213 protein-coding genes, 2 pseudogenes and 1 riboswitch (1 of these 216 running past the window's edge) are annotated in these 226,118 nt (G+C 71.7%); of the genes and pseudogenes, 108 read left to right on the forward strand and 107 right to left on the reverse strand.

The features are described 5' to 3' along the window. Positions 1–235 precede the first annotated feature (235 nt). The 10 genes from CG740_RS00005 to CG740_RS00050 all read left to right on the forward strand — a co-directional run bounded on the left by CG740_RS00005 (position 236) and on the right by CG740_RS00050 (position 10,441). The gene (locus tag CG740_RS00005) at positions 236–844 is read left to right on the forward strand and encodes a CDP-alcohol phosphatidyltransferase family protein (RefSeq protein ID WP_100572761.1); all 609 of its coding nucleotides are present in this window, start codon (positions 236–238) and stop codon (positions 842–844) included. A 114-nt stretch (positions 845–958) separates the two neighbouring features. Next, on the forward strand, positions 959–3,454 hold the full coding sequence (locus tag CG740_RS00010; protein ID WP_100572762.1) for a mannose-1-phosphate guanyltransferase: 2,496 nt from the start codon (positions 959–961) through the stop codon (positions 3,452–3,454). 97 nt (positions 3,455–3,551) lie between these two features. Then, positions 3,552–4,475 carry a DUF881 domain-containing protein gene (locus CG740_RS00015; RefSeq protein ID WP_100572763.1) on the forward strand — a complete coding sequence of 308 codons (924 nt, stop codon included), beginning with the start codon at positions 3,552–3,554 and terminating at the stop codon, positions 4,473–4,475. Beyond that, complete coding sequence (locus tag CG740_RS00020) at positions 4,472–4,804, forward strand: small basic family protein (protein ID WP_031069011.1); 333 nt, start codon at positions 4,472–4,474, stop codon at positions 4,802–4,804. Before CG740_RS00015 ends, CG740_RS00020 begins: the two co-directional genes overlap by 4 nt. 5 nt (positions 4,805–4,809) lie before the next feature. Next, positions 4,810–5,622 carry a DUF881 domain-containing protein gene (locus CG740_RS00025; protein ID WP_100572764.1) on the forward strand — a complete coding sequence of 271 codons (813 nt, stop codon included), beginning with the start codon at positions 4,810–4,812 and terminating at the stop codon, positions 5,620–5,622. A 7-nt stretch (positions 5,623–5,629) separates the two neighbouring features. Next, positions 5,630–6,649 carry an FHA domain-containing protein gene (locus CG740_RS00030; RefSeq protein ID WP_100572765.1) on the forward strand — a complete coding sequence of 340 codons (1,020 nt, stop codon included), beginning with the start codon at positions 5,630–5,632 and terminating at the stop codon, positions 6,647–6,649. Further along, on the forward strand, positions 6,627–7,415 hold the full coding sequence (ftsR, locus tag CG740_RS00035) for a transcriptional regulator FtsR (RefSeq protein ID WP_100572766.1): 789 nt from the start codon (positions 6,627–6,629) through the stop codon (positions 7,413–7,415). The genes CG740_RS00030 and ftsR overlap by 23 nt, the downstream gene beginning before the upstream one ends. A gap of 53 nt (positions 7,416–7,468) precedes the next feature. Further along, entirely contained in the window at positions 7,469–7,942 is a 474-nt protein-coding gene (locus CG740_RS00040; RefSeq protein WP_100572767.1) for a bifunctional nuclease family protein, read from the forward strand. Positions 7,943–8,246: 304 nt separating this feature from the next. Beyond that, positions 8,247–8,840: a MerR family transcriptional regulator gene (locus CG740_RS00045; RefSeq protein ID WP_100572768.1), complete on the forward strand. Its 594-nt coding sequence runs from the start codon at positions 8,247–8,249 to the stop codon at positions 8,838–8,840. 56 nt (positions 8,841–8,896) lie between these two features. Continuing rightward, on the forward strand, positions 8,897–10,441 hold the full coding sequence (locus tag CG740_RS00050; RefSeq protein WP_100572769.1) for a DNA polymerase IV: 1,545 nt from the start codon (positions 8,897–8,899) through the stop codon (positions 10,439–10,441). Here CG740_RS00050 and CG740_RS00055 read toward each other — a convergent pair. Next, positions 10,357–10,746 carry a PRC-barrel domain-containing protein gene (locus CG740_RS00055; RefSeq protein WP_161244386.1) on the reverse strand — a complete coding sequence of 130 codons (390 nt, stop codon included), beginning with the start codon at positions 10,744–10,746 and terminating at the stop codon, positions 10,357–10,359. The two genes, CG740_RS00050 and CG740_RS00055, sit on opposite strands and share 85 nt — an antisense overlap. A 124-nt stretch (positions 10,747–10,870) precedes the next feature. Beyond that, positions 10,871–10,977: riboswitch (glycine riboswitch) on the forward strand. Between the two features lie 195 nt (positions 10,978–11,172). Here CG740_RS00055 and gcvP point away from each other — a divergent pair. Further along, entirely contained in the window at positions 11,173–14,058 is a 2,886-nt protein-coding gene (gcvP, locus tag CG740_RS00060) for an aminomethyl-transferring glycine dehydrogenase (protein ID WP_100572771.1), read from the forward strand. Between the two features lie 116 nt (positions 14,059–14,174). On the opposite strand, the gene CG740_RS00065 is transcribed toward gcvP, so the two are convergent. Both CG740_RS00065 and CG740_RS00070 read right to left on the reverse strand, forming a co-directional pair. Continuing rightward, positions 14,175–14,381: a DUF5999 family protein gene (locus tag CG740_RS00065; protein ID WP_275901355.1), complete on the reverse strand. Its 207-nt coding sequence runs from the start codon at positions 14,379–14,381 to the stop codon at positions 14,175–14,177. Between the two features lie 332 nt (positions 14,382–14,713). After that, on the reverse strand, positions 14,714–15,301 hold the full coding sequence (locus tag CG740_RS00070; protein ID WP_100572773.1) for a hypothetical protein: 588 nt from the start codon (positions 15,299–15,301) through the stop codon (positions 14,714–14,716). A 489-nt stretch (positions 15,302–15,790) separates the two neighbouring features. Here CG740_RS00070 and CG740_RS00075 point away from each other — a divergent pair, with 489 nt between their 5' ends. After that, positions 15,791–17,311: a glutamate--cysteine ligase gene (locus tag CG740_RS00075; RefSeq protein ID WP_100572774.1), complete on the forward strand. Its 1,521-nt coding sequence runs from the start codon at positions 15,791–15,793 to the stop codon at positions 17,309–17,311. A gap of 55 nt (positions 17,312–17,366) precedes the next feature. Here the strand turns inward: CG740_RS00075 and CG740_RS00080 are convergent, their stop codons facing one another. Further along, positions 17,367–19,166: a VWA domain-containing protein gene (locus CG740_RS00080; protein WP_100572775.1), complete on the reverse strand. Its 1,800-nt coding sequence runs from the start codon at positions 19,164–19,166 to the stop codon at positions 17,367–17,369. A gap of 164 nt (positions 19,167–19,330) precedes the next feature. Between CG740_RS00080 and CG740_RS00085 the strand changes: the two genes are divergently transcribed. After that, positions 19,331–20,134 carry a CPBP family intramembrane glutamic endopeptidase gene (locus CG740_RS00085; protein WP_100572776.1) on the forward strand — a complete coding sequence of 268 codons (804 nt, stop codon included), beginning with the start codon at positions 19,331–19,333 and terminating at the stop codon, positions 20,132–20,134. Between the two features lie 104 nt (positions 20,135–20,238). Here CG740_RS00085 and CG740_RS00090 read toward each other — a convergent pair whose 3' ends face one another. The 4 genes from CG740_RS00090 to CG740_RS00105 form a co-directional block, all read right to left on the reverse strand. Next, a complete protein-coding gene (locus CG740_RS00090) occupies positions 20,239–21,051 on the reverse strand; it encodes a PhzF family phenazine biosynthesis protein (RefSeq protein WP_100572777.1) in 813 nt (270 codons plus the stop codon). A gap of 104 nt (positions 21,052–21,155) precedes the next feature. After that, complete coding sequence (locus tag CG740_RS00095) at positions 21,156–21,404, reverse strand: SCO4226 family nickel-binding protein (protein ID WP_100572778.1); 249 nt, start codon at positions 21,402–21,404, stop codon at positions 21,156–21,158. A gap of 128 nt (positions 21,405–21,532) precedes the next feature. Continuing rightward, on the reverse strand, positions 21,533–21,940 hold the full coding sequence (locus CG740_RS00100) for a VOC family protein (protein WP_100572779.1): 408 nt from the start codon (positions 21,938–21,940) through the stop codon (positions 21,533–21,535). Next, positions 21,937–22,464 (reverse strand): cupin domain-containing protein, encoded by a 528-nt coding sequence (locus CG740_RS00105; RefSeq protein ID WP_100573569.1) that lies wholly within the window; start codon positions 22,462–22,464, stop codon positions 21,937–21,939. The genes CG740_RS00100 and CG740_RS00105 overlap by 4 nt, the downstream gene beginning before the upstream one ends. Before the next feature lie 215 nt (positions 22,465–22,679). Here CG740_RS00105 and CG740_RS00110 point away from each other — a divergent pair, with 215 nt between their 5' ends. Then, positions 22,680–23,279, forward strand: a complete 600-nt coding sequence (locus CG740_RS00110; RefSeq protein WP_100572780.1) for a PadR family transcriptional regulator — start codon at positions 22,680–22,682, stop codon at positions 23,277–23,279. A gap of 55 nt (positions 23,280–23,334) precedes the next feature. Here the strand turns inward: CG740_RS00110 and CG740_RS00115 are convergent, their stop codons facing one another. Together CG740_RS00115 and CG740_RS00120 are read right to left on the reverse strand one after the other, a co-directional pair. Beyond that, a complete protein-coding gene (locus CG740_RS00115) occupies positions 23,335–23,763 on the reverse strand; it encodes a type II toxin-antitoxin system Rv0910 family toxin (RefSeq protein WP_100572781.1) in 429 nt (142 codons plus the stop codon). 127 nt (positions 23,764–23,890) lie between these two features. Next, the gene (locus tag CG740_RS00120) at positions 23,891–24,082 is read right to left on the reverse strand and encodes a hypothetical protein (RefSeq protein WP_100572782.1); all 192 of its coding nucleotides are present in this window, start codon (positions 24,080–24,082) and stop codon (positions 23,891–23,893) included. Positions 24,083–24,329: 247 nt separating this feature from the next. Here CG740_RS00120 and CG740_RS00125 point away from each other — a divergent pair, with 247 nt between their 5' ends. The 3 genes from CG740_RS00125 (at position 24,330) to CG740_RS00135 (ending at position 27,211) form a co-directional block, all read left to right on the forward strand. After that, the gene (locus CG740_RS00125) at positions 24,330–24,866 is read left to right on the forward strand and encodes a Clp protease N-terminal domain-containing protein (protein WP_100572783.1); all 537 of its coding nucleotides are present in this window, start codon (positions 24,330–24,332) and stop codon (positions 24,864–24,866) included. Between the two features lie 175 nt (positions 24,867–25,041). Next, on the forward strand, positions 25,042–26,070 hold the full coding sequence (locus CG740_RS00130; RefSeq protein WP_100572784.1) for an EamA family transporter: 1,029 nt from the start codon (positions 25,042–25,044) through the stop codon (positions 26,068–26,070). A gap of 163 nt (positions 26,071–26,233) precedes the next feature. After that, entirely contained in the window at positions 26,234–27,211 is a 978-nt protein-coding gene (locus CG740_RS00135) for a DMT family transporter (RefSeq protein WP_234375969.1), read from the forward strand. Between the two features lie 160 nt (positions 27,212–27,371). Here CG740_RS00135 and CG740_RS00140 read toward each other — a convergent pair whose 3' ends face one another. Then, positions 27,372–28,043 (reverse strand): pyridoxamine 5'-phosphate oxidase family protein, encoded by a 672-nt coding sequence (locus CG740_RS00140; RefSeq protein ID WP_376496867.1) that lies wholly within the window; start codon positions 28,041–28,043, stop codon positions 27,372–27,374. 35 nt (positions 28,044–28,078) lie between these two features. Between CG740_RS00140 and CG740_RS00145 the strand changes: the two genes are divergently transcribed. Next, on the forward strand, positions 28,079–29,419 hold the full coding sequence (locus CG740_RS00145) for an aminotransferase class I/II-fold pyridoxal phosphate-dependent enzyme (protein ID WP_100572786.1): 1,341 nt from the start codon (positions 28,079–28,081) through the stop codon (positions 29,417–29,419). Here CG740_RS00145 and CG740_RS00150 read toward each other — a convergent pair. Further along, positions 29,413–30,432, reverse strand: a complete 1,020-nt coding sequence (locus tag CG740_RS00150) for a DMT family transporter (protein ID WP_100572787.1) — start codon at positions 30,430–30,432, stop codon at positions 29,413–29,415. The two genes, CG740_RS00145 and CG740_RS00150, sit on opposite strands and share 7 nt — an antisense overlap. A 38-nt stretch (positions 30,433–30,470) precedes the next feature. Here CG740_RS00150 and CG740_RS00155 point away from each other — a divergent pair, with 38 nt between their 5' ends. Next, positions 30,471–31,382, forward strand: a complete 912-nt coding sequence (locus CG740_RS00155; RefSeq protein ID WP_100572788.1) for a LysR family transcriptional regulator — start codon at positions 30,471–30,473, stop codon at positions 31,380–31,382. A gap of 9 nt (positions 31,383–31,391) precedes the next feature. Here CG740_RS00155 and CG740_RS00160 read toward each other — a convergent pair whose 3' ends face one another. Next, positions 31,392–31,868, reverse strand: coding sequence for a pyridoxamine 5'-phosphate oxidase family protein (locus CG740_RS00160; protein ID WP_100572789.1), 477 nt, complete (start codon positions 31,866–31,868; stop codon positions 31,392–31,394). Between the two features lie 114 nt (positions 31,869–31,982). On the opposite strand from CG740_RS00160, the gene CG740_RS00165 reads away from it, so the two are divergent. Further along, positions 31,983–32,633: an isochorismatase family protein gene (locus CG740_RS00165; protein WP_100572790.1), complete on the forward strand. Its 651-nt coding sequence runs from the start codon at positions 31,983–31,985 to the stop codon at positions 32,631–32,633. On the opposite strand, the gene CG740_RS00170 is transcribed toward CG740_RS00165, so the two are convergent. Further along, complete coding sequence (locus CG740_RS00170; RefSeq protein WP_100572791.1) at positions 32,620–33,081, reverse strand: Rieske (2Fe-2S) protein; 462 nt, start codon at positions 33,079–33,081, stop codon at positions 32,620–32,622. The two genes, CG740_RS00165 and CG740_RS00170, sit on opposite strands and share 14 nt — an antisense overlap. Positions 33,082–33,253: 172 nt before the next feature. Here CG740_RS00170 and CG740_RS00175 point away from each other — a divergent pair, with 172 nt between their 5' ends. The 7 genes from CG740_RS00175 (at position 33,254) to CG740_RS00205 (ending at position 39,323) form a co-directional block, all read left to right on the forward strand. Then, on the forward strand, positions 33,254–34,144 hold the full coding sequence (locus CG740_RS00175; protein ID WP_234375970.1) for a HipA family kinase: 891 nt from the start codon (positions 33,254–33,256) through the stop codon (positions 34,142–34,144). Continuing rightward, complete coding sequence (locus CG740_RS00180; RefSeq protein WP_100572792.1) at positions 34,141–34,524, forward strand: DUF3037 domain-containing protein; 384 nt, start codon at positions 34,141–34,143, stop codon at positions 34,522–34,524. The genes CG740_RS00175 and CG740_RS00180 overlap by 4 nt, the downstream gene beginning before the upstream one ends. Positions 34,525–34,671: 147 nt before the next feature. Continuing rightward, positions 34,672–35,433, forward strand: a complete 762-nt coding sequence (gene fabG / locus CG740_RS00185; protein ID WP_100572793.1) for a 3-oxoacyl-ACP reductase FabG — start codon at positions 34,672–34,674, stop codon at positions 35,431–35,433. A 17-nt stretch (positions 35,434–35,450) separates the two neighbouring features. After that, positions 35,451–36,212, forward strand: a complete 762-nt coding sequence (locus CG740_RS00190) for an SDR family oxidoreductase (protein ID WP_100572794.1) — start codon at positions 35,451–35,453, stop codon at positions 36,210–36,212. A gap of 109 nt (positions 36,213–36,321) precedes the next feature. Then, positions 36,322–37,911 carry an ABC transporter substrate-binding protein gene (locus CG740_RS00195; RefSeq protein ID WP_100572795.1) on the forward strand — a complete coding sequence of 530 codons (1,590 nt, stop codon included), beginning with the start codon at positions 36,322–36,324 and terminating at the stop codon, positions 37,909–37,911. Between the two features lie 93 nt (positions 37,912–38,004). After that, positions 38,005–38,688 carry a uracil-DNA glycosylase gene (locus tag CG740_RS00200; protein WP_100572796.1) on the forward strand — a complete coding sequence of 228 codons (684 nt, stop codon included), beginning with the start codon at positions 38,005–38,007 and terminating at the stop codon, positions 38,686–38,688. Between the two features lie 161 nt (positions 38,689–38,849). Then, positions 38,850–39,323: a hypothetical protein gene (locus tag CG740_RS00205; protein WP_199846282.1), complete on the forward strand. Its 474-nt coding sequence runs from the start codon at positions 38,850–38,852 to the stop codon at positions 39,321–39,323. Positions 39,324–39,358: 35 nt separating this feature from the next. On the opposite strand, the gene CG740_RS41475 is transcribed toward CG740_RS00205, so the two are convergent. After that, a complete protein-coding gene (locus tag CG740_RS41475) occupies positions 39,359–39,844 on the reverse strand; it encodes a hypothetical protein (RefSeq protein WP_267895387.1) in 486 nt (161 codons plus the stop codon). Positions 39,845–39,947: 103 nt separating this feature from the next. Next, positions 39,948–40,493, reverse strand: a complete 546-nt coding sequence (locus CG740_RS00215) for a DinB family protein (RefSeq protein ID WP_100572797.1) — start codon at positions 40,491–40,493, stop codon at positions 39,948–39,950. Between the two features lie 426 nt (positions 40,494–40,919). On the opposite strand from CG740_RS00215, the gene CG740_RS00220 reads away from it, so the two are divergent. Beyond that, entirely contained in the window at positions 40,920–41,825 is a 906-nt protein-coding gene (locus CG740_RS00220; RefSeq protein ID WP_100572798.1) for a Gfo/Idh/MocA family protein, read from the forward strand. Here the strand turns inward: CG740_RS00220 and lnt are convergent. Together lnt and CG740_RS00230 are read right to left on the reverse strand one after the other, a co-directional pair. After that, positions 41,749–43,320 carry an apolipoprotein N-acyltransferase gene (lnt, locus tag CG740_RS00225; RefSeq protein ID WP_100572799.1) on the reverse strand — a complete coding sequence of 524 codons (1,572 nt, stop codon included), beginning with the start codon at positions 43,318–43,320 and terminating at the stop codon, positions 41,749–41,751. The two genes, CG740_RS00220 and lnt, sit on opposite strands and share 77 nt — an antisense overlap. Positions 43,321–43,432: 112 nt before the next feature. Continuing rightward, on the reverse strand, positions 43,433–43,912 hold the full coding sequence (locus CG740_RS00230; protein ID WP_100572800.1) for a nuclear transport factor 2 family protein: 480 nt from the start codon (positions 43,910–43,912) through the stop codon (positions 43,433–43,435). An 83-nt stretch (positions 43,913–43,995) separates the two neighbouring features. Here CG740_RS00230 and CG740_RS00235 point away from each other — a divergent pair, with 83 nt between their 5' ends. Then, positions 43,996–44,781, forward strand: coding sequence for a crotonase/enoyl-CoA hydratase family protein (locus tag CG740_RS00235; RefSeq protein ID WP_100572801.1), 786 nt, complete (start codon positions 43,996–43,998; stop codon positions 44,779–44,781). A gap of 137 nt (positions 44,782–44,918) precedes the next feature. On the opposite strand, the gene CG740_RS00240 is transcribed toward CG740_RS00235, so the two are convergent. The 3 genes from CG740_RS00240 to CG740_RS39500 form a co-directional block, all read right to left on the reverse strand. Continuing rightward, positions 44,919–45,722 carry a GNAT family N-acetyltransferase gene (locus CG740_RS00240; RefSeq protein WP_100572802.1) on the reverse strand — a complete coding sequence of 268 codons (804 nt, stop codon included), beginning with the start codon at positions 45,720–45,722 and terminating at the stop codon, positions 44,919–44,921. Positions 45,723–45,798: 76 nt separating this feature from the next. Continuing rightward, positions 45,799–45,996, reverse strand: coding sequence for a hypothetical protein (locus tag CG740_RS00245; protein ID WP_100572803.1), 198 nt, complete (start codon positions 45,994–45,996; stop codon positions 45,799–45,801). Positions 45,997–46,113: 117 nt separating this feature from the next. Next, positions 46,114–46,290 (reverse strand): hypothetical protein, encoded by a 177-nt coding sequence (locus CG740_RS39500; RefSeq protein WP_159030178.1) that lies wholly within the window; start codon positions 46,288–46,290, stop codon positions 46,114–46,116. A 219-nt stretch (positions 46,291–46,509) separates the two neighbouring features. On the opposite strand from CG740_RS39500, the gene CG740_RS00250 reads away from it, so the two are divergent. After that, entirely contained in the window at positions 46,510–46,887 is a 378-nt protein-coding gene (locus tag CG740_RS00250) for a hypothetical protein (RefSeq protein ID WP_100572804.1), read from the forward strand. Between the two features lie 61 nt (positions 46,888–46,948). Here the strand turns inward: CG740_RS00250 and CG740_RS00255 are convergent, their stop codons facing one another. Both CG740_RS00255 and CG740_RS00260 read right to left on the reverse strand, forming a co-directional pair. Continuing rightward, positions 46,949–47,821, reverse strand: a complete 873-nt coding sequence (locus CG740_RS00255) for an undecaprenyl-diphosphate phosphatase (protein WP_100572805.1) — start codon at positions 47,819–47,821, stop codon at positions 46,949–46,951. A 328-nt stretch (positions 47,822–48,149) separates the two neighbouring features. Then, a complete protein-coding gene (locus tag CG740_RS00260) occupies positions 48,150–48,854 on the reverse strand; it encodes a TVP38/TMEM64 family protein (RefSeq protein ID WP_100572806.1) in 705 nt (234 codons plus the stop codon). A 353-nt stretch (positions 48,855–49,207) separates the two neighbouring features. Here CG740_RS00260 and tuf point away from each other — a divergent pair, with 353 nt between their 5' ends. The 3 genes from tuf (at position 49,208) to CG740_RS00275 (ending at position 52,194) form a co-directional block, all read left to right on the forward strand. Continuing rightward, complete coding sequence (gene tuf / locus CG740_RS00265; protein WP_100572807.1) at positions 49,208–50,377, forward strand: elongation factor Tu; 1,170 nt, start codon at positions 49,208–49,210, stop codon at positions 50,375–50,377. 67 nt (positions 50,378–50,444) lie between these two features. Continuing rightward, positions 50,445–51,290, forward strand: a complete 846-nt coding sequence (locus CG740_RS00270; RefSeq protein WP_100572808.1) for a patatin-like phospholipase family protein — start codon at positions 50,445–50,447, stop codon at positions 51,288–51,290. A gap of 43 nt (positions 51,291–51,333) precedes the next feature. Then, positions 51,334–52,194, forward strand: a complete 861-nt coding sequence (locus CG740_RS00275) for a spermidine synthase (protein ID WP_100572809.1) — start codon at positions 51,334–51,336, stop codon at positions 52,192–52,194. Here CG740_RS00275 and CG740_RS00280 read toward each other — a convergent pair. Both CG740_RS00280 and CG740_RS00285 read right to left on the reverse strand, forming a co-directional pair. Then, on the reverse strand, positions 52,156–53,454 hold the full coding sequence (locus CG740_RS00280; RefSeq protein WP_100572810.1) for an MFS transporter: 1,299 nt from the start codon (positions 53,452–53,454) through the stop codon (positions 52,156–52,158). The two genes, CG740_RS00275 and CG740_RS00280, sit on opposite strands and share 39 nt — an antisense overlap. Before the next feature lie 99 nt (positions 53,455–53,553). Continuing rightward, positions 53,554–54,582, reverse strand: a complete 1,029-nt coding sequence (locus CG740_RS00285; protein WP_100572811.1) for a hypothetical protein — start codon at positions 54,580–54,582, stop codon at positions 53,554–53,556. 109 nt (positions 54,583–54,691) lie between these two features. On the opposite strand from CG740_RS00285, the gene CG740_RS00290 reads away from it, so the two are divergent. The 3 genes from CG740_RS00290 (at position 54,692) to CG740_RS00300 (ending at position 58,595) form a co-directional block, all read left to right on the forward strand. Beyond that, on the forward strand, positions 54,692–55,129 hold the full coding sequence (locus CG740_RS00290; RefSeq protein ID WP_100572812.1) for a DUF4442 domain-containing protein: 438 nt from the start codon (positions 54,692–54,694) through the stop codon (positions 55,127–55,129). Between the two features lie 255 nt (positions 55,130–55,384). After that, a complete protein-coding gene (locus CG740_RS00295; protein WP_100572813.1) occupies positions 55,385–57,862 on the forward strand; it encodes a beta-glucosidase family protein in 2,478 nt (825 codons plus the stop codon). 76 nt (positions 57,863–57,938) lie between these two features. Continuing rightward, positions 57,939–58,595: a DedA family protein gene (locus CG740_RS00300; RefSeq protein ID WP_100572814.1), complete on the forward strand. Its 657-nt coding sequence runs from the start codon at positions 57,939–57,941 to the stop codon at positions 58,593–58,595. 25 nt (positions 58,596–58,620) lie between these two features. Here CG740_RS00300 and CG740_RS00305 read toward each other — a convergent pair whose 3' ends face one another. After that, on the reverse strand, positions 58,621–59,094 hold the full coding sequence (locus CG740_RS00305; protein WP_100572815.1) for an Immediate-early protein 2: 474 nt from the start codon (positions 59,092–59,094) through the stop codon (positions 58,621–58,623). A gap of 109 nt (positions 59,095–59,203) precedes the next feature. On the opposite strand from CG740_RS00305, the gene CG740_RS00310 reads away from it, so the two are divergent. Beyond that, on the forward strand, positions 59,204–59,734 hold the full coding sequence (locus CG740_RS00310) for a gamma carbonic anhydrase family protein (RefSeq protein WP_100572816.1): 531 nt from the start codon (positions 59,204–59,206) through the stop codon (positions 59,732–59,734). Positions 59,735–59,818: 84 nt separating this feature from the next. Beyond that, the gene (locus tag CG740_RS00315) at positions 59,819–60,562 is read left to right on the forward strand and encodes an acyltransferase (protein WP_100572817.1); all 744 of its coding nucleotides are present in this window, start codon (positions 59,819–59,821) and stop codon (positions 60,560–60,562) included. 56 nt (positions 60,563–60,618) lie between these two features. Here the strand turns inward: CG740_RS00315 and CG740_RS00320 are convergent, their stop codons facing one another. After that, the gene (locus CG740_RS00320; protein ID WP_100572818.1) at positions 60,619–61,485 is read right to left on the reverse strand and encodes a DMT family transporter; all 867 of its coding nucleotides are present in this window, start codon (positions 61,483–61,485) and stop codon (positions 60,619–60,621) included. A 129-nt stretch (positions 61,486–61,614) separates the two neighbouring features. On the opposite strand from CG740_RS00320, the gene CG740_RS00325 reads away from it, so the two are divergent. From CG740_RS00325 to fxsT, 4 genes are all read left to right on the forward strand, one after another. Then, positions 61,615–62,187 carry a helix-turn-helix domain-containing protein gene (locus CG740_RS00325; RefSeq protein WP_100572819.1) on the forward strand — a complete coding sequence of 191 codons (573 nt, stop codon included), beginning with the start codon at positions 61,615–61,617 and terminating at the stop codon, positions 62,185–62,187. A 640-nt stretch (positions 62,188–62,827) separates the two neighbouring features. Next, positions 62,828–65,257 carry an FxsB family cyclophane-forming radical SAM/SPASM peptide maturase gene (locus tag CG740_RS00335; protein WP_100572821.1) on the forward strand — a complete coding sequence of 810 codons (2,430 nt, stop codon included), beginning with the start codon at positions 62,828–62,830 and terminating at the stop codon, positions 65,255–65,257. Between the two features lie 190 nt (positions 65,258–65,447). After that, positions 65,448–66,794, forward strand: a complete 1,347-nt coding sequence (locus CG740_RS00340) for a TIR-like protein FxsC (RefSeq protein ID WP_234375971.1) — start codon at positions 65,448–65,450, stop codon at positions 66,792–66,794. Continuing rightward, on the forward strand, positions 66,787–70,761 hold the full coding sequence (gene fxsT, locus CG740_RS00345; RefSeq protein WP_100572823.1) for an FxSxx-COOH system tetratricopeptide repeat protein: 3,975 nt from the start codon (positions 66,787–66,789) through the stop codon (positions 70,759–70,761). The genes CG740_RS00340 and fxsT overlap by 8 nt, the downstream gene beginning before the upstream one ends. Positions 70,762–70,832: 71 nt before the next feature. Here the strand turns inward: fxsT and CG740_RS00350 are convergent, their stop codons facing one another. The 3 genes from CG740_RS00350 to CG740_RS00360 all read right to left on the reverse strand — a co-directional run bounded on the left by CG740_RS00350 (position 70,833) and on the right by CG740_RS00360 (position 73,281). Further along, positions 70,833–71,696, reverse strand: coding sequence for an alpha/beta fold hydrolase (locus tag CG740_RS00350; protein ID WP_100572824.1), 864 nt, complete (start codon positions 71,694–71,696; stop codon positions 70,833–70,835). A gap of 99 nt (positions 71,697–71,795) precedes the next feature. Then, on the reverse strand, positions 71,796–72,203 hold the full coding sequence (locus tag CG740_RS00355) for a CoA-binding protein (protein WP_100572825.1): 408 nt from the start codon (positions 72,201–72,203) through the stop codon (positions 71,796–71,798). A gap of 124 nt (positions 72,204–72,327) precedes the next feature. Next, the gene (locus CG740_RS00360) at positions 72,328–73,281 is read right to left on the reverse strand and encodes a phytoene/squalene synthase family protein (RefSeq protein WP_100572826.1); all 954 of its coding nucleotides are present in this window, start codon (positions 73,279–73,281) and stop codon (positions 72,328–72,330) included. Positions 73,282–73,725: 444 nt separating this feature from the next. On the opposite strand from CG740_RS00360, the gene fusA reads away from it, so the two are divergent. From fusA to CG740_RS00380, 4 genes are all read left to right on the forward strand, one after another. Beyond that, entirely contained in the window at positions 73,726–75,798 is a 2,073-nt protein-coding gene (gene fusA, locus CG740_RS00365) for an elongation factor G (RefSeq protein WP_100572827.1), read from the forward strand. A gap of 70 nt (positions 75,799–75,868) precedes the next feature. Further along, positions 75,869–76,495 (forward strand): YigZ family protein, encoded by a 627-nt coding sequence (locus CG740_RS00370; RefSeq protein ID WP_100572828.1) that lies wholly within the window; start codon positions 75,869–75,871, stop codon positions 76,493–76,495. A gap of 160 nt (positions 76,496–76,655) precedes the next feature. Beyond that, entirely contained in the window at positions 76,656–77,810 is a 1,155-nt protein-coding gene (locus CG740_RS00375; protein ID WP_100572829.1) for an exonuclease SbcCD subunit D, read from the forward strand. Then, positions 77,807–80,854: an AAA family ATPase gene (locus CG740_RS00380; RefSeq protein ID WP_100572830.1), complete on the forward strand. Its 3,048-nt coding sequence runs from the start codon at positions 77,807–77,809 to the stop codon at positions 80,852–80,854. Before CG740_RS00375 ends, CG740_RS00380 begins: the two co-directional genes overlap by 4 nt. Here the strand turns inward: CG740_RS00380 and CG740_RS00385 are convergent. After that, complete coding sequence (locus CG740_RS00385; protein ID WP_100572831.1) at positions 80,819–81,265, reverse strand: Lrp/AsnC family transcriptional regulator; 447 nt, start codon at positions 81,263–81,265, stop codon at positions 80,819–80,821. The genes CG740_RS00380 and CG740_RS00385 overlap by 36 nt on opposite strands. A 94-nt stretch (positions 81,266–81,359) precedes the next feature. Here CG740_RS00385 and CG740_RS00390 point away from each other — a divergent pair, with 94 nt between their 5' ends. Further along, entirely contained in the window at positions 81,360–81,872 is a 513-nt protein-coding gene (locus CG740_RS00390; RefSeq protein WP_100572832.1) for a rhodanese-like domain-containing protein, read from the forward strand. 143 nt (positions 81,873–82,015) lie between these two features. Here the strand turns inward: CG740_RS00390 and CG740_RS00395 are convergent, their stop codons facing one another. From CG740_RS00395 to CG740_RS00410, 4 genes are all read right to left on the reverse strand, one after another. Beyond that, positions 82,016–83,692, reverse strand: a complete 1,677-nt coding sequence (locus CG740_RS00395; RefSeq protein ID WP_100572833.1) for a DUF885 domain-containing protein — start codon at positions 83,690–83,692, stop codon at positions 82,016–82,018. 88 nt (positions 83,693–83,780) lie between these two features. Next, positions 83,781–85,172 carry a GNAT family N-acetyltransferase gene (locus tag CG740_RS00400; protein WP_100572834.1) on the reverse strand — a complete coding sequence of 464 codons (1,392 nt, stop codon included), beginning with the start codon at positions 85,170–85,172 and terminating at the stop codon, positions 83,781–83,783. A gap of 166 nt (positions 85,173–85,338) precedes the next feature. Then, on the reverse strand, positions 85,339–86,895 hold the full coding sequence (locus CG740_RS00405) for an alkaline phosphatase D family protein (protein WP_100572835.1): 1,557 nt from the start codon (positions 86,893–86,895) through the stop codon (positions 85,339–85,341). 139 nt (positions 86,896–87,034) lie between these two features. Next, on the reverse strand, positions 87,035–87,907 hold the full coding sequence (locus tag CG740_RS00410; RefSeq protein ID WP_100572836.1) for an alpha/beta fold hydrolase: 873 nt from the start codon (positions 87,905–87,907) through the stop codon (positions 87,035–87,037). Positions 87,908–88,260: 353 nt separating this feature from the next. Between CG740_RS00410 and CG740_RS00415 the strand changes: the two genes are divergently transcribed. After that, positions 88,261–89,025, forward strand: coding sequence for a GntR family transcriptional regulator (locus CG740_RS00415; RefSeq protein WP_100572837.1), 765 nt, complete (start codon positions 88,261–88,263; stop codon positions 89,023–89,025). Between the two features lie 104 nt (positions 89,026–89,129). On the opposite strand, the gene CG740_RS00420 is transcribed toward CG740_RS00415, so the two are convergent. The 3 genes from CG740_RS00420 to CG740_RS00430 all read right to left on the reverse strand — a co-directional run bounded on the left by CG740_RS00420 (position 89,130) and on the right by CG740_RS00430 (position 92,295). Next, positions 89,130–90,287 carry an ROK family transcriptional regulator gene (locus CG740_RS00420; RefSeq protein WP_100572838.1) on the reverse strand — a complete coding sequence of 386 codons (1,158 nt, stop codon included), beginning with the start codon at positions 90,285–90,287 and terminating at the stop codon, positions 89,130–89,132. 88 nt (positions 90,288–90,375) lie between these two features. Next, complete coding sequence (locus CG740_RS00425) at positions 90,376–91,026, reverse strand: response regulator (protein WP_100572839.1); 651 nt, start codon at positions 91,024–91,026, stop codon at positions 90,376–90,378. A gap of 93 nt (positions 91,027–91,119) precedes the next feature. Continuing rightward, entirely contained in the window at positions 91,120–92,295 is a 1,176-nt protein-coding gene (locus CG740_RS00430; protein WP_100572840.1) for a sensor histidine kinase, read from the reverse strand. Positions 92,296–92,402: 107 nt separating this feature from the next. Between CG740_RS00430 and CG740_RS00435 the strand changes: the two genes are divergently transcribed. The 3 genes from CG740_RS00435 to CG740_RS00445 all read left to right on the forward strand — a co-directional run bounded on the left by CG740_RS00435 (position 92,403) and on the right by CG740_RS00445 (position 94,586). After that, positions 92,403–93,335, forward strand: a complete 933-nt coding sequence (locus tag CG740_RS00435; protein ID WP_100572841.1) for an ABC transporter ATP-binding protein — start codon at positions 92,403–92,405, stop codon at positions 93,333–93,335. Between the two features lie 3 nt (positions 93,336–93,338). Further along, entirely contained in the window at positions 93,339–94,085 is a 747-nt protein-coding gene (locus tag CG740_RS00440; protein WP_100572842.1) for an ABC transporter permease, read from the forward strand. Positions 94,086–94,151: 66 nt separating this feature from the next. Beyond that, the gene (locus tag CG740_RS00445; RefSeq protein WP_100573573.1) at positions 94,152–94,586 is read left to right on the forward strand and encodes a hypothetical protein; all 435 of its coding nucleotides are present in this window, start codon (positions 94,152–94,154) and stop codon (positions 94,584–94,586) included. Positions 94,587–94,794: 208 nt separating this feature from the next. On the opposite strand, the gene mug is transcribed toward CG740_RS00445, so the two are convergent. Further along, positions 94,795–95,340 (reverse strand): G/U mismatch-specific DNA glycosylase, encoded by a 546-nt coding sequence (gene mug, locus CG740_RS00450; protein WP_100573574.1) that lies wholly within the window; start codon positions 95,338–95,340, stop codon positions 94,795–94,797. Positions 95,341–95,353: 13 nt separating this feature from the next. After that, the gene (gene purB / locus CG740_RS00455) at positions 95,354–96,796 is read right to left on the reverse strand and encodes an adenylosuccinate lyase (protein WP_199846283.1); all 1,443 of its coding nucleotides are present in this window, start codon (positions 96,794–96,796) and stop codon (positions 95,354–95,356) included. An 829-nt stretch (positions 96,797–97,625) separates the two neighbouring features. Between purB and CG740_RS40650 the strand changes: the two are divergent. From CG740_RS40650 to CG740_RS00465, 3 genes and pseudogenes are all read left to right on the forward strand, one after another. After that, positions 97,626–99,389 (forward strand): annotated as a pseudogene (locus CG740_RS40650) (DNRLRE domain-containing protein); the annotation flags it as partial. Positions 99,390–99,647: 258 nt separating this feature from the next. Further along, positions 99,648–101,615, forward strand: coding sequence for an amidase domain-containing protein (locus tag CG740_RS40655; protein WP_234376048.1), 1,968 nt, complete (start codon positions 99,648–99,650; stop codon positions 101,613–101,615). 2 nt (positions 101,616–101,617) lie between these two features. Next, on the forward strand, positions 101,618–102,133 hold the full coding sequence (locus tag CG740_RS00465) for a hypothetical protein (protein ID WP_100572845.1): 516 nt from the start codon (positions 101,618–101,620) through the stop codon (positions 102,131–102,133). Positions 102,134–102,219: 86 nt separating this feature from the next. Here CG740_RS00465 and CG740_RS00470 read toward each other — a convergent pair whose 3' ends face one another. Next, positions 102,220–102,867 (reverse strand): peptide deformylase, encoded by a 648-nt coding sequence (locus CG740_RS00470; RefSeq protein WP_100572846.1) that lies wholly within the window; start codon positions 102,865–102,867, stop codon positions 102,220–102,222. A gap of 230 nt (positions 102,868–103,097) precedes the next feature. On the opposite strand from CG740_RS00470, the gene CG740_RS00475 reads away from it, so the two are divergent. Next, entirely contained in the window at positions 103,098–103,820 is a 723-nt protein-coding gene (locus CG740_RS00475) for a GNAT family N-acetyltransferase (protein ID WP_100572847.1), read from the forward strand. A 113-nt stretch (positions 103,821–103,933) separates the two neighbouring features. Here the strand turns inward: CG740_RS00475 and CG740_RS00480 are convergent, their stop codons facing one another. After that, positions 103,934–104,788: an SGNH/GDSL hydrolase family protein gene (locus CG740_RS00480; protein ID WP_100572848.1), complete on the reverse strand. Its 855-nt coding sequence runs from the start codon at positions 104,786–104,788 to the stop codon at positions 103,934–103,936. A 183-nt stretch (positions 104,789–104,971) separates the two neighbouring features. Between CG740_RS00480 and CG740_RS00485 the strand changes: the two genes are divergently transcribed. Beyond that, a complete protein-coding gene (locus CG740_RS00485; protein ID WP_199846284.1) occupies positions 104,972–105,226 on the forward strand; it encodes a holin in 255 nt (84 codons plus the stop codon). 13 nt (positions 105,227–105,239) lie between these two features. Here the strand turns inward: CG740_RS00485 and CG740_RS00490 are convergent, their stop codons facing one another. From CG740_RS00490 to bioB, 8 genes are all read right to left on the reverse strand, one after another. Then, positions 105,240–106,265 carry a hemolysin family protein gene (locus tag CG740_RS00490; protein ID WP_100572849.1) on the reverse strand — a complete coding sequence of 342 codons (1,026 nt, stop codon included), beginning with the start codon at positions 106,263–106,265 and terminating at the stop codon, positions 105,240–105,242. Beyond that, positions 106,262–107,605 carry a hemolysin family protein gene (locus tag CG740_RS00495; RefSeq protein WP_100572850.1) on the reverse strand — a complete coding sequence of 448 codons (1,344 nt, stop codon included), beginning with the start codon at positions 107,603–107,605 and terminating at the stop codon, positions 106,262–106,264. Before CG740_RS00495 ends, CG740_RS00490 begins: the two co-directional genes overlap by 4 nt. 169 nt (positions 107,606–107,774) lie before the next feature. Then, the gene (locus tag CG740_RS00500) at positions 107,775–108,197 is read right to left on the reverse strand and encodes a GNAT family N-acetyltransferase (protein ID WP_100572851.1); all 423 of its coding nucleotides are present in this window, start codon (positions 108,195–108,197) and stop codon (positions 107,775–107,777) included. A gap of 86 nt (positions 108,198–108,283) precedes the next feature. Further along, on the reverse strand, positions 108,284–108,964 hold the full coding sequence (locus tag CG740_RS00505) for a class I SAM-dependent methyltransferase (protein ID WP_100572852.1): 681 nt from the start codon (positions 108,962–108,964) through the stop codon (positions 108,284–108,286). 118 nt (positions 108,965–109,082) lie between these two features. Continuing rightward, positions 109,083–109,445: a VOC family protein gene (locus CG740_RS00510; protein ID WP_100572853.1), complete on the reverse strand. Its 363-nt coding sequence runs from the start codon at positions 109,443–109,445 to the stop codon at positions 109,083–109,085. After that, the gene (gene bioD / locus CG740_RS00515) at positions 109,445–110,137 is read right to left on the reverse strand and encodes a dethiobiotin synthase (protein WP_100572854.1); all 693 of its coding nucleotides are present in this window, start codon (positions 110,135–110,137) and stop codon (positions 109,445–109,447) included. Before bioD ends, CG740_RS00510 begins: the two co-directional genes overlap by 1 nt. 1 nt (position 110,138) lies before the next feature. Beyond that, positions 110,139–111,428: an adenosylmethionine--8-amino-7-oxononanoate transaminase gene (locus CG740_RS00520; protein ID WP_100572855.1), complete on the reverse strand. Its 1,290-nt coding sequence runs from the start codon at positions 111,426–111,428 to the stop codon at positions 110,139–110,141. Then, complete coding sequence (gene bioB, locus CG740_RS00525; protein ID WP_100573576.1) at positions 111,421–112,641, reverse strand: biotin synthase BioB; 1,221 nt, start codon at positions 112,639–112,641, stop codon at positions 111,421–111,423. Before bioB ends, CG740_RS00520 begins: the two co-directional genes overlap by 8 nt. Positions 112,642–112,786: 145 nt before the next feature. Here bioB and CG740_RS00530 point away from each other — a divergent pair, with 145 nt between their 5' ends. Continuing rightward, complete coding sequence (locus CG740_RS00530) at positions 112,787–113,929, forward strand: 8-amino-7-oxononanoate synthase (RefSeq protein ID WP_100572856.1); 1,143 nt, start codon at positions 112,787–112,789, stop codon at positions 113,927–113,929. Positions 113,930–113,936: 7 nt separating this feature from the next. Here the strand turns inward: CG740_RS00530 and CG740_RS00535 are convergent, their stop codons facing one another. Next, on the reverse strand, positions 113,937–114,161 hold the full coding sequence (locus CG740_RS00535; RefSeq protein ID WP_442802788.1) for a DUF397 domain-containing protein: 225 nt from the start codon (positions 114,159–114,161) through the stop codon (positions 113,937–113,939). A 21-nt stretch (positions 114,162–114,182) separates the two neighbouring features. Beyond that, positions 114,183–115,046 carry a helix-turn-helix domain-containing protein gene (locus CG740_RS00540; protein ID WP_100572857.1) on the reverse strand — a complete coding sequence of 288 codons (864 nt, stop codon included), beginning with the start codon at positions 115,044–115,046 and terminating at the stop codon, positions 114,183–114,185. A 234-nt stretch (positions 115,047–115,280) separates the two neighbouring features. Between CG740_RS00540 and CG740_RS00545 the strand changes: the two genes are divergently transcribed. Further along, complete coding sequence (locus tag CG740_RS00545) at positions 115,281–115,715, forward strand: ATP-binding protein (RefSeq protein WP_100572858.1); 435 nt, start codon at positions 115,281–115,283, stop codon at positions 115,713–115,715. A 163-nt stretch (positions 115,716–115,878) separates the two neighbouring features. Here the strand turns inward: CG740_RS00545 and CG740_RS00550 are convergent, their stop codons facing one another. The 3 genes from CG740_RS00550 to CG740_RS00560 all read right to left on the reverse strand — a co-directional run bounded on the left by CG740_RS00550 (position 115,879) and on the right by CG740_RS00560 (position 117,811). Continuing rightward, positions 115,879–116,352 (reverse strand): C40 family peptidase, encoded by a 474-nt coding sequence (locus CG740_RS00550; protein ID WP_100572859.1) that lies wholly within the window; start codon positions 116,350–116,352, stop codon positions 115,879–115,881. 514 nt (positions 116,353–116,866) lie between these two features. Continuing rightward, positions 116,867–117,175, reverse strand: a complete 309-nt coding sequence (locus tag CG740_RS00555) for a hypothetical protein (RefSeq protein ID WP_100572860.1) — start codon at positions 117,173–117,175, stop codon at positions 116,867–116,869. Between the two features lie 6 nt (positions 117,176–117,181). Continuing rightward, positions 117,182–117,811: an ATP-dependent Clp protease proteolytic subunit gene (locus CG740_RS00560; RefSeq protein WP_100572861.1), complete on the reverse strand. Its 630-nt coding sequence runs from the start codon at positions 117,809–117,811 to the stop codon at positions 117,182–117,184. 354 nt (positions 117,812–118,165) lie between these two features. Between CG740_RS00560 and CG740_RS00565 the strand changes: the two are divergent. The 8 genes and pseudogenes from CG740_RS00565 (at position 118,166) to CG740_RS00600 (ending at position 125,343) form a co-directional block, all read left to right on the forward strand. After that, a pseudogene (locus tag CG740_RS00565) lies at positions 118,166–118,447 on the forward strand (type II toxin-antitoxin system Phd/YefM family antitoxin). A gap of 444 nt (positions 118,448–118,891) precedes the next feature. Continuing rightward, complete coding sequence (locus CG740_RS00570; protein WP_100573578.1) at positions 118,892–119,194, forward strand: urease subunit gamma; 303 nt, start codon at positions 118,892–118,894, stop codon at positions 119,192–119,194. A gap of 14 nt (positions 119,195–119,208) precedes the next feature. Further along, positions 119,209–119,520 carry an urease subunit beta gene (locus CG740_RS00575; protein ID WP_100572862.1) on the forward strand — a complete coding sequence of 104 codons (312 nt, stop codon included), beginning with the start codon at positions 119,209–119,211 and terminating at the stop codon, positions 119,518–119,520. Beyond that, a complete protein-coding gene (locus CG740_RS00580) occupies positions 119,513–121,234 on the forward strand; it encodes an urease subunit alpha (RefSeq protein ID WP_100572863.1) in 1,722 nt (573 codons plus the stop codon). Before CG740_RS00575 ends, CG740_RS00580 begins: the two co-directional genes overlap by 8 nt. A 14-nt stretch (positions 121,235–121,248) precedes the next feature. Next, entirely contained in the window at positions 121,249–121,923 is a 675-nt protein-coding gene (locus CG740_RS00585; RefSeq protein ID WP_100572864.1) for an urease accessory protein UreF, read from the forward strand. A gap of 258 nt (positions 121,924–122,181) precedes the next feature. After that, complete coding sequence (gene ureG / locus CG740_RS00590) at positions 122,182–122,859, forward strand: urease accessory protein UreG (protein WP_100572865.1); 678 nt, start codon at positions 122,182–122,184, stop codon at positions 122,857–122,859. Continuing rightward, positions 122,847–123,614, forward strand: coding sequence for an urease accessory protein UreD (locus CG740_RS00595; protein ID WP_100572866.1), 768 nt, complete (start codon positions 122,847–122,849; stop codon positions 123,612–123,614). Before ureG ends, CG740_RS00595 begins: the two co-directional genes overlap by 13 nt. 205 nt (positions 123,615–123,819) lie before the next feature. Then, positions 123,820–125,343 (forward strand): alpha/beta hydrolase, encoded by a 1,524-nt coding sequence (locus CG740_RS00600; RefSeq protein ID WP_100573579.1) that lies wholly within the window; start codon positions 123,820–123,822, stop codon positions 125,341–125,343. 129 nt (positions 125,344–125,472) lie between these two features. Here CG740_RS00600 and CG740_RS00605 read toward each other — a convergent pair whose 3' ends face one another. Then, positions 125,473–126,174 carry a lysophospholipid acyltransferase family protein gene (locus tag CG740_RS00605; RefSeq protein WP_100572867.1) on the reverse strand — a complete coding sequence of 234 codons (702 nt, stop codon included), beginning with the start codon at positions 126,172–126,174 and terminating at the stop codon, positions 125,473–125,475. 206 nt (positions 126,175–126,380) lie between these two features. Between CG740_RS00605 and CG740_RS00610 the strand changes: the two genes are divergently transcribed. Continuing rightward, entirely contained in the window at positions 126,381–128,801 is a 2,421-nt protein-coding gene (locus tag CG740_RS00610) for a polysaccharide lyase 8 family protein (RefSeq protein WP_100572868.1), read from the forward strand. Between the two features lie 17 nt (positions 128,802–128,818). Here the strand turns inward: CG740_RS00610 and CG740_RS40185 are convergent, their stop codons facing one another. The 5 genes from CG740_RS40185 to CG740_RS00630 all read right to left on the reverse strand — a co-directional run bounded on the left by CG740_RS40185 (position 128,819) and on the right by CG740_RS00630 (position 133,311). Next, positions 128,819–128,980: a hypothetical protein gene (locus CG740_RS40185; RefSeq protein WP_199846285.1), complete on the reverse strand. Its 162-nt coding sequence runs from the start codon at positions 128,978–128,980 to the stop codon at positions 128,819–128,821. 63 nt (positions 128,981–129,043) lie between these two features. Beyond that, positions 129,044–130,003: a cytochrome c oxidase assembly protein gene (locus tag CG740_RS00615; protein ID WP_100572869.1), complete on the reverse strand. Its 960-nt coding sequence runs from the start codon at positions 130,001–130,003 to the stop codon at positions 129,044–129,046. 146 nt (positions 130,004–130,149) lie between these two features. After that, the gene (locus tag CG740_RS00620) at positions 130,150–131,175 is read right to left on the reverse strand and encodes a 6-phosphofructokinase (RefSeq protein ID WP_100572870.1); all 1,026 of its coding nucleotides are present in this window, start codon (positions 131,173–131,175) and stop codon (positions 130,150–130,152) included. A gap of 137 nt (positions 131,176–131,312) precedes the next feature. Then, the gene (locus CG740_RS00625; protein WP_100572871.1) at positions 131,313–132,041 is read right to left on the reverse strand and encodes a type 1 glutamine amidotransferase; all 729 of its coding nucleotides are present in this window, start codon (positions 132,039–132,041) and stop codon (positions 131,313–131,315) included. 22 nt (positions 132,042–132,063) lie between these two features. Further along, on the reverse strand, positions 132,064–133,311 hold the full coding sequence (locus CG740_RS00630) for a Mur ligase family protein (RefSeq protein ID WP_100572872.1): 1,248 nt from the start codon (positions 133,309–133,311) through the stop codon (positions 132,064–132,066). 117 nt (positions 133,312–133,428) lie between these two features. Between CG740_RS00630 and def the strand changes: the two genes are divergently transcribed. Beyond that, positions 133,429–133,965 (forward strand): peptide deformylase, encoded by a 537-nt coding sequence (gene def / locus CG740_RS00635; protein ID WP_100572873.1) that lies wholly within the window; start codon positions 133,429–133,431, stop codon positions 133,963–133,965. 228 nt (positions 133,966–134,193) lie between these two features. On the opposite strand, the gene CG740_RS00640 is transcribed toward def, so the two are convergent. Then, a complete protein-coding gene (locus CG740_RS00640; RefSeq protein WP_100572874.1) occupies positions 134,194–134,847 on the reverse strand; it encodes a TetR family transcriptional regulator in 654 nt (217 codons plus the stop codon). 193 nt (positions 134,848–135,040) lie between these two features. Here CG740_RS00640 and CG740_RS00645 point away from each other — a divergent pair, with 193 nt between their 5' ends. Then, positions 135,041–136,270 carry an acyl-CoA dehydrogenase family protein gene (locus CG740_RS00645; RefSeq protein WP_100572875.1) on the forward strand — a complete coding sequence of 410 codons (1,230 nt, stop codon included), beginning with the start codon at positions 135,041–135,043 and terminating at the stop codon, positions 136,268–136,270. Here the strand turns inward: CG740_RS00645 and CG740_RS00650 are convergent. Further along, complete coding sequence (locus CG740_RS00650) at positions 136,267–137,022, reverse strand: TetR/AcrR family transcriptional regulator (protein WP_234375972.1); 756 nt, start codon at positions 137,020–137,022, stop codon at positions 136,267–136,269. The two genes, CG740_RS00645 and CG740_RS00650, sit on opposite strands and share 4 nt — an antisense overlap. Before the next feature lie 117 nt (positions 137,023–137,139). Here CG740_RS00650 and CG740_RS00655 point away from each other — a divergent pair, with 117 nt between their 5' ends. Next, complete coding sequence (locus CG740_RS00655; RefSeq protein ID WP_100572876.1) at positions 137,140–137,361, forward strand: hypothetical protein; 222 nt, start codon at positions 137,140–137,142, stop codon at positions 137,359–137,361. Between the two features lie 65 nt (positions 137,362–137,426). Here the strand turns inward: CG740_RS00655 and CG740_RS00660 are convergent, their stop codons facing one another. Genes CG740_RS00660 through CG740_RS00670 form a run of 3 tightly spaced genes read right to left on the reverse strand, consistent with a single transcriptional unit; the run spans position 137,427 to position 141,436 of the window. Continuing rightward, complete coding sequence (locus tag CG740_RS00660; protein ID WP_100572877.1) at positions 137,427–137,915, reverse strand: glutathione peroxidase; 489 nt, start codon at positions 137,913–137,915, stop codon at positions 137,427–137,429. 31 nt (positions 137,916–137,946) lie between these two features. Beyond that, on the reverse strand, positions 137,947–138,828 hold the full coding sequence (locus tag CG740_RS00665; RefSeq protein WP_100572878.1) for an acyl-CoA thioesterase: 882 nt from the start codon (positions 138,826–138,828) through the stop codon (positions 137,947–137,949). 34 nt (positions 138,829–138,862) lie between these two features. Next, complete coding sequence (locus CG740_RS00670) at positions 138,863–141,436, reverse strand: DEAD/DEAH box helicase (RefSeq protein ID WP_100572879.1); 2,574 nt, start codon at positions 141,434–141,436, stop codon at positions 138,863–138,865. An 84-nt stretch (positions 141,437–141,520) separates the two neighbouring features. On the opposite strand from CG740_RS00670, the gene CG740_RS00675 reads away from it, so the two are divergent. Together CG740_RS00675 and CG740_RS00680 are read left to right on the forward strand one after the other, a co-directional pair. Next, the gene (locus tag CG740_RS00675; RefSeq protein WP_100572880.1) at positions 141,521–142,312 is read left to right on the forward strand and encodes a metal-dependent hydrolase; all 792 of its coding nucleotides are present in this window, start codon (positions 141,521–141,523) and stop codon (positions 142,310–142,312) included. A gap of 166 nt (positions 142,313–142,478) precedes the next feature. Then, entirely contained in the window at positions 142,479–144,194 is a 1,716-nt protein-coding gene (locus CG740_RS00680) for a recombinase family protein (RefSeq protein WP_100572881.1), read from the forward strand. A gap of 793 nt (positions 144,195–144,987) precedes the next feature. Here CG740_RS00680 and CG740_RS00685 read toward each other — a convergent pair. Then, on the reverse strand, positions 144,988–145,227 hold the full coding sequence (locus CG740_RS00685) for a hypothetical protein (RefSeq protein WP_100573581.1): 240 nt from the start codon (positions 145,225–145,227) through the stop codon (positions 144,988–144,990). Between the two features lie 75 nt (positions 145,228–145,302). Between CG740_RS00685 and CG740_RS00690 the strand changes: the two genes are divergently transcribed. Beyond that, positions 145,303–145,659 carry an HNH endonuclease gene (locus tag CG740_RS00690; RefSeq protein WP_100572882.1) on the forward strand — a complete coding sequence of 119 codons (357 nt, stop codon included), beginning with the start codon at positions 145,303–145,305 and terminating at the stop codon, positions 145,657–145,659. Positions 145,660–145,846: 187 nt separating this feature from the next. Here CG740_RS00690 and CG740_RS00695 read toward each other — a convergent pair whose 3' ends face one another. Beyond that, complete coding sequence (locus CG740_RS00695) at positions 145,847–146,080, reverse strand: cold-shock protein (RefSeq protein ID WP_100573582.1); 234 nt, start codon at positions 146,078–146,080, stop codon at positions 145,847–145,849. Positions 146,081–146,731: 651 nt separating this feature from the next. On the opposite strand from CG740_RS00695, the gene CG740_RS00705 reads away from it, so the two are divergent. From CG740_RS00705 to CG740_RS00720, 4 genes are all read left to right on the forward strand, one after another. After that, entirely contained in the window at positions 146,732–147,667 is a 936-nt protein-coding gene (locus tag CG740_RS00705; protein ID WP_100572884.1) for a major capsid protein, read from the forward strand. A 101-nt stretch (positions 147,668–147,768) separates the two neighbouring features. Beyond that, positions 147,769–148,083: a hypothetical protein gene (locus tag CG740_RS00710; protein ID WP_324901026.1), complete on the forward strand. Its 315-nt coding sequence runs from the start codon at positions 147,769–147,771 to the stop codon at positions 148,081–148,083. Beyond that, entirely contained in the window at positions 148,052–148,576 is a 525-nt protein-coding gene (locus CG740_RS00715) for a DUF6879 family protein (RefSeq protein ID WP_100572886.1), read from the forward strand. The genes CG740_RS00710 and CG740_RS00715 overlap by 32 nt, the downstream gene beginning before the upstream one ends. Before the next feature lie 24 nt (positions 148,577–148,600). Further along, on the forward strand, positions 148,601–149,452 hold the full coding sequence (locus tag CG740_RS00720) for a helix-turn-helix domain-containing protein (protein ID WP_100572887.1): 852 nt from the start codon (positions 148,601–148,603) through the stop codon (positions 149,450–149,452). A 493-nt stretch (positions 149,453–149,945) separates the two neighbouring features. On the opposite strand, the gene CG740_RS00735 is transcribed toward CG740_RS00720, so the two are convergent. Then, the gene (locus CG740_RS00735) at positions 149,946–150,191 is read right to left on the reverse strand and encodes a GntR family transcriptional regulator (RefSeq protein ID WP_442802799.1); all 246 of its coding nucleotides are present in this window, start codon (positions 150,189–150,191) and stop codon (positions 149,946–149,948) included. A 493-nt stretch (positions 150,192–150,684) separates the two neighbouring features. Here CG740_RS00735 and CG740_RS00745 point away from each other — a divergent pair, with 493 nt between their 5' ends. After that, positions 150,685–150,906 carry a hypothetical protein gene (locus CG740_RS00745; RefSeq protein ID WP_100572891.1) on the forward strand — a complete coding sequence of 74 codons (222 nt, stop codon included), beginning with the start codon at positions 150,685–150,687 and terminating at the stop codon, positions 150,904–150,906. A 525-nt stretch (positions 150,907–151,431) separates the two neighbouring features. On the opposite strand, the gene CG740_RS00750 is transcribed toward CG740_RS00745, so the two are convergent. Both CG740_RS00750 and CG740_RS00755 read right to left on the reverse strand, forming a co-directional pair. Beyond that, on the reverse strand, positions 151,432–153,213 hold the full coding sequence (locus CG740_RS00750; protein WP_100572892.1) for an ABC transporter ATP-binding protein: 1,782 nt from the start codon (positions 153,211–153,213) through the stop codon (positions 151,432–151,434). Beyond that, positions 153,210–155,036, reverse strand: a complete 1,827-nt coding sequence (locus tag CG740_RS00755) for an ABC transporter transmembrane domain-containing protein (RefSeq protein WP_100572893.1) — start codon at positions 155,034–155,036, stop codon at positions 153,210–153,212. The genes CG740_RS00750 and CG740_RS00755 overlap by 4 nt, the downstream gene beginning before the upstream one ends. 192 nt (positions 155,037–155,228) lie before the next feature. On the opposite strand from CG740_RS00755, the gene CG740_RS00760 reads away from it, so the two are divergent. Continuing rightward, a complete protein-coding gene (locus CG740_RS00760; RefSeq protein ID WP_234375973.1) occupies positions 155,229–156,836 on the forward strand; it encodes a peptide-N4-asparagine amidase in 1,608 nt (535 codons plus the stop codon). A gap of 46 nt (positions 156,837–156,882) precedes the next feature. Here CG740_RS00760 and CG740_RS00765 read toward each other — a convergent pair whose 3' ends face one another. The 3 genes from CG740_RS00765 to CG740_RS00775 form a co-directional block, all read right to left on the reverse strand. Beyond that, complete coding sequence (locus tag CG740_RS00765; protein WP_100572895.1) at positions 156,883–158,316, reverse strand: Gfo/Idh/MocA family protein; 1,434 nt, start codon at positions 158,314–158,316, stop codon at positions 156,883–156,885. Positions 158,317–158,524: 208 nt separating this feature from the next. Beyond that, positions 158,525–161,473 carry an FAD-binding and (Fe-S)-binding domain-containing protein gene (locus CG740_RS00770; protein WP_100572896.1) on the reverse strand — a complete coding sequence of 983 codons (2,949 nt, stop codon included), beginning with the start codon at positions 161,471–161,473 and terminating at the stop codon, positions 158,525–158,527. 22 nt (positions 161,474–161,495) lie between these two features. Continuing rightward, the gene (locus CG740_RS00775; protein ID WP_100572897.1) at positions 161,496–161,954 is read right to left on the reverse strand and encodes a MarR family winged helix-turn-helix transcriptional regulator; all 459 of its coding nucleotides are present in this window, start codon (positions 161,952–161,954) and stop codon (positions 161,496–161,498) included. 116 nt (positions 161,955–162,070) lie between these two features. Between CG740_RS00775 and CG740_RS00780 the strand changes: the two genes are divergently transcribed. Together CG740_RS00780 and mltG are read left to right on the forward strand one after the other, a co-directional pair. Further along, the gene (locus tag CG740_RS00780; RefSeq protein ID WP_100572898.1) at positions 162,071–163,882 is read left to right on the forward strand and encodes an ABC transporter ATP-binding protein; all 1,812 of its coding nucleotides are present in this window, start codon (positions 162,071–162,073) and stop codon (positions 163,880–163,882) included. A 405-nt stretch (positions 163,883–164,287) separates the two neighbouring features. Then, positions 164,288–165,118, forward strand: coding sequence for an endolytic transglycosylase MltG (gene mltG, locus CG740_RS00785; protein WP_100572899.1), 831 nt, complete (start codon positions 164,288–164,290; stop codon positions 165,116–165,118). Here the strand turns inward: mltG and CG740_RS00790 are convergent. The 5 genes from CG740_RS00790 to CG740_RS00810 form a co-directional block, all read right to left on the reverse strand. Continuing rightward, complete coding sequence (locus CG740_RS00790) at positions 165,078–166,223, reverse strand: NAD(P)-binding domain-containing protein (protein WP_199846327.1); 1,146 nt, start codon at positions 166,221–166,223, stop codon at positions 165,078–165,080. The two genes, mltG and CG740_RS00790, sit on opposite strands and share 41 nt — an antisense overlap. A 45-nt stretch (positions 166,224–166,268) precedes the next feature. Then, positions 166,269–167,477 (reverse strand): LLM class flavin-dependent oxidoreductase, encoded by a 1,209-nt coding sequence (locus tag CG740_RS00795; protein ID WP_100572900.1) that lies wholly within the window; start codon positions 167,475–167,477, stop codon positions 166,269–166,271. Beyond that, positions 167,477–168,511, reverse strand: a complete 1,035-nt coding sequence (locus CG740_RS00800; protein WP_100572901.1) for an ABC transporter substrate-binding protein — start codon at positions 168,509–168,511, stop codon at positions 167,477–167,479. The genes CG740_RS00795 and CG740_RS00800 overlap by 1 nt, the downstream gene beginning before the upstream one ends. A 139-nt stretch (positions 168,512–168,650) precedes the next feature. Beyond that, positions 168,651–169,415: an ABC transporter ATP-binding protein gene (locus CG740_RS00805; protein ID WP_100572902.1), complete on the reverse strand. Its 765-nt coding sequence runs from the start codon at positions 169,413–169,415 to the stop codon at positions 168,651–168,653. Then, complete coding sequence (locus tag CG740_RS00810) at positions 169,388–170,266, reverse strand: ABC transporter permease (RefSeq protein WP_100572903.1); 879 nt, start codon at positions 170,264–170,266, stop codon at positions 169,388–169,390. The genes CG740_RS00805 and CG740_RS00810 overlap by 28 nt, the downstream gene beginning before the upstream one ends. 472 nt (positions 170,267–170,738) lie before the next feature. Here CG740_RS00810 and CG740_RS00815 point away from each other — a divergent pair, with 472 nt between their 5' ends. The 5 genes from CG740_RS00815 (at position 170,739) to CG740_RS00835 (ending at position 174,594) form a co-directional block, all read left to right on the forward strand. After that, a complete protein-coding gene (locus CG740_RS00815; RefSeq protein WP_100572904.1) occupies positions 170,739–171,161 on the forward strand; it encodes a secondary thiamine-phosphate synthase enzyme YjbQ in 423 nt (140 codons plus the stop codon). 160 nt (positions 171,162–171,321) lie between these two features. Continuing rightward, the gene (locus CG740_RS00820; RefSeq protein ID WP_159030180.1) at positions 171,322–171,891 is read left to right on the forward strand and encodes a hypothetical protein; all 570 of its coding nucleotides are present in this window, start codon (positions 171,322–171,324) and stop codon (positions 171,889–171,891) included. After that, entirely contained in the window at positions 171,888–173,102 is a 1,215-nt protein-coding gene (locus CG740_RS00825; protein ID WP_100572906.1) for an MAB_1171c family putative transporter, read from the forward strand. The genes CG740_RS00820 and CG740_RS00825 overlap by 4 nt, the downstream gene beginning before the upstream one ends. Continuing rightward, positions 173,099–174,049, forward strand: coding sequence for a DNA-binding protein (locus CG740_RS00830; RefSeq protein ID WP_100572907.1), 951 nt, complete (start codon positions 173,099–173,101; stop codon positions 174,047–174,049). The genes CG740_RS00825 and CG740_RS00830 overlap by 4 nt, the downstream gene beginning before the upstream one ends. A gap of 71 nt (positions 174,050–174,120) precedes the next feature. Continuing rightward, the gene (locus CG740_RS00835; RefSeq protein WP_100572908.1) at positions 174,121–174,594 is read left to right on the forward strand and encodes a DUF3574 domain-containing protein; all 474 of its coding nucleotides are present in this window, start codon (positions 174,121–174,123) and stop codon (positions 174,592–174,594) included. 87 nt (positions 174,595–174,681) lie between these two features. Here CG740_RS00835 and CG740_RS39430 read toward each other — a convergent pair whose 3' ends face one another. The 8 genes from CG740_RS39430 to CG740_RS00870 form a co-directional block, all read right to left on the reverse strand. Continuing rightward, positions 174,682–175,242, reverse strand: a complete 561-nt coding sequence (locus CG740_RS39430) for a phospholipase domain-containing protein (protein ID WP_159030181.1) — start codon at positions 175,240–175,242, stop codon at positions 174,682–174,684. A 136-nt stretch (positions 175,243–175,378) separates the two neighbouring features. After that, the gene (gene pspAB / locus CG740_RS00845) at positions 175,379–175,957 is read right to left on the reverse strand and encodes a PspA-associated protein PspAB (RefSeq protein WP_100572910.1); all 579 of its coding nucleotides are present in this window, start codon (positions 175,955–175,957) and stop codon (positions 175,379–175,381) included. Between the two features lie 63 nt (positions 175,958–176,020). Beyond that, the gene (gene htpX, locus CG740_RS00850; protein ID WP_100573585.1) at positions 176,021–176,926 is read right to left on the reverse strand and encodes a zinc metalloprotease HtpX; all 906 of its coding nucleotides are present in this window, start codon (positions 176,924–176,926) and stop codon (positions 176,021–176,023) included. 5 nt (positions 176,927–176,931) lie between these two features. Then, complete coding sequence (locus CG740_RS41480) at positions 176,932–177,060, reverse strand: hypothetical protein (protein ID WP_267895388.1); 129 nt, start codon at positions 177,058–177,060, stop codon at positions 176,932–176,934. Between the two features lie 27 nt (positions 177,061–177,087). Next, positions 177,088–179,991 carry an NHLP bacteriocin export ABC transporter permease/ATPase subunit gene (locus tag CG740_RS00855; RefSeq protein ID WP_100572911.1) on the reverse strand — a complete coding sequence of 968 codons (2,904 nt, stop codon included), beginning with the start codon at positions 179,989–179,991 and terminating at the stop codon, positions 177,088–177,090. Between the two features lies 1 nt (position 179,992). Continuing rightward, entirely contained in the window at positions 179,993–182,275 is a 2,283-nt protein-coding gene (locus CG740_RS00860) for an NHLP family bacteriocin export ABC transporter peptidase/permease/ATPase subunit (protein ID WP_100572912.1), read from the reverse strand. After that, positions 182,272–183,078 (reverse strand): HlyD family efflux transporter periplasmic adaptor subunit, encoded by an 807-nt coding sequence (locus CG740_RS00865; protein WP_100572913.1) that lies wholly within the window; start codon positions 183,076–183,078, stop codon positions 182,272–182,274. Before CG740_RS00865 ends, CG740_RS00860 begins: the two co-directional genes overlap by 4 nt. A 103-nt stretch (positions 183,079–183,181) precedes the next feature. Then, positions 183,182–183,409 carry a type A2 lantipeptide gene (locus tag CG740_RS00870; protein ID WP_100572914.1) on the reverse strand — a complete coding sequence of 76 codons (228 nt, stop codon included), beginning with the start codon at positions 183,407–183,409 and terminating at the stop codon, positions 183,182–183,184. Between the two features lie 578 nt (positions 183,410–183,987). Here CG740_RS00870 and CG740_RS39505 point away from each other — a divergent pair. Beyond that, complete coding sequence (locus CG740_RS39505; RefSeq protein WP_442802789.1) at positions 183,988–184,356, forward strand: luciferase domain-containing protein; 369 nt, start codon at positions 183,988–183,990, stop codon at positions 184,354–184,356. A 159-nt stretch (positions 184,357–184,515) separates the two neighbouring features. Here the strand turns inward: CG740_RS39505 and CG740_RS00880 are convergent, their stop codons facing one another. The 3 genes from CG740_RS00880 to CG740_RS00890 all read right to left on the reverse strand — a co-directional run bounded on the left by CG740_RS00880 (position 184,516) and on the right by CG740_RS00890 (position 187,026). Then, on the reverse strand, positions 184,516–185,601 hold the full coding sequence (locus CG740_RS00880) for a chitinase (protein ID WP_100572915.1): 1,086 nt from the start codon (positions 185,599–185,601) through the stop codon (positions 184,516–184,518). Positions 185,602–185,813: 212 nt separating this feature from the next. Next, positions 185,814–186,509, reverse strand: coding sequence for an HAD family hydrolase (locus CG740_RS00885; protein ID WP_100572916.1), 696 nt, complete (start codon positions 186,507–186,509; stop codon positions 185,814–185,816). A gap of 40 nt (positions 186,510–186,549) precedes the next feature. After that, the gene (locus CG740_RS00890) at positions 186,550–187,026 is read right to left on the reverse strand and encodes an Lrp/AsnC family transcriptional regulator (RefSeq protein WP_100572917.1); all 477 of its coding nucleotides are present in this window, start codon (positions 187,024–187,026) and stop codon (positions 186,550–186,552) included. A 226-nt stretch (positions 187,027–187,252) separates the two neighbouring features. Here CG740_RS00890 and CG740_RS00895 point away from each other — a divergent pair, with 226 nt between their 5' ends. Both CG740_RS00895 and CG740_RS00900 read left to right on the forward strand, forming a co-directional pair. Continuing rightward, positions 187,253–188,758, forward strand: a complete 1,506-nt coding sequence (locus CG740_RS00895) for an FUSC family protein (protein ID WP_100572918.1) — start codon at positions 187,253–187,255, stop codon at positions 188,756–188,758. Between the two features lie 116 nt (positions 188,759–188,874). Then, positions 188,875–189,918: a lactonase family protein gene (locus tag CG740_RS00900; protein ID WP_100572919.1), complete on the forward strand. Its 1,044-nt coding sequence runs from the start codon at positions 188,875–188,877 to the stop codon at positions 189,916–189,918. Positions 189,919–189,990: 72 nt separating this feature from the next. Here the strand turns inward: CG740_RS00900 and CG740_RS00905 are convergent, their stop codons facing one another. From CG740_RS00905 to CG740_RS00925, 5 genes are all read right to left on the reverse strand, one after another. Then, positions 189,991–190,920 carry a sirohydrochlorin chelatase gene (locus CG740_RS00905; RefSeq protein ID WP_100572920.1) on the reverse strand — a complete coding sequence of 310 codons (930 nt, stop codon included), beginning with the start codon at positions 190,918–190,920 and terminating at the stop codon, positions 189,991–189,993. A gap of 95 nt (positions 190,921–191,015) precedes the next feature. Next, positions 191,016–192,044 (reverse strand): N-acetylglucosamine kinase, encoded by a 1,029-nt coding sequence (locus CG740_RS00910; protein ID WP_100572921.1) that lies wholly within the window; start codon positions 192,042–192,044, stop codon positions 191,016–191,018. Further along, positions 192,041–192,718 (reverse strand): uracil-DNA glycosylase, encoded by a 678-nt coding sequence (locus tag CG740_RS00915; RefSeq protein WP_100572922.1) that lies wholly within the window; start codon positions 192,716–192,718, stop codon positions 192,041–192,043. The genes CG740_RS00910 and CG740_RS00915 overlap by 4 nt, the downstream gene beginning before the upstream one ends. 45 nt (positions 192,719–192,763) lie before the next feature. Continuing rightward, positions 192,764–193,852: a WD40/YVTN/BNR-like repeat-containing protein gene (locus CG740_RS00920; protein ID WP_100572923.1), complete on the reverse strand. Its 1,089-nt coding sequence runs from the start codon at positions 193,850–193,852 to the stop codon at positions 192,764–192,766. 88 nt (positions 193,853–193,940) lie between these two features. Then, on the reverse strand, positions 193,941–194,561 hold the full coding sequence (locus CG740_RS00925; RefSeq protein WP_100572924.1) for a TetR/AcrR family transcriptional regulator: 621 nt from the start codon (positions 194,559–194,561) through the stop codon (positions 193,941–193,943). Positions 194,562–194,680: 119 nt separating this feature from the next. Between CG740_RS00925 and CG740_RS00930 the strand changes: the two genes are divergently transcribed. Both CG740_RS00930 and CG740_RS40190 read left to right on the forward strand, forming a co-directional pair. Then, positions 194,681–195,505, forward strand: coding sequence for a class II aldolase/adducin family protein (locus CG740_RS00930; protein ID WP_100572925.1), 825 nt, complete (start codon positions 194,681–194,683; stop codon positions 195,503–195,505). Between the two features lie 10 nt (positions 195,506–195,515). Then, positions 195,516–197,564 carry a neutral/alkaline non-lysosomal ceramidase N-terminal domain-containing protein gene (locus tag CG740_RS40190; RefSeq protein WP_199846286.1) on the forward strand — a complete coding sequence of 683 codons (2,049 nt, stop codon included), beginning with the start codon at positions 195,516–195,518 and terminating at the stop codon, positions 197,562–197,564. A gap of 37 nt (positions 197,565–197,601) precedes the next feature. On the opposite strand, the gene CG740_RS00940 is transcribed toward CG740_RS40190, so the two are convergent. Next, complete coding sequence (locus tag CG740_RS00940) at positions 197,602–198,624, reverse strand: NADH:flavin oxidoreductase/NADH oxidase (protein ID WP_234376054.1); 1,023 nt, start codon at positions 198,622–198,624, stop codon at positions 197,602–197,604. 175 nt (positions 198,625–198,799) lie between these two features. Here CG740_RS00940 and CG740_RS00945 point away from each other — a divergent pair, with 175 nt between their 5' ends. Next, entirely contained in the window at positions 198,800–199,162 is a 363-nt protein-coding gene (locus CG740_RS00945) for an ArsR/SmtB family transcription factor (protein ID WP_100572927.1), read from the forward strand. A gap of 151 nt (positions 199,163–199,313) precedes the next feature. Here the strand turns inward: CG740_RS00945 and CG740_RS00950 are convergent, their stop codons facing one another. The 7 genes from CG740_RS00950 to CG740_RS00980 form a co-directional block, all read right to left on the reverse strand. Continuing rightward, positions 199,314–200,660: an FAD-dependent oxidoreductase gene (locus tag CG740_RS00950; protein ID WP_100572928.1), complete on the reverse strand. Its 1,347-nt coding sequence runs from the start codon at positions 200,658–200,660 to the stop codon at positions 199,314–199,316. Positions 200,661–200,889: 229 nt separating this feature from the next. Next, entirely contained in the window at positions 200,890–201,492 is a 603-nt protein-coding gene (locus CG740_RS00955; RefSeq protein ID WP_100572929.1) for a TetR/AcrR family transcriptional regulator, read from the reverse strand. Positions 201,493–201,729: 237 nt separating this feature from the next. Next, positions 201,730–202,428: an HAD family hydrolase gene (locus CG740_RS00960; protein WP_100573587.1), complete on the reverse strand. Its 699-nt coding sequence runs from the start codon at positions 202,426–202,428 to the stop codon at positions 201,730–201,732. A 25-nt stretch (positions 202,429–202,453) separates the two neighbouring features. Beyond that, a complete protein-coding gene (locus CG740_RS00965) occupies positions 202,454–203,125 on the reverse strand; it encodes a phosphatase PAP2 family protein (protein ID WP_100572930.1) in 672 nt (223 codons plus the stop codon). A gap of 78 nt (positions 203,126–203,203) precedes the next feature. Then, a complete protein-coding gene (locus tag CG740_RS00970; protein ID WP_100572931.1) occupies positions 203,204–204,139 on the reverse strand; it encodes a M56 family metallopeptidase in 936 nt (311 codons plus the stop codon). 104 nt (positions 204,140–204,243) lie between these two features. Then, the gene (locus CG740_RS00975) at positions 204,244–204,807 is read right to left on the reverse strand and encodes a DUF5134 domain-containing protein (protein ID WP_100572932.1); all 564 of its coding nucleotides are present in this window, start codon (positions 204,805–204,807) and stop codon (positions 204,244–204,246) included. Between the two features lie 211 nt (positions 204,808–205,018). Further along, positions 205,019–205,405 (reverse strand): VOC family protein, encoded by a 387-nt coding sequence (locus tag CG740_RS00980; protein ID WP_100572933.1) that lies wholly within the window; start codon positions 205,403–205,405, stop codon positions 205,019–205,021. 74 nt (positions 205,406–205,479) lie between these two features. On the opposite strand from CG740_RS00980, the gene CG740_RS00985 reads away from it, so the two are divergent. Then, positions 205,480–206,028, forward strand: coding sequence for a GNAT family N-acetyltransferase (locus CG740_RS00985; protein ID WP_100572934.1), 549 nt, complete (start codon positions 205,480–205,482; stop codon positions 206,026–206,028). 16 nt (positions 206,029–206,044) lie between these two features. Here the strand turns inward: CG740_RS00985 and CG740_RS00990 are convergent, their stop codons facing one another. Together CG740_RS00990 and CG740_RS00995 are read right to left on the reverse strand one after the other, a co-directional pair. After that, the gene (locus CG740_RS00990) at positions 206,045–206,728 is read right to left on the reverse strand and encodes a glycerophosphodiester phosphodiesterase (RefSeq protein ID WP_199846287.1); all 684 of its coding nucleotides are present in this window, start codon (positions 206,726–206,728) and stop codon (positions 206,045–206,047) included. Between the two features lie 327 nt (positions 206,729–207,055). Further along, complete coding sequence (locus CG740_RS00995; protein ID WP_199846288.1) at positions 207,056–207,691, reverse strand: PadR family transcriptional regulator; 636 nt, start codon at positions 207,689–207,691, stop codon at positions 207,056–207,058. A gap of 50 nt (positions 207,692–207,741) precedes the next feature. Here CG740_RS00995 and CG740_RS01000 point away from each other — a divergent pair, with 50 nt between their 5' ends. The 7 genes from CG740_RS01000 to CG740_RS01030 all read left to right on the forward strand — a co-directional run bounded on the left by CG740_RS01000 (position 207,742) and on the right by CG740_RS01030 (position 214,760). Beyond that, on the forward strand, positions 207,742–208,875 hold the full coding sequence (locus CG740_RS01000) for an LLM class flavin-dependent oxidoreductase (RefSeq protein ID WP_100572936.1): 1,134 nt from the start codon (positions 207,742–207,744) through the stop codon (positions 208,873–208,875). Further along, entirely contained in the window at positions 208,868–209,959 is a 1,092-nt protein-coding gene (locus tag CG740_RS01005; protein WP_234375975.1) for an alpha/beta hydrolase, read from the forward strand. The genes CG740_RS01000 and CG740_RS01005 overlap by 8 nt, the downstream gene beginning before the upstream one ends. A 122-nt stretch (positions 209,960–210,081) precedes the next feature. Then, a complete protein-coding gene (locus tag CG740_RS01010; protein WP_100572937.1) occupies positions 210,082–211,482 on the forward strand; it encodes a DUF6421 family protein in 1,401 nt (466 codons plus the stop codon). 53 nt (positions 211,483–211,535) lie between these two features. Beyond that, complete coding sequence (locus CG740_RS01015; protein ID WP_100572938.1) at positions 211,536–212,282, forward strand: SDR family oxidoreductase; 747 nt, start codon at positions 211,536–211,538, stop codon at positions 212,280–212,282. Further along, entirely contained in the window at positions 212,279–213,340 is a 1,062-nt protein-coding gene (locus tag CG740_RS01020; RefSeq protein ID WP_199846329.1) for a threonine aldolase family protein, read from the forward strand. Before CG740_RS01015 ends, CG740_RS01020 begins: the two co-directional genes overlap by 4 nt. Before the next feature lie 108 nt (positions 213,341–213,448). Next, positions 213,449–214,048 (forward strand): transglutaminase domain-containing protein, encoded by a 600-nt coding sequence (locus tag CG740_RS01025; protein ID WP_100572940.1) that lies wholly within the window; start codon positions 213,449–213,451, stop codon positions 214,046–214,048. Positions 214,049–214,061: 13 nt separating this feature from the next. Further along, positions 214,062–214,760 (forward strand): B3/B4 domain-containing protein, encoded by a 699-nt coding sequence (locus CG740_RS01030; protein WP_100572941.1) that lies wholly within the window; start codon positions 214,062–214,064, stop codon positions 214,758–214,760. Positions 214,761–214,764: 4 nt separating this feature from the next. On the opposite strand, the gene CG740_RS01035 is transcribed toward CG740_RS01030, so the two are convergent. Next, positions 214,765–215,496: a lysophospholipid acyltransferase family protein gene (locus CG740_RS01035; protein WP_100572942.1), complete on the reverse strand. Its 732-nt coding sequence runs from the start codon at positions 215,494–215,496 to the stop codon at positions 214,765–214,767. Between the two features lie 265 nt (positions 215,497–215,761). Between CG740_RS01035 and CG740_RS01040 the strand changes: the two genes are divergently transcribed. The 6 genes from CG740_RS01040 (at position 215,762) to CG740_RS01065 (ending at position 222,210) form a co-directional block, all read left to right on the forward strand. Then, positions 215,762–216,109, forward strand: coding sequence for a TlpA family protein disulfide reductase (locus CG740_RS01040; protein WP_100572943.1), 348 nt, complete (start codon positions 215,762–215,764; stop codon positions 216,107–216,109). Positions 216,110–216,295: 186 nt separating this feature from the next. Further along, complete coding sequence (locus tag CG740_RS01045; RefSeq protein ID WP_100572944.1) at positions 216,296–216,805, forward strand: flavin reductase family protein; 510 nt, start codon at positions 216,296–216,298, stop codon at positions 216,803–216,805. Positions 216,806–217,005: 200 nt separating this feature from the next. Then, positions 217,006–217,791 carry an electron transfer flavoprotein subunit beta/FixA family protein gene (locus tag CG740_RS01050; protein WP_100572945.1) on the forward strand — a complete coding sequence of 262 codons (786 nt, stop codon included), beginning with the start codon at positions 217,006–217,008 and terminating at the stop codon, positions 217,789–217,791. 105 nt (positions 217,792–217,896) lie between these two features. Continuing rightward, positions 217,897–218,859, forward strand: coding sequence for an electron transfer flavoprotein subunit alpha/FixB family protein (locus CG740_RS01055; RefSeq protein ID WP_100572946.1), 963 nt, complete (start codon positions 217,897–217,899; stop codon positions 218,857–218,859). 163 nt (positions 218,860–219,022) lie between these two features. Continuing rightward, positions 219,023–220,321, forward strand: coding sequence for a DUF6986 family protein (locus CG740_RS01060; RefSeq protein ID WP_100572947.1), 1,299 nt, complete (start codon positions 219,023–219,025; stop codon positions 220,319–220,321). 89 nt (positions 220,322–220,410) lie between these two features. After that, positions 220,411–222,210, forward strand: a complete 1,800-nt coding sequence (locus tag CG740_RS01065) for a serine/threonine protein kinase (protein WP_100572948.1) — start codon at positions 220,411–220,413, stop codon at positions 222,208–222,210. Between the two features lie 96 nt (positions 222,211–222,306). Here the strand turns inward: CG740_RS01065 and CG740_RS01070 are convergent, their stop codons facing one another. Continuing rightward, complete coding sequence (locus CG740_RS01070) at positions 222,307–223,344, reverse strand: LacI family DNA-binding transcriptional regulator (RefSeq protein WP_100572949.1); 1,038 nt, start codon at positions 223,342–223,344, stop codon at positions 222,307–222,309. A 159-nt stretch (positions 223,345–223,503) separates the two neighbouring features. Here CG740_RS01070 and CG740_RS01075 point away from each other — a divergent pair, with 159 nt between their 5' ends. Together CG740_RS01075 and CG740_RS01080 are read left to right on the forward strand one after the other, a co-directional pair. Then, on the forward strand, positions 223,504–224,460 hold the full coding sequence (locus tag CG740_RS01075; protein WP_100572950.1) for an ROK family protein: 957 nt from the start codon (positions 223,504–223,506) through the stop codon (positions 224,458–224,460). Positions 224,461–224,966: 506 nt separating this feature from the next. Continuing rightward, positions 224,967–226,118, forward strand: partial view of an ABC transporter substrate-binding protein gene (locus tag CG740_RS01080; RefSeq protein ID WP_100572951.1) — the 5' portion only. Its footprint extends 144 nt past the window's final position; 1,152 of the gene's 1,296 nt are visible here — the first part of the coding sequence; it begins with the start codon at positions 224,967–224,969; its stop codon lies beyond the right edge, outside the window.

Below are 226,118 nucleotides of genomic sequence, written 5' to 3' on the forward strand. Positions count from 1 at the left end.
CTGCAGGGGGGACCCTGTGGGAGAGTAGGACGCCGCCGAACAATTTTTGGGGAAAGCCCCGCACCAGACCGTAAGAAATTACGGTCACGGTGCGGGGCTTTTTCGCGTTGTGGCAGTATCGGTCCATTTTGTGAAGCCTCGTGGAGTGGGGTGCGTACCCCGTGTGCAGCACGAGGCCGAGCTGACGGTAGGGTCAGGGGGCATCGTCGGCACATTTCCCACAGGAGGCCCCCGGGTGGAGGTCCAGGAGACTCGCGTTCAGACGGACCGGGTGCTCACCATCCCCAATATTCTCAGCATGGCGCGCCTGGTCGGCGTTCCGCTCTTCCTGTGGCTGATCCTCCGCCCCGTCTTCGGTGGTCCCAACAGCGATGGCTGGGCCCTGCTGGTGTTGGCGCTGAGCGGTGTCAGCGACTACCTGGACGGCAAGCTGGCCCGGCGCTGGAACCAGATCAGCAATCTGGGGCGCCTGCTGGATCCCGCCGCCGACCGGCTGTACATCCTTTCCACGCTCGTCGGTCTCACCTGGCGGGAGATCCTGCCGATTTGGCTGACCGCTGCCCTTGTCGCGCGCGAGTTGATGCTTCTGGTGATGGTGGGAATCCTCCGCCGGCACGGCTATCCGCCGCCCCAGGTGAACTTCCTGGGCAAGGCGGCCACGTTCAACTTGATGTACGCCTTCCCGTTGCTGCTGCTCAGCGATGGACACGGGTGGCTCGCCTCCCTTGCGGCGATTTTCGGATGGGCGTTCGCTGGGTGGGGTACAACTCTGTATTGGTGGGCAGGAATCTTGTATGTGGTTCAGGTCCGCCGGTTGGTGAAGGCGGACGCAGCGGCCGATTAGCTCGGCGACGGCGGGCCCCGACGGGTAGTCGGCGGTTGCGCTTGGCGCCAGAGGCCTTGCCCGTCCGGGCGAAGTCGGCCAGACCGCCGTCTCTTCGAGGAGGACGTTTCCGACATGAAGGCCGTCGTTATGGCTGGTGGCGAGGGCACACGCCTTCGCCCCATGACTTCGAGCATGCCCAAGCCGCTCCTGCCGGTGGTCAACCGGCCGATCATGGAGCATGTGCTGCGGCTGCTCAAGCGGCATGGGCTCAATGAAACCGTTGTTACCGTGCAGTTCCTGGCGTCGCTCGTCAGGAACTATTTCGGTGACGGGGAAGAGCTCGGAATGGAGCTCACCTATGCCAATGAGGAGAAGCCCCTCGGTACCGCAGGCAGCGTCAAGAACGCCGAGGAAGCCCTCAAGGACGATGCCTTCCTGGTCATTTCCGGTGACGCCCTCACTGACTTCGATCTGACCGATCTCATCAACTTCCACAAGGAGAAGGGCGCACTCGTCACCGTGTGCCTGACCCGCGTCCCCAATCCCCTTGAATTCGGCATCACCATCGTCGACGAAGAGGGCAAGGTCGAGCGCTTCCTGGAGAAGCCGACATGGGGGCAGGTCTTCTCCGACACGGTGAATACGGGCATCTACGTGATGGAGCCCGAGGTATTCGACTACGTCGAGGCCGACAAGTCCGTCGACTGGTCCGGCGATGTCTTCCCGCAGCTGATGAAGGAAGGCAAGCCGATCTACGGCTATGTCGCCGAGGGCTACTGGGAGGACGTCGGCACGCACGAGAGCTACGTCAAGGCGCAGGCCGACGTGCTGGAGGGCAAGGTCGACGTCGACATCGACGGCTTCGAGATCTCCCCGGGCGTATGGGTCGCCGAGGGCGCCGAGGTCCACCCCGACGCGGTGCTGCGCGGCCCCCTCTACATCGGTGACTACGCCAAGGTCGAGGCGGACGTCGAAATCCGCGAGCACACCGTCGTGGGCTCGAACGTGGTCGTCAAGAGCGGTGCCTTCCTGCACAAGGCCGTGGTGCACGACAACGTCTACATCGGGCAGCACAGCAATCTGCGCGGCTGTGTCATCGGCAAGAACACCGACATCATGCGGGCCGCCCGGATCGAGGACGGTGCTGTCATCGGCGACGAATGTCTCGTCGGTGAGGAATCGATCGTGCAGGGGAACGTCCGGGTCTATCCCTTCAAGACCATCGAAGCCGGCGCATTCGTCAACACCTCGGTGATCTGGGAATCCAGAGGCCAGGCCCATCTCTTCGGGGCCCGGGGCGTCTCCGGGATCCTGAACGTCGAGATCACGCCCGAGCTCGCCGTACGCCTCGCCGGCGCGTATGCCACCACGCTGAAGAAGGGGTCGACCGTCACCACGGCGCGCGACCACTCCCGTGGTGCGCGGGCACTGAAGCGGGCCGTCATCTCGGCGCTCCAGGCCAGTGCCATAGACGTACGGGACCTGGAGAACGTGCCGCTGCCCGTCGCACGGCAGCAGACCGCCCGGGGCACTGCCGGCGGAATCATGATCCGGACGTCGCCGGGCGTACCCGACTCCGTAGACATCATGTTCTTCGACGAGCGGGGCGCAGACCTCTCCCAGGCCGGACAGCGCAAGCTGGACCGCGTCTACGCCCGCCAGGAGTACCGGCGAGCTTTCCCGGGTGAGATCGGTGACCTGCAGTTCCCCTCCAGCGTCTTCGACTCGTACACCGGCTCGTTGCTGCGCAAGGCGGACACCACCGGGATCGCGGAGGCCGGCCTGAAGGTCGTCGTCGACGCGTCCAACGGCAGCGCCGGCCTGGTGCTGCCCAGCCTCCTCGGTCGGCTCAAGGTGGATTCGCTGACGATCAACCCCGGTCTCGACGAGTCGAGGCCCACCGAGTCCCCGGAGAGCCGCCGGGCCGGTCTGGTGCGGCTCGGGGAGATCGTGGCCTCGGCGCGGGCCGCGTTCGGGGTGCGGTTCGACCCGGTGGGTGAGCGGCTCTCGCTGGTCGACGAGCGGGGCCGGATCGTCGAGGACGACCGTGCGCTCCTGGTGATGCTGGACCTGGTCGCGGCCGAGCGGCGCAGTGGGCGGGTGGCGCTGCCCGTCACGACCACCAGGATCGCCGAGCAGGTCGCCGCCTACCACGGCACGCAGGTGGAGTGGACGACGACCTCGCCGGACGACCTGACACGGGTCGGCCGCGAGGAGACCACGATCTTCGGTGGCGACGGGCGCGGCGGGTTCATCGTGCCCGAGTTCAGCAGCGTCTTCGACGGTGCGGCCGCGTTCGTGCGGCTCATCGGCCTGGTGGCGCGCACGCAGCTCACGCTCAGCCAGATCGATGCGCGGATACCGCAGGCACACGTCCTGAAGCGGGACATCCCGACGCCGTGGGCGGTCAAGGGCATGGTGATGCGTCGCGTGGTGGAGGCCGCCGGAAACCGCTCCGTGGACACCACCGACGGTGTACGGGTCGTCGAGGCCGACGGCCGCTGGGTGATGGTGCTGCCCGACCCGGCCGAAGCCGTCACCCATTTGTGGGCCGAGGGACCGGACGACGTGTCGGCCCAGGCGCTGCTCGACGAATGGGCCGCGGTGGTCGACAGCGCAGGTCACTGACGTTGTAGCGGTGTGCCGGGCCGGGTCTTCGGGCCCGGCCCGGCACACCGGTGGGGCCATTCGGTGGTAGCGCCGACGACGTGCGACGATGTGCGGCATGCCGCAGCAGCCCCCCGTTCGGAGCACGCCGTCTCCGCCCCCGCGTCCCGACGCGTCGATGTCGCTGCTGACCAATGTCATGGACCACGCGCTCGACGACGGGTACGCGGAGGCGACCGCTCGGCGCAAGGCCGCGGGCCAAGCCGGAATGCCGCGCACGCTGAAGGCCAAATTGGGCCTCGCGGGCGGTCTGGTGCTCGCCGCCCTCGTAGTGACGGTGGGCGCGGCCCAGGCCCGTATCACCGCACCGGTGGTCGCCAAGGAGCGCCAGGAGCTGATCGACCGGGTCGACTCGGAGACCAAGGCCGCCGACAAGCTGCAGAGCGAGGTGGACGGGCTGCGGACCGAGGTCGGCGACCGGCAGCGCAAGGCGCTGGAGAAGCACGGCGGGGACCAGGGCGAGCTGGTGGCGCTGCTCTCCGGTGCGACCGAGGTGCACGGGCCCGGCGTGAAGCTGGTCGTGGACGATGCCAAGGAGACCGCCCAGGGCGACGGCAGCCGGCCGCGCGAGAGCACCACGTTCGCCGATACCGGCCGGGTGCGTGACCGTGACATGCAGCGGGTGGTCAACGGGCTGTGGCAGTCGGGCGCCGAGGCCATCGCCATCAACGGGCAGCGGCTGACATCGTTTTCGGCGATCCGGGCCGCGGGCGACGCCATACTGGTCGACAACAGGCCGCTGGTGCCGCCCTATACGGTGCTCGCGGTGGGCGACGGCAAGAAGTTGAGCACCGACTTCCAGGACAGCGCGGACGGCCAGTACCTGCATGTGCTCCAGCAGAACTACGGCATCAGGGCCGGCATTTCGGCCGAGGCCGACGTCCGTCTCCCGGCGGCGCCGAGCTTGACCGTGCGTACCGCAAAACCAATGGCCACGGGCGCCGGCAAGGGCGCGGCCGCCACAGGGAAGGGCACATCGTGATCGCCGTACTTGGCCTCGTCGTGGGAGTCGTGGTCGGACTTTTCGTCCGGCCCGAGGTGCCTGCGGTGGTCGAGCCGTATCTGCCGATCGCCGTGGTCGCGGCGCTCGACGCGGTCTTCGGAGGACTTCGGGCCATGCTCGACGGCATCTTCGTGGACAAGGTCTTCGTGGTCTCCTTCCTCTCGAACGTCGTGGTTGCCGCGCTGATCGTGTTCCTGGGCGACAAGTTGGGCGTCGGCGCGCAGCTGTCGACCGGTGTGGTCGTGGTGCTCGGCATCCGGATCTTCTCGAACGCGGCCGCCATCCGTCGGCACGTCTTCAGGGCCTGAGGCCGATGAGCGACGTGGAGAAGAACACCGGTCAGGGCGACGGCGACGAGGAACGGCCCGTCGACGCGCCGGGGGAAACCGCCGAGTCGAAGCCGCCGTTGACGGGGCGTCAGCGGCTCGCCGCTGGTCTGTGGCCGCCGCGGGTCAGCCGGGCGCAGCTCATCGTGGCGCTGCTGCTCTTCGTCCTCGGCCTCGGGCTCGCCATTCAGGTCCGCTCCAACAGCGACAACAGCGCGCTGCGCGGCGCCCGCCAGGAGGACCTGGTGCGCATCCTGGACGAACTGGATTCCCGTACGAAGCGACTTGAGGACGAGAAGCAGCGGCTTGAAGGCCAGCGCACCGAGCTGGAGACCAGCTCCAACCAGGCGGAAGAGGCGCGCAAGCAGACCGTGGAGAAGGAGCAGCAGCTCGGTATCCTGGCCGGCACGGTCGCGGCGCAGGGCCCGGGCATCACGTTGACGATCAGCGACCCCAAGGGCGCCGTCGAGTCCGACAAGGTCCTTGACACCGTGCAGGAGCTGCGCGCGGCGGGCGCCGAGGCGATCCAGGTCAATGACGTCCGCGTGGTGGCCAATACGTACTTCTCCGACGAGACCGGCGGCATCGGGGTGGACGGAACCAAGGTCACCGCCCCGTACGTCTTCAAGGTGATCGGCAGGCCGCAGGATCTGGAGCCGGCGCTCAACATCCCTGGTGGAGTGGTGCAGACTCTGGAGAAGGAGCAGGCCACGGCTACAGTGGCACGCTCGGAGAAGATCATCGTGAACGCCTTGCGAGCCGCGAAGCGGCCTGACTACGCTCAGTCGTCCTCGCACTGATGGGGGCATGCGTGAGAGCTGCCGCACAAGGGCAGGTCGTTGCGGGGGGTCGCCGCTCCGTAACAGTGGTGAGTGGTGGAAACTGTTTGGCGGATACGGACGTTGTGAGAGTGTCCGGGTCGGCCGCTGTGTTGATTCTGGGTTCGTCCTGCCCCACGGGCGGGTCTATTTCGGTCAAGGGGAATCGCCCGTGAAGTTGTTTGCGAAGTTGTTCGGCAAGAGCGCACGCCAGGACGGCGGCAGCGCCGCCAGGCACCGTGCTCAGCGCCCCGGAGAGCCGGAGGAGCAGGGCGGCGAGCGCCCGCTGTTCCGCGATGAGGTGGCTGGTTCCGGAGGCGACATTCCGGGCGCGTCGTCTGTTGACCCTGCGGGTGCAGGGCGCATAGGTTTCGGGGAACCGTCAACCTCACGTTCGGGTGGAGGGTTTGGCTCCGACCCGTATGCCACCAGCGCCCACGCGGTGCCGCCGCGGCAGGAGGATCCGTCGATGTCGGGCATGCCTGTTTGTACGAGGTGCGGGCACACCAACCCCGCAGCCAGCCGCTTCTGCTCCAACTGCGGCGCTCCGCTGCGGCCCGGTGTCGTCCCGGAGCGTGCCTCCGAGACCACGTCGACCATCTCCATCTCGGGCCTTGAGGCGTACGACGCCGAGGTGACGGGTCAGACGCAGGTGCCGTCGCTCTCCCCGGAGGCGCAGGCCGCCGTGGACGCCCTGCCGCTGGGCTCCGCCCTCCTGGTGGTGCGCCGCGGGCCGAACTCGGGAAGCCGCTTCCTTCTGGACGGCGAGCTGACCACGGCCGGCCGTCATCCGCAGAGCGACATCTTCCTCGACGACGTGACGGTCTCGCGCCGCCACGTGGAGTTCCGGCGCGGTCCCGACGGGCGTTTCACCGTCTCCGACGTCGGCAGCCTCAACGGCACCTATGTGAACCGAGAGCGCATCGACTCCGTCGACCTCACCAACGGCGACGAGGTCCAGATCGGCAAGTACCGGCTGGTCTTCTATGCGAGCCAGCGCGCGCTCTGAGCCACGGCCAGGGAAGGTCCATGCTGTGCAGACACCGACGGGCGGTGCCGGAAGCGGCACCGCCACCGCGGGCGGCCGGCTGATGAGTATCGGCGGCGTGCTCAACCAGCTGCGTGACGAATTTCCCGAAGTGACGATCTCGAAGATCCGGTTCCTGGAGTCCGAGGGCCTGGTGGAGCCCCGGCGTACGCCGTCGGGGTACCGCAAGTTCAGCCCCGAGGACGTCGAGCGGCTCGCTCAGGTGCTGCGTATGCAGCGGGATCACTATCTGCCGCTCAAGGTCATCCGGGAGCACCTGGACGCCCTGGCGCGCGGCGAGCAGCCCTCGCTGCCGTCCGCCGGTGCTCCCCGTGAGCTCCTCGACGGGCTGGGCGAGCCGGAGGCGGAGCGCCCCACGGCCGCGCGGGTGGGCCGTGCCGAGCTCGTGGCGGCCGCGGAGGTCACCGAGGCAGAGCTGGTCGAGTGGGAGTCCTACGGGCTCGTCACGGCCGGCCCCGACGGTGGTTTCGACGCCGAGTCGGTGAACGTGGCACGCCTTGTGGCGGATATGGGCAGGTTCGGTCTGGAACCGCGGCATCTGCGTGCCATGAAGGCCGCGGCCGACCGTGAGGCCGGCCTCGTCGAGCAGGTGGTGGCGCCCCTGCGTTTGCACCGGAATCCGCAGACCAGGGCCCATGCGGAAGCCACTACGAAAGAGCTGGCGGCGCTCTCCGTGCGCCTCCACGCGGCGCTCGTGCAGACCGCTCTGGGTGTCCGGCTTCACTGATCTTGTAGGTGCCCGACTACCCAAACCTGCCGAGCACGTCCTAGGGTTGCTGTGTGAACGAGCTCGACGTCGTGGGTGTCCGGGTGGAAATGCCCTCCAACCAACCGATCGTGCTCCTGCGTGAAGTGGGAGGCGATCGGTACCTCCCCATTTGGATCGGTCCGGGGGAGGCGACCGCGATCGCCTTCGCCCAGCAGGGGATGGCGCCGGAGCGGCCGCTGACGCATGACCTTTTCAAGGACGTCCTTGAGGCCGTGGGGCAGGAGCTGACCGAGGTCCGCATCACTGATCTGCGCGAAGGGGTCTTCTACGCGGAGCTGGTCTTCGCCAGTGGGGTCGAGGTGAGCGCACGGCCGTCCGACGCCATAGCGCTGGCCCTGCGCACCGGCACGCCGATCTACGGCAGTGACGGGGTCCTCGATGACGCGGGAATCGCCATCCCGGACGAGCAGGAGGACGAGGTGGAGAAGTTCCGTGAGTTCCTCGACCAGATCTCGCCCGAGGACTTCGGCACCAACAGCCAGTGAGCCTCAGCAGTCACCGAACACCGGCCGGCGGGTCAGCGAACGGCGAGCGGGGCACGAGCAGTCAGTGAGCACCGCAACCGAGTGAGCACCGGCGAGCGAGTGACCCGGCGGCCGTCGGAGTGGCTTCGCGCGCCGCGCGTACGCCGGGGTGGTTTTGGCACATTCGAGTAGCCTTTCCCGCTGGAGAGACACGGGAAACCACTCTCAGGGTGATTATCACTCGGCGTGCCGAGTGTGGCGATCGTTGACGCACCCCGAGTGACTGCCTACCGTCGAGTGGGCAGGTCAAGGACGGAGGGTCGGCGTGAGTATGAGCGGCGACGGTACGGCAGGGGGCGCTCCCGGACTCGGTCCGGGGGAGAGCGGGCCGTACCCGCTCCACAACGGTGTGGTCGACCCGAGTACCGAAACGATCGGATACCGGGGCCCGACCGCGTGTGCGGCGGCGGGGATCACCTACCGGCAGCTGGACTACTGGGCGCGTACCGGCCTGGTCGAGCCGAGTGTGCGTCCGGCGTACGGCTCGGGCACCCAGCGTCTCTACAGCTTCCGGGACGTCGTCGTCCTGAAGATCGTCAAGCGTTTCCTCGACACGGGGGTGGCTCTCCAGAACATCCGTGCCGCCGTGCAGCACCTGCGGGAGCGCGGCTTTCGCGATCTGGAGCGGATGACGCTGATGAGCGACGGGGCCACCGTGTACGAGTGCTCGTCCCCGGACGAGGTGGTGAACCTCCTCCAGGGCGGCCAGGGCGTCTTCGGCATCGCCGTGGGCGTGGTGTGGCGGGACGTCGAGGCGGCGCTCTCCCAGCTGCACGGCGAACGCGTGGACACCGGCGAGACCCTGGTCGGTCACAACCCGGCCGACGAGCTGGCCAGGCGGCGCAACCGCGCGGTCTGATCCCCGGCGGCGCCGCCGGGGATCGATTGTCAGTGGCGTGAGGCAGCATCAGTGATGTGAGAGCCGCGCCGACCATCCTGCATCTCGACATGGATGCCTTCTTCGCCGCCGCAGAGCAGGCGTCGAAGCCCAGCCTGCGCGGAAAGCCGGTCGTGGTGGGCGGTCTCGGGCCCCGCGGGGTGGTCTCGACGGCCTCGTACGAGGCGAGACGCTTCGGGGTGCGCTCGGCGATGCCGATGGCGCAGGCCAGGCGGCTCTGTCCCAACGCGGCCTATCTGGTGCCCCGCTTCCAGCTGTACCGCACCATCAGCGAGCAGGTGATGGAGTTGCTGGGCCGGCTGTCCCCGCTGGTCGAGCCGCTGAGCCTGGACGAGGCCTTCGTGGACCTGGAGGCCGGTGGCGTGGCCTTCGATTCGGCCGGCGCACGTGCGGCCGGGGAGCGGCTGCGCAGGGACATCAGGGCGGTCACCGGGCTGAGCGGGTCGGTCGGGCTCGCCGGATCCAAGATGCTCGCCAAGATCGCCTCGGAGGAGGCCAAGCCCGACGGTCTGGTGCTCATAGAGCCCGGCACCGAGCGCGAGCTCCTCGCGCCGATGTCGGTGCGCATCCTGCCGGGCGTGGGGCCGGCCACGGGGGAGCATCTGCGCCGGGCCGGGATGACCACCGTGGCCGACCTCGTCGAGGCGGGTGAGGACGAGCTCGTACGGCTTCTGGGCAAGTCGCACGGCGCCTCGCTGCACCGGATGGCCACGGGGTACGACGACCGCCCCGTGGTGGCCGAGCGGGACGCCAAGTCGGTCTCGGTGGAGGACACCTTCGATGTGGACCTGCACGACCGGCTGCGGATCACCATGGAAGTGGGGCGGCTCGCCGACCGGTGTGTGCAGCGCCTGCGGGCGTCGGGGCACTCGGGCCGCACCATCGTGCTCAAGGTCCGGCGGTACGACTTCTCCACGCTGACCCGGTCCGAGACGCTGCGCGGACCCACCGACGACCCCGGCGTGGTCCGGGAGGCGGCCGCACGGCTCCTTGAGGTGGTGGACACCACGGGCGGGGTGCGTCTGCTCGGTGTCGGCGTCAGCGGGCTCGCCGACTTCACGCAGGAGGACCTGTTCGCGCAGGCCGCGGGGGAGCGGCCCGCGGAGGAGCCGACGGAGCCGGTGGGAGCAGTGCGGCCGGCAGGGCCGGTGGGTGACGAGGCCGCCCCCGTGGCCGAGGCGGAGCCGCAGCCCCCGGAAGACCCGGCGCAGCGCCGCTGGCTGGCCGGGCACGACGTACGGCATGCCGAGTACGGGCCCGGCTGGGTGCAGGGCAGCGGCGTCGGGCGGGTCACCGTGCGCTTCGAGACGCCGACGGCGAAGGGGCCCGGGCGGGTGAGGACCTTCCGGGTGGACGACCCCGGCCTTGAGCCCGCGGAGCCGCTGCCGCTGGTAGAGCCGGCCGATACGGAGGGCGGGGGCGGGGCCGGAGCGGAGCCGAAGGGGGTGGCGGGGGCCGTGGCCGGGGTGGTGGAGGATCAGGATTCGCCGTTGGCGAGCCGGCCGAAGTCCCGGTCGGAGGGCGGCGGGCCGGGTTCGGGGGCCGCGATGTCCAGACCGTAGTGGTGGTAGAGCTGGAGCTCCTGTTCCGGCGAGAGATGGCGGCCCACGCCGAAGTCCGGCGCGTCCTTGATCAGGGCTCGGTCGTAGGGGACGCGGAGCGTCTCGTCGACCAGCGTGCTGGGCTCCAGCGGGACGAAGGCGTCCCGGCTGAACAGCCCGGTGCGCACCGCGGCCCACTCGGGCGCGCCCGTGGCATCGTCCAGGTAGACCTCGTCCACCGTTCCGATCTTGTGCCCATTGCGGTCGTATGCCTTGCGGCCGATCAGGCTGCGCGGATCGATATCGGTCTGCACGGTCCCTCCAATTGGTCGCAACTGGTTACAACTGCTCCATAAGCACTACGAAAGTGCACATCCCGGGTGTTGGCCACTTGAGCAGGTGAACAAAGAATCGAGCTCGGGCCTCGCTGGTAGGCTGGCAGGCGGCTGCTGACCCCGTGCGGGAGAGTCCTTCGAAGAGCTCACCGAGTTCTCGGCGGACGCCGAAGGAGCAAATCCTCCCCGGAATCTCTCAGGCCCACGGACCGCACGGACGAGGTCACTCTGGAAAGCAGGACGGGGGACGTACGGGCACTTCGGCCCGGGCGGAACCTTTCCTCACCGACGGTGAAAACCGGGTCGCCGCCGTGCGCCCCCGGTGAAGCTCTCAGGTTGAGATGACAGAGGGGGAGGCCGTCCGGGTACCCGCGCCGTGGTGCCCCTCGCAGGTCGTGCGACCAGGAGGCCTCCGTAATGACCGCCAACCGCATTCCGCTCAGCCAGCTGGAGCGTGGCATTCCCTTCGAGCAGCGCCACATCGGGCCCGATGCCGAGGCACAGGCCAAGATGCTCGCGCAGGTCGGCTACGGCTCGCTCGACGAGCTGACCGCCGCCGCCGTCCCCGAGGTCATCAAGAGCGCCGGGGCGCTGGGCCTGCCCGAGGCGCGGACCGAGGCCGAGGTGCTGGCCGAGCTGCGCCGGCTCGCGGACCGCAACCAGGTGCTCGCCCCCATGATCGGCCTCGGTTACTACGGCACGTTCACGCCGCCGGTGATCCTGCGCAACGTCATGGAGAACCCGGCCTGGTACACGGCGTACACGCCCTACCAGCCGGAGATCTCGCAGGGCCGCCTGGAGGCGCTGCTCAACTTCCAGACCATGGTCGCCGAGCTGACCGGCCTGCCCACCTCCGGCGCCTCGCTGCTCGACGAGGGCACCGCGGCCGCCGAGGCGCTCGCCCTCTCGCGGCGTGTGGGCAAGGTCAAGGGCGGGGTGTTCCTGGTCGACGCCGACACCCTGCCGCAGACCGTCGCCGTGATTCAGACGCGTGCCGAGCCGACCGGTGTCGAGGTCGTCGTCGCCGACCTGCGCGACGGCATCCCCGCCGAGGTCGCCGAGCGCGGCGTCTTCGGCGTACTGCTCCAGTACCCGGGTGCCTCCGGCCAGGTCCGCGACCTCAAGCCGGTCATCGACGCGGCCCACGAGCTGGGCGCCGTCGTCACCGTCGCCGCCGACCTGCTCGCGCTCACCCTGCTCGCCTCGCCGGGCTCGCTCGGCGCGGACATCGCCGTGGGCACCACCCAGCGCTTCGGTGTCCCGATGGGCTTCGGCGGACCGCACGCCGGGTTCATGGCGGTCCAGGAGAAGTTCGCCCGCAGCCTGCCGGGCCGCCTCGTCGGTGTGTCCGTCGACGCCGACGGCAACAAGGCCTACCGCCTGGCCCTCCAGACCCGCGAGCAGCACATCCGCCGCGAGAAGGCCACCAGCAACATCTGCACCGCACAGGTGCTGCTCGCCGTGATGGCCGGGATGTACGCCGTCTACCACGGCCCGGACGGCCTGAAGCAGATCGCGCAGCGCACCCACCGCTACGCCGTCGTGCTCGCCGAGGGCCTGAAGGCCGCCGGGATCGACGTCGCCCACGGCGCCTACTTCGACACGCTGACCGTGCGCGTCCCGGGCAAGGCCGCCGAGGTGGTCAAGGCCGCCCGCCAGGGCGGGGTCAACCTGCACCTGGTCGACGCGGACACCGTCTCCTTCGCCTGTGACGAGACCACCACGCGGGCCCAACTGGCCGCCGTCTGGGCCGCGTTCGGGGTCGACGCCGATGTGGAGGCGCTGGACACCACGGCCGCCGACACGCTGCCGGCCGCGCTGCTGCGCACCGACGAGTACCTGACCCACCCGGTGTTCCACCAGCACCGCTCCGAGACCGCGATGCTGCGCTACCTGCGCAAGCTGGCCGACCGCGACTACGCGCTGGACCGCGGCATGATCCCGCTCGGCTCCTGCACGATGAAGCTGAACGCGACCACCGAGATGGAGCCGGTGACCTGGCCCGAGTTCGGGCAGATCCACCCCTTCGCGCCGGTCGAGCAGGCCGCCGGCTACCTCACGCTCATCCGCGAACTGGAGGAGCGCCTCGCCGAGGTCACCGGATACGACGCGGTGTCCATCCAGCCCAACGCCGGCTCGCAGGGCGAGCTCGCGGGTCTGCTCGCGGTGCGCGCCTACCACCGCGCCAACGGCGACACCCAGCGCACCATCTGCCTCATCCCGTCCTCCGCGCACGGCACCAACGCCGCGAGCGCCGTGATGGCCGGCATGAAGGTCGTGGTCGTCAAGACCGCCGACGACGGCGAGGTCGACGCCGACGACCTGCGCGCCAAGATCGAGCAGTACCGCGACGAGCTCTCGGTGCTGATGATCACCTACCCGTCCACGCACGGGGTGTTCGAGGAGCACGTTGCCGACATCTGCGCCCTGGTCCACGAGGCCGGCGGCCAGGTCTACGTCGACGGCGCCAACCTCAACGCCCTGGTGGGCCTCGCCAAGCCGGGCAAGTTCGGCGGCGACGTCTCGCACCTCAACCTGCACAAGACGTTCTGCATCCCGCACGGCGGCGGCGGCCCCGGCGTCGGCCCGGTCGGCGTGCGCGCGCACCTCGCCCCGTACCTGCCCAACCACCCGCTCCAGCCGACCGCCGGTCCCGAGACGGGCGTCGGCCCGATCTCGGCCGCTCCCTGGGGCTCGGCGGGCATCCTGCCGATCTCGTGGGCGTACGTACGTCTCATGGGCGGCGAGGGCCTCAAGCGGGCGACGCAGGTCGCGGTGCTCGCCGCGAACTACATCGCCAAGCGCCTGGAGCCGCACTACCCGGTGCTCTACACCGGTCCGAACGGCCTGGTCGCGCACGAGTGCATCGTGGACCTGCGGCCGCTGTCCAAGGCGACCGGCGTCAGCGTCGACGACATCGCCAAGCGCCTGATCGACTACGGCTTCCACGCGCCGACCATGTCGTTCCCGGTGGCCGGGACGCTGATGATCGAGCCCACCGAGTCCGAGGACCTGGGCGAGATCGACCGCTTCTGCGACACGATGATCGCGATCCGCGGCGAGATCGAGAAGGTCGCCTCCGGTGTCTGGCCGGCCGACGACAACCCGCTGGCCAACGCCCCGCACACCGCGGCCGCGCTCGGCGGCGAGTGGAACCACGCCTACAGCCGTGAGGACGCCGTCTTCCCGGCCGGGGTGTCGGCCGCCGACAAGTACTGGCCGCCGGTCCGCCGCATCGACGGCGCCTTCGGCGACCGCAACCTGGTCTGCTCCTGCCCGCCGCTGGACGAGTACGACCACTGACCCACGCATGCGTAAGGGCCGGTTCGGGGTGTGCTCCCCGGGCCGGCCCTTGTGTTGTCCGTACCGGACGTGTCCGCTGGGGACCGGTCCGTACGGGACTGCCCGTACGAGGCCGCCTAGGCGGCCGTCGCCACCTGTTCCGCCGTGAGCGGCCGGTGCGGGGCGATGATCTGCCCGTCCGGCAGCAGCTCACCGGTGTCCTCGAAGAGCAGGACACCGTTGCACAGCAGGCTCCAGCCCTGCTCCGGGTGGTGTGCCACGGGCTGCGCGGCTTCCCGGTCGGCGGAGAAGGCTGTCGGACAGGCTGGCTTGTGCTGGCACATGGATGCGTTCTTTCGCTGCGTCGTGGTGAGTGTGCTGCGGCTCGATGCGTTGTTCATGGCCGCCCCCCGTAGTAAGTCGGTCGGTCCGATCCCAGTGTTGCCCCACGGGCGTCAATCCGCAGGGATTTCGCGGCAGCGCTTCCTACTGCTTAATGACGTATCACCCGTGCGGACGGTTCAGCTCAACTGGCCTGTCTTTTCGGGTGGTTCGGGGTGGCCCGGCCGGGCTAGCCCGTATGGCGCAGGCGGCGCGTACGCAGCATAGACACACGATGCCCCGCGACCACACCGGTCGCGGGGCACTTTCTTTTCCGGGGCGGCGGCCGGAGGTGTCAGACGGGCTGGCCGAGCAGTCGGGCGGGGGCCAGGCGCAGGGTGAGTACCGGAAGCAGTTCGCTGACGCGCAGCGGGCGGTGCGCGCAGATGCCGGGCGGGGCGGGTGCAAGCGGCACCAGGAGGTCGTGCGGGGCCGGCGTGCCCGATGCGCCGTCGGCGCTCGCGTCCGTGTGCAGCCACAGCGTGAGCATGTACAGCTCAGGGACCGAGAGCAGCCGGGGCTGGTAGTGCGTGGTCAGCTGCTCGGCCTGGCGCAGGGCGCGCTGGGTCGAGGTGATGTAGGGGCCTTCGAAGAAGTGCGAGAAGGCCCAGCCGTCGGGGGTGAGGCGGGTGTCCGCTGCGGCGACCGGATGCTCGGGGTCGCTGATCAGGAAGCGCCAGCCGGCCAGGTGCGTGTGCGGGGTCCGGCCGCCCGGGGTGATCCCGTCCAGGACGTGGAGCGGGAGCGGCAGTTCGGGAGTGAGCGGACCTTCGGTGGAGCGGAGGGCCGGGGTGCGGGCCTCGCGTACGGCGGTGGGGGAACCGAGTGCCGCGAGGACGCTGCGCAGGGCGGGCGCGGGGGCCGGGGGGACATGCAGCGGCATGGTGGGTCGCCTCTCACTTCGGGAGACACGGTGATGCGGGGGCAGTGCGGACGGCGCTGTCTGCGGTGCGGGGTCAGAGGGGGGCCGACGATGGATGGCCGGGGGCGCCAACTCTCTGCCTCGTTTGCAGAGTTTATACGACACGTGTTCACGCAGTGTTTCAGCTAGCTGTCGTCGATATTGCCCGCAAGTCGGTATCCGGTCCTCCTGGGCAGGCGTTTCACCCGGGGAAATGCCCGGTGCGAGGTCCCGACCTGGAAACCTTTACCGCCGGTGGTCGGCCGATTCTCGTCGGCGTTTTTCACCATTGACGAGTGGGCGGTAACTGCACGTTGCCGTATGCCCGCTGAATGTGCCGGAGGCCCCAGGCGCCGACGCTACTCCATCGGCACTGCGCGCGCAGGCGTTATGGATCAGTCAGTCTGGGCATTATCGACCAAGACGCGAGCGGCCGGTGTCCCGGCCGCCGATTCGAGGAGGGACCCTTCGATGGGGGAGAAGGTCGTGGCAGGCGGATTCGACCTGTCCGATCGGCACCGCTACCGGGACAAGCTTCAGCAGTGCCTGGAGGGGCTCGGGAAGCTGCTGGCCCAGAAGCGGTTCGACCGTCCCAGGAACTTGATGGGGCTGGAGCTGGAACTGAATCTCGCGGGTCCCGACGGCATGCCCCGCATGATGAATGGCGAGGTGCTGGAGCGGATCGCGAGCCGGGATTTCCAGACCGAACTGGGAATGTTCAACCTGGAAGTGAACATCGCGCCCCACCGGCTCGGCGGCCGGGTTTTCGACCAGCTCGCCGAGGAGCTGCGCACCGGGCTCGGGTATGCCGATCGGAAGGCCGCCGAGGTCGACGCGGGCATCCTCATGATCGGAATTCTGCCGACCCTGACGCAGGACGATCTCGTCTCCGGAAATCTCTCCGACGTCGACCGCTACCAGTTGCTGAACGATCAGATAGTGGCCGCTCGCGGGGAGGATTTCACCCTCGACATCCAAGGGGTGGAACGGCTCGTCTGCACGTCGGCGTCGATCACCCCCGAAGCCGCCTGCACCTCCGTGCAGTTGCACCTACAGGTGACGCCCGCGCGCTTCGCCGCGGTGTGGAACGCGGCCCAGGCCGTCGCGGCCGTGCAGATCGCGGTCGGTGCCAACGCGCCCTTCCTGTTCGGGCGCGAGCTGTGGCGCGAGTCCCGGCCGCCCCTGTTCGAGCAGGCCACCGACACCAGGCCGGCCGAGCTGCGCGCCCAGGGAGTGCGCCCGCGCACCTGGTTCGGGGAGCGCTGGGTGTCGTCCGCCTATGAACTCTTCGAGGAGAACCTGCGGTTCTTCCCACCGCTGCTGCCCATCTGCGACGAGGAGGAGCCGCTGCGCGTCATCGCCGACGGCGGCGTGCCGGGCCTGAAGGAACTCGTGCTGCACAACGGCACGATCTACCGCTGGAACCGCCCGGTGTACGGGATCGCCGACGGCGTGCCGCACCTCCGCGTGGAGAACCGGGTGCTGCCGGCCGGGCCGACCGTCGCGGACGTGCTCGCCAACGCGGCCTTCTACTACGGCCTGGTGCGCGCCCTCGCGGAGGAGCAGCGCCCGGTATGGACGCGGCTGCCCTTCGAGTCGGCGGCCTCCAACTTCGACGCCGCCTGCCGCTACGGCATCGACGCCGAACTGCTGTGGCCGGCGCCGCGGCGCGGCGGCGGAGTGACCCGAGTGCCCGCGATCAAGCTCGTACGCGAGGAGCTGCTGCCGCTCGCGGCGGCCGGGCTCGACGCGTGGGGCATCGAGGCCGCCGACCGGGACCACTACCTCGGCATCATCGAGGAGCGCTGCCGCCGCCGGGTCAACGGGGCGTCCTGGCAGGTCGACACCTACCACCGGGCGCTGGCGGCGGGCCTGGGCCGGGAGGCCGCGCTGGCCGCCACCACCCGGCGCTATCGGGAGCTGATGCTGGAGGGCGAGCCCGTGCACACCTGGACGACGGGCTTCCCGGGGCCCGAGGCACGCCGCCGCTAGCGGAGGTGCTGGGCCTGGCGCACGGCGCGGGCCCGGTGTGGCCGGGTGCCTGGCGTCAGCCGTGGTGCTGGGCCTGGCCGAGGGCCATGATCGCCTGGAGGATCACGGCCTGGATGTCGGCGGGGTCGGTCACCTGGTAACCGACGCCGCCGGTCGCCCTGGCGATCTCCCGCACCTCGTCCGCGTCGGCCTGCGGGCCGACCGCGATGGCGATCAGCGGCACCGGCTTCGACGGGTCGGTGAGCTTCTGCAACTGCGCGACGAGGTCGGCCCGCGAGATGCTGCCCGGGTCCTCGTTGGCGCCGTCGGTCAGCAGCACCACCGCGTTGAACTTGCCGCTCGCGTACGTCGAGGTCGCCTCCTTGTACGCGGCGAGCGTCGTGTCGAACAGACCGGTCGCACCGTCCGGCACGGGTCGCAGCGCGGCGAACGCGGCGGACAGTTTGTCGCGCTGGGTGCGGCCGCCGGGGGACGGGTCGCCGAGCCGGGCCGTGGGCACCAGACGGCGGTAGTCGCGCGAGCCGTCCAGGTGGGTCGCGAAGTCCCACAGACCGATCTCGTCCTCGGCGGTGAACTGCGCGAGCGCCTGGAGCAGTGAGGCCTTGGTGACGTCCATCCGGGAGCGGCCGCCCGACCCGGGCACCGTGGCCGCCATCGAACCCGAGGCGTCCACGACCGTCGTGAGGCGCGCGCTCTGCACGGTGATGGTCCACATCCCCAGCGCGTCCTGGAGTTCCTGTGCCGAGGGCGGGTCGGCGCTGGCACTCGCGTACGGCTGCGGGGAACTGCCGCCGGCGGCCGAGGGGAGGGCATCGGCGACGGGCTGGCCCGGCGCCCGGAACCCGCGAGCCGCCAGGACGCGGGCGGACTCGGAGTCCCCGAGCAGCGTCAGGAACCGCATCGCCGCCCGACTCTCGTCGGTGCTCATGCCCGACTCGCGCACCATCGTGTACGGGTAGTCCAGCTGCGGGGCGCCGTCCTTGGGGTAGAAGAGCCGCACCCCTTGGTCCGCACCCTGCGCGTGGTGGCCCGCGTTGTAGGCGAACGCCGCCTGCTCGGACAGGACCACGGCCCCGCTGGTGTGTGAACTGCTGTTCCCCTTGCGGGAGTTGGCGGTGTCCAGGGCGCCCAGGGTGCCCGGCACTTGTCCGTCGCCGTCGGAGACCCGCTGCGAGAGCACCTTCGCGAGCGCCGCGGTCCGGGTGCCGGCCTCCGCGCCCCGGCCCGCCGACTTGCCGATGCAGCTCAGCGCGAGCAGGCCCGTGGCGCTGTGCGCCGGGTCGGCCGCACCGAGGCGCACCTTGTCGTCACCGGCGGTGGCCGTCGCCAACTCGGCCCAGGTGTACGTCTTCTGCGGCCAGCCGAGCGCCTTTGCGGACGCGGGCACCACGCCGAGGGCGACGGGGGAGTCCGCGACATGGCCCGCGGTGACGACGGTGGCCGAGCCCGCGGCGTCCTTCGCCCGGTCCACCCACATCGAGGCGTCGGGTATCCACACCGCGAAGTCGGGTCGGGAGCGGGAGGTGAAGGAGGCGGCCACCTTGTACGAGTCGCGGGCGGTCACCCGGACGTCCATGCAGGAGCCGTCCGAGGTGATCTTCTGCTCGCGGGCCCGCTCGGCCACGGCCGCGACGGCGGGCGCCACATCGGGCGAGGCGACCAGATCCAGTCGTACGGCGGTGGCGGCGCAGGAGCGGCCGAAGGAGAGCAGCCCACGCTGCACGGCGACGGCGGTCCCCCCGGCCACGGCGAGGACGAGCGCGGTGGCCAGGGCCACCGTCCGCCGTCGGGCGGATGCCGGGGCGGACCCGGTGCTCCCGTGCGCGGCATCGTCGGGCAAGCTGTGACGTCCCATGGCGGTGGTGCCCCTCCTTGAATCCGAACAAGGAAAAAGGGGGACCCGCACCCTCGTAATGGCGCCCGTCCCCCGGCCTGTCGCGCGCGATCTTCATAATTTCTTTCGAGACCCTAGCGGGGCGGTGGCGGGGATGGAACGGGATTCGTCAACTGGAGGCAGGTGTGCAGGTGGAGGCCGGGCGCGTGGCTGATTCTCTTCCCGACGAGGGGACTTCACCGCGAATCCTGCGGTCCGAGACCGTGCTCGTGCTGGCGCTCTCGCTGGGTGCGAGCGGAGTGTCGGCGCTGATCAGCTTCATCGGATCGCTCACCAAACCGGGCGGGCTCAAGCACCAGGCGGCCAACCTCAACACCTCGTACGCCCCCGGGAGGCCGTGGCTCGATCTCGCCTGGCAGCTCTTCGGCATCGCGACGGCGCTCGTGCCGGTCGCGCTCGTGGCCCATCTGCTGCTGCGCGAACGTACCGGCGGCCTGCGGGTGATCGGCTTCGACCGGACCCGGCCGTGGCCGGACCTGGGCCGCGGGGTGCTCATCGCGGCCGGGATCGGCAGCGCGGGGCTCGCCTTCTACCTGGTGGCCCGTGCGGTGGGCGGCAATCTGACGGTGGTCCCCGAGTCGCTGCCCGGCGTGTGGTGGAAGTACCCGGTGCTGATTCTGTCGGCGTTCCAGAACGCGGTGCTCGAAGAGGTCATCGTCGTGGGGTATCTGCTGCGCAGACTCGGCCAGTTGGGGTGGACCCCGATGGCCGCGCTCGTCGCCAGCTCCGTGCTGCGCGGCTCGTACCACCTCTACCAGGGCATCGGCGGTTTCCTCGGCAACATGGTGATGGGCGTGGTCTTCGTGCTGCTCTACCGGCGCTGGCAGCGGGTCGGCCCGCTCGTCGTCGCCCATGCGCTGCTCGACATCGGTGCCTTCGTCGGATACGCGCTGCTCGCGGGGAAGGTGAGCTGGCTGCCGACGATGTGAGCCGGCCGGGGCGGGGCGGGGCGGGGCGTGACGGGGCGGGGCGTGACGGGTAAGGGGCGTACGGCTATTGCCTGCGCCCCTTACCTCGCTACGGCGTGCCCCCCTCAAGGCGCGGTCAGCAGCTCGCCGTCGATCACCGTCACCGCGCGGCCCGTGAGCAGGGTGCGCTCGCCGTGCAGCGCCGTGCGGACGAGGCCCGAGCGGGCCGAGGCCTGGAGGCCGGTCAGTTCGGCACGGCCCAGGCGCGCGGACCAGAACGGGGCGAGAGCGGTATGGGCGCTGCCCGTCACCGGGTCCTCGTCGACGCCGACGTTGGGGAAGAAGCAGCGAGAGACGTAGTCGTAGCCGGTGTCCGGGCCGGCTGCGGCCGTCGTGATGATGCCGCGCCCGGAGTGCCGCCCGAGCGCCCGCAGGTCCGGGGCGAGGCCGCGCACGGCCGCCTCGTCGGACAGCTCCACCAGGAGGTCGCCGATATGGGCCGAGGTGCCGTGGACGGAGCGGACCGGGGCGCCGAGCGCCTCGGCGAGGCCGGCCGGGACCGGCTCCTCGACCAGCTCCGAGGTGGGGAAGTCCAGGGTGATCGTGCCGTCCTCGGCGGCGGTCGCGGTGAGGATGCCGCAGCGCGCGGCGAAGCGGACCGTCCCGGTCGCCGCCCCCGTGGAGTGCAGGACGTGCGCGGTCGCCAGGGTGGCGTGGCCGCACATGTCGACCTCGGTGGCCGGGGTGAACCAGCGCAGCGCCCAGTCCGCGTCGCCGCCCGGCGGCAGCGGATGCGCGAAGGCGGTCTCGGCGTGGTTGACCTCGCGTGCCACGTCCTGGAGCCACGCGTCGGCCGGGAAGGCGTCGAGGAGCAGCACACCGGCGGGGTTGCCGGCGAACGGGCGGTCGGTGAAGGCGTCGACGATTCGGATGCGCATGTCCGCACCGTACGGGACGGGAAATCCCCCGGGCCAAGGCCAATTCGCGGTGGCTGGACCGCTTGCGGGCCGTCGTGGCGGGGCGCTCGTCCCGTCGGCGTGGTTCACACGGCCAGCGGGACGGCGTGCACCTCGTCGGCGGGGTGGCCGGCCCGCTCGTGGACGCGCTGTACGGCGTCGGCCGAGGGCGCCTCCGAGAGGCAGTAGACGGTGCCCGACTTCGGGTCCGCCCAGGCCTTCTCGAAGTGGACGCCTTCGTCGTTCTCGATGTCGAGGTCCGCCTGATGTGCCTGCTTCAGCTGCTCTGCCGTGATGCCCGTCATCCCGTGGTGGACGTCCATGAACCGCGACATGGCGTCACACCCCCTTCCGGCGTTCCGCACCGGGGCGTCCAGGGCCGGCACGTCTGTGCCGGCTCCCGCTCCGCTCCCTCCATCGTGCGCCCGTGCGGGCCCCGGGGCGAGCGGGCCCGGGCGGGGTCTCAGGCGGTCTGGCCCCAAGTGCGGACGCACAGGACGAGGCGATAGCCGTCCGGGTCGGCGATCGTCACGCCGTGCTCGTCCCAGTACGGGTTGTGCGCGGGGACCCGGGTGCCGCCGGCGGCGACCAGCCGGTTGATCAGGACCTCTTCCACCGGGGCCCCGAGGTAGACCACGAACAGGTCGTCCACGGTCGGGGTGGGTTCCAGCGGGCGCTCGGGGTCGTGCGTCAGCTCGAAGTGCCAGCACCCGCCGGGCGGCCCGACCATGAGGAGGTCGTGCTCGCCCGGGACCCGCTCGGTGGTGTGCCACAGCACATCGAGCCCGAGGCCCTCCACGTAGAAGTGCTGGGCGGCGGCGAGGTCCCGCGAGGGGCGGGCCACCCGGATGTGGCTCGCGGGGTCGATCATGCCGAGCGCTCCAGGGCGGCACGCCATGCGGGGCTGTCGACGTAGTGGTTGTCGAAGCGCTCCGCCGACTCGGCGATCTCCTTCGGGTCGGCCTCGCCCCGCATCACCCGGCCGAGCAGCCGCAGGTAGTCGAACCGGCCCATCCCGGGGGTGAACACGAAGAGGATGTCGGCCTCGGCGCCGGGCGCCGCTGCGAAGGCGTGCGGTGTGTGCGGCGGGACGGCCAGGAAGTCGCCCGCGTTCAGGACGGTGACCTCGTCGCCCACCAGCACCCGCAGGGATCCGCCGATCACGAAGAACAGCTCGGTCGCCTTGGTGTGGAAGTGTGCCGGCGCCCCCACGGCCCCCTCGCTGAAGCTGGAGCGGTAGCTCGTGAAGCCGCCGCCGGGGCCGGCGGTGTCCGCGTCCGCCAGCAGGGTCATCACGCTGCTCGGGTCGGCGCAGATCTCGGCTTCGGCGTGGCGGGTCAGCACGGCCGGAAAGGCGGTGTCAGGAGCGATGGCGGGGTTCGTTGCCTCAGTCATGATCATGATCCTACGTTTCCAACTGCCCTACGGACCGGGCCATTTCGGCGCCGGATGGCTGGGCCAATTGCCCTGGGCCGAACGGTGCCCGGCCGGGCCGGCGGCCACCCCCGAAGCGTCCGTCGGGCCACCTCCGGGACAAGGGGTTGTCAAACGTAAGTCACCGATATATCGTTGACGCATCGCGACAGATCAACGATGGAAGGAAATGAACCATGCGTTCACATGGATACGGACAGCAAGGACCCGGCCATCGCGGTCGGGGCGACTTCGAGGGGCGGCGTGCCGCTTTCGGACCCTTCGGTCCCGGCTTCGGCGGCGGACCGTGGGGCGGTGGCCCCGGCGGCCGCGGCGGTCGGGGTGGTCCTAGGGGCAGGGCGCGGCGCGGAGATGTCCGCGCGTCGATCCTGGCCCTGCTGAAGGACCGGCCGATGCACGGCTACGAGATGATCCAGGAGATCGGCGAGCGCAGCGGCGGGGCCTGGAAGCCCAGTCCCGGCTCGGTCTACCCCACCCTCCAGCTCCTGGAGGACGAGGGCCTGATCACCAGCGAGAGCGAGGGCGGCAAGAAGCTGTTCACGCTCACCGACGCCGGGCGCACGGAGGCCGAATCGGGGGCCGAGGCTCCCTGGGAGGACGCCGGGCGCGGGGTCGACTGGGAGGCCATGCACGAGATCCGGCAGGCCGGCTTCGGTCTGATGGAAGCGTTCGGCCAGGTCTGGAAGACCGGCTCGGCCGACCAGCGCCAGAAGGCGCTCACCGTCATCAACGACGCCCGTAAGACGCTCTATCTGATCCTTGCCGACGAGGACTGAACCTCGTCCTGGCGAAGCCCCGCGGTCACCGGCCGCGGGGCTTCGCGCGTCCGGTTCAGACGCAGAGCCCCCCGAGCTTGCGCAGCGACTCGTTGAGGGCGGCCGTGGCCGAGTCCTTGAGCTTGCCCGCCATGAGCGAGACGGCGGCCCCCGTGAACTCGCCGTCGATGCGGACCGTGGTGGCCCCGCCGTCGGGGACGACCGTGTACCGGTTGAAGACGCTCACGCCCATCGGGCCCTTGCCGCGGACGCCGAACACCCGCCCGGCCTCGAACTCGTCCACCGTCCAGGCCACTTCGGCCGGGAAGCCCATGAGCTTCATGTTCTCCGCATAGGTGGCGCCCAGCTCCAGCTTGTCGGGCCCGCCCGCCGGGAAGCTGGTGTGGGTGGCGTTCCACTCGCCGTACGAGGAGAAGTCGGTGAGCTGTGCCCAGACCTTCTCGGCCGGAGCCTCGATACGTGCCTCCGCGCTGACCTCGGCCATACGACCACTCCTTCATGGGGCTACCTGGAACGGTGACGGGAACGTGCGCGGAACGTAGCCGGAGCCGGGCCAACATTCAAGACTGACGAACCGTCAGATCGGTCGGACCGTCTGATCCGCTGGGCCGTCAGATCTGCTGAGTCTCCAGGGCCCAGATCTCGGCGGAGTCGAACAGGTCGCAGGCGCGCGGCCGCGCGGACTCGTCGTGGCAGTGGAACGCCGCCCAGAACAGGTCGCCCGGGAGCGCGTCGCACGGCGCGTACACCCGGTACACATACTGCTGTCCGTCCTGGGCCAGCAGGGCGACCATCCAGCACATCGACGCTCCCTCGGCGGGCGGGTGGGGACGGCTGTGTCCGGAGGGAAGGACGAGCCCGCGCGGGGGGCCGGTTGCGCCGGGGGCGCGGGCCGGTACGTCTCGCGCCGCCCAGAGTTCCCCTCGCGCGGGAGATTTCCGAGATCTCATCCGTAAGGAGGAGAAGCCGGTCATCCGTGCCCACCTTCTGTGGGAGATCGAAATGCTTCCGCACGGGGATGTGCCGCGCGTCGGCGGCTGATGAGGTGGGATGGTGCACCGTCCTACCTCAGGAGCAGCTCACCGGGCTCCTCCCGCAGACATCGAAGTCCGGCTCACCGCGGAGCTGGCCTCCGTGGTCGCGGGCGCGCGCAGGCGTGCGCTGCGCGACGGGGACCGCCAGCTCGACACCGCGCACCTGCTGCACTCCCTGATGGAGAGCGACCCCGAGGTGCGGTCCGTCTTCGACGACGGCCCTCAAGTGGCGCGCGTCCTCGGCTACTTGGTGCAGCGCAGCATCGGATACGGGCTCCGCTGGCAGGGCTCCGTGGAGGACTCGGGGGCGGTACCCCTGATGACACAGCCCGGCTGGTCGCCCAGCGCCCTGACGGCGATGGAGTACGCGCTCGGCCGAGCCGAGGCCCGTGGCGCCGAGCCGGTCGAGGGCCGCGATGTGCTCGCCGCGCTCGCCGCGGACCCGGAGTGCCGCGCCGTCGAGGTGCTGCGGCACGCGGGTGTGGACGCGGGCGCGCTCGCCGACCGCCTCGCACAGTCGACCGCCTCGCACAGCCGGAGGCACCTGGCCTGACCGGAGGCCCGGGCGGGGTGACCCGGCAGGCATGTAGCCCGCGGGGTGACCCGCCAGGCCCGAAGGCCCTGCGCCGGGGCGGATTCGGGCCGTCGGGCGGGGCCTGGCGCGGGGGCGCCGTCTCGACAGGTGTCACGCGGATGAAGGTGCTGACCGGGGCTGCCATGATGTGCCGATGCACGCGTCTCAGGGAAGAAGCGTCGGCCTGGGACTCGCCCTGGCGTCGGCCTTCGCGTTCGGTGGTTCAGGGGTGGCGGCCAAGCCGCTCATCGAAGCGGGGCTCGACCCGCTGCACGTGGTGTGGCTGCGGGTAACCGGCGCCGCGCTCGTCATGCTCCCGGTGGCCTGGCGCCACCGGGCCCTGGTGCTGCGCAGGCCCGCGCTGCTCGCCGGGTTCGGGCTGCTCGCCGTCGCCGGCGTCCAGGCCTGCTACTTCGCCTCGATCTCCCGCATCCCGGTGGGTGTCGCGCTGCTCGTCGAATATCTGGCGCCCGCGCTCGTCCTCGGCTGGGTCCGGTTCGTCCAGCGCAGGCAGGTCACCCGGGCCGCTGCGGTCGGCGTGGTGCTCGCCGTCGGCGGCCTCGCCTGCGTCGTCGAGGTCTGGTCCGGGCTCAGCTTCGACGCGGTCGGACTGCTCCTCGCGCTCGGCGCGGCCTGCTGCCAGGTCGGCTACTTCGTCCTGTCCGACCAGGGCGGCGAGGGCGAGGGCGCGGCCGATCCGATCGGCGTCATCGCGTACGGGCTGCTCATCGGTGCGCTCGTCCTGACCGTGGTGGCCCGCCCGTGGGGCATGAAGTGGTCGGTGCTCGGTGGCAGCGCCGACATGAACGGCTCCCAGGTCCCCGCCGTACTGCTGCTCTGCTGGATCGTGCTGATCGCCACCGTGCTCGCCTATGTCACCGGGGTCATCTCGGTGCGCCGGCTCTCCCCGCAGGTCGCCGGGGTGGTCGCCTGTCTGGAGGCGGTGCTGGCGACCGTGTTCGCCTGGGTCCTGCTCGGCGAGCACCTCTCCGCGTCGCAGATCATCGGCGGCGCCATCGTCCTGACGGGCGCGTTCATCGCCCAGTCGGCGGCCCCCAAGGCCCCCAAGGCCCCCAAGGCCCTCACGACCCCCGAGGCGCCCTCGGCCCCCTTGCCCCCGGCCGCCCCGGGCGGACCGCTCCCCGCCGAAGGGGAGTTGTCGCCCGGACACTCGCCCGCCTAGGGTGACGATCGTGCCGATGACCGTACTGCCGCCTCCCGCCGCGTAACGCGGGCGGCCGCACTTCCGACGAAGACCCGGCTCGGGCAGTCCCCGAGCGGCTCGTCGCTGCCCGCGTACTCCACGCCAGCGAACAGCCAGCCGTCTTCCTCCTCGGAGTACGTACGTGTCGAACTCTTCAACGGGCCCTGCCACGGCCCCTGCCGCCGCCCTGTCCGTCGGCCGCGGTCTGCTGTACCTCGCCTTCGCCGGAGTCGCCTGGGGCACCGCGGGCGGCGCCGCCGCCCTGGTGTTCGGGGCCAGCGACCTCGGACCGCTCGCCCTGTCCTTCTGGCGCTGCGCCGGCGGACTCGTCCTGCTGCTCGGCGCGATGGCGCTGCGCCGCCGACCCGCACCCAGGGCCGCCGAACCGCGCGGCCGCAGGCTGCTGCGCATCCTCGGGAACGGCGTCGGCCTGATGGTCTTCCAGAGCGCGTACTTCGCGGCGGTCGAGGCCACCGGGCTCGCGGTCGCGACCGTGGTGACGCTCGGCGCCGGCCCCGTCCTCATCGCGCTCGGCGCCCGGTCGGCCCTCGGTGAACGGATCGGGTGGGCGGGCGGAGCCGCCGTCGCGGGGGCACTCGCGGGGCTCGCGGTCCTGTGGATCGGAAACGGCGGCGGCACGGTCCGGCCCGCCGGGGTCCTGCTCGCGCTGGTCTCGGCCGCCGGATACGCGGCCATCACCCTGCTGACCAGGTGGCTCGGCCGCGACGGCGGCGCCGGCGACCCGTCGGCCACCACGGCCTGGGCCTTCGGCGTGGCGGCCCTGTGCCTGCTGCCCCTCGCGGGCTCGGAGGGCCTGCTGCCGCACACCGGGGACCCGGTGCGGGTGCTGATCCTGCTCCTGTACGTGGCGGCCGTGCCCACCGCGTTCGCGTACGCCCTCTACTTCGCCGGGGCCGCGGTGGTCCGGGCCGCGACCGTCTCCGTGATCATGCTCCTGGAGCCGGTGAGTGCGGCCGTGCTGGCCGTGTCCGTACTGGGCGAACGGATCACCGCGGCCACCGCGGTCGGCACCGCGCTGCTGCTCCTCGCGGTGCTCGGGCTCGCGGCGGCCGAGACCCGGCAGGCGGCCAGGAGCCGCCGCGGGGCGGTTCTCCTGTAAGGCGCGTTCCCCGTTCCGCGGCCTGGGCGGCCCCCGCCGCGGAACGGGGGCCCACCCGGGGCGGCCACGAAACGGCGCACATCACGGTGAGGCAATCCGGGACCTCACATCACGGGGAGGCAATCCGGGACCTCACGTCACGGGGAGGCAATCCCGGACCTCACATCACGGTGAGGTAGTCCGGTACGCCCACCGACGGGTCGAGGTCGTCGGCCGGGAGGGGCGCGCCGTAACCCGGGGCGAGCGGCAGGACGCCGGCCCAGTGCGGCAGCGAGAGGTCCTCGGCGTCGTCGTTCGGGCCGCCGGTGCGGAGCTTCGCCGAGACCTCGTCGAGGTCGAGGCGGACCACCGCGGTCGCGGCCAGCTCCTTGGCGTTCGCCGGGCGCGAGTCGAGGGAGCGGCCGGGCACGACGTGGTCCACGATCGCGTCGAGCGCGGTCCGCTTCTCCTCGGGGTCGGTGACCTCGTGGGCGATGCCGTGCACCACGGCCGAGCGGTAGTTGATCGAGTGGTGGAAGGCGGACCGGGCGAGCACGAGCCCGTCGACGTGGGTGACCGTCAGGCAGACCGCCAGCCCCGGGTCCGCCTGCCCGGCCGCGCGCAGCGGCCGCGAACCGGTCGAGCCGTGTATGTACAGCCGCTCGCCGACCCGGGCGAAGAGCGTCGGCAGCACCACGGGGGCGCCGTCGCGGACGAATCCCAGGTGGCAGACGTACGCCGTGTCGAGGATGCCGTGCACCAGCTCGCGGTCGTACGAGGCCCGCTCGCGCGAGCGGGTCGGTACGGTGCGGTCGGTCGCCTGGTAGGGGGCTGCGGTCGCGGTGTCCGACATTGCGTTCTCCATTGCACTAGTGCATAATCTGGTTTGTGCTAGGAGAATATCGGATCGAAGGGCGTCGCGCATCGGAGATTGCCGAGAGCGTGGAGCGCGCGGTGGGTTCCGGCGGGCTCGAACCGGGTCAACTGCTGCCCCCGCTCAGGGAGTTGGCCACCGAGCTGGGGGTCAACCCCAATACGGTCGCGGCCGCCTACCGGCTGCTGCGCGACCGCGGGGTGATCGAGACGGCGGGCCGGCGCGGCAGCCGGGTGCGGCCGAGGCCCGCGAGTTCGGCCCGCGACCTCATCCGCGCCGACGTGCCCGAAGGCGTCCGCGACATCTCCGACGGCAATCCGGACGCGCGGCTGCTTCCGCCGCTCGCCGACGCGCTGGCGGCCGCCGCCCGCGCCAACGCCGAGCAGCCGGGCCGCTTCCTCTACGGGCAGGAGCCCGTGGACGAGGAGCTGGCCCGCCTCGCCCGCGCCGGCTTCGACGAACAGGGCGTGCCGGACGGACCGGTCGGGGTGCTCTCGGGCTCGCTCGACGCCATCGAACGAGTGCTCACCGCGCATCTGAGGCCCGGCGACGCGGTCGCGATCGAGGATCCCGGCTGGAGCGCGCTGCTCGACCTCGTGCCGGCGCTCGGTCTGCGGCCCGAACCCATGCCGCTCGACGACGAGGGGCCGCTGCCCGAGGGGGTCGAGCGCGCTCTGGAGGCGGGTGCCCGGGCCGTCGTGATCACCTGCCGGGCGCAGAACCCCACCGGAGCCGCCGTGAGCGCGGCCCGCGCCCGCGCGCTGCGCGAGGTGCTCGCCGCCCACCCCGGCGTGCTGCTCATCGAGGACGACCACGGCCACGGCATGGTCGACCTGCCGCTGCACCCCATCGCCCCGGCGACCGGGCACTGGGCGTTCGTACGGTCGGTGGCGAAGGCGTACGGGCCGGATCTGCGGCTCGCCCTCCTCACCGGCGACGCCGTCACGCTCGACCGGGTGCGCGGGCGCCAGCGGCTCGGGCCCGGCTGGGTCAGCCGCCTGCTCCAGCGGGCCGTGGTCGAGCTGTGGACTTCCGGCTCGGTCGATCCGGCGAAGGTCGCCCGCTCCTACCGCGAGCGGCGCGAGGGGCTGCTGCGGGCGCTGCGCGAGCGCGGGGTCCGCGCCCACGGCCGGAGCGGCTTCGTGGTGTGGGTGCCGGTGCCCGAGGAGACGGGGGCGGTGTCCCGGCTGCTGCACGCGGGCTGGGCGGTGGCCCCCGGGGCGCGCTTCCGGATGGCCTCGGGGCCCGGGATGCGGATCACCGTGTCGAGCCTCGGCCCGGACGAGATCGGGCCGCTCGCGGACGCCGTGGCCTCCGCGGTCGGCCCGGGCCCGGGCGTCCGCTTCGCCTACTGAGCCCGCGCCTGCCGCCCCTTCGCGCGCCGCCGGCTCTGGGTCAGGGCGGCGCCCGCGAGCACCACGGCCGCCCCGACCGGGGTGTTCCAGCTCAGGCTCTCGCCGAGGACCGCGACCCCGGCGGCCGTGGCGATCACCGGGATGAAGTACGTGACCATCTGGGCCGTCGTCGGACCCACCTCGTTGACGAGGCCGTACTGGACCAGGACCGCGAGTCCCGTGCCGAGTGCGCCGAGGGCTGCGACGGCCAGCAGCGGAACGAGCGAGAAGGAGTGCGGGAGACCCGCGAACAGCGGTGTGACCAGAGCCAGTTGAAGGGTCGCGACGCCCAGCTGCGAGCCGATCAGGGACAGGTTGGAGTGCCCGCCGCCCGCCAGGGTGCGCCGGACGTAGATCCAGCCGATCGGGTAGCAGAGCGAGGCGAGCAGGGCCATCGCCGTCCCCGTGACGTCCAGCCCGTGGAATCCCTGCCAGGCGCCGAGCACCGTGAGCACCCCGAGGAAGCCGAGCCCGAGCCCCGCGACCCGGCGACGGGTCGGACGGTCCTCGGAGAGCGCCACCATCGACAGGGCCATGCCCCACAGGGGCGAGGTCGCGTTGCAGATGCCGGCCAGGGTCGAGGGGATGGTGAGTTCCGCGTACGCGAAGAGGGAGAACGGCGCGGCGTTGAGGAGCAGCGCCGCCACCGTCAGATGGAGCCAGGTACGCCGGCCGCGCGGCAGCCGCTCACGCTTGACCGCCATCGCGACCGCCAGCACCAGCGTGCCGAAGAGCAGCCGTCCGAGGGTGACCTGGAACGGGGCGTAGCCGTCCGTGCCGACCTTGATCAGCAGAAAGCTGAAGCCCCAGATCAGCGAGAGCCCGGCGAACCGGACGCGCCAGTCCAGAGCGGGACGGCGGCCGATGGCCGTCGCCGGGGCCGTGGGGGACGGGAGGGGGGTGGCGGAGGAGGGCCGGGGAGGGGCGGGGGTGGTCATGACGACCACGATGGCGCCATGGACCTCGTAGCACAAGCGAGATTTGGCGGCGGCAATCGGTTAGCATCGCTTACATGTTGAATCTGGAGCGCCTGCGCACCCTCGACGCGGTGGCCCGGCACGGCTCGGTGGGCGGCGCCGCCGACACCCTGCACGTGACGACCTCGGCCGTCTCCCAGCAGCTCGCCAAGCTGGAGCGGGAGGCGGGCCAGCCGCTGCTCGCCAAGAACGGGCGCGGGGTGCGGCTCACCGACGCGGGCCGCCTCCTGGCCGAGCACGCCGCCCGCATCCTCTCCCAAGTCCAGCTCGCCCAGGCCGAGTTGGAGGCCCAGCGGGACCGCGTCGTCGGCGAGCTGCGGATCGCGGGCTTCGCCACCGCCGTGCGGGGCCTGTTCCCCGCCGCCCTCGCCTCGCTGCGCGCCGAGCACCCCCAGCTCGTGGTGCGCTCCGAGGAGCTGGAGGCCGACGAGTCGGTGCGGGGCGTGCTGCTCGGCGACCTCGACCTCGCGCTCGTACTCGACTGGTACAACAAGCCGCTGCCGCTGCCCGAAGGGCTCGCCAAGCGGGCGGTCCTCGACGACCTCGCGGACGTGGCCCTGCCGGCGGGCCATCCACTGGCCGGCCGCTCGGCGGTGGACCTGGAGGAGTTCGCCGACGACGAGTGGATCACCTGGCCCGAGGGCGAGTTCTGCAACGAGTGGCTGATGTTCACCCTGCGGGGCAAGGGGATCGAGCCGAAGGTCTCCCATGTGGCCCGCGAGCACGCCACCCAACTCGCCCTGGTGGAAGCCGGTTTGGGCGTCAGTATCGCCCCACGGCTCGGCCGTGACCCGGTCCCCGGCGGGGTCGCGGTGGTTCCGGTGCGCGCCGCGATGAGCCGCCACGTATACGCGGTGTGGCGTGCCGACGCCGACCGCAGGCCCTCGATCCGGGCGGCGGTCGACGCCCTGGCGGCGGCGGGGGAGGCGCTGGCCGGGGGCCGCTGAGTCCGGCGGTCAGCGCCCGAAGTCGCCGCCCAGTTTGCGGAAGTCCCAGGAGACGACGGTGTCCGGCGTCAGACGCAGCCAGGCGTGGCGCCCGTCGTGGACCATCTCCTGGAGGCCGAAGTTCTTGGCCGCGAACAGCGCCTCCACGGGCGCGAGTTCGGGGCACGGCTCGCCGGAGCGCGGTGCCTCGCCGACCGGTACGACGCTGCCGCTGAGCTCCACCCCGCGCAGCTCCCCGTACTCCGTGCCGTCGTCCACCACCACGGCGACGCGGGGGTCCTTGCCGAGCTGGGCCCAGCGGCGGCTGCGGGTGATCGAGTACAGCCAGAGCGAACCGCCGTGCCAGACGTACCAGAGCGGCGCGACGTGCGGGCTCCCGTCGGCCGATACCGTGGCGACCCGGCAGGTGCGCTGCTCGCCGAGGAAGGCGTCGCGCTCCTCGTCGCTCATCATGATCCGTCGGCCCCGACGCTGTGTGGCGGTCATGACGCCTCCCCTTCGCTCTGTCCACGGTCCGCTGCCCAGCAGCATTCTGACGCTACGTCAGAAATCATGGCGTGCCCTTCCCTCGGCACGCAATGGCGGTTAGCCTCCCGCGCCATGGCGAAGAAGGAACTCCTCGCGGAACAGCTCGACCCCGCCACCACGGTCCTGATGACCGTCGAGTGCCAGCAGGGCGTGGTCGGCACCGACAGCGCACTGCCCGAACTCGCCAAGCAGGCAAGGGAGTCGGGGGTCCTGAACAATGTGGCCCGCCTGGTGGCCGGCGCGCACCGGGCGGGCGTCCAGGTGCTGCACGCGGTCGCGGAGCGCCGCCCCGACGGGCGCGGGGCCAGCCGCAACGCGCGGCTCTTCCGCGCCGCCGAGCGGCTGCCCGTGCAGCAGTACTCCGGTTCCCGGGCGGTGCGGATCGCGGAGCCGATCGAGGTGGCGGACGAGGACATCGTCGTACGCCGTCTGCACGGCCTCTCACCCGTCTCGGGCACCGACGTGGACCCGCTCCTGCGCAACCTCGGCTGCCGCACCCTGATCGTCACCGGGGTCTCGGCGAACGTGGCGATCCCCAACGCGGTCTTCGACGCGGTCAACCTCGGCTACACGGCGGTGGTCGCGGCGGACGCGATCGCGGGAGTGCCGGCCGACTACACCCCCGCGATGATCCGGCACACCCTCGCCCTGGTGGCCACGGTGGCGACCACGGACGACATCCTGGGCTGCCTCGCGCCGGGCCGCCGGGTCACACGAGCTTGATGGAGCCCCCTTCGACCTTGATCGCGGCGGGGGGCAGCGGGGAGGGCGCGGGGCCGCCCTTGACGCTGCCGTCCGTGACATCGAACTTGCTGCCGTGGCAAGGGCAGTTGATGGTGCCGCCCGACACGGACGACACGGCACAGCCCTGATGCGTGCACTTCGCGGAGAACGCCTTGAACTGGCCGGCGGTGGGCTGGGTGACCACGACCCCCTCCTTGGCGAAGATCTTCCCGCCGCCCTGCGGTACCTCCGACGTGGTGCCGAGCACGCTCCCGCCGCCCTTGGCACCGCCGTCCCCGGCGGGCGTGGCCGGGTCGGCGGAGGACGCGCTGTCCGAGCTGCCCCCGCACGCGGTCAGCGCGGCGGCGAGCCCGGCCGCGCCGACGCACGCGATGACGGTCCGGCGCGCCGGCACCTGGACGGGCGGGGACTGCGATTCGGTGCTCATGCTGGCTGTCCTCTCGACATATGACGCTCGACCGCGTGGTCGACTGCGTGGGGGAGTACGGGAGTGGGGCACGGGGCGTTCAGCGGCAGGGTGATTTCCCGGGGGAACGGGTGGAGGCGGCCCGGCGGAAAAGGGGCACGGGCGGGCGGGAGCCGCGAAGTAGCCTGTGCCCATGCTCACTGAAGTCACCGCGACCCGGTACGTCACGCCGTTGCGTGAGGGCGGGTCGCTTCCGGGCATCGTCGAGGCCGACGATCTCGGAACGTATGTCATGAAGTTCACCGGGGCCGGCCAGGGCCGCAAGACGCTCGTCGCGGAGGTCATCTGCGGCGAGCTCGCCCGCAGGCTCCGGCTGCGCGTCCCGGAGCTGGTCACCATCCAGCTCGACCCGGTCATCGGCCTGTCCGAGCCCGACCAGGAGGTGCAGGAACTGCTCAAGGCGAGCGGCGGCCTCAACCTGGGCATGGACTACCTGCCGGGCTCGCTCGGCTTCGACCCGCTGGCCTACGAGGTGGGCGCGGCCGAGGCCGGCCGGGTCGTCTGGTTCGACGCGCTGATCAACAACGTCGACCGGTCGTGGCGCAACCCCAACATGCTGGTGTGGCACGGAGACCTGTGGCTCATCGACCACGGCGCCACCATGATCTGGCACCACAACTGGCCGGGCGCCGCGGCCTCCGCCGCCAAGCCCTACAACGCCTCCGACCATGCGCTCGCGCCCTTCGGGCCGGACCTCGCCGCCGCTGCCGCCGAACTCGCGCCGCTGATCACCGAGGAACTCCTGACCGAGGTCACCGCCCTCGTCCCCGACGAGTGGCTGGTCGACGAGCCCGGCTTCGAGACGACCGACGAGCTGCGCCGCGCCTACGTCGAGCCGCTGCTCGCCCGCGCCGCCACGATCCACGAGCGGATCGTCCTCGACGCCCCCGCGGCCACCAAGCCCTCGCAGGCCCCCGGCTGGCTGACCGACCAGATCAAGCCCTGGCCGCACCCGACCAGGAACAGCCAGCAGAACCAGGACAGCCAGCAGAGCCAGAACAGCCAGAAGGATGCCGACCGTTGAGCAAGCGCGATGTCTTCGAGTACGCGCTGCTGCGCGTGGTGCCACGCGTCGAGCGCGGGGAGTGCTTCAACGCCGGAGTGCTGGTCTACTGCCGCGCCCACTCCTTCGTCGCGGCGCGCACCCATCTGGACGAGACGAAGCTGAAGGCCCTGGACCCGGATGCCGACGTCGTGGGCGTTCGGGCCGCGCTGCGCGCCGTGGAGGGCGTCTGCGGCGGCGGCGAGGCGGCCGGCCAGGCGGCGGGTGACGACGCGGGGCGGCGCTTCCGCTGGCTGATCGCGCCGCGTTCCACGGTCGTCCAGCCCGGTCCGGTGCACACCGGCCTCACCGCCGACCCGCGGGCCGAGGCCGAGCGGTTGCTGGACCTGCTGGTGCGCTGAATCCGCCCCGGCGGGGGTGTGACATGCGCCGGGGGATCCGTGGCCCGTTGACACCGGGTGCCAGGGCTTCTAGCGTCACGTCTGCTGAAGCTACTAAGCGGTTGCTCAGTGACTGAGGGCCGCGGATCCCAGGGCGAGGAGAACAGCATGTCCACCACCGAGCAGCGTGTCGCCATCGTGACCGGGGCGGCGCGGGGCATTGGCGCCGCGACCGCCGTCCGGCTTGCGGCCGAGGGCCGGGCCGTCGCCGTACTCGATCTCGACGAGGCGGCCTGCAAGGACACCGTCGACAAGATCACCGCGGCGGGCGGCCGAGCCATCGCCGTCGGCTGCGACGTCTCCGACAGCGCCCAGGTGGAGGCGGCCGTGGAGCGGGTGGCCGCCGAGCTCGGCGCGCCGACCATCCTCGTCAACAACGCCGGCGTGCTCCGCGACAACCTCCTCTTCAAGATGAGCGAGTCGGACTGGGACACGGTCATGAACGTCCACCTCAAGGGCGCGTTCCTGATGGCCAAGGCCTGTCAGAAGCACATGGTGGATGCCAAGTGGGGCCGTATCGTCTCGCTCTCCTCGTCCTCCGCGCTCGGCAACCGGGGCCAGGCCAACTACTCCGCCGTGAAGGCCGGCCTCCAGGGCTTCACCAAGACCCTCGCCAAGGAGCTCGGCAAGTTCGGCATCACCGCCAACGCGGTCGCCCCCGGCTTCATCGTCACCGAGATGACCGCGCAGACCGCCGCCCGTGTCGGCATGGGCTTCGAGGACTTCCAGGCCGCGGCCGCCACCCAGATCCCGGTCCAGCGCGTCGGCCACCCCGAGGACATCGCCAACGCCATCGCCTTCTTCACCGGCGAGGCCGCGGACTTCGTCTCCGGCCAGGTCATGTACGTGGCCGGCGGACCGCTCAACTAAGGCCAGGGGCACCGAACATGACTGAACTTCCTGAACTGTCGGGCAAGGTGGCCCTGGTCACCGGAGCGAGCCGCGGCATCGGCTACGGCATCGCGGAGGCGCTCGTCGCCCGCGGCGACCGGGTGTGCATCACCGGACGCGGCGAGGACGCCCTCAAGGAGGCCGTCGAGCGGCTCGGCTCCGACCGTGTCATCGCGGTCCCGGGCAAGGCCGCCGACGAGGCCCACCAGGCCGCCGCCGTCGAACGCACCATGGAGGCGTTCGGGCGGGTGGACTTCCTGGTCAACAACGCCGGTACGAACCCGGTGTTCGGCCCGATCGCCGAGCTCGACCTGAACGTCGCGCGCAAGGTCTACGAGACCAATGTGATCTCCGCGCTCGGCTTCGCGCAGCAGACCTGGAAGGCCTGGCAGAAGGAGAACGGCGGCGCGATCGTCAACATCGCCTCGATCGCCGGAGTCTCCGCCTCGCCGTTCATCGGCGCGTACGGCATGAGCAAGGCGGCCATGGTCAACCTGACCCTCCAGCTGGCGCACGAGTTCGCGCCGACGGTACGGGTCAACGCGATCGCCCCGGCCGTGGTCAAGACCAAGTTCGCGCAGGCGCTGTACGAGGGCCGCGAGGCGGAGGCCGCCGCGGCCTACCCGATGGGCCGGCTCGGCGTGCCCTCCGACATCGGGGGCGCGGCCGCGTTCCTCACCTCCGAGCAGTCGGCCTGGGTCACCGGACAGACCCTGGTCGTCGACGGCGGCCTCTTCCTGAACGTAGGGGTCCACTGAGACGTCGAGTTGATTTGCTCCTGAATATGCCAAGTGCCCTGCTGAGACGGTCGGTTGACCCAGCGGGGCACTGCGGTATGGTCTGCCGATCCATGGCCGACCGAGGAGCGTGCACGTGTTCAGAGGGACCAACTGCCGACCCGCCGTGACGGCCCTTGCGTCCATATCCCTGCTGGCCGGCTGCGGTCTGATTCCGGGCGGATCGTCCGGCGCCCCGCAGGAGATCACGGTGGGCACGACCAGTGAGCCGAGCACGCTCGACCCGGCGGCCTCCTGGGACGGATCGTGGGAGCTCTACCGCAACGTCTTCCAGACCCTGGTGGCCTTCCCGACCGGCAGCAGCGCCCCGCAGCCGGACGCCGCGCGGTCCTGCGGCTTCCAGGACAAGTCGAGCCGCACCTTCACCTGCACCCTGCGCAAGGGAATGACGTTCTCGGACGGGACCAAGCTCGACGCGAACGCCGTCAAGTACTCCTTCGACCGCATCGTCAAGATCAATGTGAAGGCCGGCCCCAAGGGGCTGCTCAGCAGCCTCGACAAGGTCACCGCCGACAACGAGCTGACGGTCACCTTCCACCTCAACAAGCCCGACGCCACCTTCCCCTACGTGCTCGGCGCGCCCGCCATGTCCATCGTGGACCCCGCGGCGTACCCGGCCGACAAGCTCCGCGACGACGGCGGGCTCACCGGCTCGGGCCCCTACACGCTGGAGTCGTTCAAGGCGGGCGACCGGGCGGTCCTGAAGAAGAACAGCAGCTACCAGGGCTTCGCGCAGCGCCAGAACGACGGCGTCACCATCCGCTACTTCCACGACTCCCAGGGCATGCTGGACGCCCTCAAGAGCAAGCAGATCGACATCACCTACCGCGGCATCACGGCCGACGAGGTCGAGGACATCCGGGGCGAGAAGGCGGCGGGCAAGCCGTACCAGCTCGTCGAGAACACCGGCACCGAGATCCGCTTCCTGGTGTTCAACCCCAAGGACCCCGAGGCCGCGAAGCCCGCGGTGCGCCGCGCGGTCGCCCAACTCGTCGACCGCGACGCCCTGGTCGCCAAGGTCTACAAGGGCACCGCCGAGCCCCTGTACTCGATGGTCCCCACCGGCGTGAACGGGCACACCACCAGCTTCTTCGACACCTTCGGCTCGCCCAGCGTCCCCAAGGCGAAGGACATCCTGCGCAAGGCCGGGATCACCACCCCGGTCCCGCTCACGCTCTGGTACACCACCGACCGCTACGGCTCGTCCATGGCCGCGGAGTTCAAGGAACTCAAGCGGCAGCTCGACGCCTCCGGGCTGTTCGACATCACGCTCAAGAGCAGCCCCTGGAAGACGTACACCGAGGGCTTCCAGTCCGGTGACCTGCCCGTCTTCGGACGCGGCTGGTTCCCCGACTTCCCCGACCCCGACAACTTCATCGCGCCCTTCGTCGGCAAGGAGAACGCCGTCGGCACGCCCTACGACCAGCCCGAGATCACCAGCCAACTGCTCCCGCAGTCGCGCGAGATCTCCGACCGCGGCGCCGCGAGCAGGCAGTTCGAGCGGGCGCAGGACATCCTGGTCGACGACGTACGGCTGCTGCCGCTGTGGCAGGGCAAGATCTACCTCGCGGCGAGCGACGACATTGCGGGCGGCGAGCGCGCGATGGACCCGCAGACGGTCATGCAGATGTGGGAGCTGCACCGCAAGACCAGCTGGTAGGAGCGGGCGCGGGCGGCGTTGTCAGTGGCGGCGGGTAGGTTCGGGATTCCGCGAGAGAGTGCGGGAACCGAATGTCCCACGGAGGTTGTTGACGTGACCGATACCGCCATGCTGCCCGAGTCCTGGCAGGGCGTCCTCGGCGAGGAGCTCCAGAAGCCGTACTTCGAGGAGCTCACCGCGTTCGTCGAGGAGGAGCGGGCGAAGGGTCCCGTCTTCCCGCCCCGCGACGAGGTGTTCGCGGCCCTTGACGCGACCCCGTACGACAAGGTGAAGGTCCTGGTCCTGGGTCAGGACCCCTACCACGGCGAGGGCCAGGGGCACGGCCTGTGCTTCTCGGTGCGGCCCGGGGTCAGGACGCCGCCCTCGCTGCGCAACATCTACAAGGAGATGCGCGACGAGCTGGGTCTGGACGTCCCGGACAACGGCTACCTCATGCCGTGGGCCGAGCAGGGCGTGCTGCTGCTCAACGCGGTGCTCACGGTGCGCTCGGGCGAGGCCAACTCGCACAAGGGCAAGGGCTGGGAGAAGTTCACCGACGCGGTGATCCGGGCCGTCGCCTCGCGGCCCGATCCGGCGGTCTTCGTGCTGTGGGGCAACTACGCGCAGAAGAAGCTCCCGCTGATCGACGAGGAGCGCCATGTCGTGGTCAAGGGCGCCCACCCCTCGCCGCTCTCGGCCAAGAAGTTCTTCGGGTCCCGCCCGTTCACTCAGATCAACGAGGCGGTCGCGGCGCAGGGCCACGCCCCCATCGACTGGCGCATCCCCAATCTGGCCTGAGGTCCACCGGGCGGAGGCCGGGCGGCGGGCGCCCGTCGGCGGGACGTGTGACGGCGTCCGGCTGACAGGTCGGGGCGGCCGCCCGAGCCTCAGGCCGATTGTCAGTGGCGGCGGTTAGCGTCGAAGTCGTTGGAGTTTCGGGACGACGGGCGGAGACAGCGGTGACGGACATGCAGGAAGCCCCGGGGGACCTCGTGATGACCCGGATCGGGCAGGCGATGATGCTGCTGCACGGAGGGGACCGCGAGGAGGCCCGCAACCGGTTCGGCATCCTGTGGTCGGAGATCGGGGAGAAGGGCGACGCGCTGCACCGCTGCACCCTGGCCCACTACATGGCGGATGCCCAGGACGACGCCGGGGACGAACTGGCGTGGGACCTACGGGCGTTGGCGGCGGCCGACGGCCTGACCCAGTCCCGTCTCGACGAGCACCACGACTCGCTCGCGGTACGGGCCTTCTACCCCTCGCTCCATCTCAACCTCGCGGCGGACTACGTCAAACTGCACCGCCCCGAGGATGCCCGCCTCCATCTCGACCGCGCCCATGACGCACTGGACACGCTGTCCGACGACGCTTACGGGAACGACATCCGTGAGGCGCTGCGCCGCCTTGAGCGGCAGCTGGACACGGTCTGAGGGCGCCGCTTGGGTGACGGCGTCCTGATGGAGCGTCAGTTGCCGTACGTGGCACGGCAGATGCGGGCCTCGGGGCTGTCCTCGCGCCAGCCGCCGTAGCGTCGGCCGAGGGCGCAGAGGTCACCGCCCGGGGCGGGCTGCGGCGGGGTGCTACGGGGGCGGCGCCTCCCGGGGGTGGCGGAGGGATGGTGCGTCGGCTCCTGCTCTTCGGCCCCTGAGCGCCGCTCGCGGCGGGGCGGGTCCGGGCGGGCGTGCGGCTCCTGCTCCTGCTCCGGGGGCGTGCGTGGCGCGGGGGCGGTGGGGGTGACGGGGGAGGGGCCATCGGGGGGCTGGACCGTGTCCAGGGCCTCACGCGCCGGGGCCTGGACGGCCCCGGAGGCCTGGTGCTGCCGGGCCGGCGGGGCGGGTGGCGCGGCGGGAGCGGGACCGCCCCCGACCGCGACGCAGCCGGCGACGCATCCGCAGACGGCCAGGGTGGCCGCGGCCGTCAGGAGCCTCAGCGCATTGCGGATGCGGTGCATCCGTCAACTGTGCTGGCTGCGGCCGCCGTTGGGCCACCTGGGCCGGGCACAATGGCCCGCACGAGTGACCCGCCGGCTGCCCGTGTGGCGGCGGCCCGCCCGCTCAGGCTCCCGTCGAGCCGTCGATGGCCTCGCGCAGCAGGTCGGCGTGGCCGTTGTGGCGGGCGTACTCCTCGATCATGTGGGTGTAGATCCAGCGCAGGCTGAAGTGCCGGCCGCTGCGTGCGGTGCCGACGCTGAGTTCGTCGAGGCCGTGTCCGGCCGCGGCGGCGCGTGCGGCGGCCACCTCGCTCTGCCAGGTGGCGAGGGCCTCCGCGTAGGTGTCCTGGGGGCCGAAGTGGAAGTCGCCGTCCGGGTCCTCCTCGGTGCCGTACACGCCTTCGTCGGACCCTCCGGCGAACACCGAGACGAACCACCAGCGTTCGACCTCGGAGAGATGGCGTTGCAGGCCGAGCAGGGTGAGCTCGGAGCTCGGCACGGCGGCCCGCTTCAGCTCCTCGTCGGGGAGCCCCGAGCACTTCTGGGCCAGGGTCTCGCGGTGGTACTCAAGCCAGCCTTCGAGCATGGCCCGCTCGGGGGCGTCCAGGGCGGGCTCGGCGCGCTCGGGGGTTTCGGCGGGCGGTACGGCGGAGGTCGTCATGCCGCCCATCCTGTCGGCCCACCCGCCCCGCGGCCACCGGTTATCGCCCCGCAAGCACCGGCCGCGGGGTGCACGGGGCCGGGGGCTGGCGGGGGCTTCGCCGCCTGGCGGGGGCTTCGCCCCCTGCACCCCTGTGGCACGGCTTGAGGGCGCTCGCCCTCAGTCGCCGGACGGGCTGGGTATGCCCCTCAGTACGGTGCGGCTCAGTACGGTGCGGCTGAGGGGCGCGGGGAGCTGTGTGAGCAACCACGCACGGCCCGCGCCCGAAGCACCCGCATGCACCGCCCCGCGGTGCCGAGCCCCGCCCGGTAGGGGCACACCTCGCCGCCCCGCACCTCCGGGCGACCCGCTCCGCACCGCGCCGCACGGCAAAGGCCGCCACACGTATGCTGACCAGCAAGGACGATGGACACCGCTCGGCGACAGGAGAACCCCGTGAAGGTCGGATGCATTGGGCTCGGGGACATCGCTCAGAAGGCATACCTGCCCGTGCTGAGCACCCTGCCGGGCACGGAGCTGCATCTCCAGACCCGCACCCCGGCCACCCTCGACGCCGTGGGTGGCGCCCATCGGATACCGGCCGGACAACGGCACACCGACCTCGCGTCCCTGCTCGCGCAGGGGCTGGACGCCGCGTTCGTGCACGCGCCGACCGCGGTGCACCCGGAGATCGTGGCCCGGCTCATCGACGCCGGCGTACCGACGTACGTCGACAAGCCGCTGGCCTACGAACTCGCCGAGTCCGAGCGGCTCGTGGCGCTCGCCGAGGAGCGCGGGGTCGGCCTCGCCGTCGGCTTCAACCGGCGGCTCGCACCCGGCTACGCCCAGTGCGCCGACCACCCGCGCGAACTGATCCTCATGCAGAAGAACCGGGTCGGCCTTCCCGAGGACCCCCGCACCCTGGTCCTCGACGACTTCATCCACGTCGTGGACACCCTGCGCTTCCTCACCCCCGGCCCCATCGAGCACACGGTCGTACGGGCCCGCGTCCGCGACGGCCTGATGGAGCACGTGGTCCTTCAGCTCTCCGGCGACGGCTTCACCGCGATCGGCACCATGAACCGGATGAACGGATCCACCGAGGAGATCCTGGAGGTGTCGGGCCAGGACACCAAGCGCCAGGTCCTGAACCTGGCCGAGGTCGTGGACCACAAGGGCCAGCCGACCCTGCGCCGCCGCGGCGACTGGGTGCCCGTCGCCCGCCAGCGCGGCATCGAGCAGTCGGTCCTGTCCTTCCTCGACGCCGTACGGGCCGGAGAGACGCTCAGCGCACAGGACGCGTTGGCGACCCATGAGCTGTGCGAGCGGGTGGTGCGGGAGGCGTGGGAGCAGGCTTCCTGAGCGCCCGCGCCGCCTCGCCCGCGCAGAACAGGGCGAGCGCCGCGAGGGCCGCGTACACCGCCCAGTCGCCGAAGCGCACATAGGGCGTGGTGCCGGTGGCGAGCGGAACGTCGTACACCGCGGCGGTACTCGCGGAGGTGGGCAGCCACTTGCCGACGCGGCCGCCGTCGGGGCCGTAGACCGCGCTGATGCCGGTCAGGGTCGCGTGCACCATCGGGCGGCCCGTCTCGGCGGCCCGCAGCGCGCCGAGCGAGGCATGCTGTGCGGGCGCCCAGGTGTCCTGGAACGACGAGGTCGAGGACTGCGCCACGAGCAACTGGGCGCCCATGCGCACCAGATGACGGCTCATGTCCGGGAACGCCGACTCGAAGCACACCAGCGGCCCCACCCGCGCCGCGCCCGGCAGGGTCATCACCACGGGCGTGGTGCCGCGCTGCCGGTCCTCGTCGGCGGCCTTGCCGACCGATGTCGCCCAGCCGAGCAGCGAGCGCGCCGGGATGTACTCGCCGAACGGCACGAGCCGCATCTTGTCGTAGCGCTGCCCGGTCGGCCCGTCGGGCCCCACGAGAACCGAACTCTTGAAGATTCCCGGTTTGTCCGACCTGCGCGCGTCCACGTTCACCAGGATGTCCGCGCCGAGCTCCTGGGAGAGCCGGGCAATCCGCGCGGCCAGGTCCGGCCGGGCCGTCAGGTCCTGCCCCACACTGCTCTCGCCCCACACCACGAGGTCCACATGCTGCCCCGCGAGTGAGCGCGTCAGCGCCTCGCTGCGGGCGAACCGGGCGTCCCCGTTCTCGATCACGCCCGGCTGCACCACGGCGACCTTGAGGTGGCCGTCGCGCGTCATGTGCGGAGCCCACATCCATACGGCGCCTGTAGTGAGCGCACACACCACGAGCACCGAGACCATGGCGGTACGCACCCGGGGGAGCGCCACCGCGAGGGTGACAGCGGTGTTCACCGCCACCACGAGCAGGCTCACCAGCCACACCCCGCCCACCGACATCAGCCGCAGCGCCGGAGTCACCTCCCACTGGCTCGCGCCGAGCAGCCCCCAGGGCCCGCCGAGCCCCTGCCACGACCGGACCAGCTCCACCGCGAGCCAGCCCGAAGGCACCACCACGACCGCGATCAGCGCGCGCGGCACGGAGGGACGGCCACCCATGACGGACCGGACCAGGACACCCCACGGTGCCCACAGCAGCCCGAGCAGCGCGGCCAGGACCACGATGAACACGTTGAGGCTGGGGAAGAGCCAGTGGTGCACCGCGAGCATGAACCCCGTACCGCCGAGCCAGCCGTCCAGAGCGGCCCGCCGCACGCTGCTCGCGGAGCGCACCAGGAGCAGCAGTGGCACGAGCGCGAGGTAGGCGAACCACCACAGCGAGGGCGCGGGGAAGGCGAGTGCGGGCAGCGCTCCGGCGAGCACCGCGGCCGCGCCGCGCCACCAGGCCGAACTCAGACGCGGACCGTGACGGCCGACCGGGATCCGCATACCGCGCCTCCTTGCCCACCCCCGTGATCAGTGGTGTTCCCGCCCAGCCAGTGTGGGGGAGAGCCGCCGTCGCGCACAGATGACCCGGCGCCCGGCGCGTCCCTCCCGTCGCTCATGCCCCGGCGAGCGCCCCCGACACCCGCCGCCACTTCTCGTGCACGGTCACCGACCGCAGCCGCCAGCCCGTGTCCGTACGGACCAGCGAGAACGCGTAGCGCCCCCCGGACTCGAAGCCGGGCGCGGGCGGCGTGCCGTCGCCGTCGGTGCCGAAGCACATGGGATTGAGGTAGTCGGCGCGCAGCTCCGCCCGGTCGCCCGGGTAGCCGCCGAGGTCCTGGAGGGTGAGCAGCCGGTTGGTGATCAGGTGCTGGCGGACCGGGAAGAGCCGCATGGTCTCTTCGAGCCAGCACGCCACCTCCTCGGCCGGTCCCTCGATGCCGCCCGCCGGGCGGTAGTCGGCGCGGCCGTCGGCGGCGAACAGGGCGCGGTAGGCGGTCCAGTTCCCGTCGTCGACGGCCGCGGCATATCCGGTGATGAGTTCGTCGATGGCCAAACGGTCGAGCAGGGTTCCGAGATCCACGCGCTGCGTCATCGGGTCAGTCTCCGGCAGCGGGCCGTGAACGCCAAGAGCCCCGCACTTGTGGGTGCTTGGGACCGCGTGCTACCGCTGGCGCCATGACAGACGACACGGTTCCCGCGGTACGCAGCGAACGGCGCGGCCCCGTCACCACAGTGATCCTTTCGCGGCCCGCGGTGCGCAACGCGGTGGACGGCCCCACCGCCCGCGCGCTCGCCGACGCCTTCCGTGCCTTCGAGGCGGACGAGGCGGCGGCGGTCGCCGTGCTGTGGGGCGAGGGCGGCACGTTCTGCGCGGGCGCCGATCTGAAGGCGATCGGCACCGCACGCGGCAACACGGTGACCGAGGACGGCGACGGGCCGATGGGCCCGACCCGGCTGCGGCTCTCCAAGCCGGTGATCGCGGCGGTGGCCGGGCACGCCGTGGCGGGCGGTCTGGAACTCGCGCTCTGGTGCGATCTGCGAGTGATGGAGGAGGACGCGGTGTTCGGGGTGTTCTGCCGACGCTGGGGCGTGCCGTTGATCGACGGCGGGACGGTCCGGCTGCCGCGCCTCGTCGGGGCCGGCCGTGCCATGGACCTGATCCTCACCGGGCGCCCGGTGGACGCCGCCGAGGCCCGAGCCATCGGTCTGGCGGACCGGATCGTGCCGAGCGGTACCGCCCGGGCGCGGGCGGAGGAACTCGCTGCGGAGATCGCCGCCTTCCCGGGGACCTGCATGCGCCACGACCGGATGTCGCTGCTCGAACAGGAGGGCCTCGCCGAACCCGAAGCGCTGCTCAACGAGGTGCGGCACGGCATGCACGCGCTGGGGGAGGCGGCGGAGGGCGCGGCGCGGTTCGCGGCGGGCGCGGGCCGCCACGGGACGTTTGAAGGACCGAGCTGACGGAGCTGAGGAACGGCGGCCCTGTCCGTGGGAGGTGGGTCATTCCTGGGGCGGCCGTCTTCGCGAGAGGCGGCGGCCTTCCGAGGGACGGCCGCCGGTCCTTGGCGCGGGCGGCTCCGCGCCCCGAGCGTGAGGTGTCAGGGCCGGCGCACGTACGGCGTGGTCACCGTCAGCGGGACGAAGCCGAGGCGCTGGAGGATGGGCCGGCTCTGATCGGAGGCGTCGACCTGGAGGTAGCGGTAGCCGCGCTCGGCGGCGATACGGGCGCGATAGGCGATCAGGGCGCGGTAGATGCCCTTGCCGCGCCACTCGGGGGCGGTGCCGCCGCCCCAGAGACTGGCGAACTCCGTGCCGAGGTGGAAGTCCATGCGGGCCGCGCTCACCGGAAGATCCCCTGCCATGGCGACGACCGCCGTCACGGTGTCGGGTGCCTCGGTGAACTGGGCGAGCAGCCGCTCCCTGAAGAGGGCGGAGCCGTTGCCGAAGGCTTGGTCGTGCACCCGCGCCATCAGCTCCACCCCGCCCTCGTCGGTCACCGGGTGGAGGGTGATGCCGGCCGGGGGCTCGGGGTCGTGGGGGAGGTCGGGGACCCGGGCGATCATGACGGTCTCGGCGGGCTCGGCCTCGAAGCCGGCTGCCAGCAGGCGCTGTCCCAGGTTGGCGGGCCGGTCGTGGGCGTACAGCTTCCACTCCCACGGGTGGCCGAGCGAGGCGAAGTGCCGTACTTGCGCCGCGATTTCGGCATCGGCGTCCGATTCGGTGAGGCACGACCAGAGGATGCCGTTCCACACATGGCCGGGGCCGACCTGCCGTACGACACCGCCGGACCGCTCCACCGTGGCGCTCGGCCCGTCGGGCCGGGCCCGCTGCCGCAGCTGGAGGTCGAAGACCGTGAGCAGTGCTTCATCGGGGGCGCCGCCCGGCGCGGGGGTGGTCTGCATTCGGCCACTTCAACACCGTGAGGTGGGCCACAGCAACCGGAATTCGGGGCCGGGACCAGCTGCGGCGGACCGGGGCTCAGGTTCGCGGCTTCGCGGCCGTTCCCGCGGAGAACGGGGCCGGTTCGCCGACCGCCGCAGCCCAGTCGGCGAGCAGCCGCTCGTACTCCTCCGCGGGCCACTGCCCGTCCGCGCCGTCGACGAGCGCACGGATGGCGTCGTTGGCGGCATCCGCGTCGGACGGCGCGGGGCCGGGCCGCTCGGGGGAGGTAGACATATGACCAGGCTACGGGTCAGGTCGGCCGAGCAACCCCGCCGAACCGGCCGAACCCCAGGTGGGAGCGGTACGGGGTGGCAAAGGTCACAGGCCGAGGGGGGTTTGGAGCGACGTACGTCACGCCGCCTGGGCGGTGTCGCCCCGTACGGCGGCGGCCCATTCGACCAGGAGCCAGTGGTAGCGCTCCTCCTCGTCGGGCGAGAGGCGGCCGTCGGACTGCTCCCACAGCGAGCGGATGTCCGCGTTCACCACGTCGGCAGGGCGAAGGAAACGTCGGTCGGAAGTCGGGGGCATGGGACAAGCCTACGGCCATGAGGTGACCCACCGCCACGGAGTGGGAACTCTCAGCCAACATTAAGCAGTTGAAGGGGGAAGGAAGGGTCGGTGGGTGCCGCGCCGGGAGGGGCAGTCGGGCGGCGGGATCCGGCCACGGTCCGGTCTCCGCGACAACTGACCCGAGCGGTGCGGGCGTTGACCCGCGCCCGGAGAGGTGGGGGCGCCTATCCTCGCGGCATGGAGCAGAGCGAGGTTCTCAAGCGAGTGATCGGCATTCTCACCGAGGCCGGGGACTACCGCCGCCGGATCGAGGAGGATGGCGAACGAGGGCCCCGGGACACGGAGATCGGCATCGTCACCGCCCTGCTCAACGAGACGATGCCGCACATCGAGATCCCGGCCGACGCGACGCCCCAGGAGATGGCCACGCTCGTGGCGAGGGAGGTCGGCGGGGCCATCCGCCAGCTCGTGGCCGCCTTCAGCCTGGCGTTCGTGGCCCTCGCCCAGGTGCACGACTCCGGCGAGCAGGACGTGTCGTCGGCCGATGTGCTCCAGGACCTGGCACTGCGCGCGGAGGAGGTCAGGGGGGAGGGCCCGGAGGCCTCGGGCACCTGATCCCTCAACTGCCGCTTACGGAAGCCCGGTTCGGTCGCTGCCCCCTGGGTGGGCGGCCGGGTCAGAGGCCGCCGCCCGCGTCCGGGCTCAGGCTGCCGGCCGCGATGAGGGCGAACAGGGCCACGCCGAGCACGATGCGGTAGACCACGAACGGCATGAAGCTCTTGTTGGAGATGAAGGCCATGAACCAGGCGATCACCGCGTAGCCCACCGCGAAGGCGATGACCGCGGCGAAGAGGGTGGGCAGCATCGGCGCTTGGCCGGGGCCGCCCGCGTCCTTCAGCTCGAAGACCCCGGAGGCCAGCACGGCCGGGATGGCGAGCAGGAAGGAGTAACGGGCCGCCGCCTCGCGGGTGTAGCCCATGAGGAGGCCGCCGCTGATGGTGGCGCCGGAGCGGGAGACGCCCGGGATGAGGGCCATGGCCTGGCAGATGCCGAAGATCAGCCCGTCCTTGGTGCCGAGTTCCCGCAGTGACTTGCGCTCCTTGGCGGCGCGATGCCGTCCCCCCGACTCGTCGCGGGCCGCGAGCCGGTCGGCGATGCCGAGGATCACGCCCATCACGACCAGAGTGGTGGCGATCACCCGCAGGTCGCGGAAGGACGTGTCGATCTGGTGCTTCAGGACGATGCCGAGCACCCCGATCGGGATGGAGCCGACGATGACGAGCCAGCCCATCTTGGCGTCGTGGTCGTCGCGCAGCGAACGGTCGGTGAGCGAGCGGAACCAGGTCGAGACGATCCGCGCGATGTCGGACCGGAAGTAGATCAGGACGGCCGTCTCGGTGCCGATCTGCGTGATCGCCGTGAACGCCGGGCCCGGATCCTGCCAGCCCGCGAACGCCGCGGTCAGCCGCAGATGTGCGCTGGAGGAGATGGGCAGGAACTCCGTAAGCCCCTGAACGAGCCCGAGTATGAACGATTCGAACCAAGACATGGGTTACTGCGCCATCCAAGGGGGGTCGGGGGGCCACGGCCGGTCGGCACGACGGGGACCGGCCGGAGCACCGGGGCGGCGGCACGGCCACACCGGCGATCTTGCGCGGATCGAGCGGCACGGTAACGGGCCCGGGTTAACGGATGGTTGACGCCGGGCGGCCTGCGGGAAGCGGCCCCGCCGGCCCCGGAACGGGCCCCGGCCTCGGCACCCCGACCTCCGCACCCCGGCCGCGCCGCGCCGGCCCCTGTGCATCACGCCGGCGCCCGCGCACCCCGCCCCGCTACCGCCCGCGCACCCCACCCGCACCGCCCGCGCACCCCGTCCGCTACCGCCCGCGCATCCCGCCCCGCTTGCGCCAGGCCACCACGGCGGCCCCGGCCCCGCTCAGCACGATGAAGCCCATCGCGATCAGGAACGCGGGCGATGTCGGGGACGCGGCGCTGCCGCCCGCGACCACGTACGCGAGCGTGTTGGGCACCGAACCGAGACCCGTCGCCACGAGGAACGGCGTCCAGCCCATGCGCGAGACCGCCGCGCAGTAGTTGGCGGCGGCGAAGGGCACACCGGGGAACAGCCGGATCGCCATCATCGAGCGGAACCCGTGCCGCGAGAGCTGCCCGTCCGCCGCCTTCAGCCAGCGCCCCCGCACCAGCGGGCGCAGTGCGTCCTGGCCGAGCACCCGGCCGAGCCCGAACGCGATGCCCGCGCCGAGGACCGTGCCGACGAGCGAGGACACGAATCCGGCCGGCGTCGCGAAGAGGGCGCCGGCGGCCAGATTGAGGATCGGGCGCGGCACGAACGCGGCCGTGCACAGCCCGTACGCCACCGCGAAGAGGACCACCGCCCAGGCCCCGCCCATCGCGGGCGGCCAGCCGTCGGCGAGCAGCCGTTGGGGCTGGAGGACCAGGACGGCGCTCCCGGCGGCCGCGAGCACCACCACGAGCAGCGCGAGCCGCGACCACGGGGAGAGCAGTGCTCTCCCGCAGCGTGCGGCAAGACCTGGCGTCGGTCGGGCAACGGGCTCGAACATCAAGGGAGACTAACCGACCGGGGCGGGCGCCCGTCGTAAGGGAGCTCTTCCGGGAGCCTCCGCCACCCTCACCGCACGCAACTGCCGCCCGCGGAAAACCATTCGACGCGCCGTCGCCCACCAGGGATGATCGGCGGCATGTCCAGGTACGCCTTCCTCGCAGCGCCGTCCGCAGTCGCGGACGCGCCGAAGGCTGCCGTCCTCATCGCGGCCGACGCAGTCGAGACCGTGGCGCCCCTCGGCGGCGCCCGAAGCTGACCCTTCCCGGAACGTCCGGCGGACCCCACACGGGGAGGGTCGGCCGGATCCAGGGGTCCAAGCGATGCCCAGCGACCACGCGAGGACACACAGCCATGCCCAAGACGGCATACGTACGCACCAAGCCCCACCTCAACATTGGCACCATGGGCCATGTCGACCACGGCAAGACCACCCTGACCGCCGCCATCACCAAAGTGCTCGCCGAGCGCGGCACCGGCACCTTCGTGCCGTTCGACCGCATCGACCGCGCCCCGGAGGAGGCCGCCCGCGGCATCACCATCAACATCGCGCACGTCGAGTACGAGACCGACACCCGTCACTACGCCCACGTCGACATGCCGGGCCACGCCGACTACGTCAAGAACATGGTCACCGGCGCCGCCCAGCTGGACGGGGCGATCCTGGTGGTCTCCGCACTCGAAGGGATCATGCCGCAGACGGCCGAACACGTCCTGCTGGCCCGGCAGGTGGGTGTCGACCACATCGTCGTCGCGCTCAACAAGGCGGACGCGGGGGACGAGGAGCTGAGCGACCTGGTCGAGCTTGAGGTGCGCGAACTGCTCTCCGCGCACGGATACGGTGGCGACACCGTGCCGGTCGTACGGGTCTCCGGCCTCAAGGCCCTTGAGGGGGAACCGCGTTGGACCGACGCGATCGGCGCGCTGCTCGACGCGGTCGACACCTATGTGCCGATGCCGGAGCGCTATGTGGACGCGCCGTTCCTGCTGCCGGTGGAGAACGTGCTCACCATCACGGGGCGCGGCACCGTCGTCACCGGGGCCGTCGAGCGCGGCACCGTGCGCGTCGGGGACCGGGTCCAAGTCCTGGGCGCGGAGGTCGAGTCGGTGGTCACCGGCCTGGAGACGTTCGGCAAGCCGATGGACTCGGCGCAGGCCGGGGACAACGTCGCGCTGCTCCTGCGCGGGGTGCCACGCGACGCGGTCCGCCGCGGCCATGTGGTCGCCGAGCCGGGCAGCGTCACCCCGAGCCGGAGGTTCACCGCCCAGGTGTACGTCCTGTCCACGCGCGAGGGCGGCCGCTCCACGCCGATCGCGACCGGCTACCGGCCGCAGTTCTACATCCGCACGGCGGACGTGGTCGGGGACGTCGACCTCGGCGGGCTCGCCGTCGCGCGGCCCGGCGACACGGTCACCGTCACCGTCGAGCTAGGCCGGGACACGCCCCTGGAGCCGGGCCTCGGCTTCGCCATCCGCGAGGGCGGCCGCACCGTGGGCGCCGGAACGGTGGCCGCGGTGCTGTGACCGGCCGGCCCGCCGCCCCCAACACCCCGGGGGCGGCGGGCCGTTGGTGTTGCGGCACACTTCGATCATGACGGAGACGGCACTCGTACTCGGATCGGGCGGGCTCACCGGCGTGGGCTGGGAGATCGGCATCCTGCACGGCCTCGCCGAGGCGGGCGTGGACCTGACGGACGCCCGCCTGGTCGTGGGGAGTTCGGCGGGCGCGGTGGTCGGGGCGAACATCAGCGCGCGCCGTTCCACTCTCGCCGAGCTGTACGAACGCCAACTCGCCCGGCCGGCCGGGGAGATACCCGGACATCTGGGCCCGGGCAAGCTCTTCCGCTTTGCGCGGGCCGTGATCTCCTCCGCCACCCCCGAGGAGTACGGAGCGAAGATGGGCCGGATGGCGCTCGCGGCCCACACTCCGGGCGAGGCGGACCGCCGCGCCGTCATCGCCGGGCGGCTGCTGACCCACGAGTGGCCCGAGCGGGCCCTGAAGCTCACCGCGGTCGCCGCGGACACCGGCGAGTTCCGGGTCTTCGACCGGGATTGCGGGGTGTCGCTCGTCGACGCGGTCGCCGCGAGCTGCGCGGTCCCGCTGGTGTGGCCCCCGGTCACCATCGAGGGCCGCAAGTGGATCGACGGGGGGTTGCACTCCCCGTGCAACGCCCAGCTCGCCGCCGGCTGTGAGCGGGTGGTCGTCATCGCGCCGATCGCGACCGGCGGCGGCCCGCTCGCCTCTCCCGTCAGACAGGCGGCCGCCCTCGCCGCCGCGGGCGCGCGGGTCGAGCTGATCACCCCCGACGCGGCGGCGAAGCGGGCCTTCGGGCGCAACAGCCTGGACCCCGCGCACCGCGCCCCGGCCGCCCGGGCCGGCCGCGCCCAGGCAGCGGCCCACGCCCGGGCGGTGGCGGCACTGTGGACCGGGGCATAGGGCCCGGCGGCCCGCGACCGGCGGCCGGGCGCACAATGGGAGGGTGAACGACGACCCGCGTGCCGAGCCGATACCCGTCATCCGGGAGGTCGACTGGGGCACCGCCAAACTGCTGCCCGACCTCGACCGCGAGCGCGCCTGGCTGCTGACCGTGAACGGTGCCCCGCAGTCGTACGTGGACCTGGACGATCCCACCCACATCGAGTTCGAGTACGTACGCCGCCTCGCCCATGTCGTGGACTGCGCGGCCGACGACGGCGTTCCACTGGACGTGCTGCACCTCGGCGGCGGTGCCCTCACCCTGCCCCGCTATGTCGCGGCGACCCGGCCGGGCTCGCGCCAGGTCGTCGTGGACGCGGATCGTGCGCTCCTCCAACTCGTGCGCGAGCAGCTGCCGTTGGCCCCCGACGCCGGGATCGAGGTGCACGCGGCGGACGCCCGGGCCTGGGCCGAAGCGGCACCGTCCGGTTCGGCGGACCTGCTGATCGCGGATGTGTTCGGCGGCTCCCGTGTGCCGGCCCATCTGACCTCGGTCCAGTACGCACGCATCGCCCAGCGTGTCCTCAGGCCCGGCGGAACCTACGTCGCCAACCTCGCGGACGGCGCGCCCTTCGCTTTCCTGCGCTCCCAACTCGCCACATTCCGGGCGGTGTTCGCGGAAGTGGTGCTGATCGCCGAACCGTCGGTACTGCGCGGCCGGCGCTTCGGCAACGCGGTGCTGCTCGCCTCGGCGCACCCGCTGGACGTCGCGGCCCTCGCCCGACGCACGGCGGGGGACGCCTTTCCGGCCCGGGTCGAGCACGGCGATTCGCTGCGGCGCTTCATCGGGGGCGCGGGCCCCGTCGACGACGCGGACGCGCAGCCCTCACCCGAGCCGCCCGACGGCGCCTTCAGCATCGGCTGACACGGCGGGCCGGCCCACGGCCACCGGCTCGGTGCGCCGGGTCAGCCGGCGTACGTCCGGGACGCACAGCACGGCGGCGGTCAGCAGCACGACCAGGGCCGAGCAGCCCCACAGTGCGCTGGTACGGCCGACCGCGCTCTGCGCGGGGCCGGCCAGGGCGGTGGCGAGCGGCACCATCGCGATCGAGCCCAGCCAGTCGTAGGCGGACACGCGGGAGAGCTTGTCCTCGGGGATCTCCTGGTTGAGGGCGGTCATCCAGGAGACGCCGAAGACCTCGATCGAGACGCCGGTCAGGAGCATGACCGCCGCGAGCGCACCCACCGGCAGCGGCACCGCGAGCGCCGCCGAGGGCAGGGCGAGCGGAAACACGCAGAGGCTGCCGGCGAGCAGCAGCCGGCGCGGTTTCCAGCGCATCATCAGAAACGCCCCGCCGACCGTGCCGGCGCCGAACGCGGCGAGTGCGAGACCCCAGGGCCCGGGGCCGCCGAGATCGTCGCGGGCGACCAGTGGTCCGTAGACCGCCTCGGCCGCCGCGACCACGGCGTTGACCACCGCGAACTGCACGACGATCGACCACAGCCACGGGCGGGAGACGAACTCCCGCCAGCCGGCCCGGAGATCGGAGATCATTCCGCCGCCCGCCTCGCGCGGCGGAATGTGACTCACGTCGAGGAAGGCGCGCAACGCGCCCGCGACCGCGAAGGCCGCCGCGTCGATCGCGAGCACCCAGCCCGCGCCGAAGACGGCGATCAGGGCGCCGCCGAGGGCGGCCCCGCCGATGCCCGCGCCGTGCATCGCCATCCGGTAGAACGCGAAGGCGCGCCCCGCCTCCGCGCCGCTCACGCTGGACATCAGCATGCCTTCGGAGGCCGGCCCGAAGAAGGCCTGCCCCACACCGCCGAGCGCGGTGAGCGCCGTCATCTGCCAGAGCCGGGGCTCGCCGGTCAGGACCAGGAGCGCGAAGGCGCCCTGGGAAAGGAAGTTGAGGGCGTTGGCCGCGACCATCACCCGGTGCCGCGGCAGCCGGTCGGCGAGTGCGCCGCCGACCAGCAGGAAGAGGACGAGCGGCACCGTGCGGGCCGCCGCGACCAGGCCGACGTCCCCCGCGCCGCCGCCGGACTGCAACACCGCGAAGGCCGCCGCGATCAGTGCGCCCTGGCTGCCCAGGTTCGTCACGACCGCCGCGGCGGTCAGCAGGCTGTAGTTGCGGCCGGCCCATGGCGGGCGGCGGGCCGGAGCGGGGATGGCGGCGGAAGTCACCCGAGGACTATCGCCGCCATCGCTCCCGCACGCCAAACGGTTTGTCGCCGGCCCGCGTCAGGAGCTGGTGGTGGGCACCAGCTTTGTCGCCGTGCCGCGTCAGGAGCTGGTGGCGGGTACCAGGCGGATGGTGGTGAGGATCTTCTGGATGGTGTCCTCGTCGACCGCGCCGGGCACGCCGGTGTTGGCGATGAGGCTCCAGGCGGCGAGGTCGCCCTTGGCCGTCTTGAAGCCGAACAGCACGGACTGGCCCTCGGTGGAGCACTTGTCCGTCTTCTTCACGCCGGTGGTCTTGGCGCGCACCACGCTGCCCTGGAGACCCGACTTGGTGGTGTAGGGGACCGGCTTCTCGGAGGTGATGTGGTCCTTGTCCGGCTGGGTGTAGGCGTAGTACAGCCAGTCGTCGGCCTGCTCGGCCGCGTCCCCGGTGGACTTCGCGCCGTTGGCGCCCTTGGTGCCGACGCTCGCGAGCGAGGTGTTCTGGTCGCGGCCGGTGCTGTCCTTGGTGGTGCACCACTTGGACTTGAGGTAGGCCGGGGAGGACATCATCATGCCGCCGAAGCCGTTCTTGTCGGCCTTGTCGGACCAGCCCACGCTCATGCCCGGGCTGTCGACCTCCCAGTCCGGCGGCACGTCGAAGGCGTCGCCGCGGGTGGGGTTCACCACGACCTTCCAGCCCGCGATGACCGGCTTGACGTCGGTGCCGGCGCCGCGCGGGTTGGCCGCGGGGGAGGAGGGTGCGGCCGGGTCGGAACCCGGGGCGGACGGCGACTTCGTGCTCTTGCCGTCGGCCTGGCTGCTGGACTTGCCGTCGTCCTTGAGGACCACGAAGCCGGTCACACCGGCGGCCACGACCACGGCGACGGCCGCCACGACGGCGATGATCGTGGTCTTCTTCCTGTCGTTGCCGCCCGGCGGCTGCGGCGCCCCGGGCGGTCCGCCCACGGGGTACTGCGGCACCGTCGGCTGCTGGTACGGATTGGGTGCCTGGTAACCCTGCGGCGGATATCCGGGCTGCGCCGGCTGCTGATAGGGATTGGGCTGCTGGTACCCCGGCTGCTGGTACGGGTTCTGATTCGGATCCTGCGGGTTCTGCTCGCCCCCGGGCGGCTGCTGTCCTGGCCACATGGCGAGTAACCATAGAGGTGCGCCCCGGCGGCTGCTACGGCCGCCCCCGCAAGGGATGGCCAAGGCTCACTACCCATGGGTAACATCGGGCCCCATGAGCGCTGATCAGATGTCCGTGGGCGAGATGCTCACCGCGACCGTCCCCATGGCCCGCACCCTGAACCTGGAGTTCCTGGAGACCACCCCCGAGCGTGCCGTGGTGCGCCTTCCGGACCAGGCCGACTACCACAACCACGTGGGCGGACCGCACGCCGGAGCGATGTTCACGCTCGCCGAGTCCGCCAGTGGTGCCATCGTCATCGCCGCCTTCGGCGACCAGATGCACCGCGCCGTGCCGCTCGCCGTGAAGGCGGAGATCGGCTACAAGAAGCTCGCCAAGGGCGTCGTCACCGCGACCGCCACCCTGGGCCGCCCGATCGCCGACGTGGTGGCCGAGCTGGACGCGGGGCAGCGCCCCGAGTTCCCGGTCCACATCGAGATCCAGCGCGCGGACGACGCAGTGACCGGCGAGATGACGGTCGTCTGGACCCTGCGTCCCAACTCCTGATCCTCCGAGCGCAGGCTACGGAACCCGAAGGCGTCCCGGCTCCGGCCGGGGCGCCTTCTCCATGTTCCGAACACCGCCCCCGCGTCCGCATTGACTCTTCCACCGGACGGTCCTACGTTTCCCGGCGCCTCGTGGCGCCTGACGGGTTGTCAACTGGGTCGTGGCGCATAGTGCGTTCACACCTCGAACGTCGGCCCGCCGCCTGCTGTGCCGCGGTCCACCACGTCGTGCCCGCACACATAGGAGTGACGGTCCATGTCCGACACCGTTTCCCGAAGGTCAGCACTGCGTCTGCTCGGCGGCGCCGCCATGGTCGCGGCCGCCGCGACCGGCTCCCTCGCCGCCCGCGCGCTCGCCGCGGCCCCGGCCTCCCGCAGAGTGGAGGACCTCCTCGCGCGCCTCACCCTGGACGAGAAGATCGGCCTGCTGCACGGCGCCGACGACCCCGGCAGCCTCGGCCAGGCCGGTTACGTCCCCGGCGTGCCCCGGCTCGGCATCCCCCCGCTCAGACTCGCCGACGGACCGGCCGGCGTCCGCGTCACCGCGCACGCGACCGCGCTGCCCGCGCCGGTGCTGCTCGCCTCCGCCTTCGACCCCGAACTGGCCCGCGAGTACGGCGAGGTCATCGGCCGCGAGGGCCGCGCGCTCGGCCAGGACGTCCTCCTGTCGCCCATGGTCAACCTCATCAGGACCCCGTACGCGGGACGCAACTACGAGACGTTCTCCGAGGATCCGCTGCTCAGCGCGGACCTCGTCGCCGAGGAGATCCGCGGCATCCAGAGCCAGGGGCTCATCGCGACCGTCAAGCACTTCGCCCTGAACAACCAGGAGAAGGACCGCATGAGCGTCGACGTGCGGATCGCCGAACAGCCCCTGCGCGAGCTCGAACTGCGCGGCTTCGAGGCGGCCGCCGGTGCCGGAGCAGGCGCGGTGATGGGCGCGTACAACAAGGTCAACGGGACTTTCGCCTGCGAGAACAAGCCAATTCTCAGCGACATCCTGCGGGGTGACTGGGGCTTCGACGGCTGGGTCATGACGGACTGGTTCGCCGCCCACAGCACCGGCGCCGCCCTCGCCGCCGGGCTCGACATGGAGATGCCGGGCGGCGACTACTTCGCCGACGCCCTCCGGGACGCCGTGCGCGACGGCAGCGTTCCGCAGGCCCTGGTCGACCGGGCGGTGCGCCGGATCCTCACCGTCATGGACCGCTTCTCGCTGCTCGGCGGGAGCGCCCCCGCCCGCCCCGAGCGCGACGCCCGGCGCGGCGCGCGCACCGCGCTCAAGGTCGCCCGGGCCGGCGCCACCCTCCTGCACAACCGGCACGCCACCCTGCCGCTCACCGGCACGGCCGCCCGCTCCATCGCGGTCGTCGGACCCACCGGAAGCATCCCCTTCGTCAGCGGCGGCGGCAGCGCGCACGTCGTGCCCGACCACGCGCAGAGCCCGCTCGACGCGCTGCGCGCCCGGGCCGGCGACGGCGCCCGCGTCGACTACGCGCTCGGCGAGGACCTCTTCGGCAAGCCGCTGCCCGGCACCTCACCGGGCGCCGACTTCGAGGCGCAGCGCGTCGAGCCGGGCGCCACCTGGACGTACGACGGCACCCTCACCGTCACCAATGACGACGAGTGGAGCTTCGTCATCCACTACTCGGGGGACCGGCCCAAGGTGCTGCTCGACGGCACCGACCTCTTCCCGCCCGCCCCCGGCCTCGGCGAACTCTTCGCGGGCGGCCTCGTCAGCACCGCGCCGGACGGACTCGCGGTCCGCCGCAGCAGCCCCCTGCGCCTCACCGCGGGGGCCCACCGGCTCGCCATCACCGCCAAGGGCCGCGACCGGGGCCAGCTGTTCCGCTTGCGCCGGACCACCGGAGCCACCCGCGCCGCCGACGTCGCCGACGCGGTGCGCACGGCCCGCGCGGCCGACAGCGTGGTGCTGTTCGCGTACGAGGACGCCACCGAGGGGGCCGACCGCACCGGCCTCGCCCTGCCGGGCCACCAGAACGAGCTGATCGAAGCGGTCGCCGCCGCCAACTCCCGCACCGCGGTGGTGCTCAACACCTCGTCGTGCACCACCATGCCGTGGCTGGGCCGCGTCGGCGCGGTCCTCCAGATGTACTACCCGGGCCAGGAGGGCGCCGAGGCCACCGCGGCCGTCCTGTTCGGGGACTGCGACCCCGGCGGCCGCCTCACCCAGACCTTCCCCGCCGCCGAGGACCGCCACCCCATGGCGGGGAACCCCCGCCGCTATCCCGGAGTGGACGGCACCGAGGAGTACTCCGAGGGCATCCACCTCGGCTACCGCTGGTACGAGACCGAGGGCGTGACCCCGCTGTTCCCGTTCGGGCACGGCCTCTCCTACACCACCTTCGCCTACACGGACCTGAGCGTGCGGCCCGACGGCGACGGGCTCGCGGTCCGCTTCACCGTCCGCAACACCGGCGCCCGCACCGGCATCACGGTCGCCCAGGTCTACCTCGGCCCCTCGCCCGACCTCCGCCTCGACCAGGTCCGCCGAGCCCTGGCCGGCTACCGCAGGCTGCGCCTGGAGCCGGGCCGGGCGCAGGAGGTGACCGTGCGCATCACGCGGCGCTCGCTCTCCTCGTGGGACGGCGACCGGCACGGCTGGGTGCTCGGCACCGGAACGCGTGAGGTGAGCGTGGGGGTCTCGGCGGCCGAGCAGCGCCTGGTGGGCCATGGCCGGGTCGGATCGCGGCCGGCCGGCGGCCGGGCCTGAGCGGGTAGGCTTCCCGGCGTGCGCCAGGGGGGCGCACGCCGGGCTCCGGCCCGGGCCTAGCGGGAGGAATGCGGCGTTGCACATCCAGGATTGGCTGGAGAACATCCCCGCCGTCAGTGTCTATCTTCTGGTGGCACTGGTCATCGGGGTCGAAAGCCTCGGCATCCCGCTGCCCGGCGAGATCGTCCTGGTCAGTTCGGCGCTGCTCGCCTCCCAGCAGGGCCACATCAACCCCGTCGTGCTCGGCGCCTGCGCCACGGCCGGTGCGGTCATCGGCGACTCGATCGGCTACGCGATCGGCCGCAAGGGCGGCAGGCCGCTGCTCGCCTGGCTCGGCCGCAAGTTCCCCAAGCACTTCAGCGAGGGCCATGTCGCCATGGCCGAGCGGTCCTTCCAGAAGTGGGGCATGTGGGCCGTCTTCTTCGGCCGCTTCATCGCGCTGCTCCGCATCTTCGCCGGCCCGCTCGCCGGTGTCCTGCACATGCCGTACTGGAAGTTCCTCATCGCCAACGTGCTGGGCGGCATCTGCTGGGCGGGCGGCACCACGGCCGTCATCTACTACCTCGGGATCGTCGCCGAGTCCTGGCTGAAGAACTTCTCCTACCTCGGCCTGGTGGCGGCGCTGCTCATCGGAGTCGCGTCGATGCTGGTCGTCAAGAACCGCGCGAAGAAGTCCATGGCGGAGGCCGAGGCCGCGAACTCCGCGCCGGAGAACGTGCCCGCCGGCGACTGATCACCGCCGTGGGCGGCGCCGGGTGTCAGGGCTGCCGGTCCTTCAGGAGCACGCTCACGGCGTGCCCGAACAGGAGCCGCCCCGCGCGAGCCGTCAACGCGTCCAGCGCGCGCGGCAGTCCGCGTACGCGCAGATCCTCACGCCAGATCAGATACGTCCCGGCCCCCGGCGCACGTCCCGGGGACCCGCCCGCACCGGCCGTGCCCACCTCGATCTCCGCCCATCCCATGACGACCCGCCCGCGCTTCTCCAGGCGGCACACGCCCGGGGCTGCCCCCGCGGGCGGCTCCCAGCGGGTGATCTCCATCCGGTCGTCGAAGCCCAGCGGGCCGAGCCCGGTACGGGCCACGAAGACCGTGCCCGGGCCGCTCGGCGGCGGGGTCTCCACGGTGATCCGGGTCAACGGCACGCCCTGGGCGTGCCGTTCCCAGTCGGTGAGCCGCCGCCAGGCCTCGGCGGGGGCGAGCGGTGTGCGGCGGTCGATGCGGAACAGTGCCATCGCGCGATCGTAAGCGGGCCCCCGGTCGCGCGGGCGCAGGCGCGGTCGCTTAGCGTGACACCCGGCGCGATGGATCCGTACCGAGTGGAATCCGTTCAAGGAGTGGCGCATGGCAGAGCAGGCGTTGGTCGTGGCAGTGGGCGGCAAGACGCCCGGCATCGCCCCGACCGCATTCACCGCACCCACCTCGGTGGTGCTCGGCGAGGTGACCCTGGGCGCGGGGGCCAGCGTCTGGTACCACGCGGTCCTGCGGGCCGACTGCGGGCCGATCGTCATCGGCGCCGAGAGCAACATCCAGGACAACTGCACCGTGCACGTGGACCCGGGCTTCCCGGTCACCGTCGGCGAGCGCGTCACCGTCGGACACAACGCGGTGCTGCACGGCTGCACCGTCGAGGACGACGTGCTGGTCGGCATGGGCGCCACCGTCCTCAACGGCGCCCGGATCGGGGCGGGTTCACTGATCGCGGCGCAGGCCCTGGTGCCGCAGGGCATGGTCGTGCCGCCCGGTTCGCTGGTCGCGGGCGTACCGGCCAAGGTCCGGCGCGAGCTGACCGACGAGGAGCGCGAGGGGATCAAGGTCAACGCCCTGATGTATCTGGGCCTGGCCGAGGACCACCGCACGGCGCACGGCGCCTGAGGCCGCCGGGCGCGGCCCGCGCTGAGCGGAAGATCACAGGCGTCGGCCCTGATCGGCCGGGTCGGCGATGAGTACCGTGAGCGGGTGCCCAAGAACAGAAACACGTTCTCGTCGCTGACCGCCTGGCGGCGTCGCATCGCCTCCCGGGCGGTCCACGCCGGCTGGGCCCTGGTCAGGGAGGCGGGCGCGGTCACCGCCGAACGCCCGGGGCGGCTGCGCTTCCGCCGGATCGGGGCCGGCACCCGCCTCGCCTTCCCGCAGGGCACGGTCTTCGGCGAGCCGTGGATCGAGCTGGGCGACCACTGCATCATCGGCGAACAGGTCACCCTCACCGCCGGGATGATGCCCGGCCTCGACCTCGGCGCCGAGCCGATCCTGACCCTGGGCAACGGTGTCGTACTGGGCCGGGGCAGCCATGTCATCGCCGATACGACGGTCAGCATCGGCTCGGACACGTACTGCGGCCCGTACGTCTACATCACCTCGACCAATCACAGCTACGACGATCCGCGCGAGCCCGTGGGCAAGCAGTGGCCGCGCATGGAGCCGGTGGAGATCGGGCCGGGGTGCTGGCTCGGCACCGGGGCCGTGGTGCTGCCCGGTGCCCGGCTCGGCCGCAACGTGGTCGTGGCGGCCGGCGCGGTCGTACGCGGTGAGGTGCCCGACCATGCGGTCGTGGCCGGTGCGCCCGCGCGGATCGTGCGGACCTGGGACGAGGAGAACGGCTGGCAGCCGCCGCTGCGCACGCCCGCGCCGGTGCCGATCCCCGAGGGCATCACCCCCGAACAGCTGCTGGCCATCGCGGAGTTGGCGCCCGAAGAGGCCTGAGAGGGCCGTGGCTGTGCCGCGTCCGGTCGCGGAGGGAGCCCGGCCCTGGGCGCGGATCAGCCGCTCGCGAGCAGGACCGTGCCGACCAGCGCGAGACCCGCCCCCGCCGCCTGCACCGCCCGCAGCCGCTCCTTGAGGACTCCGCGCGCGGCGAGCGCGGTGACCACCGGGTAGAGCGAGGCGAGCACCGCCGCGACGGTGACCGGGCCGTGCTGGGCGGCGATGGAGTACGTCCCGTTGGCGGCCACATCGGCGAGGCCGACGAAGGCGAGCGCGGGCAGCGCGAGCCACACCGCGCGCGGCCCGCCCTCCTCGGGCAGCGCGCGGGCGCCGCGTCGCATCGAGACGAACAGTGCGGTGCCGCCGACCGCGACGTTGGTGACGCGCTGCACGAAGAGCGCGAGGAAGAGGCCGGTCACGGTGGTCGACGCCTCGGCGATCAACGACATGACCGCCCCGAAGCCGAAGGCGGCGAGCAGGGTGAGCAGCACGGCCTGGCGGCGCACGGCGGCGCCCCGGAACTCCGGGCCGCCCGCGAGCAGGATGCCGGCCACGGCCACCGCGATCCCGGCGAACTGCAACACCCCCGGCCGCTCACCGAGGACGAGCCCGACGCCGACCGGCACCGCGACCCCCAGCGAGCCGAGCGGGGAGACGACGCCCATGGGGCCGAGCGCGAGGGCCTTGTAGAAGCTGAGCATGGCGACCGGGCCCACGGCCCCCGCCGCGACCGCGAACCACAGCTGCGGGCCGGCCTCGTGCCACCCGCCGGTGGCGATCACGACCGCGCCGAGTACCACCACGGCCACCGTCTGCGAGGCGACCACGACGGTCAGGGCGGGCATCCGCCGGGTGAGCAGCCCGCCGCCGAAGTCGGCCAGTCCCCACAGGAGGCTGGTGGCCAGGGCGAACAGTGCTGTCATGAGGGCCTCGCAGTACAGTGCGGTGACACAGGAGATCAGTAGGGTGTACCGCAGAATAGTGCACTGTATTGAACCCTGTCATCAAAGATATTGGACGGCCCCTCCCGGGTCCCACCTCATGGACGGAATGTGTCGGACCTCGAACTGCTGACCCAGTCACTGGCCCGCAACGTCAAGCGCTGGCGCACCGAGCGCGGTTTCACCCTCGACGCGCTCGCGACCCGGGCCGGCGTCAGCCGTGGCATGCTCATCCAGATCGAGCAGGCCCGGACCAACCCCAGCGTGGGCACGGTGGTGAAGATCGGTGACGCGCTCGGCGTGAGCGTCACCACGCTGCTCGACTACGAGAGCGGCCCCAAGGTGCGCATCGTCCCGCCGGACCAGGCCGTCCGGCTCTGGTCCACCGAACGGGGGAGCTACAGCACGCTGCTCGCCGGCACCGAGGCGCCCGGCCCCCTCGAAATGTGGCACTGGCGCCTGATGCCGGGCGACGGCAGCAACTCGGACCCGCATCCGGCGGGCACCATCGAGCTGCTCCACGTCACCGAAGGCACCCTCACGCTCGTCGTGGACGGGGTCGACCACGCCATCCCCGCCGGCCATTCGGCGTCCTTCGAGGCCAACGCCGCGCACACGTACCGCAATGCGGGCCCGGAGCCCGTCACCATGACGATGGCGATCTCGGTCCCGTTCGAACGCTGAGGCCCCAACTGCCTTGAGGACTGGGCCTGTTAGCGTTGATGGTGGACTGCGACCGGTTCGGTGCCGCCTTCTGGACGATTTCGGCCCGGGTCTGGCAATGGGGGCCGAGTCGGGTGGAGGCTGGCTATCGTCGCTCCCGCGACTCCGGGGGCGACGAAAAACGGAGTTCACCCGGTACGAATCCACTCGTGCGAGTGGATTTCGTGCCGACGCCGAACCTGGGCACGGGCCAAGGCAGTTGTGGTGTCCCGGGGAGGCGGCAGTGGTCGGACCAGTCGCTCGTGGCGCATGAGCGCACATGGGCACGGCGTGCGGCCGCATTGCACCAGGTACCAAAACCCATGCTCGCTCTATCAGCCCTGTCCACGCGGTGATCCGGAGAAGACCACGCCGCGAGGACGGCGCGCTACGATCCGAAAGGCGCTCACGTGGACGCTCTCGTCTCGGCGGCCGTACGGCCCGGCCCCGCCCTCCACAGGCCGGCCCCCCGGCGGCTCCCCCTGGTGCAGCGGGCGGCGGCGCAGGGCGCCGGGCGGGCCCCGGCGAATCTGACCAGGGTGATGGCGGCGTACGGAAGCCCCGCGGTTCCCGCCGCGTCTGCCTTCCAGTCGGCGCTCTGACGGGCGGAACGAAGCAACCCATGGACCGGCCGATTCCGCCCGCCCTGTCGCAGTTCGTGCTGAAGGTGCACAGCCGATGCGACCTGGCGTGCGATCACTGTTACGTCTACGAGCACGCGGACACCAGTTGGCGGGGCAAGCCCCGCGCCGTCTCGGAGGAGATCCTCGCCCAAGTGGCGAACCGTATCGCCGAGCACGCCCGACACCATCGACTCCCCACCGTCCACGTCGTACTGCACGGCGGCGAACCCCTGCTGGCGGGCCCCGGCCGGCTGCGCCGCGCCGCCGAGGAACTCCAGCGGGCCCTGGACGGAGTGAGCGCCCTCGATCTGCGGATGCACACCAACGGCGTCCTGCTCGACGAGACGTTCTGCGAACTCTTCCTGGAACTCGGCATCAAGGTCGGTGTCTCGCTCGACGGCGACAAGGTCTCCAACGACCGCCACCGCCGTTACGCGGACGGCCGCAGCAGCCACGCCAAGGTCATCCGCGCGGTCGAACTCCTCAACCGCCCGCGCTACCGCCGCCTGTTCGCCGGGCTGCTCTGCACCATCGACGTCGAGAACGACCCGGTCGCCGTCTACGACGCCCTCGTGGAACTCTCGCCGCCGCGCATCGACTTCCTTCTGCCGCACGCCACTTGGGACACCCCGCCGCCCCGGCCCGGCGGCGCGGCCACTCCCTACGCCGACTGGCTCGACGCGATCTACGGCCGCTGGGACGCGGCGGGGCGCCCCGTGCCGGTCCGCATCTTCGACTCCGTACTGCGCACCCTGCGCGGCGAGAGCAGCCTCACCGAATCGCTGGGGCTCGCGCCCGCCGACCTCGTCGTGATCGAGACCGACGGCACCTTCGAACAGGCCGACAGCCTCAAGACGTCCTACGACGGCGCCCCCGCCACCGGGATGGACGTCTTCACGCACTCGCTCGACGACGTCCTCCAGCACCCCGGCATGCTCGCCCGCCAGCAGGGCGTCGAGCGGCTCTGCGAGCAGTGCCGCGACTGCCCGGTCGTCCAGTCCTGCGGCGGCGGCCTCTACGCCCACCGCTACCGCTCCGGCGGCAGCGAGTTCGACAACCCCTCGGTGTTCTGCCCCGATCTGTTCGCCCTGGTCACCAGCGTCCGAGACCGGGAGGCGGCCAGGCCCGCACCGGTGCCGTCGCCCCCCGAACTGCCGTTGGAACAGGGCGACTTCGAGTCGCTGGCGGCGGGTTTCGGCGGCGCGGACACCGTGACCCGGCTCGCGGCGGCCCAGCTCGACATCAACCAGGAACTGCTCGCGGCCGTCAGCGAGCAGCGCATCGCCCCGTCCGACCGCGAAGGCGCCGCCGCCTGGGACCTGCTGACGCAGCTCGACGCCGAGGTGCCCGACGAACTCGCCGGGGTCCTCGCCCACCCCTACACCCGGCCGTGGGCGCTGAGCGTGCTCGAAGGCCGGGTGGCACCCGCCCCGGGCCTCGCCGAGATCGCGGCCACCACCGCGCTGCGCGCCCGCCTCGACCGCGCCGTCACGGTACCGCTGCGCGACGGCCTGCTGCGGCTGCCCGGGCTCGGCACCGTACGGCTCGACAGCTCGGCCACCCATGCCGAAGTGAGCGCGGGCGCCGAGGGGTTCACCGTGCGGGCCGGTGCGTGCGGGCTCGACATCGGCTGGCACGAGGGCATGGACGGCCCGTCCCCGCACTGGCGTCCGGTACGTCTCTTCGCGGGCGACGGCTGGAGCGTGGCCATCGAGGACACCGACCCGCTGCGCGACTGCCACGAGTGGCCCGTGGCCGAGCGGCTCGCGGCCGACGAGGCCAAGCTGTGGTCCGAGGACCTGACCGGGGCCTGGTCCCTGATCCGCCGCGAACTGCCCGCCTACGCCGACGGCGTGGCCGCGGGTCTGCGGCTGATCACGCCCCTGCACGCGCCGGACGGCAGTGACGTCAGCGCCGCCTGCAAGGATGCCTGGGGCGCGATCGGGGTGGCGCGGCCGGCCTCGCCCGAACAGCTCGCCCTGCTGATCGTGCACGAGTTCCAGCATGTGAAGCTCGCCGCGGTCCTCGACGCGGTCGACCTGTACGACCGGGCCGACCGCGACCGCTACTACGCCCCCTGGCGCACGGATCCGCGCCCGATCGGGGGCTTGCTCCAGGGAACGTACGCCCACATCGCGGTGACCGACTTCTGGCGGGTGCGCCGCCAGAGGGCCGACTCGGAGCGCCAACGGGCCGCCGCCGAGGCCGAGTTCACCCGCTGGCGGCAGCAGACGGGGGAGGCGGTGGAGGTGCTGCTCGGCTCGGGATCCCTCACCGACCTGGGGCAACGCTTCGTCACACGCATGGGAGAGACGGTCTCGAAGTGGCAGGGCGAGACCGTCTCGCCGGCCGCGCTCACCGCCGCACAGGACTCCGCCCGGCGTCATCGCGCCGCCTGGACGGCCCGCGTCGCAGGCGGCTCCGAGTGAATTCACCTGCGAATTGAGCGAATTCTCCCCCTGATTGGTTGATCCACTCGCCGGGCGCCGCATGATTTCGGTCATGATCTGATCGAAATTCCGTGAGTGGATCGACCCATGGGTTTGTTCGTTCTGTTCCGCCGGAGAATCCTCCGTTCCTACACTGAGGTCCCATCCACTTGGACCGGGGGAGACAGTGGTGCAGGGATCAGTGGGGGCCGGGGGAGACGAGCAGAAGCCATACTTCTTCCTCAGCTACGCGCACACACCGAAGAGCGACCCCAAGGACAAGGACCCCAACCTGTGGGTCCAGCGGTTCTTCCGGGACCTCTGCGCCCATGTGATGCAGCTGACGCCCCTCCCGGCCGGCAGTGCCGGCTTCATGGATCAGCAGATGCAGCCCGGCGAGGGCTGGCAGGAGCGGCTGTCGGAGGCGCTGGCCTTCTGCAAGGTGTTCGTACCGCTCTATTCGCCGCGCTATTTCCTCAGCGAACAGTGCGGCAGGGAGTGGTTCGCCTTCTCAAGCCGGGCCGCCTCGCAGAACACCCGCCACAGCAACAACAACAGCAATCCCGTCACCGGAATAGTGCCCGCACTGTGGGTGCCCGTGCCGACCAGGCAGTTGCCCCAGCCCGCCGAGCGGCTCCAGTTCAACCACGCCACCTTCGGCGACGAGTACGCCGACGAGGGCTTCTACGGGCTCATCAAGCTCAACTACCTGCGGGACCAGTACGAACGCGCCGTCTACCGGCTGGCCAAACGCATCGTGAGCGTGGCCCAGCAGGCCCAGCTGGAGCACGGCGACCCGCACCAGGACTACGCCAAGGTGCCGCCCGCCTTCGGTCCCACCGGTGGCCCGGCCCGTGAGATGGAGGTCTCCGTCCTCGCCTGCTCGCGCTCCAGCCTCCCCACCGGACGCAGCCCGGACTGCTACGGAACCGAGGCCCTCGACTGGAACCCCTACCATCCCGCGTCCTCCAGACCCCTCGCCGACCACACCGTCGACGTCGTACGCAACCTGAACTACACCGTGCACCTCAGCGACTTCGAGGCCGAGCCCCAGCGGCTCCTCGCCTCCGGCCCACCCGGGCCGGGCCTGCTGCTCCTCGACCGCTGGGCCCTGGACGCCCGGCGCCGCCGCGAACTCCTCGACCAGCTCGGCGCCAGCCGCCGGCCCTGGATCAGCGTCATGGTCCCCGGCAATGTGGCCGACCCCGAAACCCGCGCGCGCAACGAGGAGTTGTCGCAGCAGGCCGACGCCGCGCTCGCCACCCGGGTCGACGAGAGCGACGGGCACCGCACACCGAGCGCCGGACTGCCCACCCTCGAAGCCTTCAGCAAGGCGATCCCGGGGGCCGTGAAGGCGGCGGTCAAACACTACGAGGCCAACGCGCCGACCTATCCACCGCCCGGAAGCGGTGGCCCGATGCCCCGAGTGCTTCCGGGCGGCATCGGCTACGGCGCGGGTGGCCCCAGCGGCCGCGGTCAGAGCACGGACCAGGACAAGAACCACGGTGATAAGGCGGAGGGCTCATCAGATGACTGAGAACCGCAACGGGACCGTCGTCACGTTCTACTCGTACAAGGGCGGCACCGGACGGACCATGGCGCTGGCGAACTGCGCCTGGATCCTGGCGGCCAACGGGTACCGGGTCCTGGCGGTGGACTGGGATCTGGAGGCGCCGGGCCTGCACCGGTTCTTCCACCCCTTCCTCGACCTCGCCGACCTGGAGGCGACGCCGGGTCTGATCAACCTGATCACCGACTACCAGGACGAGGCCCGGCGTCCGGCCGACCGCGACCCCGACTGGCACCGCGAGTACGCCCGGGTGCGCCCGCACGCCACCTCCCTCAACTGGAACTTCCCCCAGGGCGGCAGCCTCGACTTCCTCTCGGCCGGTCGGCGCAACCGCGACTACCCCTCCATCGTCGGCAAGATGGACTGGGACGACTTCCACGAGCGCTTCGGCGGCGGCCAGTTCTTCGACGCCATGCGCGACGACATGCAGCGCCACTACGACTACACCCTGATCGACAGCCGCACCGGACTCAGCGACATCGCCGACATCTGCACCGTCCAGATGCCCGAAGTCCTCGTCGTCTGCTTCACGTTGAGCGACCAGAGCATCGACGGCGCCTCCGCGGTGGCCCGCGACATCGAGGAGCGCTACCACGAGCGCCGCATCCGCATCCTGCCCGTCCCGATGCGCATCGACGACGGCGAGAAGGAGAAGGCGGACGCCGGCCGCGCCCTGGCCCGCGAGAGCTTCCCCGGCTTCCCCAGCGGCCTGAACCCCGAGGAACTCGGCAACTACTGGGGCACGGTGGAGGTTCCCTACCGCCCCTTCTACGCGTACGAGGAGATCCTCGCCACCTTCGGCGACGCCCCCAACGTCAGCAGCTCCATGCTCAGCGCCTGCGAACGGCTCACCTCCGTGCTCACCGGCGGCCTGGTCAACTCGCTGCCGCCCATCGACGAGGCCGACCGGCTCACCCATGTCGCCGCCTACACCAGGCGCCGGCCCATGCCGCCGTCGAACCTCGTCCTCACCCATGTCGCCGAGGACCAGATGTGGGTGGACTGGCTGGTGCACGTGCTGACCGTGGCCGGCTTCCACGTCGTGCCGGTCGATGTCCGCGCACCCCAAAGCGGCACTCCCGAGGTCGAGTTCACCACCGGGATCGGCTACCGCGTCATCCCCATCGTCTCGCAGTCCTACCTCAACTCCGAGCGGGCCAGGAGCTCCTGGGAGACCGGCAGCGGGCTCGACGCGGCCGGTGTGCGGCGCCACATCCTGCCGGTGCGCGTCGGCGACGTACGGCTCAGCCCGCCGCTCAGCAACCGCGGTGTCATCGACCTCGTCCGGCTGGACGAGAACGAAGCGGCGGCCGCCGTGCTCAACGCGCTCGACCGGTCCGAGGCGGTCGCGGCCTTCGCCTCCACGCCGGCCGGGCCGCGCTATCCGGGCAGCGTGCCCAAGATCTGGAACGTCCGGCCCCGGCACGCCTGGTTCACCGGGCGCACCACCGTCCTGGAGCGGCTGCGCGACCAGCTGCGCGGCGACAGCCGCTCCGCCCAGCGCTTCCCGCAGGTCCTGTACGGCCTCGGCGGCGTCGGCAAGACACAGGTGGCCCGGGAGTACGCGCACCGCTTCCGCGCCGACTACGACCTCGTGTGGTGGATCGAGGCGGAACAGCCCGACCGGGTGGTGTCCTCGCTCGCCGAACTCGCCGCCGAGATGGACCTCAGGGCCGGTGACGTGGTCGCCGAGGCCGCCGCGGCCGCCCTCCAGGCGCTGCGGCGCGGCGCTCCGTACTCCCGCTGGCTGCTGATCTTCGACAATGTCGAGGACCTCGACCGGGCGCTGAAACTGCTCCCGGAGGAGATGGAGCCCATCGCGGGGGAGACCTACGGCCACATTCTCGCCACCTGCCGCAACAAGCCCGCCTCGACGAAGGTGGAGGGCATCGAGGTCGAGGTCTTCACCCGCGCCGAGAGCATCGAGCACCTGTGCCGCCGGGTCACCAAGCTGCCCGTCGCCGACGCCGACCGGGTCGCCGACGCGGTCGGTGACCTGCCGCTCGCGGTCGAGGTCGCCGCCGCCTGGCTCGCCGAGACCGCGACGCCGGTCGACGCCTATGTGGAACAGCTCAGGGAACAGAGCACCAAGGTCCTCTCCCTCGGCAAGCCCGAGGACTACTCGGAGCAGATCGGCGCCACCTGGAACATCTCCATCAGCCGGCTGCGCGATGAATCCAAGGCGGCGGTACGCCTGTTGGAGCTCTGCTCGTTCTTCTCGGCCGAGCCCATCTCGATGCGGCTGATCGGCAGCGACTCGATGTTCGAGTCACTCCTGCCGTACGACCCGGACCTGCGCGAGCGGTACATGCTGGGCAAGGTCATCCAGACGCTGAACCGGTTCGCGCTAGCCAAGGTCGACCCGGCGGACAGCAGCATCCAGGTGCACCGGCTGGTCCAGGCCGCGGTGCGGGCCGGGCTCAGCGAGGAGGAGGTGGACACCGCCAAGCACGAGGTGCACCGCATCCTCGCCGAGGCCCGTCCGGTCGAGGGCGTCGACCGCGACAACCCCGTCAACGACCCCAAGAGCTGGCCCAGTTTCGAGCTGATCTGGCCACATCTGAGTGCCTCCGGCATCGCGGACTGCGACGAGGAGAAGGTCCGCCAGCTCATGGTCGACCGCATCCGCTATCTGCTCAAGCGCGGCGAACTGGAGAGCGCCCGGGTGCTCGGCACCCAGCTCAACAAGGTCTGGACGCGCGAGCTCGGCGAGAACGACCTCCAGACCCTCAACATCCGCTTCGAGCTGGCCAACGCGCTGCGCGCCCAGGGCAAGTACCAGGAGGCCCGGGCGATGGACGAGGACACCCTGGCCCGGCAGATCAGCGTCCTGCACAAGGACCACCCCAACGACGACCACCCCAGCATCCTCATCACCACCGGCAGCCTCGCAGCCGACCTGCGCGCGCTCGGCCGGTTCGACGAGGCCCTCACCCGGGACCTGCGGATCTACCACGGGCTGCGCCAGATCTTCGGCGAGAACCATCCCCGTACCCTCATCGCGGCCAACAACCTCGCGATCGACTACCGGCTCAGCGGCGACAGCGAGGCGGCCCGCCGGCTGGACGAGGAGACGGTGGAGCGGCGCAGCTCCCTGCTGGGCGAGGAGCACCCCTTCACCCTCACCACCAAGGGCCACCTCGCCAGGGATCTGCGCGAGAGCGGCGAGTACGCGGCCTCCATCCAGGTGCTGCGCGAGGTGGTGGCGGCGTTCGAGCGCGTCCTCAACGCGGACGTGCCCGAGGCGCTGCGCACCGCCAAGAGCCTCGCGGTGTCCCTGCGCAAGGCCGGCCATCCCCATGAGGCGAAGCGGCTCACCGAGGAAACGTACAACCGCTACCGCGGCCGGTACGGGACCAAGGCGCCGGACGCGCTCGCCTGCTGCCTGAACCTGGCCGCGGACTTCTCGGCGACCGGCGACAAGCAGGCCGCCCTCGACCTCGCCCTCCAGGCCTACGAGGGCTACCAGAGCACCCTGGGCGAGGAGCACCCCTTCACCCTGGCCTGCCGCAACAACCTGTACATCTACCAGCGGGGCCTCGGCGCCGCGGAGGAGGCCGCACGCGGCGGCGAGGACGTGCGGGCGGCCCTGGAGGAAGTCCTCGGTTCCAGGCATCCGTTCACGCTGTGCGCGGCGATCAACCTCGCGAACGCCTACGGCGACCTCGGCCGTCCCGACCTGGCCGAGCGCTGGGAACGGACCGCGCTCAAGGGCCTGTTGGAGCGGTTCGGGCCGACCCACCCCGATGTGCTCGCCTGCCGTTCCAATCTGGCGATCACCCTGCGCGCGGCCGGCCGCGAGGAGGAGGCCCAGCGACTGCGGGCCTCCATCCTGGAGCCGGCCGCCAAGCAGCTCGGCGTGGACCACCCCATCGCCGAGGCGGCCCGCGCCTGGCGCCGGATCAACCGCGACCTGGAGCCGCAGCCGGTGTGACAGGCGGCCGGGGGAGCGCCCGGGCCCGGCAGGCCCGGGCACTCCCCGTCTCGCCGCACTCCTTCAGTTGCTCACCAAGTGGCCCAGCTCAGCACCCGGGTGAGCACCCGCAGCGCCCCGAAGTGGGCTGCGCCGCGCTCGACGATCAGCTGGGCGCCCGGGATCCGCTCGGCCAGCCAGCGGGTGTGCTGGACCGGCGCGAACACGTCCTGCTCGCCGTGCCAGAGCAGCACCGGCGCGGTGATGGCCTCCAGCCGGAAGTCCCAGTCGGTGCTGAACGCCATCACGTCGTCGACCCAGCCGTCGGCCGAACTGCGCAGTCCTTCCTCGAAGTTGCGCTCCAGCATCGCCCGGATGCCCGCGTCCGCGACGATGCCCCGGTCCGGCTTGGGAAGGCCGTGCCGCATGTCGTTCACCGAACGCCGGGGATCGGACCGGATGGTGATCGACCGCATCTCCAGGGCGGTGGTCAACTGCCCCTTCCCCGCAGCCGCGTTGATGTACTCGCGCACATTGGACTCGGTCATTCCGTCGAACCAGTCGAGCCCCTGCGCATCGCGCGGCGCGATACTGACCAGGGCTGCCACCCGCGCCGTACGGTCCGGGAGCAGTGCCGCGCAGGCCAGCGCGTGCGGGGCGCCGCCGGAGCGTCCCACCACGGCGAACTCGTCGAGGTCCAGGGCGTCCGCGATGGCCTCCACATCGGCCGCGGCGTCCGCCACCCGGCGGCCCGGCAGCCGGTCCGAATCGCCGTATCCCGGCCGGTCGAACGTGATCAGACGGACCCCGAGGCGATAGAGCACCGCACTGCGGGGAGCCGGGCCGAGCCGACTCCCCGGCGTGCCGTGCAGCAGGAACACCGGTCTGCCCTTCGGGTTCCCGTAGCTCTCAACTCCTAAGCCCCGCCCGTCCCGGGTACGAATCAGCTCCCCCAACTGGTGCCTCCCGCTAGGTCTGGTTGGCGCCAGTATGAGCGTGTGTCATTCAGTGGTACATACCCGCACTCGTCGAATGCGGGCGGAGCCCGGGGCCGCTCAGCCGAGCCGCGGGATCTCGATGGCCGGGCACCGGTCCATGACCATGGCGAGCCCCGCGTCCCGGGTGCGCCCGTAGGCGTCCTCGTCGACGACCCCGAGCTGGAACCAGACGGCCTTGGCGCCGACGGCCACGGCCTGATCGGCCACGGCCCCGGCGAGCTCGCTGTTGACGAAGACGTCCACGACGTCGACGGGGAAGGGGATCTCGTCCAGGGAGGCGTACCCCTGCTCGCCGTGGACGGTCTCGGCTTTGGGGTGCACGGGCACGATCCGCTTGCCGAACCGCTGGAGGACCTCGGCCACGCCGTAGGCCGCGCGGTTTCGATTGTTGGAGAGGCCGACCACGGCCCAGGTGTCGCCGGTGTCGGTGAGGATCTTGCGGATGGTGTCCTGATCGGCGTACACGGCGCTCTCCTGGGGTGTCCTCGGTCGGCTCACGGTCGATGGGGCCGCGGGCTGAGGTCGCCAGGGGGCGAGCCACGGTCCACGGTCACTGGGACAACACCGGCGGGTTTCGCCGGCATTCCTGTCACGCGCGCGAAGTGAGCCCCGGCCGGGTGCCGTCAACGTTCGTGTGCCGCAGCCGGCGCGCGTTCCCGTACTCCCGGAGCAGGACCCGCACGGCCCCCGGCACCGAGGGGCGGGCCGATGCCTTCAGGAGCCCGGCGCCCTTGCGGGCGGCGGCAGCGGCGGTGAGTTCGTCGAACGCGATGAGTGCACGCACCAGGGGCCGGCCGGGTGCCGGGACGATCGCGACCAGCGGGCGGCTCGCCGCCAGGGTGGCCCGGGCCTGCCCGAGGACGGCGGTGATCAGCGCCCGGGTGCCGGGGAGATCACGGGCCTGTTCCAGGTCGTCACGGGTGACCCCGTGCCGCTCCAGCGTCTCGCGAGGGATGGTGAGGCGCCCGTCGGCGAGGTCCTCCGCCAGGTCGTTGACGAAGTCGAGGCGCTGGCTCGCGTCGATGAAGGTACGGCACCCCGCACGGAACTCCGCGCCGTCGCCCTCCGGCGCGAGCAGACAGGCGACGAGCAGGAACGCGGGCAGCGAGTACGCGTCGATGTACGCCTGATGGTCCGCCTCGGTCGCGAATCCGACGAAGTCCAGGTCGGCACGGGCGGTCCCCAGGTACTCCTCGATGTGGCCGCGCAGTCGTGGGTGTGCCGTGAGGGTGTCCAGGACCGGGCGGATCACCGGGTGGTCGGCCGTGCCGGTGGCGAGCGCGTCCCGGACCTGCCGCTCCCAGGTGTCGTACGCCGCGGCCCGACCTCCCTCGGGGCCGCTGTCGAGCAGGTTGTCACTGTGGTGCATGAAGGCGGTCATGGCCACCACGTGCGGGAACAACGTCCGGGGCAGCAACAGCCGGGCGGCCAGATAGGCGCTGCGCTTGAAGCGGGCGGCCAGTTCGCGCTGGCGCGTGTAGTCGTCGCGCAGCCCCGGGTCGTGGATGCCCGCCGCGTCGAGTGCCTGGTTCCACGCGCTCATCGTGGCCTCTCCTGGGGGTGTGGATGTGAACCCCCAGTTCATCACGGCGGCGCGGTGGGACCGTTGCCGGAAAAGCCGGTGCGCTCACCGCGCACCTCTCCCTAGACTCGCCCTGCGCGTCACCGACCGGGTGCTGCGCCGCCTGTCGAGTGACGAGCGAACGAGCTGAGAGAAGGGGAGTCGGGCCATGCGTACGCAGCGCTCCACCGACTTCGCCCCTTCGAGCCGGTACGACGTGATTTTGGTGTCTCGCGTCGGCCGGTGACGGCTGCGCGGCCTTCACCGCATGTCCTTCGACATTTCTGACGTAACGTCAAACTCCTGAGCCAGCAGTGCTGTTGGAGTGCCACGCACTTGCGTGACCCGACGTCGTCCCCCATCGCGCTGTCACCTTCCGCCGCTTCCCGAGTCCGCTCGGTGAAGACGCCCGAAAGGCCTCAGGCCATGCGCACCAACAGGCTCTCTCCTGCCGCCACTTCCCTCTCCGCCGTCCGCAACCTCGGAATCCTCGCCCATGTCGACGCGGGCAAGACCACCGTGACCGAACGGATCCTCTTCGCCACCGGTGCCGTCCACAAGCGGGGCGAGGTGCACGACGGGACGACCGTCACGGACTTCGACGCGCAGGAGCGCGACCGGGGCATCACCATCTTCGCCGCGGCCGTCAGCTGCGACTGGGACGGGCACCGCGTCAACCTCATCGACACCCCGGGCCACGTCGACTTCGCCGACGAGGTCGAACGGTCCCTGCGGGTTCTCGACGGGGCGGTCGCGGTGTTCGACGCCGTCGCCGGAGTCGAGCCGCAGAGCGAATCGGTGTGGCGGCAGGCGGACCGGCACGGTGTGCCGCGGATCGCGTTCGTGAACAAGCTGGACCGGGCGGGCGCCGACCTCGACACCGCGGTCGCCTCGATCAGGGAGCGGCTCGGCGCGGTGCCCCTGGTGGTGCAGCTGCCGATCGGGCGCGAGGACGGCTTCACCGGCGTCGTCGACCTGGTACGGATGCGCACCCTGGTGTGGCACGACGACCTCTGCACCGACGGGCCGGTCGAAGCGGCGCTGCTCGACGAGGCACGGCGACGCCGGCGCCTCCTGGAGGAGACGGTCGCGGAGCTGCATCCGGACGCGCTCGAAGAGTTCTGCGCGGCATCGGCGCTGACCACGGCGACCCTCGAACGCGCCCTGCGCGAGCTGACGTTGAGCGGGGATGCCGTGGTGGTGCTGTGCGGCTCGGCCTACCGCAACCGCGGCATCGAGCCGCTCCTCGACGCGGTGGTCGCCTATCTGCCCTCGCCCGCCGACATGCCGCCGGTCCGCGGGACGGGCGGCGGCGAGGGCGAAGGGCAGCAGCGGGCGCCCGACCCGGCCGAGCCGTTCGCCGCGCTCGCGTTCAAGGTGAACGCGACGCCACGCGGCCGCCTGACCTGTCTGCGGATCTATTCGGGCACCCTGCGCAAGGGCGACCCCGTACGCGACGCGGCGAGCGGACGCATCGAGCGGGTCGGCCGGATCCTGCGGGTGCAGGCCGACCGGCACGAGGAGAGGGAGGAAGCGATGGCGGGGGACATCGTCGCGGTGGTGGGCCTCAGGGCGGCCCGGCCGGGCGCGACGCTGTGCGCACCGGACGCGCCCGTACTCCTGGAGCCGCCCTCGGTGGCCGACCCGGTGGTGTCGGTCGCGGTCGAGGCCGGGCGCGGCACCGACCCGGGGCGGCTCTCCGCGGCCCTGGCACGCCTGGCCGAGGAGGACCCCTCGCTCGTCGTGCGGACCGATCCGGAGACCGGGCAGACCGTGCTGTCGGGTCTGGGCGAGCTCCATCTGGAGGTCGCGGTGGAGAAGATCCGCCGCGACCGGTCAGTGGCGGTCAACGTCGGCCGACCGCAGGTCTCGTACCGCGAAACCGTGGTGCGCGGTGTGAGCGGCCTCGTGTACCGGCATGTCAAACAGGACGGCGGGGCCGGGCAGTTCGCGCACGTGGTCCTCGACGTCGAACCCGTGGAGGAAGGGGGATTCGCGTTCCGCTCGACGGTGGTCGGCGGCCGGGTGCCGCCGGAGTACGCCCGTGCGGTCGAAGCCGGCTGCCGGGACGCGCTGGCCGAAGGCCCGCTCGGCGGTCATCCCGTCACCGGACTGCGGGTCACGCTCACCGACGGGGCGACCCACTCCAAGGACTCCTCGGAGGTGGCGTTCCGCGCGGCGGGCCGCTTCGCGCTCCGCGAGGCGCTGCGGGCCAGTGTGATGGGGCTCCTCGAACCGGTCGCCGAGGTCACGGTGACCGTCCCCGAGGACGGCGTGGGCGGTGTCCTGGGCGACCTCGCCGCCCGGCGCGGCCAGGTGTCGGCGTCCACGGCCGCTGCCGGGTCCGTGGTGATCACGGCGACGGTTCCGCTGGCCGAGCTGTTCGGGTACGCCTCGCGGCTGCGCGGCCGGACCCGGGGCCGGGGCACCTTCAGCACCCGGCCCGCGCCGCTCGCGCCGGTACCGGCCGCGGTGGCCGACGCGCTCCTGGCGCGCTGACCGCCGCCGCCCCGTCCCGCCCCGGTCCGCCGGGGCGGGACGGGTGCGCGGCGGCGCATAGGGTGGTCGGATGCAGGAGCAGTACCGCACCGTCGCCCGAGAGGGCGTGCACGAGAGCGAGATCAACAGGTCCCGCTTCCTCTGCGCGCTCGCGCCCGCCGCCACCGAACAGGAAGCGCAGGACTTCGTCGCCCGCGTCCGCAAGGAGCACCCGACGGCCAGCCACAACTGCTTCGCTTACGTCATCGGCGCCGACGCCTCCGTACAGAAGGCGAGCGACGACGGAGAGCCCGGCGGCACCGCCGGAGTGCCCATGCTCCAGATGCTGACCCGGCGCGAGGTGCGCTATGTGGTCGCCGTCGTCACCCGTTACTACGGCGGCGTGAAGCTGGGCGCGGGCGGTCTGATCCGGGCGTACGGAGGCGTCGTCGGCGAGGCCCTGGACGAGATCGGCACCGTCGTGCGCCGGCGGTTCCGCCTCGCCACGGTCACGGTCGACCACCAGCGTGCGGGCAAGCTGGAGAACGACCTGAGGGCGACGGGGCGCGCGGTGCGCGAGGTCCGGTACGCCGAGGCCGTGACGATCGGCATCGGCCTGCCCGAGGCCGACGTCGAGGGCTTCCGCTCCTGGCTCGCCGACGCCACCGCCGGCACGGCCACCCTGGAGCTCGGCGGAGAGGCGTACGGGGACGCGTGAAGCACGCGGAAGGGGATGTTCGGGACAGGAGGGCCCAGCATCCGGCGTCCCCGGAAAGGGATTTCGAGGACAAAACGGGCGGTGGTGAGGGGGTCCCGGGACGACGGGATGTCCCCGTTGCCGCCCGGGCTGTCGTACCCCACCGTTACCCTCGGGGATCATGAGAGTTCTGCACACCTCGGACTGGCACCTGGGCCGGTCCTTCCACCGGGTCGATCTGCTCGGTGCCCAGGCCGCGTTCGTCGACCACGTGGTGGCGACGGTGCGTGACCGGGGTGTGGACGCGGTCCTCGTGGCCGGGGACGTGTACGACCGCGCGGTGCCGCCGCTCGCCGCGGTCGACCTCTTCGACCGGGCGCTGCACCGCCTCGCCGACCTCGGGGTGCCGACCGTGATGATCTCCGGCAACCACGACTCGGCGCGCAGGCTCGGTGTCGGGGCCGGTCTGATCGAGCGGGCCGGCATCCACCTGCGCACCGACCCGGCGGGCTGTGGCACCCCCGTCATGATCGGCGACGTCGCCTGTTACGGGCTTCCGTATCTGGAGCCGGCCCTGGTCCGCGACGAACTGGCCGCGCCGAAGGCCGGCCACGAGGCGGTGCTGGCCGCGGCCATGGAGCGCGTACGGGCCGACCTCGCGACCCGCCCGGAAGGGACCCGCTCCATCGTCCTGGCCCACGCCTTCGTGGCCGGCGGCGAGCCGAGCGACAGCGAACGGGACATCACCGTGGGCGGAGTGGCCGCCGTGCCCGCCGGGGTCTTCGACGGCGTGGACTACGTGGCCCTGGGCCACCTGCACGGCAGCCAGACGATCACCGAGCGGGTCCGCTACTCGGGCTCGCCGCTCGCCTACTCCTTCTCGGAGGCCACCCACCGCAAGTCCATGTGGCTGGTCGACCTCGCCGCCGACGGAGCCGTCACGGCCGAGCGGATCGACTGCCCGGTGCCCCGCCCCCTCGCCCGCATCCGCGGCCACCTGGACGAACTCCTGGAGGACCCGGCCCTGGCCCGGCACGAACAGGCCTGGGTGGAGGCCACGTTGACGGACGCGGTGCGCCCCGCCGACGCCATGGCCAGGATCGGGGCCCGCTTCCCGGGCACCCTCAGCCTCCTCTTCGACCCCGAACGGGCCGACGGCGACCCGCGGGCCTCGTACGCGCAGCGGCTCAAGGGCCGCAGCGACCAGCAGATCGCGGAGGACTTCGTGGCGCACGTACGCGGCGGCAGCGGCCCCGACGACCGTGAACGGACCGTCCTGCAAGGGGCGTTCGACGCCGTGCGGGTCGACGACGGGGTGCGCGAGGTGGCCCGGTGAGACTGCACCGCATGCGCGTCACCGCCTTCGGCCCCTTCGCGGGCAGCCAGGAGGTCGACTTCGACGCGCTGTCCACGGCCGGGCTCTTCCTGCTGCACGGCCCGACGGGCGCCGGCAAGACCTCGGTGCTCGACGCGGTCTGCTTCGCCCTGTACGGCGCGGTGCCCGGCGCCCGCCAGAGCCCCGGCACACCGCTGCGCAGCGACCACGCGGCGCCGGACGTCTTCACCGAGGTGCTCCTTGAACTGACCGTCGCCGGGCGGCGGTTGGAGGTCACCCGCCGCCCGCAGCAGGACCGGCCCAAGAAGCGCGGCAGCGGCGTCACCACCGAGAAGGCGCAGACCTGGCTGCGCGAATACGACCCGTCACAGGGCGCCTGGCAGGCGCTCAGCCGCTCGCACCAGGAGATCGGCGAGGAGCTCGGGCAGCTGCTGGGGATGAGCCGGGAGCAGTTCTGCCAGGTCGTGCTGCTGCCGCAGGGCGAGTTCGCCAAGTTCCTCAGGTCGGACGCCGAGGCGCGCGGAAAGCTGCTCGGCAGGCTCTTCGACACCCGCCGGTTCGCCGCGGTGGAGGACCGGCTCGCCGAGCTGCGCAGAACCGCGGAGCGCCAGGTCAAGGAGGGCGACGAGCGGCTGCTCGCGCTCGCCCAGCGGATGGCGCAGGCCGCGGGCGACGGCTATCAGGCCCGCGCCTGGCCGCTGCCCGACGCCCGGCCCGGCGACCCGGGCCTCGCCTCCGCCGTCCTGCAGTGGGCGGCCGTCGCGCGCAGCGCGGCAACCGAACGCCTGGACATCGCCTCGGCCGCCCTCGCCGCCGCCGAGCGCAGGCAGGACCGCGCCCGCCGCCTCGCCGAGGAGGCCGGGCAACTCGCAGCGCTCCAGGCTAGGTATGCCGAAGCCCGCGCGGAGGCCGACGAGTTGGCGGCCCGAGGGCCCGAGCAGGAGGAGCTGAGGGCTCGCCTGGAGACGGCCCGCAAGGCCGAACGGGTCGCGCCCGCTCTGGAGTGGCGGGAGCAGGCCCAGCGCGACCACCGCACCGCGACGGCCGAACGGGACCGCTCGCGCGAACGTCTGCACCCCGACCTCGCCGAGGCCGGAGCGGATCAACTCGCCGCCCTGGAACGCCGGATGCGCCAGGACCTCGGCGCGCTGGAATCCGCCCGCCGGGCCGAGCGCCGCAGCATCGAGATCGACGAGGAGCGCTCGCGTCTGGACCAGCGGTCCCGCGCCGACGAGGGCGTGCTCACCGACACCGCGGACTGGCTCGGGCGCTGGGAGCACACCCGGCTCGACCACCAGACCCGTATCGAGGCCGCCCATGAGGCGGCGACCCGCGCCGAACACCTCGCCGGACAGCTCGAACCGGCCCGCCGCCGCCTCGCCGCCGCCCGCGAACGCGACGCGTTGCAGGACCGCCTGGGCGAGGCCGAGCGCCGCCACGAGAGCGCCCGCGAAGCCGCCAACGCGGCGCACGAGCGATGGCTGACGCTGCGCGAGGAGCGGCTGCGCGGCATCGCGGCCGAGCTGGCCGCCCGCCTCCAGGAGGGCGAGCCCTGCACGGTGTGCGGCTCCGCCGAGCACCCCGCGCCCGCGCGCCCCGGCACCGGCCAGGTCGACCGCGCCACCGAGGACGCGGCGCAGCAGGCCCACCGCGACGCGGAACGCCGTCGGGCCGAGGCCGAGGCCGCCCTCTCCTCGGTGCGCGAGGAGATCGCGGGCGCCCGGGCCGAGGCGGGAGCCGCAAGTGTGGCCGAACTGGCCGATGCGGCGCGCGAGTTGGAGCGGGAGCACCGCGTGGCGCGGGACGCGGCGGGCGGGTTGCACGAGGCCCGGCTCGCGCTGGCCGCGGCGGAGCGGGAGTACGAGCAGCGCCTGGCCGCCCAGCGCACCGCGCAGCAGAACATCGCCGCCCGCACCGCGAGCCGAGAGGCCCTGGACCGCGAACAGGCCGCGCTGGAAAGCGAGTTGAGCCAGGTGCGGGCGGGCGCGGCCAGTGTCGCGGAACAGGCCGGTCTGCTCGAACACCGCGCGGCCATCCTCGCGGAGGCCGCGGAGGCGGTCCGTGCCGTCGAGGACAGCGCCGCCCGGCTCAAGGAGGCCGACGGGCGGCTCTCCGAGGCGGCGTTCCGGGCCGGCTTCGACACCCCCGCCGCGGCTTCCGCCGCCCTGGTCGACGAGCGCGGCCAGCGGGACATCCAGCACCGGCTCGACGCCTGGCAGCAGCGCAAGGCCACGGTGGGCGCCCGCCTCGCCGAGCCGGAGACGGCCGCCGCGGGCCGGGCCGCGCCGGCCCGGACCGAGGAAGCGGCGGCCGAGGCCGCCGTCGCCGATCGCGCCCTGCGGGACGCGGCGTCCGCCCTCGCGGCGGCCCGGGCCCGCTGTGCGGAACTGCGCTCCCTGAGTGCCCGGTCCGTCGAGGAGACCCGGCGGATCGGGCCGCTGCGCGAGGAGTACGAGCGCGTGGCCTCCCTCGCCGGGCTCACCGCGGGCACCTCCGCCGACAACGAGCGCAAGATGCGCCTGGAGTCCTACGTCCTCGCCGCCCGTCTGGAGCAGGTGGCGGCCGCCGCCACCGCCAGGCTCCAGCGCATGTCGGGCGGCCGCTACACCCTGGTCCACTCCGACGCCCGGGGCGGCCGGGGGCGCTCGGGCCTCGGGCTGCATGTGGTGGACGCCTGGACGGGCCGGGAGCGGGACACCGCGACCCTGTCCGGCGGGGAGACGTTCTTCGCCTCCCTCGCCCTGGCCCTCGGCCTCGCCGATGTGGTCACCGACGAGGCGGGTGGCGCACGCCTGGACACCCTGTTCATCGACGAGGGTTTCGGCAGCCTCGACGACCAGACCCTGGACGAGGTCCTCGACGTCCTGGACTCGCTGCGCGAACGCGACCGCAGCGTGGGCATCGTGAGCCACGTGGGCGATCTGCGTCGGCGCATCCCCGCCCAGCTCGAAGTGGTGAAGGACCGTACGGGGTCCGCGGTGCGGCTGCGGGGGATCGTGAGGTCCGGCTCAGTGGCCGATCGCGCGCCGGGGCAGCGGGGATGAATAGACCACGCTCGTCGTGACGGAACCCAGCGTGCCGATCCGCCCGGCGATCTCCTCCAGGTGGCTCATCGAGCGGGCGTTGACCTTGATGACGAAGCAGTCGTCGCCCGTGACGTGGTGGGCCTCCATGATCTCCGGAGTCGCCGCCACCAGATCGTGGAACGGCTTGTAGTTTCCGTTGGGATAGCGCAGCCGCACGAAGGCGAGGATGGGCCGGCCGAGGCGTTCCTGGTCGACGACGGCCGTGTAGCCCGCGATCACCCCGGCCTCCTCCAGGCGGCGCACCCGCTCGGTGACGGCGCTGGCCGACATCGAGACGGTCCGGGCCAGCTCGGCGAAGGTGGCCCGGCCCCGCTCTTGCAGGGCTTCCAATATGCGCCAGTCGGTGGCGTCCGGGGAATACGCGTTCATGCCGCCCAGACAACCGTGAAATCCCCGGCAGATCAAGGGATGCCCCGGGGTTCGGACCTTTCGCACGGGACGGGCGGCCCCTAGATTTTCAGCCATGACGACACAGCTCACCGCCCCTGCCGCCCCGGCCCCGCTCTCGGCTCCGGACAACCCGGTCCTGCGCGTCGCCCCGGCCGCGCCGGCCGACGCCGCCGCCTACTTCCGTGCCTCCCTGGCCTTCCACGCGGACGTCTCCGACGTGGCCGCCGCCCTCGCCGACGGCGGCGAACCCGGGTTCGTCGTCCTGGACTCCCGTTCCACCGGGTCCTGGGACCAGGGCCATGTGCCCGGCGCCGTCCACCTGCCGACCGCACTCATCGCGGAACAGGCCGAGCGGCTCCTGGACAAGTCCGTGCCCGTGGTCACCTACTGCTGGGGCCCCGGCTGCAACGGCGGCACCCGCGCCGCCCTCGCCCTCGCCGAACTCGGCTTCCGGGTCAAGGAGATGCTGGGCGGCTTCGAGTACTGGGTGCGCGAGGGATTCGCCTTCGAGACGTGGGAGAGAAGCGAGCGGCGCGCCGCCGACCCGCTGACCGCCCCGCTCGGCGCGGACGACTGCGGCTGCTGAACCCCTTCGCGGCGGCGCCCCGGGACGCCGGACTCCTGGCAGGCGGGGATGCCGGGACCGCCGGACTTGCGGCTGACGGTCCCAGGAACGGACGAACTCCCTTGTGGGGGCGGCTCATTGAGAAGGCCGCCCCCGCCGGGACCTCAGAGCTTGGAGAGCTCGTCGACCAGGTCGTCCAGGCCGAGCGAACCCTGCGAGAGGGCCGCCATGTGCCAGGCCTTCAGGTCGAAGGCGTCACCGTGACGGGCCCGGGCGTTCGCCCGCCCGAGGAGCCAGGCCCGCTCGCCCAGCTTGTAGCCGATCGCCTGCCCCGGCATCGACAGATAGCGGATCAGCTCGCTCTGCACGAAGTCGGCCGGCCGGCTGCTGTGGCCGCTGAAGAACTCGTGGGCCAGCTCCGGCGTCCAGCGCTCGCCCGGGTGGAACGGCGAATCCGCCGGAATCTCCAGCTCCAGGTGCATGCCGATGTCGATGATCACCCGGCAGGCGCGCATCATCTGCGCGTCCAGGTAGCCCAGTCGGCGCTCGGGGTCGGTGAGGAAGCCGAGCTCGTCCATCAGGCGTTCCGCGTACAGGGCCCAGCCCTCGGCGTTGGCGCTGACCTGGCCGACGGTCGCCTGGTAGCGCGAGAGCTGGTCGGCGATGTGCACCCACTGCGCGATCTGGAGGTGGTGGCCCGGCACGCCCTCGTGGTACCAGGTCGACACCAGGTCGTACACCGGGAAGCGCGTCTCGCCCATGGTGGGCAGCCAGGTGCGGCCGGGGCGCGAGAAGTCCTCGGAGGGGCCCGTGTAGTACGGGGCCGCGGCGCCGCCGGGCGGCGCGATGCGGGACTCCACCTTCCGCACCCGCTCGGCGAGTTCGAAGTGGCTCCCGTCGAGCGCCTCGATGGCCTCGTCCATCAGGGACTGCAACCAGTCGCGGACCTCGTCGACCCCCTCGATGTGCGCGCCGTGCTCGTCGAGGTGGGCCAGCACCTCCCAGGGCCCCGCGTCGGGCAGGATCTTGGCGGCCTCGGTCTTCATCTCGCCGAGCAGCCGGTGGTACTCGGACCAGCCGTAGGTGTACGCCTCGTCGAGATCGAGCGCGGTGCCGTTGTAGTACTGCGACCAGCGCTGGTAGCGCTCGCGGCCCACCGTGTCGGAGGCACCCTCGATGCCGGGCGTGTACACGTCGCGCAGCCAGTCCCGCAGGGCGGTCAGGGCGGCGGACGCCTCGGCGGCGGCCGAGTCGAGTTCGGCGCGCAGGGATTCGGGGCCGGGGGCGGCGAGGCCTTCGAAGAAGCCGGTGTCGACCCACTCGCCGAGCTGGCCGACCACGGTCTCGGTGGCTCGCGGGCCACCGGACAGCTTGCGTTCCAGGCCGAGTTCGAGCGAGGCTCGGTAGCCCTCCAGGGCGGCGGGCACCGCGCGCAGCCGGGAGGCCAGCGCGCGCCAGTCCTCCTCGGTCTCGGTCGGCGTGATCGTGAACGCCATCCGGACGTCGTGCACCGGCGAGTTGAGGTTGCTGACCTTGCGCAGCCCCTCGTCGGCCTCGTGCACGCCGAGTTCGGAGGTCAGGCGCTCCCGCAGCAGCCTGCCGCAGCGCCGCTCGGCGTCGCTGTCCGCGCCGGGCAGGCGCTCGGCCTCGTCGAGGCGGGCGAGCGTGGCGCGCGCCAGGTCGGCCAGGGCCGACAGTCCTGCGGGGGAGAAGTCGGGCAGCAGGGCGTGGCTCGCCCTGACGCCCAGATAGCTCCCGGTGATCGGGTCGAGTTCGATGAGTGCGTCGACGTAGGCGTCGGCGACCTGGCGGGGCAGCGCGCTGCTGAAAGTGTCTGGCATGCGGACATCCTCTCTGAGCGCGGGCTCCGCGTCACCACCCATCTTGCCGGGACACCTGGCAGGGGTGCCCGGAGCACCCGCGCGGTGCCTATCCGCGCCGAGTGGTGGAGCTCACTCGGGGGCTCTTGGCGAGGCGGGCCGTGACCACCAGGGTGCCCTCCTCGATCTGGTAGTCGAGGGGCAGCCCGAGGCCGCGCATGGCCGCGACCATGCCGGTGTTGGAGGACTGGGTGACGGCGTACACGCTGTCGCAGCGGGCCTCCACGGCCAACTCGACCAACCGGCGCAGCAGTTCGGAGCCGATGCCGCGACGCTGCCAGGAGTCCTCGACGAGCAGCGCGACCTCGGTCTCGTCGCCGTCCCAGAGCAGATGGCCGAGCGCGACCAGGCGCCCCGACGCGGTCTGCACCGCGAGGGTGCGGCCGTATCGCGGGCTGAGCAGGTGCCCGAGGTAGCGGTCCGCGTCGGCCACGGGCCCGTGGTAGCGCAGGCCGAGGGTGCGGTCGGAGCAGCGCTCGTGCAGCGCCTTGGCCGCTTCGAGGTCGCTCGGGGCGGCGCGTCGCACGGTGATCTCGTTGCCCTCGGGCAGCGTCAGGACGTCCTCGCCGCGCGGCACGCGGGGGCCGAGCCGGGCGTCCAGCTCGACCAGGGCGCGCGCCCTGGCGAACTCGGTCGGGGTGAAGGGCAGATGGGGCCGCTCGATGGTGATCGCCCCGCCGCTGGGATCACGCAGCCGCATGACGGTGGCTTCGAGTACGCCCTCGACCGGGGCGGTCTCGCCGGTGGCGCGGCCCGTCAGGGAGACGGCGGGCAACGAGTGGATGGTGCAGCGCCCGAGCAACTGGCGCAGCGCGAGCGGGAGTTCGGCCGCGTCCAGAGCGGTCCGGGTCGCGAGGCCGAGCACCCGGGTCGGCGCGTCGACCAGGTCGTGGGCGTCGGCCCGTTCGGTCCAGGTGTCGGCGCCGCCGGCCGCCGCGACGGCCCGGGACAAGTCGGCGGCCGACAGTTCGGCCGGGGTACGCAGCAGGAACTCGTCCACGGTGCCGTCGGCGAGCGGGTGGGTCTGGAGCGTGAGGATGTCCACACGGTGCTCGGCGAGGACGGTGCACAGCGCGGCGAGGCTGCCGGGCGCGTCCCGTACGGTCGTCCGCATCCGCCACAGCGCCGTCTCGCGGGGCGTGCTGCCGCCCTCGTCGTCGGTCGCCGTGGCGTCGGTATCGCTCGTACCGCCGGTGTCCGGGAACGGGGGAGAGTGGCTGTTGCGGCGGGCCCACCAGATGTGGAAGACCGCCGTGGCGATGAGTGCCACGGCCGAAGCGACCAGCAGGAACGGCCCGTCGGGACCGTGTGCGACCACATTCGAGAGTCCGTCGGCGACGGCCACCGCCGTGAAGAGCGCGGCCAGTTCGACGAGGTCCCGCCGCCAGTGGTGACGGCGGCGGGCGGTCTTGTGGGAGATCTGTCCTTGGATATCCGTCATGGCATCACTGTGACGCAGCGGTGTTGCGTGATCACGAACGTTTTGTGACTGACGGGTTAAGTGTGCTTCTGATGCTCTTTTGGCGGTTTTCCACGGGTCGTGGTCTGGAGCGATCGCCTCCGCCGTCCGGCCTGCCCACCCGTGCTGCCGACCCGTGCCGTTGGCCTCACTGTCCGACGAGGCCGGCCCGCAGCACCTGGGTGAAGAGTACCGAACCTCCCTGTGCCCGCAGCCGCACGGTGAGGTCGCCCGACGCACCGTCGATCTCGATCTCGCCGAAGTTCGGCGGTGCCTCCAGGGGAGAGGCGTTGGCCGCGGCCGGCGCATGGGTGAAGACCGGGCGCGGGCCGAACGTACCGTCCAGTTTGTTCGCGGGGAAGCCGCCCGCGGCGAGCGGCCCCGACACGAACTCCCAGAACGGCGCGAAGTCCTGGAACGCCGCCCGCTCGGGTTCGTAGTGCGTGGCGGCGGTGTAGTGCACGTCGGCGGTCAGCCACAGCGTGCCGGTGATCCGGCGGTGCTTGATGAACCGCAGCAGCTCCGCGAGCTGGAGTTCGCGCCCGAGCGGGGCTCCCGGGTCGCCCTGGGACACCGCCTCGAAATCGGTGGCCCCGTCCACGACGACGATCCCGAGCGGCATGTCCGCGGCGATGACCTTCCACACCGCACGCGAACGCGCCAACTCCCGCTTCAGCCACTGGAGTTGCTCGGCCCCGAGGATCCCGACCCGGTCGTCGGGCTGCCGGTCGGGGGAGTTGGCGTTGCGGTAGGTGCGCATGTCGAGCACGAACACGTCCAGGAGCGGACCGTGCCGCAGCACCCGCTGCACCCGGCCCGCGCGGTCGCCGGTGCCGAGCGTCGAGATCGGGAAGTACTCGCTGAACGCCCGCCGGGAACGGGCCGCGAGGACATCGATGCTCTTCTCGGTGTAGCGGGCGTCGTCGAGGATCTGCCCGGGGTACCAGTTGTTGCGCACCTCATGGTCGTCCCACTGCACGATGGACGGCACCTGGGCATTGAACGCGCGGACGTTGTCGTCGAGCAGGTTGTAGCGGAAGTTCCCGCGGTACTCGGCGAGGGTCTCGGCGACCTTCGACTTCTCCTCGGTGGTCACATTGCGCCAGACCCGCCCGTCCGGCAGCGTGACGCTCGGCAGGATCACGCCGTCCGCGTAGATGTTGTCGCCGCTGCTCAGGAAGAAGTCGGGGTCCAGGCGCCGCATCTCGTCGTAGACGCGGTAGCCGCCGAGGTCCGGGTTGATGCCCCAGCCCTGCCCCGCGATGTCCCCCGACCACAGGAAGCGCACGTCGTCGTGCCGGTGGTCGGGCGCGGTGCGGAAGGTGCCGGTGACCGGTCGGCTCGTACGGTCCGGGTCGTCGGGGTCGGACAGGGTGACCCGGTAGTGGATCTGCTCGCCGGCCGGCAGGCCGCGCAGCGCGGTGGTGCCGGTGAAGTCCGTCCCCGGGCCGAGCAACGGGCCCCGCCATCTGCGGGCGCGGCGGAAGGATTCGGTCGCGGACGTCTCCACCAGCATCCGGGCCGGACGGTCCGAGCGCGTCCAGATGAGCCCGGAGGAGGCGGTGATGTCGCCGGCCTGGACGCCCCAGGAGGCGCTCGGGCGCCCCGAGCGGGCGAACGCGGGGGCCGCGGCGAGCCCGGTCGGCAGGGCGAGGCCCGCCGACGCGGCGAGGGAACCCTTCAGTACGGAACGGCGGTTGGGCATCGGTGTCGCCTCCTGGGGAGGTGGTCGCTGGCTGCCCAGCCATGCCTAGTGGGCGCCTGCGGCGCGCGTGCGAACACCGGGTGAACAACCGGCCCGCGCCCCCGTGGGCCGGACCGGTGAGGCGGTGCGGGGGATCGGATCAGGCGAGCTGGATCGTCGGACGCGCCGGAAGGGCGCCCACCGGGCGGCTTCCGTCCAGGATGACGCGGGTGACCAGGGCGGGGTCGTCGTTCATCGGCACATGACCGCAGCCCGGCAGCCGTACCAGCCGGGCGCCGGGGACGGTGAGCTTGGCGCGTACGCCCTGGCGGCGCAGCAGCAGCCGGTCCTTGCTGCCCCAGGCGACGGTCACGGGAACGCCGGGCACGTCGTCCGTGAAGCGGGCCCCCTGCCCGGCGAGCAGGGTCTGCTCGAAGCCCGGGGCGTTGCGCAGCGCCAGCGTCTCGGCCACCACGGCCTCGGGGGAGCGCCGGGCGGGCCGGGCGTAGATCATGCTGGTCAGCGCGGTGCGCCCGGCGGCCGTGCGCGACATCCGCTCGATGACCGGGAGCGGCAGAGCCTTCGCCGCGTGCCGCATGGTGCGCAGGACGGTGAACGCGTACTGCCGCTCGGACGGCGTCCAGAAACCCGCGGGTGAGAGCGCCGTCACGGACCGTACGAGCTTCTCGCGGCCCAGTTCCAGGGCGAGCAGCCCGCCGAGCGAGTTGCCCGCGACGTGCGGCCGGTCGATGCCGAGGGCCGCGCACAGCGCACCAAGGACCGGCACCACGGTGGCCAGGCCGTAGGAGACGCCGTCGGGCAGTGCGGGCGAGGCGCCGAAGCCGGGCAGATCGATCGCGATCACCTCGCGGTCGGCGGCGAGGAGATCGACGACCGGGTCCCAGGCCTGGTGGTGGTGGCCGATGCCGTGGAGCAGGAGGAGCGGCTCGCCGCTGCCCTCGCGCCGGTAGGTGACCGAGGTGGAGCGGCTCCCCAGGGGGGTGTCGATCGTGAACGAGACCTCTGCGCTCATGGGGCTGCTCCCTGTCCCGCGGTCCGCGGTTGGACATCCTGTCAGCAACAACTACCGCTCGGTAGCTTGGAGTTCAAGAGACATACCGGACAGGGGGTGGCCGGGCGGCTCTCGCCGTTCGCGGCCCGAGCCCCGGCCGTTCCCGAAGCGGGCCCTTTGTCGCAGGCCCTTCACGACGGCACGAACGTCGTGTGAACGCTCTGCGGCAACCCTCGTGTGCGCTCCGTAACGGAACGAGGATTGGTCTTGACCAAGGGGGTGGGCCGCCCTATGGTCGCAGAGTTAGTGCAGGAACCTTTAATAAACAAGGGCACGGAAAGCCGCCGCGGACACGGCGATTGCGGAGGATCAGGGTGGGGACCACGCAGCTGGAATCGGTGCCGGAACCGAAGTACTGGCACCTCAAGACGGTACTCAGCGAGGCACTCGACTCGGACTTCGCGGTGGGCGAGATCCTGCCCAACGAGCGTGACCTCGCGGCCCGGTTCGGTGTCGCACGCGCCACGCTCCGCCAGGCCCTTGAGCAACTCGAACTCGAAGGCAGGCTCCAGCGCCGCCGCGGCGTCGGCACCACCGTCGCCCCGCCGCGCACCGCCGTCTCGGTCGCCACCGCCCGGCACGACTGGCCCGGTGCGCCCGGCGACGACTGGCAGACCGCCGACGCGACGACCGCCGTACCGCCCGCCGCGGTGCGCGGCCTGTTCGGCGCGGCGGGGGGCGAGGAGATGCACATCGTCCGCCGCACCCGCGTGGCACACGGCCAGGCCGTCGCCGCCGAGCTGCTCTACGTTCCGGCCGGCTCGGTGCCCGAGCTGTCCGCGATCGACGTGCCCCCGAGCCCGGCCCGCGGCCGTGCCGTGCTGCGCGAACTCCAGCGTCTGGACCTCGAAGGCCAGGACCGCGCCGTCGAACTGGGCTCGGCCCGCGCCGACGACGCCAAGGAACTCGACCGGCTCCCCGGTGCCCCCGTCCTCGTCGTGACCACCCGCTACTTCGCCGAGGGCCGCACCATGGCGGTCTCCGTCGCGACCTACCGCGCCGACACCTGCCGCCTCACCTTCGGGGACTCGGGCGATGTGGAGATCAGCCACCCGGGCCAGCAGCGCCGCGCCTCCTGACCCGCGGTCCACCGCCGGAAACCGTACGGCCCGCAGCTCCCGGAGAGCGGCGGGCCGAAGCGCCGTGACGGCACCTGGGACGTCGTGGGCTCGTACGGGGTGGCTCAGCGCCGGGCCGTCACGGTTCCCTCGACGGCGAACAGCTCTTCCTCGACGTGGTCCAGGGCGAGCCGCAGCGCGCCCGTCGCCACGACCGCCTCGCCCAGCATGGATTGCACCACGCGGGGCGGCCGCAGACAGTAACGCGCCAACTCCCTGCGCAGCGGCTCCAGTACGCCGTCGATCCCGGCCGCCCAACCGCCCACGACGACCAGCTCCGGGTCGAGGGCGAGCACGAGGGCGGCCACATCGTGCACCAGCCGCTGAAGGAATCGCTCCACCGCCGCCTGCGCCCGCTGGTCGCCCTGCCGGGCCAGCGCGAACACATCGGCGACGGCCTGCTCGTCCAGCGGGTGCAAGGGCTCGCCCGTCGTGGAGAGCAGCTTCTCCGGGGTGACATCGCGGCCGAGCAGATGCAGCGCGCCGATCTCACCCGCCGCCCCGCCGAAGCCGCGGTGCAGCCGGCCACCGATCAGCGAGCCCGCGCCCGGGCTCAACCCGGCCATCACGAAGACGATGTCGTCGGAATCGGCGGCCGCGCCCTTCCAGTGCTCGGCCACGGCCGCGGCGTTGGCGTCGTTCTCGACCAGGACCGGACAGCGGAAGGAACGTCGCAGCCGCTCGCCGAGCGGAAGCCCCGTCCAGTCGGGCAGCGCGGTGCCGAGCCGCACGGTGCCGTCGGCCTCGACGATCCCGGGGCTGCCGACGCCGACCGCGCGCAGCGAACTGCGCGCCACTCCGGCCCGGCGCAGCACATCGGCGACGGTCATCCGGACCCGTTCAAGCCGCTCGTCGGCCGAAGCGGTCTCGGGGACCTCGCGCGAACCCGCCCCGAAGATCCGGCCGTCCAGGCCGGAGAGCAGCGCCGCCACCCGGTGCGGGCCGATCTCTATGCCGAGCAGATGCCCGGCCTCGGCGCGGAACCGGAAGCGCCGCGCGGGCCGGCCCTGACGCCGGGCCTCGCCCTCCTCGGGCGCGGACTCGACGACGAGCCCCGCCTCCATCAGGCCGTCGACGACGCCCTCGACCGTGGGTCGGGACAGACCGGTGATACGGGTCAAATCGGTCAGCGTGGGAGATTCCGCGCCCCTCAGGGCGTGCAGCACCACCGCGGAATTGATCCTCCGCAGCAGAGAGGGGTCCCCGCCGGTCAGCCGCCCCAACGTGTGTCCTCCCAGCTCGTGCGCGTGTCTGCCGGATCGTACTCGCTGGTCAGGTGTACGGCGAGCGGCGGCCGGTAACGGAGGCGCATCAGCTCGGGGCCACGAATCCGGACTCGTACGCGGCGATGACCGCCTGGGTGCGATCCCGGGCGCCCAACTTCTGGAGCACCGCGCTGACATGGGTCTTCACCGTCTCCGTACCGACGATCAACCGGGCGGCGATCTCCGCGTTGGAGAGCCCGCGGGCCATCAAGCGGAGGACCGCGGCCTCCCGCTCGGTGAGCGCCGCCTCCGCCAGGGCGGTCCGCGGGGAACCCTTGCCGTACTCGGAGGCGAGCGCGCGCACCGCGGCCGGGAACAAGAGCGAGTCGCCCTCCGCGACCAGTCGCACCGCGTGGACGATCTCGGCCGGCCGGGCGCGCTTGAGCAGAAACCCGTCGGCCCCGGCCCGCAGCGCCTCGTACACGTACTCGTCGTTCTCGAAGGTCGTCACGACCAGGATCTTCGGCGGGTCGTCGACCGTGCGCAGCACCGCTCGTGTCGCCTCTATGCCGTCCAGGAGCGGCATCCGTACATCCATCGCGACCACATCCGGGCGCAGTTGCCGCACCAGGGGGATCACCGCCGCGCCATCGGCCGCTTCCCCCACCACCTCGATGTCGGGCTGGGCCTCAAGCACGGCCCGCAGACCCGCGCGGACCAGCGGCTCGTCGTCGACCAGAAGTACGGTTACCGGCATTTGGCCAGCGTAGTGGCTGCCCCGGAAGCGGCCGGACGGCCTGTGGACAACCCGGCGGCCGGTCCCGGGTCGGATCAGGTGGCCGGTCCCGGGTCAGATCAGGGTGTCCAGGGGCAGCCGCACCCGCACCCGCCACTCGCCCTCGTACGCCCCCGTCTCCGCCTCCCCTCCGAGCAGCGCGGCCCGCTCCCGCATCCCCCGTAGCCCGCTGCCGCCCTTTCCGCCGGGCGCCGCCCCGGTCAGCGGATTGGTCACGTCCATCTCAAGTCGGCTGCCGAGCACGGCCATGCGGATCCGCACGGGCACCGGACCCGAGTGCCGCAGAACATTGGTGAGCGCCTCCTGGAGGATGCGGTACCCCTCCCGCGACACCGGTCCGGGGACCAGTTCGAGCGGGCCGGTGAACTCCGCCTCCACCTCGGCACCCGAGCCACGGGCCGACTCGATGAGCCGATCGGCCTCCAGGAGCGTGGGGCGCTGGCTGGCCGGAAGCCCTGTCTCACGCAGCACGAGCAGGACCCGCTCCAGATCCTCCAGGGCGGCCCGGCCCGTCTCCTCGATCGCGGCGAGGGCACGGTCGGTGAACGCCGGGTCCCCGGCCGCACGGGCCGCACCCGCCTGCACCACCGCGACGGTCAGCGCGTGGCCGATGGAGTCGTGGATCTCGCGGGCGATGCGGTTGCGCTCCAGCAGCAGCTCGGTCCGCTCCTCCAGCGCGGTGAGCCGTTCGGAGGCCGAGGGCCCGAGCAGCGTGCGCGCGACGAAGGTGATGAGGCGTCCGGCCGGCACCAGACACAGAAGCATCACCGCGACTGGCACCAGGGCGAACGGTATGAGCCAGGCGTGGGCCGGCAGCCAGGGCGCCATCCATCCGTAGATGACCGGAGGGCCGCCCAAGCCACGCGCGACGAGGTCCACGGACATCGCCGGAAGCCAGACGGTTCCCACCATGGTGACGGCGGACAGGGCCAGCCGTGCCTCCAGCCAGAGCACGGTCCGCCAGCGGTCACGCCAGGTGGCCGACGGCGCGACCGCGATCGACGCGTCAGGCCTGCCGCGCTCGCGAGGGGTGAGCAGGAGCTGCGCCTGAATGCCCTCTTCGAGCCGCACCGCGGGTATCAGCCCGAGCGGCACGACGAGCAGCCCGACGACCCACGCGTGATCCATGTCGATGAAGAGCCAAATGGCCACGAACGCAGTGGGAATGAGTAGGTGGAGCCATCGTGTGTAGGTGACCGGGCGGGCCAGCAGGCGGAGGAAGCGGTGCATTCGGCCATCGTCCCAGCGCGATCCACGTCGTGGCTCCCCCGCACGGGGGAGACGTTCCCCTCCGTCGGGGGAGGTGCCCGACCTGCGTGGACGGCCACGCTTGGGGCATGACACGGATCGACGTCCAAGACCTCCGCAAGGAGTACGGCTCCACCCGAGCGGTGGACCGGCTCACGTTCGCGGTCGAGCCCGGCCGGGTGACCGGCTTCCTCGGCCCCAACGGCGCGGGAAAGTCCACCACGCTGCGCATTCTGCTCGGCCTCGACCGGCCGACGTCCGGCACCGCGCTGATCGGCGGCCGCCGGTACGCGGACCTGGCGGAGCCGCTGCGGGAAGTGGGGGCGCTCCTCGACGCTCAGGCCGCGCACGGCTCGCGTACGGCCCGCGCCCATCTGCGCGCCCTCGCGGCGAGCAATCGCATACCGGTGCGGCGCGTGGACGAGGTGCTGGAACAAGCGGGGCTCGCGGCGGTCGCTGGGCGCCGTATCAGGACGTTCTCCCTCGGCATGCGCCAGCGGCTCGGCATGGCGGCCGCCCTGCTCGGTGATCCGGCCGTCGTCGTCCTGGACGAGCCGTCCAACGGCCTTGACCCCGAAGGGATCGTCTGGACAAGGGAGTTGATGCGCTCACTGGCCCGCGAGGGCAGAACGGTGCTCGTCTCCAGCCACCTCATGCATGAGACCGCGTCCTTCGCCGACCACTTGGTCGTCCTCGGCCGCGGCCGGCTCCTCGCCGACACCGCGATGCGTGACTTCATCGACTCCCGGATCAAGCCCAGGGTCCGGCTGCGCACCACGGAGGGCGGCCGTCTTCGGAGCCTTCTGCTCGGCAAGGGCTTGGACCCCGTCCAGCGGGAGGACGGGTGCTGGACGGTGGAGGGCGCGCGCGTAGAGGACATCGGCGCGATCGCCGCCCGAGAAGGCATCCCGGTCCTCGAACTCGCCCAGGAGGAGGCCACATTGGAGCAGGCCTACCTCGACCTGACCACAGACGAGGCGGAGTACGCCTCCGCCGCCCCGACCTCGAACCAGGAGGCCTGAACCGTGTCCTACCCCGCAGCCCTGCACGCCGAGTGGATCAAAATACGCTCGCTGCGCTCCCTGGTCGGCGCCCTGCTGGCAGTGCCCTTGGCGACGGCGGGCCTGTCCCTCCTGATCTGCGGCACCCTCGGCCGCCCGACGCCCGGCAGTACGGACTTCGACCCGGTGCTCTTCTCCTACTACGGCCTGAACTTCGGGCAGTTGGCCGCGATCGTCTTCGGAGTCATCGCGATGGGAGGGGAGTACAAGAACGCGGGCATCCGGATATCCCTGGCGGCCGTGCCCAACAGGACACTGTTCTACGCGGCCAAGCTCGCGACGCTCGGCGGCTGCGTCTTCGCGGTCGGTCTTGTGGCGAGCCTGATCAGTTTCCTCGGGGGCCAAGCCCTGATGGACCAGGGCTTCGGCGTAGGCATCTCCGATCCGGGAGCGCTGCGCGCGGTGGTCGGGTGCGGTTGCTACCTGGCTCTGATCAGCCTGCTGGCCGCGGGAGTCGCCGCCGTGCTGCGCAGCGTCACCGGCGCCCTCAGCGTGCTCGTGCCGCTGTTCCTGATACTGCCGTTCGTGGTGGGAGACATGTCGCAGGGCGGTGGCGCGGCCGACTTCCTGCCCGATCGGGCAGGACAGCAGATCCTGCTCCAGCACCCCGCGGGGGCGCTCGGGCCGTGGAGCGGGACGGCGGTTCTCGTGGCGTGGACGGCGCTCGCGGTGGGCGCCGGCTGGTGGGCACTGTGGCGGCGCGACGCCTGACCGAATGGCATCGCAGTGGAGGCTGACGGCACGCCAATTGTCAGTGCCTGGCGGTTTACTGACGGCATGACCACCGCCCTGTATCTCCAGCACATCGACTGGTTGCGCTCCCGGGAGTTCCCCGCGGAGCGCAGCCGAAGCGGCTCGGGTGTGAGCGGGCCGGGATACCACTGCTCATGCCTGAGCGCCGACGAAGAGGAATGGGAGGACCTGACGGAACGCCTCGAAAAGCGTGCCCAGTGCGTCGTCGACCACGATGCCCTGGTGGCGGAGCTCACCCGGCGCTGGGAGGAGCCGCAGTGGATAAGCCTCTGGAGCGCCCAGGCCCGGCTGGTCGCGGGCGAGTCGATACCGGAGCCCTGGGCCGAGTTCGCCGTCGGGTTCGACTTTCTGCACCTGTGGCGGATGGACGGCCGCTGGATCGCGATCGGCCTCGATCTTGAGGCGGAGGGCCCGGGCTGGGACCTCAGCGTCACGGTGACGGAGATCGACCCACCGTAGTGCGGAGGTCGGCCCATCCCGGGCCTGGGCCGGAGCCGTCCTCGATCTCGACGACCGGGCCGCCCGCGCGGCTCCGCACAGCAGGGCCCAACTCCCCGGCGCGCCAGGGTTCCGCCGACCACGCCTATACGTGATGCAGGCCTGGGCCAGGTCGCAGGGTTCCGCCGACCACGCCCGTACGGTGACGCAGGCCGGGGCTAGGTCGGGGCTAGGTCGGGTCGCCCTGTGCCGCGAGGCGCAGCCGGGCGTACTCCTCGGCCATGGTCCGGGCGGTCCAATGGGCGTTGAGCCCGCTGGGGTTGGGCAGCGCCCACACCCTGGTCGTGCCGATCGTGTGGTCCTGGGGACCGATCCTGGCCTTGCGGTCGCCGAAGGCCGTCCGGTAGCCGGTCACGCCCACGACGGCCAGCCACTGGGGCCGCAACCGCTCGACCTTCGCGGCGAGGAGGCGTCCGCCCTCGCGGAACTCCTCGGCGTCGATCTCGTCGGCCCGCGCGGTGGCCCGGGCCACCACATTGGTGATGCCGAGTCCGTAGGAGAGGAGTTCGTTCTGCTCGGCGGGCTTCAACTGTCGTGGGGTGAAGCCGGACAGATGCAGGACCGGCCAGAAGCGGTTGCCGGGGCGGGCGAAGTGGTGGCCCGTGGCACCCGACATGAGGCCCGGGTTGATGCCGCAGAAGAGGACGGACAGACCGCCCGCGATCACGTCGGGGATGACGGTGTCGCGAGCGGCCTGGAGTTCCTCGGGAGTCAGCACGGGGGCACGCTCAGAGGATCGAGCCGGGGGCGTAACCGGCCGCGGCGGGGTGCTGCTTGACGATCTCCTCGATGCGGGAGACCACGGTGCCCACCTGGTCGCCGGCAGCGCCGGTGAAGGACAGCTTGTCGGCCATCAGCGCGTCCAGCTGGGCCCGGTCGAGCGGCATGCGCTCGTCGGCGGCCAGCTTGTCGAGGAGTTCGTTGCGCTCTGCGCCCTGCTCGCGCATGGCGAGGGCGGAGGCCACCGCGTGCTCCTTGATGACCTCGTGTGCGGCCTCCCGGCCGACACCGGCACGCACGGCGGCCATGAGGACCTTCGTCGTCGCCAGGAACGGCAGATAGCGGTCCAGCTCGCGGGCGACGACGGCCGGGAACGCGCCGAACTCGTCGAGCACCGTCAGGAACGTTTCGAGCAGGCCGTCGAAGGCGAAGAACGCGTCGGGCAGCGCGACCCGGCGGACCACCGAGCAGGAGACGTCCCCTTCGTTCCACTGGTCGCCCGCCAGCTCGCCGGTCATCGAGGCGTAGCCGCGCAGGATCACCATCAGGCCGTTCACGCGCTCGCAGGAGCGGGTGTTCATCTTGTGCGGCATCGCGGACGAGCCGACCTGGCCCGGCTTGAAGCCTTCGGTGACCAGCTCGTGCCCGGCCATCAGGCGGATCGTCTTGGCGACCGAGGACGGCGCCGCGGCCAGCTGTACGAGCGCGGTGACCACGTCGTAGTCGAGCGAGCGCGGGTAGACCTGGCCGACGGAGGTGAACGCGTGGGCGAAGCCGAGGTGGCCCGCGATGCGCTGCTCCAGATCGGCCAGCTTCGAGGCGTCCCCGCCGAGGAGGTCCAGCATGTCCTGGGCGGTGCCGACCGGGCCCTTGATCCCGCGCAGCGGGTAGCGGGCGAGCAGGTCCTCCAGTCGGCCGTACGCCACGAGCAGCTCGTCGGCAGCGGTCGCGAAGCGCTTGCCCAGCGTCGTGGCCTGCGCGGCCACGTTGTGCGAGCGCCCGGCCATGACCAGCTCGGCGTACTCGCCGGACAGCTTGCCGAGGCGGGCCAGGACCGCGACCGTACGGTCCCGCATCAGTTCGAGGGAGAGCCGGATCTGGAGCTGCTCGACGTTCTCGGTCAGGTCGCGCGAGGTCATGCCCTTGTGGACCTGCTCGTGCCCCGCGAGCGCGTTGAACTCCTCGATGCGGGCCTTCACGTCGTGCCGGGTGACCTTCTCGCGCTCGGCGATGGAGGCCAGGTCGACCTGGTCGACGACGCGCTCGTAGTCGGTGAGCGCTGCCTCGGGCACCTCGATCCCCAGGTCCTTCTGGGCGCGCAGTACGGCGAGCCACAGCTGGCGCTCCAGCTTGACCTTCTGCTCGGGGGACCAGAGGACGGCGAGCTCCGCGGAGGCGTAGCGGCCGGCCAGGACGTTCGGGATGCGAGGCTTCGCAGACACAGCAGTCACGTGTCCAGAGCTTACTGTCTGTCCGGGGGGCCTCCGTACTGTCCTGCGGTCCGGGGCTCCGGACCATGCTGCCCCGGGGTGCTGCCCCGGGGCGTGCCGGTTGGGGAGGCCCGTGAGATGTGTGTGAGACGGCGCTCCCGCTGGGCTGGAGTACGGACGGTCAGCCCTGGTGCTGTCGGGGACCGCGAGGGACCGCGCGTGGGCCAGAGCGCAGGATCTGACTACAGCCCGGACATGGTCGGTCACCGCCGGTTCGGGCGTCAGTGCTCGCCGGTTCACCGTGCCCCCGCTTGCCGAGGCGGGCGGCCCGCGGTCGGTGGCGGCCACGCGGAGTGGCAGCCCGGCAGGCCCGACCGTGCTTCCGTATGAACGACCTCCGAGCCCGCGTCGCCCGCTGCCTCAGCGACCGGTGGCGGGCGTCCGGTTGATGATCTTCGGTGGCCGGCCCAACGGCCGCCCCGCTCCACGGACTTCGGTGGACACGGCCGCGGTCGCCGGTGGGGTGGCGAACCGTGCGCGCGAGGGGGCGCGGCTTCGGTTCGGTGGTGATGGGACTCGTGGGCGCGGGTGCCGATGCGGTGCCTGACGGAGGACCTCCCGGCCGTCGGTCGACCCGCACCCCGCTGTATGGCCCAGGTCACATCGCCCCGGATGCCCTAGATGCGTCATATCGGGCGATAGGCCTGTGACGCCTCATCAAATTCTCACTTAATCTTCACCCTGCTTTGATTTCCCTTGACCAAGGATTGACGCCTTCATGAAGATGGATCCACCGGCGAGAACGGCCACTCGCCGCACGCGAAGAACCGGAAGTACGTTCCCGCGTGCCATGGTTGTCGCGCTGTCCCTGACCCTTGTAGGCACGTCGGCCGAGGCCGCCGAGGTGCCGTCGCCCGCCCTTTCGCGCCCCCAACAGGCGGCTGCCGGGACGCCGTTCGCGCAGGACGTGCCCTCGGCTCTCGCCGCAGCCAAGCGCTCCGGCACCCGGGTGGAGGCGCTGTCCGAGCGCAGCGGGACCACGACGTCCTGGGCCAACGCAGACGGTTCCCTCACGACCGAACTGACCGCGGGCCCCATTCGATTCGAGCGGGACGGCTCATGGGTCGCCGTCGACACCGACCTCACCAAAGAGGCCGACGGCAGCGTCGCGGCCAAGGCCCACCCCGCCTCGCTCTCCCTGGCCGGTAAGGGCGGCAGCCGAGCAGCGTCATTGAGCGCTGCACGCCAGGCACCCGCCCGTGACCTCGTCACCCTGGGTGAGGGGGACCGGCAGGTGACCCTCCAATGGAAGGGCGGCCTGCCCGAACCCGCTCTGGACGGCAATCGCGCCACCTACCCCGACGCGCTGCCCGGCGCCGACGTCGTCGTGGAGGCCACCCGGACCGGGTTCGAGCAGTACGTCGAGATCAAGCAGCGCCCCTCGGCCCGTGACTACAGTTACACCCTGCCGCTGCGGGCCAAGGGGCTGCGCGCCGCCCAGCAGCCCGATGGCAGCGTGCTGTTCACCGATCGTGCGACGGGGCAGGAGCGCGCCCTCATGCCGTCCCCGGTCATGTGGGACGCCACCGTCGACGAGCGGTCCCAAGAGCACACCCGCCGCGTCCCGGTGGCCATGAAGGTGGAGCAGAGGGGGTCCTCGATCGATCTCGTGGTCACGCCCGACGCCGCCTTCCTCGCCGATCCGGAGACCAGGTACCCAGTCACCGTCGACCCGTCGACGTCCGCACTGAGCAACGTCTTCGACACCTACGTCCAGCAGGGCGAGACGCGCGACTGGTCCACGGACACCGAACTGGACTTCGGCAACCCCGGCACCAAGAACGCCAACGGCACCGCCCGCATCGCGCAGTCGTACATAACCTGGGGCACCGCGCCGATCGCGGATGCCCTCGTGAGCAGCGCCAAGCTGAGCCTGTGGAACTTCCATTCGGCCAACACCGACTGCAAGGCCCAGCCCTGGCAGGTGTGGGCGGCGGACGAGGCCACCTCCGCGAGCCGCTGGACGAACCGGCCCAAGATGAACAGCCGGTCCGCGACGTCCACCGAGACCAAGGGCAACCCGGCCTGCGGGGGCGGCGGCTGGATCAACTCCGACGTGACCTCGCTCGTGCAGTCCTGGGCCTCTGCCAAGGCACCGCGGTCCACGATGGGACTCACCGCGGCCGACGAGACGTCGGTCGCGCAGTGGAAGCGTGTCAACTCGGCCAACGCCACCACCAACCCGCCCAAGCTCACCGTGACGTACAACTTCCGGCCCCGGTCGGGAAGCAACCGTCAGGCCGGCGCTCCCTTCGTCAAGGACGCTTCGGGCACCTGGCAGGTCAACACCACCACCCCGACGCTGCGCGACACCTTCTTCGACAAGGACGGCGACCGCGTCAACGGCACCTTCGAGATCGTCGACGCAGCCACAGGCAAGCTGGTGGGCGACCGCCTCGTGTCACCGTATGTCGACTCCGGGCGCGCCGCGGCGGTGACGCTGCCGGACGGGCTGCTCAAGGACGGCAGCACCTACCGCTTCCGGACCAGTCCCTACGACGGCACCCACTACAACCTGGCGTGGTCCGACTGGGCAACCTTCACGGTCGACACCGGCCGCGGCCTCACCACGCTGCCCGACATGCCCCAGCTGCTCGAAGCCGGCGCGACCGACACCCTCACCCCACTGCTCTCCGGAGTGGTCTCCAGCCCGGCGCAGGGCCGGGTGCGAGCGGAGTTCGCACTCCGCGACGCCGACGGCAGGCAACTGACGGGAGCAACCGTCCCCGAGGCGTGGACGGACAGCGGACTGCGCGCGGCCTCCCGGGTCCCGGCGGGGGCGCTGCAGGAGGGTTCCACCTATCTGTGGGCCATGCGCTCCTGCACCGAGGCAGGCTGCTCGGAGTGGTCCTACGAAGAAGAGCTCACCGTCTCCGCCGGCGTCCAGCCCGAACCGCCGAAGACCACGTCGGTGACCCTGGTGGGCGGCTCTGCCCTGCCGGACGCCACCGTCGGCATCGGCGCGCGCGCCTGTGACGACGGCTGCCTGGCCGTGAAGGACGCCCGTCTTGCCCTCGGCGGAGGCACGGATGCGGAGCGCGCCGTCTGGGTCAAGCCCGATCTGACCGCGATACCCGCCGGCGCGCGCGTCACCAGTGCGCGTCTCCAGCTCACGCCTGCCGAGTGCGGCACCGCCACGTGTGCTCCTCGGCCGGTCGAGATATCGCAACTGCTCCAGCCCTGGGCCGCCCCGTACAGCGGTGCCGCACTGCTGGACCTGCTGGACGACTCGCCCTTCGGCGAGGCAGCGCGGCCCGAGGCACAGGACTTGGCGCCGATGGTGCAGTCCTGGCTGGAACAGGGCCCGGTCGAGGGCGTCGCGCTGCGGCTGCCCGCGGCGGACCGGAACTCGACGATCACGTACCACTCCAGCCGCTCCACGGACGAAGCCAAACGCCCGAAGCTGCTGATCGAATACGTACCGCCGAAGGCGCCCTCGCCCATCGAGGCACTCAAGGTCACCGGCGGCGACGGCGGTCTCCTGGCCACCTGGAACGCGCCGGCCGACCTCGGTTCAGCGGCCGATGGCGCGGAGTACGACGTCGTCGTCACCCGGGCGGACGGCAGTCAGGCTGCGAAGGCCACCACCCGTGAGCCGCACGCGGTGGTCACCGGCCTGACCAACGGCACATCCGTGCGGGTGGGCGTGACCGCCCGGACCGCTCACGGTTCCAGCGCGGCCACCACGTCCGATCCGGCGACCCCCACCGCAGTGCCCGCAGGAGTCGCGGTCTACCGGAACATCGTGCAGCAGTACCTGGACGCGCGAGGCGCAATCCTGCTCGGCACGCGCCCGACGGCGACGGCCGCCCTCGCGGCCAGCACCTCCGGCGCCTCTTTCCAGGACCTGCTCAACGGCCAGTCCGCCGGCCTCGTGGAGACGCGCGAGTCGCTCGCGCGGCACGACAGCCGCTATACGGAGATGACCAGCACCCTCTCCGACGTCCTGGCGGGCATCGACGACAACGGCACGGTGTTCCTGCGCGCCGTGGTCGAGGACAAGGCCGTTCTGAGTCAGGGCGGCACCGAGAGTGAGCCCGAAGAGAGCCGAAGGGAACAGCGGTTCACCTTCAGTACGAACAGCGGCGCTCCCCTGCTCCACGTGGAGGCGGACGCCCCAGCCGCGGAGAAGGTACTGGCGAAGTCGGCGGCTGCCGAAAACGGCCTTGAGGTGTCAGGCGGAACGCAGGGCCCGATCGGCGAGGTACCGGACATTCCCCTGGAACTCGACCGGGACGGTTTCCCCGCCGAGGCACCGCCCGCGCAGACCGCAGGGCTGCTGCGCGCAGCAGCCCAGGTCAACGGCTCGGGAACGGCCAACTGGGCCTCCCGCAACCTCGGGACGAAGTGGGAGTACGGCCAGGACTGCACGAACTTCGTGTCCAAGGCCCTCTATTACGGAGGCGGCATGAAGACCCGCGGCGGCGGCCGCACCCACGATCGGGCCTGGTGGCAGCAGTACTATCTCTTCGGCACGATCAAGAACAAGAGCTACACGTGGTCCGGCGCCGAGAACTTCCGCCGCCACATGATCAACTACCGGGGCGCGCAGTTCGTGAACTCGGTGAACGCTCGGGCCGGGGACATCGTGGTGTTCAAGTGGAAGCAGGAACGGGTGTACAACCACGTTGCCGTGGTCTCAGGCAACCGGCACGGCGTCCAGCTCCTCCAGCACGGCGGCGTGGGGCGCACCAGCCTGGCCGCGGCCATCGCCCGCTACCGCAACCAGAGCAACTACATCGAGCGCGTCGTGATCCTCCGGCCGAAGGGCCGCGGCTGATCATGCGGATGCTGAAGAAGGTCCCCGTACTTGCTGCCGTCGCCCTGCTCCTCGGTGCCGCCACCACGGCGTGCACCGACGACGGTCCGAACCGCTACCAGAGCGACTACTCCTCACACGAACCGCTGCACACCGTGGGCTACCCGTCCCGGGGCAGCCTGGAAATAGTGCAGGAGACGGTGTGGCGGCTCGCGGACAACGACGCCGAGGCGCTGGCCGGTCTCGCTGTCGAAGAGGGCAGTGCGGCCGACACGACGGCGCGGAACTGGGTCGCAGCCTTCGGTAAGGCAGCCGGCGGCAAGGTGACCGCGGACTTCTACGACGAGGGCTCGACTCGCCAGGTCGTCGTGCTGTACTTCGCCGCGAGCGGTCAGAAGAAGGCCATCGAGGTACGTCTCGGCCAACACGACTCCTGGGGCGTGACCCTGGCCGAGACCGATCCGGCCGAAGCCGCCAAGGCCCCCGACTGGGCGCCCGCCACGCCCGGGGGCAGCGGATCCCGTTCACCGGGCAACTGACGATCCCCGCGCGCCCGGTTCCCAGGCCACGACGGCCTGGAAACCGGGCGCTTGGGCTTGGTGCCGGCTCCCGGTGACGGACGGGCTCACGCCTCGGTGTCGTTGCGCAGGTCGAATCCGAGGGCCTCGGCTGCGGCGGCCGGCGTGGGCTGGGCCCAGAGATCCACCATCGCCTCCCGTGAGGACAGCGAGCGCAGCTCCGCCCGGTCCAGGTACAGCACGCCGTCGAGGTGGTCCGTCTCGTGCTGGACGATACGGGCCGGCCAGCCCGTGAAGACCTCGTCCACCGTGCGGCCCCGCTCGTCGAGGGCGCGCAGACGCACGCTCTCGTGCCGGGCGACGACCGCGCCCCAGCCCGGCACGCTCAGGCAGCCCTCGAAGAACGCCGCCCGGCCGCTCCCCGCGGGCTCGTACGACGGATCGATCAGGACCCGGAAAGGCTGGGGGACGCGGCCCCTGACCTGCCGGACCTCCTCGGTGACCTCCGCCGGATCCTCAATGACGGCGAGTCGCAGCGGCAGGCCCACCTGTGGTGCGGCGAGGCCGACGCCGGGTGCGGCACGCATCGTCTCGCGCATCGCCTCGATCAGCCGGTCCAGGCGCCTGGCGTCGAGACGGCCGTCGAGCGGCTCGGTGGGACGCCGCAGTACGGGGGCACCGGCGGACACGATCGGCAGCGGACCGGAGCCGGCGAGGAGTTCGTCGACGAGATCGGTGAGCGAGGAGGGCGACATGCGTACAGCATGCCAAGAACGATCACCCGGTGAGCGCGCGGGTCCCTGTCGGCCGCGTGAACGATCCGACCTCGATCCGGCTCCGATCCGACCTTGCGGGAATGCGCGAGCCGCCCAGGATCTTTCCTCTAGGGGTGCGCACGGACACGGAGAAGCGCACTTCCCCGTTTTCACACCGCCCCATGCCGAGATTCCGCACACCGAGATTCCGCACACCGAGCGAGGAGATCATGCCCCACGCGTCCGTCCGCACCGAGATTCCGGCGCACCCTCTGGACAACCCCGCCTACGCCGCGCTGACCGGTCCGCACGCACGGTTCGCCGAGGGGCGCGGCAGGGTGCTGCGTTACGAGACCGACGTCTCGCCCTGGCTCGGGCTGCCCGTGGATCCGGACGCCGCCGACTGGGCGGACCTCGCGGCCCTCGTCGGCCCCGGCGCCGAGGTGGCGCTGCCCGGAGTGCGGGCCGTGCTGCCCGAGAGCTGGGAGATCACCTTCGATGTGCCGGGCGTGCAGCTCGTGGACGAGTCGCTCGACGCGCGTCACGACGACGAGGCGGTCCCGCTCGGCGCGGCCGACGTCCCCGAGATGCTGGCCCTCGTGGAGCGCACCCGGCCGGGCCCGTTCCTGCCCCGCACGGTGGAGCTCGGCACCTATCTGGGCATCCGTCGCGAAGGCCGACTGATCGCGATGGCGGGGGAGCGGCTGCGCCCGCCGGGCTGGACCGAGATCAGTGCGGTCTGTACGGACGAGGCATTCCGCGGCCAGGGCCTGGGCACCCGCCTGATCCGCGCGGTCGCGGCCGGCATCCGGGAGCGTGGCGAGACGCCGTTCCTGCACACCGCGGCCGCCAACACGGGTGCCATCAGGCTGTACGAGTCCCTCGGCTTCCGCGTCCGCCGCGACGCACGCTTCGTCGGCGCCCGGGTGCCGGAGCGGGACGTCGCGGAATGACGGCCGCGATGCCCCGAGAAAGCTCTGAGACAGCCCTGGGAATCTTCAACTCCCTTGCTGCGAGCCCGAGCTGACGGATCATCCGCCGGCGCAGGCTCTCGGGCACCGCACTTTCAGTCGTCGGCCCGCACCCAGTCGTCGACCCGCACCCACTCCGACACCGGCCCCACCGGCTCCCCCTCGGCCGGGGTGACGAAGAAGGCCCGGCCCTCGGCGGGGCTGTAGTGCGCGCCGTGCCGGCCGTCTCCGGTGGAGCGGCCGGTGAGGCGGCGCCCGATCCAGGGCCCCAGGTGCTGGCGCGCGAAGCGCAGATCGGCGCTGCGGCTCGCGGCCCAGCCGGGGCGGGCGGGGGGCGGCAGCGGCGATCGCCAGTCGTCCTCGGCGTCCAGGCCCAGCGTCTGCCAGACGGCCTCGGCCACCCTGCGATGGCCCTCGGCCGTCAGATGCAGCCGGTCGAAGTCCCACATGTGCTGTTCGGCCAGCGCCGGAGCGCCGTAGAGGTCGACCACCAACGCCCCATGCCGCTCGGCGAGTTCGTCGACGTGCGCGAACAGTTCCTCCATGCGCGGCCGGAAGCGGTCGAGGACCGGGCCGTTGCGGCCGGGGCTGCGCATCAGGACCAGCTGCTTGCAGGACGGCGCGAGCTGCTCGACCGCCTCCGTCAGGAGTCCGCGCACCCGGCCCATGTCGCACTTGGGGCGCAAGGTGTCGTTGAGGCCGCCGACCAGGGTGATGACGTCCGGGCGCAGAGCTGCCGCCGCGGCCACCTGCTCCTCGACGATCTGCCCGATGAGCTTGCCGCGCACCGCGAGGTTCGCGTAGCGGAAGCCGGGGGTGCGGTTCGCGAGACGGGTGGCGAGCACATCGGCCCAGCCGCGGTAGGACCCGTCGGGAAGCCGGTCGGACATGCCCTCCGTGAAGGAGTCCCCGATCGCGGCAAAGCTGGTGTATGAGGCATTCATCTCCATGGCGGGAGCGATCCTACCGCGCGGTAGCCGGCCGGCTCGGGCCGGTCGGAGCTCTGGCCGGGACCGTGATCCCAAAGAGGCCGGTCAGGCCCTTTCGGCGGGGCCGATTACGCGGTATGCCAGGAACACATCAAGTGTTATCAGCCCGGCCGGGACAACGGCCGGTGAGAGAGCGAGCGTGCGATGTTGTTCACCGCGGCCTTCTGGAAGGCCACCGCCGAGCGTGCGATCCGCACCTTCGCCCAGGCGCTCGCCGCCGTGCTGACGGCCGGCGCGACGAATCTGCTCGACGTCCACTGGACCGCCGCGTTCGCGACCGCCGGAATGGCCGCCCTGCTCGCCGTGCTGATGGCGGTCGGCTCCTCGCAGCTGGGCCAGCCGGGCCCGGGTCTCACCGAGACCACGAACCCGGCCGGTCCCGCCAAGGCCGCCAAGTAGCGGACGGCCGCGGTCAGGCCGTGGCCGCCGGCGGCCGCCCCACCAGCTCGCGCAGCACGTCCTCCATGGTGACCAGGCCGGCCAGCTTGCCGTCCTCGTCGAGCACGGCCGCCAGGTGCGTACGGCTGCGCCGCATCGCGGTCAGCACGTCGTCCAGCGGGCTGGCCGCGCGGACCCGGGCGATCGGGCGCAGCGCCGCGACCGGGAAGGCCACCTCCCGGGGGGCCGCGTCCAGGGCGTCCTTGACGTGCAGATAGCCCAGGATGCGGCTGTCCTCGTCGACGACCGGGAAGCGCGAGAAGCCGGAGCTCGCGGCGAGCCGCTCCAATTCCTCCGGCGTGGTGCCGACCGCGGCCCGCACCACCTCGTCCAGCGGCACCACGACGTCGCGCACCGGTCGGCGCCCCAGTTCCAGGGCGTCGTGCAGGCGCTCGGCCGCCCGGTCGTCGAGCAGTCCCGCATCGCCCGCGTCGGTGACCAGACGCGCCAGCTCGTCGTCGGAGAAGGTCGCCGCCACATGGTCCTTGGCGTCCACCTTGAGCAGCTTCAGGATGGTATTGGCGAAGGCGTTGATCGCGAAGATCACCGGGCGCAGCGCCCGGGCGAGGGTCACGAGCGGCGGCCCGAGCAGCAGCGCGGTGCGCGCGGGCTCGGCGAGCGCGATGTTCTTCGGCACCATCTCGCCCAGCAGCATGTGCAGATAGGTCGCGACCGCCAGGGCGATCACGAACGACACCGGGTGGATGAGCCCGTCCGGCACACCCACCGCCTCGAAGACCGGCGCGACCAGGTGTGCGATGGCAGGTTCGGCGACCACACCGAGCACCAGGGTGCACAGGGTGATGCCGAGCTGCGCCGCGGCCATCAGGGCCGAGACGTGTTCCAGGCCCCAAATGACGCTGCGGGCACGGCGGTTGCCGTCCTCGGCGAGCGGTTCGATCTGGCTGCGGCGGACCGAGATCAGGGCGAACTCGGCGCCGACGAAGAAGGCGTTGACGACCAGGGTGGCCAGGCCGATCAGAATCTGGATCACGGTCATCGGCCGGCCTCCTCGTCGTCGGTGTGCGGCGGCGCGGGCAGCGGCGCGTGCAGCAGCACGCGGGCCGCGCGCCGCCCGGCGGCGTCGACCACGTCCATGCGCCAGCCGGCCAGCTCCACCCGGTCGCCGACCCGCGGAATCCGGCCGAGCCGGGTGGCCACGAGGCCGGCGAGGGTCTCGTAGGGGCCGTCCGGGACGCGCAGCCCGATGACGGCGAGCTGGTCGTCGCGGGCCGCGCCGTCCGCGGAGTACAGCGTCCGGCCGTCCGCGTCCTGGCCCGCGGGCGCGAGGTCGGGGGTCTCGTGCGGGTCGTGCTCGTCGCGGACCTCGCCGACGACCTCCTCCACGATGTCCTCAAGCGTCACGACACCCGCGGTGCCGCCGTACTCGTCGATGACGACGGCCATGGTCCGCTTGCCGTACAGCTGGTCGAGGAGCCGGTCCACGGTGAGCGTCTCGGGGACGAGCAGCGGCTCGCGCAGCAGCGCGGTCACCGGGTGCAGCCGCCGGCGTTCGGCCGGCACGGCCAGGACGTCCTTGATGTGCGCGATGCCGACGACCGAGTCGAGGCTGCCCCGGTAGACGGGGAAGCGGGACAGGCCGGTGGCGCGGGTCGCGTTCGCTACGTCCTCGGCGGTGGCCTGGATGTCGAGCGCGGTGACCTGTACGCGGGGCGTCATCACGTTCTCGGCGTTGAGTTCGGCGAGGGCGAGCGTGCGGACGAACAGCTCCGCGGTGTCCGCCTCAAGGGCGCCCTCCTTGGCGGAGTGGCGGGCCAGGGCGACCAATTCCTGGGGGCTGCGCGCGGAGGCCAGCTCCTCGGCGGGCTCCAGGCCGAAGCGGCGCACGAGGTGGTTGGCCGAGGTGTTGAGATGGCTGATCAGCGGGCGGAAGGCCGCGCTGAAGGCACGCTGCGGGGCCGAGACGACCTTGGCGACGGCGACCGGCGAGGAGATGGCCCAGTTCTTGGGCACCAGCTCGCCGACGACCATCAGGAACACGGTGGAGAGCACCATGCCGAGCACCAGGGCCACCGAACTCGCGGTCGCGCCGGACAGGCCGATGGATTCGAGCGGGCCGGTGAGCAGCTTGGCGATCGACGGCTTGGCGATCATGCCGATGACGAGCCCGGTGACGGTGATGCCGAGCTGGGCGCCGGAGAGCTGGAAGGTGAGGCTGCGTACGGCCTTGAGGGCGCTGGAGGCCCCTCGTTCGCCGCGCTCGACGGCCCGTTCCAGGTCGCTGCGCTCGGCGGTGGTGAGGGAGAACTCGGCCGCCACGAAGACCGCGCACACCAGCGAGAGCAGTACGGCCGCGAGCAGCAGGAGCACTTCGGTCATCGGGTCACCTCCGTCCCATGATCGGGCAGCCGGAGGCGGTGCGCGCGGTGTCGCGCGGAGGTACTGGTACTGGGAGGCTCGCCCATGGGCGGACGCTCACACCTTTCAGTCGGCGGGTGGGGGTCCACCCATGGTAAAGCACTGGCAAAGGACGGGTGCGGCCGGCCATTCAGGCCAGCGGCTTCACCCAGCGGCGCCACTGCTCCTCGGCCTTGTATCCCGCAGCCGCCCAGGCATGCTGTGCGCGCTCGTTACGCACCAGCACCATGGCGTCCGCCCGGCGCCCGCCGAGCGCGGTGAACCGGTCCTCGGCCGCCGCCAGAAGGGCCCGGCCGATGCCGTTGCGGCGCCGATCGGGATGGACCGCGAGCCGGTACAGATGACAGCGCCAGCCGTCGAACCCGGCGATCACCGTGCCGGCCAGTTCACCGTCCAGCTCCGCGAGGATCAGGGCGTCCGGGTCGCGGGCGACGAGGCGCTCGACGCCCGCCCGGTCGTCGCTGATGCTGGTGCCTTCGGCGGCGGTCTTCCAGAACGCCAGCACCGCGTCCAGGTCCTCGGGCCCGGCGGCCCGGATGCGCAACTCGCTCATGGCGCCATCCCACCATCGCCCTCCGGTACGGGGCGAACCGTTTTGGCATGCGGGACGGAGACCTCAGGGGCGATGGCGCGTAGGGCTCATTCGCCCGGGTCGAGCGCGGGGCGCCGGGCCGTCCCGAGCACACACGGCGAGGACGGCAACGCGACGCCCTTCCCGGGCACCCGAAGACGGCGGTGGTCCACGAGCTCGAAACCCGCCGCCGCGATCGCGCCCAGCGGATCGCGCGCCGTGTGGCAGCCGCCGAACAGCTTCGGCCACACCGTGCGGTCCAGGCCCCGCTGCACCGCCGCGAGCGCCCGGCCCTCGGCCCGGCCGTGCTCGAAGAACCGCAGCTCGCCGCCGGGACGCAGCACCCGCCGGATCTCGCCGAGCGCCCTCGGCAGATCCCGTACCGAGCACAGCACGAGCGAGGCGACCGCCGCGTCGAAGGCCTCGCTCTTGACCGGAAGGGCCTCCGCGGAGCCGGGTACCACGTCCACCGGGACCTCGGCCCGCAGCGCCGCGCGGACCGCCGACTGCCGTAGCGTGCGCTCCGGTTCGAGCGCCACCACCTCGGACACCGCCGCCGGATAGTGCGCGAAGTTGAGACCGTTCCCGGCCCCGATCTCGATGACGCGCCCCGAGAGCCCGTCGAGCAGTTCGCGGCGGTACGCGGAGATCCCGGCCCGCAGGTCGACGGCCTCGCTGTAGCGCGCGTAGAAGCGGGCGAAGACGGGGTGGTGCACGGCATCCGGGGCGATCTTGGTGCGCTGCGCCATGTCGGACCTCCTGAGCCTGGGCATCCGGTCGGGGCCCGCGCCCCGGACGGTCGGGGCCCGCGCGCCGGAGAAGAACGCCGGCCGGGCCCTACCGGCATTGTCCCCGGGCCCGGCCCGCTCACCCGTCGGCGCCCGCCACGAAGCAGAACTCGTTGCCCTCGGGGTCGCACATCACCTGGAAGGACCCGTGGGCGTCGGACACCGTCGCGCCCACCGGCACCGCCCCCCGCCGCACGGCCGCCGCCCGCGCCCGGCGCACGTCCTCGACCGCGAGATCGAGATGCAGCCGGTTCTTGACGGCCTTCGCCTCCGGCACCCGCTGGAAGGCGAGGCGCGGCACGCCCGGCGGATCGACGTACGCCCACGACGCGTCCCGCACCACGGGGCGACCGCCGAGCAGCCCGGCCCAGAAGCGGGCGAGCCGCCCCGGGTCGGCGCAGTCCACGACGAGCTGCCCGAGGCGGGCCCGTAACACAGCCATCAGATACTCCAAACGCCGCCGAGCGCCGGGGCGAGCCAACCGGCCGCTCGGGTACGGAAGTCGGCGGGCGCCAGCCGTCCGGCGCCCTCGGGCACGGTGCCGAGCAAGGGCGCGCCGGCCGACTCCGGTAGGTCCACGAGATTGCATCGCGAGGCCAGATCCGGCTCGGCAGGCCAGCTGCCCACGACGACCCCGGCGAACTCGATGTCCCGGGCCCGCAGGGCCTCGCCGGTCAGGGCCGTCGAGTTGAGTGTGCCCAGTCCGGCGGGCGTCACCACCAGAACGGGGGCACCGAGCAGCCGGGCCGCGTCCGCGAGGGTGCCGCCCTCGTCGTCGAAGCGGACCAGGAGGCCGCCCGCGCCCTCGACCAGGACCAGGTCGTGCTCGGTGGCCAGCTTGGCCGCCGCCTCGGCGACCTCCGCCGGCCCGACCGGGGTCATGCCCGCCCGGCGGGCCGAGGTGTTGGGCGCCAACGGCTCGGGGAACCGGGCCAGTTCGGCCCCGGTCACCGCATCGCCGGCGAGCCGGCGCACCTCGGCGACATCGCCGGGTTCGCCCGGAGCGACCCCCGTCTGGGCCGGTTTCAGGACGGCCACCGAACGGCCACCGGCGAGCGCCAGGGCGGCGACCGCCGCCGTGGTGATCGTCTTGCCGATCTCGGTGCCCGTACCGCTCACCACCAGAATCGTCATCTCAGCCCTCCCGCGCCGCCGCGCACACCGCACGGCAGACGCGCGCCAGATCGTCGTCGCCCGTCACATAGGGCGGCATCGTGTAGATCAGATCCCGGAACGGGCGCAGCCACACGCCCTCGCGCACGGCCGCCGCGGTCGCCGCCTTCACATCGACCTCGTGGTCCAGCTGGACCACGCCGATGGCGCCGAGCACCCGAACGTCCTGTACGCCCTCGATCGTCCGGGCCGCGCCGAGCCCGGCGTGCAGACCGGCCTCGATGCGCTTGACCTCGCCCTGCCAGTCCTGGCCGAGCAGCAGGTCGATCGAGGCGAGGGCCACCGAGGCGGCCAGCGGGTTGCCCATGAACGTCGGCCCGTGCGCGAGGACCGGGACCTCGCCCGAGGAGATTCCCTCGGCTACCCGGGTGGTGCACAGCGTCGCCGCCATCGTCAGATAGCCACCGGTCAGCGCCTTGCCGACGCACATCACGTCCGGTGAGACACCCGCGTGGTCCGCCGCGAACAGCGCACCCGTGCGGCCGAAGCCCGAGGCGATCTCGTCGAACACGAGCAGCACGCCGGACTCGTCGCACGCCTCGCGCAGCACCCGCAGATACTCCGGTGCGTGGAAGCGCATCCCGCCCGCGCCCTGCACGACCGGCTCCACGATCACCGCGGCCACCTCATCGGCGTGGCGCGCGATGGACTCGCGCAGCTCCCGCGCGTACGCCTCGTCGAACTCGGCCGGAGGAGCGTCCACGAAGACCTGCTTGGGCAGCGCCCCCTGCCACAGCTCGTGCATCCCGCCCTCGGGGTCGCACACCGACATCGGCTGCCAGGTGTCCCCGTGGTAGCCGCCGCGCCAGGTGAGCAGGCGCTGCTTGCGCGGCTGCCCGACCGAGCGCCAGTACTGGAGGCACATCTTCACGGCGACCTCGACCGAGACCGAACCCGAGTCGCTGAGGAAGACGTGCTGGAGCGGCCCGGGGGTGATCTCGACGAGCCGGGCGGCGAGCCGGACGGCGGGCGCGTGGGTGAGCCCGCCGAACATGACGTGGCTCATCCGGTCCAGCTGGCCGCGTACCGCCTCGTTGAGCACGGGGTGGTTGTAGCCGTGCACGGCCGACCACCAGGACGCCATGCCGTCGATCAACTCGCGCTGCCCGTAGGCCGGTTCGGCCAGCCGCAGCCGCACGCCCGAGGCCGACTCCACCAGGAGCTGCTCCTGCCGGTTGGGCATCGGGCCGTACGGGTGCCAGACGTGCCGGCGGTCCAGGTCGAGCAGTTCCGCGGGGGAGTGCTCAGGCATTGGGCGCGAGGTCCGTTCCGGCACCCCGGCGGCGCACCGACACCAGATCCGTGCGCGCCTGGTCGGCGGGCACCTGCTCGGGCGCTTCGGGGGCGGCGTGGCCGCCGCAGGGCCCGCAGCCGCCGCCCTCGTGCGAGCCGCAGGCGCCGTCCTCGTGGGAGCCGCAGCCCGTGGGGCTCGTGCCGCAGCCGGATGCGGCGAGCGCGTCGGCGCGATGGCGCGGCAGGGTCGTGGTGCCGGCGCCCTCCACCTCGAACCCGGCGTCCGCGATCATGTCGAGGTCGGCCTGTCCGGCCTGGCCCTCACTGGTCAGGTAGTCGCCCAGGAAGATCGAGTTGACCAGGTGCAGCGCGAGCGGCTGCATCGAACGCAGATGGACCTCGCGGCCACCCGCCAGCCGCACCTCGACGTCCGGGCACACGAACCGGGTCATGGCCAGGATGCGCAGGCAGCGCTGCGGGGTGAGGTTCCACTCCTTGGCGAGCGGGGTGCCCTCGAACGGGATCAGGAAGTTCACCGGCACCGAGTCCGGGTCCAGCTCGCGCAGCGCGAAGACCACGTCCACCAGGTCCGCGTCGGACTCGCCCATGCCCGCGATCAGACCCGAGCAGGCCGAGAGGCCGGCGCCGTGCGCCTTGGTCACGGTGTCCACGCGGTCCTGGTAGGTGTGCGTGGAGGTGATGTCCCCGTACGTCGCCTCGGACGTGTTCAGGTTGTGGTTGTACGCGTCCGCGCCGGCCGCGCGCAGCCGCTCGGCCTGGCCCTCGGCGAGCAGCCCGAGACAGGCGCAGACCTCGACGCCCTCGTTCTGCTCCTTGATCGCCTCGATGGTCTCGGAGACCCGGGCGATGTCGCGGTCCGTGGGACCGCGGCCGCTGGCCACCAGGCAGACCCGCTTCGCGCCGCCCGCGACCCCCGCGGCCGCCGCCTTGGACGCCTCGTCCGGCTTGAGCCAGGTGTACTTGAGGATGTCGGCCTTGGAGCCGAGCCGCTGGGAGCAGTACGAACAGTCCTCGGGGCACAGGCCCGACTTCAGGTTGACCAGGTAGTTCAGCTTCACCCGGCGGCCGAACCACTGGCGGCGCACCTGGCCGGCCGCGGCCACCACATCGAGCAGTTCGTCGTCGGAGGTCGCCAGTACGGCGAGTGCCTCTTCGCGGGTCGGCAGTTCGCGCCGCAACCCCTTGTCCACCAGCGTGTTCAGCAGGTCCATGGCGCCGATCTTCGCGCACGGCACCGCCCGCGGCCAAGGTAGGGATCCCACAACACAGCCCGTTTGAGGTGTGTGTATCGCCACACCATGACCGGGCATGGCACCGGCTAGGGTCTGTCGGCAGCCTACAAAAAGGGACTCCACCATGCCGCGAGCGCCGTTCGACTGGATCGACGCGGAATCGGAGCGCCGCGAGCGCGCCGGCCTGGTCCGCACCCTGCGCCCGCGCGCCGCGGGGCAGGACCTCCTGGATCTGGCGAGCAACGACTACCTGGGCCTTACCCGGCACCCCGCGGTCGTCGCCGGCGCGGCCGGGGCGGCCCACCGCTGGGGCGCGGGCGCCACCGGCTCGCGCCTGGTCACCGGCACCACCGAGCTGCACGCGGAACTGGAGCGCGAGCTGGCCGATTTCTGCGGCTTCGAGGCCGCCCTCGTGTTCTCCTCCGGGTACGCGGCGAACCTGGCGGCGCTCACCGCGCTCGGCCCGCACGGTTCGCTGATCGTGTCCGACGCGGGCAACCACGCCTCGATCGTGGACGGCTGCCGCCTGGCCCGCGCCCGTACCGAAGTGGTGCCGCACGCCGAACCCGAGGCCGTCCGCAAGGCCCTGGACGCCCACGGCGGGTCCGGCCTCGTCGTGACGGACTCGGTCTTCTCGGTGGACGGGGACGCCGCGCCGCTCCATCAACTCGCCTACGCCTGCCGGGAGTTCGGGGCCGCCCTGGTCGTGGACGACGCGCACGGGCTCGGGGTGCTCGGTGAGGGGGGTCGCGGCGCGCTGCACGCGGCCGGGCTCGCGGGCGCTGCCGACGCGGTTGCCACCGTCACCCTGTCGAAGTCCCTCGGCAGCCAGGGCGGCGCGGTGCTCGGCCCGGCCCGGGTCATCCGTCACCTGGTGAACGCGGCCCGCACCTTCATCTTCGACACCGGACTCGCTCCGGCGGCCGTGGGCGGGGCGCTGGCGGCCCTTCGACTGCTGCGTACGGAACCGGAGTTGGCGGCCCGGGCCCGTGCCGTCGCGGCCGAGCTGCACGCCAGGATCACGGCCGCCGGCCACCAGGCGGTTCGTCCCGACGCCGCGGTGGTCTCCGTGCGGGCCCCCTCGCCCGAGGCGGCGGTCGGCTGGGCCGCCGACTGCCGGGCGGCGGGGGTCGTGGTGGGCTGCTTCCGTCCGCCCTCGGTGCCGGACGGCATCTCGCGGATCCGGCTGACCGCGCGCGCGGACCTGACGGAAAGCCAGATCGACACGGCGGTGGGCGCGATCCTGAGGACCGCGCCCACGGTGTGACGAACCGTCAACTCGACTGTGCAACGGTGGAGATGAAGCGCTGCCAGGCGGGTGCGCCGAAGAGCAGTGCGGGCCCGTCGATCCGTTGGGAGTCGCGTACGGCAAGCAGCTCGCCATTGAGCCGGGCCGTCTCGACACAGTTGTTCATGCCCACGCTGCGGCTGCTGCGCCGCCAGGTGGCACCGGTGAGGGATGTACTGGAAGGAACGTGCGCAGGGCGTGCGGACATCATGCCTCCCCACTCGCCGTGGACCTAGCTCGGTCCTTCCCGGGCCGTCCTGGCGATGAGATCCATCGATTCGGTGGAGGAAAGCGCGAGTGCCTGGACGGTCTGGAACGCGGCACTGTACGCCTCAAGGTCTTCTCTCCGCTCCAGATAGAGGCTACTCGTCAAGTGGTCGATAACAACCACATCCAGATCGGAAATGGCCGGAAACGAAAACATAATGAAAGGGCCGCTGAGTCCGACATAGCCGCCGCGCTGGAACGGAATGACCTGTAACCGCACATGCGGCAGTGCGGCCATATCGAGCAGATGCCGCAATTGCTCCCGCATGGCGGCCCGGCCGCCCACCCAGCGGCGCACCACCGCCTCGTCCAGGACCGCGTTGAGCATCAGCGGCGCGTCCCCGCGCAGCACCTCCTGGCGTGCGATGCGCACCTCCACGAGCGAGTCCAGCTTGTCCGGCGGCAGCCCCCCGAGCGCGGCCCGCGTCACCGCCCGCGCGTACGCCGGGGTCTGCAACAGGCCGGGCACCACCGAGGTTTCCAGGGTGCGCGCCGAACGCGCCTGCGACTCCAGGCTGATGAAGTCGCGGTACTGCGGCGGCAGCAGACCCCGATAGGCGTGCGCCCAGTCGACCCCACCGCCACCCGCCGAGTCCGCCAAGGCCTCCAGCAGCGAACGGAGTTGGGGGTCGCCGACCCCGTATGCATCGAGGAGGCGGGTGACGTCCGCCGGTTTCACACCACTGCGTCCGGTCTCGATCCGGCTCACTTTCGACTGGTGCCAGCCGACCAGAGCGGCCGCCGCCCCGCTCGTGAGCCCCGTGGCGTCGCGCAGTTTGCGCAGCTCCTCGCCGAGCTTGCGTCTGCGCACCGCCGGTCCATGCCCCATCACGGCCTCCTTCGCCTCCGGCGATGGGTAAGTGTGAGCCCAAATACGCTCTGCCGTCGGACAGTTCACCGCTTTGAGCGACAGATATATGCATATCTTGGTGGATGGCACCCGAGACCGGCACGATGAGTGGCACTCTGGCGCGAAGCACAATCCGAGGCCGTAGTCGTCTTCGCGAGCGCTCATCCGCCACGAGTCAACTGCCGGCCCGGGTGGGAAAGGGACAGCGTCGCCATGGCAGACCACCTCGAAGCAACCGTCACTCTGCCGAGCGCGCCCGCCTCGGTCTCCGCGGCACGGCGGTATGTCGCCGAGGTCCTCACCGAATGGGGCCTGCCCTCCGACGCCGAGGCCGCCGACACGGTCCGGCTCATCGTCTCGGAGCTGGCCACCAACGCGGTCCAGCACACGTTCGGCCAGTCACCCACGTTCACCGTCGACGTCCAGCTGGAGCGCGAGGAAGAGCTGCGGATCGGCGTGACCGACAGCCATCCGCGCTGGCCGAAACGATTGCCCGCGGCCGTCCAGCAGGACAACGGGCGGGGCATGGTGATCATCCGCTGGCTCGCGGCCGAGTCCGGCGGCCGGCTCTCGGTCGCGCCCACGGCGGACGGCGGCAAGACGGTCTGGATCGCCCTGCCGTGGACGGCGTCGGTCCAGAGCGGCTAGGGGAACCCGCGAAGGCCTCGCCGGGCCCGCGAACGCCGTCGGGCCCACCGGGGCAGTCCGGACCTCCGGACCGCCCGAGGCGCCCCGGATCCGCGAGGCGCGCCCGCGCGTGCCCAGGAGCCTCCGTGGGCCCGGCGCGTACCGGCGACCGGCCGACGGGGCGTCAGCCCACCCGGCCGTACCAGACGGCGCTGCTCCAGATCCGCTCCAGGCGGACCACGGCACCGGTCTTGGGGGAGTGCCAGATGCGGCCGTTCCCGGCGTAGATGCCGACGTGGTACACGCTGCCTCCGGAGTGGAAGAAGACCAGGTCCCCCGCCTTGCGCGAGGACGCGGTGACATGCCGGGAACTGTTGTACTGCTGCTGCGCCGAGCGCGGCAGCCTGCGACCGGCCTGCTTGAACGAATACAGGGTGAGCCCCGAGCAGTCGAAGCGGGAGGGGCCGGAGGCCCCGTACTGGTAGGGCGATCCCTTCTTCGACGCGGCCACGTGGAGCGCCCTGGCGGCCACGGCCGCGGCGTTCGCCTCGGACGTGCTGCCCGGGGCCAGCGTCGTGCCGCCCGTGATGGCGAGTGCGAGGGCACAGACGGTGCCGAGCCGGACCGTCAAGGACGGGACGTGTGTCTGCGCAGTCATGCGCAACCCTTCGTCAAACCGCCTGCGAAGGATGACCTGTCGGGTTCGGACTGGCGAAGATGCCCGGCCGCGCGAACGGCTTCACCCCGAGGGACGGCCAAGGCTCGGCCGCCCCGAAGAAATCGGGTCCTCCACTCCTGCCGGTCCACTCCTGTCGACCAGACGTCCGGAACGGCGGCAGGACTCGGCGTCCGCCCGGACCGCCCCGCCGCGGTGGCGGGGGCTTGTCGTCTCAGGGATCTTCACGCACCGACTGTCGGATTTACGGCCCAAAACGGCTTTCTGTGAGGCTCCTCACGAGTGCCCCATTCGGGTGGACACGGGCGAATGGATGCTGCTCCAAACGGGGTTGGCGAGCCTCGTACCTGCGAAGAAGGATCGTTTCAGCACTGCGGTCACCGGCCGTAAGCGGCTCATAAGGGTCAGTGAAAAGTGCCGCCGGTGAGCCGAACGGGGGTAGCCCGTTCGGCTCGTTTCGCCCGGTGTTCGAGCGCGTCGCGTATCCCCGGCCCGCTCACACCGTCGACTGCGGCGGAACCGCGAGCCGTCCCGCGCGCCGTTCGCCGTCCAGCACGCGCAGTGCCCGCGTCAGCGTCGGCGCGTACACCTGTGTCTCGCCGCGCACGTGCATCAGCGTGAGGGCGTCCTTGAGTGCGGCGGCCCGGCCCACCAGTGCCTGGGCCGCCCGTAGGGCCCCGTAGGTGTCATGGCCGCGGGCCGGGTTGATCCGGCCGAGCAGATCGACCACCGCGAGGTAGGAGTCGATGAACTCGGCCTCGGCGCGGGTGAGCGCGGGCAGCGGGGGAAGCTCCGGAGGCAGCACGGCACCTCACCTGCCGTGCCGGGACGTCTTGCGGCTTCCGAGCACCTGGTCGGCGAGCCCGTACGCCACCGCGCCCGCGGCGTCGAAGACCACGTCCCGCTCGATGTCGGCGGCCACCCGCTCGGCGTCCTTGTCGGTGTACCGCGCCAGGAGGCCGGTCAACAGGGCCCGCCCGCGCAGGACTTCGGCCGCGTGGATCTCCAGATCGGAGGGCCGGCCCCGCACCGGCTCCTCGACGGACGGCTGTCGCAGCAGCACCCGGGAGCCGGGCTGCACGGCCCGCTTGCCGCGGGTGCCGGCCGCGAGCAGCACCGCCGCCACCGAGCCCACCTGACCCAGGCAGAACGTCTGCACGTCACAGGTGACGAACCGCATCGTGTCGTGGATCGCGGTCATCGCGCCTAGTGAGCCGCCCGGGGAGTTGATGTAGAGCGAGATGTCCCGGTCCGGATCCGCGTGTTCCAGATGCATGAGCTGGGAGATCACATCGCTGGCGCACGCGTCGTCGACCGGGGTGCCGAGAAAGACGATCCGCTCCTCGTAGAGCTTGGAGTACGGATCCAGCGTGCGGATGCCGGAGGCGGTGCGCTCCTCGAACTCGGGGAGCACGGGGCGGGCGGCAGGGCGGAAGTTCATGGCGTACCTCTCCTCGACCGGAGGGCCGGACGGCCTCTGTGAGAAACGTACAGGATGTACAGAACGTGCGGAGGGGGGTGTGGCGGTGCCCTGCGAGAAGCCGCAGCTCGGAAGGTGTTCCGCTGTGAGTGAGCAGGGGATTCGCACTGTTTTGGTCCCCAACGGTCGGCCCCGCTCGGCGCATTGGGCGCTGTCCCCGGGGCGCTCGCGAAGCTCTGGCTCACCGTCCCCGGCGCAGCCGGAGCACGTGGACACGTGCGGGGCCGGAGCCGGTCGGGAAGCCTCTGACCTGCGTACTTGCCGTCCCGTACGGATCTCGTCGGCTTCGCTGGGGGGGCGTCTAAGCTGGACGGCATGGCCTACGAGATTCCGGTGACGCAAGCCCGCGCAGAACTCGCGGAGCTGATCAACCGCGTGGTGTACGGCGGGGAGCGGGTCGTGGTGACGCGCCACGGAAAGCCGCTCGTCGCCCTGGTTTCCGCTGCTGACCTGGAGAAGCTGGAGGCCGAGCCGTAGCAGGAGGAGCAGGTGATCACGTCCCTGTCCTCGGTGCGCCCGCAGTCGACCGCCACCGCCGCCGAACCCCGGCGCTTCGGAATCGCCGCCGAACACCGCGATCCGCGCATCGGGGACTGAGCGGGGCGCCGGGGACCGCCGAGTCGTTCGCCCAGTCGCCCAGTAGCCGCCCGGCCGGCAGTCGCCCAGCAGCCGCCCAGTCGCCAGTCGTCGAGCAGCCCGGCCGCCCAGCCGCCCAGCCTCAGGCCATCCCGGGCGCACGCGACGGGCCGAGTGCCCCGCTTCCGGGGCCCGAGTGCCCTATACACGCACCTGGCCCGTTCGGGCGCTCCTTGAACGATCATGACTTTCTAAAGTGTCAGTTAACGCGCCGGAAAAACTTCCGCCCTAACGTGCAATGGCTGGCCAAGGGCCCGGAGACGGTCCTCAACAACCTGTTGAAGTCGGATACGGTTCCGCTGCGTTCGGGCGGGAGTGCCGGTCCGATCCGTATCCGCCCGGACGCTCGCTGGGCCCGTCCACGGCTGTCCGTGACGGGGAGGGCACGAGTGTGAGGTGGGAAGCGTGCAACTGACGCCGCACGAGCAGGAACGCCTGCTCATCCATGTAGCCGCGGATGTGGCGGAGAAGCGCAGGGCCCGCGGGGTGAAGCTCAACCATCCCGAGTCCGTCGCCCTCATCACCTCGCACATCCTGGAAGGGGCCCGCGACGGCCGTACCGTCGCCGAGCTCATGGCGTCCGGAAGGAAGCTGCTCTCCCGCGACGACGTCATGCCGGGCATCCCCGAGATGATCCACGACGTGCAGGTCGAGGCGACCTTCCCGGACGGCACCAAGCTCGTCACCGTCCACGAACCGATCGCCTGACGGGGGCCGCCGCCGTGATTCCCGGAGAGATCCTCTTCGCCGAGGACCCCATCGCCCTCAACGAGGGTCGTCCCGTCGTGCGGATGACCGTCCTCAACGCCGCCGACCGGCCCGTCCAGGTCGGCTCCCACTACCACTTCGCCGAGGCCAACCCGGGCCTCGACTTCGACCGTACGGTTGCCCGGGGCAAGCGACTCAACATCGCTGCGGGCACCGCCGTCCGCTTCGAACCCGGTATCCCCGTAGACGTAGAACTCGTCCCCCTGGCCGGCCGGCGCATCGTGCCCGGACTGCGCGGCGAGACCGGAGGCTCCCTCGATGACTGACCTCGACCGTGCCGTCTACGCCGATCTGTTCGGCCCCACCACCGGCGACCGCATCCGGCTCGCCGACACCGCACTCCTCGTCGAGATCGAGGAGGACCGCTCCGGCGGGCCCGGACGCTCGGGCGACGAGGCCGTGTTCGGCGGCGGCAAGGTGATCCGCGAATCGATGGGGCAGGCGCGCACCACCCGCGCCGAAGGCGCGCCCGACACCGTTGTCACCGGCGCCGTGATCATCGACCACTGGGGCATCGTCAAGGCGGACGTCGGCATCCGCGACGGACGCATCACCGGCATCGGCAAGGCCGGAAACCCCGACACCATGGACGGCGTCCACCCCGACCTCGTCATCGGCCCCGAGACCGAGATCATCGCGGGCAACGGCAAGATCCTCACTGCCGGAGCCGTCGACACCCACGTCCACTTCATCTCGCCCACCCTCATCGACCAGGCGCTGTCCTCCGGCATCACCACCCTGGTCGGCGGCGGCACCGGGCCCGCCGAGGGCAGCAAGGCCACCACCATCACCCCGGGCCCCTGGCACCTGGCCCGGATGTTCGCCGCCTTGGAGAACTCGCCCGTCAACATCGGGCTGCTCGGCAAGGGCAACACCATGTCGCGCGAGGCCATGCACTCCCAACTGCGCGGCGGCGCACTCGGGTTCAAGATCCACGAGGACTGGGGTGCGACCCCCGCCGTCATCGACGCCTGCCTGAGCGTCTGCGACGAGACCGGCGCCCAACTCGCCATCCACACCGACACGTTGAACGAGGCGGGCTTCGTCGGCGACACCCTCGCCGCGATCGCGGGCCGCTCGATCCACGCGTACCACACCGAGGGTGCGGGCGGCGGCCACGCGCCCGACATCATCACCGTGGTCTCGCAGCCCAACGTGCTGCCCAGCTCCACCAACCCGACCAGGCCGCACACCGTCAACACCATCGAGGAACACCTCGACATGCTGATGGTCTGCCACCACCTCAACCCGGCGGTGCCGGAGGACCTGGCGTTCGCCGAGTCCCGCATCCGGCCCTCCACCATCGCCGCCGAGGACTTCCTGCACGACCTCGGCGCCATCTCGATCATCTCCTCCGACTCCCAGGCCATGGGCCGGATCGGCGAGGTCGTGCTGCGCACCTGGCAGACCGCGCACGTCATGAAGGTGCGCCGGGGCGCGCTCGCCGGTGACGGGCGGGCCGACAACCACCGGGTGCGGCGCTATGTCGCCAAGTACACGATCAACCCGGCCGTCGCGCAGGGCCTGGACCGGGAGATCGGCTCCGTCGAGTCCGGCAAGCTCGCCGATCTGGTGCTGTGGGAGCCCGCGTTCTTCGGCGTGAAGCCCCAACTCGTCATCAAGGGCGGCCAGATCGCGTACGCGCAGATGGGCGACGCGAACGCGTCGATCCCCACCCCGCAGCCGATCCTGCCGCGCCCCATGTTCGGCGCGCTCGGCAAGGCGCCCGCCGCCAACTCGCTCAACTTCGTGTCCCAGGCGGCGATCGAGGACGGCCTGCCCGAACGACTCGGCTTGGACAAGCGGTTCGTGGCCATCGAGAACACCCGTCGGGTGAGCAAGGCGGACATGCGCGAGAACGACGCGCTGCCGGATGTCCGCGTCGACCCGGACACGTTCACCGTGACCATCGACGGGGATGTGGTGGAGCCCGCGCCCGCCGCCGAACTGCCCATGGCCCAGCGGTACTTCCTCTTCTGACGGGCTGTCATCACATGAGTCGCGCTGCTCTGCTCGTCCTCGCCGACGGCCGCTTCCCCGCCGGGGGTCATGCCCACTCCGGCGGGGCCGAGGCGGCCGTCAAGGCGGGCCGCATCCGTACCGCCGCCGACCTCGCGGAGTTCTGCCGGGGCCGGCTGCACACCGCGGGCCTCACCGCCGCGGCCCTCGCCGCGGCGGCGGCCGCAGGCCTCGACCCGCTCCTCCTGGACGAGGCCGCCGACGCCCGCACCCCCTCGCCGGCCCTGCGGGCCACCGCCCGCAAGCTCGGCCGCCAGATGATGCGGGTGGCCCGCGCCACCTGGCCCTCGGCCGAACTCGGCGCGCTGGCCGCGGCCCGGCCGCGCGGCGCCCACCAGCCGGTCGTGCTCGGGCTCGCCGCCCGTGCGGCCGGGCTCGGGCCCGAGGACGCGGCGCACTGTGTGGCGTACGAGGTGGTGAGCGGGCCGGCCACGGCGGTCGTCCGGCTGCTGAGCCTCGATCCGTTCGACGCGACGGGTGTCCTCGCCCGGCTCGCCCCGGAGCTGGACGCGGTGGCCCGGCGGGCGGCCGTCACCGCGGCGGAGGCGGTGGTGGAGGGGATCGACGCGCTGCCCGCGACCTCGGCCCCGCTGCTCGACGTCATGGCCGAGGCGCACGCGGCCTGGCCGGTGAGGCTGTTCGCCTCGTAGGAGTGGCCCCCTCCGCCCCGGACCCCCGGGGCTCCCGCCCCCGGTCGCGCCTGAACGGCGCTCGTCCGCAAGCGCCGGACGGGCTGGAGCGGGTTCGGCTTCCCGGAACCGTGGGAGGTTCGCGTACGACCCCTGACCCCAGTCGCCCTCGACGGCCCGCCCCAAGCGCCGGGCGGCCACTCCTCGGGAGCCGCTGACGGCAAGACCCCATCAGCCACATCCGGCCCTCCGGGCCGACCGACACGTTACGGAGACTCCATGCACCTCGACCACTCCCACGAAGGCCCCGCCCCCGTCAGCGCCGACGCCCACCGGCCCGACGGCCGGCGCCGGGCGTTGCGCGTCGGGCTCGGGGGGCCCGTCGGGTCCGGGAAGACCGCCACCGTCGCCGCGCTCTGCCGGGCCCTGCGCGACCAGCTGTCCATCGCCGTCGTCACCAACGACATCTACACCCGCGAGGACGCCGCCTTCCTGCTGCGCAACGCCGTACTGCCGCCCGAGCGGATCCAGGCCGTGGAGACCGGGGCCTGCCCGCACACCGCCATCCGCGACGACATCTCCGCCAACCTCGAAGCCGTGGAGGACCTGGAGGACACGGTCGGGCCGCTCGATCTGATCCTCGTCGAGTCCGGCGGCGACAACCTCACCGCGACCTTCTCCAGGGGCCTCGTCGACGCCCAGATCTTCGTCATCGACGTGGCCGGCGGCGACGACATCCCGCGCAAGGGCGGCCCGGGGGTCACCACCGCGGATCTGCTGGTGATCAACAAGACCGACCTCGCGCCGTACGTCGGGTCCGACCTGGAGCGGATGGCCCGGGACGCCAAGGAGCAGCGGGGTGAACTCCCCGTCGTCTTCCAGTCGTTGAGGTCCGAGGAGAGTGTCGCCCAGGTCGCCGGCTGGGTACGGGAGCAGCTCGCGGCATGGGCGGCCTGACCCTCGGCGCGCGGGGGGTACGCGCCACCGCCCGCATCGTCGCCACCCCCGAAGGCCTGCCCGTCCTGGAGGGCGAGGGCCCGCTCGCGCTGCGGCGTACCCGGGCCCGCGGCCCCTACCACCGGGTCACCGTCGTCGGCGCGATGAGCGCCCCGCTCGGCGGCGACCGGATCGGCGTCGAGGCCGAGGTGCGCGACGGAGCGAGGCTGCACGTCGACTCGGCGGCGGCCACCATCGCCCTGCCCGGCCGCGAGGGCGAGCGCGCCCACTACGACGTACGCCTTTCCGTCGGCGAGGGCGCCGAGCTGCGCTGGCTGCCCGAGCAACTCATCTCGGCGTCCGGCAGCGACCTCGCCATGCGCACCCGGATCGACCTCGCGCCCGGCGCCCGCCTCGTGTACCGCGAGGAGCAGGTGCTCGGCCGGCACGGCGAGCCGCCCGGCACCCTCGCCACCCGCCTCACCGTGTACCGCGCCGGGCGCCCGCTCCTCGACCAGGAGCTGGCGTACGGGCCGGGGGCGCCGGGCGGCTGGGACGGGGCGGCCGTGCTCGACGGACACCGGGCGGCCGGCCAACTGCTCTTCGTGTCACCGGAGTTGGCAGACAACCCGGCCGGGGCCAGAATGCTGGGCGACCACGCGGTACTCACCCCGCTGGCCGGGCCCGCCCTGCTCGTCACGGCCGTAGCCCCGGACGCCCGGCTGCTGCGCCACACCCTGGACGACGCCCTGAGAAGCCACCTCGCGACACGCTGACCGCTGAGCGGAACACACGCACCGGCTATCGGTTCGGTAAAAAAACACCTGTACGGCCTGTGCACAGTGGGCTCACAGACGAAAGGATCCCCCGACAGGCCCAAATGGAGCGCTGAGACTGACAGCGCACTTCAGCAGGGGGAGGTACCACTTGAGACGCACCGCAGTGCTCGGCTCGGCCGGCACACTGATCGCGGGCACGCTGATGGTGGGCGCGATAGCGGCTCCGGTCGCCAACGCCGACAACCGCGACCACGGTTGGTCCGAGGCGCGTGGCGCGCAGGTCGCTGCCGACAGGGCGGCCAAGCAGGGCATCAACTGGACGGACTGCCCCACCGACTGGGCGATCGCCAAGCCCATTCAGTGCGGCTACGTCAGCGTCCCGCTGGACTACGCCCGTCCCAACGGCAAGCAGATCAAGCTCGCCGTCGACCGGATCGGCAGCACCGGCACCCAGGCCGAGCGCCAGGGTGCCCTCATCTACAACCCGGGCGGCCCCGGCGCTTCGGGCATGCAGTTCCCGACCCGGGTGACCAAGAAGAACCCGCTCTGGGCCAACGCCTCGAAGGCGTACGACTTCGTGGGCTTCGACCCGCGCGGCGTGGGCCACTCCACGCCGATCTCGTGCGTGGACCCGCAGGAGTACGCCAAGGGTCCGAAGGCCGACCCGGTGCCGAGCAGCGAGGCCGACAAGCGCGCCCAGCGCAAGCTCGCCGCCGAGTACGCGGACGGCTGCGCCGAGCGCAGCGGCTGGATGCTGCCGTACATGACCACGCCGAACACCGCGCGCGACCTGGACGTCATCCGGGCCGCCCTTGGTGAGAAGAAGCTCAACTACCTGGGCGTCTCCTACGGCACCTACCTGGGCGCGGTCTACGGCACCCTGTTCCCCTCGCACGTCCGCCGCATGATCGTGGACAGCGTGGTCAACCCGGACCAGGACAACATCTGGTACCAGGCCAACCTGGAGCAGGACGTCGCCTTCCAGGCCCGCTGGAACGAGTGGGAGGACTGGGTCGCCAAGTACGACGCCAAGTTCCACCTCGGCACCACCCGGGCGCAGGTCGAGGCGCAGTGGCTGAAGCTGCGCGCCGACGCCAAGAAGAACCCGCTCGACGGCAAGGTCGGCCCCGCCGAACTGCTCGGGTTCTTCCAGAAGGCCCCGTACTACGACTCGTACTGGGTCCCGGTCGCCAAGGCGCTCAGCGCCTATGCGGCGGGTGACAGCAAGCCGGTCGTCGCGGCGGCCGCGTCCGACATGACGGACATCGCGGGCAACATCGCCTCCGAGAACGGCAACGCGGTCTACACGGCCGTCGAGTGCGCGGACGCCAAGTGGCCCACCAGCTGGCGCAAGTGGGACCGGGACAACACCCGGCTCAACAAGGACTACCCGTTCCTGACCTGGTCCAACGCCTGGATGAACCTGCCGTGTGCCACCTGGCCCACCAAGCAGCAGAACCCGGTGAAGGTCAAGACCGGCAAGGGCCTCCCGCAGGTCCTGATCGTGCAGTCCACCAATGACGCCGCCACCCCGTTCAAGGGCGCCGTCGAGCTGCACAAGGCCTTCAAGAACTCGCGCCTCGTCATCGAGAAGGGCGCCGGTTCGCACGGTGTGACCGGTCTCGTCAACCCGTGCATCAACTCGCGCGTGGACGACTACCTGCTCACCGGCAAGACCGACAAGGCCGACTACACGTGCACCCCGCACGCGACGCCCGTTCCGTAGGCGGTAGTTGAGATCGGTCGGTGACTGAGGGGGCGGCCGGGAATTCTCCGGTCGCCCCTGTTCTCGTGGCGCCCTGTCCTCACGGCGCCGCGTTCTCGCGGCGCCGAGCGATGCGCGGACCTGCCGGGCTCAGCTGATGAGGCCCCGGAAGCGCCGCGACTCCTCCGCCTTCACATCGGCCGCGTACCGGTCCACGTACTCCTGGCCCGACAGCTCCATGACCTTGTACATGATCTCGTCGGTGACCGCCCGCAGCACGGCCTTCTCGTCCTCCATCCCCTTGTACCGGGAGAAGTCGAGCGGCTCGCCGAAGCGGATCGACACCCGCTTGATCTTCGGCACGACCTGGCCGGGCGGCTGGATCTCGAAGGTGCCGACCATGGCACACGGGATCACCGGAGCCCCGCCCCGGATGGCCATCACGGCGACGCCCACCTTGCCCTTGTACAGCTTGCCGTCGGGCGAGCGGGTGCCCTCCGGGTAGATGCCGAGCAGTTCGTCCTTGGCGAGCACCCCGAGCCCCTCGCGGATCGCGGCCTTCCCGGCCTCCTTGCCGGACCGGTCGACCGGAATCTGCCCGACCGCCCGGAAGAACGCGGCGGTCAGCCGGCCCTTGACGCCGGGCCCGGTGAAGTACTCCTGCTTGGCGAGGAAGGTGATGCGCCGCTTCAGCATCACCGGCATCAGGAAGTGGTCCGAGAAGGACAGGTGGTTGCCGGCGACGATCGCGGCGCCCTCGTCGGGGATGTACTCAAGCCCTTCGAGCCGGGGCCGGAAGAGCAGTCTCAACAGGGGCCCCAGGACTGCGTACTTGAGGATGTAATAGAGCACCCGCGAGCTCCTCACCATGCAGAAGGGTGGCCAGTGTAGGGCGAGGTCCGGGCCGCTGTAACCACCGGCGGCCGGTCCGGCGGGGGATCGATCAATCGATCATTTGTGCGCGAGTTCTTGAGCGGACGAAGCCCGGCGTGTACAAACCGTTCACACCATCGTGTGCGCCCCCGCCTCCCCTTCCCCCGTTCCGGGCTGGAGTCCCCATGACCACTTCCTGGTCCCGCCGTGGCTTCCTGTACGCGACCGGCGCCTCGGCCCTCGCCCTGGGGACCGTCGGCGTCCCGAGGGCGAGCGCCGCAGACGCCTACGACGCGCTGCGCGCGACCTGGCGCACGCTGATCCTCGGATCCGGCTTCGCGCCCACCGCCGAACCGTTCAAGTCCCGGCTCTCCGACCTCGGCACCTCGGCCGCGTCCCTCCTGGCCACCATGGCCCCGGCGAGCGGATCGCTGTGGCCCGACGCCGGGTACGCCGACCCCGATCCCGACACCGACCAGGAGTCGTTCGGCTACTCGGCCAGGATGAACGACAGCTACAACCGGCTCCGCACCATGGCCGAGGCCTACAGCCAGCCGGGCACCGGCCTGACCGGCGACAGCGGCCTCGCGGCCGCCATCGCCACCGGCCTCGACCACCTGCACGCCGAGGTCTACAGCGAGAGCAGGTCCAGCTTCGGCAACTGGTACAACTGGCAGATCGGCGCCCCGCAGGCACTCCTCGACACCTGCGTCCTGCTGTACGACCGGCTCACCTCGGCCCAACTGGCCAGCTATCTCGCGGCAGTTGACCACTTCGTACCGCACAGTGCGGTAGCCGTGTACGCCGGCACCAGCACCGGCGCCAACCGGGTCGACCTGTGCCGGGTGCTCGCCCTGCGCGGAGTGCTCGGCAAGAGCTCCGCGAAGCTGTCCCTGGCCGCGAGCGCGCTCTCGCCGGTCTTCCCGTATGTGACCGGGGGAGACGGGCTCTACGCCGACGGCTCCTTCGTCCAGCACACCTCTGTGCCGTACACCGCCTCCTACGGCTCGGTGATGCTCGGCGGCCTCGGGATGCTGTTCGCGCTGCTCGCCGGCTCCGCCTGGGCGGTGTCGGACCCGGCCCGGCAGATCGTCTTCGACGCGGTCGAGAACGCCTGGGCGCCCTTCCTCTACAACGGCCTGGCGATGGACGGCGTCGCCGGGCGCGCCATCAGCCGGGGCGTCTCGGCAGGCGATCCGGCCGCCCGCCAGCAGGACGACCATGTGCGCGGCCACTCGATCCTCGCCTCGATCGTGCTGCTCGGCCAGGGCGCCTCCAGCGCCGAGAACGCGCGCTGGCGCGGGCTCGTCAAGGGCTGGATGCGGCGCGACTACTACAGCCCGCCCCTGAGCGACGGCTTTCTCGGCGTCCCCGGTCTCGCTCTGCTCACGGGCGTCGACGACGACAGCGCGCTTTCCGCGATCCCCGAGCCCGTCGGGCACCGCCTCTTCACCCACATGTCCCGGGCCACCCACCGCCGCCCCACCTGGGCCGCCTCGATCAGCATGGCCGACAAGCGGATCACGTACTACGAGACCGGCAACGGCGAGAACCTGCACGGCTGGCACACCGGCTCCGGAATGCTCTACTGGTGGGGCGACACCTACGCCAACGGCCAGTACAGCGACGCCTTCTGGCCCACCGTGGACCCCTACCGGCTGCCCGGCACCACCGCCTCGCGCAAAGTCCTCGCGGACGCGGCGGGCGGCGACTGGGGAGCGTCCCGGCCCGACGTGAACTGGGTGGGCGGAGCCACCGACGGGCAGCGCGCCTCGATCGGCCAGTATGTGAAAGGGCTGCAGAGCACCCTCGTCGCCAAGAAGTCCTGGTTCTGCCTCGACGAGGCGATCGTCTGCCTGGGCGCCGGCATCACCTGCCGGGACGGCGCCGTCGTCGAGTCGACCGTCGACAACCGCAACCTCGGACCGGCCGGCGGCTCCGCCCTGACCGTCGACGGAGTCGTCCAGCCCTCCGCCTACCCCTGGTCGGCGACCCTGACCGGTGCCTCCTGGGCCCACCTCGCGGGCCACGCGGGCTATGTCTTCCCCGGCCGCGCGACCGTACGGGCCCGGCGCGAGGAGCGCACCGGACGCTGGAGCGACCTCAACAAGGGCAGCGCCACGGCACCGGTCAGCCGCCGCTACCTCACCCTGTGGGCCGACCACGGCACCGACCCGTCCGGCGCCGGATACGCGTACGTCCTCATGCCGGGCGCCTCCGCGGCCCAGACCGCGGCTCGCGCCGCCGACAGCGGCTGGCCGGCGGTCCTGGCCAACACGGACGCCCAGCAGGGCATCGCGGTGCCCGCGCTCGGCTTCACCGGGGTCAACTTCTGGCTCGGCGGCACGGTCGGCCCGCTCACCGCCGACGCCCCCTGCTCGGTGCTGATCAGCGAACGCGGCGACGGGACGGCCGTGATCTGCGTCAGCGACCCGATGCGCGCCCGGACCTCGCTCACCCTGACCTGGCGACGGGCCGTCGCCTCGGTCACCGCACGCCCGGCCACGCTCACGGGCGCCACCACCGGAGCCTCATTGACCCTCACCTTCGGGGACCTCAGCGGCACCGGGGGAGCGACCCAGCAGACCGTCGTACGGCTCGGCTGACCGCGCCGGGCGGTGAGCTAGGTGCTGCGGGACGTCGCGGCCGTCCCGAGCGCGGTGAGCCCGAGCACCACCCAGCCGAACCACAGCCAGCCGTTGCTGCCGAGCGCCACCGTGTACGCCGTGATCACCACCAGCATCACCAGGGTGAGCACCGTCATCGACTTCGTCGAACGGGGCATCGCGTCCCCTTCCTCCCGGCAGGTGCCGTGAGGACCATGGTCCCCCCGCGAGGGGTCCCGGCGCTACTGGCCGCGCGTGTTCAGCGAGGCGAGGTAGGCGTTGTAGGCCTGAAGTTCACGGTCGCCGTCCCGCTCGGCGGCACGGTCGGTGCGGCGCGCCTGGCGCTTCTCGGTGGCGTACCACTGGAAGACCAGCGCGATCAGGACGAGCACCGAGGGGATCTCGCTGAACGCCCAGGCGATGCCGCCGGCCGCCTGCTGATCGGTGAGCGCGTCGACGGCCAGCGAGGCGGGCGGGTTCTTGTACGTGCTGATCATGGGCTCGCTGGCCATCATCAGGGCGATGCCGAAGAACGCGTGGAAGGGCATGCCGGCGAAGAGCTCCAGCATCCGCATCACATAGCCGGGCCGGTGCGGCCCCGGGTCCACGCCCATGATCGGCCAGAAGAAGACCAGACCGACCGCGAGGAAGTGGACCATCATCGCGATGTGCCCGGTCCTGGACTCCATCAGGAAGTCGAAGATCGGCGTGAAGTAGAGCCCGTACAGGCTCGCGATGAACAGCGGGATGGTGAACGCCGGATGCGTGATGATCTTCATGTACCGGCTGTGCAGCAGCATCAGGAGCAGCTCGCGCGGGCCCTTGCGGCCGCGCGTCGCGGAGACCGGCAGGGCGCGCAGGGCGAGCGTGACCGGCGCGCCGAGGAGCAGCAGGATGGGCGACAGCATGCTGATCACCATGTGCTGCACCATGTGCACGCTGAACATGACCATGCCGTAGTCGTTCAGCTTGGTGCACATGACGAACGCGATGGTCAGGACGCCCACGGTCCAGAAGATCATCCGGCTGACCGGCCAGCTGTCACCGCGCCGCCGCAGCCGCACCACGGCCCACGCGTACAGGGCGAGCCCGAGCAGGCAGCCGATGAGGAAGAAGGAGTCCGCCGACCATGCGAGGCCTCGCGCCAGCGTGAACGGCGGCAGGTCCATGTTCATGTCCATGCCGTGCCCGCTGTGATCCATCCGCTGACTCCTGATTCGTACCGGTTGTCCCGCACCAGACTAGAACCGCCCCCGGCCGGCGATGCGGGCGGGGGCGGTTCATTGCGTACAAAACAATCCGGCGGCGACCGGGGCGGCGGAGGCCGGTGCCTGCCGCCGTACAGGCTCTAGAGCACGCACTCCGCTTCGGCGTACCGCTCGGCCGGGACGGTCTTCAAGGTGGCCGTCGCCTCGGCGAGCGGGACCATGACGATGTCGGTGCCGCGCAGCGCGGTCAGCATCCCGAACTCGCCGCGGTGGGCGGCCTCCACCGCGTGCCAGCCGAAGCGGGTGGCGAGCACCCGGTCGTAGGCGGTGGGCGTGCCGCCGCGCTGGACGTGGCCGAGGATGACCGGGCGCGCCTCCTTGTTCAGGCGCTGCTCCAGCTCGATGGAGAGCTGACGGGCGACGCCGGCGAAGCGCTCGTGGCCGTAGACGTCGGTGCCGCCCACGTCGAACTGCATCGAGCCCTCGCGCGGCTTGGCACCCTCGGCGACCACCACGATCGCGAACTTCTTGCCCGCCGAGAAGCGCCGGCCGACCAGCTCGGTCAGCTCGTCGATGTCGAAGGGGCGCTCGGGCACGACGATGGCGTGCGCACCGGCGGCCATGCCCGAGTGCAGGGCGATCCAGCCGGTGTGCCGGCCCATGACCTCGACGATGAGCACCCGCTGGTGCGACTCGGCGGTGGTCTTCAGACGGTCGAGCGCGTCGGTCGCCACGCCCACGGCGGTGTCGAAGCCGAAGGTGACATCGGTCGACGCGATGTCGTTGTCGATGGTCTTGGGCACGCCGACGATGGGCAGACCCGCGTCCGACAGCAGGGTCGCGGCCTTCAGGGTCCCCTCGCCGCCGATCGGAATGATCGCGTCGAGACCCAGCTCGGCCACGTGGCCCTTGGCCCGCTCCACGCCGTCGCGCAGATGCGCGGGCTGGACGCGGGAGGAGCCGAGAATGGTGCCGCCACGGGCGAGGATGCCGCCGACCGCGTCGAGGTCGAGCTTGCGGTAGTCGGCTTCGAGCAGGCCCCGCCAGCCGTCGTGGAAGCCGATGACCTCGTCGCCGTGGTCGACCACCGCGCGGTGCACGACGGATCGGATGACGGCGTTCAGGCCGGGGCAGTCGCCGCCGGAGGTGAGCACACCAATTCGCATTGCCCGGAGAACCTTTGCAACGTGGGCCGACGACCGGACCACGTCGTCCGGTTGGATCCCCGTCACCCTACCGGCGCAGGGTGACGGGGGCCGAATCGGAGGTCCGACTGATGGACGTAGTACGAACGTACGAACCGTCAGGCGGGCTGGGTCGCCGACGCGATGCGCTCCGCGCGCAGCGCCTCGTACCAGCGGTCGTCGGTCGGCGGCAGCGCGTTGACGTCGAGCGCCAGCTTGAGCAGCAGGTCCGCGATCTGCGGATTGCGCGCGAGGACCGGGCCGTGCATGTACGTGCCGAACACGGTGTCGTTGTACGCGCCCTCGGTGCCGTCACCGGTGCCGTTGCCCTTGCCCAGGCGCACCCGGGCGAACGGGCGGGCCGTCGGACCGAGGTGGGTGACGCCCTGGTGGTTCTCGAAGCCGGTCAGCTGGGGCAGGCCGAGCCGCTCGTCGATGTCGCCCAGCACATCGCCGACGCAGCGCTCGCCCTCGCCGCGGGTCGAGACGACGTCGAGCAGTCCGAGGCCCGGCTCGCGCTCGCCGAGGTCGTTGATGAACTCGTGGCCGAGGATCTGGTAGCCGGCACAGACCGAGAAGATGATCGCGCCGTTGGAGGCGGCGCGGCTCAGCCCGGTGTCGCGGCGCAGCCGCTCCGCCGCGAGCCGCTGCGGCCGGTCCTCGCCGCCGCCGATGAGGTAGATGTCACCGGAGGTCGGGATCGGCTGGTCGCTGCGGACGTCGAGCCGGTGCACGTCCAGGCCGCGCTGACGCGCCCGGCGCTCCACGACCAGCGCGTTGCCCTGGTCGCCGTAGGTGCTCAGCAGGTCGGGGTAGACCCACACGAGGCGCAGGCTGTTGTCTGCCATCGCTTGTTAGCTCCTGCCTTGCTCAGTTGCCGACGACGCGGCGGACGTCCTGGAACGCGGTGTAGTTGGCGATGAGTTCGATCCGCCCGGGCGGTGCCAGCTGCGCGCACTCCTCCAGGTTCTCGCAGACCCGGAAGTCCAGGTTCGCGACCTCCAGGCGGACCGCCAGGTCCAGCTTGCGGTCGCCGATCACGAAGATCGGGTGCCCGGCGAGCCGGGTGTAGTCGACGTCCCACAGCCACGAGGTGTCCGTGCCGTCGGCGCCGCGGGCGTTGACGGACAGGACGACCGGGGTCGGCGGCGGGTCGATGAGGGAAAACGTTTCGAGCCAGCCCGCCGGGTTCTTCGCGAGCAGCAGCCGCAGCTCCCGCCCCTGGAAGCCGACCACGTCGTAGCGCCCCGCGACCGCCTGCACCTGGTACATGCGTTCCAGGGCGACCTGCGGCGGCACCCCGAACACCGCGGCGACCGCGGCCGAGGTGGCGGCGTTCGCCTTGTTGGCGCGGCCGGGCAGCTGGAGGTGGATCGGCCAGGCCGAGCCGTGCGGGTCGAGGACGTAGTCGCCGTTGAGCACCCAACTGGGCGCCGGGCGGCGGAAACCGCACTCGCCGCAGAACCAGTCGTCGCCCGGGCGCTGCATCACACCGCCGCAGGCGGGGCACGACCAGGCGTCGTCCTTCCACTCCTGACCGGCCGCCACCCACACCACGTTGGGGGAGGACGACGCCGCCCACACGACCAGCGGGTCGTCGGCGTTGGCGATGACCACGGCCTTGGAACCCGCAAGCCCCTCGCGCCACTTCTCGGCGAGCATCCGGGTCTCGGCGGCGCGGTCGAGCTGGTCGCGCGAGAGGTTGAGCAGCGCGATCGCCTTCGGCGTCACATCGCGGGCGACGCCCGCCAGGTACTTCTCGTCGACCTCGATGACGCCGTACTTCGCGTCCGAACCGCCCGCGAGCGCCGACGTGATACCGGCCGGCATGTTGGCGCCGAGCGCGTTCGACACCACCGGCCCGCTGGCTCGCAGCGCCTCGGCGATCAGCCGGGTCGTGGTCGTCTTGCCGTTGGTCGCCGACACCAGGACGACGTCCAGATGAGTGGCGAGCCGCCCGAGCAGATCGGGGTCGAGCTTGAGCGCGACGCGCCCGCCGATCACCGATCCACTGCCCCGCCCCGCCGCGCGCGACACGGCCGCGGCGGCCTTGCCCGCGGTCACGGCCAGCTTGGCTCGCGGTGACAGGGGCCCGGCACCTCCATCGTGTCCTGACATCGTCCTTGATCCTCCTTGCGCCTGGGTCAGGTGTCAGCCTATCGAGATCCGGTCAGCGGCCCGAACCGCGCCACCATCCGGAATGCCGCCCGGTCACCGGAACGTACGCTTGCGCCCATGCGCCACCGTCCCATTCCCGGCAGTTCCGGCTCCGTACGAGAGATGAGTCTCCTCGGTGCCGGGTTGCTCCACGCGCCCTGCGAGCCCGTCACGGACTTCGGTCCCGCCCTGCGCCGGCTCGTCGAGGACATGTTCGCCACGATGTACGCGGCCGACGGTGTCGGCCTGGCGGCGAACCAGATCGGCGTCGCCCGGCGGGTGTTCGTGTACGACTGCCCCGACGACGAGGACGTCCGGCATCTGGGGTACGTCGTCAACCCCCGCCTGGTGGAGGCGGACGGCATCGAGGTGCGCGGCCCCGAGGGCTGCCTCTCGCTGCCGGGCCTGGAGGCGCCGACCTCGCGCTTCGACCGTGCGGTGGTGGAGGGGGTGGACCTCTCCGGCGCGCCGGTGCGGGTCGAGGGCACGGGGTTCTTCGCGCGGTGCCTCCAGCACGAGTGCGACCACCTCGACGGCGTGGTGTACGCCGACCGCGTAACGGGCCGTCACGGGCGCCGCTTGCAGCGCGCGATCCGCAAAGCCGACTGGAACTGACCCCCTGGGGCTCCGCCCCAGACCCCGGTTCGCGCCTGAACGGCGCTTGTCCTCAATCTCCCCCAAGGCATTGAGGGCCAGGGGGGACCCCCATGACGGGCTGGGGCTGCGTGTACGGGCCGGCACCAGTGCTGCAAAGAAGGGGCGCGGGGAACTGCGCGAACGGCCCCTACGGTCCGCGGCCGGAGTCGTCACTCCCGGAGGGGCTCGGGAAGGGGCGGGGCGGGGTCAGAACCCGGGCCCGCCCGCCCGGTCGCCCGCCGCGGCCAGGCGTCCCCACAGCAGATCGGCCAGGGCCCGCACCAACTCCGCGCGGGAGCAAGGGCGTTCGCCCAGCCACCAGTCGCCCGCCGCGTGCATCATGCCGACGATCCCGTGGCCCCAGACCCGCGCGAGCACCTCACTGCCCGGCCCCAGGTCGATCCGCTCCGCGATGACCACGCCCAGGTCCTCGCCCATGCGGCGCAGCAGCGGCGCCGAGTGCCGGCCCACGTCGAAGCCCTGCTCGGACTCGGGCGCCGGCGCGTCCTCGGCGGGGTGCATCAGGAACCGGTACACCTGCGGGCGCGCCTCGATCGCCGCGAGATAGGTCTCCAGGGTCGCCTCGACCCGCTCGCGCCGCTCGGCCGGCGCGTCGAGCGCGGCCCGCAGTGCGGAGAGCAGGGCGTCGGTGTGCCGCTTGGCCAGGGCCCGGTAGAGCCCGCCCTTGTCGCCGAAGTGGCGGTAGAGGATGGGCTTGGTGATGCCCGCCTCCGCCGCGATCGCGTTCATCGAGGCCTGCGGGCCGTCCCGGAGCACCACCCGGTCCGCCGCCTCCAGCAGCTCGCGCCGCCGGCGCTCCGCCGCCGTGCGTTGCTGCTCGGCCTGCTGTGTGGTCTCCATGGGTCTCTTCTCCCCGCCCGTACTGCGCGTCCCGCACTTGCGTATTCCGTGGGTTTCCTGGTCGCGGAAGCCTTGCGCAACGTAACACTCCGCCCGCCCGAGGTGCTGCGGGGCCGGTGGCCGGTTGACAGGGGCTACCCGTCGGTAACAGACTGCGGTTACCGCAAGTAACGCTTGGAGTGGTGGAGGGGACATGGCCGAGTTCACTATGGATCTCAGCGACGACCAGAAGCAGGTCCGGGACTGGCTGCACGGCTTCGCCAAGGACGTGATCCGCCCCGCCGCCGCCGAGTGGGACGAGCGCGAGGAGACCCCCTGGCCGGTGATCCAGGAAGCCGCCAAGGTGGGAATCTACTCCCTCGACTTCTACGCGCAGCAGTTCTTCGACCCGACCGGCCTCGGCATCCCGGTCGCCATGGAGGAGCTGTTCTGGGGCGATGCGGGCATAGCGCTCTCCATCGTCGGCACCGGCCTCGCCGCCGTCGGCGTCCTCGCCAACGGCACCGAGGAGCAGATCGGCACCTGGATACCCCAGATGTACGGCGACGTGAACGACGTCAAGGTCGCCGCCTTCTGCTCCTCCGAGCCGGACGCCGGTTCCGACGTCGCCTCGATGCGCACCCGGGCCGTGTACGACGAGGCCAAGGACGAGTGGGTCCTGAACGGCACCAAGACCTGGGCGACCAACGGCGGCATCGCGGCCGTGCATGTCGTCGTCGCGGTCGTCGACCCCGAGCTCGGCTCCAAGGGCCACGCCTCCTTCATCGTGCCGCCGAACACCCCGGGTCTGACGCAGGGGCAGAAGTTCAAGAAGCACGGCATCCGCGCCTCGCACACCGCCGAGGTCGTCCTCGAAGACGTACGGATCCCCGGCAGCTGCCTGCTCGGCGGCAAGGAGAAGCTCGACGAGCGGCTCGCCCGGTCCCGCGAGAAGGCGAAGGCGGGCGGCGGCGAGCGCGTGAAGAACGCCGCGATGGCCACCTTCGAGGCCTCCCGCCCGGCGGTCGGCGCGATGGCGGTCGGCACCGCCCGGGCCGCGTACGACTACGCGCTCGAATACGCCAGGACCCGCGAGCAGTTCGGCCGCCCGATCATCGACAACCAGGGCATCGCCTTCCAGCTCGCCGACATGCGCACCCAGATCGACGCGGCCCGCCTCCTGGTGTGGCGCGCGTCCTGGATGGCGACCACGGGCAAGAAGTTCGAGTCGGCCGAGGGCTCGATGTCCAAGCTGTACGCCAGCGAGACGGCGAAGAAGGTCACCGGCCAGGCGATCCAGATCCTCGGCGGCAACGGCTTCACCCGCGAGTACCCGGTGGAGCGCATGCACAGGGACGCCGCCATCTACACCATCTTCGAGGGCACCAGCGAGATCCAGCGGCTCGTCATCGCCCGCACCCTGGCGGGCATGCCGATCCGCTAGCGCCCGGCGCGCGGCCCGAAGATCCGGTCGAGGTGATAGCCGAGTGTGGCGATCACCTCGGCCGCTTCGCGTCGCCCGTGCAGCATGTCCCCGCCCAGCCCGATGGCCCCCGACACCAGGAGGTCGGCCTCGTGGCGTGCGTCGAGCCCGCCACGGCAGGCGCCGGCCTCCTGGGCTCGCGCGACGATGTCCGCGACCAGGTCCTCCAGCGGGTGCTCGGCGCCCAGGAACACCGCCGCGAGCGCGGGATCGGTGAGGCTGCGCGCATAGTACGCCGCCAACACCCGCAGCCCCAGGCGCCGTTGCTGGTCGAGCGGCAGGAACTCCGCCATGATCGCTTCGAGCAGCGCCCGCGGGTCGGCCGGATCGTGGGCGATCCGCTCGCGCGCCCGCCGCTCGTTGTCCGCGTGCAGCAACTTCAGTGCGTCGACGAGGAGTTGGTGCTTGCTGCCGAAGTGGTACTGGACCGAGCGCAGCGAGACGCCCGCCTCCGCCGCGATCTCCCGCATGCTCGCCTCGTGCAGCCCGCGTCCCGCCGCGATGCGCCAGACCGCCGAGGCGATCTCCCGCCGCCGGCCCTCCTGCTCCTCGGGTCCCTGCGGCGCCGGCGGCTGGGGCAGGGGTGGCCGCTTGCGGGCCCGGTGGGCCCGGGCCTGGCAGCTGCGCGAGCAATAGCGGGCGGGACGACCTCGCTCGCGGGCCGCCAGACCTGTGCCGCACCTCTCGCATTGCGCCTTCTTTTCGTCACGCACAGAACTGACTATAAGCAGTGAGAATGTGTGACGTAAACCCCAATACGACCTGAATAGCGCCCAGTTCGACTGATACGTTCGTATCAACGAGTGAGTGATTCCGTGGGGAGGGCGACCATGAAGTACGACGTGTTGCAGGTGATCGGCGCGATCGTGATGTGCCTGTTCGCGCAAGGGGCGATCCGCCTGCTCATCGACCACGACAACCACGGACTGCTCGGCTGGATCCCTCTGGCATTCCTGCCCCTGCTGTTCGGCTACGCCGTGCTGATCGCTGTCGGCGGGCTCCTCACCGGCTGGTCCCACACCCGGGCCAAGGCGCTCGGCCGGCGCGACTGACCCCCCGCACGCGAAGGCGCTCCGCCCTCGAAGGAGGGGGAGCGCCAGGGGTTCGCGAAACCGGGTCAGGCGGGCAGGTTCGCCTCGACCAGCGCGACGACCTCGGGGGCCTCGGGCTCGGTACGGGGACGGATGCGGGCCGCCACCTCGCCGGTGGGGGAGATCAGGAACTTCTCGAAGTTCCACTGGATGTCGCCGGCCTCGCCCTCGGCGTCCGCCGTCTTCGTCAGCTCGCTGTAGAGCGGGTGGCGGCCCTCGCCGTTCACGTCCGTCTTCTCCAGGAGCGGGAAGGTCACGCCGTACGTGGCCGAGCAGAACGTGCCGATCTCCTCGGCCGTGCCGGGCTCCTGGCCGCCGAACTGGTTGCACGGGACGCCGAGCACGGTCAGACCGCGCTCGCCGTACTGCTGCTGGAGCCGCTCAAGGCCGGCGTACTGCGGGGTCAGACCGCACTTGGACGCCACGTTCACCACGAGCACGGCCCGGCCCTTGTAGTCGGCGAGCGAGGTCGGCTCGCCGGTCAGGGTGCGCAGCGGGATGTCGTACAGGCTCATCGGTAACTCCTTCTGAAAAAAGGTGAGTTGATCAGTCGGCGGCGGGGGTGAGAGGGCGGAAGAGCCCCTCCTGGACCACCGACACGAGCAGGTGGCCCGCCCGGTCGTAGATCCGGCCGCGAGCCAGGCCCCGGCCGCCCGTGGAGACCGGGGACTCCTGGTCGTACAGGAACCACTCGTCGGCCCGGAACGGGCGGTGGAACCACATCGCGTGGTCGAGCGAGGCCATGTCGAAGCCGCGCGGCCCCCACAGCGGCTCGACCGGGATGCGCACCGCGTCCAGGAGCGTCATGTCGCTCGCGTACGTCAGCGCGCAGGTGTGCACCAGCGGGTCGTCGCCGAGCGGGCCCACCGCACGCATCCACACCGCGCTGCGCGGATCGGCGCCCTTGATCTCATCGGGCGTCCAGCGCAGCCGGTCCACGTAGCGGATGTCGAACGGCTGGCGGCGCGCCATCCGCTCCAGGGCCTCCGGCAGCGCGCCCAGGTGCTCGCGGATCTCCTCGGTGACCGACGGCAGCGACTCCGGGTCCGGGAACTCCAGGCGCGGCGGCAGCTGGTGCTCGATGCTGCCGTGCTCCGGACGGTGGAAGGAGGCCGTCAGATTGAAGATCGTCCGGCCCTGCTGCACCGCCGTGACCCGCCGCGTGGTGAAGGACCGGCCGTCGCGGACCCTCTCCACCTGGTAGACGATCGGCACCCCGGGGCGTCCCGGGCGCAGGAAGTAGGCGTGCAACGAGTGCACCGGGCGCTCGCCGTCCGTGGTGCGCCCGGCCGCGACGAGGGCCTGGCCCGCGACCTGGCCGCCGAAGACCCGCTGGAGGGACTCCTCGGGGCTCCGGCCGCGGAAGATGTTGACCTCGATCTGTTCGAGGTCGAGCAGATCGACGAGTCTCTCCGCCGGGTTGGTCATGTCGTCGCGGTCCTCTCCGAAACGGGGGTGTGGGTCAGAGTTCGCCGACGTCGGTGACGCGCAGCACCGCACGGCCCTCTTCGTCGGAGGCCGCCAGATCGACCTCCGCGCTGATGCCCCAGCCATGGTCGCCGTTCGGGTCGGCGAACGCCTGGCGCACGCGCCACAGGCCGTGCGCCGCGTCCTCCTCGATGGAGAGCAGCTTCGGGCCGCGCGCGTCGGGGCCGGTACCGAGGTCGTCGTACTCGTCCCAGTACTTGTCCATCGCCTCGCCCCACGCGTCCGCGTCCCAGCCGGACTCCGCGTCCAGCTCGCCGAGCGCGCCGAGGTTGTCCAGGGCCGCCAGCTCCACCCGGCGGAACATCGCGTTGCGCACGAGCACCCGGAAGGCGCGGGCGTTGGCCGTGACCGGCTTGACCTCGTCGGCCTTCTCCTGCGCCTCCTCGGCCGTCTGCACCTCGGGGTTGGCGAGCTGCTCCCACTCGTCCAGGAGCGAGGAGTCGACCTGGCGGACCATCTCCCCGAGCCAGGCGATCAGATCCTCCAGGTCCTCGGTCTTGAGGTCGTCCGGGATGGTGTGGTCGAGCGCCTTGTACGCGCTCGCCAGATAGCGCAGGACGATGCCCTCGGTGCGCGCCAGCTCGTACCAGGAGGTGAACTCCGTGAAGGTGAGCGCCCGTTCGTACATGTCACGGATGACGGACTTCGGCGAGACCGGGTGGTCGCCGACCCACGGGTGCGACTTCTTGTAGACGTTGTACGCGTGCCACAGGAGCTCCTCCAGCGGCTTCGGGTACGAGATGTCCTGGAGCCGCTCCATCCGCTCCTCGTACTCGACGCCGTCCGCCTTCATCTGCCCGACGGCCTCGCCACGCGCCTTGTTCTGCATCGCGGCGAGGATCTGGCGCGGGTCGTCCAGGGTCGACTCGACGACGGAGACCATGTCGAGCGCGTACGAGGGCGACTCCGGGTCCAGGAGGTCGAAGGCGGCCAGCGCGAACGTCGACAGGGGCTGGTTCAGCGCGAAGTCCTGCTGGAGGTCGACGGTGAGCCGGATCGTGCGGCCCTCCGCGTCCGGCGTCTCCAGCTGCTCGACCACACCGCCGTCGAGCAGCGAGCGGTAGATCGCGATGGCCCGGCGGATGTGCCGCAGCTGCGCCTTGCGCGGCTCGTGGTTGTCCTCCAGGAGGTGGCGCATCGCCTCGAAGGCGTTGCCCGGCCGGGCGATCACCGAGAGCAGCATGATGTTGGTGACCCGGAAGCGGGAGGTCAGGGGCTCCGGCTCGGAGCCGATGAGCTTCTCGAACGTGGTGTCCGACCAGCCCACGAATCCCTCGGGGGCCTTCTTGCGGACCACCTTGCGGCGCTTCTTCGGGTCGTCGCCCGCCTTGGCGAGCGCCTTCTCGTTCTCGATGACGTGCTCGGGCGCCTGCGCCACGACATAGCCCGCCGTGTCGAAGCCCGCCCGGCCCGCACGCCCCGCGATCTGGTGGAACTCCCGGGCCCGCAGGGTGCGCACGCGCGTGCCGTCGTACTTCGTCAGGGCCGTGAACAGCACCGTGCGGATGGGGACGTTGACGCCGACGCCGAGGGTGTCGGTGCCGCAGATGACCTTCAACAGGCCTGCCTGCGCCAGCTTTTCGACCAGCCGGCGGTACTTGGGCAGCATCCCCGCGTGGTGCACGCCGATGCCGTGCCGGACGTAACGGGACAGGTTCTGGCCGAACTTGGTGGTGAAGCGGAAGTTGCCGATCAGATCGGCGATCTTGTCCTTCTCCTCGCGCGTACACATGTTGATCGACATCAGCGACTGCGCCCGCTCGACCGCCTGGGCCTGGGTGAAGTGCACGATGTAGACCGGCGCCTGCCGGGTTTCGAGCAGCTCGGTCAGCGTCTCGGTGATGGGCGTCGTCACGTACTCGTACGAGAGCGGCACGGGCCGGCTGGCCGAGCGGACGACCGCGGTCTCGCGGCCGGTGCGGCGCGTCAGGTCCTTCTCGAACATCGAGACGTCACCGAGCGTGGCCGACATCAGGACGAACTGGGCCTGCGGCAGCTCCAGGATCGGGATCTGCCAGGCCCAGCCGCGGTCGCCCTCGGCGTAGAAGTGGAACTCGTCCATGACGACCTGGCCGACGTCGGCGTGCTTGCCGTCGCGCAGCGCGATGGAGGCGAGGACCTCGGCCGTGCAGCAGATGACGGGCGCGTCCGCGTTGACGGAGGCGTCACCGGTCAGCATGCCGACGTTCTCGGTGCCGAAGAGCTTGCACAGGTCGAAGAACTTCTCCGAGACCAGCGCCTTGATCGGCGCGGTGTAGAAGGTGACCTCGTCCCGGGCCAGCGCGGCGAAGTGCGCACCTGCCGCCACCAGGCTCTTTCCGGATCCCGTGGGGGTGGAAAGGATCACGTTGGCCCCGGACACGACCTCGATCAGCGCCTCCTCCTGGGCCGGGTACAGGGTGATGCCCTGGCCCTCGGCCCAGGTGGAGAAGGCCTCGAAGAGGGCATCGGGGTCGGCACTCGGCGGCAGCTGATCGATAAGGGTCACGACCCCATCTTGCCTGGCGCGGGGCCGGAAGCGGGAACCGGCCACCGGCGCGAAGATCATCGCAGGTAGGCTGCCAGCTCGGCCCGTTCGCGGACGGGCCGTCAACTGGGTTGCTGAGCAAGAGGAATGGGGCGGGGCACGGCCATGATGGGACCAGCGCACTCACTGTCGGGGGCCGCGGCCTGGCTCGGGGTGGGCGCGGCCGCGGCCGCCACCGGGTACGCGATGCCGTGGCCGGTACTGGTCGTGGGAGCCCTGATCACGGCGGGGGCGGCGCTCGCGCCCGACCTCGACCACAAGTCGGCGACGATCTCGCGCGCCTTCGGGCCGGTGTCCAAGGCGCTGTGCGGCATCGTCGACGACCTCTCGCACGCGGTCTACAAGGCGACCCGGGGCCCCGGCGACCCGCGCCGCAACGGCGGTCACCGCACGCTGACCCACACCTGGCTGTGGGCCGTCCTGATAGGGGCGGGTGCCTCGGCGGCGGCGGTGTTCGGCGGGCGGTGGGCGGTCCTGACCATCCTCTTCGTCCATCTGGTCCTTGCGGTCGAAGGCCTGCTGTGGCGGGCCGCCCGCGTCTCCAGCGACGTCCTGGTGTGGTTGCTCGGCGCGACCAGCGCGTGGATCCTGGCGGGCGTCCTCGACAAGCCCGGCAACGGCTCGGACTGGCTGTTCACCGGCCCCGGCCAGGAGTACCTCTGGCTCGGCCTGCCGATCATTCTCGGCGCCCTGGTGCACGACATCGGTGACGCGCTGACCGTCTCGGGCTGCCCGATCCTGTGGCCGATCCCGCTCGGCCGCAAGCGGTGGGCGCCGCTGGGGCCGCCGAAGGCCATGCGGTTCCGTGCGGGCAGCTGGGTCGAGCTGAAGATCCTGATGCCGGCGTTCATGGTGCTGGGCGGGGTCGGGGCGGCGGGGGCGCTGAACTTCATCTGACGCCGGGCCCGCCTCGGGGGGCTGCCTGTCGGGGGCCGCCTCCGGCGGGGATCGCCCCGCCCCACCCCTTCCCGATGCTCCAGAGTCATAGTTCTGGAGTGATCGGGTCGTGGCGGTATCTACGCAGGTCAAGCGGTCGCGGAAAGTCTCCGTCCCTACCAGGGGCATGGATGAGACCTACGGAACTACCGGAGTAGCGACCGAGACCCTGCGTGGGGTTCGTTGCGTCCGATTGTCGGTGCGCACGGATGAGACGACCAGCCCCGAGCGGCAGCGCGAGGCAGATGACATAGCGGCGGCAGCCCTCGGCATCGACTTTGGCGAGGGCGAGGCACTGCGCGAAGCGGTGGACCTGGACGTGTCCGCGTCCAAGGTCGGCCCCTTCGACCGTCCGCAGCTCGGTATGTGGCTCAAGCAGCCGGACAGCTTTGACGTGCTGGTGTGGTGGCGCTTTGACCGTGCCATCCGGTCCATGGGCGACATGCACGAGCTTGCGAAGTGGGCCAAGGAACACCGCAAGATGCTCGTCTTTGCCGAGGGCATCGGCGGGGGTCGGCTCGTCTTCGACTTCCGCAACCCCATGGACCCCATGAGCGAACTCATGATGCTCATGTTGGCGTTCGCGGCACAGGTCGAGTCCCAGTCCACCAGCGACCGCGTGACCGGCGCGCAGGCTGCCATGCGGAAGATGCCGCTTAGGTGGCGCGGTGGCGGGCAGCCCCCGTACGGTTACGTGCCCGCCCCCATGCCCGCCGAGTTCGGCGGGGTCGGCTGGACGCTCGTCCCCGACCCGGACGCCGTGAAGATCATTGAGCGGATCATTGCCGAGCTGTTGGAAGGCAAGACCCTGCACGCCATCGCACGGGGCCTGAACACCGACAAGGTTCTGTCTCCGGCTGCCCACTGGGCCGCGTACAAGGCGCGCGTCAAGAACGTGCCGGTACCGGAGCGCAAGCCCACACAGTGGCGCGCGAAGACCCTGCGGAACATGCTCACCAGTACCGCACTGCTCGGGTGGAAGACGCACCAGGGCAAGCCGGTCCGGGACGACCAGGGCAACCCGATCATCGCTGCCGAAACAGCGATCCTCACCCGCGAGGAGTTCGACCAGGTGAACGCGCTGGTCGCACCCAAGCCGCGCAGCGAGGGAGCCCCGCAGCGCGAGGACTCCGGGGCCCTGTTGTTGCGTGTGATCCACTGCGCGGACTGCGGCAGCCGCATGTATCTGAACAAGGCAAGCGCCGGAAACGGCCGCAACGTCTACGGCTGCGCGTCCCGTCGGCACGGCACGCTGTGCAACGCGCCCGCCACCATCCGAGCCGACTGGGCCGACGACCACGCAACCGCCGAGTTCCTGCGCCTGGCGGGACAGGTACAGCTCACACGCACCATTGAGATACCCGGGTACGACCCGCAGCCCGAGATTGACGCCACCCTTGCCGAGTTCGAGGAACACCAGAACCAGAAGGGCCGCCAGAAGTCCAAGACCGCACAAGCGGCATGGCAGCGCCACGCGGACGCGCTCGACTCCCGGTTGGCCGAGTTGGAAGGGCGGGAGAAGACCGAGCCCCGCCGCGAGGTGATCGGTACGGGCCGCACCTACGCCGACGAATGGCACGCAGCCGACGTATTCGGGAAGCGCATCATGCTCATTCAAGCGGGAGCCCGGCTCACGGTGAAGCGCGGAACGAAGGGCGGTTGGCGCACGCTCGACCTACGCCGCGTGGACTTCACCATCAGCGGAGAGCTTGACCCCGCCATTGAGGAACACGCGACCGTAGCGGACGAGCTTGCCACCGAGAACCAGCCCGCCCACACCCCCACGGCCGGAGCCAAGGCACACCGCAACATCACTGCACAGGCGTTCGTCACGGCTGCCTAGCGGCCTGCCTGAGACCAGAGCGCGCCCCGGTGATCCCTCACGACCGCCGGGGCTTTCCCATGCCCGCACACGGGCGCGTGGGCCCTCGCCGGCTCGGCGCTACAGCGGGGCAGGGTGGTGTCAGAGTGACGGTTCCAACCACTTTTTTAGAACACGTAGAAAAAATATAAGAGAAGAGAGATCGGACCACTCTTCGGCACACCGCCACGGGTCAGCGTTCCGGGAAACCTCCGCTCTCCACTGCAGCCCGGAAGAGCGTGCAGCGAACCATTCTGCAAGCCCCTCGGGGCTCCGGGATACCTCCGCTCTCCACTGCAGCCCGGAAGAGCGTGCAGCGAACCATTCTGCAAGCCCCTCGGGGCTCCGGGATACCTCCGCTCTCCCGTAAGTAGTGAGGGCGAGCACAACCCGACTGTCCGACTGGACAGAGGAATTCGTCCGTCCCTACTACTTACAGAGAGCGGGACTACCGCGCACCCACCCAACGGGGGAATCCGGCGGACCGTGTGCCCGACTCTCGGAACCAGCGTTGCCCGTGCACCACGCGCCCCGCGTTACCGGGGTGGTCGCAGGGGTCGTGAGGCAACGCGTGCGGGGACTGCACCGCCCACGAGTAACCCGCCCACCAGGGCGTGCCGAAAGGGGTTGTAAGCGCGTGCAGTCCTCACGTTGTCCCGCCTCGCCGGCGAGGACGACACAAGCCCGCTGACCCAACGGCAGAGGTGCGCCGTACCCAATCGGCAGAGTTCCCCGGTTCGAGTCCGGGGGCGGGCACTACGAGTTCAGTGGACGGTCAGCGGCCCGAGTGGTCGATGACGTTGCCATTGGAGCAGTTGTTCTTGTGGTTGCCGGTCCAATCGCTCAGGGCTGGCACCACGGCCAGCTCCTGGATACACACATCGGCGGCGGTGAAGTTCCAGTTGTTGGCGGCGTTCACTCCGCTGCCGAAGTTGTCGTCGTTGTCAGCGTGGGCGGGGGCGGCGAGCGCGACGCTGGCGAGGACCAGCGCAGCGGCGCTAATGATCTTCTTCATGGTCTGGAAACGACCCGCGCGCGTCGGCGACACGGCCGATCACTCTTATGCCAGTACGACCACCCAGGGGGCGCAATGCGCTGTATCGACTGCACCGAGCCCGCGACTCATCGGGGCCGCTGTAAGAGTCACCACGCCACGTACGAGGGTCGTCCGAACGTCCGCTCTCGGCGGGCACGGGGACGGCGACGGGCGAACCGCCAAGACGCTGCCGCACGGCTCCGCCGGCGAGTGCAGGAACGGGGCTCGGCCTGGTGCGACTGGTGCCTAGGGGACTTCCCCGCCGACGGGGTGGACGTGGACCATGTGCGCCCGATCTCCCTCGGGGGCGAGGACATAGACAGCAACGTTCAGGTCTTGTGCCACCCGTGCCACCAGCTCAAGACCCGTACTGAGTTCGGGGCCGCTGTTGCCCCGCAGACACCGCCCTAGACCGGCCCTAACCCGGCTCGTCCTGGTGCGGAAGGGGTGCGGTGTAGGCGTGCACTCTGCCCCGAGTAAGCGCGGGTGGTCCCCGTGCTGAAACCGGGCGGTAGAGACGGTTCGATTCCGTCCACCCCGCGTGCATGACACCGCCCCGGCACGGGCTCTTGCGGGCTCGCGCCGGGGCGGTAGGGAGCTATGCAGAATGCGACCCGTCGCCGTCTGCCCGGATGTCAATTGCCTGGAGCCCCTTCGGGCCCTGCTCCACGACGAAAGTGACCGGTGCACCCTCATCGAGGGTCCGGAAACCGTCCATCTGAATTGCCTGCTGGTGGGCAAATAGCTCATCTACCCCGAGCCCGTGTCCATCGTCAGGCGTGATGAACCCGTACCCCTTACTGGCGTTGAACGACTTAACACGGCCCTTCATGCGCGGCTTATCGCCTGACATCGCTGGTCCCTCCAAGAGTTGGTAGTTGGGCTGCCGCCCGCCGGGTGATGTTGCCCCTAGTCGGAACCCCCCACACCACCCGAAAGGAGGACCCTCTTATGCCCCGTAAGCCCCGCCCCCCTTGCTCTGTCCCCGGCTGCCCCGAGCTGACCACGGGTGGGCGCTGTGAGGCTCACCGACGCGAGGCCGAGCAACAGCGCGGTACGAGTGCAGAGCGGGGCTACACGACGCGTTGGCAGCGCGTCCGTAAGGCGTACCTGTACCGCAACCCGTGGTGTCTGCTGTGCGGTCGCACGGCCACGGTCGCGGACCACTTCCCTTTGTCTAGGCGTCAGTTGGTGGCCGAGGGCGTGGCCGATCCGGACGCGTTCAACAGGCTGCGTCCGTTGTGCACGCGCTGTCACAACCGCGAGACCGCTAAGCGGCAACCGGGCGGTTGGGCAGCCGCAAATGTGAAGCCAATTCGGACATAAATACCGTTCCGACCAGGGGGGTACTCCCCTCCCCTCCCGCTCCAGATCGGCAGGGAGGCAAAAAACTTGCATGGCTAATTAGGGCGTTTCCGTGGGTGTCGCCAGCAACCGGCTGCGACGCCTTTTTGTTTATCCACTTCAACACAAGGAATCCATAATGTCTTTGACTCTTGCTGAATCCGCGAAGCTCTCTCTTGACCAGCTTCAGCGCGGTGTGATTGAAACGTTCGTCCAGGAGTCGCCGATCCTGGACCGGCTCCCGCTTATCCAGGTCCAGGGCAACGCCTACCGGTACAACGAGGAATCGACTCTTCCCGGGGTCTCGTTCCGGGGCGTGAACGAGGCCTATCCGGAGAGCACGGGCACGCTGAATCAGCGGATCGAGACTCTTGCCATCCTCGGCGGGGATGCCGACGTGGACAAGTTCATCGCGCAGACCCGGGGCAACATCAACGACCAGCGGGCCATCCAGATCATTATGAAGGTGAAGGCGGCGTCCGTTCACTTCTCGGACCAGTTCTTCAATGGTGATGTGGAGGTGAACCCGAAGGGATTTGACGGTCTGCGTAAGCGGCTGTTCGGCGGTCAGGTCCTGGACGCGAAGGGCGTCGGTCCGGTGGTCAACGGTCATGATTTCTTTGATGCGTTGGACGCCTTGGTCGCTCAGGTGCGTGGCATCGGCGGGTCGAACGGCGCGCTCTACATGAACGCCGCACTCCGGGCGAAGATCGAGTCCGGCTTCCGGCGGCTCGGCGGCGCCGAACTCCTCTCGGCCGACATCGCCGGGAAGCGCACCGTCACATGGAAGGGCATCCCGCTGCTTGATGCCGGTCAGAAGCTGGACGGCACCGACGTGCTCCCCATGACCATCGGAACAGGGGGCAAGCAGACCGGCGACATCTACGCCGTGCGCTTCGGTGCCACCGAGGCCGACGCCGGAGTAAGCGGACTGACCAACGGCGGCGTGCAGGCCACCGACCTCGGCGAGTCCCACGACAAGCCCGTCTACCGCACCCGCATCGACTTCTATTGCGGCCTCGCCCTCTTCGGCGGCAAGGCCGCTGCACGGCTGACCAACGTCCTCGCCGGCTGACCCGCACCACTGAGCCCCCGCACTCGCCACCCTCAATAGGGAGGCAGGTGCGGGGCTTTCGCCATGTCCAGGCCTCTCAAGTCCCGCACAGGAACGCCCTCTTGCGTCGGCAGGCCGCAGGGGCGACGCTCGTGCAACGATGCGCAACTGACTCGACATCGGAGGCGATCATGTCCCTACTCTTCTTCGGCAAGGACCCCAACACGAACGGCGACGACTGCCCCACGGTGTGGGTGGACGACAAGAACGCAGACCTCCTCTTTCAGGGGTGGAAGGCTGACGAAGAGACCGAAGCGGAATGCCTTACGGTCGGCCACATCCCGGACAGTGAAGCAGTGATCAGGATTCCGGCCCGCATGGTGCCGCTCATCAGGAAGGCGTGCGATGCCGCCGAGGAACGTTCCGCCCTTCGCTGAACTGATCAGCGAGTGCCACCACTCCGCCGTGCATCTGGAGATGCGCGATGTCTACGGCGTGGCGTCCGAGGCTGACGACTTCGCGCAATGGCGAGAGCGCGGCGTGATCACGCCAGAGTCCGTGGAGCGTCGTCGTTCCTGGCTTGATCTGGTGCGGGAAGCGGTAGGTCGTGGAGTCGTTATGCGGCGCGCGCGTGTCGTCTCCGTGCCGGTAAGTGAGTACATCCGCTACGAGCATGCTGGGACGTATCTCAATGTGGAAGCTGGAGAGCTGGTTCGCTGGCTTCCCCGCCGAGACGCTGCGACGCTGGCCCTTCCCGGCGCCGATTTCTGGCTATTGGACGGCCGGCTGATTCGGTTCGGGCACTTCACCGGAAACGGTGCGTCGGCAGGGCATGAGCTGTGCGGCGACCCAGCAGTGATCAAGCTGTGCGCTGACGCCTTCGAGGGAGTGTGGGAGCGCGCCACGCCGCATGAGCGGTTCACGGTCTGACCCGCACGGACAGCCAGCTACCTCATGCCCAACTATCAGTCATCGAGTATCGAAGCCGCTCGCAAGCGCGTAGCGGGGATGTTGGCGGAAGTCCGCCGAGATGCAGGGCTGTTCGGGCATGAGGTGGCCGCGCGATGCGGTTGGAACAAGTCCAAGGTCTCGCGGATCGAGAACGCGCTGACCTCCCCGTCCGATGCCGACATCCGCGCGTGGTGCGAGGCGTGCGGGGCGTTGGGCCAGGCGGCTGACATCGTGGCCGCATCGCGTAACGCCGATTCCATGTACTCGGAATGGAAGCGACTACAGCGCACGGGTCTGCGGCAACTGCAAGAATCCCGCGTCCCGCTGTACGAGCGCACCAGGCTGCTCCGGAGCTATGCCTCGCACGTGGTGCCCGGACTCTTCCAGACGCCCGCCTACGCCTACGCACTGCTGTCAGCCATCGGCCGGTTTCACGGTGCCCCCGACGATACGGCTGAAGCCGTAGCGGCTCGAATGGCGCGGGCTCACGTACTACACGACGCGGCGCACCGGTTCACACTCCTGGTGGAGGAGTCGGTGTTGCGATACCAAATCGGCGACGCCGCGACGACGGCGGGACAGTTGGGGCACCTGTTGTCCGCCATGTCCCTTCCTGCTGTGTCGCTGGGGATCATCCCGTTCGCGGCGAGCAAGCGCGGCATGTGGACGCTTGAGGCGTTCAATATTTTCGACGACCAGCGAGTGCATGTGGAACTTCTGACGGCTCAGGTGACGCTGACAGCGCCGGGGGAAGTGGGCATGTACGTCAAGGCGTGGGCGGAACTGCGGGAACTGGCGGTCTACGGGGCAGAAGCTCGCGCACTGGTCTCGGCAGCGATTGACGCCGTGCACTGAAACTTGCGTGCAACTGCCTGCAACTAGTTAGGCATTAGGGATTTTCAGTTCCTAGCGTGGTTGTCATCGGACCACGTGAGGGGACGGCGAGATGACGGCGAGTGAGACTCAGACGGTCGAGGGTGCGTGGGAGTACGTCACGTACGCTCCCGCCGGTTCGAGATGCTGCGCATGCATGCAGCCCATCCGAGCACTTGAACCGGTTCGCCGGGGTTCGATCGGGCGGGCATTGGAGCCGTCCGTAGTTGTCTACCGGCACGCCGACAAGTGCCCGGCGACACAGCGGTGAAGCCATTGGCCGAGCGGCCCCTGATGGTGATGCGCGTATCGAGGGACGGGGGACGAACGTACGGCCCTGCTCGGGTTGTGAACGCTTCCCAGAACCTTGCTCCGTTGCTCACGTCTGAGTGGCCCCTGTGTCGGTGCAAGCTGTGCGGCGGCAGCCGCTGACACATTGCGGCTGCCCTACTGGCGTCCCGGGTAGCTGCTGTGGCTAGTCGTCGCCTTGGCGCTCGTTGGACTCGCGCACGAAGGAGCCCATGCCGGGAGTGGTGACGATCAATCCCTCTTCGCGCAGCGCGGCAGTCGCCTTGCGCACGGTCGTCCGGGTGACACCAAATTCGCCCTCTAGCTGCACCTCGGAAACCAGATGGTGAGGCGGATATGCGCCGGTGGCAATACGGTGCCGCACGACGTCTGCGATCTGCTGCCACTTCGGGCGGGTGGGGTCGAACTCCATCACGGGCAGACCGTACCGATCAGCCCACATCGACACATAGAGATACCTGTATACCCCTGTACGTGGACAGGTATGGTTAGGCTCGCTACCGTCGGAAGCGAAAACGCCCCGACAGACCGCTTAGGACCGGTCCGCCGGGGCTCCGCCGAGACAGCTTTCGAGGAGCTGACCGACTCATGCGCGATCGTATCGCCCGTGCCCTTTGCTGGGCCCTCGCCTTACTATCACCCCGGACACGCCGGCCCGGACGCCACACCGCTGCGTTCCTCGCCGAACAAGCCGCCCCGCAGTACGAGCCCGAGCCCGTTTCCCCTTGGTCCTGCCCGTGGCAGGGACCGAGCGCCGCAACCGTTCGCGAGATCTTCCACGACGGCTACGGCATGCCCCCTCTACAGCGAGAGCGCTGGTGGGCTACGGCGTTCGCAGAGATCGGCATCGACTACGACCACCCCACCGCCAACATCACGCCCGTTCGCGGAACTGGGATAGCCGCATGACGACCGCCGAGGAACTGTTCCCGCTCATCCTGCCGGGCCGTGTAGCGCTGTGCATCGAGTGCAAGACGCTCACGCGGGCCCCGATCGCTGTCCGCTGGATACAGAGCACCAGCGGCCCCGGAACAACGCTGTACGCCTGTCCTGACCACGCCGCAGAACTGGTCCACGGTCCGCAGTGGGACGAGCTGCCCGTGATGCGCCGCTCAACAGGCAACTAGCAAGCACCTACATGTCCCGCCCGGCGTCAGGTCGTGCGGGACAGAACCCCTACTTACGAGCATCGGGGCTTCCCGAAACCCTCCGGGGGCGCGGAAAACGGCAGAGGGGCCTTCGGCTGCGCGCCCGCCGGCGAGGAGATGCCCTTGAGGGGCGCGGGGAACTGCGCGACCGGCCCCGCACGGTCCGCGGAAAGGGAGTGAAGCGGGGCTTCGGTTGTGCGCCCGTCGGCGGGGAGGTGCCCTTGAGGGGCGCGGGGAACTGCGCGATCAGCCCCGCACGGTCCGCGGAAAGAGAGTGAAGCGGGCCTTCGGCTGCGCGCCCGCCGGCGAGGAGATGCCCTTGAGGGGCGCGGGGAACTGCGCGACCGGCCCCGCACGGTCCGCAGGGAGCAGCAAACAAGTCCGCCGGGGACAGCGAACAAGTCCGCAGGGAACTCAGAACCAGGGGGCCGGGGCCCAGCCCCGGTGGGCCAGGGCCGGGCAGGGGTCAGGCACCGGATGCACAGCCCCGCCGCGCGCCGCAGGCTAGCCGTGCCAGGAGCGCCAGAGCGCCGCATACGCGCCATCCGCCGCCACCAGTTCCTCATGGCTCCCCAGCTCCGCGATCCGCCCCCGCTCCACCACCGCGATGACATCCGCGTCATGCGCCGTGTGCAGCCGGTGCGCGATCGCCACCACCGTGCGCCCGTCCAGGACGCGGGCCAGCGAGCGTTCCAGATGGCGGGCCGCGCGCGGGTCCAGGAGCGAGGTCGCCTCGTCCAGGACCAGCGTGTGCGGGTCCGCCAGGACCAGGCGGGCCAGCGCGATCTGCTGGGCCTGGGCCGGGGTGAGGGACAGGCCGCCCGAACCCACCTCCGTGGCGAGGCCGTCATCGAGGGCCCGCGCCCAGCCGTTCGCGTCGACCGCGCCGAGCGCCGCCCACAGCTCGGCGTCCTCCGCGCCCGTGCGGGCGAGCAGCAGGTTGTCCCGCAGCGAACCCACGAACACGTGGTGCTCCTGGTTGACGAGGGCGACGTGCTCGCGCACCCGCTCCGCCGGCATCCGTGACAGCTCCGCCTCGCCCAGCGTGACCCGCCCCGCGCGCGGCGAGTAGATCCCGGCAAGGAGGCGGCCCAAGGTCGACTTGCCCGCGCCCGACGGGCCGACCAGGGCGACCCGGGTGCCCGGCGCCACCGAGAGCGAGACCTCGTGCAGCACGTCCACGCCCGCGCGGTAGCCGAAGCGGACCTCGTCCGCCTCGACGTGCCGCCCCTCGGGACGTACCCCCGGGTCACCCGCGTCCGGCTCGATGTCCCGGACGCCGACCAGGCGCCCGATCGACACCTGGGCCACCTGGAGCTCGTCGTACCAGCGCAGGATGAGCCCGACCGGCTCCACCAGCATCTGGGCGAGCAGCGCGCCCGTGGTGAGCTGGCCGACCGTGATCCAGTCCTTGAGGACGAAGACCCCGCCGATCGTCAGCACCGACACCATGATCGTCATGTGGGTGATGCTGACCACCGGGAACAGCACCGACCGCAGCCACAACGTGTACCGCTCCCACGCCGTCCATTCGGCCACCCGTTGGTCGGAGAGCGCGATGCGGCGCGCGCCCAGGCGGTGTGCCTCGACCGTGCGGCCCGCGTCGACCGTCTCGGTCAGCGCGGAGGCGACCGCCGCGTACCCGGCGGCCTCCGAGCGGTAGGCCGCCGGAGCCCGCCGGAAGTACCAGCGGCACCCCACCACGAGCACCGGCAGCGCGATCAGCACCGCGAGCGCGAGAGGCGGAGCCGTGACGCCGAGCGCGCCGAGCAGCAGCGCCGCCCACACCACGCCGATGGCGAGCTGCGGCACGGCCTCGCGCATCGCGTTGGCCAGGCGGTCGATGTCCGTGGTGATCCGGGACAGCAGATCGCCCGTACCGGCGCGTTCGAGAACGCTCGGGGGCAGTCCCACCGAGCGCACCAGGAAGTCCTCGCGCAGATCGGCCAGCATCTCCTCGCCGAGCATCCCGCCGCGCAGCCGCACCATCCGGACGAACACCGTCTGGATGATCAGTGCCGCAGCGAACAGGGCTGCCACGCGGCCGAGTTGAAGGTCCCGGGACCCGCTCGACAGGTCTTCCACGACGCCGCCGAGAAGGTAGGGCCCGACCATCGACGCGATCACCGCGATGGCGTTGACGCCGACCAGGACCGTGAACGCCCCGCGGTGGCGCCGCATGAGTTCGCGCACGTACGCACGGACCGTGGCCGGGGTGCCCACCGGCAGGGTGGTGGCCGACTGCGGGGCCGCCGGGTCGTACTCCGGTGCTGCCACGCCGATCATGCCGACTCCTCCACTTTCTCCATGGCCTGGGCGGTCTTCCGCACCATCGCCTTCGACTCCTCCTCGTCCGTCTCACGGGTGACCACCGCGCGATAGCGGGCGTCGGTGCGCACCAGCTCGCGGTGCACGCCCACCGACGCGACCTCGCCCTCGTGCACGAACACGATCCGCTCGGCCAGGTCGAGCAGCAGCGGTGACGACGTGAACACGACCGTCGTGCGTCCGGCGCGCAGCCGCTTGATGCCGTCCGCGACGCGCGCCTCGGTGTGCGAGTCGACCGCCGAGGTCGGCTCGTCCAGCACGAGGACCTCCGGGTCGGTCACCAACGACCGTGCCAGCGCGAGGCGTTGGCGCTGGCCGCCCGAGAGCGAGCGGCCGCGCTCGGTGATCCGGGTGGCCATCGGATCCTGCCCCGGGTCCACCGAGGCCTGCGCGAGCGCCTCCAGTACGTCACCGCACTGCGCCGCCGCCAGCGCGTCCGCCGCCTCGACCTGCCCGGACGACGGCACGTCGAGCAGCTCCCGCAGGGTGCCCGAGAGCAGCACCGGATCCTTGTCCTGTACGAGGACGGCGGTGCGGGCGCTCTCCAGCGCCAACCCGTCCAGGGCGACCCCGCCGAGCAGCACCGAGGACTCCCCGGCCGATTCGGCGGGGTGTCCGCCGAGCCGGTCCGCGAGCCGTCCGGCCGCGTCCGGATCGCCGCACACCACGGCCGTGAACCGGCCCTCGGGTGCCAGCAGCCCGGTCGCCGGGTCGTACAGATCACCCGACGGCACAGCCGCCGACGGCCCGGACGACACCCCCGTGTCCGTCCCGGCCGGGTCGGTGACCCGCTGGAGCGCGAGCACCCGCGCGGCCCGCTTCGCGGAGGGCCGCGAGAACGAGTACGCCATCGCGATCTCCTCGAAGTGCTGCAACGGGAACATCATCAGTGTCACCGCGCTGTAGACGGTGACCAGTTCGCCCACCGAGATCCGCCCCGCGAGTGCCAGGTGCGCGCCGTACAGGACGACCGTGATGAGCAGGAGCCCGGGCAGCAGGACCTGGACCGCCGAGATCAGCGACCACATGCGGGCGCTGCGCACGGCGGCCCTGCGGACCTCCTGCGAGGCATCGCGGTAGCGGCCGAGGAACAGCTCCTCGCCGCCGATGCCGCGAAGCACCCGCAGACCGGCGACCGTGTCGGACGCCAACTCCGTTGCCCGGCCCGCCTTTTCGCGCTGGATGTCCGCGCGCTTGGTGGCGCGCGGCAGCAACGGCAGGACGGCCAGGGCGAGCACGGGCGCGCCGATCGCGACGACGACGCCGAGCACGGGCGCGTAGATCAGCAGCCCCACACAGATGATCACCAGGGCGGCGGCGGCCGCGGCGAACCGCGAGAGCGCCTCCACGAACCATCCGATCTTCTCGACGTCACCGGTGGAGACGGCCACCACTTCGCCCGCCGCCACCCGGCGCGTGAGCACCGAGCCCAGCTCGGCCGTCTTGCGCGCGAGCAGCTGCTGCACCCGGGCGGCCGCGGTGATCCAGTTGGTGACCGCGGTGCGGTGCAGCATCATCTCGCCGAGTGCGATGGCCACACCGAGCAGCACGTTCAGACCCGCGGCCAGCGCGAGCCGGCTGCCCGAGCGGTCGACGGCCGCCTGCACGGCGAAGCCGACGGTCAGCGGCAGTCCGGCGATGCCGCACTGCTGGAGCAGCCCCCAGCCGAGGGCCTTGAGCTGGCCGCCGAGCTGATTGCGGCCGAGCCAGTAGAGGAAGCGGGGACCCGAGCGGACATCCGGTTCGCCTGGATCCGTGTAGGGAAGATCGCGAATCTGCATGGCGTCCCGGGATTCCTTGCATCGAGTGAGGGGCGCGTCACGGGGTGGCGCGTCGAGTGGTGGAAGCCGTGCAAGGTTCGCCCTTTCCGGTTGCTGATTTCAATCGATTTTTCCGCGTTGGGGCCCAGAACCCGCCACGGTCCGGGCCCCGGGTCTGGCGCGCCGGCCGCGCCCGCGCTTCACTCCTGACCCATGAGACGACGAAGGATCATGTCCCTGCTCGGCGGCCTCACCCTGGCCGCCGGACTGCTGCTCGGCGCGGGCCCGGCCCACGCGGCCGGGACCCCGCCCGCCGAGTTCGGCACCGACTGGCACGACCCGCTGACCGCGGCTCCGCCGGTGCCGAAGCCGCATACCAGGTCCTGCCAAGTCACCCTGGCCGAGGCGCAGTTCCGCGACTTCACGCCGTACAGGGGGAGTTACACACCGCCCAAGGGCTGCGGCGACCGCTGGAGCAAGGTGGTGCTCCGCCTCGACGGCACCGTCAAGGGCCGTCAGTACGACCGGCTCGGCTACCTCCACGTGGGCGGCACCGAGGTGCTGCGCACCTCCACACCGGAGCCCTCGGTGGACGGCATCGCCTGGAACGTCGAGAAGGACGTCACCCGCTACAGCCCCGTCTTCCGCTCCGCACAGCCCGTCGAGATGCTCATCGGCAACACCGTCGACGATACCTACACCGGCGTCATCGGCGTCAGGGTGACCCTCACCTTCTACGCCGGGGACCGGCGCACTCCGCCCGCCGCGACCCCCGACACGGTGCTGCCACTGGACACCGCGCAGGTCACCACGCCGCGCAACAGCGAACGCGTCGTGGCCGAGGTGTACGCGACCGGCTCGGGCGGCGGCTGCGAGGAGTTCTGGTACCTCGCCGTGCCCGAACCCGCCCCGTACTCCTGCAAGGCCCCGGCCGGCCCCAACCGCGAGGTGCAGATCAAGGTGGACGGCCAACTCGCCGGCCTAGCGGCGCCGTTCCCCACGGTCTGGACGGGCGGCTGGTCCAACCCCTTCCTCTGGTACGTCCTGCCCGCGCCCCGCGCCTTCGACGTCAAGCCCGTGGAGTACGACCTGACGCCGTACGCCGCGCTGCTCGACGACGGGCGCCCGCACCGGGTCGAGGTGTCCGTGGCCGGGGTGCCCGCCGGCCAGGCCGGCTGGTCCACGCCCACCAATCTCCTCATCTGGCAGGACCACGGGAGCAAGGTGGTCACCGGCGCACTGATCCGGCACGAGGAGTCGACGCCGGTCAACTCGACGACGTACAAGCCCGGTTCACCCGAACTGCGGCTCGACGCCGCGAGCGACCACCGCCTCACCACGGCCGGATATCTCGACACCTCGCACGGCCGCGTCACCACGACCGTGGCCCGTTCGGTGTCGGCCGACTCGGTGCACCGCTGGACCGAGGGCGAGAACACCGATGCGCTGAAGGGGAGTTGGCGCGACGACCAGAGCGTGACGACGTCCGGGCGCGGGCCCTCGGTGACGGCACGCGACAACCGGACGTACACGATGGACGGCACCACGACCATCGGCGCGGACAGCCGGCTGCGCACCGCCATCACGCTCGGCGACCGCGCGGACTCGATCACCCTGCGCGGCGCGCGGCCCACCGCGTTCTCGCACCTGGACGACGGCTACACGGGCGACGCGTCCTGGACGATGGACGTGCCGCGCGAGCAGCGCCACGCGACCGGCACCTCCGCCGAGCGCTACCGCCTGTACGGCTCGGACGGCTGCTACGACCGCAGTCTGAAGACCGCCCAGGGCACCCTGACCGAAGACGTCCGGCGCTGCTGAACTCCCCGGTGCTCCCGGCCCGCACGCGACCGGGAGCACCGGGCCCTCACGCCTCGGCGGGCTTCTCGGAGTCCATGCCGGGACGCGACCTGCGCCACTCGCCCCGGGTGAAGTCCGGGATCTGCTGCGGCAGTCCGCGCTGCTTGATCGACAGATGGCTCAGCGGGACCGGTGAGGTCCAGGTCGCCGCGTCGTACACGTCGAAGTCCGGCACGAGACCCAGGCGCATGCACTGCATCAGGCGGAACACCAGCATGTAGTCCATGCCGCCGTGCGCGCCGGGCGGGTTGGCGTGCTCCTTCCACAGCCAGTGGTCCCATTCGGCGTACTTCGAGAAGTCGCCCCACTCGTCGTTCTTGTGGTCCGGCTCGATGTAGATCCGCTCCGGATAGTCCTCGAACAGGCCCTTGGTGCCGCCGAGGCTGTTGATCCGGCTGTAGGGGTGCGGCGTCGACACATCGTGCTCCAGGCGGATCACCCGGCCCCTGGCGGTCTGCACCAGGCTGATGGTGCGGTCGCTCCCGATGTACGACTCCTTCCAACTCGGGTCACCCGCGGGCATGTTGGCGGCACGGTACTGGGAGAGGCCGAGCGAGGGGGAGCCGACGCTGACGATGCTCACCGCGCGGTCGCCCCGGTTGAGGTCCATGTAGTTGGCGACCGGGCCGAAGCCGTGGTTGGGGTACAGGTCGCCGCGCAGCCGGGTGTGCCAGAGCCTGCGCCAGGGGCCCTCGTAGTAGGCGGGGTCGAACATCAGCGAGCGCAGGTCGTGGTTGTAGGCGCCCGCGCCGTGCAGCAGATCCCCGAACTTGCCCGCGTGCGCCATCCGCAGCACCCGCATCTCGTTGCGTCCGTAGCAGCAGTTCTCCAGCTGCATGCAGTGTCTGCGGGTGCGCTCGGAGAGGTCCACCAGGTCCCACAGCTGGTCCAGCTGGAGCGCGATCGGACATTCCACGCCGACATGGACCCCGTTCAGGAGCGCCGACCTGGCGATCTCGAAGTGCGAGTCCCAGGGGGTCGCGACATGCGCGAAGTCGATGTCGCCGCGCCGCAGGAGCTGCTCGTAGTCGTGGTCGCCGTGGACGTAGACGGCCGGCGCGGGCTGCCCGGCGGCGGTCACCTTCGCGGCCACCCGCTCGGCCTTCGCCTTCACGGGGTCGCACAGCGCCACCACCCGCACGCCCGGCACGGCCAGATACAGCTCGGCCATCGCGGCGCCGCGGTTGCCGAGGCCGATCATCGCGACCCGCACGGTCGAGCGCCGCTGGAACGGCACCCCGATCATGGTCCTGCCCTGACGCGCAGGCTCCTTGGCGGCGGCCCCTTCCGTCGCGTTCCCCGCTGCCTGTCCGCCCCGCTGTTCCGCCGCCTCGGCCGTGCCGCCGAACGCCCCGAGCCCGAGCCCGGCGCCGGCCGCCCCCGCGGTCCACAGAACGGAGCGCCGGCTGACGTCCTGGTGCTCCGGTACTGCGTCGTTCATCGAGCCTCCTGGTGATCGACAGGAATTCCATGGGCTGAGATTTGCGCGACCTTTGCCGAACCTAGGTAGCGACCTTGAAGGAAGGTTCGGCTTGCGCGCAAGAGCCCCGCCGGTCTCTTGATACCGGCCCAGGAAGGCTTGGTGACGTTTCATCAGGGAACGGGGCCGTACGTGTCGCCGTCGCGGCCCGTCCCCGCAAGTCCGCCGATCAGCTCCGGCGGAGGTACTCCGGCCCGGGGCGCGTGGCCCGCTCCAGCTCCAGGAGCACGGAGTAGTAGCGGCGCCCCGTACCGCGTTCGAGGCCGATCTCGCACATCCGGTTCGCCGACAGATGTGCCTCGTACGGCCGCTCCCGCACCTCGGCGGCCTCCCGGGCGGTGGCCGACGCCGTCAGCTCCGGATGCAGCATCCCGCGGTCGCCCGCGAAGGCGCAGCATCCCGCGTCGTCCGGTACGACGACCTCGTCGGCGCAGGCCGCCGCGACGCTGCGCAACTGCGCCTCGTCCCCCAAGTGCCGCATGGAGCAGGTGGGATGGAGGACGGCGGAGCGCGCGGTGCGCAGGATCGTGAGCCGCGGGAGGAGTTGCTCGGCGGCCCAGACGACCGAGTCGACGACCGTCAGCTCGCGGTGCAGCTCCCGGTTGTCGTCGCTGAGGTGGGGCACCACCTCGTGCGCGATGCCGAGTGTGCACGACGAGGCGTCGACCACCAGCGGGAGCCGCCCGCCGGCGGTCCAGCCCCAGGCGGCCTCGACGATGCGGTTGGCCATCACCGCATTCCCCTCGGCGTACCCCTTGGAGTGCCAGATCGTGGCGCAGCAGGTGCCCGCCACATCGTCCGGAATCCACACCGGCCGCCCGGCCCGTTCGGAGACCGCGACCACGGCCTCCGGCAGCGAGGGCCCGCGGAAGCCGTCGGGCTCGCCGAAGATGCGGTTGACGCAGGCCGGGTAGTAGACCGCCGCGGCCCCGACACGCTCGGTGCGCGGGAGCCGGGCGCTCGCGGCCCCGGGAATCTGCGGCAGCCACTCCGGTACGAGGTCGGGGCGCACGGCCTTGCGGGCCAGGCCGGTGACGCGCTCCAGGAGTCGGTCACCGATCCTGTCGGCCGCCGCGACCGCGAGCCGAGCGGACGCTTCGACGGCCTTGAAGTTCCGCGCGGCGAGCGCGGCGACGTGCTCCTCGCGCGCGCTGTGCCGCTGATGCCGGAACCCCTTCATCAGGGCGCCGGTGTCGATGCCGACCGGGCAGTCGAGGGCGCACGTGGAGTCCCCGGCGCAGGTGTCGACCGCGTCGTATCCGTAGGAGTCGAGCAGCGCGGACTCGACGGGGGAGCCGTCCGGCTGGCGCATCATCTCCCGCCGCAGCACGATCCGTTGGCGCGGTGTGGTGGTCAGGTCCTTGCTCGGGCACGTCGGCTCGCAGAAGCCGCACTCGATGCACGGGTCGGCGACCGGCTCCACCTTCGGGATGGTCTTGAGGCCCCGCAGATGCGCACGGGGGTCGCGGTCGAGCACGATGCGCGGCGCGAGCACCCCGTCCGGGTCGATGACCTGCTTGGTGCGCCACATCAGCTCGGTCGCCTTCGGCCCCCACTCCAGTTCGAGGAAGGGCGCGATGTTGCGGCCCGTGGCGTGCTCGGCCTTGAGCGATCCGTCGAAGCGCTCCACGGTGAGGCGGCAGAACTCGTCCATGAACGCGGCGTAGCGGTCCACGTCGGACTGCTCGGAGGCGTCGAAGGCCAGCAGGAAGTGCAGGTTGCCGTGCGCGGCGTGACCGGCGACGGCGGCGTCGAAGCCGTGCCGCGCCTGGAGTTCGAGCAGGGCCGCACACGCCTCGGAAAGGCTCGACGGCGGCACCGCGAAGTCCTCGGTGATCAGCGTCGTCCCCGAGGGACGCGTCCCGCCGACCGCCGTCACGAACGCCTTGCGGGCCTTCCAGTACCCGGCGATCGTCCCCGGGTCACGGGTGAACGCATTGGTCGCCGAGGCGACGGGCGCGATCAGTTCGAGCCCCGCGAGCACCTGGTCCGCGGCCCGCTCATAGGCCTCCTGGGCCGTGGCCGACGGCGCCCGGAACTCCACCAGGAGCGCCGTGGTGTCCTTGGGCAGGCCGGCCCAGTCGGCGGGCACCCCCTTGACGCTGACGGAGGCCCGCAGCGTATTGCCGTCCATCAGTTCCACGGCGATCGCGCCCGCCTCGTTGAACAGCGGCACGGCCGCCGCCGCGGCGGGCAGCGAGGGGAAGAAGAGCAGGGCGGTGGAGACCAGCCGGTCCAGCGGCAGGGTGTCGAAGACGACTTCCGAGATGAACCCGAAGGTGCCTTCGGAGCCGACCATCAGGCCGCGCAGGATCTCGACCGGTGTCGACCCGTCGAGGAAGGCGTCCAGCCGGTAGCCGTTGGTGTTCTTGATCGTGTACTTGGCGCGGATCCGGGCGGCGAGCTCCGCGTCCGCCTCGATCTCCTGCTTGAGCTCCAACAGGCCCGCGCAGAGCCGGGGTTCGGCATGCGCGAGGTCGTCGTCGGCCCTCGGGTCCCCGGTGTCGACGACCGTGCCGCTCGGCAGGACGAAGGTGAGCGAGGAGACCGTGCGGTAGGAGTTGCGGGTGGTGCCGGCCGTCATGCCCGAGGCGTTGTTGGCGACGACCCCGCCGACCGTGCAGGCGATGGCACTGGCCGGGTCGGGCCCGAGCACGCGGCCGTGCCGGGCGAGCGCGGCGTTGGCGCGGACGACGGTGGTCCCCGGGAGGATCCGGGCCCGCAGCCCGTCGTCGAGCACGTCGATCCCCGCCCAGTGCCGGCGCACATCGACCAGGATGTCCTCGCCCTGGGCCTGTCCGTTCAGGCTGGTGCCCGCCGCCCGGAAGACCACCTCGCGGCCCTTGCCGTGGGCGTACGACAGGATCGCCGAGATGTCGTCGATGTCCTCGGCGACGACGACGGCCCGCGGTACGAAGCGGTACGGGCTGGCGTCCGAGGCGTAGCGCACCAGGTCGGAGACCTTCCAGTACACCTTGTCCGCGCCGAGCAGTGCGATCAGCTCCGAGCGCAGCGGCTCCGTGGTGCCGGCCGCGAGGCGGTCGGGGACCAGGTCGGGGGAGGGCTCGCGCCGGCCGGCGGGGCGCAGGCTTCGCGGATCGGGCTCCAGCAGCGGCATGACCACGGCCTCCTCGGGTCCGTCAGCAGCGGTGCTCCGGGGATCCGTCCACCAGAGCCGTCAGCAGTCCGCCGAGCACCTCGCGCTGGTCGGCGTCCAATGGAGCCAGGATCTCCTCCGCGGCGCCCCGGCGCGCGCTGCGCAGCGACCGCAGCGTGGCGCGGCCCGCGTCCGTGAGCTCGATCCGGATGACCCGGCGGTTGCTGGGATCGGGCACCCGCCGCACGTCCCCGCTCTCCTCCAGGGCGTCCACCAGCGTGGTCACGGCGCGCGGCACGACCTCCAGGCGGGCGGCCAGGTCGGCCATGCGCGGCGGCTCGCTCCAGTGGGCCAGCGTGCGCAGCAGCCGGGACTGCGCGGGCGTGATGCCCACCGGCTCCAGGTGCTGCTTCTGGATCCGGTGCAGTCGGCGGGTCAGCCGCAGCAACTGCTCGGCCAGCAGGCCGTCGGCGTCGGGGGCCCGGGAAATGTGTGGCTGCATACGGGAACAATAACAGGACCTGGTTCATTGTGAGTATAGGTAACAATGAGCTATGCTCCCGAAGTCATCATCGCGCCGCCCCCGGGCGGACGCCCTCACACCCGTCGAAGGAGCCCATGCGCCCCGAACAATCCACCTGGACGCCCCCGCCCCGCGGCTCCGAGCCGCAGGAGCCGGCGCAGATCCGCCGCATCCTCGGCCTCTTCCGCCCCTACCGCGGCAGGCTCGCCGTGGTCGGCCTGCTCGTCGCCGCCTCCTCGCTCGTCTCGGTCGCCTCGCCGTTCCTGCTGCGCGAGATCCTCGACGTGGCCATTCCGCAGAACCGCACGGGCCTGCTGAGCCTGCTCGCCCTCGGCATGATCGCCACGGCGGTCGTCAACAGCGTCTTCGGCGTCCTCCAGACGCTCATCAGCACCACCGTCGGCCAGCGCGTCATGCACGACCTGCGCACCGGCGTCTACGCCCAGCTCCAGCGGATGCCGCTCGCGTTCTTCACGCGCACCCGCACCGGTGAGGTGCAGTCCCGGATCGCCAACGACATCGGTGGCATGCAGGCGACCGTCACCTCCACCGCGACCTCGCTGGTCTCCAATCTCACCGCCGTGGTCGCCTCCGTCGTCGCGATGCTCGCGCTCGACTGGCGGCTGACCTGCGTCTCGCTGCTCCTGCTCCCCGTGTTCGTGTGGATCAGCCGCAGAGTGGGCCGCGAACGCAAGAAGATCACCACCCAGCGCCAGAAGCAGATGGCCGCGATGGCCGCCGAGGTCACCGAATCGCTCTCGGTCAGCGGCATCCTGCTCGGCCGCACCATGGGCCGCGCCGACTCCCTGACCAAGAACTTCGCCGACGAGTCCGAGCGCCTGGTGGACCTCGAAGTGCGCTCCAACATGGCCGGGCGCTGGCGCATGTCCACCATCGGCATCGTCATGGCCGCCATGCCCGCCGTCATCTACTGGGCGGCCGGGCTCGCCCTCCAGGCCGGCGGCCCCTCCGTCTCCATCGGCACCCTGGTCGCCTTCGTCTCGCTCCAGCAGGGTCTGTTCCGGCCCGCCGTGAGCCTGTTGTCCACGGGCGTCCAGATGCAGACCTCGCTGGCGCTCTTCCAGCGGATCTTCGAATACCTCGACCTGCCGGTGGACATCACCGAGCCCGCCGAGCCGGTACGGCTGCCGCAGGCGCGCGGCGCGGTCCGCTTCGAGGGCGTGGACTTCCACTACGACGACAAGCAGGAGCGGCCCACCCTCTCCGGCATCGACCTGACCGTGCCCGCCGGCGGCAGCCTCGCGGTCGTCGGCCCCACCGGCTCGGGCAAGTCCACGCTCAGCTACCTGGTGCCGCGGCTGTACGACGTGACCGGTGGGCGCGTGACGCTGGACGGGGTCGATGTGCGCGAGCTGGACTTCGACAGCCTGGCCCGCTCGGTCGGCGTGGTCTCCCAGGAGACCTACCTCTTCCACGCCTCGGTCGCCGAGAACCTGCGCTTCGCCAAGCCCGGGGCCACCGACGAGGAACTGGAGGCGGCCGCCCGCGCGGCCCAGATCCACGACCACATCGCCTCGCTGCCGGACGGCTACGACACCCTCGTCGGCGAGCGCGGCTACCGGTTCTCGGGCGGTGAGAAGCAGCGCCTCGCCATCGCCCGGACGATCCTGCGCGACCCGCCGGTCCTCATCCTCGACGAGGCGACCAGCGCGCTCGACACCCGTACCGAACAGGCGGTGCAGCAGGCCATCGACGCGCTGTCCGAGGGCCGCACCACCATCACGATCGCCCACCGCCTGTCCACCGTGCGGGACGCGGACCAGATCGTCGTCCTCGACGGCGGAGTGATCGCCGAGCGCGGCACCCACGAGGAGTTGCTCGACCAGGACGGCCGGTACGCGGCCCTGGTCCGCAGGGATGCGCAGCTCGCCCCCGTCCGCGGCTGAACCGCTGGACACATGGCGACCGGACGCACGGCGACGCCGCCGCTCCCGTGGGACGGGGAACGACGGCGCCGGGCGTGACGATCGTCAGACGAGCCAGCCGATGAAGTGGAGGACGCCGGCGAGCAGGTCGGTGATGAGGTTCATGGTGGTGCTTTCTCCTTGTACAGGCGATTGCGGCGTGGGAACAACGCCGCTGTGGGACCGCGCAACCCCGGTCTGCAGCCCGTCGCTTGCGCCCTACAAGCATCCTTCGCCACCAGGGGGTTGAGCAACGAATCCCATGACGATCACGCGTACCGGCGAACACCCGATCCCCTGTTCGTGTGTTCGTCACGGGGCGGGATCGCGCGTGTCGATCCCGGTTGGATGTCTTGTTTGTCCGATCTATGGGGGTAGCGTGCCGCCATGAGCGAGACCGCAGACCGTCGACGCCCCCGTGTGACCCGCCGCGGCCGGCTGCTCCTGCTGCTGTTCGCGCTGCTCCTGGTGATCGCCGTGGTGCTCGTCCTGGTGCTGCGCCCGACAGGCGCCCCGGCCCGCACCCTCCTCGTGCCCGAGGGCTGGCGGGCGAGCCAGGTGTACGCGGCCGTCGACAAGCGCCTCGAAGTGCCGCCCGGCACCACCAAACAGGCCGTGGCGACGGCCGGCCTCAAGCTTCCGGCCGAGGCCAAGGGAAACCCCGAGGGCTATCTGTTCCCGGCGACCTACCCGGTCACGGACGACACGACTCCGGCCGGTCTGCTCGCCTACATGGTCGAGACCGCCAACAAGCGCTTCGGGCAGGACCGCATCACTGCGGGAGCGAAGGGGAGCGCTCTGACGGTCTATCAGATCGTGACCATCGCCGGAATCGTGCAGGCCGAGGCCGACACCACGGCCGACATGGGCAAGGTCTCCCGGGTCATCCGCAACCGCCTGGCCCGCGGCATGCCGCTCCAGATGGACTCCACGCTCAACTATGCGCTCAACCGCTCGACGCTGGCCACCACCACCGGCGACACCAGGACCGACAGCCCGTACAACACCTATGAGCACAAGGGCCTGCCGCCCACCCCCATCGCCAACCCCGGCCAGGAGGCCGTCGAAGCCGCCATCAACCCGACCCCGGGCGACTGGCTGTACTTCGTGACGGTGGCCCCCGGAGACACCCGCTTCACCGACAGCTACGCCCAACAGCGGCTCAACGTGCGGGAGTTCAACGAGAACCAGAAGAAGTCGACAGCGGGCGCGGGCTGACACCGGGACCGGGTGCGGGGCTCGGCTCGGGGCCGAGCCCGCGATCGAGCAGCCGCTTGATCTCCCGTACCGCCGAACGGCCGGCCCGGTTCGCGCCGATCGTGGACGCCGAGGGGCCGTAGCCGACCAGATGGACGCGCTCGTCCCTGGCCGCCCTCGTACCCTCCAGACGGATACCGCCGCCGGCCTCGCGCAGCCGCAGCGGGGCGAGATGGTCGATGACCGGGCGGAACCCGGTGGCCCACAGGATGACGTCGGCCTCGACGCTCCGTCCGTCGTTCCAGGCCACCCCGTGCTCGGTGATCCGGTCGAACATCGGCAGCCGGTCCAGGACACCCCGGGCGCGCGCCGCCCGCACCGCGTCGTTCAACGGCAGTCCCGTCACCGACACCACGCTCCGCGGCGGCAGCCCCAGCCGTACCCGCTCCTCGACCATCGCCACGGCCTCGCGCCCGGCGTCCTCGTCGAAAGGGCCCTCGCGGAAGACCGGCGGGCGCCGCGTCACCCAGGTGGTGTCCGCGGCGACCTCGGCGATCTCCATCAGATGCTGGGTGCCCGAGGCCCCGCCGCCCACCACGATCACCCGCAGCCCGGCGAACTCCTCGGGCCCCGGATAGTTCACCGTGTGCAACTGCCGCCCCCGGAAGGTCTCTTGACCCGGATAGCGCGGCCAGAACGGCCGGTCCCAGGTCCCGGTGGCGTTGATCAGCGCGCGGGTGGCGTAGTCGCCCTCCGACGTCTCGACGAGCAGCCGGCCGCCCTCGCCCTCCCGCACGGCACGCACATCGACGGGCCGGTGCACCCGCAGGCCGAAGGCGTCCTCGTACGCGGCGAAGTACGCGCCGATGACCTCCGCGGACGGGCGGTCGGCGTCAGCGCCCGTCAGCTCCATGCCCGGCAGGGCGTGCATCCCGTGCACCTTGCCGTAGGTGAGCGAGGGCCAGCGGAACTGCCAGGCGCCGCCCGGCCGCGGCGCGTGGTCGAGCACCACGAAGCCACGGCCGGGCTCCAGGCCCGCCCGCCGCAGATGGTAGGCGCCGGACAGGCCCGCCTGCCCGGCGCCTATGACCACCACGTCCACGTCTCGCACCCCGAAGTCGTTCACGGTTCTGCCAACCACGCGGGGTGCGGGGATCTTCCCGGGCTTCGCTCAGCGGCCGCCGCCCACCAGCAGCGGGGCGCCGCCGGGCGCGGAGGCCGGGCGTCCGTTGGCCGCGGGCACCCCGAGCAGCGGCGAGGCCGGGATGGTCGCGAGGAGCCCGCGCGCGGCCAGCTCCGGGGTCACCCCCTCGCCGAACCAGTACGCCTCCTCCAGGTGCGGATAGCCGGACAGGACGAAGTGCTCGACCCCGAGGTCGTGGTACTCCTCGATCCGGTCGGCCACGTCCGCGTGGCTGCCGACGAGCGCCGTACCCGCCCCGCCCCGCACCAGGCCCACGCCCGCCCACAGGTTCGGCGAGATCTCCAGTCCGTCCCGCGAGCCGTTGTGCAGCGCGAGCATCCGCTGCTGGCCCACCGACTCGCTCTTGCCGAGCGCCTGCTGGGCCGCCGCGATCGTCTCCGCGTCGAGATCGCCGAGCAGCCGATCGGCCGTGGCCCACGCCTCGCGCGCGGAGTCCCGCGAGATGGTGTGCAGCCGGATGCCGAACCGCACCGTGCGCCCGCGCTCCTCCGCGAGCCCCCGGATCCAGTCGATCTTCTGCTTCACCTGGGCGGGCGGCTCGCCCCAGGTCAGATACACATCCGCGTGATCGGCGGCCACCGGCCCGGCCGCGGGCGACGAGCCCCCGAAGAAGATCTCCGGCAGCGGGTCCGGCGGCAGCGCGGTCAGACCGCCCTCCACCTGGTAGTGCTCGCCGTGGAAGTCGTACGGCAGACCGCTCCACACCCCGCGCACGACGGACAGGAACTCCGAGGTCCGCGCGTAGCGCCGGTCGTGGTCCAGATGGTCGCCGAAGCGCCGCTGCTCGGTCGAGTCGCCGCCGGTCACCACGTTGAGCAGCAGCCGGCCGCGGGTGATGCGCTGGTACGTCGCCGCCATCTGGGCCGCGAGCGTGGGGGAGATGACGCCGGGCCGGAAGGCGACCAGGAACTTCAGCCGCTCGGTGTGCTGGGCGAGCGCGACCGTCGTCAGCCAGGCGTCCTCGCACCAGGTGCCCGTCGGCGTCAGGACCGCCTCGAACCCCAACTGCTCGGCCGCCTTGGCGATTTGGGCCAGGTACTCGATGTCGGGCGCCCGCACCCCGGTCACCGGAGTGATCCGCGAGCGCTTGATGCCGCCGTCGGTGTAGGCGTGCCGGTCGACCAGGGTCCGGCCGTCACCGCCGGTGGGCAGGAACCAGTGCAGATGGACGGTCATCAGGAAGAGGCCTTTCCGTACGAGCGGGGAGCGGTGGTGGAGGCGGGCAGGGAGCCGTTGAAGCGGGTGTCGACGTAGTCCTTGAAGGTGAAGCGGCGCGGGATCAGCTTCAGACCGGCGAAGGTGTCGGCGATCTGCTGCTCGGAGGCGATGGCTGCGTCGTCCACGGCGACCGGGACCCGGGTGCCGTTGCTGCGCTTCACCGAGTCCAGCGCCACCGAGTAGGGCAGCCCGGTCTCCTTCGACCAGACCTTCGCCCAGGCCTCCGGGTGCTGGAACACCCAGTCCTGGGCGCGGTTGAGGCGCTGGAGGTAGTCCCCGATCGCCTTCGCCTTGGCCGGGTCGCCCAGCGCCCCGGGCGCGGCGACCTGGAAGCTGAGGCCGTTGACCTGGCCCTCGCCGGTGGTCAGGATCCGCCCCTTCTTGGAGCCGAGGACCTGCGAGGTGTACGGGTCCCACACCGCCCAGGCGTCGACCTTGCCGCGGTTGAAGGCGGCCAGCGCGTCGGCCGGCTGAAGGTAGTTGAGCTTGACGTCACCGATGCCGAGCCCGGCGTTCTTCAGCGAGGCGAGCAGCTGGTAGTGGGCGGAGCTGCCCTGGGCCACGGCGATCGACTTGCCCCGCAGATCGGACGCCTTCTTCAGCGGCGAGCCCTCGGGAACGAGGATCGCCTCGCCCGCGGACGAACCGTGGCTTGCCGCCACCACCTTGATCTTGGAGTCGGCGCCCGCGGCGAACACCGGGGGAGTGTTGCCGACCGCGCCGATGTCGACGGCCTTGGCATTGACCGCTTCGAGCAGCGGCGGCCCGGAGGTGAAGGTGGACCACTTGATCTTGTAGTCGAGGTGGTCGAGTTCACCGGCCGCTTTCAAGATGGCCTCCGAACCGCCTTTCTGGTCACCGACGTTGAGCGTGACCGAGCCGGAGCCCGAGCCGGATCCGGTCTTGCTGTCGGCGGCCGAGTTCCCGCCGCAGGCGGCCAGGAGCGCGGTGAGCGGCACGAGCATCAGGACGGGCAGGGTGTGGCGTCGCATGGGTACGTTCTTTCCTTTGCGGTGTTCGCAGGGGTGCGGTGTTCGTGGGGGTGCCGGGTGTGCGGAGCTGGTCGGGGTTCACGGCGGACGGGTTCCGGTGCCGCGGCCGGGGGCCGGGACGGAACCGGAGGCGGCGGCGCTAGGCGGCCGAGGCGGAACCGGGTGCCGTGGGCTGCTCCACGCCCAGTTCGCCCAGCAGGCGGGAGCGCAGCGCCGCGAAGCCGGGGGCGCCCACGGTGCGGGGCCGGTCCAGCGGGACGGGAGTGTCGTGCGCGATGGCGCCGTCCCGCATGACCAGGACGCGGTCGGCGAGCAGCAGGGCCTCGTCCACGTCGTGCGTGACGAGCAGCACCGCGCAGCCGCGCCGCTGCCACAGCTCGGCGACGAGCTGCTGCGCTTTGATCCGGGTCAGTGCGTCGAGCGCGCCGAACGGCTCGTCGAGCAGCAGCAGATCGGGCTCGCGCACCAGGGCCCGGGCGAGCGAGGCGCGCTGGGCCTCGCCCCCGGACAGAGTCTTGGGCCAGGCCCCGGACCGGTGGCCGAGCCCCACCTCCTCCAACGCGCTGTCCGCGACGGCCCGTTCGGGCTTGCCGGGCAGCCCGAGCAGCACATTGCGCCACACCCGCTTCCACGGCATCAGGCGGGGCGCCTGGAAGGCGACGGCCCGCCGTCTGGGCACGAGGACCGTGCCCTCGATCTCCCGGTCGAGCCCGGCGAGCACCCGGAGCAGGGTGGACTTGCCGCAGCCGCTGCGGCCGAGCAGCGCGGTGAACTCCCCGGCGCGCAGGGTGAGATCGAGCCCGTCGATGACCGGCCGCCCGTCGAAGGCGCGGGTCAGGCCCTCGACCCGGACGGCGTCGGCGGTCGCCGTGCCGGTCACTGGCCGGTGAAGGTCGGTCGCCATTGCAGGAGCAGCCTTTCGAGAGTGCGGACGACGGCGTCGGCGAGCAGGCCGAGGAAGGCGTACACCACCAGGCAGACGACGATCACATCGGTGCGGAAGAACTCGCGGGCCTGGTTCATCAGGAATCCGATGCCGGCGTCCGCGTTGATGGACTCGCCGAAGACCAGGGCCAGCCAGGCGGTGGCCAGCGAGTAGCGCAGGCCGGTCATCGCGCCGGGCAGCGCGCCCGGCAGCACGACATGGCGCACCAGACCCCAGCGACCCAGGCCCAACGCCTGCCCGGCTTCGACGAGTTGGGCGTCCACGCCCCGGATGCCGGCGTACACGTTCAAGTAGAGGTGGAAGGCCACGCCGAGCGCGATCAGGGCGACCTTCGGCGCCTCGCCGATGCCGAGCCAGATGATGAACAGGGGGATGAGCCCGACCCACGGCACGGTGCGCAGCATCTGCACGGTGGCGTCGACCAGGTCCTCGCCGAGCCGGGAGAGCCCGGACACCAGGGCGAGGGCGATCCCGGCCACGCCGCCGATGAGCAGGCCGACGGCGACCCGCTGGAGCGAGATGGCCATCGCCGAGGGGAGTGTGCCGTCCGAGACCAGATCGGCTCCGGCGCGGGCCACGGTGCCGGGCGAGGCGAGGGTGTCGGGGCTCAACACCCCGGTGGCGCTGAGGACTTGCCACAGAACGAGCAGGGCCACCGGCCCGACCGTTCGGCGCAGCCAGCGCGGCACCGAGCGCAGCGGGCCGCGCCGGGCGGCGGCGGGAACAACCGGTTCGAGGGCGGGGCCGACGGGTGGCGTGGCCTTTTCGACGGGGGCGGATACGTCCGGCGGGGCATGGTCGACGGTCATGGGGGCTCCATGGTCGTGAGTAGCGGGGACCCGGGGCCCCGGCAGCGTCGGCCGCCGCACCACGGCACGGGCCCACGCCGAAGCGGGGCCATACGGGGCGGTGGTACGGGGCGTGCCGACCGGCCGCACGCGTCAGCGGGCGGCGGCGGGGCTCAGGTGGAGAAGGAGGCGTACGAAGGTGCCGGGAAGGACGTCACAACCGCGACCGGCCGGGGAAGGGGCCGTCGGGCGCCGCAGGGGCGGAAGGGGACGTCAGCAGCCGCGACAACAACAAGCGGCGGACGCCACCCGCAGCAGGTCGATGTGACCGCGCGTGGTGAGCAGGGCTGTACGCGACATGGCGTGAACGTAGCGACCCGTTCCGGACGCGGTCAACGGTGTCTCGCTCCTCGGACGCCCGATCTTGCCCGTTGGGCAGGCCGCCGGTGCGGCTGCCGCGTGTACCGGGTGGGTCGGCGGGAAGATGGGAGGCATGTCCGACACCTTCACCACCCATGTACTGAACCTCACGACCGGCTCCCGCGAGACGGTCACCGATCTGACCGGGGACTGCGCGGAGTTCCTGCGGCAGCGCGCCGGAGGCCGCGACGGCCTGCTCAACGTCTTCGTGCCGCACGCCACCGCCGGCATCGCCGTCCTGGAGACCGGTGCGGGCAGCGACGACGACCTGCTCGCGACCCTGCACACGCTGCTCCCGGCCGACGACCGCTGGCAGCACCGGCACGGCAGCCCCGGCCACGGCCGCGACCATGTGCTGCCCGCGCTGGTGCCACCGCATGCCACGCTGCCCGTCGTCGACGGCCGGCTCGCCCTCGGCACCTGGCAGTCGGTGTGCCTGGTGGACACGAACAAGGACAATCCGAACCGCCAGGTACGGCTGAGTTTTCTCGGCTGAGTACGGTGAAAGCCACTTCAACAGTGGGTGAGTTGAGGGTGTGGCATCATGGCCGCGTTGTCCGCCCGGGGTCGGGAGCCTGAATCCCGGGAACCAGTCGAATCGGCATTGCGACAGCCTGCTTCTCCGGCGTGGAAGGCGTGGAAGGCTAAGGATGAAGGTGTCTGGCTCTGCGTTACCGTCGCCGGAGGACCGTCGGCTCAGGCGCCGTCTCAAAAAGGTTCGTCAAACCTGTGAGGCGCTGCTCGCGGACTGGGGTATGGAGCACGGCTGCGGCATTGATGAACTGCACGGCTATCTCAGCGCACAGAACCAGCGGCCGATCCATCTGATTCCGATGCCCTTCCCGGAACGTCATCTCTTCGGTCTGTGGCTGAAACTCGACGATTTCGACATCATCGCTTACGAGAAGGCGGCCTCCGCATCACACAAAGAACACATCATTGCCCATGAGCTCTCCCATATCGCCTTCGCGCACCGCGGTTCCGTGGAATTCGATCACAGTGATACGAGTCAGTTGTTCACGGATGTCGAACCAGCCGTCGTGCAGAGCATGTTGATGCGTTCCCGCTACAGCGACGACGAGGAGCAGGAGGCCGAGACGATGGCGTCGCTGATCCTCGCCCGCGCCACCAAGCGCTGGCTTGAGCCGGCCTGGGGCGTGCCCGAGGAGGCCGCGGAGATCGTCGCCCGCATAGAGAACGGCGTCGGCCACGCGGACCCGTCATGAACGCGGTCAACGGAGTCCTCACCTGGGTCTGCGCGCTCGGCGGCATCGCGGCCTTCGGCTACCGCCTGCCGGACCTGCTGCGCAGGAGGCACGACGTCGCGCTGTGGGCGCTGTGCGTCTACTTCCTGTGTTCCGGGATCAGCTTCCTGGTCGACCTGGACGCCCTCAGGGTGCACATCTCCAACATCTTCGGGCTGCCCAACATCACCTCGCTGATCGTCCAGGTGGCCGTCGTCGTGCTCACCGCGGCCCAGCAGGTCGTCCTCGTGTACTGGTCGTCCCCGCCCGAGGAGGCCCGCAGCCGGGCGCGGCGCCGGGTGCTGTTCTTCGGTGCCGCACTGTGCGTCCTGATCGTGGCCTCCCTCGCCGTCAGCCCGGTCGCCAGCGCCAAGACGGCCACCTCCACGATCCTGCTCAGCATCCAGGACTCCCGGTACGCGCTGTACATGTCGTTCTACCTGGTCATCTGCGGCATCGGGCAGTTCGAGACGGTCCGGCTCTCGCTGCGCTTCACCAAGATGGCGAACCGGCAGTGGCTCAAGGTCGGCATGCGCACGGTCACCGTCGGCGCCAGCCTGATCCTGGTCTACTGCGTCACCCGCAGCATCCAGATCGCCGGCACCCAACTGCACTTCGACGCCTCCGAGCTCGACCCCATCCAGTGGTCGTGCGGCACCATCGGCGCCCTGCTCCAGATCACCGGCTGGACCATCCCGTCCTGGGGCATCCACCTCACCCGCGCCGGGGGCTGGCTGCGCAGTTACCGCTCCTACCTGCGCCTGCGCCCCCTGTGGTGGGCCCTCTACGAGGCCTCGCCGGACATCGCGCTCGACCCGCCCCACTCCTGGGCGCGCGACCTGATCCCGCCGCGCGATCCGCACTACAGCCTCTACCGTCGGGTCATCGAGATACGGGACGGCCAGCTGATGCTCCGCACCTCGCTCTCGCTCGCCGACTTCTCCCGCGTGGCCCGCTCCCTCGGCCTGCCCGAGGACCCCACCTCGCCGCTCGGCGAGGCGCTCCAGGTGCGGGCCGTCCTGGACCGCCCGGCCGATGAGCGGGAGGCGGAGGCCGACGCCGCCGAGATCCCGGCCCGCCCGCCGTACGACGACTTCCGCGACGAGGTGGAGTGGTTGACGCAGGTGGCGTCCTCGTTCACCGCGCTCACCCAGGGCCGGGCGGTGCGCGCACCCGACAGAATCCCCTCATGACCGAGCCGCCCCATCCGCACGCCATGGCAACTGGGGCCCTGACCGCTGTGGCGCGCACGGCAGTTGAACGCTTGGTGGCCCTGGACGCGGCACACGGGGCGACGGCGGCGCTCGGCGCCGTACGCGAGCTGACGGCGAACGTCCCCGGGCTGACGGCCGCCCCCGACGCCCCGCACGGCCGGGACGCCGATACGCTCGCGGCGCTCGCCGAACTCTGCGAAGTGATCGGCTGGATCCTCTTCGACGCGGGCCTGGACGGCCGGGCCCACCGCATGAACACCCGGGCCCTGGCACTCGCGGAGCGCTGCGGAGACCGGGCCACCGCCCGCCTGGTGCTGCTCAACGAGAGCATGCTGCACACCCGGGCCGGCCGCCCCCGTGCCGCCCTGGACGCCGCGGCCCGCGTATCCGGGCCCCGGCCCCTGCCGACGCTGGTCGCCACCCTGGTCCTGGTCCGGCGGGCCCACGCGGTGGCCCTGCTCGGCGGGCGGCGGGAGGCGGACCGCCTCGTCGCGCGCGCCCGGAGCCGGTTCCTCGACGGCGCCTCGCGCCAGGACCCGCCCTGGGCCTGGTGGATCGACCGGGCCGAACTCGCCGGCCACCACGGCTGGGTGCTGGCCCGCCTCGGCGACTGGAACCGGGCGATCCCCCTCCTGCACGAGGCCGCCACCGCCCCCGGGCCCTCCTACCGCCATCTGTTCACCGCCGAGTTGCTCGCGGCGCTGACCGGCGCCCACGCCTGGCGCGAGGCCGAGGAACTCATCGCCGAACTCGCCCCGCACGCCGGGGACATCGGCTCCGCGAGGACCACCGAGACCCTCGCCCGGACCGCCGCCCGGCTGCGCGGCTGCGCACAGGCGCCCGTGAACCTGCGGGCCGCGGCGGCCTTCCTGCTGGAATCCGTGCCGCCGCCCCCCGGTGGCTGTCAGGACGGTCCCTCCCGCTAGGGTCCCCGCCAGGGCCGGCAGGACAGCACCACCCTCACCATCCCCACCAGAACCCGACAGACAGGGATCACATGCTGCACATCAGGGTGTCCACGCCCGCGGCCGCCGCCCTCGTGGCGATCGCGCTCCTCTTCATCACCGGCGGACAGGTCTCCGAGGTCGCCTACGGCAAGACCGTCACACCGGCGGAGACGTCACAGGCCACCGCCGCGACAAGCCCCTACCTGGCGACCCACCTCTACTTCGGAACAGGCCGCCACAACGGTGAACCACCCATAACGGACGACCAGTTCATGAAGTTCGTCGCGGACGTGATCACCCCCCGCTTCCCCTCCGGTCTGACCATCCAGCAGGGCCGGGGACAGTGGCGGGACAAGACCGGCAGCATCAACAAGGAGATCTCCTACGAGCTGACGGTGCTCTATCCCGCCGGAGAGGCCCGCACCCACAACCCCGACATCGAGTACATCCGCAAGCGCTACTGCTCGATGTACGGGCTGGAATCCGTCGGGCGCGCCGACGTCAAGGCCCAGGCCGGCTTCTGATCCGCCCCGGGTCGACCTGCCCGGTGCACAGGCGCGCCGACCTGCACACGCTCACAGGCGTGCGGGCGCTCGAAGGCCCGTGCACGCTCACAGCGAGAGCTGCCGCACCACCAAGAGCATCGCGCCGAGCAATACCAGGACCGCGCCAGTGATCAGCGCGTCCAGGTCGGTGACCCCGGCGAACGCGAGGTGCCTGCCGCCCGCCCCCGCGGCGCTTCCGCGGGGCACGGCGGGGGCGGGACGGATGACGGGCGCCCCCTCGGCGCCCGCCGCCCGGTCCGTACCGTCGGCGGGCGTCGGGGCGGGAGTGGGCGAGGCGCAGTTGAGCACACCGGCGACATCCTGGCGGAAACCACCGGGCCCGAGCACGCTGAACCGGTAGCTCTGCCGGTCGGCGACCGGCACCAGGATCGTCCGCGTGCCACCCGGCTCCACCGAGGCCTGCACGCCCGCCAGTTGGAAGGTGAACGGGACGTCGCCCTCGTTGCGCGCGGTGACGTCCACACCGCCCCGCGCACAGTCGTCCACCGCGGCGACGGCCGGTTCGGGCCCCTTCGCGGGCGGTGCCGCGCCCGTGCCCGCGACCGTACTCGCGGCCGCGAGCGCAACGGCCCAGCGGACCGCCCGCTGCTTCGGTAGGTGCCTCACGGAAGGCCCTTCGGGGTGGGGGAGGGGCGGGGCAGGAACGTCCTCCAGTACGCGCGCCGATGTCCCGGCGTTCAACTGCGGCTACCCGAGGCCCTGTTGGAGGCTCCCGCGGCCCGCCCGCGCCCCGCGCCCCGTGTCACAGGCCCGGCGCGCCCCAGACCGGGAACCAGCGCGACAGATCGCCCTCGACGCGCAGGTCGTCGGCGACGACCGCCCGGACGCGCAGCTCCAGCGCGTTGTCCCGCTTCTCCCCGGGCAGCGGCGCGAAGGGATAGAAGGTGCCGCGCTTGTAGAGGTACACCAGGGAGAACGACGATCCTTCGGGGTGCTCGAACCCGACCAGGGAACACAGGAGTTGGGTACCGAAGCCACTGCTTTCGAGTGCGGTGTTCACGGCGTGCAGATCGCCGACGAGCGAGGTCAGGTCGTCGGGAGCGCGCCGGGAGAGCAGCCACGAGTAGCCGTAGGCGTCCCGGCTGAACTCCACCGATTCCGCGTCCCGTTCACTGTCCGCGTTCAGCAGGTCCGTCATGTCCGCGCGGATCCCCGCGAACGCCGAGCCCTCCACCGACGTGAAGCACACCGAACCCCGGCCCGTCGGCGTGAATCCGGCCGCCGCCCGAAGGGTGACCGCGGCCGACGGCAGGCCGAACAGCCGGTCAAGATCGGGCGCGGCGGGCCGGGTGCGGCCGAGCAGGATGTCCAGGAAACCCATGTGCTCCGTCCTTCGTGCGGGGAATGAGGAGGCCGTGCCGCCCCCCGGCCGGCCCGCCTGTCCTCAGGCCGGGCGGCCCAGCTCGGCGGAGATCCTGGCCAGGCCGTCGAGCCGCTGCTCCAGGCTCGGGTGGGTGGAGAAGAGCCGGGCCAAGCGGCTGTGGTCGCCGAGCGCCGGGATGAAGTAGAAGGCGTTGAACGCGCTTGCCGTGCGCAGGTCCTTGCTCGGGATGCGGGCGATGTCCCCGTCCAGCTTGGTGAGCGCCGAGGCGAGGGCGGAGGGATGCCCGGTGAGCAGCGCCCCGGCCCGGTCGGCGGCCAGTTCCCGGTACCGGGACAGGGCGCGGATGAGGAGGAAGCTCAGCGAGTACACCACCGCCGAGACGGCGATGACGGCCGCGAGCACCGCCATGGTGTTCTGGTCGCGCCGGCCGCGGCCCCCGTACAGCTGGGAGTAGAACGCGAAGCGCACGACGAGCCCGGCGATGACCCCGAGGAACGAGGCGACGGTGATCACCGCGACATCGCGGTGGGCCACGTGCGACAGCTCGTGCGCGAGGACGCCCTCCAGCTCGTCGGGCTCCAGGCGGCGCACGAGCCCCGTCGTGACGCATAGGACCGCGTGGTCGGCGTTGCGTCCGGTGGCGAACGCGTTGGGCAGATCCGTGTCGGAGACGGCGATCTGCGGCCTCGGCATGTCCGCGGTCGCGCACAGCCGGTCGACGATGCCGTGCAGCTGGGGCTGCTGCTCGCGCGTCACCACCCGGCCGTGCATCGCGTACAGGGCGATCCGGTCGGAGAACCAGTACTGCGACACGAGGACCGCCGCGGCCACCACGACGACCACCAGCGTCGACTTGAGCAGGACGAGCAGGGCCCCGACGAACGCCACGTAGAGCAGGCCGAGCAGGAACACCGTGACCAGCATGCGTACGGTCAGCTGCCGGTCGGGCTCGAAGCGACTGTGCACGGCTTTCACACCCTCCCCGGAGCGGCGCGTCGCATGCCGGTACGGGCCCGCGCGGCCGGATCCGTGAGCCGGCGGCGGGACGGCACATTCTTCTTGATCATGGCGCTCTCCAGGACCGGTGAAGTGGTGCTCACCCTCCACCATGCCACCGCGCCGGGCGTTCAGCGCAGCTGCCGGCGGACCAGTTCGTGCAGGCGCCCGTGCGGGTCGGCGAGAAGCTCGGCGGGCGGGCCCTGCTGCACCACGCGGCCCTCCGACAGAACGATCACCCGGTCCGCGTCCAGGACGGTGGAGAGGCGGTGCGCGATCACGATCCGGGTGGCCGCGAGGGTGCGGGTGCTCTCGGTCACGATGCGCTGGGTCTCGTTGTCGAGGGCGCTGGTGGCCTCGTCGAAGAAGAGGAGGCGGGGCCTTCTGACCAGCGCCTGGGCGATCATCAGGCGCTGGCGCTGGCCGCCCGAGATCGCCCCGCCGCCGGAGATCATGGTGTGCAGCCCCATCGGCATCCGCTTGATGTCCTCGGCCAGACCCGCCATCGCGGCGGCCTCCCACGCCTCCTCCTGGCTGAACACCTCCGCCCCGCAGATGCAGTCCAGGATCGACCCGGCGAGCGGCTGGGCGTTCTGGAGCACCACTCCGCACTGGCGGCGCACGGCCGCCCGGTCGAGGGCCGACAGGTCCTGGCCGTCGTAGCGGACACTGCCCGAGACCGGGTCGTCGAAGCCGATGAGCAGCCGCAGCAGCGTCGACTTGCCGCAGCCGCTCGGTCCCACGATCGCCACGAACTCGCCGGGTGCCACCTTCAGGGACACCCCGTCCAGGACGAGCGGGCCGTCGTCGCCGTACCGGAACGACAGGTCCCGCGCCTCGATCTCCCCGGAGAGCGCACCGGGCTGGGTGCTCGCCCCGCGCACCTCGGGTGCCTCGTCGAGCACCGGCTTGATCTGCTCGAACAGGGGCAGCACCGCGGCCGCGGAGATGAACGCCCCGGTCAGCTGGGTGACCGAGGTGAGCAGCATGGTCACGGCCGTGTTGAAGGTCAGGAACGCGCTCGCCGAGAGCGAGCCGCGGGCCGGTCCGGCGAGCAGCACGAACAACAGCAGTGAACACAGCGGCAGATAGACGGAGTTGACGACGGTCGTCAGGTTCTTGATGCGGCCCGCCCGCTGCTGGAGCTCCCGGCTGCGCGCGAACTCCCCGGCCCATGCCCCGTACGCGAAGCTCTCCGCCGCCGCGACCCGCAGCTTGGGCAGTCCGCGCAGGGTCTGGAAGGCCTGGTTGTTGAGCTTGTTGCCCAGCTCGACCAGGCGGCGCTGCCAGCGCAGCTCCCACATCCCGAGGGCGAGGAACACACCGGCGATGACGATCAGCAGAGCGACCGCCACCAGCGCCAGCGGCACGCTGTAGCACAGCAGCAGGACGAGGTTCATCGCCCCGACCGTGCCCGCCTGCACGGCGACCGGACCGATCCCGGAGAGCACCCGCCGGATCGCGCTCACCCCCATCGCGGCGCTCGCCAGCTCACCGGTGGAGCGCTCGGCGAAGAACTTGGTCGGCAGCCTCAACAGCCGGTCCCACACGGCGGGTTGGAGGGTGCTCTCGATCCGGCCCTCCATGCGGAGCACGGTCAGGTTCTGGAGCAGCATGAACGCGGCCGACACGACGCTCGTGACGATGACGGCGAGCGAGACCTGCACGATGAGGCCGTTCCGCGCCCTCGGCACGTACACCCCGAGCACCTGGCCGGTGGCGATCGGCACCAGCGCGCCGAGCGCCACCGTCACCAGACCGGCGAGCAGCAGCCGGCGCGCGTCGGGGCGGGTGCCGCGCAGACTGAACCGGAGCAGCCCCCACCGGCCGAGCGGCCGGTCCGGCAGCGGCCGGTAGAGCATGACGGCCCGCCGCTCGAACTCCCCGGCGCTGCCCGCGTCCACGCGGGTGCGCCGCCCGGACACCGGATGCACCGCCTCGTACCCGCCGCGCCGCCACAGCAGGGCGACCGGGGTGCCGCTCGTGCGGTGGCCGACGAGCGGCCCGGCATCCTCGCGCCACCAGCGGCCGTCGAGCCGCACCGGCCGGGTGCGGATCCGCGAGGCGACGGCGACCCGCTCGACCGGGTCGACCCGGTCGCTGAGCGCGCCGCCGAGTCCCGGATCCGCGAGGGTGATCCCGGCCGCCTCCGCGACCAGGCGGCAGGCCGCGTACGTCGAGTCGGCGGACGCCGTCCTGCGTGAACTCGCCCTGTGGGGGCGGCCGATGGAGGTGAGGAGCGCGCGGTCGGCCTCCTCGCGGACGTCCTCGCCCGCCTTGATCCCGGCGGCCGCCCGGTCCTCGTGGGCGCGCTCCACGCGCTCGATCCAGCGGTCGAGCGCGGCGAGCAGCCGGTACTGCTGATTGACCATGCTCTGCCACAGGTCGCCGTCCACGAGCAGATCGCCGGCCGCCTCCGCGCTGAAGGCCGCTCCGTACTGCACACTTCCCGGCGCCACCGGCAGCCACAGGATGTCGTCGTCCGCGACCGACTCCTCGACCATGGTGCGGCCGTCCAACGGGGCCTCGAACAGCACCCGTTGGCCCCGGCCGACGCCGAGCGAGAAGGCGTGCTCCAGGAGGCTGAGGGCCGCGTCACCGGTGTCGTACCGGCTCGGATACCCGCCGTAGCCGCCGTAGCCGCCGTAGCCGCCGTAGCCGCCGTAGCCGTCGCCGTGCCCGGCTTCGCGGCCGGCGGATTCCGGATGCCGGTACAGCTCGCGCAGCGGGATGCGGCGCAGCACGCACTCCCGCAGCGGGCGCCCGACCAGCGTGTGCTGCGGGCCCTCGACGGGGCCGAGCAGCAGGGTGCCCGGTTCGAGCCGGCCGAGGAAGTGCCAGTGGCCCTGCTCCGCCGCGTCCACCGCGAACAGGTCCAGGGCGCCGCTCACCACGAGCCACAGGACCTGGGGCCCTTCGAGCGAGAAGGCGCGCAGCCCGGCGCAGTCGATGTGCTGCCCCAGACCGCCGAGCGCGCCGACCACGGCGTCCTGACCGGCGGCGCCCGGGTGGGCGAGGGGAGGTACGCAAGTCACCTCAGTGCTCCCTCACGAGCCGGGCATACGGTCCGGCCGCGCCGACCAGATCCTCGTGGCGGCCCCGCTCCACGACCGCGCCGTGGTCGAGCACCACGATCTCGTCGCTGTCGCGGACCGTGCTCAGCCGGTGCGCGATGACGACGCAGGCACAGCCCCGGCGGCGCAGATTGTCGATGATGAGGTGCTCGGTCTCGGCGTCCAGCGCACTGGTGACCTCGTCCAGGACGAGGATGCTGGGCCGCCGCACCAGCGCCCGCGCGATCTCCAGGCGCTGGCGCTGGCCGCCGGAGAAATTACGCCCGTCCTGCTCGACCCGGCCGTGAATGCCGCCCGGCCGCCGGGCGATCACCTCGTAGAGGGCCGCGTCCTTCAGCGCCGAGACGACGGCGTCGTCCGGGATCGAGGGGTCCCACAGCGCGACGTTGTCCCGCACCGTGCCCTCGAACAGGAAGACGTCCTGGTCGACGAACGACACGGAGGCGGCGAGTGCCCCGCGCGGGATGTCCTCCAGCCGCTGCCCGTCGATGCGGATGGTGCCCTCCCAGGGCGCGTACAGGCCCGAAATCAGCCGGGAGACAGTGGACTTGCCGCTCCCCGAGCCGCCCACCAGGGCCACCTGCTGCCCGGGCCCGACGGTCAGCGAGAACCCGGTGAGCAGGGGCTTGTCGAGGGGGCTGTAGCCGAAGGTGATGTCGTCGAGCGTCACATGGCCCTTGAGACGGCGGGTGCTCGCGGGTGGTTCGGGGCGGCTGTGCAGCGGGTCCACGGGGAAGTTCTCGACATCCTTGAGCCGGGCGACATCCGCCGCGAAGTCCTGCACGCGGCCGGCCACCCCGTTCAGCCGGGTGAGCGGCGCGGTGAAGCGCGTCACCAGGGCCTGGAACGCGACGAGCAGTCCGATCGAGAGATGTCCCTCCACCGCCCGCAGCCCGCCGATCCACAGGATCAGCGCACTGTTGAGGGTGGCGAGCGCGGGAGCCACCACCCCCAGCCAGGCACTCGGCACCCCGAGCCGCTGCTGCACGTCCAGGGTGGTGGCGTGCTGGCCCGCCCAGCGCCGGAAGTACCCGTTCTCGCCGCCGGTGGCCTTCATCGTCTCGATCAACTGGAGCCCGGTGTACGAGGTGTTGGTGAGCCGCGCGCTGTCGGCCCGCAGCTTCTGCGTGCCGGCGGCCCGCAGCCGTACGACGATGCGCATCGCGACGACGTTCAGCAGTGCGATGCCCACCCCGACGACGGTGAGCTGGGGGTCGTAGGTCCACAGCAGGGCGGCGTACAGCAGCACGACGACGCCGTCCACGGCCGCCGCCGTCAGGTCGCGGGCCAGCGTCTCGGCCACCGCGTCGTTGGACTGCAGCCGCTGTACGAGGTCGGCGGGGCTGCGCTGTGCGAAGAACGTGACCGGCAGCCGCAGCAGATGCCGGAAGAAGCGCGCGCTGCTGAGCGTGGAGGAGATGATCCGCCCGCGCAGCAGGTTCGCCTGCTGGAGCCAGGTCAGCACCACGGTGAGCGCCACCATGAGGCCCATGGCCCCGAACAGCACGCCCAGCAAAGAGGTCTGATGCCCTATCAGGAACAGGTCGATGTACGTACGGCTGAGCGCGGGCAGTGCCGCGCCGACGGCCACCAGGAGCAGGCTGGCGAGCAGCGAGGCGAGCATCGTGCCCGTGGTGCCGCGCAGCCGGGCGGGCAGGGCGCCGAGCACGCCGGGCTTCCTGCCGCCGGGCCGGAAGTCCGGACCGGGTTCCAGGACCAGGACGACACCGGTGAAGCTGGTGTCGAAGTCCTCCGACGCCACGAAACGCCGGCCCTTGTCCGGGTCGTTGATGTGCACGCCCCGGCGCCCCAGCCGGCGGCCCGTGCCGTCGTACACGACGTAGTGGTTGAACTCCCAGAACAGGATGGCCGGCGCCTGGACCTCGGCGAGCGCGGCCGGCTCCATCTGCATGCCCTTGGCGGTGAGCCCGTAACCGCGCGCCGCCTTCAGTACGTTGCTGGCCCGCGAGCCGTCGCGCGAGACACCGCACGCGATGCGCAGCTCCTCCAGCGGCACATGGCGCCCGTGGTGCGCGAGCACCATGGCGAGGGAGGCGGCGCCGCACTCCAGTGCCTCCATCTGGAGGACGGTGGGGCTGCGCACCACCTTGGCGCGGCGGCCCTCGCCCTTCGGCGCTTTACGGGCACGCGAACGGCGGCCGCTGCCGGGCGAGTTGGGCGGGCGCCGACGGCCGTGGCCGGCCGGCAGCCGGGGGGTGGGCGGCGAGGAGCGGGGTGCGGTCACGGGAGCAGCCAATCGATGGGGCGCCGGTCGGCCAGATGGACGGTGCCGGTGGCCAGGGTCATGGAGTCGACCGCGTACGGCGGGCCGTCGGCCGACGACCAGCGGTAGCCGGACCTGGTGCCGGGCGTCCGGTCCAGGCGGACCGCCACCCCCACCGGCCTGCCGTCCCGCGCGAACTGCTCGGCCAGCTGCCCGTCGCCGAGGAACGCGGCGATCTGCTGCGGGGTCTGCGCCGTCCTGCCGACCGAGGCCACCGTGCCGCGCAGCACCCCGTAGCGATCGGCCGGCACGGACTGCACGGCGAGGTCGACGGGGGCGCCGACGGGGACGCTCGCCGCGCGGTCGCCCGGCACGTACAGCATGACCATCAGCGGGTCGCCGTCGCCGCCCGTCCGCTCGACGCTCGCCACGTTCGAGCCGGTGGCGACGACGGCGCCGATGGTGGCGGCGAGGCTGGTGAGACGGCCCGCGGCGATCGCCCGGACGGTCCGGTCGCCCTGCGCGGTGCGGACCTTGAGCAGGGGAGCGTTGGCGGCCAGGCTCTGGCCCTCCTTGGCGAACACGCCGGTCACCTGGCCCGCGACGGGGCTCTGCAGCACGTAACTGCCCTGTGCGTGCGTGAGGATGCCGGGTGCGTCGATCGTGGAGGAGACGGAGCCCGTCACGGCCCAGAAACAGGCGGCGGTCATGACCACCACGGTGACCAGGAGAACGAATCGTCCTTGCGGGCGTGCAAAACGCACCGGCAGGTCGAGTTCCTCCGGCGACTGCATTGTGGAAAGGGCCTGCTGACGATACTGCACAGAACTCTTTCCCTGCCCGTTCCTTGCCCGCGAAACTTCCGCAAAGCGTGAATCACTCGCAATGAGCCCCGGAACCGAGGGGTTCCGGGGCTCGTGCGCGATCTCAGAGACCGGCGACGAGACCGGTGGCCAGGCCCGTGACGGCGCCCGTGTTCACACCGGTGGTCGAACCGACCAGGCCGGTCACCGAGTTGACGATGCCGGAGACCGGAAGAACGGAGTCGGCGGTGCCGGTCACGTTGCCGAGCGCGGTGCCCACGAGGCCGCCGGAGACGTTGTCCAGGTCGGCGTCGGAGATCTCGCGGGTCTCAACCTGGGGAGCGTTGTTCATGGTGAGTACTGCCTTTCATGGGGACATTTCCTATCGGGAACTCCTTGTCGGGGCTCCCGCAGTGGCCAGGATCAAAACACGCCGACGGCTGGGACAGCCAATCCGCCGGGGGATGGAGAGGGCTTTCTTCCGGCCCTGAATTGCCGGCACGTGCAGACCCGTTCATGATTCGGGATCATTTCCTTCACGAGCTTCACGGGATGAATTCCTCAAGCTCCGGCATCACTTCTCCCAACTGGGACACTCCCGCACCAAAGCCGCGCGATTTCATCGGCGCCCCGGCGGGATCACGGACCCCGTGACGGGTCGGCGCACGCCCTGTGCAGATTCTCGGAAGGCACCCTTCCGCTTGCCTGTGAGGCACGGAAGCCGGGGCGGCCGCGGGCCGTCGGACAGGGATCGGCCACCTGGCGCATCCCGTGGGTGGACGGGGGTGGTCCTGGCGGTGAAGTGTGCGCGAGGATGGCGCCATGACCGCGGCTCATCGCGCCATGGATCAGTTGGAGTCATGGCCGAACCTGGTAAGTGGCCCGCCCCGATGCGCTGTCGGGCAAGCGCTCTTCGCCGCGGAGTGCGAAGTGGTGCACTTCCACTCCGGCTTCGCGGCGGACCTCCACCTCACACACCCGGCGATAGAGCGGCTGCGTCCCGAGCTGCGGCACAGCAGCGCCATACGTCTGAAGCCCGGCTCGGCGTGGGTGACGGTGCTGCTCGACTGCGACGCGGACGTGGACCTGCTGCTCACGCTGGTCAGCATGGCGCTGAAGGCGCAGGCGCTCAGCCCGCCCAACCACTCCTTCGCGCCCTGCACTTGGTACCGGCCCGCTGTCCCTCCCCAACGGATGCCCGAACCATCGGCCCTGCCGCCGGCGGCGAGGCCCGGGGTATTCCCCGCGGCGCGGCGGGTGGTGGGCCGCTTGCTGGCGCACGGCGCGCGGCCCGTCTGAGCGTCCGTGCGCGCCGGGCGCCGCCTGTGCGCAGCGGTCGGCGACGACGAGCGCGCGCCCGGCCCGTCCCCTGCGGACGACAGGTCGATGACGCGTGCGAGCCCCGCCCGGTGAGGTCCGGGCGGGGCTCGGTCGTTGCCGGTCGTCCGGCTCGGACGGTCAACGCCCCTGCAGCGCCTTGACGTTGTTGCCGAACGTCCAGTTCTTCGACCCGTCCCAGTTGAGGGACCAGGTCATCAGGCCTTTGAGGGCGCCCCCGTAGGTGTTCCACGCCTGCGCGACCTGACTGGTCGTCATATAGCCGCCGCCCGCGCCGGGCTGGGCGGGCAGGCCGGGGACCTGCTTGTCGTAGGGCACCTTGATCGTGGCGCCCTGGACGACCAGGCCCTTGTTGAGGCAGCTGGTCTGGGCCGTGAACCCGGCGACCGTGCCGGCCTCGTAGGAGTCGCCGGAGCAGCCGTACATGCTGCCGTTGTAGTACTGCATGTTCAGCCACCACAGCCGGCCGTTGTCCGCGTACTTCTTCACGATCGGCAGATAGGCGCCCCAGATCGAGCCGTACGTCACGCTGCCCCCGGTGACGTAGGCCGTCTCCGGGGCCATCGTCAGGCCGAAGCCGGCGGGCATCTGGGCCAGCACGCCGTCGATGATCCGGATCAGGTTGGCCTGCGAGGCCGACAGGGTGTTGATGTTCCCGCTGCCCACCAGGCCGGTCTCGATGTCGATGTCGATGCCGTCGAAGTTGTACTGCTTGAGGATCGGCACGATCGACGCCACGAACCGGTCGGCCACCGCGCTGGAGCTGAGGTCGATGCCGGCCGCGGCCCCGCCGATCGACATCAGGACGGTCTGGCCGGACGCCTTCGCCTGGCACATCTCGGCGGGGGTGGGGACCTTCACCGTCGCGTCCATGCCGTCCTGCCACAGGACGGTGCCGTCCGAACGGATCACCGGGAACGCCGCGTTGATGACGTTGTAGCCGTGGCCGCTGATGCGGGCGTCGGTGATCGGGATCCAGCCCAGCGGGGGGTGCACGCCGTTGGACGCGCCGTCCCAGTTCTCCCAGTAGCCCTGGAGCACCTTGCCCGAGGGCCTCGGCTTCACCGCGCAGGTGTCGGCCTGAGGGGCGCTCGGCGCGGTGGCCGCCGGGGCCCGGGGTCCGCCCGGCGCCGCGGCCACCGGGGCCTGGGTGGCGAGCGCCAGGACGAGCCCGGCTCCCAGCAGACGTAACGTACGACCGGTCATGCTGTGCTCCTTGCCTCCGGGAGCGGGCGCGGCGAGGCCGCGCGGCTCCTGGACCGTGGGGGGACCTGAGGAGGTGCGAGGGGGGTGGCGCCCCACACCGTAGATTGGTCCAGACCTTCCGTCAATCGTGCCGGAGGCGGCAGGTCATGGACCTGTGGGTCCATCAGGTCCCTTGCGCACAGCGGTAGTTGATGCGGAACGGGCGCACGGCCTCAGGTCGTCGAGGTCACCCGCGTCATCCACGCGTACGCCCGCTCGGCGCTGAACTCCCGCTGGCCGCCGGGGAACAGCAGGCCGGCGGTGGCGAACGCCGGGTCGCCGGAGCTCTGCGGAAGATAGGGCACGGCGATGCAGCGCATTCCGGCGGCGTGCGCGGCGGCCGCTCCGGGCGGGGCGTCCTCCAGGACCACGCAGTCGCCGGGTTCGGCGCCGAGGCGCCGGGCGGCCTCCAGGAAGACGTCGGGCTCGGGCTTGCCGTGCTCGACCTCCTCCGCCGACACCACGAGGTCCATGGCGGATGCCAAGCCGGTGCCCGCGAGGACCGCGTCGATCGCGGACCGTGAGGAGCCGGAGGCCACCGCCATCCGGACGCCCTCGGCGTGCAACCGCTCCACGAAGGCGCGCATCTCGGGGAAGACCTCGGTCGAGGCCCGGGCCAGCTCCAGATAGGCCGCGTTCTTCGCCGCCAGCATCTCCTCGACCGTGCCGGTCAGGGTGTGCTGCCGGTCCAGGATCTCCAGGGTCTCGCGGGTGCCGATGCCGATGAAGCGGGCGTGCTGCTCCCAGCTGAAATCGGGCAGTCCGTAGCGCGCGAGTACCTGACGCGCGGCTTCGTAATAGTTCGGCTCGCTGTCCACGAGAGTGCCGTCGAGATCGAAGATGACCGAAGTGTTAGCTGATGTGCTCATGTGTCCCAGGATGCCAAGGAGCGGCGGCGTTCCGCGCCGCTCACTTCGCGGAGGCCCGGCCCACCGACTCCACGAGCGGCAGCAGCCGGTGTGCGACGCGCTCGCGCAGCGCCACCTCGGTGCGGGTGCGCACGACGCCCGGGAGCTGGATCAGCCGCTGGATGACGTCTTCGAGGTGGCCGTTGTCGCGGGCCGCGACCCGGGTCAGCAGATCGCCGCCACCGGTGATCGAGAACGCCTCGATGATCTCCGGGACCGCCGCGAGCGCGTCGCCCACCTCGTCGAGGTGCCCCTGGGTCACCTCGATGTGGACGAAGGCCAGCACCGGATGGCCGAGGGCCGCGGGGGAGAGCACGGGGCCCGTGCCGGTGATCACCCCGTCCCGCTCCATCCGGTCGAGCCGCGCCTGGAGGGTGCCGCGCGCGATCCCGAGGAGGCGTGCGTACTCGCGGATGCTGGTGCGCGGCCGCTCGATGAGCAGCCGCAGGATCCGGGTGTCGAGTGTGTCCACCGTCATGTCCCGTTGGCTCCTTCCTGGTCCTGTTGATGAGCGAGAGACTGTACCAATGGTCCAGTGAGGCGGAGGTCGGTTGAGCCACTGTCCCTCCGGGTGTTTTCCTCTGGTGGTAGATGGCGCCGCGCAGCGCGCGGGACGGCGACGACGCCGGTCCGGGCCCCGCGGCGCCTTTGTCATGCCTGAGGCCGAGTGCACGTGAGGGGGCGCGGCGACCGCCGTGAAGAGGATGTTTGTGGCTCCGGATCCGGGGCTTCTGCGACTGCGTGTGTCCCTGCGGGCCGTTCTCGGCGTGGGCCTGTCGGTGACCGCCGCCGAACTGTGCGGGCTCTCCCTCGCCGCGTCGATCACCGCCGGCCTCGCCGCGCTGCTCGCACTGTTCACCGTCGGCGACGCCACCGTCCGCGCGCAGGCCACCACCACGGCGCTGCTGCCCGTCGTCGGCTTCCCGGTGCTCGCCCTCGCGGCCGTGCTGCACGGCACCCCGATGGCGCGGGACGCCGCCTGGCTCCTGGTGATCTTCGCCGGGGTGTACGCCCGGCGCTGGGGTCCGCGCGGCCATGCGCTCGGCATCTTCGCCTTCATGATGTTCTTCGCGACCCAGTTCCTGCACGCCGTCACCTCCCAACTGCCGGAGCTGTACGGGGCCATCGCGCTGGCGATCGCCGTCTCGGCGACGGTCAGGTTCGGCCTGTGGTGCATCGAGCGCCACATCACACAGCCCGCGGCCCCGGCCCCGCTGGCCGGCCGGGGACTTTCCCGGCACACCACCCGCCAGGCCTTCCAGGCGACCGTGGCCTGCGGCTTCGCGCTCGGAGTCGGCCAGGTGCTCTCCGAGGACCGCTGGTACTGGGCCGTCGGCGCCGCCTGGTGGATCTTCGTCAACACCGCCTCGCGCGGCGAGACCCTGGTCCGCGGGTTCCGCCGGGTCCTCGGCACGGTCGTCGGCATCGTCGCCGGGCTGCTCATCGCGATCCCGCTGCACGGGGCGCCGGCGCCGACCGCCGCACTGGTCGCGGTGTGCGTGTTCGGCATCTTCTACACGGCCGCGCCCAGCTACAGCTGGATGATGTTCTTCGTCACCGTCATGGCCGGCCTGCTCTACGGGCTCCTCGGCGTGCTCCACCCGGGGCTGCTCGTGCTGCGCGTCCAGGAGACGGCGGTGGGCGCCCTCGGCGCGGTCATCGGCGTCGCCCTGGTGCTGCCGGTCACCACGCACACCGCCACCGACGCCTGGATCCAGCGGGCCCTGCACTGCGTACGGCGCTGCACCGCCGCGGCGGCCCACCGGCTGGCCGGGGACGAGAGCGCCGACCCGGCGCCCCGCGCCGCCGAACTGGAGCTGCTGCTCGCCCGCGTACGGCTCTCGCTCGCCCCGCTCGTGCACCCGCTCAGCCCGCTGCGTGCCCGCCGGGCCCGCGCCCACCAGGTCCTGGTCCTGCTCGACGAGTGCGCCCGCGAGGTGCGGGGCCTGGCGGCGGTGGCCGCCGATCCGGCCGCCTCCCACGACGCCCGGCTCACCGCCGCCTGCCAGCGCGTGGAGGCCGCCGTGGCGGCCCTGGTCGCGCCCGAGCCCGACCACAAGATCTGGTCCGCCCTCGCGGCCCTGCCCGCCCCGCACCACCACCCCGGCGCCGAGGCCGCGCTCACGCACCTGCACGGACTGGAGCGCGCCCTGGGCGAACTCGCCGCCCCCCTGCGCTCCGCGCCGCGCGCGCCGCTGGTCGCGGCCTGATCCCCGGCACCGACTCGCCCCGCCCGTTGGTCTAGACCCCTGCTACGGTCGCCCCAGCACAGTGGTGTGCGGGGCGGTCCCGGGTCGCGGGGCCTTCGGCGGAGAGGGGTGGCACGGTGGGCAGGGACAGGGCCGCGCGGGCGTTCATCGGGTCGTTCACCACGGCGGGCGGACACGGGGTGACCGCCGTCGCCGTGGACGGCGGGAGCGGGGCGCTCACGCTCCTCGGCTCCTCGGCCGCCGTCGCCAACCCGTCCTACCTCGCGGCCTCCGCCGACGGCCGCGTGCTCTACGCCGTGGGCGAGAGCGCCGACGGCACGGCCGCCGCCTTCGACATCACCGCGGGCGCGCTCCGGCCGCTCGGCACGCCCGTGTCCGTGGGCGGGGCGGGCCCGACGCATCTCGCCCTCGCCGCCGGGCACCTCGTCACCGCCAACTACGACTCCGGCAGCGTCACCGCGCTGCCCGTGCGGCCCGACGGCGGCCTGGGCCCGGCGGCGTCCGTACTGGCGCACCACGGGTCGGGCCCCGACCCCGACCGGCAGCGGGAGCCGCACGCCCACCAGGTGCTCGCGGATCCCAGCGGCCGGTGGATCGTCAGCGTCGACCTCGGCACCGACTCGGTACGCGTATGTGAACTCCCGCCCGGAACCGGCGTGTTGAGCCTGCACGCCGAGACCGCCCTGCGGCCCGGCAGCGGCCCGCGCCACCTCGCCTTCCACCCCGGTGGGCGGCACGCCTACGTCCTCAACGAACTGGCGCCCACGCTGACCGTGTGCCGCTGGGACGCGGAGGCCGGCGCCCTCGAAGCCCTCCACGAGGTGTCCGTCGTCGAGGACGGGGTGAGCGCGGACACCTACCCCTCGGAGGTCGTCGTCGCGCCCGACGGTCGCTTCGCGTGGGCGGCCAACCGGGGGCACGACTCGATCGCGGTCCTCGCCCTCGACGCGAGCGGCGAGCAGGCGCGGCTCGTCACCACCGTGGACTGCGGCGGACACTGGCCGCGCGACCTCACCCTGGACCCCTCGGGACGCCGTCTGTACGCCTCCAACGAGCGCTCCGGCGATGTGACCTGGTTCGACCTCGACGCGGCCACCGGCATTCCGGCACGGGCGGGTTCCCTCGACGCGCCCGCCGCGTCCTGCCTGGTCTTCGCCTGACGGCCGCCACACCAAGGCGGGGCCCGCACCGGACGTCCGGTGCGGGCCCCGCCTTTCGCTGCGTACGGACGGTCAGTGCACCGGCGAGCCCTGCGGCTGCGCGGAGAGGCCGAGGGCGGCCGCGTACTTCGACAGGACCAGCTTGCCGATCGCCGGGTAGGCGCCGAGCGCCTCGGCGACCGAGCACTCGGCTTCCTTGGCGGCCGCGTCGAGCAGCCCGTCGGCCACCTCCGGGCCGATCAGGTACGGGGCGACGGCCAGCTGCGCCGAGCCCGAGCCGCGCAGCTGTGCGGCCATCGCCGCGATCGCGCCCTCCTGGTCGAGCGCGGCGGCCATCACCGGCACGGCGAGCCGTGCGGCGAGCAGCATGCCGGTGATTCCGGCGGCCTGTACGGCCTCCTCGCCGCCGACCGTGGCCAGGATGATTCCGTCGGCGGCGGTCGCGACCGTGAACAGCCGGGCTCGGTCGGCGCGGGCCAGGCCGGCCTCGGAGAGCCGCACGTGCAGGCCCTCGGCGAGCAGCGGGTGCGGGCCGAGCACATCGGTCAGCTCGGCGGCGGCACGGCTGTCCATGACGGCCTGCCGTATGCGCCGGATCAGGGCGCTGTCGGGGCCCGCGAGCAGCGGGACGACCACGGCGGCCGGGCCCTCGGGCTCGGCCGCCTCGCGGCCCGCCGCGCGCGCCTGCTCGACGCGCGCGGTGCGCTCGGCGGCGGTGTGGGCGAGCACGGCGTCGAGCGTGGGGTACTCGGCGGACTCGTCCTCGGTGCTGTCCAGGTAGCCGATGCGGGCGTGCAGGCCGGGCAGCTCGGAGCGGGCGATGCTGATGACTTCTTCGGCCAGGCTGCGCACAGCGGGGCCGGGAGTGCCGGGAACGGCGAGAACGAGCGCGGGCGCGCCCTCCGGAGCAACCACCGGTTCCGGGCGGCGGTGCCGGCCGGACTGGCGGGGTCGCGGCATTCGTACGGGCAGGCCGGATGCTGGCCCAGTGGGGGTGCTCATGGCGTCGCATGCTACTGGTTTTGCGTGGGCGGCTGTTCGGGGAGGGGACAGCTGAGCGGTATCTGCCCCGATTTTCCCGGAGAGTGGCATAAAGATCAACTGTCCTGATCTGTCTTGGCACTCACTCGGTCGTGATCCGTCACGCCGTTTGCGATCCACAACATGCGCGGATCGCGCGGCAGTCGCAGTTCACCGTGCGCGAGAGCCGCCGCGATGAGCAGCGAGCCGTCCAGCGGATCTCCGGCCGCCTCGGTCGGGGATGCCAGCGGAAGCCGGCGCCCGAACTCCGCGCGCAGCGGTGCGAGAAGGGGCTCGCCGAGCTTCAACAGGCCTCCGGTGAGCGCCACTTGCGGCTGCTCCCCGACGCTCGCGGGGCAGACGGCGGCGGCCGATTCGGCGATATGCCGGGCCGCCTCGCGCAGAATGCCCGCGGCCACCGGATCGGTCGCCGCGCAGCCCGCGACCTCGGGCGCGAACGAGGCGAGCACGGCCGGCCGGTCGGTGCGCGGGTAGAGCAGCCCCGGCAGCTCGCCGGGGGCGCCGAACACCGCGTGCAGGCGGGCCAGGAGAGCCGCCGACCCGCCGGGCCGACCGTCGTGTTCGCGCAGCGCCGCGTCCAGACCGGCCCGGCCGATCCAGGCGCCGCCGCCGCTGTCGCCGAGCAGATGTCCCCATCCGTCGGCCCGCCGCCACGTGGCCAGATCCGTGCCGAGCGCGATCATCCCGGTCCCGGCCGCCACCACCGCACCGGCCCGCTGCCCGAGCGCGCCCGCGTACGCGGTGACGGCGTCGGCGGCCAGGGCCAGCGCGCGCACGCCGAGCGAACGGGCCAGGGCGCCCGGCAGTTCGGCCCGCAGCGCGTCCCCGAGCGTGGCCATTCCGGCCGCGCCGACCGCGACGGCCGCGATCCGGTCCGCGCCGGTGCGCAGCATCAACTCCTGTGCAGCGGGCAGCAGTTGGTCGAGCAGATGCCCCGCGTCGATACCGTCGCGGCCGGTCCGCACCGGTTCCTTCGAGGTGATCGTCCCGGCCGCGGTACCCGGCTCGGCCCGGCGCAGCGCGAACCGAACACCGGACCCGCCCGAGTCGACCCCGAGCACCCAGGGCGCCCCGGTGTCCGTCACGGCAGTCGCCAGTCGACCGGCTCGGCGCCCTGCCGCTGCAGAAGTTCGTTCGTACGGCTGAAGGGGCGCGAGCCGAAGAAGCCGCGGTCCGCCGACATGGGGGAGGGATGGGCGGACTCGATCGCCGGGAGGTCGCCGAGCAGCGGGCGCAGATTGCGCGCGTCCCTGCCCCACAGCACCGAGACCAGCGGCTTCCCCCGCGCTACCAGGGCCCGGATGGCCTGTTCGGTGACCTCTTCCCACCCCTTGCCGCGGTGAGCGGCGGGCTTGCGGGGCGCCGTCGTCAGCGCCCTGTTGAGCAACAGGACTCCCTGCCGCGTCCACGGAGTCAGATCACCGTTGGAGGGTCTGGGCAGGTCCAGGTCGGAGTTCAGCTCGCGGAAGATGTTCTCCAGGCTGCCGGGCAGCGGTCGCACCTCGGGCGCCACCGAGAACGACAGGCCGACCGCGTGCCCCGGTGTCGGATACGGGTCCTGGCCGACGATCAGCACCCGCACCTCGTGGAACGGCTGCTGAAATGCCCGCAGTACATGGGCTCCTGACGGCAGGTAAGTACGTCCTGCCGCGATCTCCTCACGGAGGAAGCCGCCCATCGCGGCGACCCTTCCGGCCACGGGTTCCAGTGCGTCCGCCCAGCCGGGCTCGACGATCTCTTTCAACGGTCGTGCTGCCACGGCCGTCACTCTACTGGCGCAGCCACCCGCGTCTCGCCGCCCCGGTCAACCGATCACCGCCGCCCGTACGCACAGCACGTCCGGGAGATGCGAGGCGAGCAGCCGCCAGCTGTCTCCGTCGTCGTCGCTGGCGTACACCTCGCCGTTGCGGTTGCCGAAGTAGACGCCGGCCGGATCCGCGTCGTCGGTGCACAGCGCGTCACGCAGCACCGTGCCGTAGTGGGCCTCCTGCGGCAGGCCCGCCGAGAGCGGCTCCCAGCTCGTGCCCGCGTCCTCGGTGCGGAAGACCCGGCACTTGTTGTCCGCCGGGACCCGGTCGGAGTCGGCCGTGATCGGGAAGACATAGGCCGTTCCGGCGCGGCGTGGATGAGTGGCGGCCGCGAAGCCGAACGTGGACGGCAGCCCCGCGCCGATGTCCGTCCACCGCTCCCCGGCGTTGTCGCTGCGGTAGACGCCCCAGTGGTTCTGCAGATAGAGGCGGTCCGGGTCGGCCGGATCCTGCGCGATCTTGTGGACGCACTGGCCGAACTCGGGGTCGGGATCCGGCAGGAAGACGGCCGATACGCCCTTGTTGGCGGGCGCCCAGCTCGCCCCGCCGTCCTGCGTGCGGAACACCCCCGCCGTGGACACGGCGACGGTGAGGACCCGGGTGTCGCGCGGGTCGGTCACGATGGTGTGCAGGCCCTCGCCTCCGCCGCCGGGCACCCATCGCGAGCGCGTCGGATGCTCCCACAAGGGGCGAACGAGGTCGAAGCTCTCGCCGCCGTCCGCAGAGCGGAACAGGGCGGCCGGCTCCGTCCCCGCGTACACCACGCCCGGTGCCTCGGGCCCCGCCGGGCGCAGCTGCCACACCCGCTCCAGGGACGTGCCCGTGAACTCGGGGAATTTCACGGCCGGTCGCTTCGGCTCGGTCCAGCTGCGGCCGAGGTCGTCCGAGTGGAAGACCGACGGCCCCCAGTGCGCGCTGTCCCCGCCGACCAGCAGCCGGGGCGCGGGGCTGTGCCGGGTGTCGATGGCGACGGAGTACACCGCCTGGGCGTTGAAGTGCGGCCCGTCGACGTCCCAGGTGCCGTCACGTCTGCGGCCGAGAAAGAGCCCCTTGCGCGTACCCACGGTGAGCAGAACCTCAGTCATGCCGTCCCTCCAAAACGCCGTTGTTCCGGATGGTTGCCAGTGTGCACCCCGCCACTGACAACGGTCCTCGAACGGGCAGAGCGGCAGTTCAGCGCAGCTGTGGCAGGGGTTCCGTCACGGCTTCGACAAGGAAGGGCAGGAAGCGCTCGGCCAGCGCGCCGGGCGCCAGGACGGACGGCTCCACATAGCTCTGCCCGAGTGCTCCCTCACGCAGCGCCACCACGGCCCGTACGAGTTCCGCCAGCTCTCCGCGCGGTCGCAGGCCGGCCCGTGCGAGCAGCGCGCCGAGCAGGGCGGCCGCCTCCTCGCGCAACCGGGCGTCGTGGTCGGCGAGCCGGGCCGCGGCCCCGGGATTGCGGATCGCGTACAGCGTGAACTCGGTGGTCACCAGGAACCAGGTGCGCTCGTCCGGCCCGATGTGCGCGAGCAGTTCCGCGATCCGCGCCACCGACAGGTCCCGGTCGTCGGTCGCGGCGGCCAGCTGGGCGATCCGCTCCAACTCGCGCGCCGCGTGCGCGTCGAAAAGCGCGAAGAACAGCTCCTCCTTGGAGGAGAAGTTGGAGTAGAAGGCCCCCCGCGTGTAGCCCGCGCGCCGGCACACGTCCTCGATCCTGGCCGCACCGAATCCGGACTCGGCGAACACCTCAAGCGCGGCGTCGAGCAGCCTGGCCAGCGTCTGCGGGCGGCGCTTGGTCGTTCCCTTGGGCACTTCGGGCTCCCGGACTCTTGACAGGGCGTACGCCCTCGGAAAGCATCCAGGCGCGTATCGGATACGTGAATGTATCCGATGGCGGCCCCCAGCGACCGGCGACTCCAGGAGGAACACCCATGAGCGACGACGTCACGGCCCCGCCCCCGGCCGAGGTGATCGCGGGCGCGGCGGGCCCGATGCCCGAAGGGGTGACCATCCCGATGCCGCCCGCCTTCGACGGCATCGAGGACGAACGCCGCTACCGGAAGGAACAACTCGCCGCCGGATTCCGCCTGTTCGGCCGCTTCGGCTTCTCCGAGGGCGTCGCGGGACACATCACCGTCCGCGACCCGGAGCACCCCGACCGGTTCTGGGTGAACCCGTTCGGCATGGCCTTCAGCCGGATCAAGGCATCCGACCTGATCCTCGTCGACCACGAGGGCAACCTCCTGCACGGCACCCGCCCGGTGAACCGCGCCGCGTTCGTCATCCACGCCGCGGTGCACCAGGCGCGCCCCGACGCGCTGGCCGCCGCCCACTCGCACTCCCTGCACGGCAAGGCGTTCTCCTCGCTCGGCGTCCCGCTCGACCCGATCACCCAGGACGCCTGCGCCTTCTTCGAGGACCACGGCCTCTACAGCGACTACCGGGGCGTCGTCAGCGACGCCGAGGAGGGCAAGCGCATCGCGGCGGCGCTCGGCGCGTACAAGGCGGTGATCCTCCAGAACCACGGGCTGCTGACCGTCGGCCAGTCGGTCGCCGAGGCGGTGTGGTGGTTCATCACGATGGAACGCTCCTGCCAGGCCCAGCTCCTCGCCATGGCCGCCGGCACCCCCCGGCACATCGACCGCGAGACGGCCCTGCACACCCGGGGTCAGATCGGCGGCCACTTCGCGGGCTGGTTCCAGGCCCAGCCGCTCTACGAGCAGATCGCCGACTCCGACCCCGACCACGTCAACTAGCCTGCCCCGCATGGGATTTCGAGCCGGACGCGGCATCGCCGACATCACCGGGGAGACCGCCGAGTGCGGCCTGCTCGGCTACGGCAAGGCGGACCAGCAGAGCGCGGGGCTGCACACCCGTCAGCGGGCCCGCGCCTTCGCCTTCGAGGAGGGCGGGGCGCGGCTGCTCCTCGTCGTGTGCGAACTGCCCCTGATGTCGGACGCCGTCGTACGCGAGGTGCTGCGACGGCTGCCCGAGGGGTACGGGGCCGCCAACGTGATGCTGACCGCCACCCACACGCACTGCGGGCCCGGCGGCTACTTCCACCACCGGCTCTACAACAGCAACACCGGCGGCTTCCGCGCAGCGACCTTCGGCGCCATCACCGACGGCATCACGGAAGCCGCCCTCGCGGCGATCGCCGACCTGGAGCCCGCCCGGTTGCGGCTCGCGCAAGGCGAGTTGAAGAACGCCAGCGTCAACCGCTCGCGCCGTGCCTTCGACCGCAACCCGGCCGCCGACCGCGCCCACTTCCCGGACGCCGTCGACCCGGCGACCACCCTGCTCACCGTCGAGCGCGGGGGACGGCTGCACGCCGCCGTCAACTGGTTCGCCACCCACAACACCAGCATGACCAACCGCAACCGTCTGGTCAGCGCCGACAACAAGGGCTACGCGGCCCTGCACTGGGAGCGGACCGTGGCCGGCGTCGACCATCTCGCCGCCACCGCTCCCGAGTTGGTGGCCGCCTTCGCGCAGACCAACGCCGGTGACATGTCGCCGAACCTGGGCCTGGCGCCGGGGCTCGGCCCGACCGGCGACCAGTTCGAGAACACCCGCGTCATCGGTCTGCGCCAGTACGAGGCCGCGGCCGCGCTCATCGGCGCGGGGCAGCCCGCGGTGGGCGAGCGGCCATCGGAGGGCGAGCAGGCATCGGAGGGCGATCGGGCATCGGAGGGTAGGCGGCCATCGGAGGGCGAGCAGGGCTCAAAGGGTGATCGGGCCCCGGGCGGCTCTCCGGACCCGGGGGACGAATGGGTCTCCGGCGCCCGGGAGATCTCCGGCGGGCTCGATTTCCGGGCCACCCACCTCCACCTCTCCGCCGTCGAGGTGCGCCCCGAGTTCACCGGGGACCAACGCCCCCATCGCACCTCCCCGCCCGTCGGCGGGGCCGCCGCCTTCGCCGGGGCGCGGGTCGACGGCCCCGGCTTCAAGGGCTTCCGGCCGGGCGCCAACCCGCTGTGGGACGCGGTCTCACGGCGCCTCGTCTACCCCTTCGCGCCCGCGCTGCGCGACGCCCAGTACCCCAAGGCCCTCGCCCTCCCGGCGGGCCCGGTCAACCGTGTCGTGCCGGTGATCCCGGAGAGCGCGCCGGTCCAACTCCTGCGCATCGGGCCGCTGTTCCTCATCGGCATACCGGCAGAGGTCACCATCGTCGCCGGACTGCGGCTGCGGCGTACGGTCGCGGCGATCGTCGGCGCCGCGCTGTCCGACGTCCTGGTCGCCGGGTACAGCAACGGCTACCTCCACTATGTGACCACGCCCGAGGAGTACGACGCGCAGGAGTACGAGGGCGGCAGCACCCTGTTCGGGCGCTGGGAGCTGCCCGCGCTCTGCCAGACCGTGGCCGGTCTCGCCACCGCCATGCGCGACGGGACGCCGGTGGACCCGGGCAGCCCCGAACCCGCCGTGCCGGTGCGCGCCAGGCGCCCTCGCACCGCGGCCGACGCGCCGCACCCGGGCCGGCGGTTCGGTGACGTGCTGGACTTCTCGCTGATCGGCCGCCGCGCCACCGTCGCCTTCGTCGCCGCGCACCCCTCCAACGACCTGCGCAGGGGCGGGAGTTATCTGTTCGTGGAGCGCCTGTGCGGTGACGGTTCGTGGGCCAGGACCGCGGACGACGGCGACTGGTCGACGGTCTTCCGCTGGGCCCGCTCCGGCGGCGCGACCTCGGTCGCCACGGTCACCTGGAACATTCCCGAGGGCGCGGAACCGGGAACGTACCGCATCTCCTACCACGGCGACAGCCCCCCGAAGGGCCCGTTCACCGGAGTGAGCGAGCCCTTCGAAGTGCGCTGACCGGCAGGGGAGTTGGGAGCGCCCCGGCCGGGTTCGGTCAGACCGAGCGGTGGTACTGGTCCGGTACGTGCACCTCGTCGCCGAATTCACGGGCGGCCCGGCGGGCCCAGGACGGGTCGCGCAGGAGTTCGCGGCCCAGCAGGATCGCGTCCGCCTCACCGTTCGCGAGGATCTTCTCCGCCTGCCGCGGCTCGGTGATCATGCCGACGGCGGCGACCGCGAGCGGGCTCTCGTTGCGCACCCGCTCGGCGAACGGCACCTGGTAGCCGGGGCCGGTCGGGATGCGTACGCCGGAGGCGTTGCCGCCGGTGGAGACGTCGAGCAGGTCCACGCCGTGCTCCTTGAGCAGGGCGGCGAGGCGGACCGTCTCGTCGGCGGTCCAGCCGCCGTCCTCCAGCCAGTCGGTGGCGGAGATCCGGAAGAACAGCGGCAGGTCCTCGGGCCATGCCGCCCGTACCGCGTCGGTGACTTCGAGGGCGAAGCGGACGCGGTTCTCGAACGGGCCGCCGTATGCGTCGGTGCGCTTGTTGGAGTGCGGGGAGAGGAACTGGCCGATCAGATAGCCGTGCGCGCCGTGGATCTCGACGACCTTGAACCCGGCGTCCCGGGCCCGGCGGGCCGCCGCCGCGAACTGGCCGACGATCTGGTGGATTTGATCGACCGTCAGCTCGGTGGGCACGGTGTGGCGCTCGTCCCAGGGCACCGGGCTCGGGGCGAGCGGCTGCCAGCCCTCCGCGCTGTCCGGCGCCAGCGGCGCGCCGCCCCGCCAGGGGCGGTCCGTGGAGGCCTTGCGTCCGGCGTGCCCGATCTGGATGCCGGGCACGGTGCCCTGGCTCTCCAGGAACGCGCTGATCCGGCGCAGCGCCGCGACCTGGGTGTCGTTCCAGATGCCCAGGTCCGCGGGCGAGATCCGGCCCTCGGGGCTGACGGCGGTCGCCTCCACCAGGATCAGGCCCGTTCCGCCGGCGGCGCGGGCCGCGTAGTGGGCGAAGTGCCAGTCGTTGGCCACGCCCGCGTTCGGTCCGAAGACCTCGGCCGAGTACTGGCACATCGGCGCCATCCAGACCCGGTTGGGGACGGTCAGGGACCGCAGGGTGCAGGGCTCGAAAAGGGCACTCGCAGCAGACACGGCAACTCCACTCGAAACAGCCCGGGGCGCCGGTGTGGCGCCGGGATCGCTTCGTACGATAGCTCTCGTAGTACGGGGGATGTCAAACTACGATGGTGCTCGTACAATGAGGCGCGTGACCACCGTGACGAACACCCGTGAACTCGCCCACCCGGCGCGCGAGGAGATCCGCCTGGAGGGCATCTTGCACGCGCTCTCCGATCCGATGCGGATGCGGGTCGTGCGAGCGCTCGCCACCACCGAGGACGAGCTCTCCTGCTCGCACTTCGTGCTGCCCGTCACCAAGTCCACGACCACCCACCACTTCCGCGTGCTGCGCGAGAGCGGCGTGATCCAGCAGGTCTACCGGGGCACCGCCAAGATGAACGGCCTGCGCCGCGCCGACCTCGACGCGCTCTTCCCCGGGCTGCTCGACAGCATCCTGGAGGCGGCGTCCCGCGAGGCCGGGCGGCTCGGCGACGAGGCCTGACCCCGGGCCGGTCCCAGGGTGCCGCCCCCTCGCTGGCGGGGCGGGTCCAGGTCCGGGAGGGTTCCTCTGTCGGCGCGGCGCGGCGCGGTGGGGCGCGGCGCGGTGGGGCGGGTCCAGGTCCCGGAGGGTTTCCCTTCCGGCGGGGCGGACCTCAGCTGCCGTCGTGCCCGGCCGCGAGCAGCCCGTCCCAGTCGGGGATCTTCACCGAGCGCCGGCCGAGCGAGCGGCCGAGCTCCGCCTCGGCCCGCTCGATCGCCAGCCAGCCCTGCCAGGTCACCGGGCGCAGCCCCAACTCCCCGAGCGCGTCCAGGGGTTCGGCGACGACCGTCCGCCCGGCGAGCAGCGGGGCATCGGCGAGCAGCGAGGCCACCGTCTCCTTCGCGCAGGGCCGGTTCGTGCCGATCACACCCGTCGGGCCGCGCTTGATCCAGCCGGCCACGTACTCGCCCGGCGACGGCTTCCCCGCCCGCAGCACCCGTCCCGCCGCGTGCGGCACCGTCCCGGTCGCCGGGTCGAACGGCAGGCCCTGCGGCGGCACCCCGAGATAGCCGACGGCCCGCAGCACCAGGTGCGCCTCGATGTCCTCGTACGTGCCGGTGCCGAGCACCCCGCCACTCCCGTCCGGCGCCGTCCGCTCGAAGCGCACCGCGCCGACCCTGCCGTCCCGCTCCAGGATCTCCACGGGCCGCAGATAGAACCGCAGGTTCAACCGGCGCGCGCCGGGCCGCACCGGGCGCCCGACCCAGCCGCGCAGCACCGCCACGTTGCGGCGCACGGGAGCGGGCAGCGCGGCCGGGTCGACGAAGTCCGGGTCGCGGGCCAGCTCGTCGACGACCACGGTGGCGTCGGCGCCCGGCAGCGAGCCCAGCTCACGCAGCTCCTTCGTGGTGAAACGGGCCTGCGAGGGGCCGCGCCGGGCCGCCATGTGCACCTCGCGGACCCGGCTGACGGCGAGCGCGCCGAGCGCGGACTGCGGCACATCGGTCGGCCGCAGCTCGTCCGCGCCACGGGCGAGCATGCGCGCCACGTCGACCGCCACATTGCCGGCGCCGATCACGACGGCCGAACGGGCGCCCAGGACGAAGGCGTCCGGATCGCTGTCGGGATGCGCGCTGTACCAGGACACGAACTCGGTCGCCGAGAAGCTGCCCGGCAGCTCCTCGCCCGGGATGCCCAGATGCCGGTCGGACTTGGCCCCCACGCAGTAGACCACCGCGTGGTAGAGCTGCCGCAGCACCTCCGCCGGAACGCCGCCCGGGCCCACCTCGACATGGCCGAGGAACCGGATCCGGCCGTCCTCCAGCACCGAACGCAGGTTGTTCTGAAGCGACTTGATCTTCTCGTGGTCCGGGGCGACCCCGTAACGGACCAGACCGTACGGGCACGGCAGCCGGTCCAGGACGTCCACCCGGACCGCGTCGGCCGCGCTCTGCTCCACCAGGCTCTGGGCGGTGTAGACACCGCTCGGCCCGGACCCGACGACGGCGATGCGCAGCATGGCGGGTGCTCCTTGACGAAAGGACCGCAGAGGACCGCAGGGAATTCAAGGATGGCACCGCCGCCCGTACGACGGGTAGAGGTGCGCCGCCGGCCGGGCTACGGACCCGGGGGTCGGGGTACGGACCCGGCGGCAGGAGGACGGGAGCGGGCACGGGGGCGGGACCGGTGGCAAGGGGGCGGGACCGGGCACGGGGACGGGACCGGCGGCACGGGGACGGGACCGGTCGCTAGGGGACCGGCTTCGGCGGAACGCCCAGCTCCCAGTCGAGCCCGTACCGCTGGAACAGCTCGGCCCGCAGCTTCGCCGCGTCCATGGGGGCGCCCGGCAGCAGCGCCGCGAACACCGCCCCCATCAGGTTCGCGCGCAGCAGCGGGTACTCGGTGTCCACGTCCCGGCAGCCGTACCGCACGACCGTGTCGCGCAGCAGCGCGGCCAGCCGCTGCTGCTCGGGGCACTGGAGGAAGCCCTGGGCCTGGAGGATCCCCGCCATGTGGGCCCGCATGAGGACCGGCTGGGAATGCGTGAGCCCGAGGATCGCGTCGATCGCCCGGGCCAGGCGCTCGCGCCCGTCGGAGGTTCGCGGCTCGCGCTCAAGCCCCTCCTCCAGGGTCAGATGCATCAGGCGGTGCACCGCCGATTGCAGGAGCTGGCGTTTGCCCGGGAAGTAGTAGGACACCAGCCCCCGGGCCGAGCCCGCCCGGTCCGCGATGGCGCCGAGGGTCGTCGATTCGTAGCCGCGTTCCGCCACCAGCTCCACCGTGGCTTGCAGCAGCCGCTCGCGAGAACGTCTGCGCAACTCTTCATTGACCGATGCGCTGCGCGGGGACATGCTGTAACTCCTGCGTTGACTGGCTCTGAGCCAATATACTCAGGCCGTCGCAGGGCGGTAGCCCCTTTGCCGGGGCCCGGCCTGGGCGCGGGGCTGCTCGTTCGGGGTGACGCGGGGGATCACCTCGAACGGGTGGCCCCTTTCGCGCCCCTCGGGTTCGCGCCCGCCTCGTTCACGCCCTGCCCGGCGCGCACGTCCTGCGCGTCACGCCGCTCCCGTCCACGCCGCGCTCGCCGCTCAGCGGCCTTCACCGGCCAGCGCAAGCACCGGCAGCAGGCCCTCCGGCCGCTCGACGGCCGGCAGATGGTCCACGAAGTGCACCGCACAGCCCAGGGACGCCGCGCCCCCGTCCGCCCGCCGGTCGTCGCCCACCATCAGAACCTCGCCGGGGTCCTGTCCGAGTGCCTCGCAGGCCGCCCGGAAGAGCCGCTCGTCCGGCTTCTGCACCCCGTGCTCGAAGGACAGGGCGTACACGTCCACGAAGTCGTCCAGGCCGTGCTCGCGGAACACCGGCCGCAGGTCCCAGCCGATGTTGCTCACCACGCCGATCGCGATACCGCGCTCGCGCAGCCCGGCGAGCACCGCCTCGGCGTCGGGGTAGGGACGCCAGGCCGCCGGGGCCATGTGGCGGTCGTAGAGCAGGTCGTACAGGCGGTCGTCGGGCAGCGGCACCTCGCGGGCGAGGGCGGTGTACGCCCGGCGGTGGAGCTCGGCGCTCTTGTCGCGCCCGGACCACAGCTCCGCGAGATGGCCGGGTATCCGCAGCGGGTTTGCGCCGCCCGGCAGAGCGCCGGCCTCCTCCAACGCCCTTGTGTGGTGCGCGAGTTCGGAGTCCGTCAGGGTGATCCCGGCGGTGTCGAGCACGATGGAGAGCCAGTCGCCGGTCGACTCGACACGAAAGAGGGTGCCGGAGAAGTCGAAGAGAACGCCCTTGATCGTCATACGGGCGATCCTCGCGTGTTCACGCCCGCCGGTTCAAGACCCAGCGGCGGTGGGCCGCCGCGCTCAGGGTGACGACGGCCACGCCGATCAGCCAGCCGCCCACCACGTCCGAGAACCAGTGCACGCCCAGGAACAGCCGGGTGAACCCCACGCCGAGCGCGGACACCACCCCCACCACGAGAGCCGCCGTACGCGGGCCCCGACCCGCCCCGTGCAGCGCGAGGACCCACACGAGCAGCCCGAAGGCGACGGTCACGCCGATCGCGTGGCCGGAGGGGAACGCGGCATACCCGGCCGAGTCCACCGGGTCCGGCCAGCGCGGCCGGTCCCGCCCGACCGCCGCCTTCAGGCCCTGCTGCACGGCCGTGCCGAGACCGCTCGTCGCCGCGACCCACAGGGCCGTCAGCCGCTCGCCGCGCCACAGCAGCACGGCGACGACCACCGCGAGCAGGGCGCGCATGGCCCAGGGATCCCACACCCAGTCGGTCAGGATCCGGTTGGCGTGGGTGAGCCCGGGATCGGCCACCGCCCGGCGGTGCAGCCCCTCCGCGATCGACCGGTCCAGCGACATCAGCGGACCCCACCGGGCCACCACGAGGGCCAGCAGCACTCCGGCGACCAGGGTGCAGACGATGCCCGCGCGCAGCGGCGGGGTCGGGCGGGAACGGGCTTCGGGGGCGGTGAGGAGCATGGGGAAGATCCAAGCCGATGGGCGGCGCCGCGGCTAGGGCCACCGGTCGGGGAAGGGCCGCCGGTCATGGCGAGGGCGCTAGCCCAGGGCGTGCAGACCCGGGACCAGGGCCACGATCAGGGGTACGGCCGGGACCAGCGCGGCGTACGCGGTCAGGCGCAGGCGGTGGCTCGCGGGGAGGCGGGGGACCGCGGACAGCAGGCGGTGCACCCGCTGGGGCAGCTGTCCGTCCGGTGCGGGGCAGGGGCCGAACACCCCGCGGTGCTCGTTGAGTTCGACCAGCGCGAGCGCGATCGTGAGGCGGCCGAAGCGACGGGACGCCACGTCGTCGGCGGCCAGCTCCACCAGGCGGTGCATCTCGTCGCGGAACGCGGCGAACACCGGCACCTGCGGGAACCCCCGCGCCAGCGCGCCCGAACAGTGCAGCAGCCAGTCGTGCCGGGCCCGTGCGTGGCCGAGCTCATGGGCGAGCACCGCATCGAGCTGACGGCCTTTCAGGCGCTGAAGTGCCGCTGTGGTGATGACCAGTTGGGGCGTCTGGCCGGGCAGCCACCAGGCGTCCGGCCGGGCCGCCTCCAGGACCACCAGACGCTCGCCCGACGGCTCCTCGCCGGGCAGCAGCGGCGAGCGCAGCCGCAGCTCCGCCCGGCGCCCGCGTCGGCGGGCCCAGCTGTCCCGGATCTCCCGCGTGAGCATCGCCCCGGTCCAGGCACCGCCCAGGAACAGCACCACGGCGAGCGCGGCCGACCAGGGGCCGTACGGTCCCAGCGCGTACGCCTCGACGACCGCGCGGGGCGCGGACGCGAAGACCTGGCCGCGCACGGTCTGCCAGGCGGACGCGGCACTGAACACCATCGCGAGCCCGAAGCAGAGCAGCACCGCCGCCACGACGCACTGCCACACCCACAGCGCCACCACCGGCTCGCGCTCGACCCAGTCGGCGCGGGCGAGCAGTCGCGGGGCGGCGACGGCGGACACCAGGCCGAGCAGCAGCAACGCGAGGGAGACCGTCATGGTCTCAGCCTATGAGCGGGGTCGCCGTCATAGGTATGTCCGTGGACGTCAAGTGACGCACGCCACGGCCGGACGCCCCGCCGCCCCGCGGCCCGGCGTTCCGCTCAGACGGTGATCAGCATCGCCAGCATGGCGATCCCCATCGACAGACGGCAGGCCAGCGCCAGCTCGGGCCGCGCCCCCCACGACACGGCGGCCGTCGGCGCGCTCCCGGCCGCCCCCGGCAGCAGCCGCACCCCCGTCGACAGGACGTACCCCGCGAAGTAGAGGAGCAGCACCCCGGTCAGCAGCGGCACCCCGCCCGCCGTATGGCCCTCGTGCCCCGCGTGCGCACCGCCCCCGCCCGTCGGCGCCATCGCCAGGGCCATGTAGACCATCGAGAGCGAGCCCACCACGTGGTGCAGATGGTGTGCCCCGCCCCGGGCCAGCCACAGCGCCCGCAGTGCCGCGCCGCCGAACACCACCGCGTACCCCGCGATCATCCACGGCGGCGGCGCGAGGAACGCGGCCGGCACGGCCATCGCGGCCATCCCGAATCCCATCACCGCCTCGCCGCCCGCCGCCCCGCGGGCCCGCGCGGAACCGCTGCGCATCCGCAGCAGACAGTACGAGCCGGTCGCCGCGCACAACGCGACAAGCAGCCATCCGGGCAGCACCGGACCGTGCACGGCGTACCTCCCCGCTCTCTGTGACGCCCTGCCGACAGGTCGATGCCCGGACGCGGGGCCGCATACGCGGGCGCAGGGACACACAGGGGGAGCGCGCGGAAGGTCTTCGCCGGTCAGGGCGGTCAGGGCGGCCGGGGCGGCCGGGATGCTCGGGGCGGGTGGACGGGGCGGGTGGACGGGACGGGCTGTGGCCGCCGGGAAGCCGGTGGCGTCAGGGGCGGTAGCGCAACGGGTGGTCGGCGGGGATCTCCACGATCACGATGCGCACCCCGTCCGGGTCCTCGATCCACATCTCGATCAGCCCCCACGGCTCGCGCACCGGCGGCCGGGCGATCGCGACCCCCCGTGCCGCGAGCTCCTCGTGCGCGGCGGCCGCGTCCGCGACCTGGAGCCACAGCTGGAGCCCGGGGGCGGGCGGACGCTCGGCGCGGCCCGACACCTCCAGGAAGCCGCCGCCGAGGAAGTACACCGTGCCGCGCTCGGGTCCCGTACCGAACTCGCGGTAGACGGGAAGGCCGAGCCGCTCGCCGTAGAAGGCGCGCGAACACTCCGGGTCGGTGGGGCGCAGCAGGGTCCGGCTGCTCAGTACATGCACCATGACAAGCGACCCTAACGGGCGGGTTAGGCTCGGGAGGCCGCCGCAGCGCACACGACGAGCAGGGAGAGCGAACGATGGACACCGCAAGGCGCGCCGCCGGAGAGCTGAGCTACCGGGACGCCACCGAAGCCGACATCGAGGCGCTGGTGCCGCTCATCGAATCGGCCTACCGCGGGGACGCCAGCCGGGCCGGCTGGACCACCGAGGCCGACATCCTGCAAGGACAGCGCACCGACCCCGAGGGCGTGCGCGCGGTCATCACCACTCCCGGCAGCAAACTGCTCACCGTCGAGCGCGACGGCGCGCTCGTCGCCTGCTGCCAGCTCGAACACCGGGGTGACGCCGCCTACTTCGGGATGTTCGCCGTCTCTCCCGCACTCCAGGGCGCCGGTCTCGGCAAGCAGATCATCGCCGAGGCCGAGCGCCTCGTCCGCACCGAGTGGGGCGTCGGCGAGATGCACATGACCGTGATCTCGGTACGCGACGAGCTGATCGCCTTCTACGAGCGGCGCGGCTACCGCCGTACGGGAAGGATGACACCCTTCCCGTACGGCGACGAACGCTTCGGCCTGCCGCAGCGCGACGACCTCCAATTCGAGCTGCTCGTCAAGGAGTTGGGCTGACCGGTCCCGGCCCGCGCTACGCGGTGAAGCGGCCGGTGCGGCGGATCTCCGGATAGTCCGTCGTCGCGCCGTCCAGTTGCAGGGCGCGCGCCAGACGCAGATGGTCCTGGGTGTTCACGGTCCAGCCGATCACCCTGAGCCCGGCGGCGTGGGCCCGCTCGACCGTCTCCAGGGTGAGCCGGGTGATGTCCAGGACCAGGCTCTTGGCGCCGACGGCCGTGGCCCGCTCGACTAGATCGGGTCCCCAGTCGTCGTCGACGAGCGCGGTGCGCACGCCCGGTACCCGCGAGGCGACCTCGGCGAGCGCCGCGTCGTGGAACGACAGCACCTCCACCCGGCCCACCAGATCGCGCCGCAGGAGCACCTCGGCGAGCGCGCGGGCCGCGGCGGTGTCCTTGATCTCCGCCTGGATCGGCGTCTTCACCGCGTCCAGGACCTCTTCGAACACGGGGACGCGTTCGCCCTGGCCCGCGTCCAGCTCCCGCAGTTCGGCCAGGGTCAGCTGGCCGATGCGGCCCTCCCCGTCCGTGGTGCGGTCCACCTCGGCGTCATGCATGACGACGAGGGCGCCGTCCTTGCTCAGGTGCAGATCGAGTTCGATGACATCCATGCCCACGCGTTCGGCGTGGACGAAGGAACGCAGGGTGTTCTCCGGCTCGACACCCATGACCCCGCGATGACCGATGGTGAGGAACGTCAAGACAGGCCTCGCTTCCGTCGACGGCGCTATTGGCGCGCGACGCAGTCCCGTGCGCACGCGGCAGCCGCAGCCTAACGGCCCGCCACCGCAACGGACCCCGGCTCGCGCGGCGCATCGGAGTCGTCCGGCCGGGTTGACGCGATCCCGAGCACGAGGCCGGTGATCAGGGCTGCGACAAGGACGGCGCGGGTGCTCACGGGGGCGGCTCCGGAGTGCGGGGGAGGGACGGGCGGACTCCGTCCTACCGGTGCGCACCCGTCCCGGGCCAACGCGCGTCACCCACCCGTGGGCGAGTCCTTCAGCCCTTGACGCTCCGGCGTCCCCCGCTCATCCCGGGCCGGGCCAGCCGTCGTGATCGGCCGGATCTCCCCCCTGGGGCGGCGTCAGGCGGTCCAGGTCCGCGAGCATCGCGCGGGCCAGCTCCAGCTCGGCCAGCTCGCGCAGCTCGCTCCAGCGCAGCGCGATCCTGGGATGCGCCCACTCGGCGTTGTCCTCGGCCCGCGCGAGCGCCGCCCGCACCTGGCCCAACTCGGCCTCGGTGCGCGCCAGATGCTCCTCCACCAGGGCGCGCAGCCGGGCCGGCGCGGCCAGGTGCCCGAGCCAGATCCGCAGCACCAGCGGATGCTTGAGGACCGCGGGTCCGGCCGCCTCGGGGGAGTCCGCCCACGCGGTGAGCGCGGCGCGGCCCGCCTCGCTGATCGCGTACCGCCGCTTGGTGCGCGGCTCCTCGGGACCCGAGCGCCGCGAGGTGGCGTACCCGAGCGCCTCCAGGCGGCGCAGCTCGGCGTAGATCTGGCTGATCGCGGGCGACCAGTAGAAGAACCGCAGCGAGGCGTCGGCCCACTTCTTGAGCTCGTAGCCGGTCCGCTCGCCGGGGAACGAGAGCAGCCCGAGCACCGCCCATGCCGTCGGCGGCAACTGGCGTTCCATGTCTTGCTTGTTGGAGAACTGACGACTAGTCATATGACGAATTGAAGTAAGCGAGACACGCGGACACAACCCCTGGAGGGCCCGTGAAATTCTCCGTGATCTTCGAGGCGCAGTTGGCGGATCCCACCGTCGAGCGCGAGCACCGGCTGTTCCACGACTGTGTTCAACAGGCCGTGTACGCCGAGCAGATGGGCTTCGACCGCATATGGGCGGTGGAGCACCACGCGCTGAAATGGTACGCGCACATGAGCGCCCCCGAGATCTTCCTGACCTGGGTCGCCGCCCGCACCTCCACCATCCGGATCGGGCACGGCGTGGTCTGCATGCCGTTCCACTTCAACCACCCCGTCCGCGTCGCCGAACGCGCCGCGACCCTCGACCTGCTCTCCGGCGGCCGGCTCGACCTCGGCGCGGGGCGCGGCGGCACCGAGCAGGAGACCTCGCTGTGCGGCGTCGACCGGGACCGTACGGCGCGGGAGGTGGAGGAGGCGCTGCGGATCATCGGCGCGGCCTGGCAGAAGGAGGAGCTCGAATACCACGGCGAGCTGATCGACATCACCCCGCACCCCATCCTGCCCCGGCCCGCACAGACCCCCCACCCGCCCCTGTTCCTGGCGTGCAGCCGCACCGACACCCTGACCCGCGCGGCCGAACTCGGCGTCGGCGCCCTGGTGATGGGCTTCGCGGGGCCCGACTCCATCGCCGCGATGCGCCGCGCCTACGACGGCGCGATCGCGGCCCGCACCGGCGACGGGTTCGTCTCCACCGCCGTCAACGACCACTTCGCGGTGCTCTGCCCGACCATCGTCTCGGACGACCGCGAGGAGGCCCGGCGCATCGGCATCCGGGGCCAGCGCTTCTTCGCCCAGTCCATCGGACACTGGTACGGCGGCGCGGGCATCCCCGACGAGGCCGTCGTCGAGGGCGCGGACGAGGCCGCCGCGATGCGCGCCGCGGCCGAACAGGTCGTGGCCCGGCTGCACGAGCAGCACATCCCGGTCCGCCCCACCTCCACCGCCACCTTCAACGCCGACCACGCCTACGGCACCGCCGACGACGCGATCGCCTACGTCGAGCGGCTCAGGGACGCGGGCGCGGACGAGGTGATGTGTCTGATCCAGATGGGGACCGTGCCGCAGGACGCCTGCATGGAGACGCTGCGGCAGTGGGGCGAGAAGGTCCTCCCGCACTTCACGAGGGACACCCGCCGTGGCTGACGACCGGCGGCCCGCGGCCGACCCGACCCCGCCCGTGCCTGACGGACAGCGGGTCGCGGCCTGGCCGGCCGCGACCCGGGACTCGGCCCCGTACCCCTTGCCGCGCGGGCCCGTTCCGCCCCCGACGGGCCCGCGCGGCAAAGGAGTCGACCGGCTCACGCCCGAGGCCCGCGTCTGGGCCGATGTGCTCGCCTCGGTCTTCCCCGATGTGGGCGGCGCGGTCACCGACGCCGCCGAGGCCCGGCGGATCCTCGCCCGCGCATCCTCCTCGCCGGGCGCGCCGCCCCCGGTCGGCGCCGTGACCGACCGCTCGGTGCCGGGTCCGGCCGGCGCCCCCGACATCCCCGTCCGCGTCTACCGGCCCGCCGCACCCGGCCCCGCCCCCACGGTGGTCCACCTGCACGGGGGCGGCTGGGTCCTGGGCGGCCTCGACCTGTACGACCGCACCTGCCGGGCGCTGTGCCGGGCCGCACGCGCGGTCGTGGTCTCGGTCGACTACCGCCTGGCCCCCGAGGCCCGCTTCCCCGCCCCCGTCGAGGACGCGTACGCGGCGCTCGTCTGGGCCGGGCGGCACCTCGGGGACCTCGGCGGGGCCGCGGGCCCGCTCGTCGTGGCGGGCGACAGCGCCGGGGGCAACCTGGCCGTGGCGGCGGCCCTGCTCGCGCGCGACCGCCACGGCCCGCCCCTCGCCCTCCAGGCCCTCGCCTACCCGGCGCTCGACGCCGCCCGCGACACCGCCTCGTACCGCGCCAACGCCCACGGCTACTACCTCACCGCCACGCACCTGCGCTGGTTCTGGGAGCAGTACCTGGGACCGGGCGGCGACGGCGGCCATCCGCTGGCCTCGCCGCTGCGGGCCGACCTGGCGGGGCTGCCGCCGGCCCACGTCGTCACGGCGGGCTGCGATCCGCTGTGCGACGAAGGGCGCGCCTATGTGCGGGCGCTGCGCGCGGCCGGGGTCGAAGCCGTCGACGACCACTGCCCGGGGATGTTCCACGGCTTCGTCGGCCTGGCCGACGTACTCCCGGAGGGCCGGGCCGCACTCACCCGGCTCGCCGCAGCCATAGCCGTGCCATTGCCCTGACACAGGAAGAAGAGCGGCGCAACTGAAAGATCGCAGGATAATTTATTGTGCTTCCTCTTGAGGGGAAGAACCGAACGCGGATACGGTGTCTTGACGCTAGGTTCTCCTGTGGAGGAAGTGACATGACGGAAATTCTTGTGCAGGACCCGGCCGTGGGGGGCGCAACAACCGACCTGCGGGTGGTCGACCACCCCGCCTGGCCCGCCCTCAAGAATGCCGTCGAGGAGATCCGGCCCTGGCAGTCCAAGGACGGCTCGATCGACTTCGACGCCGAGGGCGCCCCCGCCCGCTCCGTCGTCGACGCGACCCTCGACCAGGTGATAGCCGCCGTGGAGCAGCTCTCCCCGCTGCTGCCGCACGACACCGACTACCACCGCGCGCTCGTCGACGACCTGCGCAAGTGGTCCGACAGCGCCTTCGACGTGCCGGACTTCCTGGACTCGCTGCTGCGCTTCCACCCGGCCGCCGACCGCGCCGACGGGCTCCAGCGCCTGGTCCTCTTCCCCATGTACACCCAGAACGGCAATCCCGACCGCAACCTCGAAGCGGTCGTCCTGCGCATGGTCTGGCCGGAGTGGCTCGCCGACCTGGAGGCCACCCGCTACGACAACCCGCTGTTCTGCGGCATCACCTTCGAGGACTTCACGGCGGGCTACGACACCCACTCCGCGGTCCTCTTCCCCGAGACCATCGCCGTGCGCGAAGCCCCCGAGCGCTTCACCTGGGGCGGCATCTTCTGCGACCGCGAGGCGGCCCGCTTCCGCGCCGTCACCGAGGCATCCGTCGAGATCCTCGGGCTCGAACTCCCCGAGGACATCCGGGAGTTGGTGGCCGACCAGGAGCGCTGCGAGAAGGCCTTCGTGCTGTGGGACATGGTCCACGACCGCACCCACAGCCACGGCGACCTGCCGTTCGACCCCTTCATGATCAAGCAGCGCCAGCCGTTCTGGATGTACGGCCTCGAAGAGCTGCGCTGCGACCTCACCGCCTTCAAGGAGGCCGTGAAGTTGGAGTCCGAGGGCAACCAGCACGGCCGCGACGTCCAGTACGCCGTGCTCTTCGACCGGATGTTCCGCTTCCCCGTCTCCGGCGACCGCGTCCGCAACTACGACGGTCTCGGCGGCCAGCTCCTCTTCGCCTACCTGCACAAGCACGACGTGGTGCGCTGGACCGACAACAAGCTGCACATCGACTGGGACCGCGCCCCGCAGGTCACCAACCAGCTCTGCGCCGACATCGAGAAGCTCTACCGCGACGGCATCGACCGCCCCAAGCTGGTCCACTGGTTCGCCGCCTACGAGCTGGTCTCCACCTACCTCGCCCCGCACCCCGGATCGCGCTGGGCCAAGGGCCCCGACGCCCTGGACCTGACGCAGCCGCCGCGCAAGCTCGTCGACGACGTGCTTCCGGACGAGTTTCCGCTCAGCATGTTCTATGAGGCGCTCTCCAAGAAGCTGAAGAACGTGATCGCCTCCACCAAGGGGATCACCGCCGCTTCCGCTCCGGCCGGGGCCGCCGCGTGAGCTCTCGTACGGAAGGCTCCGAAGGTTCGGAAGGTTCGGAAGGGGCGAGGAAAATGAACAACGGACCTCTCAACGGCGCCGTCGTCGCCGTGGCCGGCGCGGCGGGACCCGCCGGCCGGGCCGCCCTGCTCCGGCTCGCCGAGGCGGGCGCGGTCGTCGTGGGCGCCGACGCCGACGTGGAGCGCCTGGCCTCGGCCGTGGACGCCGCGCGGTACGCGCACGGCGGGGCCACCGTCACCGGTGACACCGTCGACCTCCTCGACCTCCAGGCCACGCGCGACTGGGCCGACCGCATCCAGAAGGACTTCGGCCGCGTCGACGGCCTGGTCCACCTCGTCGGCGGCTGGCGCGGCGCCACCTCCTTCCCCGAGACCGAGCTGGCCGACTGGGACCTGCTGGAGAAGCTCCTCATCAAGACGGTGCAGCACACCTCGCTCGCCTTCCACGACGGGCTGCTGCGCAGCGACCGCGGACGGTTCGTCCTGGTCAGCCAGTCCGGCGCGCACAAGCCCACCGCGAACAACGCGGCCTACAACGCGGGCAAGGCCGCGGCCGAGGCCTGGACGCTGGCCCTCGGCGACGCGTTCCGCAAGGCGGGGGGCGAGGACGGCCCGGGGGCCGCTGCTGCGATCCTGGTGATCAAGGCACTGGTGCACGACGCGATGCGCGCCGAGCGACCCAATGCGAAGTTCGCGGGCTTCACCGATGTCACCGAGCTGGCCGACGCCATCGCCGGAGTGTGGGACAAGCCCGCCCAGGAAGTGAACGGACAGCGCCTGTGGCTGACCCCCAAGCCGTGAGGACGGACGCGCGAGCGCACCACGACCCGGCGGTGCGCGGCTTCGCCAGCGACAACTACGCCGGCGCGCACCCCGAGATCCTCGCAGCCCTCACCCTCGCCAACGGCGGCCATCAGATCGCCTACGGCGAGGACGACTACACCGACCACCTCCAGCGCGTCATCCACAGCCACTTCGGCGCCGGTGCGCAGGCCTACCCCGTCTTCAACGGGACCGGGGCCAACGTCACCGCGCTCCAGGCGCTGACGGACCGCTGGGGCGCGGTGGTGTGCGCCGAGAGCGCGCACATCAACGTGGACGAGGGCGGTGCACCCGAGCGCATGGCCGGGCTCAAGCTGCTCACCGTGGCCACCCCCGACGGCAAGCTGACGCCCGAGCTCATCGACCGGCAGGCCTGGGGCTGGGAGGACGAGCACCGCGCGATGCCGCAGGTCGTCTCCATCACCCAGAACACCGAACTCGGCACGGTCTACACGCCCGACGAGATCAAGGCGATCTGCGACCACGCCCACGAACGCGGCATGAAGGTCCACCTCGACGGGGCGCGGATATCCAACGCCGCCGCCTCCCTCGACGTGCCGATGCGCACGTTCACCAGCGTGGCCGGCGTGGACGTCCTGTCGTTCGGCGGCACCAAGAACGGGATGCTGTTCGGCGAGGCGATCGTCGTCCTCAACCCGGACGCCGTCCACCAGATGAAGCACATCCGCAAGATGTCCATGCAGCTCGCCTCCAAGATGCGCTTCGTATCCGTGCAGTTGGAGGCCCTGCTCGCCAAGGACCTGTGGCTGCGCAACGCCCGCCACTCCAACGCGATGGCCCAGCGCCTCGCCGAGGGGGTGCGCCAGGTCGACGGCGTGGAGATCCTCCACGAGGTCCAGGCCAACGCCGTGTTCGCGCGCCTGCCGCACGATGTCAGCGAGCGGCTCCAGAAGCGCTACCGCTTCTACTTCTGGGACGAGAACGCCGGTGACGTCCGCTGGATGTGCTCGTTCGACACCACCGAGGACGACGTCGACGGCTTCCTCGCGGCCCTCAAGGAAGAGATGGCACGCTAGCGCGCACATCACCAGCGGGCACGTCATCAGCGGGCCTGCCTGAATCGATATGCGGCCGACCGTAAAGTCATTGACTTGCGGTCGGCTGCATTCGTACGCTCACGGGCCATGAAGCTCATCCAGCGCAACCCTCAACTCGCCGCCTATCTGGTCGCGGACGAGGTCGTCGACCACGAGCACCCGGTGGTCCGCGACCGCGTCGCCCGGCTCAAGACCGGGACCACCGACGCATACTCATACGCCAAGGCGGCCTTCGAGTACGTGCGGGACGAGATCCCGCACTCCACCGACTCGGGCGATCTCCGGGTGACCTGGCGCGCCTCCGACGTGCTCGCACGGCGCACCGGGATCTGCTGCGCCAAGGCGCACGCCCTCGCCGCGCTGCTGCGGGCCGAAGGCATCCCGACCGCGTTCTGCTACCAGCGCCTGACCGAGGACGGCGCCGACCCGGCGGTGCACGGCCTCATCGCACTCAAGCTGCCCGGCACCGGCGCCTGGGCTCGACAGGACCCGCGCGGCAACGTGCCGGACGGCGTGGACGCCCAGTTCTCCCTCGGCGAGGAGCGGCTGACGTGGCCCGTGCGGGCAGAGTTCAGCGAAGTGGACTATCCAGTACTCTTTGATGAACCGCACCCGGCGGTGGTCGCCGCGCTCAAGGCCGCGCCCGACCGGCCGTCGCTGTGGCCGATCTATCCGACCGAACTGTGAGGCACCACCGATCATGACGCTCGCACTCACCGTGTCCGACGAGGTCCGGACGCTCGCGCCCGCCTTCACCCATGTCGCCGTCGAGGCCACCGGTCTCGTCAACGCGCCCAGCGACGCGGCGAGTTCGGCCCTGCTCGACGACGCCGCGCGCCGCCTGGCGGAGCGCCTCGCGGGCCGGGCCCCGCACGAGGACCCGCACATGGCCGCCTGGCGCGCCGTCTACACCGCCTTCGGCTCCAAGCCCAACCGCACCCGCAACTCGGCCGAGGCACTCGCCAAGCGGGCCCTGGCCGACGGCGGCCTGCCGCGCGTCAACCGGCTCGTCGACGTGTACAACGCGATCAGCGTCGCCCACCTGGTGCCGGTGGGCGGCGAGGACACCGCGCACATCGAGGGCGCGATGCGCCTGGTGCGGGCGAGCGGCGAGGAGGCGTTCCACACCGTCGCGGGCGGCGAGCCCGCGGTCGAGCACCCGGACGCGGGCGAAGTGGTGTGGCGCGACGACGAGGGCGTCACCTGCCGCCGCTGGAACTGGCGCCAGGGCGTGCGCACCCGGCTCACCGAGCAGTCGGCCGACGCGCTCTTCCTCCTGGAAGGCATGGCCCCGCACTGCGACCTCGCCGCGGCCGGCGCCGAACTGGCCGAACTCCTGGAGAAGTTCAGCCCGGGGGCGCGGATCACGGTCCACCCGCTGGTCGCCGCGCAGGAGTGACGATTCAGCCGGCCGCCTCGGCGGCCTTCACCTGCTCGGCCGTCGGCGCGGTGCCGCCCAGGTGCGCCGGCACCCACCAGGTGTCGCTCGCGTCCTTGGGGCGTACGGGATAGGCGCGCTGCGCGGCCTCCAGGAGCTCCTGGCAGCGCTCGCGCAGCCGCCGGGTGATGGCGCCCGCGTACTGGTCGGCGGGAGCCTCCACGGGCTCGCCGACACGAATGGTGACCGGGATGTGGCTGCGCTTGAAGTTGCGCGGCCGCCCCTTGGTCCACACCCGCTGCGTACCCCACAGCGCCATCGGGATCAGCGGCACCCCGGCCTCCTGGGCGAGGCGCGCGGCACCCGACTTGAAGCTCTTGAGCGTGAACGACTGCGAGATGGTCGCCTCCGGGAACACCCCGATCACCTCGCCGGAGCGCAGCGAGGCCAGCGCGTGCTGATACGCGTCCTCACCCTGCTTGCGGTCGACCGGGATGTGCTTCATGCCGCGCATCAGCGGGCCGGAGATCTTGTGCCGGAACACCGACTCCTTGGCCATGAAGCGCACCAGACGCTTCTGCGGCAGCGCCGCGAGCCCCGTGAAGATGAAGTCCAGATAACTGATGTGATTGCTGACGAGCACTGCCCCGCCGGTGCGCGGGATGTTCTCCGAACCCTGGGTGTCGATCTTCAGGTCGAGCGCCTTGAACATCGCACGTGCGGCGCCGATGACCGGCCGATAGACGAGTTCTGCCATCAGAGGGGAGACCCTTCGTGTGCCCGGGGAGGGTGCTCCCGGAGTCATAAGTTACGCGCCCGTAGGTTTCGGGCTTTGGGCAGATGGTGCCCGATGCGAGCCGAGCTGGCCAGTCCTGGCGCTCTGCGCAGGGGAGATTCTCGTCACGTCTTCGCAGGTCGGGGCTCGGGGGGAATCATTGCGAGCCGATGCGTGCTGCAACCGTACGTCAGAGCAGGTAGTGGCCGCGTGAAGACGCGGACGGACAGGTGGGGGTGGGCGGCGCGTGAGCGACGACGGCGGGCGCAGGCTCGGCGAGGCCGAGCTGGGTGCCGGGCTCGGCCGGCGGGCCACGCTGGTGCAGTTCTCCAGCGCGTTCTGCCAGCCCTGCCGGGCGACCCGGCGGACCCTGGCGGAGGTCGCCGCGATGGTGGACGGCGTCGTCCATGTGGAGATCGACGCGGAGGAACGGCTCGTTCTCGTACGGGAGCTGGGCATCGAGCGCACCCCGACGGTGCTCGTGCTCGACGCGGCGGGCCGCATCGTGCGCCGCGCGGCCGGACAGCCGCGCCGGGCGGACGTCATCGCCGCCCTCGGGCAGGCGGTCCGGGACGCGGCACCGGGGGCGCAGTGAGGGATCTCCCACATCCCGGAAGGCACTTGACGGTGAGCACGCTCAATCGTCAGTCTGACGACGTGCCGACAGATCTCCTTCTCTATGGACGCGCCCATGTGGACCTCGCCCGCAACGCGAGCGCGCGCTGTCCGGGCTGCTGAACACCCGCAGCCCTTGTCGCACCTCTTGCAGAAGGACAATTCCATGACGGCTTCGCCCGAGCTCGGTACCGCCCAGACCGCCTCTCCCGAACTGCTCAGGTCGGTCTTCCGCCAGCACGCCGCCGGTGTCGCGGTGATCACCGCCCAACGCGGCGGCCGGCCCGTCGGCTTCACCGCCACCTCCCTCAACTCCGTCGCCGCCGAGCCCCCGTTGCTCTCCTTCGGGATCGGCACCGGCTCTTCCAGCTGGCCCGTCGTCGCCGAGGCCGACCACATCGGCGTGCACATACTGGGCGAGCACCAGCAGGACCTGGCCGCCACCTTCGCCCGCAGCGGCGCCGACCGGTTCGGCCCCGCCACCGCCTGGCGCTCCGGCCCCGAGGGCGTGCCCGTCCTCGACGGCGTCCTGGCCTGGCTGGTGTGCAAGGTCGTGGCCCGCATCCCGGCCGGCGACCACCGCATCGTGCTCGGCCAGGCGGTCGTCGGCGACCCCGCGGGAGCGGGCCGCCCGCTCCTCTACCACCAGGGCCGCTTCAACGCGTTGCGCGACTGAAAGTTCCCTGATCACGTCGATTACTCACCGTTGGCAACGTCACAGTTCAAAGCGCTTGCTCAGTGGGCACAAGCTGGGTGTACTGGCGAGTAATATTTCGTTCGGAGCGCCGGTCGCCCCGACCGGAAACCGCCCCATCAGGCGCCTATGCTGCGTGCAACAAGGCAGCCCAGAAATGACGATGCAGTAGGAGAGCCGGCGTGAGCTTGAGGATCGTTGTCTGTGTGAAGTACGTGCCCGACGCCACCGGCGACCGGCACTTCGCCGATGACCTGACCGTCGACCGCGACGACGTCGACGGCCTCCTTTCGGAGCTCGACGAGTACGCGGTCGAGCAGGCACTGCAGATCGCCGACGAGGCGGACGACGCGGAGATCACCGTGCTGACCGTCGGCCCCGAGGACGCCAAGGACGCGCTGCGCAAGGCGCTCTCCATGGGCGCCGACAAGGCCGTCCACGTCGAGGACGACGACCTGCACGGCACCGACGTGATCGGCACCTCGCTGGTCCTGGCCAAGGCCGTCGAGAAGACCGGCTACGACCTGGTCATCTGCGGCATGGCCTCGACCGACGGCACCATGGGCGTCCTTCCGGCGCTCCTCGCGGAGCGCCTCGGCGTCCCGCAGGTCACGCTGCTCTCCGAGGTCTCGGTCGCGGACGGCGTCGTCAAGGGCCGCCGCGACGGCGACACCGCCTCCGAGCAGCTTGAGGCGTCCCTGCCGGCCGTCGTGTCCGTGACGGACCAGTCGGGCGAGGCCCGCTACCCGTCCTTCAAGGGCATCATGGCCGCCAAGAAGAAGCCGGTGGAGTCCCTGGACCTGGGCGACCTGGACCTGGAGGCCGACGAGGTCGGCCTGGAGGGCGCCTGGACCGCGGTGGACTCCGCGGCCCAGCGTCCGGCCCGCACCGCCGGCACGATCGTCAAGGACGAGGGCGAGGGCGGCAAGCAGCTCGCCGAGTTCCTCGCGAGCCAGAAGTTCATCTAAGTGCCGCACCGGCCCGGGAACCTTCCCGGCCGGCCGCGCATTTAGGGCTCGCCGAGCCCCTCAACCGCCCGCCTTTTCTTCGCACTTGCAGGAGATTGAAGTCCCATGGCTGAAGTTCTGGTCTACGTCGACCACGTGGACGGCGCCGTCCGCAAGCCCACCCTCGAACTGCTGACGCTGGCCCGCCGCATCGGCGAGCCCGTCGCCGTCGCCCTCGGCGCCGGCGCCGAGAACACCGCCGCCGCCCTCGCCGAGCACGGCGCGGTCAAGGTCCTCACCGCCGACGCCCCCGAGTTCGCCGACTACCTCGTCGTACCGAAGGTGGACGCGCTCCAGGCCGCGTACGAGGCCGTCTCCCCGGCCGCCGTGCTCGTCCCGTCCTCCGCCGAGGGCAAGGAGATCGCGGCCCGCCTCGCGGTCCGCATCGGCTCCGGCATCATCACCGACGCCGTCGACCTGGAAGCCGGCGACGAGGGCCCGGTGGCCACGCAGTCCGCGTTCGCCGCCTCCTTCACCACCAAGTCCCGCGTCTCCAAGGGCACCCCGGTCATCACGGTCAAGCCGAACTCGGCCGCCGTGGAGGCCGCCCCGGCCGCGGGCGCCGTCGAGGCCCTGTCCGTCACCTTCTCCGCCCTCGCCACCGGCACCAAGGTCACCTCGCGCACCCCGCGCGAGTCGACCGGCCGCCCCGAGCTGACCGAGGCCGCGATCGTGGTCTCCGGCGGCCGCGGCGTCAACGGCGCCGAGAACTTCTCGGTCATCGAGGCCCTCGCCGACTCGCTCGGCGCGGCCGTCGGCGCCTCGCGCGCCGCGGTGGACGCCGGCTGGTACCCGCACTCCAACCAGGTCGGCCAGACCGGCAAGTCCGTCTCGCCGCAGCTCTACATCGCCAACGGCATCTCCGGCGCCATCCAGCACCGGGCCGGCATGCAGACCTCGAAGACCATCGTGGCCGTCAACAAGGACGCCGAGGCCCCGATCTTCGACCTGGTCGACTACGGCGTCGTCGGCGACCTGTTCCAGGTCGTCCCGCAGCTCACCGACGAGGTCAACTCCCGCAAGGGCTGACCTGCGCGTTCAATCCGGTCCCGGGGCCGCGTGGTGATCCTCACCGCGCGGCCCCGGGCCGTTTCGGACAACCATTGACGCAGGCGGACCGGCCTACTAACTTCGCTATACGGATTGTTGATTCCGTGAAGCGGAAAAGTTTCGACCGTGTGGAGGATGCAGGATGGGTCAGCAGGAGCAGGTGGCAACGAGCCTCGCCGGCGTCGTCAGCGAGGAGATCAGTGCCTCGCTCGTCGCCGTGGACGAGGAACTCGCCCGCCGTTACCCGGGCGACCCCGGCACCCGCCAGCCCGTACACACCGTCTACGTACCCGGCGACGCCTTCACCGCGGACACCATCCGCACCTGGGGCGACCAGGCCCTGGCCGCGCTCGACGAGCACGCCCCCGACGCCGCCTCCTTCGCCCGCGTCCTCGGCATCGCCGACGAACTCGCCACCCCCGTGTACGACCGGGTCCGCGCCAAGCTCCAGCGCGAACCCGTCGAAGACCTCCGCGTCGACTTCGAGGACGGCTACGGCCCCCGCCCCGACGCCGAAGAGGACGCCGACGCCGCCCGCGCCGCCCGCCTCATCGCCGAAGCCTTCAAGAACGGCACCGCCGCCCCCTACATGGGCATCCGCATGAAGTGCATGGAAGCCGCCGTACGCGACCGCGGCATCCGCACCACCGACGTCTTCCTCACCACCCTCATGCACAACGGCGGCCTCCCCGAAGGCCTCGTCCTCACCCTGCCCAAGGTCACCTACCCCGAGCAGGTCACCGCCTTCGTCCGGCTGCTCAGCGCCTTCGAGAAGGCCCACGGCCTGCCCGAAGGACGGCTCGGCTTCGAGATCCAGATCGAGACCAGCCAGTCCATCCTCGCCGCCGACGGCACCGCCGCCGTCGCCAAGATGATCGACGCCGCCCAGGGCCGCGCCACCGGACTGCACTACGGCACCTTCGACTACAGCGCCTGCGTCGGCGTCTCCGCCGCCTACCAGGCCAGCGACCACCCCGCCGCCGACCACGCCAAGGCCGTCATGCAGGTCGCCGCCGCCGGCACCGGCGTACGCGTCTCCGACGGCTCCACCAACGTGCTGCCCATCGGCACCACCGAACACGTCCACGAAGCCTGGCGCCTGCACTACGGCCTCACCCGCCGCGCCCTGGCCCGCGCCTACTACCAGGGCTGGGACATGCACCCCGGCCACATGCCGACCCGCTACGCGGCCGTCTACGCCTTCTACCGCGAAGGCCTGGAACAGGCCGCCGGACGCCTCGCCGCCTACGTCGCCAAGACCGAGGGCGACGTCATGGACGAGCCCGCCACCGCCAAGGCCCTCAGCGGCTACCTGCTGCGCGGCCTCGACTGCGGCGCCCTCGACAACGCCGAGGTCGCCCGCCTCACCGGCCTCACCCGCGCCGACCTCGACGCCTTCGCCTCGCCCCGCCGCGGCAGCCTCACCGTCACCGCCCCGTAGCAGCACCGGGACCCCACGGCCGCAAGGCCCACCACCCCTGCCCCGTACCCTGTACGCGACCACAATCGCCACACAGGGACGGGGCAGCGGTGAGCACGGGGGAGAGCCAACTACTGGCCGGCCGGTACCGGATCGTCGAACGGCTCGGCCGCGGCGGCATGGGCGTGGTGTGGCGCGCACACGACGAAGTCCTCGGCCGCGAGGTCGCCGTCAAGGAACTGCGCACCTTCACCGACGCCTCCGCACCCGAACTCGGCGACCTCAAGCTGCGCATGCAACGCGAAGCCCGCGCCGCCGCCCGCGTACGCCACCCCTCGGTCGTCGCCGTCCACGACGTCACCGAACACGACGGCCGCCCCGTCATCGTCATGGAACTCATCGACGGCCCCTCACTCGACGACGTCCTCACCGAACAGGGCCTCCTGGAACCCGGCCGAGCCGCCGCCATCGGCGCCGACGTCCTGCACGCCCTCGCCGCCGCCCACCAGGCCGGCGTCCTGCACCGCGACGTGAAACCCGGCAACATCCTCCTCGACGCCTCCGGCCGCGTCGTCCTCACCGACTTCGGCATCGCCGCCATGGACGACCCCGGCGACGGCTCCGCCACCCACCTCACCCGCAGCGGCGAACTCGTCGGCTCCCTCGACTTCCTGGCACCCGAACGCGCCCAGGGCCACCAACCCGGCCCCGCCTCCGACATCTGGGCACTCGGCGCCACCCTCTACGCCGCCGTCGAAGGCGCCGCCCCCTTCCGCCGCACCTCCACCTGGTCCACGCTCAACGCCATCGTCGTCGAACCCCTGCCCCCGGCCCGCCGCGCCGGCCCCCTCGGACCCGTACTGCTCCGCCTGATGGACAAGGACCCCGCCCGCAGGCCCGACGCCGCGACCGCGGCGCGCCTCCTCAGCGAAGTCGCCGGGACCGAGGCAGCCACGGGCACCGCAGCCACGAACCCCCGTCCGGCCGGACCGACAGCCGTAAGCACCACCCCGATACGGGCCGCGGCCCGGCCGCCCGCCCAACCGCCGCGCGACGCGACCGTACGCGACGTGGCACCGCACCGCCCCGAGGGATTCGGCCCGGCCACCACCCCGGCCCCCGAACCGGCACCACAAGCCGCCCACCAGCCCGAAGGCTTCGGCCCCGTGGTGACCGACCTGGCGACCACGGGAGCGGCACGGCCCGACCGACCGGCAGCGGCCGGACGCGGACGCGGCAAAGCCCTGATCGCGGCCACCGCGGCCGCCGTCGTCCTCATCGGCGGGGGAGCCGCCTACGCACTCCTCGGCCAGGACGACGCACACCCCGACACACACGCGGCCGGAGCGACGAACAGCGCGGCCCCCGGAGCGGCGGACGACCGGGTCGGCGCAGCCGGCCTCGGCACAGCGGGCCCCTCCGCCCAATCCACCCCCAACTCACCCACGTCCAGGGCGAGTTCCAGCACCAAACCCCCCGCCAAGGACGACCCCGCCAAGGGATCCAAACCCGGAGCGTCGGCCGACCCGAAGAAGAACACCCCGAGCGCCCCCACCGCGACAGACACCGCAAACGCCGGAGGCACCGGGGACAAGGGAACCAAGGGAGGCGGCAGCGCACCCCCCGCCGGCAGCTGCGCGCCCACCGCCGGCGGCAAGTTCAACTGCCAGGTCTGGCGCGCCGCGCAGTCCATCCGCCACAACGGCGCCGCCGCGGGCGTACTCAACACCGGCACCAACTACTTCTACTGCCAGACCGACCTCGGCCGCCGCGAAACCTACGGGAAGTGGACCAACACCTGGTGGGCCAGGACCGACGACGACAGCGGCAACACCAACGTCTACGTCAGCGTCGTCTACCTCAAGGGCGGCGACAACAACCAGCCCGTCCCCGGACTCAAGACCTGCTGAACCGCACGAGCCCCGGCGAACCCCCGCCCGCCGCTACCGCCGGCCGCCGGCGGAGCCCCCGCCCCCCGCTACCACCGGCGGACGCGCCCCCGGCCACTACCCCCGGGCGGGCGGCGGGAGTTCACCCGAACCACGCTGGATCAGGACGGTGGGCAGCTCCAGCCGGGCGGGCGTCTCGTCCGCCCCGTCGAGCCGCCGGAAGAGCAGCTCCGCCGCCGTACGCCCCAACGTGGCCGCGTCCTGCGAGATCACCGTGATGCCGAGCAGATCCGCGAGCTCGATGTCGTCGAACCCCACCAGCGCCACCGGCCGCTCCCGCCCCGCCAGCACCCGCACCGCCGTGACCGTCACCCGGTTGTTGCCCGCGAACAGCGCCGTCACCCCGTCCGGCCCCGCCAGCATCGACTCGGCGGCCTCCCGCACCCGCTCCGGGGACGTCGAGCCGAGCGACACCCACGCCTCGTCGACCGGCAACTCCGCATCCGCCATCGCCGCGTGATACCCCCGCAGCCGCTCGGTCGCCGTGTGGATGCGCGGCTGGTCACCGATGAAACCGATCCGCCGGTGCCCATGCGCGATCAGATGGGCCACACCCGCCCGGGCGCCCCCGAAACTGTCGGACAGCACCACATCCGCGTCGATCCGCCCGGCCGGACGGTCCACGAACACCGTCGCCACCCCCGCCTTTATCTCCGGCTCCAGATAACGGTGGTCGGACCCCGCGGGAATCACGATCAGACCGTCGACCCGGCGGGCACAGAACGCAAGCACCAGCTCCTGCTCGCGATCGGCGTCCTCCGCACTGGAACCGTTGATCAGCAGCGCCCCGTGCTCCCGCGCCACCTCCTCGACCGCCCGGCTGAGCGGCCCGTAGAACGGGTCGGCGAGGTCCTCAAGGACCAGACCGATCGACGCGGTACGCCCCTTGCGCAGCACCCGCGCACTGTCATTGCGGCGGAAGCCCAGCGCCTCGATGGCCTCCTGCACCCGCCGCTCGGTGTCCGGGGTCACCCCCGGTTCGCCGTTGACCACCCGGGACACCGTCTTGAGGCCGACACCGGCTCGCGCGGCGACATCCTTCATCGTCGGGCGGTTGCCGTAGCGGGACTCGGGGTGGCGGGCGTTATCGGCCACAGTGCGCTGTCCTGTCGTCGTCGGGAGGCGTCCGGCGGGATCCGGTGCCATAACGGTCTGTGTGGCGTCGAGCATAGGCCCTGGACAACGTTGTCACATGCAGGGAGACTCTCATCTTGACCTGCTGTTACCCGTCCCTCACCAGGAGATCCGACCTCGATGCACACCGATTTCGTGGCCGCGCTCGACATCGGCGGCACCAAGATCGCCGGAGCCCTGGTGGACGCCGACGGCCGGCTCCTGCTGCGGGCCCAGCGGCCGACTCCCGCCCACGAGGACGGCGACACGGTGATGCGCGCGGCCGAGGCGGTCCTGGCCGAGCTGACCGGATCGCCCCTGTGGGAGCGTACGGGAGCCATCGGCATCGGCAGCGCCGGGCCCGTCGACGCCTCGGCCGGCACGGTCAGCCCCGTCAACATCCCCGGCTGGCGCGGCTTCCCGCTGGTCGAGCGGGTGCGCGCCGCCACCGGCGGCCTGGACGTCGAACTCGTCGGCGACGGCGTCGCCATGACCGCGGCCGAACACTGGCTCGGCGCGGCCCGCGGCCACGACAACGCCCTGTGCCTGGTCGTGTCGACCGGCGTCGGCGGCGGCCTTGTCCTCGGCGGCAAACTGCACCCAGGCCCCACCGGGAACGCGGGCCACATCGGTCACATCAGCGTCGACCTCGACGGCGACCCCTGCCCGTGCGGCGCACGCGGCTGCGTCGAACGGATCGCCAGCGGCCCCAACATCGCCCGCCGCGCCCTGGACAACGGCTGGCGCCCCGGCTCCGACGGCGACACCTCGGCCGCCGCCGTGGCCTCGGCCGCCCGCTCCGGGGACCCGGTGGCCGTCGCCTCCTTCGAACGCGCGGCCCAGGCGCTGGCGGCCGGCATCGCGGCGACCGCGACCCTCGTCGAGATCGACATCGCGGTCATAGGCGGGGGAGTGGCGGGCGCGGGCGAGGTGCTGTTCGCGCCGTTGCGCCGGTACCTGCGCGACTACGCGACGCTCTCCTTCGTCCAGGACCTGACGGTGGCGCCCGCCCTGATGGGGACGGACGCCGGTCTGGTGGGGGCGGCGGCCGCGGCGTGGGGGAGGCGGCGATCGGAGGAGGCGGCGCTGCTGAAGTGACGGACAGAATCTGAAAGTTGATATCTGCGATCTGCGATCTGCGATCCGCGATCCGTGCCCCGCGACCCGTCCGTCACCATCCGCCCACTGCCTGCCCGCCTGCCCTCCCGTCCGCCCATCCGCCCGCCCGCCCAGCGCTCCGACGACTGCCCCGTCTCCGCCAACGAACACTCCACCGCCGCGACCTGACGCCCAGTCACGGACATCACCCCCCAATCAACCCCCCATCACTCTCGCCCCTCCACCCCCACGAGGTAGGACGACATCATGCCCCTGCCAACCGCCTCCGCCCGGCGAGCGTTTCCGGTAGGGCTTGTTGGACTCTGTTGGGTGTGACGCGGTAACGGTTGTCTGGCATTGCGTCAAAACCCTTGACGGCGCCCGGAGTTGACGGTGTTATCCAAGCCTCGCGTTTGGTTGTGTTGGGTTGCACCCCGGAGGAGGGGGACATGGCGCAGTCATCGTTCAATGGTCCTGTAGCGCTCGAAAGCGTGGCAGGACATCGGATGTCTCGGCGGAATCTTCTGCGGGGTGCGGCGATGGGCGCCGGGGCGGTCGCGCTGCCCTCGCTGCTCGCGGCGTGCGGCAGTGGGCCCGGGGGTGACACCAAGACGATCCGGCTGGGCTCGAATTCGTCGGACGCCGTCCCCAAGAAGGCCTTCGCCGACGCGTTCGCCGCGTACGAGAAGCAGTCCAAGGAAGGCCGCAAGATCAAGGTCAACACCGTTGACCACAACACCTTCCAGGAGAACATCAACCGCTATCTCCAGGGCAAGCCGGACGACGTCTTCATGTGGTTCGCGGGCTACCGCATGCAGTTCTTCGCGCAGAAGGGGCTGCTGTACGACATCAGCGACCTCTGGACCGGATTCCAGGGCTTCTCCGACGCGCTGAAGGCGCAGTCGACCGGCGCGGACGGCAAGCAGTACTTCGTGCCGTACTACTACTACCCGTGGGCGGTCTTCCACCGGGCCAGCGTCTTCACGCAGCACGGCTACACGGCGCCCAAGACCTTCGACCAGTACGTGGACCTCGCCAAGCAGATGCAGAAGGACAAGCTCGACCCGATCGCGTTCTGCGACAAGGACGGCTGGCCCGCCATGGGCACCTTCGACTATCTCAACATGCGCAGCAACGGGTACGAGTTCCACAAGAGCCTGATGGCCGGGAAGGAGGCGTGGACCGACAAGCGGGTCAAGGACGTCTTCGACAGCTGGCGCCGGCTCCTCCCGTACTGCCAGCAGGGCGCGAACGGCCGCACCTGGCAGGAGGCGGCGCAGAGCCTCCAGAAGAAGCAGTCCGGCATGGCGGTGTTCGGACTGCCGCACGTGGGCCAGCAGTTCCCCAAGGCCGAGCAGGACGACATCGCGTTCTTCCCGTTTCCGGAGATGGACCCGCAGTACGGGCAGGACGCGGTCGAGGCCCCCATCGACGGGTTCCTCCTCGCCAAGAACGCCAAGGAACTGAAGAACAAGCAGTCCATGCAGAGCGCCAAGGACCTGCTCACCTGGCTCGCCACGCCCAAGGCGGAGGACGTCTACCTCGCGGGCGACCCGAACAACATCGCGGTCAACAGCGGCGCCGACACCTCCGCTTACAGCCCGTTGCAGAAGAAGGCGGTCGAGCTGGTCTCCGGGGCCAAGCAGATCTCCCAGTTC

This window comes from Streptomyces sp. CB01201, assembly GCF_002803085.1.
Taxonomy (GTDB): Bacteria; Actinomycetota; Actinomycetes; order Streptomycetales; family Streptomycetaceae; genus Streptomyces; species Streptomyces hundungensis.

Bases quoted from the DNA above. Each gene is read 5' to 3' on its own strand.
- CG740_RS00010 (WP_100572762.1), top strand. From the start codon at position 959: ATGAAGGCCGTCGTTATGGCTGGTGGCGAGGGCACACGCCTTCGCCCC.
- CG740_RS00015 (WP_100572763.1), top strand. From the start codon at position 3,552: ATGCCGCAGCAGCCCCCCGTTCGGAGCACGCCGTCTCCGCCCCCGCGT.
- CG740_RS00025 (WP_100572764.1), top strand. From the start codon at position 4,810: ATGAGCGACGTGGAGAAGAACACCGGTCAGGGCGACGGCGACGAGGAA.
- CG740_RS00030 (WP_100572765.1), top strand. From the start codon at position 5,630: ATGCGTGAGAGCTGCCGCACAAGGGCAGGTCGTTGCGGGGGGTCGCCG.
- ftsR (WP_100572766.1), top strand. From the start codon at position 6,627: ATGCGAGCCAGCGCGCGCTCTGAGCCACGGCCAGGGAAGGTCCATGCT.
- gcvP (WP_100572771.1), top strand. From the start codon at position 11,173: ATGACCGCCAACCGCATTCCGCTCAGCCAGCTGGAGCGTGGCATTCCC.
- CG740_RS00065 (WP_275901355.1), bottom strand. From the start codon at position 14,381: ATGTGCCAGCACAAGCCAGCCTGTCCGACAGCCTTCTCCGCCGACCGG.
- CG740_RS00070 (WP_100572773.1), bottom strand. From the start codon at position 15,301: ATGCCGCTGCATGTCCCCCCGGCCCCCGCGCCCGCCCTGCGCAGCGTC.
- CG740_RS00075 (WP_100572774.1), top strand. From the start codon at position 15,791: ATGGGGGAGAAGGTCGTGGCAGGCGGATTCGACCTGTCCGATCGGCAC.
- CG740_RS00080 (WP_100572775.1), bottom strand. From the start codon at position 19,166: ATGGGACGTCACAGCTTGCCCGACGATGCCGCGCACGGGAGCACCGGG.
- CG740_RS00090 (WP_100572777.1), bottom strand. From the start codon at position 21,051: ATGCGCATCCGAATCGTCGACGCCTTCACCGACCGCCCGTTCGCCGGC.
- CG740_RS00095 (WP_100572778.1), bottom strand. From the start codon at position 21,404: ATGTCGCGGTTCATGGACGTCCACCACGGGATGACGGGCATCACGGCA.
- CG740_RS00100 (WP_100572779.1), bottom strand. From the start codon at position 21,940: ATGATCGACCCCGCGAGCCACATCCGGGTGGCCCGCCCCTCGCGGGAC.
- CG740_RS00105 (WP_100573569.1), bottom strand. From the start codon at position 22,464: ATGACTGAGGCAACGAACCCCGCCATCGCTCCTGACACCGCCTTTCCG.
- CG740_RS00110 (WP_100572780.1), top strand. From the start codon at position 22,680: ATGCGTTCACATGGATACGGACAGCAAGGACCCGGCCATCGCGGTCGG.
- CG740_RS00115 (WP_100572781.1), bottom strand. From the start codon at position 23,763: ATGGCCGAGGTCAGCGCGGAGGCACGTATCGAGGCTCCGGCCGAGAAG.
- CG740_RS00120 (WP_100572782.1), bottom strand. From the start codon at position 24,082: ATGTGCTGGATGGTCGCCCTGCTGGCCCAGGACGGACAGCAGTATGTG.
- CG740_RS00125 (WP_100572783.1), top strand. From the start codon at position 24,330: ATGGTGCACCGTCCTACCTCAGGAGCAGCTCACCGGGCTCCTCCCGCA.
- CG740_RS00130 (WP_100572784.1), top strand. From the start codon at position 25,042: ATGCACGCGTCTCAGGGAAGAAGCGTCGGCCTGGGACTCGCCCTGGCG.
- CG740_RS00140 (WP_376496867.1), bottom strand. From the start codon at position 28,043: ATGTCGGACACCGCGACCGCAGCCCCCTACCAGGCGACCGACCGCACC.
- CG740_RS00155 (WP_100572788.1), top strand. From the start codon at position 30,471: ATGTTGAATCTGGAGCGCCTGCGCACCCTCGACGCGGTGGCCCGGCAC.
- CG740_RS00160 (WP_100572789.1), bottom strand. From the start codon at position 31,868: ATGACCGCCACACAGCGTCGGGGCCGACGGATCATGATGAGCGACGAG.
- CG740_RS00165 (WP_100572790.1), top strand. From the start codon at position 31,983: ATGGCGAAGAAGGAACTCCTCGCGGAACAGCTCGACCCCGCCACCACG.
- CG740_RS00170 (WP_100572791.1), bottom strand. From the start codon at position 33,081: ATGAGCACCGAATCGCAGTCCCCGCCCGTCCAGGTGCCGGCGCGCCGG.
- CG740_RS00175 (WP_234375970.1), top strand. From the start codon at position 33,254: ATGCTCACTGAAGTCACCGCGACCCGGTACGTCACGCCGTTGCGTGAG.
- fabG (WP_100572793.1), top strand. From the start codon at position 34,672: ATGTCCACCACCGAGCAGCGTGTCGCCATCGTGACCGGGGCGGCGCGG.
- CG740_RS00190 (WP_100572794.1), top strand. From the start codon at position 35,451: ATGACTGAACTTCCTGAACTGTCGGGCAAGGTGGCCCTGGTCACCGGA.
- CG740_RS41475 (WP_267895387.1), bottom strand. From the start codon at position 39,844: ATGCACCGCATCCGCAATGCGCTGAGGCTCCTGACGGCCGCGGCCACC.
- CG740_RS00215 (WP_100572797.1), bottom strand. From the start codon at position 40,493: ATGGGCGGCATGACGACCTCCGCCGTACCGCCCGCCGAAACCCCCGAG.
- lnt (WP_100572799.1), bottom strand. From the start codon at position 43,320: ATGCGGATCCCGGTCGGCCGTCACGGTCCGCGTCTGAGTTCGGCCTGG.
- CG740_RS00230 (WP_100572800.1), bottom strand. From the start codon at position 43,912: ATGACGCAGCGCGTGGATCTCGGAACCCTGCTCGACCGTTTGGCCATC.
- CG740_RS00235 (WP_100572801.1), top strand. From the start codon at position 43,996: ATGACAGACGACACGGTTCCCGCGGTACGCAGCGAACGGCGCGGCCCC.
- CG740_RS00240 (WP_100572802.1), bottom strand. From the start codon at position 45,722: ATGCAGACCACCCCCGCGCCGGGCGGCGCCCCCGATGAAGCACTGCTC.
- CG740_RS00245 (WP_100572803.1), bottom strand. From the start codon at position 45,996: ATGTCTACCTCCCCCGAGCGGCCCGGCCCCGCGCCGTCCGACGCGGAT.
- CG740_RS39500 (WP_159030178.1), bottom strand. From the start codon at position 46,290: ATGCCCCCGACTTCCGACCGACGTTTCCTTCGCCCTGCCGACGTGGTG.
- CG740_RS00250 (WP_100572804.1), top strand. From the start codon at position 46,510: ATGGAGCAGAGCGAGGTTCTCAAGCGAGTGATCGGCATTCTCACCGAG.
- CG740_RS00255 (WP_100572805.1), bottom strand. From the start codon at position 47,821: ATGTCTTGGTTCGAATCGTTCATACTCGGGCTCGTTCAGGGGCTTACG.
- CG740_RS00260 (WP_100572806.1), bottom strand. From the start codon at position 48,854: ATGTTCGAGCCCGTTGCCCGACCGACGCCAGGTCTTGCCGCACGCTGC.
- tuf (WP_100572807.1), top strand. From the start codon at position 49,208: ATGCCCAAGACGGCATACGTACGCACCAAGCCCCACCTCAACATTGGC.
- CG740_RS00270 (WP_100572808.1), top strand. From the start codon at position 50,445: ATGACGGAGACGGCACTCGTACTCGGATCGGGCGGGCTCACCGGCGTG.
- CG740_RS00285 (WP_100572811.1), bottom strand. From the start codon at position 54,582: ATGTGGCCAGGACAGCAGCCGCCCGGGGGCGAGCAGAACCCGCAGGAT.
- CG740_RS00290 (WP_100572812.1), top strand. From the start codon at position 54,692: ATGTCCGTGGGCGAGATGCTCACCGCGACCGTCCCCATGGCCCGCACC.
- CG740_RS00295 (WP_100572813.1), top strand. From the start codon at position 55,385: ATGTCCGACACCGTTTCCCGAAGGTCAGCACTGCGTCTGCTCGGCGGC.
- CG740_RS00305 (WP_100572815.1), bottom strand. From the start codon at position 59,094: ATGGCACTGTTCCGCATCGACCGCCGCACACCGCTCGCCCCCGCCGAG.
- CG740_RS00310 (WP_100572816.1), top strand. From the start codon at position 59,204: ATGGCAGAGCAGGCGTTGGTCGTGGCAGTGGGCGGCAAGACGCCCGGC.
- CG740_RS00320 (WP_100572818.1), bottom strand. From the start codon at position 61,485: ATGACAGCACTGTTCGCCCTGGCCACCAGCCTCCTGTGGGGACTGGCC.
- CG740_RS00335 (WP_100572821.1), top strand. From the start codon at position 62,828: ATGGACCGGCCGATTCCGCCCGCCCTGTCGCAGTTCGTGCTGAAGGTG.
- fxsT (WP_100572823.1), top strand. From the start codon at position 66,787: ATGACTGAGAACCGCAACGGGACCGTCGTCACGTTCTACTCGTACAAG.
- CG740_RS00360 (WP_100572826.1), bottom strand. From the start codon at position 73,281: ATGAGCGCGTGGAACCAGGCACTCGACGCGGCGGGCATCCACGACCCG.
- fusA (WP_100572827.1), top strand. From the start codon at position 73,726: ATGCGCACCAACAGGCTCTCTCCTGCCGCCACTTCCCTCTCCGCCGTC.
- CG740_RS00370 (WP_100572828.1), top strand. From the start codon at position 75,869: ATGCAGGAGCAGTACCGCACCGTCGCCCGAGAGGGCGTGCACGAGAGC.
- CG740_RS00375 (WP_100572829.1), top strand. From the start codon at position 76,656: ATGAGAGTTCTGCACACCTCGGACTGGCACCTGGGCCGGTCCTTCCAC.
- CG740_RS00385 (WP_100572831.1), bottom strand. From the start codon at position 81,265: ATGAACGCGTATTCCCCGGACGCCACCGACTGGCGCATATTGGAAGCC.
- CG740_RS00390 (WP_100572832.1), top strand. From the start codon at position 81,360: ATGACGACACAGCTCACCGCCCCTGCCGCCCCGGCCCCGCTCTCGGCT.
- CG740_RS00395 (WP_100572833.1), bottom strand. From the start codon at position 83,692: ATGCCAGACACTTTCAGCAGCGCGCTGCCCCGCCAGGTCGCCGACGCC.
- CG740_RS00400 (WP_100572834.1), bottom strand. From the start codon at position 85,172: ATGACGGATATCCAAGGACAGATCTCCCACAAGACCGCCCGCCGCCGT.
- CG740_RS00405 (WP_100572835.1), bottom strand. From the start codon at position 86,895: ATGCCCAACCGCCGTTCCGTACTGAAGGGTTCCCTCGCCGCGTCGGCG.
- CG740_RS00410 (WP_100572836.1), bottom strand. From the start codon at position 87,907: ATGAGCGCAGAGGTCTCGTTCACGATCGACACCCCCCTGGGGAGCCGC.
- CG740_RS00425 (WP_100572839.1), bottom strand. From the start codon at position 91,026: ATGCCGGTAACCGTACTTCTGGTCGACGACGAGCCGCTGGTCCGCGCG.
- CG740_RS00430 (WP_100572840.1), bottom strand. From the start codon at position 92,295: ATGCACCGCTTCCTCCGCCTGCTGGCCCGCCCGGTCACCTACACACGA.
- CG740_RS00435 (WP_100572841.1), top strand. From the start codon at position 92,403: ATGACACGGATCGACGTCCAAGACCTCCGCAAGGAGTACGGCTCCACC.
- CG740_RS00445 (WP_100573573.1), top strand. From the start codon at position 94,152: ATGACCACCGCCCTGTATCTCCAGCACATCGACTGGTTGCGCTCCCGG.
- CG740_RS40655 (WP_234376048.1), top strand. From the start codon at position 99,648: ATGCGCTCCTGCACCGAGGCAGGCTGCTCGGAGTGGTCCTACGAAGAA.
- CG740_RS00465 (WP_100572845.1), top strand. From the start codon at position 101,618: ATGCGGATGCTGAAGAAGGTCCCCGTACTTGCTGCCGTCGCCCTGCTC.
- CG740_RS00470 (WP_100572846.1), bottom strand. From the start codon at position 102,867: ATGTCGCCCTCCTCGCTCACCGATCTCGTCGACGAACTCCTCGCCGGC.
- CG740_RS00475 (WP_100572847.1), top strand. From the start codon at position 103,098: ATGCCCCACGCGTCCGTCCGCACCGAGATTCCGGCGCACCCTCTGGAC.
- CG740_RS00480 (WP_100572848.1), bottom strand. From the start codon at position 104,788: ATGGAGATGAATGCCTCATACACCAGCTTTGCCGCGATCGGGGACTCC.
- CG740_RS00485 (WP_199846284.1), top strand. From the start codon at position 104,972: ATGTTGTTCACCGCGGCCTTCTGGAAGGCCACCGCCGAGCGTGCGATC.
- CG740_RS00490 (WP_100572849.1), bottom strand. From the start codon at position 106,265: ATGACCGTGATCCAGATTCTGATCGGCCTGGCCACCCTGGTCGTCAAC.
- CG740_RS00495 (WP_100572850.1), bottom strand. From the start codon at position 107,605: ATGACCGAAGTGCTCCTGCTGCTCGCGGCCGTACTGCTCTCGCTGGTG.
- CG740_RS00500 (WP_100572851.1), bottom strand. From the start codon at position 108,197: ATGAGCGAGTTGCGCATCCGGGCCGCCGGGCCCGAGGACCTGGACGCG.
- CG740_RS00505 (WP_100572852.1), bottom strand. From the start codon at position 108,964: ATGGCGCAGCGCACCAAGATCGCCCCGGATGCCGTGCACCACCCCGTC.
- CG740_RS00510 (WP_100572853.1), bottom strand. From the start codon at position 109,445: ATGGCTGTGTTACGGGCCCGCCTCGGGCAGCTCGTCGTGGACTGCGCC.
- bioD (WP_100572854.1), bottom strand. From the start codon at position 110,137: ATGACGATTCTGGTGGTGAGCGGTACGGGCACCGAGATCGGCAAGACG.
- CG740_RS00520 (WP_100572855.1), bottom strand. From the start codon at position 111,428: ATGCCTGAGCACTCCCCCGCGGAACTGCTCGACCTGGACCGCCGGCAC.
- bioB (WP_100573576.1), bottom strand. From the start codon at position 112,641: ATGGACCTGCTGAACACGCTGGTGGACAAGGGGTTGCGGCGCGAACTG.
- CG740_RS00530 (WP_100572856.1), top strand. From the start codon at position 112,787: ATGCCGCGAGCGCCGTTCGACTGGATCGACGCGGAATCGGAGCGCCGC.
- CG740_RS00535 (WP_442802788.1), bottom strand. From the start codon at position 114,161: ATGATGTCCGCACGCCCTGCGCACGTTCCTTCCAGTACATCCCTCACC.
- CG740_RS00540 (WP_100572857.1), bottom strand. From the start codon at position 115,046: ATGGGGCATGGACCGGCGGTGCGCAGACGCAAGCTCGGCGAGGAGCTG.
- CG740_RS00545 (WP_100572858.1), top strand. From the start codon at position 115,281: ATGGCAGACCACCTCGAAGCAACCGTCACTCTGCCGAGCGCGCCCGCC.
- CG740_RS00550 (WP_100572859.1), bottom strand. From the start codon at position 116,352: ATGACTGCGCAGACACACGTCCCGTCCTTGACGGTCCGGCTCGGCACC.
- CG740_RS00560 (WP_100572861.1), bottom strand. From the start codon at position 117,811: ATGAACTTCCGCCCTGCCGCCCGCCCCGTGCTCCCCGAGTTCGAGGAG.
- CG740_RS00580 (WP_100572863.1), top strand. From the start codon at position 119,513: ATGACTGACCTCGACCGTGCCGTCTACGCCGATCTGTTCGGCCCCACC.
- CG740_RS00585 (WP_100572864.1), top strand. From the start codon at position 121,249: ATGAGTCGCGCTGCTCTGCTCGTCCTCGCCGACGGCCGCTTCCCCGCC.
- ureG (WP_100572865.1), top strand. From the start codon at position 122,182: ATGCACCTCGACCACTCCCACGAAGGCCCCGCCCCCGTCAGCGCCGAC.
- CG740_RS00595 (WP_100572866.1), top strand. From the start codon at position 122,847: ATGGGCGGCCTGACCCTCGGCGCGCGGGGGGTACGCGCCACCGCCCGC.
- CG740_RS00600 (WP_100573579.1), top strand. From the start codon at position 123,820: ATGGTGGGCGCGATAGCGGCTCCGGTCGCCAACGCCGACAACCGCGAC.
- CG740_RS00610 (WP_100572868.1), top strand. From the start codon at position 126,381: ATGACCACTTCCTGGTCCCGCCGTGGCTTCCTGTACGCGACCGGCGCC.
- CG740_RS40185 (WP_199846285.1), bottom strand. From the start codon at position 128,980: ATGCCCCGTTCGACGAAGTCGATGACGGTGCTCACCCTGGTGATGCTG.
- CG740_RS00615 (WP_100572869.1), bottom strand. From the start codon at position 130,003: ATGGATCACAGCGGGCACGGCATGGACATGAACATGGACCTGCCGCCG.
- CG740_RS00620 (WP_100572870.1), bottom strand. From the start codon at position 131,175: ATGCGAATTGGTGTGCTCACCTCCGGCGGCGACTGCCCCGGCCTGAAC.
- CG740_RS00625 (WP_100572871.1), bottom strand. From the start codon at position 132,041: ATGGCAGACAACAGCCTGCGCCTCGTGTGGGTCTACCCCGACCTGCTG.
- CG740_RS00630 (WP_100572872.1), bottom strand. From the start codon at position 133,311: ATGTCAGGACACGATGGAGGTGCCGGGCCCCTGTCACCGCGAGCCAAG.
- def (WP_100572873.1), top strand. From the start codon at position 133,429: ATGCGCCACCGTCCCATTCCCGGCAGTTCCGGCTCCGTACGAGAGATG.
- CG740_RS00640 (WP_100572874.1), bottom strand. From the start codon at position 134,847: ATGGAGACCACACAGCAGGCCGAGCAGCAACGCACGGCGGCGGAGCGC.
- CG740_RS00645 (WP_100572875.1), top strand. From the start codon at position 135,041: ATGGCCGAGTTCACTATGGATCTCAGCGACGACCAGAAGCAGGTCCGG.
- CG740_RS00655 (WP_100572876.1), top strand. From the start codon at position 137,140: ATGAAGTACGACGTGTTGCAGGTGATCGGCGCGATCGTGATGTGCCTG.
- CG740_RS00660 (WP_100572877.1), bottom strand. From the start codon at position 137,915: ATGAGCCTGTACGACATCCCGCTGCGCACCCTGACCGGCGAGCCGACC.
- CG740_RS00665 (WP_100572878.1), bottom strand. From the start codon at position 138,828: ATGACCAACCCGGCGGAGAGACTCGTCGATCTGCTCGACCTCGAACAG.
- CG740_RS00670 (WP_100572879.1), bottom strand. From the start codon at position 141,436: ATGATCTTCGCGCCGGTGGCCGGTTCCCGCTTCCGGCCCCGCGCCAGG.
- CG740_RS00675 (WP_100572880.1), top strand. From the start codon at position 141,521: ATGATGGGACCAGCGCACTCACTGTCGGGGGCCGCGGCCTGGCTCGGG.
- CG740_RS00680 (WP_100572881.1), top strand. From the start codon at position 142,479: ATGGATGAGACCTACGGAACTACCGGAGTAGCGACCGAGACCCTGCGT.
- CG740_RS00685 (WP_100573581.1), bottom strand. From the start codon at position 145,227: ATGAAGAAGATCATTAGCGCCGCTGCGCTGGTCCTCGCCAGCGTCGCG.
- CG740_RS00690 (WP_100572882.1), top strand. From the start codon at position 145,303: ATGCGCTGTATCGACTGCACCGAGCCCGCGACTCATCGGGGCCGCTGT.
- CG740_RS00695 (WP_100573582.1), bottom strand. From the start codon at position 146,080: ATGAAGGGCCGTGTTAAGTCGTTCAACGCCAGTAAGGGGTACGGGTTC.
- CG740_RS00705 (WP_100572884.1), top strand. From the start codon at position 146,732: ATGTCTTTGACTCTTGCTGAATCCGCGAAGCTCTCTCTTGACCAGCTT.
- CG740_RS00715 (WP_100572886.1), top strand. From the start codon at position 148,052: ATGCCGCCGAGGAACGTTCCGCCCTTCGCTGAACTGATCAGCGAGTGC.
- CG740_RS00720 (WP_100572887.1), top strand. From the start codon at position 148,601: ATGCCCAACTATCAGTCATCGAGTATCGAAGCCGCTCGCAAGCGCGTA.
- CG740_RS00735 (WP_442802799.1), bottom strand. From the start codon at position 150,191: ATGGAGTTCGACCCCACCCGCCCGAAGTGGCAGCAGATCGCAGACGTC.
- CG740_RS00745 (WP_100572891.1), top strand. From the start codon at position 150,685: ATGACGACCGCCGAGGAACTGTTCCCGCTCATCCTGCCGGGCCGTGTA.
- CG740_RS00750 (WP_100572892.1), bottom strand. From the start codon at position 153,213: ATGATCGGCGTGGCAGCACCGGAGTACGACCCGGCGGCCCCGCAGTCG.
- CG740_RS00755 (WP_100572893.1), bottom strand. From the start codon at position 155,036: ATGCAGATTCGCGATCTTCCCTACACGGATCCAGGCGAACCGGATGTC.
- CG740_RS00760 (WP_234375973.1), top strand. From the start codon at position 155,229: ATGAGACGACGAAGGATCATGTCCCTGCTCGGCGGCCTCACCCTGGCC.
- CG740_RS00765 (WP_100572895.1), bottom strand. From the start codon at position 158,316: ATGAACGACGCAGTACCGGAGCACCAGGACGTCAGCCGGCGCTCCGTT.
- CG740_RS00770 (WP_100572896.1), bottom strand. From the start codon at position 161,473: ATGCCGCTGCTGGAGCCCGATCCGCGAAGCCTGCGCCCCGCCGGCCGG.
- CG740_RS00775 (WP_100572897.1), bottom strand. From the start codon at position 161,954: ATGCAGCCACACATTTCCCGGGCCCCCGACGCCGACGGCCTGCTGGCC.
- CG740_RS00780 (WP_100572898.1), top strand. From the start codon at position 162,071: ATGCGCCCCGAACAATCCACCTGGACGCCCCCGCCCCGCGGCTCCGAG.
- mltG (WP_100572899.1), top strand. From the start codon at position 164,288: ATGAGCGAGACCGCAGACCGTCGACGCCCCCGTGTGACCCGCCGCGGC.
- CG740_RS00795 (WP_100572900.1), bottom strand. From the start codon at position 167,477: ATGACCGTCCATCTGCACTGGTTCCTGCCCACCGGCGGTGACGGCCGG.
- CG740_RS00800 (WP_100572901.1), bottom strand. From the start codon at position 168,511: ATGCGACGCCACACCCTGCCCGTCCTGATGCTCGTGCCGCTCACCGCG.
- CG740_RS00805 (WP_100572902.1), bottom strand. From the start codon at position 169,415: ATGGCGACCGACCTTCACCGGCCAGTGACCGGCACGGCGACCGCCGAC.
- CG740_RS00810 (WP_100572903.1), bottom strand. From the start codon at position 170,266: ATGACCGTCGACCATGCCCCGCCGGACGTATCCGCCCCCGTCGAAAAG.
- CG740_RS00815 (WP_100572904.1), top strand. From the start codon at position 170,739: ATGTCCGACACCTTCACCACCCATGTACTGAACCTCACGACCGGCTCC.
- CG740_RS00825 (WP_100572906.1), top strand. From the start codon at position 171,888: ATGAACGCGGTCAACGGAGTCCTCACCTGGGTCTGCGCGCTCGGCGGC.
- CG740_RS00830 (WP_100572907.1), top strand. From the start codon at position 173,099: ATGACCGAGCCGCCCCATCCGCACGCCATGGCAACTGGGGCCCTGACC.
- CG740_RS00835 (WP_100572908.1), top strand. From the start codon at position 174,121: ATGCTGCACATCAGGGTGTCCACGCCCGCGGCCGCCGCCCTCGTGGCG.
- pspAB (WP_100572910.1), bottom strand. From the start codon at position 175,957: ATGGGTTTCCTGGACATCCTGCTCGGCCGCACCCGGCCCGCCGCGCCC.
- CG740_RS00870 (WP_100572914.1), bottom strand. From the start codon at position 183,409: ATGAACAACGCTCCCCAGGTTGAGACCCGCGAGATCTCCGACGCCGAC.
- CG740_RS00880 (WP_100572915.1), bottom strand. From the start codon at position 185,601: ATGACCGGTCGTACGTTACGTCTGCTGGGAGCCGGGCTCGTCCTGGCG.
- CG740_RS00885 (WP_100572916.1), bottom strand. From the start codon at position 186,509: ATGAGCACATCAGCTAACACTTCGGTCATCTTCGATCTCGACGGCACT.
- CG740_RS00890 (WP_100572917.1), bottom strand. From the start codon at position 187,026: ATGACGGTGGACACACTCGACACCCGGATCCTGCGGCTGCTCATCGAG.
- CG740_RS00895 (WP_100572918.1), top strand. From the start codon at position 187,253: ATGTTTGTGGCTCCGGATCCGGGGCTTCTGCGACTGCGTGTGTCCCTG.
- CG740_RS00905 (WP_100572920.1), bottom strand. From the start codon at position 190,920: ATGAGCACCCCCACTGGGCCAGCATCCGGCCTGCCCGTACGAATGCCG.
- CG740_RS00920 (WP_100572923.1), bottom strand. From the start codon at position 193,852: ATGACTGAGGTTCTGCTCACCGTGGGTACGCGCAAGGGGCTCTTTCTC.
- CG740_RS00930 (WP_100572925.1), top strand. From the start codon at position 194,681: ATGAGCGACGACGTCACGGCCCCGCCCCCGGCCGAGGTGATCGCGGGC.
- CG740_RS40190 (WP_199846286.1), top strand. From the start codon at position 195,516: ATGGGATTTCGAGCCGGACGCGGCATCGCCGACATCACCGGGGAGACC.
- CG740_RS00940 (WP_234376054.1), bottom strand. From the start codon at position 198,624: ATGGCGCCGATGTGCCAGTACTCGGCCGAGGTCTTCGGACCGAACGCG.
- CG740_RS00945 (WP_100572927.1), top strand. From the start codon at position 198,800: ATGAGGCGCGTGACCACCGTGACGAACACCCGTGAACTCGCCCACCCG.
- CG740_RS00950 (WP_100572928.1), bottom strand. From the start codon at position 200,660: ATGCTGCGCATCGCCGTCGTCGGGTCCGGGCCGAGCGGTGTCTACACC.
- CG740_RS00955 (WP_100572929.1), bottom strand. From the start codon at position 201,492: ATGTCCCCGCGCAGCGCATCGGTCAATGAAGAGTTGCGCAGACGTTCT.
- CG740_RS00965 (WP_100572930.1), bottom strand. From the start codon at position 203,125: ATGCTCCTCACCGCCCCCGAAGCCCGTTCCCGCCCGACCCCGCCGCTG.
- CG740_RS00970 (WP_100572931.1), bottom strand. From the start codon at position 204,139: ATGACGGTCTCCCTCGCGTTGCTGCTGCTCGGCCTGGTGTCCGCCGTC.
- CG740_RS00980 (WP_100572933.1), bottom strand. From the start codon at position 205,405: ATGGTGCATGTACTGAGCAGCCGGACCCTGCTGCGCCCCACCGACCCG.
- CG740_RS00985 (WP_100572934.1), top strand. From the start codon at position 205,480: ATGGACACCGCAAGGCGCGCCGCCGGAGAGCTGAGCTACCGGGACGCC.
- CG740_RS00995 (WP_199846288.1), bottom strand. From the start codon at position 207,691: ATGACTAGTCGTCAGTTCTCCAACAAGCAAGACATGGAACGCCAGTTG.
- CG740_RS01010 (WP_100572937.1), top strand. From the start codon at position 210,082: ATGACGGAAATTCTTGTGCAGGACCCGGCCGTGGGGGGCGCAACAACC.
- CG740_RS01015 (WP_100572938.1), top strand. From the start codon at position 211,536: ATGAACAACGGACCTCTCAACGGCGCCGTCGTCGCCGTGGCCGGCGCG.
- CG740_RS01025 (WP_100572940.1), top strand. From the start codon at position 213,449: ATGAAGCTCATCCAGCGCAACCCTCAACTCGCCGCCTATCTGGTCGCG.
- CG740_RS01030 (WP_100572941.1), top strand. From the start codon at position 214,062: ATGACGCTCGCACTCACCGTGTCCGACGAGGTCCGGACGCTCGCGCCC.
- CG740_RS01035 (WP_100572942.1), bottom strand. From the start codon at position 215,496: ATGGCAGAACTCGTCTATCGGCCGGTCATCGGCGCCGCACGTGCGATG.
- CG740_RS01045 (WP_100572944.1), top strand. From the start codon at position 216,296: ATGACGGCTTCGCCCGAGCTCGGTACCGCCCAGACCGCCTCTCCCGAA.
- CG740_RS01055 (WP_100572946.1), top strand. From the start codon at position 217,897: ATGGCTGAAGTTCTGGTCTACGTCGACCACGTGGACGGCGCCGTCCGC.
- CG740_RS01060 (WP_100572947.1), top strand. From the start codon at position 219,023: ATGGGTCAGCAGGAGCAGGTGGCAACGAGCCTCGCCGGCGTCGTCAGC.
- CG740_RS01075 (WP_100572950.1), top strand. From the start codon at position 223,504: ATGCACACCGATTTCGTGGCCGCGCTCGACATCGGCGGCACCAAGATC.